Here is a 225,570-nt window from a genome sequence, read left to right as displayed (position 1 = left end):
CAGGTAGAGGTCCCAGCGGCCCGGCTCGCGGGTCATCCGCAGCAGCCGCTCCCAGGTGACGGTGTCCGTCCGCCCGGTGCGCGGCAGCCCGCGCTTGCCCTGGAAGCCGCTGACCGCCCGCTCCGTGGCCCCGTCGTACGTCCCGGACGGCCCTTCCAGCAGCCAGGCGACCTGCCGCAGCCGTGCCTGGAGCTCGCGGACGTCCCGGCCCGTGTCGCCGGGCGACCACAGCACGCGGGGCGCGGCCCGGGGCGTGTCCTCGTCCTCGGCGGGCGGGGCCGTGCCCGGCCGGCCGCCGGTGCCGCCGGCGGGGGTGCGCGCCGGTGAGGGCGTGCCCTCGGGCAGCTCGATGCGCACCGGTGAGCGGCCCTTGCCGTCGCCCTCGGGGGTCTGCACGGTGCAGCCGGTCAGCGCGGCCAGCACGGCGACCGCGGCGGCTGTCGCTCTCCCCATGCCCGTAGTACGCACACGGCCCCCCGTCGTCTCACCGGTCCACCCGGATGTCCTCTCTGATGTTCCCCGGGCGTGACCCGTCGCGAACCAGGGGGCATGGTGGTGAGCGAGGTCACTGCTCCCGGGAGGCATCACACCATGGCGCGCGAGTCGGAGTCCGGACTGCCGATCGAGCCGGTCTACGGGCCGCAGGCCCTCCGGGGCTGGGATCCGGCGGAGAAGCTGGGGGAGCCCGGGGCGTACCCGTACACCCGGGGCGTGTACCCGACGATGTACACGGGCCGGCCCTGGACGATGCGCCAGTACGCCGGTTTCGGCACGGCGGGCGAGTCCAACGCGCGCTACCGGCAGCTGATCGCCCACGGCACCACGGGCCTGTCGGTCGCCTTCGACCTGCCCACCCAGATGGGCCACGACTCCGACGCCCCGCTCGCGCACGGCGAGGTCGGCAAGGTGGGCGTGGCCATCGACTCGATCGAGGACATGCGGGTGCTGTTCGGCGGGATCCCGCTGGACCGGGTCTCGACGTCGATGACGATCAACGCCCCGGCGGCGGTGCTGCTGCTCCTGTACCAACTGGTCGCGGAGGAGCAGGGGGTGAGCGGCGAGCAGCTCACCGGCACCGTCCAGAACGACGTGCTCAAGGAGTACATCGCCCGCGGCACCTACATCTTCCCGCCCAAGCCGTCGCTGCGCCTGACCGCGGACATCTTCCGGTACTGCCGGGCCGAACTGCCGCGGTGGAACACGATCTCCATCTCCGGCTACCACATGGCCGAGGCGGGCGCCTCGCCCGCGCAGGAGATCGCCTTCACCCTGGCCGACGGCATCGCGTACGTGCGCGCCGCGGTGGCGGCCGGCATGGACGTGGACGACTTCGCCCCGCGCCTGTCGTTCTTCTTCGTCGCCCGCACCACGCTCCTGGAGGAGGTCGCCAAGTTCCGCGCGGCGCGCCGGATCTGGGCGCGGGTGATGCGGGACGAGTTCGGCGCGCGGAACCCGAAGTCGCAGATGCTGCGCTTCCACACGCAGACGGCGGGGGTGCAGCTGACGGCGCAGCAGCCGGAGGTGAACCTGGTCCGGGTCTCGGTGCAGGCGCTGGCGGCGGTGCTGGGCGGCACCCAGTCGCTGCACACCAACTCCTTCGACGAGGCGATCGCCCTGCCCACCGACAAGTCGGCCCGCCTCGCCCTGCGCACCCAGCAGGTGCTGGCCCACGAGACGGACGTCACCGCCACCGTCGACCCCTTCGCCGGCTCCTACGTCATGGAGAAGCTGACCGACGACGTGGAGGCGGCGGCGCTCGACCTGATGGGCAGGGTCGAGGAACTGGGCGGCGCGGTCGAGGCCATCGAACGCGGGTTCCAGAAGAACGAGATCGAGCGCAACGCCTACCGCATCGCCCAGGAGACCGACTCCGGCGAGCGGGTGGTGGTCGGGGTCAACCGCTTCCGGCTCGACGAGGAGGAGCCCTACGAGCCGCTGCGCGTCGACCCCGCCATCGAGACCCGCCAGGCCGAAAGCCTGGCCGCCCTGCGCGCCCGGCGCGACCAGCCGGCCGTGGACACGGCCCTCGGCGCCCTGAGAAAGGCCGCCGAGGGCGACGACAACGTCCTGTACCCGATGCGGGAGGCGCTGCGGGCCCGGGCGACGGTCGGGGAGGTGTGCGGCGCGCTGCGGGACGTGTGGGGGGCGTACGTCCCGTCGGACGCCTTCTGACCGATGCCGTGAGCCGGGGAGCACCGGGGCCGGACGCCGGGCCTCCGTGCGACACTCCCTTGCATGTTCGGTGTCATCGATCTGCCCACCTACCTGGCGGGCCTCGTTCTGATCATCCTGCTGCCCGGCCCCAACTCGCTGTACGTGCTGTCCGTGGCCGCCCGTCGCGGCGTGCGCTCCGGGTACACCGCCGCCGCGGGCGTGTGGTGCGGGGACGCGGTGCTGATGACGCTGTCCGCGGCCGGTGTCGCCTCGCTGCTGCAGGCGAACGCCGTGCTGTTCGGGATCGTGAAGTACGCGGGGGCCGGATACCTCACATGGCTGGCGATCGGCATGCTGCGGGCCGCCTGGGGCATGTGGCGGGCGCGCGGCGAGCGCGCCGCCGGCGGTGAGGCCGCCGCACCGGCCGGGGAGCGGCCCTTCCGGCGCGCCTTCGTCGTCAGCCTGTTCAACCCGAAGGCGATCCTGTTCTTCGTCGCCTTCTTCGTGCAGTTCGTGGACCCGGCGTACGCCTACCCGGCGCTGTCCTTCGTCGTCCTCGGCGTCCTCGCCCAGCTGGCCAGCGTGCTGTACCTCAGCGCGCTGATCTTCGGCGGCACCCGCCTGGCCGCGGCCTTCCGCCGCCGCAGGCGCCTGTCGGCCGGGGCGACCTCGGCGGCGGGCGCGCTGTTCCTGGGGTTCGCGGTGAAGCTGTCGCTGGCGAGTTCGTAAGGCGGCGCCGGCCCGCAGCTAGAGGCCGAAGCGGGCCAGGTGCCCGGGGAGTCCGGCCGCCGTGTCGCCCGCCCAGCCCAGGTAGCCGTCGGGACGGACGAGGTACAGGCCGGGCGTGTAGGGACCCGGCGCGGGGCCTCGTACGACCCGGATGCGTGGGCCGGGGCCCGGTACGGCCGGTGCGTCGCCGCCGAGGGCGAGCAGCGTCCAGTGCGGGCCGCGGAAGGCGTCGAAGAGCCGGACGCCCGCCACCCTCCCGTCCGGGGCCCGGTCGCCCGCGCGAAGCGGGCCCGGGGCGGTCCGGGTCTCGGCGGTGAGTGACGACTCCCGGTAGCCGAGCCCGAGTTGGCGGGTCGCGTCGCCGCGCCGGGTCTCACCGCGGTGCACGCGTGTGGACAGCCCGAGCATCTCGGCGGCGACGGGCCGCCGCTCCTCCTCGTAGGAGTCGAGCAGGTCCGCCGCCGCGCCGTCCCGCAGGACCGCGCCCAGTTTCCAGCCCAGGTTGTAGGCGTCCTGGACGCTGGTGTTGAGGCCCTGGCCACCGGCCGGGGAGTGGACGTGGGCCGCGTCGCCGGTGAGGAAGACCCGGCCGGAGCGGAAGCGGTCCGCGAGGGCCGCCCGGGGGCGGAAGTCCGAGGCCCAGCGCAGTTCCGTCACGGCCTCCGGCGCCAGGTGCGTGCGGGCGGCGACGACCTTGCGTATCCCCTCCAGGGAGAGGTCCGGGACCGTCCCGTCCGTGAACTGCGCCGTGAGCTGGAAGTCCTCCGTGCCGGCCAGCGGGCAGAGCGCCAGGAAGCCGTGCCGGCCGGGCGGGAAGAGATGCCAGTTCTCCCGGTCCAGGCCGCTGACGCGGACGTCCGCCACCAGCGTCGGGTTCGGGTCGACGGTCTCGCCCGTCATGCCGATGCCCAGCAGCCGGCGCACGGTCGAGCGGCCGCCGTCCGCGGCGACGAGGTACCGGGCGGTGACGGCCCCGCCGGAGGCGAACTCGGCACGGACCCCCTCCTCGTCCTGCGCCAGCCCGACGACCTCACGGCCGAAGGCGACCCGCCCGCCCAGCTCCTCCAGCCGGTCCCGCAGGATCTCCTGGGTGCGCCACTGGGGCACCATCCACGGCTCGTTGTACGGGGCGTCCTCGCTCGGCTTGGCCGGGTCGAACATCCGGTGCTCGCCCGCGCGCCTGCCGTCCCGCCAGATCATGCCCACCGGATAGGTGCCGCCCGCCGCGCGGACGGCACCGAGCACGCCCAGGTCGTCGAAGACCTCCATGGTGCGCGGCTGCAGCCCCTTGCCCCGCGAGCCGGGGAACAGCGTCCGCGCCCGCTCGACGACCAGCGCGGCCACGCCCCGCCGGGCGAGATCGATGCCGAGCGCCAGCCCGGCCGGGCCCGCGCCCACCACCAGCACGTCCGTGTCCATACGCCCACCACTCCTTAACGTTGTTAAGTGCCGCCGTGTCCAGGAGCGTGGCCTTAACGGTGTTAAGTTGTCAAGCGTGAGTACCGAACGACGCGCGCCCCTGGACCGCCGCCGGGTCGCGGACACCGCGCTGCGGCTGCTGAACGAGGTGGGCCTGGACGGTCTGACCCTGCGCGCCATCGCCCGGGAGCTGGACGTGAAGGCGCCCGCCCTTTACTGGCACTTCAAGGACAAGCAGGCGCTGCTCGACGAGATGGCGACGGAGATGTACCGCCGGATGGTCGCCGGGGCCGCGCTCGACCCCGCCGACGGCTGGCGGGAGCGGCTGCTGAAGGCGAACCGCGGACTGCGCACGGCGCTGCTCGGCTACCGCGACGGCGCGAAGGTCTTCAGCGGCTCACGCTTCACCGGCATCGAGCACGCCGCGCAGATGGAGGACAACCTGCGCCTGCTCACGGCCGCCGGTCTCACGCTCCCGCAGGCCGCCCGGGCGCTCAACACGACCTACCTGTACACGCTCGGCTTCGTCACCGAGGAGCAGGGCGTGCATCCCCGGCCGGGCGAGCGCCGCGAAGGCTACGACATGGACGAACGCGCCCGCCGGATGGCCGACTTCCCACTGTCGGCCCGGGCGGGTGCGGAGCTCTTCGAGGACTACGGCCGGCACTTCGAGGAGGGGCTGACCCTCGTGATCGAGGGGATCGCGGCGCGCTACGGCGTCTCATGACACCCCGGCGGCTCGGGCCCTGCCCGCCCGGGCCCGTCGTACGGCCCGGGTGAGGATCGGCGGCAGGAGGTCCTTGGCGAGACGGCGGGCCCGGGACGGGGCCGGGCGGGCCGGGCGCGCGGCGCGGGGCTCGGCGACCTCGGCGGGGGCCGGTGCGGGCGCCGGGGGCACGTAGTGCCGTGACGTCGGGAAGGGCGGCGGCTTCATGCCCCGGGAGCGGGTGCGGATCAGCCGGTGCCCGGCCGCCTCCTGCACGCTCAGCCCGACGTCCGTGCGCTCGCGCAGCATCTCCAGCAGGTCCTCCTGGAACGGGCCCGGATCGCCCCAGGTGGCGTACAACTTCTGCGTGCTGAGGCAGATCGGCCGCAGGCCCCGGTTGAGGACGGCCTCCCAGGCGGCGACCGAGACGCCCGGCGTGTGCTCGGAGCGGAAGTCGTCGAGGACCACGACGCCGTCGGGCTGCAGGAGGTCGTGGGCCGCGCCGATGTCCGCGTACACGTGCTCGTACAGGTGCGAGGCGTCGATGTGGACGAACCGGCAGGTGCCCGGGGCCACCTGCTCGGGCACCGCGGAGCTGGGCGCGGCGATCACCGCCGGCAGCGTGTCGTGGAAGGAGAGGTAGTTCCGCTCGAAGGCCTGCCGGGTGAGGGAGGAGTACGACTTCGCCGCCTCCGCCTGGTTGGCCCCGTCCGGGGCCTCGCCCTCGAACAGGTCGCAGACCGTGAACGTCTCGCCCGGCTGCAGGTGACGGCCGAGCAGGATCGCGCTCTTGCCCAGGTAGACGCCCAGCTCCAGCAGGTCGCCCCGGATCCCCTGCCTCCGCTGCCGTTCGAGGAACCAGGTGAAGAGCATCTGGTCCAGAGCGGGGAACCAGCCCGGGACGTCCGCCAGTTCACCGGGGTGCTTGTCGGTCACGTGTGCGTTGGTCATGAGACGAGCCTTCTCTGTGCGCGTTGCCCGAACCGACGGTGGGGTGAACGGCCCGTGAACAGCTCAGCGGGCCTTGGCCAGCAGCTCCCGCAGCCGTGGTGTCAGCGGCTTCTCCACATACTTGTGCAGCAACCACGCCAGCAGCAGCATTGACGCCACCGTCAGCGAGAAAGTCGCCGCCGACGGCAGCCCCAGACCGCGGTGCAGGGCGCCGATCGCCACCCAGCCCAAGTGCTCGTGGACCAGGTAGAACGGGTAGGTCAGCGCCCCGGCCACCGTCAGCCAGCGCCAGTTCGCCCAGCGCAGCCAGCCCAGCGCGATCGCCGCGACCGCCACGAACCCGAAGGTGACGACGAGCACGATGCCGAGGGAGGAGCGGTACGAGAAGCCGCCCGCCTCGGGCGCGTGCCACAGGCCCTGCACCGCGTAGTGCTGCCCGAGCAGCCAGCTCACCGCGACGATGCCCCAGCCGTAGACGTCCCGCCGGTCCAGGTGGATCAGGTACAGGCCGACCCCGCCGATGAAGAAGGGGGCGTACTCCGGCATCAGGACGATGTCGAGCAGCGGCATCCGCGCGTTGTCGGCGATCACCGCGGCCAGCGTCCAGCCCGCGCAGAACAGGATCACCCGGCGCCGGGTGGCCCCGGGCAGCACGACGCACAGCGCGAACAGGGCGTAGAAGCGGACCTCCGCCCACAGCGTCCAGCACACCCCGAGCACCCGGTCCACGCCGAGCGGCATCTGCAGCATCGTGAGGTTCACCAGCGCGTCGCTCGGCGAGACCGCGTGGTAGGTGACCACCGGCAGCGCGAAGACGGCCGTCACCAGCAGGACCGCCACCCAGTAGGCGGGCAGCAGCCGGGAGGCGCGGGAGGCGAAGAACGATTTCAGCGGCCGGCCCCAGCCGCTCATGCAGATCACGAACCCGCTGATCACGAAGAACACCTGGACGCCGAGGCAGCCGTAGGCGAGGAACTCGTGCAGCGTGGGGAACTGCAGCTTCGGCGAGGAGCCCCAGGCCTCGGTGACCTCGCCGTCGCGCCCGCCGTAGTGGTACGCCGCGACCATCAGCGCGGCCACCAGCCGCAGGCCGTCCAGGGCGCGCAGCCGGCCTGCGGACTTCTCCCGGCGCCGAGGGACGGTCGTGGCGCCCGGGGGTTCGACCAGCACGGCGGCACCGGGCCGGGGTTTACGAGGGCTGACGACCGTCTCGGTCACGCTGAAAACCTCTGTGTGGCTCGTACGTCCTTTACCTGGTCCGCCTGTGGGCGGGCAGGGCGCCTGCCACCCTAGGACGGGAATTGACGGAATCACGTTCGAAGGCGACAGGCTTCGCCTGCCGGTTCCCACGGGTTCATCTGGATGTCGCCGCACCCGTGCGCCGGGCACATCTTCCTCAGCGGCGCGCCGCCTTGTTCCGCAGGGCCCGCGCCCGTCGCACCACCCGGCGTGCCGTGGAATTGCGTGGCAGGAACGCCAGCCGCTGCGGAATACCCCCGGGCAGTCCGAGCGAGGTGAGACGGCGCTTCTTGAAGTAGCGCCGGGTGCGCGGGCCGAGGTGCCGGGCGAGGAACCGCTCGGCCTCTTCCCGCAGCTCCGGGTAGATCTGCGGCTGCATGGTGAAACCGACGGCGGTGAGCAGCCCGGGCAGGCGCTCGGCGGGCAGCACGTCACCCTCCCGGCCGCTCTCCAGGTCGGGCAGCAGCGCGTCCGCCAGGGTGGTGGGGACGCGGTTGCTGTTCTGGTAGGGCGTCAGCCGCTCCAGGAGCAGCTCGGTGCCGATGCGGGCGACCGGCAGGTCGTAGAGGACCGAGGCCGTGAACAGGGCGGTGGAGAAGCAGCCCACGACCAGGGCGGGCCGGGCGCGGTCGAAGAGGACCTCGGCGAGGACGGGCGTGTCCAGCACGGTGAGGTCGACGCCGAGCTTCTCGGCCTCGGTCTCCAGGGCGCGGCTGTAGCGGGCCGGTGCGGTCGGGTGCGGCTTGAAGACGACCGTGCGGTGGCCGCGGGCGACGGCGCCCCGCATCATCCGCACGTGCAGGTCCTCCTCCTCCTCGGGGGAGAGGATGTTCAGCGCCGACAGGTACTGGCCGAGCAGCAGCGCCGAGCCGGCGGGCAGCGCGGGCAGTTCGGGCACGGTCTCGGTGACCTCGCCCAGCACCTTCAGGAAGGCGGGCGTCGGCACCAGGTGGGCCGGCACACCGAACTCGGTCAGCAGCATCGGCGTGAGCCCCGGCACCAGATCCAGGTGGAGCAGCCGCCGCACGCGGGTGCCGACCAGCGGGTCGAGCTTGTTGCGCGTGGGGCCGTAGCTCATCAGGCCGTCGGCGTAGACGTCGATCGGGGCGTCGGTGAACAGCTGGGCCACCGTGAGCGCAGGCGCCACCTGGATCGACTCCAGGACCAGGCTGACCTGGTCGTCGCCGAGGTTCCACAGCATCCGCAGGTAGCGCTCGAAGAGCGGGATGTCGTCGGCGCGCGGGGTCCAGGCCCCGGGGTGGAAGGGGCGGATGGCCTCGTTCCAGGACAGCACGTCGTCGAAGTGCTCGCGCAGCGGCGCGAAGCCCGGCATCTCGTCGAGCGCCGGGGTGGTCTCCGGGGTCGCGGAGTTGTTGAACACCAGCAGCACGCGGCGGTCCGGCTCCTCGAAGAGGTCGGAGTCGATCGCGGCGGCCAGGGTGGCCACGCCGTACAGCGTCGAGGCGCAGAAGATCTGAGTGGTCCCGGGCATCAGGCGGCCGCTCCCGTCGTAGTCACCCGGCGGCGCAGCCGCCGCAGCTTGGACGCGCGGTCCATGTCCATGGCCTCCAGGGCGTCACGGAGCGCGTCCTGCGGCATCCGCTTGATGGCCGCCGCGCTCATCGACCGCAGCTGCCTGGCCACGGCCGGTTCGAACCTGTCTTCGTTGGAGAGGTGGTGGGCGATGATCGCGCAGTAGGTGCGCACCGCCTTGGGCAGCAGCCGGTCCGCCTCCCGGTCCGCGGCCGTCTCCTCGATCACCTGGTCGAAGGCGCGGATGAAGTCGAGCTGGCGGACATCACCGATCTGGGTCAGGGACGAGGCGACCCCGCGCCGGTAGAACACGCCCAGCAGGCTGATCACGGCGAACGACTCCGCCTCCCGGTGCAGCTTCCAGATCCACGGCCGGTCCTCGGCCGTGCGCAGCCCGTCGGTGAAGTGGAGCACGCCCTTGTCGACCAGGCGGCGGTGGTAGGCGCCGGCCCAGGCGTAGGCGTAGTCCACGGAGGTGGAGCGATGGGCGGGCAGGATCGCCTCACGCGGGTCGAACGCCTCCCAGCGGCGGCCGACCGGGACCCGGTGCACCGAGCGGGCGCGGGCGGTGGCCTGCACATGGTCGGTGCGCACGAAGTCGCATCCCAACCGGTCCATGGCGGACACCAGTTCGGTGAGATAACCGGGGGCCAGCCAGTCGTCACCGTCCAGGAACGTCAGGTACTCGCCCTGCGCCGCGTCCAGGCCGGTGTTGCGGGCGGTGGCGAGGCCGCCGTTCTTCTCGTGTCGGATGTAACGCACCTGCGCGACATCCGAGAGCTCCTCGGCCGCCCGTTCGAGAATGGCCGGGGTTCCATCCTTGGAATGGTCGTCGACCAGGATGAACTCGAAATCGCGATCGGCGTTCAGCCGAAGGCTTCTGAGGGTGTCCGGGGCATATTGCTGCACGTTGTAGAACGGCACGATCACGGAAAGCTTAGGCACCCGCAAAACGTTAGGAGGCCGGTCGGCAGCGCAACTTTCCGGTGAACGTACACCGGGTGAACTCCGTGTGTCAGAACGGTGCACCCCGTGTACTTCCCGCTTTCCCACGGGCCAGTTCGTGTCCCGGAGGGGTGTTGTTAACTTTTCGTTGAGTCGCGGTTCCGCCATACCTAGGATTCGCTTCCTAGCGTCTTCGACGTGCCAGCAAGTACACCGAAGCGCCCGCGCATCGCGGTCCTCGCGGACTCCGACACCCGATGGAAATGGGGTGCGTTGACCGCGCACCGCATCGCCCCGGGACCGTCCATGGAAACCGCACCGCGCGAGGGCGCGCAAGTCGGCCCCGTCCTCGACGGATTCCTGCTGCGCGGCCGGGCCACGCCCACCCCGCGCCAGCTCCGGGAAGTGGGCGTGCGCGCCGACTCGCTCCGCGAGGTCACCGCCGTCGAGTTCCTGCGCGTCATGGCCGAGGAGTCCTACGACGTCCTCGTGCTGTCCCTGGTGGGCGGCGGTGTGCAGGCCATGCTGCACGGCCTCAAGCGGGCCTGGGAGGGCCGCACTTCACGGCCCGTCGTCGTCACCGGCTACGTCGGCGTCGTCTACGAGAAGCTCGCCGACGGCCTGCTGCTGCGGCACGGCGCCGACCTCGTCCTCGCCAACTCCCGCCAGGACGCGGACCGTTTCCGGGCCGTGTACGAAGGGGTCGGCGCCGACGCCTCCGCGGTGACGGAGGTGGCCCTGCCGTTTCTCGGAGGCGCCTCGTACGAAGGGGAACACGACCCGTACACGGTCGTCTTCGCCGCCCAGCCCTCGGTCCCCGAGAGCCGCAAGGACCGTACGTACCTGCTGGACCGGCTGGTGCAGCACGCCCGCCGGCACCCCGGGCGCGAGGTGCTGCTGAAGCTGCGCTCCAAGCCGGGCGAACACACCACCCACATCGAGGAGCTGCCCTACCAGAAGCTGGTGCAGCGCCTCGATCCACCGGCCAACTTCCGCCTCGTCTACGGCAACATGGGCGAGGTCCTGGACCGGACCGACCTGCTGGTGACGGTCAGCTCCACGGCCGCCCTGGAGTCGCTGCACCGCCGCATCCCCACGGTCGTCCTGACCGACCTGGGCGTGCGCGAGGCGCTCGGCAACCACCACTTCGTGGGCTCCGGCTGCCTCGCCTCCTGGGACCAGCTCGACGCCGGGCACCGGCCGGCACCCGACGAGGAGTGGGTCTCCCGGCAGGGCGTCGCCGCCGACGGTTCCTACGAATCGGCCTTCGACGCGGCCCGCGAGCGCATCGCCGAGCTGCTCGGCCGGCCCGGCGGCCTGCCCCCGCTGACCCCGTACTACACCCCCGTCACCGCGCCCGGCTATCTGCCCGGGATCCTCGCCCGCCACCACCTCGGCCCCGACGGCGCGCCGCTGCCCGGCGCGCCCGCCGCCGACAGGGAGCCCGGACCGGTCCGGCAGATCGTGCGCCGGGCGGCGCGCGGCGCCTACCGGCACGGCGTGCAGCGCGTGGCGCCCGTCATCCGGCGGATGGGCGAGCTGTGAGCCGCCCCGAGACCCCTGCCCAAGGAGTAGAGCCCATGTCCCGACCGGAAGCCGGCCGAGGCGCCTCCGTGCGCCGCGTGCTGGCGGTGATCCCCGCACGCGGCGGCTCCAAGGGCGTGCCCGCGAAGAACCTCCTGCCCGTCGGCGGCGTGCCGCTGGTGGCGCGGGCGGTCCGTGAGTGCCGCGCCGCGCGGCTCGTGACCGACGTCGTGGTCTCCACCGACGACCAGGCCATCGCGGCCGCCGCCCGCCAGGCGGGCGCCGAGGTGGTGCTGCGCCCGGCCGCCATTGCCGGTGACACCGCCACCTCCGAGGCCGCCGTCCTGCACGCCATGGACGCCCACGAGGCCCTGCACGGGGCACCGGTGGACGTGGTCCTGCTCGTGCAGTGCACCAGCCCGTTCCTCGTCCGCGAGGACATCGACGGGGTCGTCGCCGCGATCGCCGAGAACGGCGCCGACACCGCCGTCACCGTCGCGCCCTTCCACGGGTTCATCTGGCGCGACGCCGATGCCGTCGAGGACATCGCCGTCACCGGTTCCGCCGCGGAGTCCGACGCCGCGGTGGGCGGCGGCTACGGCGTCAACCACGACAAGTCCTTCCGGCCCCGCCGCCAGGACCGCCCCCAGGACCTGCTGGAGACCGGCGCCGCCTACGCCATGGAGGCCACCGGCTTCCGCGAGCACCGGCACCGCTTCTTCGGCCGCACCGAACTGGTCCGCACGGACCCGGCGCGCGTCCTGGAGATCGACGACCCGCACGACCTCGCCCGCGCCCGGGCCCTCGCGCCGCTGTTCGACGCGGACCGGCCCGGCGCCCTCCCGACCGCCGGCGACATCGACGCGGTCGTCCTCGACTTCGACGGCACCCAGACCGACGACCGGGTGCTCGTCGACTCCGAGGGACGGGAGTTCGTCTCCGTGCACCGCGGGGACGGACTCGGCATCGCTGCCCTCCGCAGGAGCGGCCTGAAGATGCTGATCCTGTCCACGGAACAGAACCCTGTGGTCGCCGCCCGGGCCCGGAAGCTCAAGCTCCCGGTGCTGCACGGCATCGACCGCAAGGACCTCGCGCTGAAGCAGTGGTGCGAGGAGCAGGGCATCGCGCCGGAGCGCGTGCTCTACGTCGGCAACGACGTCAATGACCTCCCGTGCTTCGCCCTCGTCGGCTGGCCCGTGGCGGTCGCGAGCGCCCACGACGTCGTGCGCGGCGCCGCACGCGCGGTCACCACCGTCCCCGGTGGCGACGGCGCGATCCGAGAGATCGCCAGCTGGATCCTCGGCCCCTCTCTCGATTCCCTCACCAAGTAAGGACATCTCCTGCCATGAGCACCAACTCCCGTATCCGCCAGTTCGGTTCGCGCGAGGTCGGCCCGGGCCGTCCGGTCTACGTCTGCGGTGAGATCGGCATCAACCACAACGGCGAGCTGGAGAACGCGTTCAAGCTGATCGACGCCGCCGCCGAGGCCGGCTGCGACGCCGTCAAGTTCCAGAAGCGCACGCCGGAGATCTGCACCCCGCGCGACCAGTGGGACATCGAGCGCGACACCCCCTGGGGCCGGATGACCTACATCGACTACCGCCACCGCGTGGAGTTCGGTGAGGACGAGTACCGCGCCATCGACGAGTACTGCAAGTCGAAGAACATCGACTGGTTCGCCTCCCCGTGGGACACCGAGGCCGTCGCCTTCCTGGAGAAGTTCGACGTCCCCGCCCACAAGGTCGCCTCCGCCTCCCTCACCGACGACGAGCTGCTGCGCGCCCTGCGCGCCACCGGCCGCGCGGTGATCCTCTCCACCGGCATGTCGACGCCGAAGCAGATCCGCCACGCGGTGGAGGTCCTCGGCTCGGACAACATCCTGATGTGCCACGCCACGTCGACCTACCCGGCCAAGGCCGAGGAGCTCAACCTGCGCGTGATCAACACCCTGCAGCAGGAGTACCCGAACGTCCCGATCGGCTACTCCGGCCACGAGACCGGTCTGCAGACCACCCTCGCCGCGGTCGCCCTGGGCGCCACCTTCGTCGAGCGCCACATCACCCTCGACCGCGCCATGTGGGGCTCGGACCAGGCCGCCTCCGTCGAGCCGCAGGGCCTGACCCGCCTGGTGCGCGACATCCGCACCATCGAGGCCTCCCTCGGCGACGGCGTCAAGAAGGTCTACGAGTCCGAGCTGGGCCCGATGAAGAAGCTGCGCCGCGTCGCCGGCGTGGTCGCCGAGGCGGAGATCGCCACGGCCGCGGGCGAGCCCGTCGGCGTCTGAGCGCACCACCCCCACCACCCCCCTTACGACGGGACGGTCGTACGTCGATGAGCCCCCGCGCCGGGAACGCCGGCCCCCACACTCTCGCCTTCGTCGAGAGCCCGGTACAGCTGCTCAACGTGCTGGAGTGGGCGCACGCGCACGCGCCCGGCGTGGGGCTCACCCTCGTGGTGCTGTCGCCCGTCGACCCGATGACGCGCGGCCAGCTGCGGCGGATGTCCGACCTGGCCCGCGAGGAGGGGCACGAGGTCCGCTGGGAGGAGGCCCGCGGCGGGCCGCTGGCGCCCTTCCAGACCATCGGCGGTCTGGCCGCCCTGCTCCGCAGGGCGCACCGCATCGTGCTGGGGGACCCCTTCTCCCGCTACGTCCAGCTGCTGCTGACGATCACCCGCGCCCGTGACCTCGTCGTCGTCGACGACGGCACGGCCACGATGGAGTTCGTCGGGCAGCTGGCCCGGGGCGAACGCCTGGTGCGCTGGCACCGCAAGGGCGGGCGCCCCGGCCCGCGGGACGTGCTCTTCGCGCCGGTGTCGGCCTCGGCGCGCCGCCGCCTGACCCCCGGCGACGGCCGGCACATCGAGATCTTCTCCTCCATGCCGATGGAGCAGACCCCGCCGGGCGTGACGGTCCGCGCCAACGCCTTCGCCTGGACCCGGGCCCGGTTCGGCCCGCCGCGCCTGACCAAGGGCGCGGACCTGGTGGGCACGTCCCTGGTGGAGACGGGCGTGGTGGACGACGGCCGCTACCTTCAGGCCGTCCGCGCCCTGGCCAAGGCCCACGGCGCCACCCGCTACTTCGCCCACCGCCGCGAGAGCACCGACAAGCTGCACCGCCTGGCGGTCGAGACGGGCCTGGAGATCGTCCGCCCCGAACTCCCGCTGGAGCTGATCGCCCGCCGCGGCCCCATCGGCCGCACGATCCTCAGCTTCCCGTCCACCGTCGTCCACACCCTCCCGCTCGCCCTGTCCGGCACGGAGGTGCGCGTCGCGGTGTGCGACATCGACCCGGCCTGGCTCACCGAGCACGCCTCGCCCCGCGCCCAGGGCTTCCTGGACGGCGTCACGGGCACGGCCCGCGAGGTGCACCGTCTGACACCGGCGGACACGGCGGACACGGCGACCCCCGAACCCTCCACCGCCCCGGCCCCTCCGGCCGACCCGCCGGGCACGGCGCCCTTCACGGCCATGCCGAGCCCCGCGACGGGGACGGCGGGCGCGCCGGGCGCGGTGGCCGCGGGGTAGACCGGCGACGACCGGTCCCGCCCCACGGACCCGGGCCCCGTCGGCCGGCCCCGGCCTGTGGGCCTGCAGGTACGCGCGGCAGTTTCTCCCCCGTCCTCGGGCTCCCTGAACGACCGGGCGTGTCTCGGCGACGGCGTCGTACGGGGGCCTGCGTGGAATCGAGGAACCCGGGGCTGTCGGCGCACACGGGGCGCACCCCGTCGGCGCGTGTGTCCGGCTGATGAACGCGCCCGTGTTCGCCGCGCAAGGCGTGGTATCCGTGAAGGAGGATGGATGGATACCGAAACCGTGATGCGGGTGTGGCCGACGTCACACTCGGTGAGGCAGGCGGCCGACTCGGCCTGAAAGGCGTGCGAGTTTACCCAGCTCAGTCGATAGCCATGCGTCCGGCAGTCATATTTTCTTCCCCTAACGGGTTGAAGTTTTGTTGATCCAGGGTCGGGCGGCCACCCCGGCGCCCTACTCTTCAAAGGGTGAAGCCACTGATGTCACTGGAGTCCGAGATCGATCTTCCCGCGGGAGCCGTGCTTCCCGGCGCGCTGCCCGACGCCCTGCGCGCCGAGCTCATCGCGTTCCGGCGCGATCTGCACATGCACCCGGAGCTCGGCAACCAGGAGTTCCGCACGACCGCGGCGATCAAGGAGCGACTGGAGAGGGCCGGGCTCAAGCCACGTGTCCTGCCGGTCGGGACGGGACTCGTCTGTGACATCGGCGTAGCGGGCGAGCAGTGGGACGGCGGTCCCAGCATGCTCGCCCTGCGGGCCGACATCGACGGCCTGCCCATCCCGGACACCAAGGCGGACTGCCCGTACCGCTCGACCGTGCCCGACCGCGCGCACGCCTGCGGCCACGACGTGCACACCACCGTCGTCCTCGGCGCCGGACTCGTCCTCGCCGAGCTGCACAAGCGGGGCCAGCTGCCCCGCCCGGTCCGGCTGATCTTCCAGCCGGCCGAGGAGGTGCTGCCCGGCGGCGCCGCCGACGCCATCAAGTGCGGGGCGCTGGAAGGCGTCGGCGCGATCATCGCCGTGCACTGCGACCCCCGCGTGGACGCCGGGCAGATCGGGCTGCGCGAGGGTCCCATCACCTCCGCCTGTGACCGGCTGGAGATCGGCCTCGACGGCCCGGGCGGCCACACCGCGCGCCCCCACCTCACCACCGACCTGGTCACCGCGGCGGCCCGTGTGGTCACCGACGTGCCCGCCCTGGTCGGCCGGCGCTTCGACAGCCGCAGCGGGCTCGCCATCACCTGGGGCCGCATCGAGTCGGGGCACGCGCCCAACGTGATCCCGCAGCACGCCGAGCTGTCGGGGACCGTGCGCTGCCTGGACATCGAGGCGTGGCGGCAGGCCCCGGACGTGGTGGTGGCCGCGATCGACGAGATCGCCAACCTGCACCGCGCCAAGTCGGAGATCAACTACGTGCGCGGCGTCCCGCCCGTCGTCAATGAGCCCGGCGTGACCGAGCTGCTGCGCGACGCGATGATCGCCCGGCGCGGGGTCGACTCCGTCGTGGGCACCGAGCAGAGCCTCGGCGGCGAGGACTTCTCCTGGTACCTGGAGCACGTCCCCGGCGCCATGGCCCGCCTGGGCGTCCGCACCCCCGGCGAACGCCAGATCCGCGACCTCCACCAGGGCGACTTCGACGTCGACGAGTCCGCGATCACGGTAGGCGTCGAACTCTTCACCGCGGCGGCCCTCGTCAACGGTCTGCGCTAGCCCCCCCCTCAGGGGCGCGGGGAACCGCGCGACGCGCCACGACGGCGCCGCGCCGGGATGACGCCCGCGCCCCCCCACGGCGGCCCCCGGTTGCGAGCCGCGCAGCCCCGGGGCAGCCTGGTGCGCGTGACGAGCAGGCACGCGCCGGGTCCCCGAGTACACCTTTCGACCCCGTTCGATCCCGTGGTTCACAAGGGCGTAACCGGCCATCGGCACGAATGGATAACGGCCCCGCGGCGACCCGTTCCCAGGAGTGTCTACGCGCGTTAATGTGCGCCGAACTGAGCACCCGCTGCGGAGCTTCGGAGAATGGGGAACTTCAGATGCGTCGGATTTCGAAACTGACCCGCGTCGCGGTGGGGGTCGCGTCGCTGGGGCTCGTCGCCACGGCCTGTGGCGGCACCAGCAGTGACAGCGGTGACAGCGACAGCAGCGACCGCGGCGTCGCCATCGCCTACGACGTCGGCGGCAAGGGTGACCAGTCCTTCAACGACGCCGCCTACGCCGGCCTGACGAAGGCCAAGGACGAGTTCGGCTACAAGACGGCCGACATCGAGCCCACCGAGGGCGAGACGGACGCCGACAAGGAGCAGCGCCTCGCCTCGCTGGCCAAGCAGGGCTACAACCCGGTCATCGGCGTCGGCTTCGCGTACGGCCCGGCCATGAAGGCCGTCGCCTTCAAGTACCCGAAGACCACCTTCGGCATCGTGGACTCGGTCGTCGAGGGCAAGAACGTCGCCTCCCTCGTCTTCGCCGAGGAGCAGGCCTCGTACCTCGCCGGTGTCGCCGCCGCCAAGGCCACCAAGAGCGACGTCGTCGGCTTCGTGGGCGGCGTGGACATCCCGCTGATCCACAAGTTCGAGGCCGGCTACAAGCAGGGCGTCGAGGACACCAAGCCCGGCGTGAAGGTGCTGTCGCAGTACCTCACCCAGACGGCCGAGGAGGGCGGCTTCTCCAGCCCCGACAAGGGCAAGGCCGCCGCCGAGGGCCAGATCGAGAAGAAGGCCGACGTGCTCTACGCGGCCGCGGGTCTGTCCGGGCAGGGCGTGATCGAGGCCGCCGCCAAGGCGAAGGTCTGGGCGATCGGCGTCGACTCCGACCAGTACAAGCAGGCCGCTCTCGCGCCGTACAAGAACTACATCCTCACCTCCGCGCTCAAGGACGTCGGCGGCGCGGTCTACGCGCTGGCCAAGTCCGTGCAGGACGACAAGCCGCTGACCGGCACGCAGACCTTCGACCTGAAGGTCGACGGCGTCGGCCTGTCCGAGTCGAACCCCGAGTTCGCCAAGGTCGCCGGCCTCAAGGAGGCCGTGGACAAGGCGAAGCAGGGCATCGACGACGGCACCATCAAGGTGAAGACCGAGTAGTACCGGCCCTGAGGGGCAGTCGAGCGGGCGGGTACCTCCGGGTGCCCGCCCGCTGCGTTTCTCCCGTCCCGAAGGGGCCCCGGATCACCCAGCGCCACCCCGCGTTTGCGGTCGGCAACACCCGGGCCGAGGCCGGGTGGTGGCTAGGCCACGGGCCTATAACAAGGTGGACAGAAGGGGTTTTCAGGCAGGTCTACGCGCGTTAATCTGCGGCGAAGCCAGCGCTGAAGCTGAACCGTCCCGGCGCTGTGCGACCTCGGTTGTACGACAGGAGCACCCACACATGCGCCGGATTTCCCGGATCACGGTCGCAGGCGCAGCGACCGCCTCCCTGGCCCTCGCGCTCTCCGCCTGCGGCGGCACCTCGACCTCCGCCGGGTCGTCGGACTCGAAGGGCGACAAGGGCCTCGCCATCGCGTACGACGTCGGCGGCAAGGGCGACCAGTCCTTCAACGACGCGGCCTACGCGGGCCTGGAGCAGGCGAAGAAGGAGTTCGGGTACCAGACGGCCGACGTGGAGCCCACCGAGGGCGAGACGGACGCCGACAAGGAGCAGCGCCTCGCCTCGCTGGCGAAGCAGGGCTACAACCCGGTCATCGGCGTCGGCTACGCGTACGCGGCGGCCATCAAGGGTGCCTCCGAGAAGTTCCCGGACACCACCTTCGGCATCGTCGACGACGCCACGATCAACTCCAAGAACGTGGCCGACCTGGTCTTCAGCGAGGAGCAGGCCTCCTACCTGGCCGGTGTCGCCGCGGCCAAGAGCACCAAGTCGAACGTCGTCGGCTTCGTCGGCGGCGTGGACATCCCGCTCATCCACAAGTTCCAGGCGGGCTTCGAGCAGGGCGTCAAGGACACGAACCCGAAGGTCAAGGTCCTCTCCCAGTACCTCACCCAGACGGCGGAGGAGGGCGGCTTCTCCAGCCCGGACAAGGGCAAGACGGCCGCCGAGGGCCAGATCGAGAAGAAGGCCGACGTGGTCTACGCGGCCGCCGGCCTGTCCGGCCAGGGCGTCATCGAGGCCGCCGCAGCCAACAAGGTGTGGGCCATCGGTGTCGACTCCGACCAGTACCAGCAGGAAGCCCTCGCCAAGTACAAGGACTCGATCCTGACCTCGGCGATGAAGGACGTCGCCAAGGCGGTGTACAACCTGGCGAAGTCGGTCGAGGACGGCAAGCCCGAGACCGGTATCGTTCGTGGCGATCTGAAGACCGGCGAGGTGAGCCTGTCGAACTCCAACCCGAAGTTCGCGGACGACGCCGAGCTCCAGGCAGCCATCAAGACGGCCAAGGAGAAGATCATCAGCGGCGAGATCAAGGTCAAGAGCAGCTGACGAGCGACTGCCTCGAAGCAGGCGGTAACCCCCGGGGTTGCGTCCGCTCGACGGGGTACGGGGAGCCGCTCCTCGTGCCCCGTCGCCGCGGGGTGCCGGCCCCTTTGTATGCCGTAGGGGCGCTACGCGCGTAGACGGCCCCCGTCCCCAGGAGAGTGCGCCATCAACGCGTCCAGCAGCCCTCCGGCCGGAGCGGCGGTCAACGAATCGGTGACCGCCGTCGAGCTCGCCGGGATCACCAAGCGTTTCCCCGGTGTCGTGGCCAACCACGACATCCACCTCAGCGTCCGCAAGGGCACCGTGCACGCCCTCGTCGGCGAGAACGGCGCCGGCAAGTCGACCCTGATGAAGATCCTCTACGGCATGCAGAAGCCGGACGAGGGCACCATCTCCGTCGACGGCGAGCAGGTCTCCTTCTCGTCCCCGGCCGACGCCATCGCCCGCGGCATCGGCATGGTCCACCAGCACTTCATGCTCGCCGACAACCTCACGGTCCTGGAGAACGTGGTCCTCGGCAGCGAGAAGCTCCACGGCATCGGCGCCAAGGCCCGCCGCAGGATCAAGGAGCTCTCCGAGCGCTACGGCCTCGACGTCGAGCCCGACCTGCTGGTCGAGGAACTCGGCGTCGCCGCCCGCCAGCGCGTGGAGATCCTCAAGGTCCTCTACCGCGGCGCCACCACTCTGATCCTGGACGAGCCGACCGCCGTGCTCGTGCCGCAGGAGGTCGACGCCCTCTTCGCCAACCTGCGCGAACTGCGCGCCGAGGGCCTGTCGGTCATCTTCATCTCGCACAAGCTCGGCGAGGTGCTCTCCGTCGCCGACGACATCACCGTGATCCGCCGCGGCACCACCGTCGGCACCGCCGTCCCGGCCGAGACCACCCCGCGCCAGCTCGCCGAGATGATGGTCGGCAGCGAGCTGCCCACCCCCGAGACGGCCGAGTCCACGGTCACCGACCGCCCCGTCATCAGCGTCGAGAAGCTGCACCTGGCGGCCCCCGGTGGCAAGGCCCTCCTCGACGACATCACCTTCACCATCCACGCGGGCGAGGTCCTCGGCATCGCCGGTGTGGAGGGCAACGGGCAGACCGAGCTCGTCGACGCGCTGATCGGCCTGCGGTCCGCCGACTCCGGCACCATCCGGCTCGCCGACGAGGAGATCACCTCCTGGCCGACCCGCAAGCGCCGCGAGCAGGGCATCGGCTACATCCCCGAGGACCGGCACCGCCACGGCCTGCTCCTGGAGGCCCCTCTCTGGGAGAACCGCATCCTCGGCCACGTCACCGAGAAGCCGCTGGCCAAGGGCGTCTGGCTGGACCCGAAGGCGGCGCAGGAGGACACGCGCCGCATCGTCGAGGCGTACGACGTCCGCACCCCCGGCATCGACGTCACGGCCGCCTCCCTGTCCGGCGGCAACCAGCAGAAGCTGATCGTCGGCCGCGAGATGAGCCACGAGCCGCGCTTCCTCATCGCCGCCCACCCCACCCGGGGCGTGGACGTCGGCGCCCAGGCGGCCATCTGGGACCACATCCGCGAGGCCCGCCGCGAGGGCCTGGCCGTGCTGCTGATCTCCGCCGACCTGGACGAGCTGATCGGCCTGTCCGACACGCTCCGCGTGATCTACAACGGCAAGCTGGTCGCGGACGCCGACCCGGCCACCATCACCCCCGAGGAGCTCGGCTCGGCCATGACCGGTGCCGCCACCGGGCACCTCGAGCACGACGAGACCCCCGAGATCTCGAAGGCAGACGCCCCCGAGTCTCCGGAAGACGAGGCCCGCTGATGAAGAAGTTCGACAAGGAGCGGCTGCTCCTCGCGGTGGCCGGACCGGTCATCGCGCTCGCCGTGGCCTTCGTCCTGAGCGCGATCGTGCTGATCGCGTCGGGCAAGAACCCGGTCGAGCCGTTCGCCCTGATGTTCGAGCAGATCGGCTTCTCGGACATCCAGGTGCTGGTCATCAACCAGGCGTCGATGTACTACATCGCGGCCCTGGCGGTGGCCATCGGCTTCCGGATGAACCTGTTCAACATCGGCGTCGACGGCCAGTACCAGCTCGGCGCCATGATGGCCGCCATCGTCGGCGCCCACATGAACCTCCCGGCCGTCCTGCAGATCCCGCTGCTGCTCCTGACGGCCGTCCTCACGGGCGCCTTCTGGTCCGGCATCGCCGGTGTTCTCAAGGTCACCCGCGGCGTCAGCGAGGTCGTCGCCACGATCATGCTCAACGCCATCGCCACCTCGGTGATCGCCTACCTGTGGCTGCCGGACGTCTTCGGCGTGAAGGTCGGCAACAACAACACCACCGGCGAGATGTACGAGTCGGGCTGGATCCCCGGCATCCCGATGGGCGCCGCCGGCGAGATCTACGGCCTGGTGCTGCTCGCCGTGCTGCTCGGCATCGGCTACTGGATCGTCCTCAACCGCACCCGCTTCGGCTTCGACCTGCGCGCCTCCGGCGCCTCGCAGACCGCGGCGGCGGCCAGCGGCGTGGACCCCAAGCGCATGGTCCTCAGCGCCATGCTGATCTCCGGCGGCATCGCGGGCCTGGCCGGCCTGCCGATCCTGCTCGGCGACACCCACACCTACAGCCTGAACTTCCCCACCGGCATCGGCTTCCTCGGCATCGGCATCGCCCTGCTGGGCCGCAACAGCCCCGTCGGCATCGCGTTCGCGGCCCTGCTGTGGGCCTGGCTCGACAAGGCCTCGCCCGAGCTGGACTTCCACGGCTACGACAAGGAGATCGCGGTCATCATGCAGGGCCTGATCGTCCTCTCGGTCGTCGTGTCCTACGAGGCCGTCCGCGAATGGGGCCTGCGCCGCCAGCAGCGCCGCGTCGGCGCCGAACTCGCCGCGGGCCACGTCCTCGGCGCCCAGAACACGAAGGAGGTGGCTGGCCGATGACCACCGCGACCGACGTCAACCAGCCCACGCTGCAGCCCGCGGCGCCGACCGGCCGCCGCCTGTCGTGGCCCGTCCTGCTGCTGATCATCGCCGGGGGACTGGCGCTCACCTCGATCGTGCGCATCATCACCGGCGCCGACGGCATCACCAACGTCAGCCAGATGTCCACCGCGCTCCAGCTCGCCGTGCCGATCGGCCTCGCCGGTCTGGGCGGCCTGTGGGCCGAGCGCGCGGGCGTGGTCAACATCGGCCTCGAAGGCATGATGATCCTCGGCACCTGGTTCGGCGCCTGGGCCGGCTTCCAGTGGGGCCCGTGGACCGGTGTCCTGGTCGGCATCCTCGGCGGCGCGATCGGCGGCCTGCTGCACGCCTTCGTCACCGTCACCTTCAACGTCAACCACATCGTCTCCGGTGTGGCGATCAACATCCTCGCCCTCGGCGCCACCCGCTACCTCGCGCCCCTCGCCTTCGAGGGCCACACCGGCGGCTCGGCCAAGCAGTCCCCGGCGGTCGACTCCCTCGGCCACTTCACGGTGCCGGGACTCTCCGACGGCCTGCGGGACCTCAACGCCAAGGGCTGGTTCTTCGTCTCCGACATCGCCGGCCTGCTCGGCGGCCTGGTCACCAACGTGTCCTGGCTGACCCTGCTCGCCGTCGCGCTGATCCCCGCCACCTGGTGGATCCTGTGGCGCACCGCGTTCGGCCTGCGGCTGCGCTCCTGCGGCGAGAACCCGGTGGCCGCCGAGTCCCTCGGCGTCAACGTCTACAAGTACAAGTACATCGCCGTCGTCATCTCCGGCGGCCTGGCCGGCCTCGGCGGTGTCTTCCTGTCCATCGTGGCCAACCCCTTCTACCTGGAGGGCCAGGTCAGCGGCCGCGGCTTCATCGGCCTCGCGGCGATGATCTTCGGCAACTGGATGCCGGGCGGACTCGCCCTCGGCGCGGGCCTGTTCGGCTACACCGACAGCCTCAACCTGCGCGGCGGCTCCGCCAACGTCCACGCCCTGCTGCTGCTCGGCGCGCTGCTGCTGGTCATCGGCGCGATCTGGCTGGTGGTCCGCAAGAAGTACGTGCCGTCGATCGTCACGGCGGTCGTCGCCGCCCTGGTGTTCGCCTGGTACGCCTCCACCGACGAGGTCCCGAACCAGGTCGTCTCCGCCACGCCGTACGTCATCACCCTGGTCGTGCTCGCGCTGTCCGCCCAGCGGCTGCGCATGCCGAAGGCGGACGGACTGCCGTACCGGAAGGGGCAGGGCAAGTGACCGACACCGGCCCGGCCGTCGACTGGGAGCGGCTGCGCGCGGTGGCCCGGGACGCCATGTCCCGGGCGTACGCCCCGTACTCCGGATACCCGGTCGGCGTGGCGGCCCGGGTCGACGACGGCCGGATCATCTCCGGCTGCAACGTCGAGAACGCCTCGTACGGTCTCGGCCTGTGCGCCGAGTGCGGCCTCGTCTCCGAGCTGCACAACACCGGCGGCGGCCGGCTGACGCACTTCACCTGCGTCGACCGCGACGGGGAGGTGCTCGTCCCGTGCGGCCGCTGCCGCCAGCTGCTGTACGAGTTCGGCGGCCCGGACCTCCTGCTGGAGACCCCGGCGGGAATCCTGCCGCTGTCGGAGATGCTGCCGCAGGCCTTCGGGCCCGGCCACCTCAGCAAGTAACTCCCGTGCGGCCCTCCTGAGTCGATCAGGGGGGCCGTACGGCTTCTGGAACCCTCGGAAGGAAGCCAAGCCATGGCCATGGACGCCATCTCCGTCATCCGCGCCAAGCGGGACCGCGGCGAACTCAGCGACGAGCAGATCGACTGGGTCATCGACGCGTACACCCGCGGGGAGGTCGCCGACGAGCAGATGTCCGCGCTCGCCATGGCGATCCTGCTCAACGGCATGAACCGCCGCGAGATCGCCCGCTGGACGGCCGCGATGATCGCCTCCGGCGAGAGCATGGACTTCTCGTCCCTGTCCCGCCCGACGGCCGACAAGCACTCCACCGGCGGTGTCGGCGACAAGATCACCCTCCCGCTGGCCCCCCTGGTCGCCGCCTGCGGCGCGGCCGTCCCGCAGCTGTCGGGCCGCGGCCTCGGCCACACCGGCGGCACCCTCGACAAGCTGGAGTCCATCCCCGGCTGGCGGGCCCTGCTCTCCAACGAGGAGATGCTGCACGTCCTCGACACCACCGGCGCGGTGATCTGCGCGGCGGGCGACGGCCTGGCCCCCGCCGACAAGAAGCTCTATGCACTGCGCGACGTCACCGGCACGGTCGAGGCCATCCCGCTGATCGCGTCCTCGATCATGTCGAAGAAGATCGCCGAGGGCACGGGCTCGCTGGTGCTGGACGTGAAGGTCGGCACGGGCGCCTTCATGAAGACCATCGAGGACGCCCGCGAACTGGCCTCCACCATGGTCGGCCTCGGCACCGACCACGGCGTGAGGACGGTCGCACTGCTCACCGACATGTCGACCCCGCTGGGCCTCACGGCCGGCAACGCCCTGGAGGTCCGCGAGTCGGTCGAGGTCCTGGCCGGTGGCGGCCCCGCGGACGTGGTCGAGCTGACGATCGCCCTGGCCCGGGAGATGCTCGACGCCGCCGGCATCAAGGACGCCGACCCGGCGAAGGCCCTGGCCGACGGCTCGGCGATGGACGTCTGGCGGCGCATGATCGCGGCCCAGGGCGGCGACCCGGACGCGCAGTTGCCGGTGGCCCGCGAGCAGCACGTGATCAAGGCCCCGGCCTCGGGCGTCCTCACCCGCCTCGACGCCTACGCCATCGGCGTCGCCGCCTGGCGGCTCGGCGCGGGCCGGGCGCGCAAGGAGGACCCGGTACAGGCGGGCGCGGGCGTCGAGATGCACGCCAAGCCGGGCGACACGGTGACCGAGGGACGGCCGCTGCTCACCCTGCACACCGACACCCCGGACCGCTTCGCGTACGCCCTCCAGGCCATCGAGGGCTCCTTCGACATCGCGGCCGCCGGCACGGACTTCACTCCGTCGCCGGTGGTGCTGGAGCGCATCGCCTGACCGGCGTCCGTCCGCGGGAACACGCAAGGGGCGGCGCACTCCGACGTGGTCGGTGTGCGCCGCCCCTCGGCGTGTGCGCCGGTGCGGGAAGCGGCCCGCGTCTCCCCGATGGTCACCCCGGGCCGGCGCCGGGCCCGGCCGCCGACCGGAGCGGGTGACAGGGAGACCCCGGCACGGTGAGCGGCTGGTACCCGGCGCGGGTCCTGTGTGCGCGGGACGCGCGCTCCCTGGTCGCCGTCGTGGCCGGGCCATGACGAGGTGCTTCCCGCCGGGCTCCGGGTGGTCACAGGCTGCGGGCGGTGATGTCGCCGTAGGAAGTGGTCGCGTGGATGGTCAGGGCGGCGGTCCCGTCGGCGTTCCGGAGCGCGTTGTTGATCCGGCCGTAGGAGGTGCCGGCGTCCAGCGAGGCGGAGACGCCGCCGGCGGCACCGACCGTGATCCCGCCGTGCTCGGTGCGCAGCGTGAGCGTGCCGCCCAGGGCCTCGGCGACCTCGATGTCGCCCTTCTGGGTCCGGATCTCCGCGTCCCCGCCCAGGCGCCCGACCGAGATGTCACCGGCGGAGAGGGTCAGGCGGGCGGACGCGGCCTCGTCGACCTTGACCGTGGCCTGCGCGCCCTCGAAGACGACGTCCCCGAGGCGGCCGACGCCGCGGAGCTCGCCGCTGGCCGTCTTCGCCTCCACGCGGGAGCCGGCGGGCAGCTGGACGGTGATCTCGACGGTGCCGGGGTGCCGGAGGGACCGGCTCTCCGCCTCGGGGTCCGTGAGGCGCAGCACGCCGTCGGCGAAGGTGACCTCGATCCGCTTGGCCGCCTCCGTGTCCCGGCTCTTGGAGGCGTCGGCGGGCAGGATCTCGACCGTGGTGTCGGCGCGGTCGGCGGCGATGAGCCGGATGCTGCCGGCGGGGACGTCGAGGAGGGCGGAGATCGGGGCGGCGGTGGGGAACGTCTGCATCGTGCACTCCTTGGTCTCATGTTTCTGACACCGCAAACGCTACGTTGCGTTCAAGGAACCGGCAACACGCTCGTTGCGCTGGATTGGGATAGTCGCAGCTAGGAGCCAGTATTTTGTTGCAATGGGTAGACTTGCAATGCAACACGGGGAATGCGGTGCGTTGCAACAAGCTGCGGTGAACGCTACTGTGGGCCGTCCATCAGCACGGAGGAGGCCGCGATGCCGGGAGGCAGACTCACCCAGCAGGAACGCCAGCAGATCGCGCTGGGACTGGCCGACGGACTCGCCTACGCGGAGATCGCCCGGCGCCTGGACCGCCCGACCTCGACCGTCACGCGCGAGGTCATGCGCAACGGCGGCCCCACCGGCTACCGCGCCGACCTGGCCCACCGCGCCACCGAACAGCGCGCCCACCGCCGCAGGCGGGCCGCGCCCCGGTCCGTCGGCGCGTCCCCGCTGCCCCACGGCCGGGACCCCGAGGCGGTGCGTGAGTACGAGGAGGTGTTCACCACGCTCTTCATGCAGCAGGGTCTGCCGAAGATGATGTCCCGGGTGCTCACCTGCCTCTACACCACCGACGAGGGCAGCCTCACCGCCGCCGAGCTCGTCCGCCGCCTCCAGGTCAGCCCGGCGTCCGTCTCCAAGGCGGTCGCGTTCCTCGAGAGCCAGGGCCTGATCCGCCGGGAGCGCGACGAGCGCCGCCGCGAGCACTACATCGTCGACGACGACGTCTGGTACCAGTCGATGATCGCCGCGGTCCGGGGCAGCGCCCAGATCGCCGAGGCCGCGCGGCAGGGCGTCAGGGTCCTCGGGCCCGGCACCCCGGCCGCCGTGCGTCTGGAGGGCATCGCCCGCTTCGTCGACTTCGTCGCCGAGAACATGGCCCGCGCGGCCGAGCAGGCGCGCGACGTCCTCTACACCAAGCCCCCCGCGGCCCCGGACGGCGGCTCCCGGCCGGGCGCCGCCGGGAGCGCGCGGGACGCGGCCGGGGCCGCCACCGGCTGACGGGCTCTCCCGCCGGCCCGGGCCGCGCCGTCACCCGGCGGGCTCACCCCAGCAGGGCCGCCACCACCACCAGCACCGGCACCGCCAGCACCGTCGACAGCAGGATCGCCTCCCGGGCCAGCACCTCGCCCACGCGGTAGGTGCTCGCGTACGTGAACAGGTTCTGCGCCGCCGGCAGGGCGGAGGTGACCACCACGTCGAGCAGGGGCGCCCCGTGCAGGCCGAACACGCCCGCCGCCAGGGCCCAGGCGACCAGGGGCTGGACGACCGCCTTGAGGGTCACGGCGAGCAGCACGGGGGCCCGCTCCGCGCCCCGCAGCGGAAGGGTGCTGCCGCGCAGGGAGATGCCGAAGGCCAGCAGGACCGCCGGGACGGACATGTTGCCGATCAGGGTCAGGGGATCCATCAGCGGCCCCGGCACCGTCAGGCCCGACGCGGACGCCGCCACGCCGGCCAGGGACCCCAGCGCTATCGGGTTGCGCAGCGGGGTGAGCAGGCGCTGCCACAGGGGCCGCTTCTCCCCGCCGCCCGCCAGGTCCAGGATCGTGAGTGCCACCGGCGTGACGCCGACCAGCTGGAACAGCAGCACCGGCGCGACCAGGGACGCGTCACCCAGCACGTACACGGCGATCGGGATGCCCAGGTTCCCCGAGTTGACGTAGCTGGAGCACAGGGCGCCGATCGTCGTGCGGCCCACGCCCCAGCCGCGCGCGGCGCCCACCGCCACGAAGACGCCCGCCGCGGCTGCCGTGCTCATCGCCGTGACCAGCAGCCGGTCGGAGAAGACCACCGACAGGTCGGCGCGGGCGAGCGTGGTGAAGAGCAGGGCGGGGGAGGCCACGTGGAAGGCGAGCCTGGTGAGGACCTCGCGTCCGCCGTCGCCCAGGTGCCCCCGGAGGCCGATCACATAGCCGACCGCGATGACGACGGCGATCACGGCGAAGCCGCTCAGCACCCCCTGCACGGCAGCCCCCGCCCGGCGCAGCAGGAGTCACACGACGCGGGAGGGGCAGATGCATGGGACATACAGCCAACCCTCCGGGGAAGGCGGCGGCCAGGTCAATGTGATCCTTACGGCGCTGACGGACCGGGCCCTGCGATGAGTTACCGCCGCCCGCCCGGTCTACCGATCGTGGACGCCATGACACCGCCCGTGCTCGTACTGCCCGGACCCGTCACCCGGGACGAGGTGAACGGGCTGAGCGACGACGTACGGGCCCTGCTGCAGGCCGGCGGTGCCCGGGTGGTGGTCTGTGACGTCGGAGGGCTGGGCCCGCCGGGGCTGGCCGCCGTGGACCTGCTGGCGCGGCTCCAGCTCGCCGCGCGCCGGGCCGGGGGCCGGATCCGGCTGCGCGACCCCGATCCGGCCCTATGCGCCCTGCTCGGCCTCGTCGGTCTCCGCTTCGAGGTGGAGGGGCAGGTCGAACAGGGGGAACCAGCGCTGGGTGTCGAGGAAGCAGTGGAACCCGGTGATCCGGCCGTCTGAGATCTCCAGCACCTGGACCGCCCACGGCGTGAAGCCGCCCTTGTCCGGGTCGGGCTTGTACTGGGCGAAGCCCGGCAGGCCGTTGACCCGGACCGGCACCAGCCGTGAGCCCGCGCAGGGCGCGCCGAGCGTGGTCATGAAGCCGGTGATGTCCTCGACGCCGGTCAGCCACAGGTCGAACGGCGGCATCGTCATGATGGCGTCCTCGTGCAGCAGGGCCGTCAACGCCGTCATGTCGTAGCCCTCGAAGGCCGCGACATAGCGGTCGAGCAGCTTCTGCTGCTCCTCGTCGAGCGGGTCCGAGACCACCGCGTCCGCGCCCGGCTCCTGCCGCTCGGCGAGGGTCGCGCGGGCCCGCTGGAGGGCGCTGTTGACCGACGCCACGGACGTGTCCAGCAGCTCGGCGACCTCGCTCGCCTTCCACGCCAGCACCTCACGCAGGATCAGCACGGCACGCTGCTTGGCCGGCAGACGCTGCAGGGCGGCCATGAAGGCCAGCCGCACGGTCTCCTTCGCGACCGCCGCCTCCGCCGGGTCCTCGGTCGTGGGCAGCACACGGGCGTCGGGCATGGGCTCCAGCCAGGTGTGGTCCGGTCGGGGGGAGAGGGCCGCCTGGGCCAGGGGGGTGGAGTCCGTCAGATCCATGGGCCGGGCGCGCTTGTTGCCCGCGGTCAGCATGTCCAGGCACACGTTCGTCGCGATGCGGTAGAGCCAGGAGCGGAGGCTGGAGCGGCCCTCGAACTTGTCGTAGCTGCGCCAGGCGCGGACCATCGTGTCCTGCACCGCGTCCTCCGCCTCGAAGGACGAGCCGAGCATGCGGTAGCAGTAGCCGGTCAGCTCCTTGCGGTGCGCCTCCAGCCTGGTGTCCAGATCCGTCGGTGCCGTCGTGCCGTTCGCCATCTCCACCCACCCCTGTGGACCGTCTGTTCACGCGCCATCGCGCCCCAGCACTTCGGAAGCTACCGCAGCCCACTGACAACGGCCCCCCGAGCGCGCGAAGGCGCAGGTCAGACGTGGTGATCCACAGCGGTACCGGCGACGGCGCCGGGCCGGCGGGCCCTCCCCGCCGGGCCCGGCCGCACGGCTCAGGCGGCGGTGGCGAGCCGCCGCTGCAGCCGCGCCGCCCGGGTCCCGAACACCGTGATCGTCACGACGCCCAGGACCGCCAGCAGCCCGACCCCGACGGTTCCGGCCCAGCCGCCCGCGTGGAAGGCGACGGCGCCGAGCGTGCTGCCCGCGCTGGAGCCGACGTAGTACGCGGACTGGTACAGCGCGGACGCCTGGGCACGGCCGTGGGCGGCGGTCTTGCTCACCGCGGACGAGGCCACCGCGTGGCCGGCGAAGAACCCCGCGGTGATGAGGACCAGGCCCAGCAGGACCAGCGGGAGCGAGCCCGCCAGGGACAGCAGCAGCCCCGCCGCCGTGGTGCCGCCGCCCGCGTACAGCGCGCCCCGGCGGCCCAGCCGGCCCACGAGGCGCCCGGCCGTCGACGCCGACACCGTGCCGACCAGGTACACCAGGAAGATCGAGCCGACGATGCCCTGCGGCAGCGAGAACGGCGCCTCGGTCAGCCGGTAGCCGATGACCGTGTACACCCCGCCGAACACCGTCATGAACAGCGCGCCGATGGCGTAGAGCCGGCACAGCAGCGGGTTGGACAGGTGGTCGCGGACCGTGCGGGCGAGGGCGCGGGGGCGCAGTGAGCCGGCCGTGAAGTGCCGCGGGGCGGGCAGCAGCGCCCGGAACGCCACCGCGCAGGCAACGGCGATCACGCCGATGACCCCGACGGCGACCCGCCAGCCCCACTCCTGCGCGACCCAGCCGGTGATGACCCGGCCGCTCATCCCGCCGACGCTGTTGCCCGCGACGAACAGCCCGATCGCGGTGACCAGCGCCTTGGGGCTGACCTCCTCCGCGAGGTACGCCGTCGCCGACGCCGGCAGCCCGGCCAGCGCGGCGCCCTGGAGCGCCCGCAGCGCGACCAGAACGCCCAGCGAGGGGGCGAAGGGCACCAGCAGCCCGACGGTCACCGCCACGCCCAGCGAGGCCGTCATGACCGTACGCCGCCCGAAGCGTTCCGACAGCGCGCTCATCGGCAGCACGAACAGCGCCAGCCCGCCCGTCGCGGCGGCCACGGTCCAGCTCGCGTCGCTCGCCGCGACCCCGAACTCGCCGGAGATCAGCGGGAGCAGCGCCTGCGTGGAGTACAGCAGCGCGAAGGTGGCGACACCCGCGAGGAAGAGGGCGAGGCTCATGCGGCGGTAGCCGGGCCCGCCCGGGGACACGCGTGCGTCGGAAGCAGGGACAGAGGCATCGGCGCCCACGACGGTGGACGCCCCGGTACTGGCGGGAGACATGCCTCGAACGTACGGAGCCGCCCACTGATCCGTCCAATGCATGGAACGGCCATAATCGTTCCCATGACGCATGAGCACAGTTCAGCGGAGTGGCTGTCACCGTTCAGTGACACAGAAGACATGGTGACCTCGCTGGCGCCGCGGCTCGCCTACTTCGCCGGCGTCGCCCGCACCGAACACGTCACGCGCGCGGCCCGGGAGATGAACGTGCCGCAGTCGACCCTCTCGCGCTCCATGGCCCGGCTGGAGCAGGACCTGGGCGTCGACCTGTTCGCCCGCCACGGCCGCACGGTCTCCCTCACCCCGGCCGGCCGCACCTTCCTCACCTCCGTCGAACGCGCCCTGGCGGAGGTCGGGCGCGCGGTCGAGGAGGTCCGGGCCGACGCCGACCCCACCACCGGCAAGGTCGCCTTCGGCTTCCTGCACACCATGGGCGCCGAGACCGTGCCCGGCCTCCTGCAGGCCTTCCGCGCCGACCACCCCCGCGTCCGCTTCAGCCTCGTGCAGAACTACGGCGAGGCCATGCTCGAACGCCTGCGCGCCGGTGACCTCGACCTGTGCCTGACGTCCCCGGTCCCGGACGCCCCCGACCTGGTCGCCCGCCGCCTGGACGAACAGAAGCTCCGCCTGGTCGTCCCCGCCGACCACCGCCTGGCCGGCCGCCGCCGCGTCCGCCTGGCCGAGGCGGCCGAGGAAACCTTCGTCACCCTGGAGCCCGGCTACGGCCTGCGCCGCATCACCGACGACCTGTGCAAGGAGGCCGGCTTCAAACCCCGCATCGCCTTCGAGGGCGAGGAGGCCGAGACCCTGCGCGGCCTGGTGGCGGCGGGCCTGGGAGTCGCCCTGCTGCCGCCGCCGGCGGTCCCGCGCCCGGGAGTGGTCGAACTGACGGTGACCGCACCCAGGGCGGTCCGGGAAATCGGCGTGGCCTGGCTGGAGGGCCACCCGGACACACCTCCGGTGGCGGCCTTCAAGAAGTTCCTTCTCTCAAGAAGGGGCAGCCTGTTGCCCTGAACTCGGGGGCGCGGGGAACTGCGCGCGCAACCACACGCGACCCGTGGGCCGAAGAACACGGCGACCCGGACGGCGGCTACCGCCGGGAAGGACTGAACCCCGCGGCCAGCGGCATCCGCAACCCCAGCGGCGGCGGCGCGGCCAGCGCGTCCCGCACCGGCCGGGACACGGCCCGGCCGAACAAGGCGCCCATCGCGAAGTCCTCGGCCAGCGCCAGCACTTCGTCCCGGTACTGGCTCAACCCGTGCCCGTCGGAGTGCACTTCGAACCGGCACACGTCCCGGTTCGCCTTCTTGGCCCGTGCCGCGAGCCGGAACGACAGCTCCGGGTCCGTCCGCTCGTCGTTCGTGCCGTGCACGATCAGCACCTGACGCCCCACCAGTTGCTTCACCGGTTCGGGTGGTGCCGCCACGTCCTCCTCCGGCAGCCAGGGAGCCAGCGCCACCACCGAGTTGACGGCCTCGTGGCCACCCGCGCGCAGGGCCGCCCGCCCGCCCATGCCGACCCCGGCCAGGCACACCGGCACGTCCCCGTACCGCCGTACGGCCTCGTCCGCGGCCCAGGCCGCGTCGCGCGCCAGATTCGCCTCGCTGCCGTTCCAGCCGCGGCAGCGGTAGTGCACCACGTGCGCCGCGAGACCCTCCGGCCGGCCCGCGCGGGCCAGCCGGCGCCCCAGCGCGCGGACGGAGGCGGTCGCCAGCAGGGGCGAGGGTCTGCGGCCGGAGACCTCGTCACCACCGGGAAGCAGCAGCACCACACCGCTCACCGCCGTCGGCTCCGGTCCGAGTGTCCTTCCCAGCCGGGCCGCGCGCGCCGGCGTCGCTTGGTGTGCCATGACAGAACAGTGTCAGAAGGGTGGGTGTACTCGACCCGTCCCGGGGGTCACCGTTACGTATCGACGGAAACGCAAAGCGAACGGGAACGCGCCGTCTACGCGCGTAGGAGTTAGAGTGCGGAAATGACGAGCCAGACCATTGCGAACACCCCGACACCGGACCAGATCCGCCGGGCGCCCAAGGTTCTGCTGCACGACCATCTCGACGGCGGCCTGCGCCCCGCCACGATCGTCGGACTCGCCCGCGACAGCGGCTACGACCGGCTCCCCGAGACGGACCCGGACAAGCTCGGCCTCTGGTTCCGCGAGGCCGCCGACTCCGGTTCCCTGGAGCGGTACCTGGAGACGTTCTCGCACACCGTCGCCGTCATGCAGACCCGCGACGCCCTGGTCCGCGTCGCCGCCGAGTGCGCAGAGGACCTCGCCGCCGACGGCGTCGTCTACGCCGAGGTGCGCTACGCCCCCGAGCAGCACCTGGAGGGCGGTCTGAGCCTCGAAGAGGTCGTCGAGGCCGTCAACGAGGGCTTCCGGGAAGGGGAGCGGCGCGCCCGGGAGAACGGCCTGCGCATCCGCGTCGGCGCCCTGCTCACCGCGATGCGGCACGCCGCCCGGGCCCTGGAGATCGCCGAACTCGCCAACCGCTACCGCGATCTGGGCGTCGTCGGCTTCGACATCGCGGGCGCCGAGGCCGGTTACCCGCCCACCCGCCACCTCGACGCCTTCGAGTACCTCAAGCGCGAGAACAACCACTTCACCATCCACGCCGGCGAGGCCTTCGGGCTGCCCTCCATCTGGCAGGCCCTGCAGTGGTGCGGCGCCGACCGGCTCGGGCACGGGGTGCGGATCATCGACGACATCCAGGTCCACGAGGACGGCCGGGTCGAACTCGGGCGGCTCGCCTCCTACGTCCGGGACAAGCGCATCCCGCTGGAGCTGTGCCCCAGCTCCAACCTCCAGACCGGGGCCGCGTCCTCGTACGCCGAACACCCCATCGGGCTGCTGCGCCGGCTGCACTTCCGCGCCACGGTCAACACGGACAACCGCCTGATGTCCCACACCAGCATGAGCCGAGAATTCGAGCACCTTGTCGAGGCATTCGGTTACACGCTCGACGACATGCAGTGGTTCTCCGTCAATGCGATGAAATCAGCGTTCATTCCTTTCGATGAACGACTGGCCATGATCAATGACGTGATCAAGCCCGGATATGCCGAGCTGAAATCCGAATGGCTGTTCCGGCAAACGGCCTCCACCAGCGGTTCTTTCCCCTCCAAGGGCTGACCGGGCGGAAATCGGCGCACCAGGAATGCGGACGGCGTTCACAATCCGTCCGCATTTCGATGTTTGCGGCGGGTGGTGCCGGGTGTCTACGGTCGCTGGACCCCTCACACCTGTCATCCCATTACGAGGACGCCTTACATGAAGCAGTCTGCTGCCAAGTCCCTCGGTGTCGCCGCCCTCGGTGCCGCCTTCGCCGCCGCCGGTGCGGGCGCCGCCAACGCCGCCCCGGCCCTCCCGGACACCGCCCGGACGCTCGAGACCGTCACCGCGGCGCTCCCGGCGGAGCAGCTCTCCCAGACGCTGCCGGGCTCGGGCGAGGCGCTGGGCCAGGGGCAGACGGCGGCCGGTGCCGGTCTCGCCGCCGCCCAGCCGGTCGCCGAGCAGCTGCTGGCCGAGGGCCCGACCGGCCCCGCCGCCAAGCTGCTGGGCGGCCTGCCGGTGCAGGGCCTGCCCACGCACGGCCTGCCGGTGAACGGCGTCCCGGTCGGCTGACCGCACGCCCGGGCGGACACACACGCCGGCGGGGCGCACCCCTGGTCCGGGGTGCGCCCCGCCGGCGTTCTCGCGGATGCGTCACCAGGCGGTCTGCGCCTTGCTCTGCGTCCCGCTCTCCGAGGGCAGCAGGATCCACAGCGCGATGTAGAGCAGGAACTGCGGCCCGGGCAGCAGGCACGACACCAGGAAGATCACCCGCATCGTCGTCGCGGAGGTGCCGAAGCGCCGGGCCAGCGCGGCGCACACTCCGCCGATCATGCGGCCGTGGGTGGGGCGGGCGAGGCGGGACATGTGCGACTCCTTCAACGTCGGTGCGTGAGGCCTCCGTCCGAGTACCCCATCTGCACTCCACGCTACGGAGACGAAGGGGGCAAAGCGTCGCTCCACGGGGCGATCCCGACCCTGGGAATCGTCGGGGTCCGACCCTGAGCCGGCTCCTCCACGGGGAGGGGCGCGCGGGGTGGGCCCAGGGGCGCGCGGCGGCGCAGCCGGGAGCGGCCGGCGGGCACCAGCGCGAGATGCGCGAGGGCGACGCCCGCGGTGTTCAGGAACAGCGAGTCGACGTCGACGACCTGGCCGGGAACCCCGGTCTGCAGCAGCTCGATCCCCAGCGACAGCAGGGCACCGGCCGCGGCGGTGCGCAGCAGGGACACCAGGGGCGAGACGGCCAGCCGGCCGCTCACCATCGGCAGCAGCACGCCCAGCGGGGCCAGCAGGGCCAGCTTCTCGCCGATGGGGCGGACCGCCTGGGGCCAGCCCAGGGCGAGGTCGGCCCGGATGCCGGCGAACGGCCGCAGATTGGCGGGCATCACCCACGGGACGTCGAGCGGTCGCAGCGTCAGCCAGGCGACGAACGCGAGATGCGCGACGAGGAGGACACCTCCTGTCACCCGGATGCGGAACGCGGCGCTGCCGCCGATGGAGCCTTGACGCTGCACGCCCCCCTAGACGCGGCCTCCGGCGGGATCGGTTCCGGGAGGCCCGCCACACCGGTGAGGCATGCGCCACAACCGCCCCGCGTCACTCCGCGGCGACCTCCTTGGCGGGCGGTTCCGTGCTGCCCGGGCGGGCCCGCACCTCGTCGGTGCACTCGTAGCGGCGCGGCGGCTCGGCACCCGGGCCCGCCAGGACCACGGAGCCGTCGCCCTCGGCGGCCGCCGAGTCGGAGAAGGTGCAGACGATCTGGGCGAGGGCGTAGGAGGTGAGGCTGTCCGGCGCCGTGCCGAGCCGCAGGGTGTCCTCCGGGTCGCCGGGCCGCGGCCCGCCCACCGTCATGCCGCCGCGCACGTCCGTGCTGTACCCGGCCTCCTTCTCGGCGGGCGACGGCGGCTGCGCGAGCTGGTCCAGCAGGCCCTGCGCGACCAGCACGCGCCGCTCGGAGTCGGCCGCGCCGTCCGGGACCCGTACGGTCCGGTCGACGGTGACGAGCTGGGAGCCGCACAGCAGGAACACCTGCACCGGAAGCCCCCGGGCGGCCTGCGCGGCCCCGTCCGGCTCGGCGAGCGAGCACTGCACCCGCGAGGGCGCGGGCCCGAAGTTCGTGGGCACCTCGGTGGCGCGGATGCCGCACCCGGCGAGCAGCAGGGCGAGCACGGACAGACCGGCCGGCCGGGACAGTGCCGCCGTCCGCCGCCGTCCGCCCGGAGCCCGGCCCGCCGGGGGGACGGCACGCGGGCGGGGCGCCGGCCCGGCGCCCCGCCCGGCCTGGGCGGTCGTGGTGCGTGAGCGTCGTACGGTCATCGGGCGTCCCCCTTCGGATCCTCGACCTCGGCGCGGCCGAGGTCGTCCGCCGGCTTGTCCTCGTCGCCCTCCGCGGGCCGCTCCCCGGGCTCGGAGGAGTCGCGCGGCAGCCGCAGCGTGAACACCGCACCGGAGTCGGGCGAGTTGGCCGCGGTGATCCCGCCACCGTGGATGTGGGCGTTCTCCAGGGCGATGGACAGCCCCAGCCCGCTGCCCTCGGAGCGCGGCCGGGAGGCGCTGGCCTTGTAGAAGCGGTCGAAGACGTGCGGCAGGACGTCCTCGGGGATGCCCGGCCCGTGGTCCTGCACCTCGATGACGAGCGAGTCGTCCTCCTCACGGACGGACACCCGCACCGGGGAGCCGCCGTGCTTGAGCGCGTTGCCGATCAGGTTGGCCAGGATGACGTCCAGCCGGCGCGGGTCCAGCCGGGCGTGGATGCCGCGCTCGGCGTCCAGCTCGACCGCGTCCAGCCAGGCGCGGGCGTCGATGCAGGCGGTGATCTGGTCGGCGATGTCGACGTCGTCCAGGACGAGCCGGGCGGTGCCCGCGTCGAAGCGGGTGACCTCCATGAGGTTCTCGACCAGGTCGTTCAGGCGCCGGGTCTCGCTGACGACGAGCCGGACGGCCGGCTCGATCATCGGGTCCATGCTCCCGGTCTCCGCCTCCAGCTCCTCCTCCAGTACCTCCGTGACGGCGGTGATGGCGGTGAGCGGCGTGCGCAGCTCGTGGCTCATGTCCGCCACGAACCGCCGGGAGGCCTCGTCGCGGGCGGCCATGTCGGCGACCCGCTTCTCCAGCGCCTCGGCCGCGTTGTTGAACGTCCGTGACAGATCGGCCAGTTCGTCGGTGCCGGACACTCTGAGCCGGGTGTCCAGCTTGCCCTCGCCGAGCCGCCGCGCGGCCGCCCCGAGCCGTTGCACCGGCTTGAGCACGGTCGTCGCCGCGGCCTGCGCGAGCAGCGCCGAGCCGATCAGCGCGAGAGCCGTGGCGATCCCCAGCGACCAGGCCAGCGAGTTGAGGTCCTTGGCCTCCGGCTCCAGCGACTTGAGCATGTAACCGGTCGGGCCGCCGCCGATCACCCGCGTGCCCGCCACGAGGTAGGGGGTGTCGTGGTCGACTATCCGCTGCCAGTACAGGTGGTGCGGGTGCTTGTCGGTCCCGTCGGTCTTCTGCGTCTTGTTCACCGCCGTGCGCAGCGACACCGGCACGTCCCGCAGCGAGAAGCCGCTCAGCCCGCCGGAGCTGCCGTAGACGGTCTTCCCCTCGGCGTCGCGGGCCACCAGCAGCACGCTGAAGCGCTGGTCGCTGCCCGCCATCTGCCCGGCCGTGTGCTGCAGTTCGTCCTGCGTCGGCTGCTCGGGCAGCGCACTCGCCCGGTTCTGCATCTCCTGCTCGAAGTCCCGCAGCACGGCGTCCTGGGTGCGGGTGAGCACGGCCTCGCGGTTGAGCCAGTACGCGATGCCGGACGCCGACACGGCCGCCGTCAGGGCCACCAGGCCGAAGACGAGGACCAGCCTCAGCCGCAGGCTGGTGAAGCGCAGCCGCGACAGAACTCCCTTGCGTGCCGCGGTCCAGCCGCGGTTACCCCCCGGGTCCTGCTGGGTCACTGAGGCGGATCCAGCCGGTAGCCGACACCGCGCACGGTACGGATCAGCGTCGGGGACGACGGCACGTCCTCGACCTTGGCGCGCAGCCGCTGGACGCAGGCGTCCACCAGCCGCGAGTCGCCCAGGTAGTCGTGCTCCCACACCAGCCGCAGCAGCTGCTGCCGGGACAGCGCCTGCCCAGGACGGCGGCTCAGCTCCAGCAGCAGCCGCAGCTCGGTCGGCGTGAGCTGGAGGTCCTCGCCGTTCTTGGTCACGGTCATCGCCGAGCGGTCGATGACGAGGCTGCCGAAGGCCGCCGCGTCGTTGGACTCCCGCTCGCCGCGCCGCAGCACGGCCCGGATCCGGGCGTCCAGCACCCGCCCCTGCACCGGTTTCACCACGTAGTCGTCGGCACCGGACTCCAGCCCGACCACGACGTCGATGTCGTCGCTGCGCGCGGTCAGCAGGATGATCGGCAACTGGTCCGTGCGCCGGATGCGCCGGCACACCTCGAACCCGTCGATGCCGGGCAGCATCACGTCCAGCACGATCAGATCCGGCCGCTGCTCGCGCAGCAGCTTCAGACCGTCCTCACCGCTGGCAGCGGTCGCCACGCGGTGACCCTGGCGCGTCAGAGAGAGCTCCAGGGCCGTCCGGATGGCGTCGTCGTCCTCGATCAGCAACAGGGAAGGCACGGGCTCATTCTGGCCCATGGAGGGCTCGGGGTTCGACCGGTGGGCCCGACAGGATGCCGCCGGTACCGGCGAACCCTGTGGACGAGGTGTGTTCGTCCTGTGGCCGACCCCTGTGACAGGTCTGTGACAGTCGGCGGACACGGCCATGAAAGTGCCGCGGCAAGCTTTTCGGCACAGGCAAGGAAGCCCGCCGGCCGGCGGGCCGCACACCGGAAGTCCACGACGGGGGGCGCGAGATGAACACGCTGCACGGCACCAGCACCAGCGCAGTGATCACGCGTCTGCACGACGTGCACCGGGGTCCGGAGAAGTCCGGTGCCGTGAGCGGGCGGGGGTGCGCTCGCGGCACCGGGCGTCAGCACACCGGGTTCATGACGGTGGTTGACGCGCACACGGGGGAGAACAAGGGGACGGGGGCGGTTCACGGGGGAGCCGCGTACGGGGAGGACTCGGGGGAGCGCCGCTCGCTGACGGAGGCGGAGTTCACCGCCTACGTCCAGGAGCGCCGCGCCTCCCTGTACGCCACCGCCTACCACCTGACCGGCGACCGTTTCGAGGCCGAGGACCTGCTGCAGAGCGCGCTGTTCTCGACCTACCGGGCGTGGGACCGGATCAGCGACAAGGCCGCGGTCGGCGGATACCTCCGCCGCACCATGACCAACCTGCACATCAGCGCCTGGCGGCGCCGCAAGCTCAACGAGTACCCGACCGAGGAACTGCCGGAGACGCCCGGCGACACGGACGCGATGCGCGGCACCGAGCTGCGCGCGGTCCTGTGGCAGGCGCTGGCCCGGCTGCCCGAGCTCCAGCGCACCATGCTGGTCCTGCGCTACTACGAGGGCCGCACGGACCCGGAGATCGCGGACATCCTCGACATCAGTGTCGGCACGGTGAAGTCCAGCATCTGGCGGTCGCTCCGCCGGCTGCGCGAGGACGAGGTCCTCAGCTTCGGCCGTGACGAGGAGGACGCCTTCGGCGAGCTCGTCGCCTGAAGGTACGGGGGGGGAGCACCACAAGAGGGGGCCCACGGGGGATCCGTGGAGACGCTGGGGGGCGTCTCCCCGGGAGAGTGGGGACACGGGGGAGCACGGGGGAAACGGGGAGCGGGACTGGAGGGCCGGGGGGTCCGTCCAGTCCCGCTTTTTCGTGTGCCTGCCGTCCGGTCAGGCCCGCCGTCCGGTCAGGCCGCCGTGCGCAGCCCCGCACAGCGCCCCGCCGCCGCGGCCGCCAGCCGGCCCATCGCCTCGTCACGGTCGCAGGCGTGGGCGCCGAGCGCGGTCTGGCGGGCGACGATCGAGCGCTCCTGCCGCATCAGGCGCCAGCCGCGGCGCAGCAGGAACGGCACCGACTTGCGGCCCTCCCTCAGGTCCCGCAGGAAGCGGCGGCGGAAGGTCTTCACCGGGCCGCGGCTCAGGCAGAGCGCGTCGGCGAGGACGCCGAGCTCCCGGCAGCGCGTGACGATCTCGGCGGCGAAGATGCCCTCCGCGATGAACAGCGGGGTCCGGCCGATGTCGACCGTGTCCGCACCGGTACGGGCGCTGAGCCCGATGTCGTAGACGGGGACGTCCGTGCGGCCCGTGCCGCACAGCTCGACGATGGCGGCCACGGCCGCGTCCGCGTCCCAGGACTCCGGATGGTCCCAGTCGATGTCGGAGCTCCCCGCGACCAGGGGCAGGGTCGGGTCGTCGCCCTCCTTGTAGAAGTCGTCGAGCCGCAGCACCGGAAGGCCGGAGCGGGCCGCGAGGAGGGACTTGCCGGAGCCGGAGGGGCCGCAGAGCAGCACGACTCGCGTGGGTATGGGCAGAGGGGAACTCACGGGACACCAGTGTGAGGCATCCATCGGGGGCCGTACGACCCCGCGGGTCGGCTTTGATGCGCGCGTCACACCTCAACTACCCTTCGCGTTGTTTCGGTTACCGAGTGCATCAGAAGGTGGCAGCGATGGCCCGACACGACTCCCTCAAGAAGCCGGCCGCCCAGCGGGCCCTGGCCGTCCTCGCGACCGCGGGCGCGGCGCTGGGCGCGGGCACCACGACGGCGGCGGCGGACGCGGAGTCCCTCCTCGGCGTGGCCAGCACGCGGCCCACCTCCCTCGGCAGGATCGACCCGCAGTCCGGTCTGCAGGCCGCGACCGGCACGGTCGGCTACGTCACGGGCCCGGTCGCCGGTCTCAAGCCCAACCCGCTCGCCGGCACGGGAGTCGACCCGCTCGACAACGGCGTCGGCACCCAGCTCGGCGACTTCAAGCCGATGACGTCCCAGGCGCTGACGGGGCCGGTGGCGCAGGCGCAGTCGATCGCGAGCATCCCCGTGGTGGGGCAGGCCGCGGGGCTGCTGTCGCAGCAGTAGGCGCGCGGACGGAAGAAGCCCCGGCCCTCCCGGACGGAGGAGGGCCGGGGCTCCGGCTGTGGGCGTTCCTAGTAGGAGGAGCCCGAGGCGCCCAGCGACCCCGTGGGGTGCCAGACCGTCTTGGTCTCCAGGAACGCGGTCATGCGGTCGATGCCGGGCGTCCGCGCGTAATCCACAGGCTGTGGACGGAGTACGCGCTTGAGGTTGTCGGCCGCGGCGATCTCCAGCTCCTTCGCGAGCGCCTCGTCGGCGCCCGCGAGGTCGATCGCGTTGACGTCCTGGTGCGCGGCGAGCGGGGCGGCGATCTCGGCCGTGCGGCCCGACAGGACGTTGACCACGCCGCCGGGCACGTCCGAGGTGGCCAGCACCTCGGCGAGGGACAGCGCGGGCAGCGGGGCCTTCTCGCTGGCCACCACGACCGCCGTGTTGCCCGTCGCGATCACCGGGGCGAGCACCGACACCAGGCCGAGGAACGACGACTCCTGGGGCGCCAGGACGGCGACCACGCCGGTCGGCTCCGGGGAGGACAGGTTGAAGAACGGGCCCGCGACCGGGTTGCCGCCGCCGACCACCTGGGCGATCTTGTCGGTCCAGCCCGCGTACCAGACCCAGCGGTCGATCGTCGCGTCCACCACCGCGGCGGCCCTGGACTTGCCCAGGCCCTCCGCGTCGGCCACCTCACGCACGAACTGGTCCCGGCGGCCCTCCAGCATCTCGGCGACGCGGTAGAGCACCTGGCCCCGGTTGTACGCTGTCGCCCCGGACCAGCCGCCGAACGCCTTGCGGGCTGCGACGACCGCGTCCCGGGCGTCCTTGCGGGAGGACAGGGGCGCGTTGGCCAGCCAGTTGCCCTTTGCGTCGATCACCTCGTACACCCGGCCGCTCTCGGAACGCGGGAACTTCCCGCCGACGTACAGCTTGTAGGTCTTGAAGACACTCAGCCGCTGCTGCTCGGACTTCTCAGACATCGAGGTACGCCTCCAGGCCGTGGCGGCCGCCCTCGCGGCCGAAGCCCGACTCCTTGTAACCGCCGAACGGCGAGGTCGGGTCGAACTTGTTGAACGTGTTGGACCACACGACGCCCGCACGGAGCTTGTTCGCGACCGCCAGGATGCGCGAGCCCTTCTCCGTCCAGATGCCGGCGGACAGCCCGTACGGCGTGTTGTTGGCCTTGGCGACCGCCTCGTCCGGCGTGCGGAACGTCAGCACCGACAGCACCGGGCCGAAGATCTCGTCCCGGGCGACCGTGTGCGCCTGGGTGACGTTCGTGAACAGCGTCGGGGCGAACCAGTAGCCGCTCTCGGGCAGTTCGCAGGCCGGGGACCAGCGCTCGGCGCCCTCCGCCTCGCCCTGCTCGACGAGCGAGGTGATGCGGGTGAGCTGTTCCTCGGAGTTGATCGCGCCGATGTCGGTGTTCTTGTCCAGCGGGTCGCCGAGGCGCAGCGTGGACAGGCGGCGCTTGAGGGAGTCGAGCAGCTCGTCGTGGATCGACTCCTGCACCAGCAGGCGGCTGCCCGCGCAGCAGACCTGGCCCTGGTTGAAGAAGATGCCGTTGACGATGCCCTCGACGGCCTGGTCGACGGGCGCGTCGTCGAAGACGATGTTCGCGCCCTTGCCGCCCAGCTCCAGGGTGACCTTCTTGCGGGTGCCCGCGACCGTCCGCGCGATCTCCTTGCCGACGGCGGTGGAGCCGGTGAAGGCCACCTTGTCCACGTCCGGGTGGGCGACCAGCGCCGCTCCCGCGTCGCCGTAGCCCGGGAGGATGTTGACGACGCCCTTGGGCAGGCCCGCCTGGCGGCAGATGTCCGCGAAGAACAGGGCCGAGAGGGGGGTGGTCTCGGCCGGCTTCAGGACGACCGTGTTGCCCGTCGCGAGGGCCGGGGCGATCTTCCACGCCAGCATCAGCAGCGGGAAGTTCCAGGGGATGACCTGGCCCGCGACACCGAGCGGCCGGGGGTTCGCGCCGAAGCCGGCGTGGTCGAGCTTGTCGGCCCAGCCCGCGTAGTAGAAGAAGTGCGCGGCGACCAGCGGGAGGTCCGCGTCGCGGGTCTCCTTGATCGGCTTGCCGTTGTCGAGGGTCTCCAGGACGGCGAGCTCGCGGGAACGCTCCTGGATGATCCGCGCGATGCGGAACAGGTACTTGGCGCGCTCCGAGCCGGGCAGCGCCGACCACGTCTCGAACGCCCGCCGCGCGGCCTTCACCGCCCGGTCGACGTCCTCGGAACCGGCCTGCGCGATCTCCGACAGGACCTCCTCGGAGGACGGCGAGACGGTCTTGAAGACCTTGCCGTCGGCCGCCTCGACGAACTCGCCGTCGATGAACAGGCCGTAGGAGGGCGCGATGTCGACGACCGCGCGCGACTCGGGGGCCGGGGCGTATGCGAATACCGATGCCATGGTGATCAGTCCACCGTCACGTAGTCGGGACCGGAGTAGCGGCCGGTGGCCAGCTTCTGGCGCTGCATCAGCAGGTCGTTGAGCAGCGAGGAGGCGCCGAAGCGGAACCAGTGGTTGTCCAGCCAGTCCTCGCCCGCCGTCTCGTTGACCAGCACGAGGAACTTGATGGCGTCCTTGGACGTGCGGATGCCGCCGGCCGGCTTCACGCCGACCTGGATGCCGGTCTGGGCGCGGAAGTCGCGCACCGCCTCCAGCATCAGCAGCGTGTTCGCCGGGGTCGCGTTGACCGCGACCTTTCCGGTGGAGGTCTTGATGAAGTCCGCCCCCGCCAGCATGCCGAGCCAGCTCGCGCGGCGGATGTTGTCGTACGTCGAGAGCTCGCCCGTCTCGAAGATGACCTTCAGGCGCGCCGAGCCGCCGCAGGCTTCCTTCACGGCGGTGATCTCGTCGTACACCTTCAAGTATCGCCCCGCGAGGAACGCGCCGCGGTCGATGACCATGTCGATCTCGTCGGCACCCGCGGCGACCGCCTCGCGCACGTCCGTCAGCTTGACGTCGAGCGAGGCGCGGCCGGCCGGGAACGCCGTGGCCACCGAGGCGACCTTCACGCCGGAACCGGCGACGGCCTCCTTGGCCACGGCCACCATGTCGGGGTAGACGCAGACGGCGGCCGTCGTGGGCGTCGTACGGTCCGTCGGGTCGGGCCTGACCGCCTTCGCGCCGAGCGCCCGGACCTTGCCCGGGGTGTCCGCGCCTTCCAGCGTCGTCAGGTCGACCATCGAGATGGCGAGGTCGATCGCGTACGCCTTGGCGGTCGTCTTGATCGAACGCGTGCCGAGGGAGGCCGCACGCCCTTCGAGTCCGACCGCGTCGACGCCCGGGAGCCCGTGGAGGAAGCGGCGCAGCGCGCTGTCGGACGCGGTGACGTCCTTGAGGGGGTGAGCTGCGGTGAGTGCAGAACTGGGCATGGTCACCAGACGAGCATATCTACGCGCGTAGCGGCTGTACAGCCCTCGGGTTCTTCCCAGGCCCGTTCCCGGCAGAGCCTCGGGCGGATGACGGAGCGCCGGACCGGTCCGGCAGAATCGAGACATGACGAGCCCCGAGTCCCAGTCGCCAGCGCCGCAGCCTCCGGAGCCCGAGTCCCGGGACCGGGTGTACCGGTCGGCTCCGGCCATCGCCGGCGGTGTGCTGCTGCTCGCCGTCGTCGGATGGCTCGGGACCGACGCCGTCGTCTCGGGCGAGGGGCGCACGCCGTGGATGGCCGTCGCCGTGATGCTCCTCGTCGTGCCGCTGGTCGTCGCCTTCACGCTGCGGCCCGCCGTGTACGCGGGCGACGACCGGCTGCGGATCCGCAACCCGTTCCGCGTGATCGTGGTGCCGTGGGGGAAGGTCGCGTCCCTGCGGTCCTCCTATTCGAACGAGATCGTCACCGACTCCGGTGCGAAGTACCAGCTGTGGGCCGTGCCGGTGTCGCTGCGGGCCCGCAAGAAGGCCGCGCGGCGCGAGATGCGGGCCACCGCGCAGGCGCGGCGGGCGATGGGCCGCGACGGGGCGCCGGACGAGGGCCGGGGCAGTGCGCTCGGGATGCGGGCGGGGCTCGGGGGCGGTCCGGGCGCCGGGCCCGTCTCCGACGGGCCCGTCCGGGCCGAGACGGACCGGATCGTCGACGAGCTGCGCGGCCTCCATGAGGCGCGGCGCGAGGCGGGGTCGGCGCAGGGTGAGGTGACCGTGCGGTGGGCCTACGAGGTGATGGGGCCGGCGGTCGCCGGGGCGGTGCTGGTGCTGGTGTTGCTGCTGGCGGGCTGAGGCCGGCCGGGGACCAGGTGGCGTGCCGGGCGGGTGGTCGGGAGACCGTGCGGCGTGCCGGGCGGGTGGTCGGCCGGAGGGCGAGGTGGCGTGCCGGGCGGGTGGTCGGCCGGGGTTCCGGTGGGTGCCGGGAGGGCGGGCCGGGGCCCGGTGGGTGCCGGACGGGCGGGCCGGGGCCCGGTGGTGTCGGGAGGACCGGCCGGTGCGTGGCGGTGTCGGGAGGACCGGCTGGTGCCGGCAGGGTCGGCCGGTGCCTGGTGGGTGTCGGGACGGTCGGCCGGTGCCTGGTGGGTGCTGCCCGAGTGCGCCGAACTCATCGCCCGGACACGACCTGAACCACCCGGGCACCCACCGGGACCGCCTGGGCCGAGCCATCGGATGGCACCCCAGCAGCCCGGCCCCCGCCTGGGTGTGGCCGGGGGTGGTCAGGGGTCCGGGGCCGAGGGCGGGTCGTCGGACAGGCAAGACCTGAACCGCCGCCGTCAGTCCCCGGGACCCCGGTGGACCGCACCGGCACCCGCCGCAGCCCGGCGGACCACCCCCACCGGCCCCACCGGCCCCACCGGCCGGCAGCCGGGTGCCGGCGTGGCCGGGCCGGGTCCGGCCGGGCTCCCCGCGGCCCCGGTGGCTGCCGGGGCCGCTCGGACGGGGGCGTCCCCGTCAGATCCCGGCCGCCGCCGACAGGTCGCGCTTGATCGCCTCCAGGACGTCCGCCGCCTTCGCGCGCGCCTCGGGGAGAGCGGCGTGCGACGCGACGGGGACGACGACCTCCAGGTAGCACTTGAGCTTCGGCTCCGTGCCGCTCGGGCGGACGATCACCCGGGCGCCTTCGAGCGTGTAGCGCAGACCGTCCGTGGGCGGGAGGGTCCCGGTGCCCTGCGTGAGGTCCTCGGTGCGGGTGACGGGCAGCCCGGCGAGCGCGGTCGGGGGCTGCTCGCGCAGGCGGGTCATCGCCGCCGCGATCAGCGAGAGGTCCTCCACGCGGACCGACAGCTGGTCCGTCGCGTGCAGGCCGTGCTCCACCGCCAGGTCGTCCAGGAGGTCCAGGAGGGTGCGGCCCTCCTCCTTCAGCTGCGACGCCAGTTCCGTGACCAGCAGCGCTGCCGTGATGCCGTCCTTGTCGCGGACGCCGTCGGGGTCCACGCAGTAGCCGAGGGCCTCCTCGTAGCCGTAGCGCAGGCCCTCCGCGCGGGCGATCCACTTGAAGCCGGTCAGCGTCTCGACGTGACGCAGGCCCGCCTTCCCGGCGATCCGGCCGAGCAGGGACGACGAGACGATCGACTCGGCGAAGGTGCCGGTCGCGCCGCGCCGGACCAGGTGGGCGGCGAGGAGCGCGCCGACCTCGTCGCCGCGGAGCATGCGCCAGTCGGTGCCGTCCTGGACGGCGACGGCGCAGCGGTCCGCGTCCGGGTCGTTGGCGATGATCAGGTCGGGGGCGGTCTCCCGGGCCCTGGCGAACGCCAGGTCCATCGCGCCCGGCTCCTCGGGGTTGGGGAACGCGACGGTCGGGAAGTCCGGGTCCGGCTCGGCCTGCTCGGCGACCAGGTCCGGCTCCGGGAAGCCGGCCCGGGCGAAGGCGGCCAGCAGGACGTCCTTGCCCACGCCGTGCATCGCCGTGTAGACCGTGCGGGCCGTGCGCGGGGAGCCCTCGGCGAGGACGGCGTCCGTGCGGGCCAGGTAGGCGTCGAGGACGCTGTCGTCGAGGGTGTCCCAGCCCTCGGCGGGGCGGCTGACCGTGGTGAGGGAGGGGACGGCGGCGATCTCGGCGGCGATCTCGGCGTCCGCCGGGGGGACGATCTGGGAGCCGTCGCCGAGGTAGACCTTGTAGCCGTTGTCGCGCGGCGGGTTGTGGCTGGCGGTGACCTCCACGCCGGCGACCGCGCCGAGGTGCCTTATCGCGAAGGCGAGCACCGGTGTGGGCAGCGGGCGGGGGAGGATCGCCGCGCGCAGGCCGGCGCCGGTCATGACGGCGGCGGTGTCCAGGGCGAAGTCGCGCGACTTGTACCGGGCGTCGTAGCCGATGACGACCAGGCCGCCGTCGTGGCCCTGCTTCCTGAGGTACGCGGCGAGGCCCGCGGCGGCGCGGATGACGACCGTGCGGTTCATGCGCATCGGGCCGGCGCCGAGTTCGCCGCGGAGGCCGGCGGTGCCGAACTGGAGCGTGCCGCTGAAGCGGGCGGCGAGTTCGGCGTGGTCCCGGGCGTCGATGAGGCCGGCGAGCTCGGCGCGGGTGTCCGGGTCGGGGTCCTCGGTGAGCCACGCCTGGGCCTGGGCGATGAGTTCCTCGTGCACGGTGTGGTGTCAGCCTCTCCGGTGTCGTGGGTGGGGGGGGGCGGGCCTTCGCCTGACGGTGGGGTGTGGGTCCGGGCCGCGCCGGGGGGTGTCCGTCCTCGGAACGGCGCGATGGGGTCGCGTACCGGCTCACTGTCCGTCGACGCGCCGACCGCTGCGGGCGGACACCCCCCGGCACGTCCCCTTCCGTGCGTCGGCGGATGCGGGCGCGTCTCGCCCCGGAGGGGGCGCAGCGGTTGTGCGCTGCGCCCGGGTGCTTACAGGCGGCCCAGGACCTGGGCCAGCAGGGAGCCCATCCGGGTGGCGCTGTCGCGGCCGGCCTGGAGGACCTCCTCGTGGTTCAGGGGCTCGCCCGTCATGCCCGCCGCCAGGTTGGTGACGAGGGAGATGCCCAGGACCTCCGCGCCCGCCTCGCGTGCGGCGATCGCCTCCAGGACCGTCGACATGCCCACCAGGTCCGCGCCGATGACCCGGGCCATGCGGATCTCGGCCGGCGTCTCGTAGTGCGGGCCGGGGAACTGGGCGTAGACGCCCTCCTCCAGGGTGGGGTCGACCTCCTTGCACAGGGCGCGCAGGCGCGGCGAGTACAGGTCGGTGAGGTCGACGAAGTTGGCGCCGACGATGGGGGAGGTGGCGGTGAGGTTGATGTGGTCGCTGATCAGGACCGGCTGGCCGGGGCGCATGCCCTCGCGCAGGCCGCCGCAGCCGTTGGTGAGGACGATCGTCTTGCAGCCGGCCGACACGGCGGTGCGCACGCCGTGGGCGACGGCGGCCACGCCGCGGCCCTCGTAGTAGTGCGTGCGGCCCAGGAAGACCAGGGCGCGCTTGTTGCCGATCCGGTAGGAGCGGATCTTGCCGCCGTGCCCCTCCACCGCCGGGGGCGGGAAGCCGGGCAGCTCGGTGACCCGGAACTCGGCCTCGGGGGCGCCCAGGGCGTCCACGGCCGGGGCCCAGCCGGAGCCCATCACGAGGGCGACGTCGTGGGTCTCGGCGCCCGTGAGTTCGCGCAGGCGGGCCGCGGCGGCGTCGGCGGCCGCGTGCGGGTCGCCCTGGATGTCGTCCGGAAGAAGAGATGCGTTCACGCCGACGAGGGTAGCCGGTGAATGCCTACGCGCGTAGATGTCGGAGCTGACGGGGTGGCGATCGTTGTCTTGTCGTTTCCGACGAGGCGGCCGGTCAGCAGGGGCGCTTGCGCAGCTCCATGACGTAGTCGTGGGGAGCGCCGGCCGATTCCGCCGCGTCGGCGATCTCGCCCAGGTAGCGGGCGGAGGGCAGGCCGCCCTCGTACGCGTTCAGGGTGAAGGCCCACGCGGACTCCTCACCGTCCAGGGTGTGCACCCGTACGCGTGTGCGGCGGTAGATGTCGAGGCCCACGCCTTCCCAGCGGTCCAGCGACTCCTCGTCCATCGGGGCGATGTCGTACAGGGCGACGAAGACCTGGGAGAGCGGGTCCTCCACGATCGTGGGCAGGGCGCCTTCCCAGCCCATGTGCTCGCCGCCGAAGGTCAGTCGCCATCCGTTCAGCCAGCCGGTGGCGCGCAGCGGCGAGTGCGGGGCGCGGCGGGACATCAGCCGCGCGTCGAGGTTGCCGGCGTACGCGGCGTAGAGCGACATGGGGAGAGCGTACGGCAGGCCGTACGGCGTCACTCGCGTAACAGAGCCGCCCCGGGGCGGTGCCGTGCCGAGGGGTGCGGGACAATGGAGTACGTGACTCGGATCGTGATCATCGGTGGCGGACCCGGCGGATACGAAGCGGCGCTGGTGGCCGCACAACTCGGCGCGGAGGTGACCGTCGTCGACCGCGACGGGCTGGGCGGGGCGTCGGTGCTCACCGACTGCGTGCCGTCGAAGACCCTGATCGCGACGGCCGAGGTGATGACCACCTTCGACTCCTCCTACGAGGAGCTGGGCATCATCGTCGCCGACGACACCCCCCACGTGGAGCAGGCCGCCCGTGTGGTCGGGGTGGACCTGGGCAAGGTCAACCGGCGTGTCAAGCGGCTGGCGCTCGCCCAGTCGCACGACATCACCGCCTCCGTGACCCGGGCCGGGGCGCGTGTCCTGCGCGGGCGCGGGCGGCTGGAGGGCATGCAGGCGCTCGACGGGTCGCGCAAGGTCGTCGTGAGCGCCGCCGACGGCACCGAGGAGACCCTCACGGCGGACGCGGTGCTCATCGCCACCGGCGGGCACCCCCGGGAACTGCCCGACGCCCGGCCCGACGGCGAGCGCATCCTGAACTGGACCCAGGTCTACGACCTCGACGAGCTCCCCGAGGAGCTGATCGTGGTCGGATCGGGTGTGACCGGCGCCGAGTTCGCCGGTGCCTACCAGGCGCTGGGCTCGCGGGTGACGCTCGTGTCGTCGCGGGACCGGGTGCTGCCGGGCGAGGACCCGGACGCGGCCGCCGTGCTGGAGGACGTCTTCCGGCGGCGCGGCATGAACGTCATGGGCCGCTCCCGGGCCCAGTCCGCCAAGCGGGTCGGCGACCGGGTCGAGGTCACGCTCGCCGACGGGCGGGTCATCACCGGCTCGCACTGTCTGATGGCCGTCGGCGCCGTCCCCAACAGCGAGGGCATGGGGCTGGAGGAGGCCGGGGTCCGCCTGCGCGAGTCCGGCCACATCTGGACCGACAAGGTCTCGCGCACGACCGCTCCCGGCGTGTACGCCGCCGGTGACGTGACCGGGGTCTTCGCCCTCGCGTCCGTGGCGGCCATGCAGGGGCGCATCGCCATGTACCACTTCCTCGGTGACGCGGTGGCCCCGCTGAACCTGAAGACCGTCTCCTCGAACGTCTTCACCGACCCGGAGATCGCCACCGTCGGCTACACGCAGGCCGACGTCGACGGCGGGAAGATCGACGCCCGGGTCGTGAAGCTGCCGCTGCTGCGCAACCCGCGCGCCAAGATGCAGGGCATCCGCGACGGCTTCGTCAAGATCTTCTGCCGGCCGGGCACGGGCATCGTGGTGGGCGGCGTGGTCGTGGCGCCGCGCGCCTCGGAACTGATCCACCCGATCTCGATCGCGGTCGACAACAATCTGACGGTCGAACAGATCGCGAACGCCTTCACCGTCTACCCCTCGCTGTCGGGCTCGATCGCCGAGGTGGCACGGCAGTTGCACACCCGGAAGATGAACGGCGACGGCTGAGGCCGAAACCGGCTCCTCGCTGGTCACAGCGTGTGTTCGATCATGCGTGCGGCATAGGCGGGACGACTAGGTCCTATACCACTTCCCGCTGCCGCGTGCGAACATCTTCTGCTATTCAGCGCAAACTGCTGAAAGCAGACGGTCGCTGGCGTTACTGTCAGTTTCGTGTTCGCTGCAGAACGTCGCCAATTGATCCTCGAAATGGTGCGAGCGAACGGGGCCGTGTCGCTCCGTGAGCTCGCCCGCGTCGTCCAGACCTCCGAAGTGACCGTACGGCGGGACGTGCGCGCGCTGGAGGCAGAAGGACTCCTCGACCGCCGGCACGGCGGTGCGGTACTGCCGGGCGGTTTCACGCGGGAGTCCGGCTTTCCGCAGAAGTCCCATCTCGCGACCGCCGAGAAGACCGCCATCGCCGACCTCGCCGCGAATCTCGTGGAAGAGGGGGAGGCGATCGTCGTCGGGGCGGGTACGACGACCCAGGAGCTGGCCCGCCGGCTCGCCCGGGTGCCCGGCCTGACCGTCGTCACCAACTCGCTGCTCGTGGCGCAGGCCCTGGCCCACGCCAACCGGGTCGAGGTCGTGATGACCGGCGGTACGCTCCGCGGTTCGAACTACGCCCTGGTGGGCAGCGGGGCCGAGCAGTCCCTGCACGGACTGCGCGTGTCCCGGGCCTTCCTGTCCGGGAGCGGGCTGACCGCCGAGCGGGGGCTGTCCACGTCCAACATGCTGTCGGCGTCCGTCGACCGGGCGCTGGTGCAGGCGGCCGCGGAGGTCGTGGTCCTGGCGGACCACACCAAGCTCGGGACGGACACGATGTTCCAGACCGTGCCGACGGACCTCATCACGCGCCTCGTGACGGACGAGCCGCCCGCCCATGACGACCGTGCGGCCACCGAGCTCCAGGCGCTGGCCGACCAGGGCGTGCAGATCACCGTGGCCGGCGGGCAGGGGGGTTCCACGGGGTCGGCAGGCCCCGGGGGTGATGCCGTCCCGGCGCGTCAGCAGCGCCGGGACGTGCCGTTGCCCGGGCCCCGGCGGCAGGTGCCGGGGGGTGGGGGTGGTGGGCTGCGGTCCACCTCGATGCTCGGGGAGCAGGGGCCGGGGTCCGAGCGGGCCCGGGTGGCGGATCTGCGGCGGCGCTGAGCGGCGCGGCGGTGGGTTGAGGCGCTGCGGGTTGCGCTGGGCTCGGCGTTGCCGCTGAGGCCGGGGCGTTGCGCAGCCCGGTGCGGGGTGCCGCCGCGCCCACCCGTGCCGCCCCTGGGGGTGCCTCCCAGGCCGTTCAGGCACTGGGGGAGGCACGATTGCCCGCAGCTCGGTGGCATGACTGCCTGCGGTTGAGACGCCTACGGCGCGGTCCCCCTGGGGGGCCGCGCCGTAGGCGATGTGCTCGGGTGCGTCAGTCCTTGATCTCGCAGATCGCCGCGCCCGACGTCACCGACGCGCCGATGTCCGCCGACAGGCCCTTGATCGTGCCGGACTTGTGCGCGTTGAGGGGCTGTTCCATCTTCATGGCCTCCAGGACGACGACCAGGTCGCCTTCCTTGACCTCCTGGCCCTCCTCGACCGCGACCTTGACGATGGTGCCCTGCATCGGGGAGGCGAGCGTGTCGCCGGAGGCGACGGGGCCCGACTTCTTCGCCGCGCGGCGCTTGGGCTTGGCGCCCGCCGCGAGACCCGTGCGGGCCAGGGACATGCCCAGCGAGGACGGCAGGGACACCTCCAGGCGCTTGCCACCGACCTCGACGACCACCGTCTCGCGGCCCGGCTCCTCGTCCGCCTCGGCGTCGGCCGGTGCGGTGAAGGGCTTGATCTCGTTGACGAACTCGGTCTCGATCCAGCGGGTGTGGACCGTGAACGGGTCCGACGAGCCGGTCAGCTCGGGCGCGAACGCCGGGTCCTTCACCACCGCGCGGTGGAACGGGATGGCCGTGGCCATGCCCTCGACCTGGAACTCCTCCAGGGCGCGCGCGGCCCGCTCCAGGGCCTCCTTGCGGGTGCGGCCCGTGACGATCAGCTTCGCCAGCAGGGAGTCCCACGCCGGGCCGATGACCGAGCCGGACTCCACGCCCGCGTCCAGCCGGACACCCGGGCCGGACGGCGGGGCGAACGTGGTGACGGTGCCGGGCGCGGGCAGGAAGTTGCGGCCCGGGTCCTCGCCGTTGATACGGAACTCGAACGAGTGACCCCGCAGCTCCGGGTCGCCGTACCCGAGCTCCTCGCCGTCGGCGATGCGGAACATCTCGCGCACGAGGTCGATGCCGGCGACCTCCTCGGTGACCGGGTGCTCCACCTGGAGGCGGGTGTTGACCTCCAGGAAGGAGATCGTGCCGTCCATGCCGACGAGGAACTCGACCGTGCCGGCGCCGACGTAGCCGGCCTCCTTCAGGATCGCCTTCGACGCGCGGTACAGCTCGGCGACCTGCTTCTCCGAGAGGAACGGCGCGGGCGCCTCCTCGACCAGCTTCTGGTGGCGGCGCTGCAGGGAGCAGTCACGGGTGGAGACGACCACGACGTTGCCGTGCTGGTCGGCCAGGCATTGGGTCTCGACGTGGCGGGGCTTGTCGAGGTAGCGCTCGACGAAGCACTCGCCGCGGCCGAAGGCCGCCACGGCCTCACGGACGGCCGAGTCGTACAGCTCCGGGACCTCTTCCAGCGTGCGCGCGACCTTCAGGCCGCGGCCGCCGCCGCCGAACGCCGCCTTGATGGCGATGGGCAGACCGTGCTCCTCGGCGAAGGCGACGACCTCGTCGGCGCCGGACACCGGGTCGGGCGTGCCGGCGACCAGGGGAGCGCCGGCGCGCTGGGCGATGTGCCGGGCGGCGACCTTGTCGCCGAGGTCGCGGATGGCCTGCGGCGGCGGGCCGATCCAGATCAGGCCCGCGTCCAGCACCGCCTGGGCGAACTCGGCGTTCTCGGAGAGGAAGCCGTAGCCGGGGTGGATCGCGTCCGCGCCGGACTCCCGGGCGGCCTTCAGCACCTTCTCGATGTCGAGGTAGCTGGTTCCCGGGGTGTCACCGCCCAGGGCGAACGCCTCATCCGCGGCGCGGACATGCAGAGCGTCCCGGTCCGGGTCGGCGTAGACGGCCACGCTCGCGATCCCGGCGTCCCGGCAGGCCCGGGCCACGCGGACAGCGATTTCGCCACGGTTGGCGATGAGCACCTTGCGCACGATTGAGGCTCCCTCCTTGAAACAAGCCGAGTTTAGGGACTGCCGACACGGCACTTCGACCCGTCCCCAGTGGTGAGCTTGCCCACACGGAGCGTGATGCGAGGCTCGCTCGACCCGCGAAATCCCTTGTCGCACCGCAGAACGCAGTGCTCCTCCGGGAAACCCTAGCCGTCCCCTGTGGTCAAGGTCTCTGTCATCACGTGCTGCGGGCCACTCCGTTTCTTTGTGGAGTCCCTACGAATGGCCCAATGATTCTTTGCCCGCCACCGGACCCTTGTCCCTGGGTTTACCCGTTAGTAGCCTTCGCGCTGTCCCGAACGGAAGAGGGTGGGCGCGGTGGTGCGCAGGCCGGTGGCGTGGGTCGTGGCGGTGGTGCTGTTCGCCGAGGCGTTCGGCATCGCGGCGCTCAACTGGTTCCTGGGGGTCGTCGTCGACCGCCAGGACATGTCGCTGGCCGGGCTCGACCCGCACATGATGTCGGTGTCGTCGAAGATCGGCGGGATCGCCTTCGGCCTCTACTTCGCCCTGTGCGGCCTGGTCGCGCTGCTCGTGGCGGTGCGCGACCGGCCCCCGGCGGGCTTCGGGCGGGTGCTGCTGATCAGCGCGGCGGTCGTGCACGCGCTGCTGGGCGCCTTCACCTGGGGGTTGGTCGGCTGGCCGGCGTTCCTGTTCATGGTGCTGGTGCTCGCCGCGATCGTGCTGCTGCTGATGACCTACGACCGCCCGGCCGGCTCCCCGGTCACTTCTCCGGCGGCGCCCACAACTCCGTGATGCCGACGCCCAGTTCCGCCAGCAGCCGGCGGACCAGGGGCAGGCTGATGCCGATGACGTTGCCGTGGTCGCCGTCGATGCCGTCGATGAACGGGGCCGAGCGGCCGTCCAGGGTGAACGCCCCGGCGACGTAGAGGGGTTCGCCGGAGGCCACGTAGGCGGCGATCTCCTCGTCGGTGGGCTCACCGAAGTGGACCACCGTGGACGCCGTGGCGGAGACGTAGCGGCCGGTCCGCGTGTCGTAGACGCAGTGGCCGGTCTGCAGGGTGCCGGCGCGGCCGCGCATGTTCTTCCAGCGGGCGGTGGCCTCCTCGGCGTCGGCGGGCTTGCCGAGGGCCCGGCCGTCCAGGTCGAGCACGGAGTCGCAGCCGATCACCAGGGCACCCTTGACGTCCGGACGGGCCGCGACGACCGAGGCCTTCGCCTCGGCGAGGGCGAGCGCCAGGTCGGCGGGGGTGGGGGCGGTGACGGCGTCCTCGTCGACCCCGCTCACGATCACCTCGGGGGCGAGACCGGCCTGGCGCAGCAGGCCGAGCCGGGCGGGGGACTGGGAGGCGAGGACGAGTCGGCGGCGCGGCTGATCTGTCATGCGTTCAGCGTATCGGCGGTGCGGGACTCCCTCACCTCACACCGATCACGAGCATCACCAGCACCATGGCCAGGGCCAGGAGAACGCTCAGCCGCCGCAGCATGCCCTGCATGTCCCGCAGTTCCTCGGGCGGTTCGTTCTCGGGGTCGGACCACAGCATGAGTCCAGCGTGCGGCCTGGCGGGGCGGGGCGCCTGAGTAGGGGTACTCAAATCGGCGCCCCGCCTTGATTGCGCCGTGCGCGGTTTCCCCGCGCGCCTGAGATCTCAGGCCGGCCAGTACGTACGGCCCCAGGCCGACGGCCCCGGCCGGGGCAGGCGGTGGGCGGCGACACGGGAGGGGTCGGACCAGGAGTCGCGGGGCGTCGGCGCGCCGGGCGGCGTGGCGGCCGCCGCCGCGGCGCGGGCCCTCACCACCGCCAGGGCGGCGGCCAGCTCCTCCGGGGTCGGGTTGCCCCGTACGACCTTGATCGTCATATGGGCTCCTGGTGGCTAGAGGGGGATGTTGCCGTGCTTCTTCGGAGGTAGGGATTCCCGCTTGGTGCGCAGTTGACGCAGGCCCCGCACGACGTGCCGGCGGGTCTCGGACGGCAGGATCACCGCGTCGACGTAACCGCGCTCGGCCGCGACGTAGGGGTTGAGGAGGGTGTCCTCGTACTCCTGGATCAGCCGGGCCCGCACCGCCTCCAGGTCCTCGCCGTTCGCCTCGGCCTCCGCGAGGGTGCGGCGGTGCAGGATGTTCACCGCGCCCTGGGCGCCCATGACGGCGATCTGGGCGGTGGGCCAGGCGAGGTTGAGGTCCGCGCCCAGGTGCTTGGAGCCCATGACGTCGTAGGCGCCGCCGAAGGCCTTGCGGGTGATGACCGTGATGAGCGGGACGGTCGCCTCGGCGTAGGCGTAGATCAGCTTGGCGCCGCGGCGGATGATGCCGTCGTGCTCCTGGTCCACGCCCGGCAGGAAGCCGGGGACGTCGACGAAGGTGAGCACCGGGACGTTGAAGGCGTCGCAGGTCCGCACGAAGCGGGCCGCCTTCTCGCTGGCCTTGATGTCCAGGCAGCCGGCGAACTGCATCGGCTGGTTGGCGACCACACCGACCGGCCGGCCCTCGACCCGGCCGAAGCCGGTGACGATGTTCGGCGCGTACAGCGGCTGCGTCTCGAAGAACTCGGCGTCGTCCAGGACGTGCTCGATCACCGCGTGCATGTCGTACGGCTGGTTCGCGCTGTCCGGGACGATCGTGTCCAGCTCGCGGTCCTCGTCCGTGACCTCCAGGTCCGCCTCCTCGGGGAAGGAGGGCGGCTCGGAGAGGTTGTTGGACGGCAGGTACGACAGCAGCTGCTTGACGTACTCGATCGCGTCCTTCTCGTCGCCCGCCATGTGGTGGGCCACGCCCGAGGTCGCGTTGTGGGTGCGGGCGCCGCCCAGCTCCTCGAAGCCGACGTCCTCGCCGGTGACGGTCTTGATGACGTCGGGGCCGGTGATGAACATGTGCGAGGTCTGGTCGACCATGACCGTGAAGTCGGTGATGGCCGGGGAGTAGACCGCGCCGCCCGCGCACGGCCCGACGACCAGACTGATCTGCGGGATGACGCCGGAGGCGTGGGTGTTGCGGCGGAAGATCTCGCCGTAGGCGCCGAGGGAGGCGACACCCTCCTGGATGCGGGCGCCACCGGAGTCGTTGATGCCGATGACCGGGCAGCCGGTCTTCAGCGCGAAGTCCATGACCTTGACGATCTTCTGCCCGTAGACCTCGCCCAGCGCGCCGCCGAAGACGGTGAAGTCCTGCGAGAACACGGCGACCGGGCGGCCGTCGACGGTGCCGTACCCGGTGACGACGCCGTCGCCGTAGGGGCGGTTCCTGTCGAGGCCGAAGTTGGTGGAGCGGTGCCGGGCGAACTCGTCGAGCTCGACGAACGAGCCCTCGTCGAGCAGGAGCTCGATCCGCTCACGGGCCGTCAGCTTGCCCTTGGCGTGCTGCTTCTCCACGGCGCGTGCGGAGCCGGCGTGCGTCGCCTCGTCGATGCGGCGCTTCAGATCCGCGAGTTTGCCCGCGGTCGTGTGAATGTCAGGCTGCTGCTGCTCTTCCGGCTCGGACATCGGGATGCGGCTCCCTGCCTGCTCAAAAGGGGGGACGGTTACTCATCCGTAGAGTAGTGGGGGCCCTCCACATCGGCAGTGCGGCGTTTACCACACCTAGGGTGGCTTGCATGACGCCGCGAGATGCATCAGAGCCCAACGGAAGCCGCTGGTCCGATTTGGACCGGCCGCCCCTCAACGTCACCGCCCTGCGCCGGGGCCTGGTGCGGGAGGGAGGGCTGTGGTCGGGGGTGGAGGTCGTCCAGCGCACCGGCTCGACCAACTCCGACCTGGTCTCCCGGGCGGCCGGGGGTGAGGCCGTGGAGGGGGCCGTACTGGTCGCCGAGGAGCAGACCGCCGGGCGCGGGCGTCTCGACCGGCAGTGGACCGCGCCCGCGCGCTCCGGCCTCTTCTTCTCCGTGCTGCTCACGCCGGGCGAGGTGCCGGTGGCCCGCTGGGGGTGGCTGCCGCTGCTCACGGGGGTGGCGGTGGCGACGGGGCTGGCGCGGGCGGCGGGCGTCGACACGGCGCTGAAGTGGCCGAACGACCTGCTGGTCACCGTGGGGGGCGAGGAGCGCAAGGCCGGCGGGATCCTCGCCGAGCGGGCCGGTGACGACGGAGTCGTGATCGGGGTGGGCATCAACGTCACCCTGAAGGCGGACGAGCTGCCGGTGCCGACGGCGGGGTCGCTGGCCCTGGCCGGGGCCGTGAGCACGGACCGGGACCCGCTGCTGCGCGGTGTGCTGCGCTCCCTGGAGGAGTGGTACGGCAAGTGGCGCGCGGCCGGGGGCGACCCGGGCGTGAGCGGGTTGCAGGAGGCATATGCCGCCGGGTGCGCGACGCTCGGGAGGGTGGTGCGGGCGGAGTTGCCGGGGGACCGGGCCGTGGTCGGGGAAGCGGTGGCCGTGGACGGGGACGGACGGCTGGTGCTGGCGACGGAGGAAGGGGTGCAGGAGCCGGTGGGCGCCGGGGACATCGTGCACCTGAGGCCGGCGTGAGCTGAGGCAGGGAGGCGGCGCGGACGTCGCGTTTCCTGCGACGCCGGGCGCCTCACCCATCGGCTGAACCTGACGGAGTGAGCTGGCGCACACCTGCCGTAGAGTTGAGGCCGGTCGATACATGACCGTGACAGATCGGAAGGGCAGCACGCGTGACCGTCGACGACTCGGGCTCCGGCACGGACGCGCAGGGCGCCGACCCCGGCGAGGATCCGCTCGCCCTGCGGCTGGAACAGCTCATCCTGGGTGCCGAGCGCCGCTACACCCCTTTCCAGGCGGCTCGCAGCGCCGGCGTCTCCATGGAACTGGCCTCCCGCTTCTGGCGGGCCATGGGATTCGCCGACATCGGCCAGGCCAAGGCGCTGACCGAGGCCGACGTCCTCGCGCTGCGGCGCCTGGCGGGCCTGGTCGAGGCCGGGCTGCTGAGCGAGGCGATGGCCGTCCAGGTGGCCCGCTCCACCGGGCAGACCACCGCGCGGCTCGCCGAGTGGCAGATCGACTCCTTCCTGGAGGGCCTGACCGAGCCGCCCGAGCCGGGCATGACCCGCACCGAGGTGACCTACCCGATCGTCGAGCTGCTCCTGCCGGAGCTGGAGGAGTTCCTGGTCTACGTCTGGCGGCGGCAGCTCGCGGCCTCGGCCGGACGGGTCGTGCAGGCCGCCGACGACGAGGAGATGGTCGACCGGCGGCTGGCCGTCGGCTTCGCCGACCTGGTCGGATTCACGCGGCTGACCCGCCGGATGGAGGAGGAGGAGCTCGGCGAGCTGGTCGAGGCCTTCGAGACCACGGCCGCCGACCTGGTGGCCGCCAACGGCGGACGGCTGATCAAGACGCTCGGCGACGAGGTGCTGTACGCCGCCGACGACGCGGGCACGGCCGCCGAGATCGCCCTGCGGCTGATCGAGACGATGGCGCACGACGAGACGATGCCGGAACTGCGCGTCGGCATGGCGTTCGGCACGGTCACCACCCGAATGGGTGATGTCTTCGGCACGACCGTGAACCTGGCCTCCCGGCTCACCTCGATAGCGCCGAAGGACGCCGTCCTCGTCGACTCCGCGTTCGCCGAGGAGCTGATCCGCACGCAGGACGCCCCGGCCTCCGAGGCGGAGGCGGCCGAGGAGGCCGCCGCGGCGGAGAAGGAGGGCGAGGAGCCGCCGTCGTACCGGTTCGCGCTGCAGCCGATGTGGCAGCGGCCGGTGCGCGGGCTCGGCGTGGTCGAGCCCTGGCTGCTCACGCGGCGCGACGCGGCGCCGTAGCCGCTCGGTGCGCCGTCCGGGGCCTCAGCGGAGGCCGGCCGGCGAGTCCACGCACAGGCCGATGACCGGCACGCACAGATCCGGATCCTGCGGCGGGCGCGGCTCGTCCGGCTCGTCGGGCCGCTCCGGCGCGGGTGCCGCGGTGGGGGTGCCCCGACTCGGCGGTGCGGGCGCGGTCGGTGCCGGGCGCGGGCCCTCGCCCCGGGGCGGGGCAGCCGGGGGGTCCGCCGGGCCGGGCCGGGCCGTGGTGCCGGGCCGGGTGGCCGTGGTCGTGGCCGGGTCCGGGACCCGGCCGGATCCGGCGGCCGGGGCGGTCCCGGAGGGCTGTGCGGCCCGGGTGACCGGTGACGGGGTGAGGCCGCCGAGGGCCGTGGGCGACGAAGGGCTCGCCCCGGGCCCGGCCGGAGGGGCCGCCGCCCGGCCGGGGGAGTCGTCCGTGCCGGAGACGACCGGGTCCGGGCGCGGCCCGGCCTCGACGGTGCCGACGCCGTCGGAGCCGGCTCCCGACGTCAGGCGTACGAGGCTCAGGGCGCCCGCGGCCAGGGCGAGGCCACCGGCGGCGAGCAGGACCTTGCGGGGGCGGGGCTTGCGGTGACGGCCGCGGGGGCGTGGGGCGCAGGGGCCGGTTCCCGCCGGGGACGGCTCGTGGGGCGCGGCGGGCTCCCGCCGGCCGGGCCGTGTGGCCCTGGTGTCCTGCTGCGGCCTCGCCGGCGTGTCCGTCGTCCCCATGGTTCCTCCCCGATGCGCACGCACCCCCTGTGCGCCATGGCGGACGCACGTTATGCGCTCCCTTGGGCGGTGGGGGCGGAGTTGGGGGGATGTCACTCGAACGGGTGGACGGGCCGAGGTGGGAACCGGTCGCGTCCGCTCTTTCACGGGCGGGGTGCGGCTGCGATGATCTGAGCGTCGGATCTTGTTAACCCGCGTTAACCGGAGGGTGTCATGAGTGAGGAACGGTTCGGGGAGTTCGTGCTGGTGCGGCGGCACGGGCCGGGGCATGTCGCGGAGCTCGTCCTCGACCGCCCCAAGGCCATGAACGCGGTGTCCACGGAGATGGCGCGGTCGATCTCCGGGGCGTGCGCGGCGCTGGGGGAGGACCGGGACGTGCGGGCGGTCGTCCTGACCTCGACGCACGAGCGGGCCTTCTGCGTGGGGGCCGACCTGAAGGAGCGCAACGCGTTCAGCGACGCGGATCTGCTGCGGCAGCGGCCCGTGACCCGCGGGGCGTACACCGGCGTGCTGGAGCTGCCGGTGCCGACGGTCGCCGCGGTGCACGGTTTCGCGCTGGGCGGGGGCTTCGAACTGGCGCTGGCGTGCGACGTGATCGTGGCGGACCGGACGGCCGTGGTGGGGCTGCCCGAGGTGTCGGTCGGGGTGATCCCCGGCGGCGGCGGGACGCAGTTGCTGCCGCGCCGGGTCGGGGCGGCACGGGCCGCCGAGCTGATCTTCTCCGCACGGCGGGTGGAGGCCGCGGAGGCGGGCGAGTTGGGGCTGGTGGACCACGTGGTGGAGGAGGGGCGCGACCGGGAGGAGGCGCTGGCCCTGGCCACCCGGATCGCCGGCAACTCGCCGGTGGGCCTGCGGGCGGCGAAGCGGGCCCTGCGCCTGGGGCAGGGGCTGGACCTGCGGGCCGGGCTGGAGGTCGAGGACGCGGCGTGGCGGGCCACGGCCTTCTCCGGGGACCGGGCGGAGGGCGTCGCCGCGTTCAACGAACGCCGCAAGCCGGAGTGGCCCGGGGAGTAGGGGCCGGGGGCGGGCCGGTGGCTGTGAACACCGCCCGTCCCGTGTGAACCCCCGGCTCTCCCCGTTCGCCCCGTCAACAGAACGGATTGGCCGAAAACTCCCTAGCCTGGGGTGATGGGTGAGGACAGACGGCTGGCGGCCGTCGTCGCGTTGGCTCAGGGGATGGCGGCCGCGCACGGACTGCGTGAGGCGTGGCGTGCGGCGGCCTCGGGGGCCTGCCGGGCGCTGGGCGGCAGCTTCGCGGCACTGTCGGTCTGGGAGCGGGAGCTCGGGCGGCTGAAGGTCCTGGTGAACGTCGGGGAGCTGGCCGAGGGCGAGGAGGAGTTCCCGGAGGACGAGGCCTACCCGGTGCACCAGTTCGCCGAGATCACCGAGTTCCTGCACGAGCAGTGGGCGGGCGGCGGCGAGCCCGACGCGTGGGTGGAGACGGCCGAGGGGCCCGCCGCGGGGCAGCCCGGGTACTGCCACCAGCGGGTGGCGGCCCTGCGGCGGCGCGGCCGCGGCTGCTGTGTCGTCGCGCCGATCGTGCTGCACGGCAGGGCCTGGGGCGAGCTGTACGTGGCCCGGCCGGTGGGCGAGCCCGTCTTCGGGCGGGCCGACGCCGACTTCGCCACCGTCCTGGCCTCCGTCGTGGCCGCCGGCATCGCCCAGACCGAGCGTCTGGAGGAGGCCCGGCGGCTCGCCTTCACCGACTCCCTCACCGGGCTCGCCAACCGCCGTGCCGTCGACGTACGCCTGGAACAGGCCATCGAGCGGCACCGCAGGGAGGGCGCCGTCGTCAGCCTCGTCGTCTGCGATCTGAACGGGCTCAAGCGGGTCAACGACACCCACGGGCACGCGGCGGGCGACCGGCTCCTGGAGCGGTTCGGCTCGGTGCTGTCGCTGTGCGGGGCCATGCTGCCCGGGGCGCTCGCGGCGCGGCTCGGCGGGGACGAGTTCTGCCTGCTGGCGGTGGGGCCGCCCGCGGACCAGGTCGTCAAGGCGGCCGGGGAACTGTGCCGCAGGGCGGCGGAGTTGGAGCTCGGGGACGGTGTGGCGTGCGGTGTCGCCTCCACCGAGGACCCGATCGGGACCGTACGGTCGGCCCGCCGGCTCTTCCGGCTCGCCGACGCCGCCCAGTACCGGGCCAAGGCCGAGCGGGCCGGCCGCCCGGTCGTCGCCGGGCGGGCCGGGCCCGACGACCCCGTGGTGCGGCTCGCGGACGAGCCGTCCCGGGAGGCGGGCGGCGAGCGCCGGCGCTTCCGCGGCCGGCACGCGCCCTGACGACCGCCCGGAGGTTCCGGCGGCCCCGGGCGGTGTGACGCATTCGGTAAGGGGCGAACGCCGTCCCCAGTGGTGACATCATCGAATTCACTGCGTACGCTCCTGAATATGGATATGCACACTGTGGTGGTGGGGACGTCCGGGGTCACCGCGTCCGACGTGCTCGCCGTGGCGCGCGGCGGCGCCCGCGTCGAGCTCTCCGAGGAGGCCCTGGCCGCCCTCGCCGCGGCCCGCGAGATCGTGGACGCGCTGGCGGCCAAGCCCGACCCCGTGTACGGCGTGAGCACCGGCTTCGGCGCCCTGGCGACCCGGCACATCAGCCCCGGGCTGCGCGCGCAGCTCCAGCGCAACATCGTCCGCTCGCACGCCGCCGGCATGGGCCCCCGGGTCGAGCGCGAGGTCGTGCGCGCCCTGATGTTCCTGCGTCTGAAGACCGTCTGCTCCGGGCACACCGGCGTGCGCCCCGAGGTCGCGCGGACCATGGCCGGCCTGCTCAACGCCGGGATCACCCCGGTCGTGCACGAGTACGGCTCCCTCGGCTGCTCCGGCGACCTCGCCCCGCTGTCCCACTGCGCGCTCGCGCTCATGGGCGAGGGCGACGCCGAGGGCCCCGACGGCACCGTGCGCCCGGCCGCCGAACTGCTCGCCGCCCACGGCATCCAGCCGGTCGAACTGCGCGAGAAGGAGGGGCTCGCCCTCCTCAACGGCACCGACGGCATGCTCGGCATGCTGGTCATGGCCCTGGCCGACCTGGACAGGCTCTACCGCTCCGCCGACGTCACGGCCGCGCTGTCGCTGGAGGCGCTGCTCGGCACCGACAAGGTCCTCGCCCCCGAGCTGCACGCCATCCGGCCGCACCCGGGCCAGGCCGCCAGCGCCGCCAACATGCTGGCCGTGCTGAAGGGTTCGGGTCTGACCGGCCATCACCAGGACGACGCCCCGCGCGTCCAGGACGCCTACTCGGTGCGCTGCGCCCCGCAGGTGGCCGGGGCCGGGCGGGACACCCTGGCCCACGCCCGGCTGGTCGCCGAGCGGGAGCTGGCCTCGGCCGTGGACAACCCCGTCGTGCTGCCCGACGGCCGGGTGGAGTCCAACGGCAACTTCCACGGGGCGCCCGTCGCCTACGTGCTCGACTTCCTCGCCATCGCCGCCGCCGACCTCGGCTCCATCGCCGAGCGGCGCACCGACCGGCTGCTCGACAAGAACCGCAGCCACGGCCTGCCGCCGTTCCTCGCCGACGACGCCGGTGTGGACTCGGGCCTGATGATCGCCCAGTACACGCAGGCCGCGCTGGTGAGCGAGTTGAAGCGGCTCGCCGTGCCGGCGTCCGCCGACTCGATCCCGTCCTCGGCGATGCAGGAGGACCACGTGTCCATGGGCTGGTCGGCGGCGCGCAAACTGCGCACGGCCGTCGACAACCTCACCCGCGTCCTCGCCGTCGAGCTGTACGCCGCCACCCGCGCCATCGAACTGCGCGAGGGGCTGACCCCGGCGCCCGCCACTCAGGCGGTGATCGACGCCGCGCGGGAGGCGGGGGTCCGTGGTCCCGGCCCGGACCGGTACCTGGCGCCCGACCTGGCCGCCGCGGACGCGTTCGTGCGCGACGGGCGGCTGCTCGCGGCGGTGGAGACGGTCACCGGCCCGCTCCGGTAGCGGGGCGGGCGGGAGGAGGGCCCTGCCGCCGGGCGGGGCCCTTCAGCCGTGCCCCGCCCTCCGGAGGCCAAGTGCGGTCACAGGCCGAGGCGTTCCCGGCGGACCGAGTACACGACGAACCCGGCGCCCAGCGTCAGGCAGAAGGTCCCGCCGATCACGTACGGCGTGCTGTCGAAGCTTCCGGTGTCGGCGAGGCGGGTGCCCGGCACGGAGGCGTCCGCGCTCGTGGCGGCGATCCGCGCCTGCTCCGTGACCTGCGGCGACGGGCTCGTCGAGACCGCGTCTCTCACCGGCGAGTCCGACGTCGCGTTGGCGGACGGAACGAACCACAGGGCGCCCAGCAGGGTCGCCGCTGCGGTGGCGGTCAGCAACGGACGGCGAGCGGATGACACGGAATATCGATCCCCTTGAGACGTCGGCGAATTGGCCGTGTGGGGCGATGTTAGTGAAAGGCGCGGGTCACGGGAAAGTCACAGGAGGCCTTGGCCGTACGCTCCCGCCATGAGCACTCCAGAGACATCACGATTCGTCCGGCTTCGGGTGGAACTCGTCGTCGAGATCGACGACCCCGACGCGGTCACCAAGTCCGCGCTGAGCCGGATCTCCGGCGACGCCGGGATGCCGGAGGCGGAGCGGGCCCACGCCGAGGGCGCTGTGACGGAAGACACCGCCGAGGCCCTCGCCTACCTCGTCGATCCGTTCGACCTGGTCAGTGAGGTGCCGGGGGTCGAGCTGCAGCAGGCCTCCTGGAGCAGCGAGCGGATCGACTACGACCCCGACGCACCGGACTGGGACCTCGACGAGGATGATGGCGACGACGACAGCGACGGCTGACCGCGCGGGAATCTCCTGACCCCGGGCGGCAACCGCCGCCCGGGGTCCGCGCGTCTCATGCCGCGCACGACCCCACCCGTCCCGCCGGCCCCGTCCGTCACGGACGTGGTGATCCCCACACCTGCGCCGCCTGGGGAACCGGACGATCCGGTCGTAGCGTTGAACGTTCCGGACGGGGACTCACACGTCCCGACGGGGGCACTTGGTCGGTGACGGGGGACTCGGGGTTTTGGGGAAATCGCAACGATGGAGAAGCGTGTGATGACGGTCAGTAAGCGGCGCAGGGGCCTGACGGTCGCGTCCGCACTGCTCGGCGGAGTGCTGGTGCTCTCGGCCTGTTCCGGCGGCGACGACAGCGCCTCCGGCGGCGACGGCGGCGACAGCTCCCAGTCGAAGGTCGACGAGGCCGCGGCCAAGAAGACCTCCGAGGCCCAGATCAAGATCACGCCCAAGGACGGCTCGAACAACGCCTCGATCAACAACTCGGCCACCGTCACCGTGAGCAAGGGCACGCTCACGGCCGTGAAGATGACGACCACCGACGGCACCGAGGTCAGCGGTCAGATATCCGCCGACAAGAAGAGCTGGAAGCCCAGCACGCAGCTGGAGCGGTCCACCACCTACAAGCTGGCGGCGGAGGCCAAGGACTCCGACGGGCGCGTCGCCCACGAGAACGCCTCCTTCACCACGGTCTCCCCGGCCAACAGCTTCATCGGCAACTTCACCCCGGACGACGGCACCACCGTCGGCGTCGGCATGCCGGTCTCGATCAACTTCGACAAGGCGATCACCAACAAGGCAGCCGTCCAGAAGGGCGTCACGGTCAGCACGACCAGCGGCCAGGAGGTCGCCTGCCACTGGTTCAGCGCCAACCGCATGGACTGCCGTCCCGAGGACTACTGGAAGGAAGGCTCCACCGTCACGCTGAAGCTCGCGCTCGACGGCGTCGAGGGCGCCGAGGGCGTCTACGGCGTCCAGCAGAAGACGGTCACCTTCAAGATCGGCCGGAACCAGATCTCCTACGTCGACGCGAAGACCAAGCAGATGAAGGTCACGCAGGACGGCAAGGTCGTCCGGACGATCCCGATCTCCGCGGGCTCGCCGGAGAACAAGACCTACGAGGGCGTCATGGTGATGTCCGAGAAGTTCAAGGAGACGCGCATGAACGGCGCGACCGTGGGCTTCACGGACGACGACGGCAAGGGCGAGTACGACATCAAGGACGTGCCGCACGCCATCCGTCTCTCCAGCTCCGGCACGTTCATCCACGGCAACTACTGGGGCGCGAAGTCCATCTTCGGCAACGCGAACACCAGCCACGGCTGCGTCGGCCTCCAGGACGCCAAGGGCGCGGACGACCCGAACACGCCGGGCGCCTGGTTCTTCGACAACTCGATCCTCGGTGACGTGGTCGTCGTCGAGAACACCGGCGACAAGACCATCGCGCCGGACAACGGCCTCAACGGCTGGAACATGAACTGGGCCGACTGGAAGGCCGGTTCGGCCGTCTGACGGTCCTCAGGCGGCACACCGGGAAGCCGCCGCCCGCCCTCTCGCCGGGGGTGGGCGGCGGCTTCCGGCCTTTGCCGGCGGCGCCTTCCGCGCCGCTTCTCATCCGGCTCTTATGCGCGGCTCAAGCGCTCATCACGGACCGTCCCTAGCTTGCCGCCATGTTCTTCACCTATCTGAGGCGCGAGTTGCGCCGCCGCAGAAAGGCGGCTCTCGTCGTCGCCTCCGGACTCGCGCTGGGCATCGCGCTGGTCATCGTCGTCACCTCCGTCTCCGCCGGCATGGGCAAGGCGCAGGACAAGGTCCTCCAGTCGCTCTACGGGCTGGGCACGGACATGACCGTCACCAAGGCCGCGGCACCGGCCGCCGACGGCACCGAGCGGCCCCGCTTCCGCTTCGACGCGCAGGACGACGGCTCCGGCGGCGAGCAGAGCAGCGACCGCGTCATGGTGCAGGGCTTCCAGACACTGGCGGCCTCGACCGTGGACCGGGTGGCCGCGCAGAGCGGGGTCGCGGACGCGGTGGGCGGGCTGAGCCTCCAGGTCGTCAAGGTCAGCGGCGAGTTCACCCGCGGCCGCGTCCAGCAGGACGGCAGCGGCGGCCAGGGGGGCGGTCCGGGCGGGGCGCAGCCCTCGCCGCAGGGCCGGGTCGAGGGCGGCGGCGCCGACTTCGACGTCAACAGCTACTCCGTCTACGGCACCGACGTCACCGAGCCGGCCCTCGGCCCGCTCACCTCCTCCCGGATCACCAGCGGCCGCGCCTTCGCGGCGGACGAGACCGGCGCCGAGGTCGCCGTGGCCGACGCGGCGTACGCCAAGGAGAAGAAGCTCAGGACCGGGTCCACGGTCACCGTCAAGGACACGAAGTTCACGGTCGTCGGCATCGCCACGGCCGACAGCGGGGACGCCGCCGCCGACCTCTACATCCCGCTGAAGCAGGCCCAGACGCTGGCCGACGCGAAGGACAAGGTCACCACGATCTATGTGAAGGCCACCGACTCGCAGCGGATCGAGAGCGTCAAGGCCACGGTCCGGAAGAACATCCCGGGGACGACGGTGACCACCTCCGCCGACCTCGCGGACACCGTCTCCGGCTCCCTGTCCACCGCCTCCTCCCTCGCCGCGAGCGTGGGCACGTGGCTGTCGGTCGTGGTGCTCGTGGCCGCGTTCCTCGTGGCGGGCCTGCTGACGTCCTCGGCGGTCTCCCGCCGGGTCCGCGAGTTCGGCACGCTCAAGGCGCTGGGGTGGACGTCGGGCCGGGTGACCCGGCAGGTGGTCGGCGAGGCGGTCGTCAACGGCCTGGCCGGCGGAGCGCTGGGCATCGCGCTCGGGCTGGCGGGCGCGTACGCCGTGACGGCCGTGAGCCCCACGCTGGAGGCGCAGCTGGGCGGGAGCGGTGCCGCCGCTGGCGGCCTCGGGGGCTTCCGGGCCGGGCCGGGCGGACCGGCGGCGCAGCGGACGCTCGACATCGCCCTCACCGCACCGGTCAGCCCGGCGACCATCGCCCTCGCGGTCGGCCTGGCGGTGACGGGCGGTCTGGTCGCCGGCGCGTTCGGCGGCTGGCGCGCCTCACGGCTGCGCCCCGCGGACGCCCTGCGGCGCGTCGAGTAACGCCCCCCACCCCCGCCGCACCCGAAGCCAGCACCAGGACCAGGAGTTCCGCGTGTACGAACTGACCGCCGTCACCAAGCACTACACCCGTTCCAGGGAGACCGTGCAGGCCCTCGACGGCATCGACCTCACCATCCCCGACGGCGACCGCCTGGTCATCCAGGGCCCGACCGGCGGCGGCAAATCCACCCTGCTGCAGATGCTCGGCGGCCTGGACCGCCCCACGTCCGGCCGGATCGTCCTCGACGGCACGGATCTCGCCGCCCTGCCGGAGGCGCGACTCACCCGTGTGCGGAGCGAGAGCATCGGTTTCGTCTTCCAGTCCTTCAACCTGATCCCGACGCTCACCGCGCAGGAAAACGTCGAAACGGCTCTCGTCCCGCTCGGCGTCAAGCCGAAACAGCGGCGCGAACAAGCCGCGGAGGCACTGAATTCGGTCGGCCTGGGCGAACGCCTCTCCCATCTGCCCGGCGAGATGTCCGGCGGTCAGCAGCAGCGCGTGGCCATCGCCCGTGCCCTGGTGAAGAAACCGAAGGTCCTGCTCGCCGACGAACCCACCGGCAATCTCGACGAGTCGATGCGCGACGAGGTCATGGACGTGCTCGAGCGCATGTGGGAGGAGTTCGGGCTGACTTTCGTCATGGTGACCCACGACTCGGCCCTCGCGAAGAAGGCCCCGCGCCTGGCGACCCTCCGCAGGGGCCGAATCTCCGTCAAGGAGAACACTCGTGCATAACACCGCGATCGTGTAACGGAGTTCCGGCGGCCGTGTAACAGTCGGCCGACGAATTTCTTACTCTCCTCTCATCTGTTGAGTGCCTGATCACCCCTCGGCATACTTCGTGATCCGGGGGGTGTGCGCGCATGCGTACGAGACCACCCCCGGCCGGGTGAACGGGGAATTCGCCCGGTACTTCTGCAAGGGGGAAACTTGCGCAGACAAGTGAAAAGGGCGTACGCGGCCACGGTCGCCACAGCGGCAGCCGTGGCCCTCGCGGCGGGCATGACCAGCCCGGCGTCGGCCGACGGCGAGCGGACGGCCGCCGCCGCCAAGCGTGCCTCGCTCACCGCCAAGCACCACATCACGCTCATCACCGGTGACCGGGTCTCCCTGGACGCCAAGGGCCGCGTGGTCGGCCTGGAGCGGGCCAAGGGCCGTGAGGACATACCCGTCCAGGTCCGCAAGATCGACGGCCACACCCTGGTGATCCCGGCCGACGCGGCCCGTCTCGTCGCCTCGGGCAAGCTCGACCAGCGTCTCTTCGACGTCACCGAGCTCAACAAGTCCGCGACCCGCAAGGCCCAGAAGAAGGGCCTGAAGGTCATCGTCGGCTACCGGGGCAGCGCCGCGGCCACCAAGGCCGAGGTCCGTGACGCGGGCACCCTGCGCCACACGCTGAAGACCCTGAACGCCGACGCGGTCCAGACGCCGCAGGGGGAGACCCCCGAGCTCTGGGACGCCGTCACCAACGGCGACAAGACCGCCTCCGGCATCGCGCACGTCTGGCTCGACGGCGTCCGCAAGGCCACCCTCCACAAGTCCGTCCCGCAGATCGGCGCCCCCAAGGCCTGGGCGGCCGGCTACGACGGCAAGGGCGTCAAGATCGCCGTCCTGGACACCGGGGTCGACGGCACGCACGCCGACCTCAAGGGCCAGGTCGTCGCTGCCAAGAACTTCTCCGCCGCGCCCGACACCACCGACAAGGTCGGCCACGGCACGCACGTCGCCTCCATCGCGGCCGGCACCGGCGCGAAGTCCGGCGGCACGTACAAGGGCGTCGCGCCCGGCGCGAAGATCCTCAACGGCAAGGTTCTCGACGACGCCGGATACGGCAGCGACTCCGAGATCGTCGCCGGCATGGAGTGGGCCGCCGCGCAGGGCGCCGACGTCATCAACATGAGCCTGGGCGGCCTGGACACGCCTGAGATCGACCCGATGGAAGCGGTGGTGAACAAGCTCTCCGAGGAGAAGGGCGTCCTGTTCGCCATCGCCGCCGGCAACGAGGGCGACTTCGGCGAGCAGACCGTCGGCTCCCCGGGCAGCGCCGCCGCGGCCCTGACCGTCGGCGCCGTCGACCACAAGGACGTGCTGGCGGACTTCTCCAGCCGCGGCCCCGGCACGGACGGTGCCCTCAAGCCCGACGTGACCGCGCCCGGCGTGGACATCACCGCGGCCTCCGCCCCGGGCAACCTGATAGCCCAGGACGTCGGCGAGAAGCCGGCCGGCTACATGACCATCTCCGGTACGTCGATGGCGACCCCGCACGTCGCGGGCGCGGCGGCGATCCTCAAGCAGCAGCACCCCGAGTGGAAGTACACCGAGCTCAAGGGCGCCCTCACCGGCTCCACCAAGGGCGGCACGTACACGCCGTTCCAGCAGGGCTCGGGCCGCATCCAGGTCGACAAGGCCGTCAAGCAGACGGTCATCGCCGAGCCGGTGTCGGTGAGCTTCGGCATTCAGCAGTGGCCGCACACCGACGACAAGCCGGTCACCAAGGAGCTGACGTACCGCAACCTCGGTACGAAGGACGTCACGCTGAAGCTGACGTCGACCGCCACCAACCCGAAGGGCCAGGCCGCCCCGGCCGGCTTCTTCAAGCTCGGCGCCACCTCGGTGACCGTCCCGGCCGGCGGCAAGGCCTCCGTCCCCTTCACCGTCGACACCAGGCTGGGCGGCACCCTCGACGGCGCCTACTCCTCGTACGTGACGGCGACGGGAGGCGGCCAGACGGTCCGCACGGCGGCGGCGGTGCAGCGCGAGGTGGAGTCGTACGACGTCACGCTGAAGCACATCGGCCGGGACGGCAAGCCGACGGCCGGCTACACCACCGAGGCCGCGGGCTACACGGGCCTGGGCAAGGAGCGTTCCTACACGGCGCCGGGAACGCCCTCGGGTGAGGTCACCCTGCGCCTGCCCAAGGGCTCGTACCTGCTCAACAGCCTGATCGCCGAGGACGTCGACGGCTGGGCGGGCGGCGTCGACTGGCTGGTCCAGCCCAAGCTGGCCGTCACCAAGAACACCACGGTGACCATCGACGCCCGCAAGACCCAGTCGGCCGACATCACGGTCCCGGACGCGCAGGCCAAGCCGCTGTCCGCGATGGTCGACTACTCCTACGACACAGCCGGCACGGGGCTCGGCCTGAGCGTCGGCGAGTTCGCCGACCTGCGCATGGCCCACCTCGGTCCGGAGGTGTCCGGGCTGAGCCAGACCTGGAGCGGGCAGTGGACCAAGGGCGACAGCGCCGAGTACGACGTCGTCACCTCCGCCAAGGTCAAGAAGATCCAGGGTGCCAAGGTCCGGCACTTCAAGGCGAGCGAACTCGCCACCGTGAAGCACAACATGGGTGCGGCGGCGTCCGGCAAGACCGGTGACGTGTGGACGATGGGCGAGCTGCCCGACACGGTGACCTTCGGTGTCCCGGTGGAGCAGAAGCTGCCGAGCGCGCGCACCATGTACCTGTCGACCTCGGACAAGGTCCAGTGGGCGTTCGACTTCACGCAGTACGGGGGCAAGGACGCGGACGGCAATCCGATCCCCGACGCCGGCTACTCGGTCTACCCGCAGACGTACAAGGCCGGCCAGAAGTACACCAAGACCATCAACACGGCGGTCTTCGGTCCGCGCCTGAACGACCAGTTCGGCATCTTCCGCAACGGCAACGCCCTCTACGGCTCGCTGCCACTGTTCGCCGACGGCTCCGGCCACGCGGGCTCGTCCGAGTTCACGTCGGCCGCGACGACCCTCTATCGCAACGGCACCAAGATCGGCTCCAACACCGACCCGCTGTACGGCGAGGAGTTCCGGGTCCCGGCCGGTGACGCCGAGTACAAGCTGACCACGTCGGTCAAGCGCAGCGTCAAGGTCGCGGCGGCCTCCACCCGCATCGACGCCAGCTGGACCTTCCGTTCCAAGAAGCCGTCCGGTGACCGGCTCGTGCAGCTGCCCGCCTCCACGGTCCGCTTCCAGGCCAAGACCGGCCTGGACAGCCGCGTCGAGGCCGGCAAGCAGGTGACCGTCCCGGTCACCGTCGAGGGCGCCGCCAAGGGCAGCAACCTCAAGTCGCTGTCGGTGTACGTGTCCTACGACTACGGCAAGACCTGGAAGAAGCTCGCCGTCAAGAAGGGCAAGGTCTCCTTCAAGAACCCGGCGAAGGGGAAGGCCGTCTCCTTCCACGCCAAGATCGCCGACAAGAAGGGCAACAAGTCGACGATCTCGATCTACAACGCCTACTACGGCAAGTAGGCCGCAGGGCCCGCTGGTGAGCGGCCCGCCGGGAGCTTCGCCCCCGGCGGGCCGTTCCGCGTCTACGGGGCCGGGCTCCCGGCCCCCGCCCGCGTCGCGTCCGCCCCCCAGCTCGCCAGCAGCCGCAGGGCCTCCGCCGAGCTGGTGCCGGGCTCGGCGTGGTAGGTGACCAGGGACTGTTCGGCGTCGTCGACCAGGCGGAACGTCTCGAACGACAGCGTCAGGTCACCGACCAGGGGGTGCCGCAGGCGCTTGACGCCGAAGCTCTTCTCCTTGACGTCGTGCGCGGCCCACAGGCGGCGGAACTCCTCGCTCTTCACCGACAGCTCGCCCACCAGCGCCGACAGCTGCGGGTCGTCCGGGTGGCAGCCCGCGTCCATGCGCAGGTAGCCGACGATGTCGGCCGCCTTCTGCTCCCACTCGACGAACAGCTCGCGGTACTCGGGCCGCAGGAACACCATCCGCGCCCAGTTGCGCTCCTGCGCCGGCAGCTGCGCCCAGTCGCCGAAGAGGGCCGCCGCCATCGGGTTCCAGGCCAGGACGTCCGAGCGGCGCCCGACGACGTACGCCGGGACGCTGTCGATCGAGTCCAGCAGGTGCCGCAGCGCCTGCCGCACCTGCCGGCTGCGCGCCACCGGCTTCTTCTTGTGCTGCTTCGGCTTCGCCAGGTGCGTCAGGTGCGCGTGCTCGGCGTCGTTCAGCCGCAGGGCGCGCGCGATGGCGTCCAGCACCTCTGCCGAGACGTTGTGGCCGTTGCCCTGCTCCAGCCGCGTGTAGTACGCCACGGACACCCCGGCCAGCTGCGCCAGCTCCTCCCGGCGCAGCCCCGGAACCCGCCGCCGGCCGAAGTCGGGCAGCCCGACGTCCTCCGGCTTCAGCCGGGCCCGCCGGGTGCGCAGGAACTCGCTGAGCTCGGCGCGCCGGTCCAGGCCGCCTGCGGCCGTCTGTGCGGGTTCGGGCTGTTCGTACACCATGCTGTCCAGTATCACCGGTCGTACGCACACGAGCCTGACCCTGCCGGTGGTACGCACGCTGTGCGTACGCAAAACCGTGGTCTGGGTGAGGCTCCGGGATTCCGGCACGGTGGAGTGCGTGCCCGGCCGGAAGAAGATCCAGAAGGCAGCCGGGCGCACCACCCCGCTAGGAGAACCCGGCATGACCACTGTTGCTGCGTACGCTGCTCCCGCCCCCAAGGCACCGCTGGAGCGCACCACGATCGAACGCCGCCAGGTCGGCGAGTACGACGTCCTGATCGACATCAAGTTCGCCGGCATCTGCCACTCCGACATCCACCAGGCCCGCGAGGGCTGGGGCGAGGCGATCTTCCCGATGGTCCCCGGCCACGAGATCGCCGGTGTCGTCTCCGAGGTCGGCGCGGGCGTGACCAAGTTCGCCGTGGGCGACCGCGTCGGCGTCGGCTGCATGGTCGACTCCTGCCGCGAGTGCGAGAACTGCAAGGCCGGCCGCGAGCAGTACTGCGTCAAGGGCAACATCCCGACGTACAACGGCATCGGCAAGGACGGCGAGCCCACGTACGGCGGCTACTCGGAGAAGGTCGTCGTCGACGAGAACTTCGTCGTCCGCATCCCCGACGGTCTCTCCCTGGACGTCGCCGCGCCGCTGCTGTGCGCCGGCATCACCCTCTACTCGCCGCTCAAGCGGTTCGGCGCGGGCCCCGGCAAGAAGGTCGCGATCGTCGGTCTGGGCGGTCTCGGCCACATGGGCGTGAAGATCGCGCACGCGCTCGGCGCCGAGGTGACCGTGCTGTCGCAGTCCCTGCGCAAGCGCGAGGACGGCCTGAAGCTGGGCGCGGACCACTACTACGCCACCAGCGACCCGAAGACCTTCGAGGAACTGGCCGGCACCTTCGACCTGATCGTCTCCACGGTCTCGGCCCCGCTGGACTTCGGCGCCTACCTGTCGCTGCTGAAGACCGAGGGCACGCTCGCCAACGTCGGCGCCCCCGAGGAGCCCATCTCCCTCAACCTCTTCTCGGTGATCGGCGGCGGCAAGTCCCTCGCCGGTTCCATGATCGGCGGCATCGCGGAGACCCAGGAGATGCTGGACTTCTGCGCCGAGCACGGCCTGGGCGCCGAGATCGAGCTGATCCGCGCCGAGCAGATCAACGAGGCGTACGAGCGGGTCGTCGCCAGTGACGTGCGCTACCGGTTCGTGATCGACACGGCCACCATCTGAGACCCGGCGGTTCCGCCGTCCGAGGGCCCCGGCGCACCGCGCGCCGGGGCCCTCGCGTGCGTTCGTGATGCGGGGGGGTACACACCCGGGGTACACAAGGGGGAGTGCGCCAGGGGGCTCACCGGTACACCAGGGGAGGTTGGCCATGACCGTGCAGCTGAACCACACCATCGTCGCCGCGCGCGACAAGCGCGCCTCGGCCCGGTTCCTCGCCGGCATCCTCGGGCTGGAGGTGGGCGCGCCCTACGGGCCGTTCCTGCCGGTCGAGATCTCCAACGGTGTCACGCTCGACTTCATGGACAGCCCCGGCGCGATCACGCCGCAGCACTACGCCTTCCTGGTCTCGGAGGAGGAGTTCGACGAGATCTTCGCCCGGATCCAGCAGGCCGGCCTGACGTACTGGGCGGACCCGTTCCACAGCCGTCCCGGGGAGATCAACCACAACGACGGCGGCCGCGGCGCGTACTTCGACGACCCCGACGGCCACCGCCTGGAGATCATCACGAGGCCGTACGGCAGCGGCGCCCGGGCCTGAGCCGCCGCACCTCCCGCCCCTCCCGTCCGGCCCGGCGGCGGCCCGGCCGGACGGGGTGCTGACGCCGGGCCTCAGTCCGTCCGGCCCGGCCGGTCCCCGCCGTCGAAGATCCACACGGCGCGCGGGCCGGGGCCGACGACCAGGTCCGAGGTGCCGAGCCGCTCCACGTGCCGGGCCGTCACCGGCCTGTTCAGCGACATCTCGACCTGCCGCAGACCCACCCGGTCCAGCGGCACGGCGTCGAACCGGAGGGTGGTGCCGCCGCCCTTCGCGACGACGCCTCCGCCCGGCAGCGGGCGTACGGCGAAGCCGCCCGCCTCCAGCAGCGGCACCGTGTTGGCCAGGTCCCGCGCGGTCACCGCGAGCCGGACGCCGGTCACGTCCCGCATCAGGTGGTCGCGGTAGCCGTCGGACAGGTAGCGTTCCCGGCCCACGTCACCGGGGTATGCGGCGGGTTCGGTGTTGCCGCGCGGGTCGGCGAAGTACTCCGGCCGGTACTCCATGCCCCACGCGCCGAACAGGTCGTACTGGTCGGTGGTGAACACGGCGTCGAACCACGGCACGGGCGCGCCGTCGCCGAAGTCGCGCGTCTGCAGGAACTCCACGGGGTCGGCGCCGCCCTGCGCGCGCAGCCGGGCGGTGACGGTCGCCAGGTCGCCCGCCCGCTCCGCCGAGACGCCCATGCCGCCGGCGCCGAGGGTGCCGTCCTTGCCGGGCAGGTCGCCGACGCCGAAGAGTTCGAGGTAGGTCTCACGGCCCATGAGGTAGCGGCCCGTCCAGGTCTGGCCGCCGGAGCCGGTCGTGGTGCGGACCTGGAAGTTCGCGAAGTCGCGGAGATACGCCGAATGCTCGATCGCGTCGGCGGTCTCCCGGTCGAGCACACCGTAGGCGTGGTTGTAGTACAGCAACTGCCGCCCGCCCCCGCCGCCGTCCTCGGCGTGCGCGCTGCCCTGGACCGCCCCCGCGAGGGCCAGGGTCATGACCATGATCGCCTGTAACGCTCGTCTGAGAACCATGCGGGGAGCGTAGGCGGGGAGGAAACGGTTCCGCTGGGGATTACGAAGCTGTGGCGGTGACAGCCGGTCCCTGCCGCGAGGAAGACGCGAGGCCGCGCGGCCGCTACGCCGGGGCCGGTCCCGCGGGGTCCGGCTCGTCCTCGCCCGGTCCCGGTGACGGGACGGTGAGCTGTTCGCGCACGTAGTTCCACACCACCGCGATCAGCGCGGCGACGGGCACGGCGAGCAGGCTGCCCACGATGCCGGCGAGGCTGCCGCCCAGGGTGACCGCCAGCAGGACGACGGCCGCGTGCAGGCCGAGGCCGCGGCTCTGGATCATGGGCTGGAAGACGTTGCCCTCCAGCTGCTGCACCACCACGATGATCGCCAGCACGATCAGCGCGTCCGTCAGGCCGTTGGAGACCAGGGCGATGAGGACCGCGACGAAGCCGGCGAACAGCGCGCCGATGATCGGCACGAACGCGGAGACGAAGGTCAGCACCGCCAGGGGAAGCACCAGCGGAACGCCCAGGACCCACAGGCCCAGGCCGATCAGGACCGCGTCGAGCAGGCCGACGGCCGCCTGGGACCGCACGAAGGAGCCCAGCGTGTCCCAGCCGCGCGCGAAGACGACCGGGACGTCCGTGGCGAGCCGGCCGGGCAGCTGACGGGCGAGCCAGGGCAGGAACCGCGGACCGTCCTTGAGGAAGAAGAACATCAGGAACAGCGCGAGCACGGCCGTGACGACACCGTTGACGACGGTGCTCACCCCCGTGACGACGGCGCCGACCATGCTGCCGAGGCCGTCCTGGGCACGGGCGACCGCGGAGTCGAAGGCCCGGTCGATCTGGGCGTCCCCGATGTTCAGCGGCGGCCCGGCGGCCCACTCGCGCAGCCGCTGGATGCCCTCGACGACACCGTCCGACAGTTCCCCGGACTGCGAGGCCACCGGCACCGCGATCAGCGCCACCACCCCCGCGGCGACCAGCAGGAACAGCACGGTCACCACCGAGGCGGCGAGCGCGGGCGGCCAGCCGCGCCGCCGCAGGACCCGCACCGCGGGCCAGGTCAGGGTGGTCAGCAGCAGCCCGATCACCAACGGCCACACGACCGACCACATCCGGCCCAGCAGCCACAGGGCCACGGCCAGCCCGGCCAGAACCAGCAGCAACTCACCTGACACCCGCGCGGATATCCGCAGCGCGGCTCGGGATCTGGAGGAACTCAGAGGCGCAGTCACGAGGGCACCCTATGGGGTACGCACGCCTCTGGGGACACACCGGTCCGCCGGGTCACACGGCGTGCTCCACGCCCGGAGCCGGGGCGCTCACCCGTCGGCCCGGGCCACACCGACCGGGCAGGAGACGCCCGTGCCGCCGATGCCGCAGTAACCGGCCGGGTTCTTGTCGAGGTACTGCTGGTGGTAGGCCTCGGCCGGGTAGAAGGGGCGGCCCCCGGCCGGGACGATCTCCGTCGTGACGGTCCCGTGGCCGGCGGACGTGAGCACCCGCTGGTAGGCGGCGCGGGAGCCCTTGGCGGTCGCCTCCTGCCCGGGGCCGTGCGTGTAGATCGCGGAGCGGTACTGCGTGCCCACGTCGTTGCCCTGGCGGAAGCCCTGCGTGGGGTCGTGCGACTCCCAGAACGTCTTCAGCAGGCGCTCGTAGGAGATCACCGCCGGGTCGTACACCACCCGCACGACCTCGGTGTGGCCGGTCAGGCCCGAGCAGACCTCCTCGTACGTGGGGTGCTCGGTGTAGCCGCCCTGGTAGCCGACGAGGGTCGTCCACACCCCGGCCGGGAGCTGCCAGAACACGCGCTCGGCGCCCCAGAAGCAGCCCAGGCCGAAGTCGGCCGTCTCCAGGCCCTCGGGGTAGGGGCCGAGCAGCGGGTTGCCGAGGACGGTGTGGCGGTCGGGGACCGTGAACAGCGGCTCGGGGCGGCCGGTCAGGGCCTGCTCGCGGGTCGGCAGCTGGGGCGTGCGGCTGTACAGGAACATGCGGTCTCCAGCGGGCTCCGGTCGTCTCCCCGGTGGTCTCCGGTGAGGGGCGCGCCGCCCAAAGGCGGGCGACGTCCCCTTCAACCGGTCGCGATCTCCCGGAATTCCGGGGGAGAACCCGGCCGGAGCGGGTGTCAGTGCGGCAGGCTCGCCGGGCTGCCGCCGTTCGCCTCGTAGCCCGCGACCGCCAGCGCCCGGTACACCGCGAACTCCGCGGCCGGGTCGGCGGACAGGGTCCAGGGCAGGGCGCCCACGTGCCCGTCGATGTGCACCAGCTGGTTCATCGCCTCCGACCACCGCTCACCGCGCACCAGGAAGAACACCAGCAGGTGCCGCACGTGCGCCAGCATCGGGTCGTCGGGGCGGGCCGAGTGCACCGCGTGCAGCGCGCCGTGCACCGCCTTCGTGACGACCTCCGTCTGCCAGAAGCCGCTGACCAGCGTCACCTCGGGCAGGTGCTCGAACACCGCGAACAGCGGCATCGCCGCCAGCAGGGAGCCCTGCGGGGCCCGGGCGGCCGCGGCCTCCGCGAACGAGTAGGCCAGCTCGCGCGAGCCGTGCCACTTCTCGCACCAGTAGTGCAGCGCGGCCAGGTGCGCCCCCATGTGGTTCGGGGCGCGGTCCAGGATCTTCAGCCACAGCTGCTCGAAGTCCTTCTGGGAGTAGCCGAGACCGCGGGCCACCGACAGCTCCACGATGTACGGGATCGGATCACCCGGGGCCAGCAGCGCCGCGTCGCCGCACGCCGCCTTCGCCTCCTCCATGATGATCCGGAACTCGTCCGTGCCGGGCGACGCCGTCCGCCACGCCTGCTGCACCAGGAACTCGGCGTGCACCGCCGCGCCGCCCGCGTCCTTGGGCGCCTCGGCCCGCCACACCCGCAGCCACTGCCCGCCCGGCGACTCGCCCACGCCGCCGGGCCGCTGCGCGAGCTCCAGCGAGGCCGCGCCCGCGAAGGCCTGCACGCGCTGCCAGCGGCGCTCGCCCTCCGTCTCCGTGCCCGCGAGGAGCTGCTGGGCGGCGCGGTAGTCCTGCGTGCGCTGCACCACGTCCAGGACGTCCATCAGGTCCTGGTCGGGGCCGGGCATGCGGATGTCGAGCTCCTCCTCGCGGACGAAGCCGTAGTTCGCCGGGTCCGCGGCGTCCGGGTGGTCGGGCGAGACCAGCCCGATCGCCGCGCCGCGCCCGCGCCGCAGGAAGGGAAGCAGCACGAAGCCCAGCATGACCGCCGCGATCAGGACCCAGAGAATCTCCATGCCACAAGCGAACCAGACCGTCCCGACAATTGGCCAACCTGGTCCCCGAACCTGTGGAAAACCCTGCCGGGAGGCCCCGCCGCCCTGTGGACGGCCGGGGCCGGAACCCCGCCGGCCTCGCGGTCCCGCACTCCGCGCGTCGGCGCACTACCCTCGGTGCCCATGAGCGACAGGCACATCAGTCAGCACTTCGAGACGCTCGCGATCCACGCGGGCAACACCGCCGACCCCCTGACGGGCGCGGTCGTCCCGCCGATCTACCAGGTCTCCACCTACAAGCAGGACGGTGTCGGCGGCCTGCGCGGCGGCTACGAGTACAGCCGCAGCGCCAATCCGACCAGGACCGCGCTGGAGGAGAACCTCGCCGCCCTGGAGGGCGGCCGTCGCGGTCTCGCGTTCGCGTCCGGGCTGGCGGCCGAGGACTGCCTGCTGCGCACGCTGCTCAGCCCCGGCGACCACGTGGTCATCCCCAACGACGCCTACGGCGGCACGTTCCGCCTGTTCGCCAAGGTCGTCGCCCGCTGGGGCGTGGAGTGGTCGGTGGCCGACACCGGTGACCCGGCCGCCGTGCGGGCCGCCCTCACCCCGAAGACCAAGGTGGTGTGGGTGGAGACCCCCTCCAACCCGCTCCTCGGCATCACCGACATCGCGGCCGTCGCCCAGGTCGCCCGGGACGGGGGCGCGAAGCTCGTCGTCGACAACACCTTCGCCACGCCGTACCTGCAGCAGCCGCTGTCCCTCGGCGCCGACGTCGTGGTGCACTCCCTGACCAAGTACATGGGCGGCCACTCCGACGTCGTCGGCGGCGCGCTGATCACCGCCGACGCCGCGCTCGGCGAGGAACTGGCCTTCCACCAGAACGCGATGGGCGCCGTCGCCGGACCCTTCGACTCCTGGCTGGTGCTGCGCGGCACCAAGACGCTCGCCGTGCGGATGGACCGGCACAGCGAGAACGCCGCCAAGGTCGCCGACATGCTCACCCGGCACGCGCGCGTGACGAGCGTGCTCTACCCGGGTCTGCCGGAGCACCCCGGCCACGAGGTCGCCGCCAAGCAGATGAAGTCGTTCGGCGGCATGATCTCCTTCCGGGTCCAGGGCGGCGAGGAGGCGGCCGTCGAGGTCTGCAACCGCGCCAAGGTGTTCACGCTGGGCGAGTCCCTGGGCGGCGTCGAGTCCCTGATCGAGCACCCGGGCCGGATGACGCACGCGTCCGTGGCCGGCTCGCTGCTGGAGGTCCCCGGCGACCTGGTGCGGCTGTCCGTCGGCATCGAGAACGCCGACGACCTGCTGGAGGACCTGCAGCAGGCGCTCGGCTAGAGCCGTCCCGGCCGGGTCACCAGCCGGTCAGGGGTGGGGTCGTGTCCGACGGCGGCTCCACCCACGGCCGGGCCGTGAGCGCCCACACGGTGAACGCCACGGCCGCCGCGAACAGCAGCAGCCACAGTGCGCGGCGGGCCAGTTCCCGGCGCCGCAGCATGCGGGTGCCGCGGCGCACCGCCTCCGGGTGGATCTCGGGCGGCAGGGGCCGCGGCGCCTGTTCCAGGATCCGCCGCGCCGCCGCCTCGCGGTCGGTTCCGCTCATCTCCGCCTCCGCTCGCCGGGCGGGGTCCCGGTCCGGGCAGGTCCTCTCATGACGGCACCGCCTTCGCGGCCGTCACCCGCGGGGCCGGGCCACGCGCGCGGCGCAGCAGCGTGGTCGTCGCCCGGTGGCAGACGGCCCGCACGCGCTCCGGGGACAGGCCGAGCAGGGCCGCCGCCTGTTCCTCGGCGACGCCCTCGTAGAGCCTGAGGACCAGGATCAGCCGCTCCTGCGGGGTGAGCGCGGCCAGAGGGCTCGCAGGGTGGGGGCGGGAGCGGCCGAGTCCGCCGTACCGGCGCCAGGCGCCGCGTGCGAAGCGGGTGGCCAGGTACTGGCGGGTGCGGTCGTAGGGATCCTCGCCGCGCAGTCCGTCCCAGTGCGCGTACGTGTGGGCCAGCGACAGGGTCAGCAGGCGCCGCGCGCGCGGGTTGTCGTCCGGGGCCTCGGCGGTGAGCAGGGTGGCGGCGTGCAGCAGCCGTCCGGCCGCGCCCGCGACGAACGTCTCGAACTCCCGGGCGCGACGCGCTGCCCGCGACGCCTGCCGCTCTCGCACCTCGCCTCCCGCCCGCCGGCGACCCTGAGGACGCGTCCCGGCCGCACGCGGCGGGGACCCGGTCTCATATCAGGCCAGAGACGCCCTCGCGGTCAAGAGCCCCGCACGGCCCGGCACGCGTGTGTGCCGGGCCGTGCGGGGTCGTCGCGCCTCGGGGCCGGGTGCGGGTGGGGTGTTGCCTGCCGGGCGGCGGTGTCGGCGTCCGCCTCCGTCGGCTCGTACGGGCGGCACGTGCGGCTGCCCGCGTGTCCCCCCGCGGATGGGGCCCTCTCCGGCCGGGCGGCCGGGGCGATCAGGAGTCGGACTGGGCCTCGGGACCCGGTACCCCCTGCGCCGACATCCGTGACGACAGCGCGGTGTTGAAGCGCGTCAGGAGGGAGCAGAACGCCTCGCGCTCCTCCGGCTCCCAGTCATGGGTCAGCTCGGCCATCAACTGGCGGCGGGACGAGCGCACTTCCTCCAGCCGGGACTGCCCGCGCGGGGACAGCTGGAGCACCACGGCCCGTCCGTCCTCGGGGTGGGACGTGCGCTTGACCAGGCCGGTGTCGACGAGCGGGGCCACCTGCCGGGTGACCGTGGACGAGTCGATGCCCATGCTCGCCGCGAGCGCCTTGACGCCCATCGGCCCTTCCTTGTCGAGCCGGTTGAGCAGCAGGTACGCGGCGCGGTCCATGGAGTTGCGCACCTGCCCCACCCCGCCGAGCCGGGTCTGTTCCGCACGACGGGCGAACAACGCCACCTCGTGCTGCAGCGTGTCGAGGAGACCGGTGTCACCGACGGTCGTCATGTCCATCGACATTTCTGGTGTTGTGGGCATGGCCGGAGGCTCACTTCGTGAAGGGCTGGCAGATTGGGGGACAGGGTACGCGGCCGGGAGGCGGGTCGTACCGGCGCTGCGCAAAGCGGGTCTCGGAGGTTGGTCACAACGGCCGTTCCCGCCTGTGAACTGCGATGCTGGTGTCATGAGCTACAGCACGGCTGACTCCTTGCGGTCCGTCACCCTCGACGACGTGCGCGGCGCGCAGAAGATGCTCTCGGGCGTGGCGCGGGTGACCGCGATGGAGACCAGCAGGCACCTGTCCCGCACGGTGGGCTCCCCGGTCCACCTCAAGTGCGAGAACCTCCAGCGGACGGGCTCGTTCAAGCTGCGCGGCGCGTACGTGCGGATCGCCGGCCTGCTGCCCGAGGAGCGCGCGGCCGGTGTCGTCGCCGCGAGCGCCGGCAACCACGCCCAGGGCGTCGCCCTCGCCTCCTCCCTGCTCGGCGTGCGCTCCACGGTGTTCATGCCGAAGGGCGCCCCGCTGCCCAAGATCAGCGCCACCCGCGAGTACGGGGCCGAGGTGCGGCTGCACGGCCAGGTGGTCGACGAGACGCTGGCCGCCGCGCAGGAGTACGCGGCCGAGACGGGCGCGGTGTTCATCCACCCCTTCGACCACCCCGACGTCATCGCGGGCCAGGGCACCGTGGGACTGGAGATCCTGGAGCAGTGCCCCGAGGCGCGCACGATCGTCGTCGGCATCGGCGGCGGCGGTCTCGCCGCCGGGATCGCGGTGGCGGTGAAGGCCCTGCGGCCGGACGTGCGGATCGTCGGCGTGCAGGCGACCGGTGCCGCCGCCTATCCGCCCTCGCTGGCGGCGGGGCGGCCGGTCACGGTCGACAACCCGGCCACGATGGCCGACGGCATCAAGGTCGGGCGGCCGGGTGACGTGCCGTTCGGGATCATCGGCGAGCTGGTCGACGAGGTGCGCACGGTCAGCGAGGACGAGCTGTCCGCCGCGCTGCTGCTCTGCCTGGAGCGGGCCAAGCTGGTCGTGGAGCCGGCCGGGGCGAGCCCCGTCGCGGCGCTGCTGAGCGAACCGGCCGCCTTCGAGGGCCCGGTCGTGGCGGTGCTCTCCGGCGGCAACGTCGACCCGGTGCTGATGCAGCGCGTGCTGCGGCACGGCATGGCCGCGCAGGGCCGCTACCTGGCCGTGCGGCTGCGGCTGACGGACCGGCCCGGAGCTCTCGCCACACTTCTGGGCGTGCTGTCAGTGGTCGACGCTAACGTCCTCGATGTGAGCCACGTACGGACCGACCCGCGGCTCGGGCTCACGGAGGCGGAGGTGGAGCTCCACCTGGAGACGAAGGGCCCGGCGCACTGCGTCGAGGTGGGCCAGGCGCTGCGCGAGGCGGGCTACACGGTCATCGACTGACCGCCCGCTCCGGCTCCGGCGGCCCGCCGAGATCACCTTCGTCACCCGTACCGCACTCGGGAAAACTCGTTGAGAGACGCGATACATCGCGTTATGGTGTGACTGTGAGAAGGCTCACCGGGCGTTCGTCCGGCCATCCCCGAAGACGTGGAGACGTGTATGCCAGGCGCCATTTACGCCGAAGGTCTGGTCAAGACCTTCGGTGACGTCAGGGCCTTGGACGGTGTCGACCTCGACGTGCCCGAGGGCACGGTCCTCGGCCTGCTCGGGCCGAACGGCGCGGGCAAGACCACCACCGTCCGCTGCCTGACCACCCTGCTGCGGCCCGACAGCGGACGGGCCGTCGTCGCGGGCATCGACGTGCTGAAGCAGCCCGACGCGGTCCGCCGCTCGATCGGCCTGTCCGGTCAGTTCGCGGCCGTCGACGAATACCTGACCGGCCGGGAGAACCTGCAGATGGTCGGCCGGCTCTACCAGATGAAGGCCAAGGCGGCGAAGGAGCGCGCGGCCGAGCTGCTGGAGCAGTTCCACCTCACCGACGCCGCCGACCGCCCCACCAAGACCTACTCGGGCGGCATGCGCCGCCGCCTCGACCTCGCCGCCGCCCTCGTCGTCTCGCCGCCCGTGATGTTCATGGACGAGCCGACGACCGGCCTCGATCCGCGCAACCGCCAGCAGCTGTGGGAGGTCATCAAGCAGCTCGTCTCCGGCGGTACGACGCTGCTGCTGACCACGCAGTACCTGGAGGAGGCCGACCACCTGGCCCACGACATCGCCGTGGTCGACCACGGCAAGGTCATCGCCCAGGGCACCTCCGACCAGCTCAAGGCCCGCACGGGCGGCGAGCGCGTGGAGGTCGTCGTCCACGCGCGCGAGCACATCCGCACCGCCGCCGGGGTCCTCACCGGCTTCGGCAAGGGCGAGGTCACCGTCGAGGACCACATGCGCAAGCTCACCGTGCCCGTGACCGGCGGCGCCAAGCTCCTGGCCGAGGTCATCCGGGAGCTGGACGCGCGCGGCATCGAGATCGACGACATCGGCCTGCGCCGGCCGACCCTCGACGACGTCTTCCTGTCCCTGACCGGACACGTCGCCGAGGCCGAGGACGAAGAGAGCGACAAGGAGGCCGACCGGTGAGCGCCATCAGCGATGCCGCGGTCATCGCGCGCAGAAATCTGATCCGCATGGGCCGGATCCCCGAGATGATCATCTTCGGGCTGTTCCAGCCGATCATGTTCGTGGTGCTGTTCACCTACGTGTTCGGCGGCTCGATCCAGGTCGGCGCGTCCTCCTCGACCCAGGCCTACCGCGAGTTCCTGATGGCCGGCATCTTCGCCCAGACGGTCACCTTCGCCACCGCGGGCGCGGGCGCGGGCATCGCCGACGACATGCACAAGGGCCTCATCGACCGGTTCCGCTCCCTGCCGATGGCGCGTGGCGCGGTGCTGACCGGCCGGACCATCGCCGACCTGGTGCAGACGGCGCTCACCCTGGTCGTCCTGGCGATCGTGGCCGTGATCGTCGGCTGGCGCACGCACGAGAACTTCGGCAAGGTGCTCGCCGGCTTCGGCCTGCTGCTGCTCTTCGGCTACGCCTTCTCGTGGATCGGCGCGCTCATCGGCCTGTCCGTGCGCACCCCCGAAGCGGCGACCTCGGGCGGCCTGATCTGGCTCTTCCCGCTGACGTTCATCTCCAACGCGTTCGTGGACGCCAACCAGATGCCGTCGTTCCTGCGGCACATCGCGGAGTGGAACCCGTTCAGCGCGGTCGTGCAGGCGTGCCGCGAGCTGTTCGGCAACCTTCCGCCGGGCTTCAAGACCCCCGACGCCTGGCCGATGCAGCACCCCGTCCTGGCCTCGCTGATCTGGTCGGTCGTGATCATCGCCGTCTTCCGGACGCTCGCGGTCCGCAAGTACCGCCGGGCGACCGGCTGACGGCCGCGGCCTTTGCGGCGGGCGTCTTCCGCGACGGCATCCGCGACGGCATGACGAAGCCCCCGGCGCCGCAGCGGTGCCGGGGGCACGTCCAGGTCCGGGCGGTGGCGGCTCAGCCCTCGTACGGCTCGGCCTTGAGGATCTTCACCGAGGCCTTCTTGCCGTTCGGCAGCTCGTACTGAGCGTCGTCGCCGACCTTGTGGCCGATCACGCCGGTGCCCAGCGGGGACTGCGGCGAGTACGTCTCGATGTCGGAGCTCGCGTACTCGCGCGAGGCGAGCAGGAACGTCAGCGTGTCGTCCTCGTCGCCGTCGAACGCGATCGTGACGACCATGCCGGGCGCCACGGCGCCGTCCGCCGCGGGAGCCTCGCCGACCTTGGCGTTCTCGAGGAGCTGGGTGAGCTGGCGGACACGCAGTTCCTGCTTGCCCTGCTCCTCCTTGGCCGCGTGGTACCCGCCGTTCTCACGCAGGTCGCCCTCCTCGCGCGCCGCGGCGATCTTCGCCGAGATCTCCGCCCGCGCGGGACCAGTAAGGTACTCAAGCTCAGCCTTGAGCTTGTTGTACGCCTCCTGGGTCAGCCAGGTGACGTTCTCGCTGGTCTGGGTCACAGGTGCTCCTCGTAGGTACTGGGAATACAAAGCATCGCCCTACCCAGAAGAATGTTCCTTCACGGATGGGCGAAACCACGAGCCTAACAATTCAGGGGCCCGAGGGGGAGGACATAAGCCACCAGTTTCACGTCAACGCAGCTCAGACGCTACGTATTGCGGGTGACGCGCGGGGGTGGTCAGTCGGCGTGGCAGCCCATCAGCTGGGCGGTCGTCCCCGGGGAGGTCGTACGGAGCGTGACGACCCGGTCGATGCGCGTGTCGTCCCCGTCGAAGCGGAAGTCGGCCCGGCCCACCTCGGCCCCGTCCTCGGCCTGCGAGCGGACGGTGCAGTAGCCGGCGGCGCCGGCGTCCTTGCGGACCTCCAGATGCACCCGCACCGACTCCTTGCCCGGCTCGAAGCTGATCACCTCGGCGCTGATCTTGTTCTGGGCGACGTAGTGGTAGCCGAACCAGCCGATCAGTCCCAGCAGCGCCACCCCGAGGACGGCGCCGACGACCTTGAGCCTGCGGTCGGCGCGCTCGTCCGAGGAGCGGCCGTAACGGCCCTCGGGCGGTCGCGTGCTCGCCGTCGTCATGATCGTCCTCCAGGCAGGGCCGGGACGAAGGTCCCGAAAAGGGCTCCGGGACCCGGTCCCGGAATTATTCGCCCCCCGATTCGGTCACTATAGAAGCCGCTGATTGCGCCGACGCACACAGGGCGCCGACTTACTGAGGATTGAGTCTTGACTGACCAGTTGCGACTGATGGCCGTTCACGCACACCCCGACGACGAGTCGAGCAAGGGCGCGGCGACCATGGCGAAGTACGTGTCCGAGGGGGTGGACGTGCTGGTCGTGACCTGCACGGGCGGGGAGCGCGGCTCCATCCTCAACCCGAAGCTGCAGGGCGACGCGTACATCGAGGAGCACATCCACGAGGTACGCAAGAAGGAGATGGACGAGGCCCGGGAGATCCTCGGCGTCAAGCAGGAGTGGCTCGGCTTCGTCGACTCGGGCCTGCCCGAGGGCGACCCGCTGCCCCCGCTGCCGGAGGGCTGCTTCGCCCTGGAGGACGTCGACCACGCGGCCGGCGAGCTGGTGAGGAAGATCCGTTCCTTCCGCCCGCAGGTGATCACCACCTACGACGAGAACGGCGGCTACCCGCACCCCGACCACATCATGACCCACAAGATCACGATGGTGGCGTTCGAGGCCGCGGCGGACACCGAGAAGTACCCGGAGGCCGAGTACGGCCCCGCGTACCAGCCGCAGAAGCTCTACTACAACCAGGGCTTCAACCGCCCGCGCACCGAGGCCCTGCACCAGGCGATGCTCGACCGCGGCCTGGAGTCCCCCTACGGGGACTGGCTCAAGCGCTGGGAGGAGTTCGGGATGAAGCAGCGGACGCTGACCACGCACATCCCGTGCGCCGAGTTCTTCGAGATCCGCGACAAGGCCCTGATCGCGCACGCCACCCAGATCGACCCCGACGGCGGCTGGTTCAAGGTGCCGATGGAGATCCAGAAGGAGGTCTGGCCGACGGAGGAGTACGAGCTGGCGAAGTCCCTCGTCGATACCTCCCTCCCCGAGGACGACCTCTTTGCGGGCATCCGCGACAATGCCTGACATGAGCGCAAGCGCAAGCCTGGCAATGACGCACCTCGTCTCCTTCGCCAAGGAGGTCGACGAGGACAAGGTCACCCCCGGCGTCCTCGGCTTCATCGTCTTCGCGGTGATGGCGGCGGCGGTGTGGGCCCTGATGAAGTCGATGAACCGGCACATGAGCAGGGTCGACTTCACGCAGGTCCCGGACCCGAGGGCGGAGGACGGCGAGCAGAGCGGGACCGACGCGGTCCCCGCGGACGCCGAGGCCTCCTCCGGCTCCTCCGGCCGGGCGAAGAAGCAGGACTGACCTCCCCGCCCCGAGGGGCGGCACACACCCGCCGGCAGTGGGCACACCGCCGGCGGGTGTCGGGGCGTCCCCGGACCGGGGCCCGGCCCTACGCCTCGGTCCGCACCGCCACCCCCATCACCTCCCGCGCGTGCCGGCCGGGCGTCATCCCCAGCCGCCACGCCTGCCAGCCCGCCTCCAGGCTCACGCCCCGCTCCAGCAGCAGGGCGAAGGCGTCCACGTAGTCGTCGAGCTTGTCGTCGCGCAGGGGATGGGCGGCGCGGGCCAGTTCCGCGAGCTCCTCCTGGGCCACCGCCGTGCCGACCTCCACCCCGCCGGGGGCCGCGTAGGGCAGGAGGGTGCAGCGCAGGAAGCGGGCCCAGTCCTCGCCGCGGCGGTCGCCGTAGGACGTGAAGAGGGCCGCCGCCTCGTCGCACAAGGCCAGGGCCTGCTGGGTGCGGGCGTTGCCCGCGTCCACCACCGCCAGTTCCAGGCAGGTCCACGCCTCGCCGTGGGCGACGCCGATACGCTGGAAGTCGGCGCGGGCGTCGACCAGGAGCTGGCGGGCGAAGCCGGAGTTGCGCAGGGAGCCCGTCCGGGCCGCGCGCTGGTCGCGGGTGACGCGGGCCGAGTGGTGGCGGGCGCAGGCCAGGCCGTAGACGTCCCGCATGCGGGAGAACATCGTGCGGGCCCGTTCCAGCTCGCGGACCGCCTGGTCCAGGTCGCCCGTCTCCTCCAGTGCCTGGCCCAGGTAGTAGAGGGTCCAGGCCTCGCCGCGCGCGTCCTCGTTGTCGCGGTGCCGGGCGGCCGCGCCGCGCAGCTCCTCCACGGCCGGGGAGGCGTCGCCGGCCACCAGCAGGGCCCGCGCCAGCTGGGTCAGCGCCCAGGCCTCGCCGCGGGCGTCGCGGGTACGGCCGTACAGCTCCAGGGCCGCGCGCAGCTCGGATTCCGCGCGGGGGACGTCGCCCATCCGCAGGCCCAGCTGCCCGAGCTGGAAGTGCGCCCAGGCCTGGCCGTGCAGGGACTCGCCCGCGCGGTGCAGGACCAGCGACTCGGTCAGCAGCTCCAGCGCCTCGCCCAGCCGGGCCCGGTCCCGCTCCACCGCCGCCAGCGCGTGCATCGTCCACGCCCGGTCCGTCGCCAGCTCGGGGGAGGACTGCAGCGCCAGCGCCTCGCGCAGCTTCGCCGACGCCTCCGTCAGGTTGCCCTGGTGGTGCAGGGTGATGCCGAGGGAGCACAGGGCCCGGGCCGCCCCGGCGTCGTGGTGGGCCTCCCGGTACAGATCCACGACCGAGGCGAGGGTCGTGCGGGCCTTGTCCAGCTCGCCCAGCTGCCGGGCCGCGATGCCGGTGCGCCACTGCACCGAGCGGACCAGCAGGCCCTCGTCCACGGCCTGGGCGAGTTCGCTGATCTCGCCCAGGCGGTAGAGGTCGCCGCGCAGCAGGCAGTAGTCGCACAGGGCGCCCAGCAGGTTCAGCACGGCCGCCCGGTTCACGCCCTCGGCGTGGCGCAGGGCCGCGGTGATGAAGCTCGACTCGTCGTCCAGCCAGCGCAGCGCCTCGTCGAGGGAGGGGAAGCCGTACGGGCTGAAGCGGTTGGTGCGGGTCGACATGTTGCCGTCGACCATGCGCAGCACCGAGTCGGCCAGCTCGGCGTAGTTCACGATCAGCCGCTCCTGCGCCGCCGTGCGCTCGGCCGGGTCCTCCTCGTCGAGGAGGCGGGCCTGGGCGAAGGAGCGGACCAGGCCGTGCAGCCGGTACCGGTCGCCGCGGACGTGGTCGATCAGGCCGGCGCGGGTGAGGGCCTGGAGGTGGCGGGTGGCCTCCGTCTCGTCGGTGGCCAGCAGCGCGGCGGCCGCCGCCGCGCCGAGTGAGGCCCGGCCGGCCAGGGCCAGCCGGCGCAGCAGCCGCCGTACGGGCTCCGGCTGGTCGGTGTAGCGCAGCCACAGGGCGCGCTCCACCGGTGCGACCGGGCCGTAGGCGCCCAGGTCCGTGGCCAGGGCGCGCGGGGAGCGCGGGCCGAGGCAGGACCCGGCGATGCGCAGCGCCAGCGGCAGCCCGCCGCACAGCTCACGTACCCGCTCGGCGGACTCGGCGTCGTACGGCCCGGAGCCGTCCTGCGCCGTCGCGCCCAGCAGTTCCTCCGCCCCGGCCGCGTCCAGCGGCTCCACGGCCAGCTGGTGCACCCGCGCGGGCAGGCCGGCCGGCTCCAGCGGGCCGCGGGCGGTCACCAGCACCAGGCTGTCGGACCGTTCCGGGACCAGGGCGCGGATCTGCTCGGCGTCCGAGGCGTCGTCCAGGACGACCGTGACGGGCGTGCCGGTCAGATGCTGGTGGTAGAGCTCGCTCAGCCGCTTGACCTGCTGGTCGGGGGAGGAGCGCTCGCGGAACAGCAGTTGCTCGCGGGGCGCGCCGAGCCGGTTGAGCAGGTGCAGCAGGGCGTCGCGGGTGGACAGCGCGGACTCGCCGGGGCTGTCGGCGCGCAGGTCGACGACGCAGGCGCCGCGGAAGTGGTCCCTCAGGTCGTGCGCGGCGTGCACGGCGAGGGCCGTGCGGCCGCTGCCGGGCGTGCCGTGCAGGACGACCACGGTCGGCCGGGTCTCGGTGCTCGCGCGGGCGGCCTGGACCCACTGCCGGATCCGCGCCAGCTCCTCGCGCCGCCCCGCGAACGGCCGGACCGGCTCCGGGAGCTGCGCGAAGGACTGCTCCAGCACGCTGCGGCCGCGTGCCGCCGCGCTCTTGTCGGCGCCCCGCAGCCGCGGCCCGGTCTTCTTCGGCCCGGTGGAGGCGGCCAGGACGCGCTGCTGGTCCAGGAACGGCCGGATGCCCCGCACCTCCAGCGCCGTCAGCCACTGCAGCCGCAGCTGTTCCGGGCCGCCCGGCTGGCTCGCGGCCCCGGCGCGGTGGTGCGCGGCGGGCAGGTGCGAGCCGGCCACCTTCACGACCGTCGCCGCGGCTCCCGCCACCCCCACCGTCACACCCGCGCCCAGGGCCGTGCCCGTGCCGGTGCCCAGGGCCATGTCGGCGACGACGGCCGCGACCGCGGCGACCCCGGCCACCAGCAGCGGCGTCCCGGCGCCCTCCCGCGCGTAGCGCTGGGCGAAGGTCAGCTGCCCGGCCTCCGCCTCGTCCAGGGCGCGCGTGTAGGCCTCGTACTCCTCGGCCGCGCTCTGCGCCATCGCGTCGAGCGCCCCGCGCGCCCGCGCGAGCAGCACCTTGCCGTCGCTGCGCCCGCCGGAGCGGCGCACCTCCTCCTCCACGGCCCGCGCCAACAGCCGCTCGGCCTCCGCCCGATGACCGTCCCGCATGTCACGTCCCCCTCCGGCGGCGACGGCGGTCCCGGCCGTGCCCGGCCGTCCCCCGCACGCTGTCTCGGTCGTTTCCTCGGTCAAGTGTGCTGTGGACGGCGCATCGGGGCGAGGGGGCGTGCCCGGCCCGATGATGTGAAGGAAGAGGGCCGCCGGCGTGGGGCGCGTCCGGCGGCCGTGCGGCGGGTGCGGCGCCCGTGCGACGCCTGACACGTGCGGGGAGGGGTACTGCGGCAGGATGGGAACCATGCCGAACCGACTGGCGCACGAGACGTCCCCCTACCTCCTTCAGCACGCCGACAACCCCGTCGACTGGTGGCCCTGGTCGGCCGAGGCCTTCGAGGAGGCCCGCAAGCGGAACGTGCCCGTGCTGCTCAGCGTCGGCTACAGCAGCTGCCACTGGTGTCACGTGATGGCGCACGAGTCCTTCGAGGACCAGGAGACCGCCGAGTACCTCAACGCGCACTACGTCAGCGTGAAGGTCGACCGCGAGGAGCGGCCGGACGTCGACGCCGTGTACATGGAGGCCGTGCAGGCGGCGACCGGGCACGGCGGCTGGCCCATGACGGTGTTCCTCACCCCGGACGCCGAGCCGTTCTACTTCGGAACCTACTTCCCGCCCGCGCCCCGCCAGGGCATGCCCTCCTTCCGCCAGGTGCTCCAGGGCGTGCGGCAGGCCTGGGAGGAGCGGCGCGACGAGGTCACCGAGGTCGCCGGGAAGATCGTCCGCGACCTGGCCGGCCGGGAGATCTCCTACGGCGACGCGCAGACCCCCGGCGAGCAGGAGCTGGCGCAGGCCCTGCTCGCGCTGACCCGCGAGTACGACCCGCAGCGCGGCGGATTCGGCGGTGCGCCGAAGTTCCCGCCGTCCATGGTGCTGGAGTTCCTGCTGCGCCACCACGCCCGCACCGGCGCCGAGGGCGCGCTGCAGATGGCGGCCGACACCTGCGAACGCATGGCCCGCGGCGGCCTCTACGACCAGCTCGGCGGCGGCTTCGCCCGCTACTCGGTGGACCGCGACTGGGTCGTGCCGCACTTCGAGAAGATGCTGTACGACAACGCCCTGCTGTGCCGGGTGTACGCGCACATGTGGCGCGCCACCGGCTCGGAGCTGGCCCGCCGGGTGGCCCTGGAGACGGCCGACTTCATGGTCCGCGAACTGCGCACGCCGGAAGGCGGGTTCGCCTCCGCGCTGGACGCCGACAGCGACGACGGCACCGGGAAGCACGTCGAGGGCGCGTACTACGTGTGGACGCCCGCGCAGCTGCGGGAGGTGCTGGGGGAGCAGGACGCCGAACTCGCCGCCCGGTACTTCGGCGTCACCGAGGAGGGCACGTTCGAGCACGGCCAGTCCGTCCTGCAACTGCCCCTCCAGGACGGCCTGTTCGACGCGGAGAAGATCACTTCGATCCGCGAGCGCCTGCTGGCGGCCCGGTCGCGGCGCCCCGTGCCCGGCCGGGACGACAAGGTCGTCGCCGCCTGGAACGGCCTCGCGATCGCCGCGCTGGCCGAGACGGGCGCCTACTTCGACCGGCCCGACCTCGTGGAGGCCGCCCGGGCCGCCGCCGATCTCCTCGTCCGGCTGCACCTGGACGAGCAGGCGCGCCTGACCCGCACCAGCAAGGACGGCCACGCGGGCGTCAACGCCGGTGTCCTGGAGGACTACGCGGACGTGGCGGAGGGCTTCCTCGCGCTCGCGTCCGTCACCGGCGAGGGGGTCTGGCTGGAGTTCGCCGGGTTCCTGCTCGATCACGTCCTGGTCCGCTTCACCGACCCGGAGTCGGGCGCGATGTTCGACACCGCCTCCGACGCCGAGCGGCTGATCCGCCGCCCGCAGGACCCGACCGACAACGCCGCCCCGTCAGGCTGGACCGCGGCCGCCGGTGCCCTGCTGAGCTATGCCGCGCACACCGGTTCCGCACCGCACCGCACCGCCGCCGAGCAGGCTCTCGGCGTGGTGAAGGCGCTCGGCCCGCGCGTGCCCCGCTTCATCGGCTGGGGGCTCGCGGTCGCCGAGGCCGTGCTGGACGGACCGCGCGAGGTCGCGATCGTGGGGCCGTCGCTCGGTGACGAGGGCACGCGGGCCTTGCACCGCACGGCGCTTCTGGGCACCGCGCCCGGCGCGGTGGTGGCCGTCGGGTCTCCCGGCAGCGAGGAGTTCCCGCTGCTCAGCGACCGTCCGCTGGTCGGCGGTGAACCGGCGGCCTACGTCTGCCGTAACTTCACATGTGACGCGCCGACAACGGAGGTTGAACGGTTGCGTGCGGTGCTGAGCGACTGAAGTCGGGAATCAACGGAAACACGCTCTTTATCTGAACAGCCCCCGGGCTTCACAGTTCCCCCCTAATCTCTGCACAGTGACGTGGCGGGAGGGGCCGCACCGGCACACCGTCACGACCGGGGGCTCAGAGATCTGGGGGGATCTGTTTGCTGACGTCTGTCTTCATCGCTGCCGTCTCACTGGCGCTGTTCTGGATGGCGGCGTTCACGCTGTGGTGGCAGATGCACGCCTGGCGCACGCCGGAAGTGCTCGCCTCGACGCGGTTCAGCCGTCCGGACGGGGACGAGCACGTCTCCTTCTCGCTGCTGCTGCCCGCCCGGCACGAACAGGCGGTGCTGGACCACACGATCCAGCGCCTGCTGGAGTCGAGCCACACCGACTTCGAGATCATCGTGATCGTCGGGCACGACGACCCGGAGACCACCGCCGTGGCCGAGCAGGCCGCCGCGCGTGACCCCCGGGTCCGCGTCGTCGTCGACACGCACGAGAGGAAGAACAAGCCGAAGGCCATGAACACGGCCCTGCCGCACTGCCGCGGCGACGTCGTGGGCGTCTTCGACGCGGAGGACCAGGTCCACCCCGAACTCCTCGCGCACGTCGACCACGCCTTCCGCACCACCGGCGCCGACGTCGTGCAGGGCGGGGTGCAGCTGATCAACTTCCACTCCAGCTGGTACAGCCTGCGCAACTGCCTGGAGTACTTCTTCTGGTTCCGCTCGCGGCTCCACCTGCACGCGCAGAAAGGTTTCATTCCGCTTGGCGGCAACACGGTCTTCGTCCGCACCGGCGTCCTGCGGGAAGCCGGCGGCTGGGACCCGAACTGCCTCGCCGAGGACTGCGACCTCGGTGTGCGCCTGTCCAGCGTCGGCAAGAAGGTCGTCGTCGCCTACGACTCCGACATGGTGACCCGCGAGGAGACCCCGGGCTCGCTGATGTCCCTGCTGAAGCAGCGCACCCGCTGGAACCAGGGCTTCCTCCAGGTGTACCGGAAGAAGGACTGGAAGCAGCTGCCCACCCTCGGGCAGCGGCTGCTCGCCCGCTACACGCTGATGACGCCGTTCATGCAGGCCTTCACCGGCCTGATCATCCCGCTCAACGTGGCGATCGCGCTCTTCCTGGACGTGCCCGTCGGCATCGCCTTCATCACCTTCCTGCCGGCCGTCACCGCCCTGGTCACCTTCGTCTTCGAGATCGTCGGACTGCACGACTTCGGCAGGCAGTACGGGCTGCGCGTGCGGTTCGCGCACTACCTGAAGCTGATCGTGGGTGGCCCCTTCTACCAGGTGCTGCTCGCCGGGGCGGCCGTGCGTGCCGTGTGGCGCGAGCAGCGCGGCCGCAACGACTGGGAGCTGACGACCCATGTCGGCGCGCACCTCGACGACAGCGCGGTGTCCCGGCAGGACGTGACCCGAGAGGACGTTCCCGCGTGACCTCCACCCTTCCCGCGGTGACCACCTCCAAAGTCCCCGCGCAGCGCAGACCTGTGTCCGGCACCGGCAGCCACCGGCGCGCCGAACCGCCGGGCCGGCTGCGCTCCTCGCGTCCCGACCTGCTCCTGTGCGGTGTCCTGCTCCTGGCGATCCTCGTCGTGCAGGGCTGGAACATCGCCGACTACCCCGCCCTCAGCGACGACGAGGGCACCTACCTCGCCCAGGCCTGGTCGGTGCAGCAGGGCAACGGCCTGGCCCACTACACCTACTGGTACGACCACCCGCCGCTCGGCTGGATCCAGATCGCCGTCCTGACCTGGATCCCCGCGCTGATCAGTCCCGAGTCGATGACGGTGGGCACCATGCGCGCCGCGATGCTGGTGATCAGCGGCATCAGCGCGGTCCTCGTCTACGTGCTGGGCCGCCGGCTCGCCCTGCCCCGCTGGGCCGCGGCACTCGGCATGGCCTTCTTCGGCCTGTCGCCGCTGTCGGTCGTGCTCCAGCGGGAGATCTTCCTCGACAACCTCGCGGTGATGTGGACGCTGCTGGCCTTCACGCTGGCCGCCTCCCCGAGCCGCCACCTGTGGCACCACTTCGGCGCGGGCATCGCGGCCGCCACGGCCGTCCTCACCAAGGAGACGATGCTCGTCGTCCTGCCCGCCCTGTTCCTGACCATGTGGCGCCACAGCCACCGTGACACCCGCAAGTTCGCCCTCACCGGCGCCGTCACGGCCTGCGCCCTGATCGGCTTCTCCTACCCGTTGTTCGCCCTGCTCAAGGGCGAACTGCTGCCGGGCGCCGGGCACGTCTCCCTCTGGGACGGCGTCAAGTACCAGATGACCCGCCCCGGTTCGGGCTTCATCCTGGACCAGGGCTCCGGGTCCTGGGGCGTGCTCCAGTCGTGGCTCTACTACGACCGGATCCTGCCCCTCGGCGGCCTCGCGGGCGCCCTGCTGCTCCTGGTCACCTGGCGCTGGTCGGTCACCGCCCGCGCCCTGGCCGGACCGGCCCTGGCCGTCGCGATCCTGGCCGCGCTCGCGCTCCGCCCGAACGGCTACCTGCCCGCGATGTACGTCATCCAGGCCCTGCCGTTCCTGGCGCTGGTCCTCGCCGGAGGAACCGCCTCCGTCGCCCACGCGGTGCTCAGCCGCTGGCGCAACGAAGCGGAGAAACGGTACGTCAGCGTGGGCCGGTACGCGCTCGCCACGGTCCTCGCCCTGGCCGCGGGCGCCTACGTCCTGCCGCACTGGTACGACGGCGCCCGCACCGCCGTCACCACCGACGCCAACGCCCCCTACAAGGCCGCCTCCAAGTGGCTCGCCACCGAGGTCGAACACCCGGAGCGCACCCGTGTGCTGGTCGACGACGCCCTCTGGCTCGACCTGGTGCACCAGGGCTACCGGCCCGGGCTCGGCGTCATCTGGTTCTACAAGGCCGACCTGGACCCGGCGGTGACGAAGACGATGCCGCGCGGCTGGAAGGACCTGGACTACGTCGTCGCCTCGCCGACCGTACGGCGGGACGCGGCCGACCTGCCCAACGTCAAGGCCGCCATGGAGCACTCCGAACCGGTCGCCACCTTCGGCACCGGCGAGGACCGCATCGAGATCCGCCAGATCCAGACCACCGCCGGAGGCGCGCGATGAGCCAGGAGTACACCGTCCCCGGCGAGGTGGTCGAGACCGCCGAGATCCCCGAACCGGGCGCCGTCACCATCGTCGTCCCGACGTTCAACGAGTCGGCGAACGTACGGCAGTTGCTGCGCCAGATCACCGAGGCAGTGCCGGCCCGGCTGCCCTGCGAGGTCCTCTTCGTCGACGACTCCACCGACGACACGCCCCAGGTCATCGAGAAGGCGGCGCAGGACTGCCCGTTCCCGGTGACCGTGCTGCACCGCGAGGAGCCGGCGGGCGGCCTCGGGGGAGCGGTCGTCGAGGGGCTGAAGGCGGCCACCTCCGACTGGATCGTCGTCATGGACGGCGACTGCCAGCACCCGCCGTCCCTCGTGCCCGACCTGGTTGCCACCGGCGAACGGGCGGGCGCCGGGCTGGTCGTCGCCTCCCGGTACATCAAGGGCGGCAGCCGGGCCGGGCTCGCGGGCAGCTACCGGGTGGCCGTCTCCCGCGGGGCGACCTGGCTGACCAAGGCGCTCTTCCCGCGGCGGCTGCACGGCATCAGCGACCCGATGAGCGGCTTCTTCGCGATCCGCCGCAGCGCGGTCACCGCCGAGGTCCTCCAGCCGCTCGGCTACAAGATCCTCCTAGAACTCGCCGTCCGCAGCCGCCCCCGCACGGTCACCGAGGTGCCGTTCGTCTTCCAGGACCGGTTCGCGGGGGAGTCGAAGTCGACCGCGCAGGAGGGGATGCGCTTCCTGCGCCACCTGGCCGGGCTGCGCGCCGCCTCACCGGTCGCGCGGATGGTCGGCTTCGGCCTGATCGGGCTGACCGGCTTCCTGCCGAACCTGCTCGGCCTGTGGGCGCTGACCGCGCTCGGCATGCACTACGTACCGGCGGAGATCCTCGCCAACCAGCTCGGCGTCGCCTGGAACTTCGTGCTCATCGAGCACCTGCTGTTCCGCGAGCGGCGCCGGCACCGGCGCTGGTGGGACCGGGCCGGGCGGTTCGCGCTGCTCGCCAACGCCGACCTGGTGCTGCGCATCCCGCTGATCGCCCTGTTCGTGCACCAGCTGCACCTGGGCGTGCTGTCCGCCACCGCGCTCGCGCTGGTGACGACGTTCGTCCTGCGCTTCGTGGCGACCGAAGCGCTGGTCTACCTGCCGCGCCGGGCCCGTGAGGAGTCCGCGCGCGGCGGCCGCACCGCAAGGAGAGCCGCGTGAACCCTCGTCGCAGAACGACCGCACTCCTGTCCGTGGCGGGCCTCACCGCGGGCCTGCTCCTGACCGCACCCCAGCCCGCCTCCGCCGCCAACCTCATCAAGAACCCCGGCTTCGAGACCGCCGGAGCCGGCGACATGCCCTACTGCTGGGAGAAGTCCGGCTGGGGCGACAACGACTTCACCTTCACCACCACCGCCGACGCGCACACCGGTTCCAAGGCGATGAAGGTCGAGCTGACCCGCCGCGTCGAGGGCGACCGCAAGGCGCTGATCACCGAGTCCGCCGCGTGCGCGCCCGTGGTCACGCCGGGCAAGCAGTACGACCTCGGGCTCTGGTACAAGACGACCACGCCCGACGCGGCGATCACGCTGTTCCGGCACGACACCACGGCCGGCTGGCAGTACTGGACCGACCTCAAGACCCTGGACCTGGCGGGCGGCTGGACCGAGGCGACGGTCCGCACCCCCGAGGTCCCGGCCGGCACCGACCGCATCTCCTGGGGCGTCTCGGTCTACGGCACCGGCTCCGCCACCACCGACGACTACACGATGGACCAGGTCCCCGATCCGGTCCTGCCGCCGGAGTGCACCGGCACGGCGGAGCAGTGCGCGAACGGCAAGTGGGACGTGCTGCCCACGCAGAACCCGGTCCGCTCCATGCACTCCGTGGTCCTGCACAACGGCAAGGTGCTGCTGATCGCGGGCTCCGGCAACGACGAGTCGATGTTCGAGGCGGGCACCTTCACCTCGGCGGTCTACGACCCGGTGAACGGCTCCTACAAGATCATCCCCACGCCGAAGGACATGTTCTGCGCCGGGCACGTCCAGCTCCAGGACGGCCGCGTGCTGGTGATGTCCGGCAACAAGGGCTACCCGACGGCGGACGGCCGGGTCGGCTACCAGGGCTACAAGGACTCGTACATCTTCGACCCGGAGACCGAGACCTACACGAAAACCAACGACATGAACGACGGCCACTGGTACCCGTCGGCCACGATCCTCGGCAACGGCGACGTCATCTCCTTCGGCGGCCTGCGCGAGGACTCCACCGGCTCGGTCGCCGCCGAGCTGTTCTCCGAGGCCGAGCAGCAGTGGCAGCCGCTGTGGAAGGTCAACCAGACCTGGTCGTACTGGGGTCTGTACCCGTCGATGATCCTCATGCAGGACGGCCGCCTCTTCTACTCGGGCAGCCACGTCTTCGGCAACAACATCCCCGGCACCGGCTCGGCCATCTACGACTACGGCGCCAACACCATCACCCAGGTGCCGGGCCTGCAGAGCAAGGACGAGCGCGACCAGTCGGCCAGCGTGCTGCTGCCCCCGGCGCAGGACCAGAAGGTCCTCACCCTCGGCGGCGGCAACATCGACTCCAACCCGGAGGCGAACCGCCTGACCGACATCATCGACCTCAAGCAGCCGAACCCGTCGTACGTGGCCGGGCCACCGATCCCGCAGGGCACGGTCGACCTGGGCAACGGGCCCGTCCCGCAGACCGGGAACCAGGGCAAGATGTACGTCTCCGCGGTGCTCCTGCCCGACGGCAAGGTGCTGGAGACGGGCGGCGCCCTGCACAACCGCGCCAACCCGGTCTACGAGACGTCGATCTTCGACCCCGAGTCGGAGACGTTCGACCCGGTGGCCGTCGACCCCGAGGCGCGCGGCTACCACTCCTCGGCGTTCCTGCTGCCCGACGGACGCGTGATGACCACCGGTGACAACCCGGGCAACGGCTCCTGGAACCACGACGTGTCGGTCTACAGCCCGCCCTACCTGTTCAAGGGCCCGCGTCCGCAGATCACCTCGGTCATCGACACCGAGTGGACCTACGGCGACACCCAGCGCATCACCGTCGACCGGCCCGTCGCCAAGGCCGAGCTGATCCGCCCGGCCGCCGTGACGCACTCCTCCGACCCGAACCAGCGGTTCGTGGACCTGCCGCTGTCGGTCGACGGCAACAACGTCGACCTCAACGTGACGAGCAACCCCAACCTGGCGCCGCCCGGCTGGTACATGCTCTTCGCGGTCGACGCCAACGGGGTGCCGTCCGTGGCGAAGTGGGTGCACCTCCAGGGCCCGCAGGCCCTGAAGGCGACGGACGCCTCGGCCCACGTCCACGAGTTCGCGGACTCGCCCGCCGGCAAGGTCACGGGGCCCGGCAAGAAGCGCACGGCGCAGAAGGTCAGCCCGACGGTCTCCGGCTGCGACCGGCACTACGGCTCGATCAACGTCTGCGTGCCGACCGACTTCCCGGCGGAGGTGAAGAAGACGACGGCGGCCCGCTGCGAGTGGCTCGAGATCAACGACTACGGCCGCCTGAAGGTCAACGGAAAGGACGACCCCCTGGGCCTGGACAGGAACAGGGACGGGATCGCCTGCGGCGAGGGAGACGCGACCAGGCGCTAGGAAGGCGCCCCTCGAAGGGTGCGGGGAACTGCGCGGCCGGCCACGACGGTCCCGCGGTTCCCCACCCCGGGCACCCTCAACGGCCCTCGGAGCACAGCGCGACGGCCTCCCGCACGATGGCCTCCAGCTGCTCGTGATGCGCACCCCGCCAGTACGCCCGCCCGCACGCGCCGCACTGCGCGAACACGTCGTATGTCGCGTGCGTGCCGTGCTTCAGCTGATCCGCCACCTCGTCCTTGGTCGCCTCGCGCAGCAGCCCGTTGCAGGCGGTGCAGCGCGTCCAGGGCAGCAGCCCGGGCCGGAACCGTTCCAGCACCTCCCGCAGCTGCTCCTCGGGGCGCGTGCTGTAGACGAACGCCCCGGCCCACAGCTCGCGGCGCCGGAGCAGCCCCCGGTCGCGGCTCAGCATGACCCGCCGCTCGGCCGCCGAACGCGCCGCGAGGGCGGGGTCGCCGATGTCGGTCGACTCGTACGCCGTGTCCACACCCAGCAGCCGGAGCCGGCGGGCCAGCGTGCCGAGGTGGACGTCGAGGAGGAACCGCAGGGGAGCGCCCGGGACCCGCTGGGGGCGTGCGACGGTCCGTACCGTCACCGACTCCCCGGCCGCGGGAACGTGCGAGACGGGCACCTCGCGGCCGTCCACCAGCAGGGCGCCGACCTCGGTCAGCGGCACGCCCAGCGACTCGATGACATGGCCGAGGCTGGAGACGCCGTCGGTGGCGGCCCGCACGGTGCCGTCCCGCCGGGCCCGGGGGACGAAGAGGTGCAGCTCGGGGGCGAACTCGACGTGGATCTCGGGACCGTTCACCCGGTCAGGATGTCACGGTGAGCGGCGCGCCGGCCTCAGGGTTTTCCGGTCGGCAGGCCGTGCTCCAGGACGTCCAGGGCACGGTCGACGAGGTCCCGGATGTCGTCGCGGTGGCCGGTCTCGGCCCAGTAGTGGGAGGCCTCCATCAGGCCGCCCATCACGGACATGGCGAAGACCCGCAGCTCAAGGCCGTCGGGGTCGAGGCCGGAGCGCTCGGCGAGGGCCTCGCGCAGCAGCCGGCCGGTCGCGGCCGTGCTCTCCATCATCCGGGCGCGCACGGCCGGGACCTCGACGCCGAGCCGGGTGCGCAGCCGCATCACCTCGGGCTCCTCGGCGAGGCTCTGTTCGAGGGCCGTGCGGATCACGTGCCGCAGGACGTCGGCCCACGACTCGTCCTGCGGCCGGGCCCGCAGCTCCGCCGGCATGCGCGGGTCCCACTCGCCGGTGACGACGATGTCCTCCTTGGTGGGGAAGTACCGGAAGACCGTCGACGGCGACACCTCGGCACGCTCGGCGATCTGCTCGATCGTCGTGGCCTCGTAGCCCTGCTCCTCGACGAGCGCGTAGGTCGCGGTGCGGATCGCCCGGCGGGTCTTGATCTTCTTCCGTTCCCGGAGACCCGGCTGGGGGCGGTCGGCGGAAGCGGTGCGTGCGGCCGTCATGAAGGTCATTGTCCGGCATCCGCCTCGGGCCCGGCCATGACCGAGGGGCTCCCCGCGCACGCGGGAAGGCCACGGCCGGAGGGCCGTGGCCCGGAGCGGAGGGGACGGGTCAGCCGTGCTGGTACGCCACCAGCGAGATGCCCACGTAGTGCGCGATGAAGGCCGCCAGGGTGAAGGAGTGGAACACCTCGTGGAAGCCGAACCAGCGCGGTGACGGGTTCGGGCGCTGGATGCCGTAGATGATGCCGCCCGCGCTGTAGAGCAGGCCGCCGACGATGACCAGGACGAGGACCGCGACCCCGCCGGTGCGCATGAAGTCCGGCAGGTAGAAGACGGCCGCCCAGCCCATCGCGATGTAGCAGGGCGTGTAGAGCCAGCGCGGGGCGCCGACCCAGAAGACGCGGAAGAGGATGCCGGCCGCCGCGGCGGTCCAGATCCCCCACAGCAGCCACTCACCCTTGTCGCCCGGCAGGAGCAGCATGGTCAGCGGCGTGTAGGTGCCCGCGATGATCAGGAAGATGTTGGCGTGGTCCAGACGGCGCAGCACGCCGTCCATGCGAGGGCTCCAGTTGCCCCGGTGGTACAGCGCGCTCACGCCGAACAGCAGGCACGCCGTCAGCGCGAAGATGCCACAGGCGATGCGTCCTCTGGTCGTGTCGGCCAGGGCGGTCAGGACCAGGCCCGCGACGAGGACGGCCGGGAACATGCCGAGGTGCAGCCAGCCCCGGAGCTTGGGCTTCACGGGGTGCGGCAGGGAAAGCGCCTGCGGACCGCTGCCGCCGGCCGGCGAGTCCGAGGGCGCGTCGGGGACGTACGCAGTCATGGCCAAATGGTAGCTACGGAACCGTAAGTGACGCGTCAGTCGCCCTTCTTGGACGACTGAGAGTGGCCATCCTCTCACCCTGACCGAACCATGGTGACGCAAACGAACGGTCAGGTGAACGCAACGTGCACGCAAAGAGCCCCCGAGAAACCGTGGCGATCCTCACGTTGCTCACCTGTGCGCTCCTCTGGACAGATGGGCGCTTCCATCGGATGATCAAATGAGTGCGGTCGGCACCGGATGAGCGCCCAAGCCACACCGTGAAGCATCCGGGTCGCAGCCCCCACGGGGCCTCCACATCAAAAAAATCCCTCATTTAGGAGCAATCGTGGCGCGCGACATCGCGGCTCCCACCGTCCCCACCACTCATCAGGGGCTGATCTCGTGGGTCAACGAGATCGCAGAACTGACGCAGCCGGACAACGTGGTCTGGTGTGACGGGTCCGAGGCCGAGTACGAGCGACTGTGCGAGGAGCTCGTCCAGAAGGGCACCTTCCGGAAACTCGACCCGATCAAGCGCCCCCACTCCTACTACGCCGCCTCCGACCCCACCGACGTCGCGCGCGTCGAGGACCGGACGTTCATCTGCTCCGAGAAGGAGGAGGACGCGGGCCCGACCAACCACTGGAAGGCCCCCGCCGAGATGCGGGAGATCTTCCAGGGCTCCGGCGGGCAGGGCGGCCTGTTCCGCGGCTCGATGCGCGGCCGGACCATGTACGTCGTGCCCTTCTGCATGGGCCCGCTCGGCTCGCCGCTGTCCGCGCTCGGCGTCGAGATCACCGACTCGGCCTACGTCGCCGTCTCCATGCGCACCATGACGCGCATGGGCCAGGCCGTCCTCGACGAGCTCGGCTCCGACGGCTTCTTCGTCAAGGCCGTGCACACCCTGGGTGCCCCGCTGGAGCCCGGCCAGCAGGACGTCCCCTGGCCCTGCAACCAGACCAAGTACATCTCGCACTTCCCCGAGGACCGCGAGATCTGGTCCTACGGCTCCGGCTACGGCGGCAACGCCCTGCTCGGCAAGAAGTGCTACGCCCTGCGCATCGCCTCCGTCATGGCCCGGGACGAGGGCTGGCTCGCCGAGCACATGCTCGTCCTCAAGCTCACCCCGCCGCGTGGCGAGGCCAAGTACGTCGCCGCGGCCTTCCCGAGCGCCTGCGGCAAGACCAACCTCGCCATGCTGGAGCCGACCATCCCCGGCTGGACGGTCGAGACCATCGGCGACGACATCGCCTGGATGCGCTTCGGCGAGGACGGCCGCCTCTACGCCATCAACCCCGAGGCCGGCTTCTTCGGCGTCGCGCCGGGCACCGGCGAGCACACCAACGCCAACGCGATGAAGACGCTGTGGGGCAACGCCGTCTTCACGAACGTCGCCCTCACCGACGACAACGACGTGTGGTGGGAGGGCATGACCGAGGAGCCCCCGGCCCACCTCACGGACTGGAAGGGCAACGACTGGACGCCCGAGTCCGGCACCCCGGCCGCCCACCCCAACGCCCGCTTCACCGTCCCGGCCTCGCAGTGCCCGATCATCGCGCCGGAGTGGGAGGACCCCAAGGGCGTGCCGATCTCGGCGATCCTCTTCGGCGGCCGCCGCGCCACCGCCGTCCCCCTGGTGACCGAGTCCTTCGACTGGAACCACGGCGTCTTCCTCGGCGCCAACGTGGCCTCCGAGAAGACCGCCGCGGCCGAGGGCAAGGTCGGCGAGCTGCGCCGCGACCCCTTCGCCATGCTGCCCTTCTGCGGCTACAACATGGGCGACTACATGGCCCACTGGGTCGACGTGGCCAAGGACAAGGACCAGTCCAAGCTGCCCAAGATCTACTACGTCAACTGGTTCCGCAAGGACGACGAGGGCACGTTCGTCTGGCCCGGCTTCGGTGAGAACAGCCGCGTCCTGAAGTGGATCGTGGAGCGCCTGGACGGCAAGGCCGAGGGCGTCGAGACCCCCATCGGCGTCCTGCCGACCAAGGAGGCCCTCGACACGGACGGCCTGGACCTGGCCGAGTCCGACCTGGATTTCCTGCTCACGGTCGACAAGGAGGTCTGGCGCGAGGAGGCCGCGCTGATCCCCGAGCACCTCAACACCTTCGGCGACCACACGCCGAAGGAGCTGTGGGACGAGTACCGCGCCCTGGTGGAGCGCCTGGGCTGAACCCACCCCTGAACTCCGCGGCCGGCTGGAACCGACAGTGCCCTGACCAGCAACATCGTCACGGCCGGCCGCGGAACCGACTGGCGGGGCCCGCACAACGGCGTGCGGGGTTTCCGGGCCCGTCGCCACCCTCCGATCGCCTCGACGGAAACCGGCGGCGACAGGCCCACTCCCGCCCGCTTCGGCGCGGCCCGCTCCGCGGGCTCACGAACGTGCCGATGAAGTACCGAGCGCTCCGGCCGACGCGTTGTGTCGACCGGGGCGCTCGGGCTTTTCCGGGATGCCGACGGTGATTTCGGTGTCGGTGAACAGTTCGCACCACACCGTCTTGCGGCCGGCCTCCTGCTCCACGCCCCACCGCACGGCCAGCGCGTCGAGCAGCGCCAGCCCGCGGCCCGACTCCGCCTGGGCCGCGGGGGTGCCTGCTCCGACGAGGACGGGCAGGGCCCGGGGATCGGGGTCGGTGACCCCGAGCCGGACGCGTCCGCCCTCCTCCTCCCACACCCGTACCGTCACGGGCACGCCCTCCCCGACGTGCCGGATCACGTTCGTGACCAGCTCGCTCGCGCAGAGCTGCACGTCGATGCCGAGTGGTCGCAGGGCCCGCCGCACGGCGGACACCTCGGCGGGGCTCGCGAGCAGTTCGAGCGTCACCACCGGCCGCGTCACGCCGCACCCTTGCGCAGGGCGGCGGCCAGGGCCTTGGCGGTGAGGAGATTGCAGTTGCCGAGCGCGATCAGCGGCCGGGTGGGGCAGCGGGAGGCGAAGGCCGGGAGGTCGACTCCGAGGGACGGCAGGGTGATGCCGTGCGCGGCGAGCGCGACACGCAGGTCCTCGACGCAGGCATCGGCTTCCGCTTCGGCAGGGCTGTGCATGGGGGTTCACACCTTCCAGTGCGCTGAGTGACGAACTCCTCACACTCTGCCGCCGACCGCCGTACCGTGACAGCCCCCCGGCATCCCGCGCCCGACCCGCGCTCCGGTGCTCAAGGGGCTGGTAGCGGGCGGTAACGGCACACCAAGGACGGTGAACGATGGGTCAGCGCAAGGACATCGACGGTTCGACGGGCGTCCCGACCTTCTACGGCAGTGAGTTGCGCTGGAAGAGGGAGGAGGCGGGCCTGACCCTCCAGCAACTCGTCGAGGGCAGCTTCTACGGCCCGAGCCACCTCAGCGAGATCGAGCGCGGCACCCGCCGGATGCCGGCGGAACTCGCCGAACACGTGGACCGGGTGCTCGGCACGGACGGCTTCTTCCGGCGGCGGTGCGAGGACGTGCGGCGGGCGAAGCGGCGGGGGCATGCGAGCTACTTCGAGCGGGTGCTGGAGGCGGAGCAGCACGCCAAGTCCATCGAGGAGTGGTGCCCGACCTTGATTCCCGGCTTGCTGCAGACGGATGCCTATGCCCGGGCGCTCGTCCAGGCAGCCATGCCGCTGGCTCAGGAAGAGGAGGTAGAGGAGAAGGTCAGCGCCCGCCTGGCACGGGCGCGCCTGTTCGAGGACAACCACAAGACGCCCATGTACTGGGCGATCCTCTCGGAGGTAATGCTGCGGCAACCAGTTCTTCCCCCGCAGCAGACCGCTGAGCAGTTGGAGCACATCGCTGCGCTGGCGCGTCGCCGTCGCATCGTTCCCCAGGTACTTCCGTGGAACTGCGGGCCGCACCCCCTCATGATGGGGATGGCCAAGGTCATGACCTTCGTCGACGCCCCACCGTTGGTCTACTTGGAGTCTCAGCACAGCGGCGACACGATCGACGATCCGGCTCTCGTAGAGGAGTACCGCCGGTCGTACGATCTGCTCAGGGCCGCCGCACTGCCACCCGAGGCGTCCCTCGCCCTGATTCAACAAACGGCTGAGGATGTGCGAAATGGCAAGCAGCGCGATTGACTTGAGTACTGCCGTCTGGCGCAGGAGCACCTACAGCAACGGAACGGGCGGCGACTGCGTCGAGGTAGCCGAGGCCTTCCCCGGCGCCGCCCGCTGGCGCAAGAGCACCTACAGCAACGGCGACGGCGGCAACTGCCTCGAAGTGTGCGACGCCCACACCGCCGTCGTCCCCGTCCGTGACTCCAAGGTCCCCCACGGCCCGGTCCTCACCATGACGGCCCCGGCCTGGACGTCCTTCGTCACGTCCCTCAAGTCGCCCGTCACCGGCGTGTGCGGAGGCCCTGCCTCAGGCAGATGACGGCCATCGAACCGGAGAGGACCGCAACGAGGGGGAAAGGGCCGCTGTCCGATCCTGGCGTCAGTAGGCACAGGACGCACGCGACAGCGCACAGGGCAGCCACGGCGAATGAGGCGGCACGGGACAGTGCGCTCACCTCCTCGTTCCCCGGCGGGCCGTGGCCATGAAGGTCAACGCCAGCCCGCCGAGAGCGGCAAGTGCTCCAGCACCCATGAGCACGAGGTTCTGTTCGCTAGCGCCCAGGACGAGACAGAACAGTCCGAAGGCGGCGCCGATCACCACGAACAACGTCAGCTTCTTGTCCTGGCTGATGGGCATTAGCTGTTTCTCCTGGCCTTGCTGCGGACACCGATCGTCCACATGAGGAGCGACGCCACGCCCAGAGCTGCCAGGGTGAGGAGGAGGACCCTCTGTGTTCCCTCCGCCGCGAGGCCTTGCAGCAGGGCGACCACGGTGGCGACCGCGACCACGGCCAGGAAGATGCTCATCCTGATTCTGTCGCTCACGGTGCAACGTCCCCTTCCGGCACAGCAGAGTGGCGGGCCTTCCCCCAGTCGTCTCGGAGTTCAACGTGCCCGCCGGTTCGCCGACGAATCCGGCGGCCAGGAGTGACTCCTCCGGCGCCCACGAGCAACGTAGACGCAGGCCGCTATGCCAGGAGCCGCCCCCACCAGGCAGAGCATGGCCGTTCTTTCCTCGCCCAACGCGAAGGCCAGGAGAAGGAGGGTGGTCATCACTGCTGCGTAACCCACCATGAGCCATCTCAGGGGGCGACCAGGGAACCAGTTCCGCATGAGACCCGCTCCACGTGGTTCAGACGGTCTTATTGCTGTGATTCAAACCTGACCGTTCACGCGACCAACGAAGGCGCGGGCGTCATACATGCGTAGCGGCGACACCAGCATCTCTTTTCCCTTCGCGAACCCGCCATCAGGAGCTGTGATGCGAACCTTCCCTCGGGCGAAGCTTGCAGCGCATGCCCCGCGAGGGCTTTCCCAGATGACACCGGCAGGAAGCCCGGTCACTTTCCCGAAGCGCAGGACAATCAAGCGTCGGTCAGTGAGAAGTAAAGCGCATCCGGTCAGCAGAAACCAAAAGGGTACCGCGCCCATGGGGAAGCGAACTGCAAGTCTGCCTTCAATAATTTCCCCTGACTCAAGGAAGTCTGGCGAAACTGGGTGCCCACCCAAGCAGCGTGCCGCCACCCCTCTAACGATTACGACGGCTCTTGACCAGTACGGTGATGACACCGAGAACTCCTCCGAGGATCAAGGCGGTGACAAGGGCACTAACCATTCCGTCTCCATCCCGTTCGGTCCTGCATGGCATACATGAGCATTCCGATGCCGACGATTCCCAGAGCGCCCAGCGTGATGAGTGTTACTTTCCCGGATCCGTCAGTGAGAAATGCTTGAACAAGAGCGGCGACTGACACCACCCCGCTGACAGCGGCGAAGATCTTCAGCTTTCGCCTTTCATTCACTGCAAGAACCCCACTCTCTTAGGGCAAGGAGATTAAGGCTCGCGCCCCGCTGTCTTGAACGAATTCAGAGCGCCTTGTCAGGGGCGGGTCTTTCGATGGGCCAGGAAGGCGAGAACCATCAGAATCATTCCGCATGCCGCTGCGATCACTCCGAGCACGATCGGCACGGTATCGCCAGCAAGTGTTCCAGTGATGCACGCACATATTCCGCCGATCAACACTATCGCCGAAAAGATTCGCACTGCCCTGATGGCATCGTCCATCGACGCGTCCCTCCCTCCTATCCCAACGCCCCCTCCGAGTTCGTGGGCGACTGGCGGGTCGGGCTTCAACCTCGACCCATACGCGGAGCACGCCGGAGCACCGTGGGTGACAGTCGGAACCGGGGCCGCCGTCCATCACTGCTGTCGCCGCACATCTCGCTGGTTGGTGGTGTGGCGATGCCACAGGAAGGCGATGGGGTAGGTGAGCAGCCCGACAACTCCTCCCCATGCGACGAGCCGGAGTATGCCTGTCGTGCCCCAGTCCACCCGGGACAGCACGAAGGGGCCTGTAAGGATCAGGAGAATGAGGCCGGTTACCAGCCTGCTCTGAGACTTGCTGTCCAGCACTACTGACCTTCCCTCACTGCTCCTAGCCAGGGGCATTCCGGTATCGCTGACAGCGCAAGCGATGAGATCGACAGCATTCCGCTGGGGTCGGTGTTGTTGACAGGGTCGCTACCGGCGTACAGGTAGGGGTTCGCAGGTAGTAGTAGGACTTCCCCCCAAGTCGTCATGGAGTTTCAGGTGCCCGCCGGTTCGCGGATGAATCCGGTGTCCACGCCGTACGTCGTCGTGGACGCGAGCCGAGCGCGGTGTGGCGGCTTCAGGACCAACCCAGCTTGCTGTGTGCGGAGTTGGCCGTGCCGGGCCGGCCGGCTCATATGACGGGGGCAGGCCCTGGCAGGTGGGCGTTCTCCTGGTGCGTGGCGGTGAGCTTGACGCTGCTGAGGCGCCAGCCCTGCGGTGTCCGGATGGCCTCGTTGTCGTAGAAGCCGATGACCAGCCATCGGTCCGGCCCGCCGCCTGCTCGCTCCGCCGGCACCCAGTGTTCGGCGCGGACGTGCGCATGGAGGGTCGCGCGGTCGCCGTCGATCTCGATGACGTGGCCGGTGATGGTGTGGTGCGTGGCGGAGAAGGGGGCGAAGGCTTGGCCCAGCACCTGGACGTACTCGTCGAGCGGCACGGTCATGGGCGGCAGGCCGATGACCGAGGAGAAGTCGAGGGTCACTGAGTCCGTGTGGACAAGGAAGGGGAGGCGGGTGAAGTCCTTGAGGTCGGCGATGTCGGCGTAGAGACCCATCAGCTCGATCAGTTCGATGCGGTCGGCGAGCGCGGTCATGAAGGACTTCCTGCGGACTCGGGTGCGGGCGCGGGTTTCGGGTTCCGGGACCGGTGGCTCATCGCGAGGATGCCGTCCATCAGCCGGGCCGGCAGGTGACGGGCGAGGGGGATGACGAAGGCGGCGTCCGTGCCGAGGGTGTACCGGGCGCGCGGGCGGGGCGTGGTCGCCACCCTGGCGATCCTGGCCCCCGCCTTCGCCGCCGGTACGGCGCGTTTGAGGAAGGCCGTGTTGGACGCCACCGTCGCGTTGATCAGGCCGCCGTAGAGACGCTGATGCTCGGCGCTCATCCCAGCGGCGAGTTCGAGGGAGATGTCACCGCTGCGGGCGGCCATCTCGGTCCGGACGCCGCCGGGCTGGACGACGACGACCTGCACACCGTGCGCCGAGACCTCGCGGCGCAGGGAGTCGCTGGCCGCTTCGAGGGCGAACTTGGTTCCCGCGTACGCCCCGAAGACGGGCAGCGCGGCCACCCCGCCCACGGAACTGATGTTGACGATCCTGCCCCGGCTCCGCCGCAGGAGGGGCAGAAGCTTCTGGACGACGGCGATGTGCCCGAAGAGGTTCACCTCGAACTGCTCGCGCCACAGGGCGAGAGGGAGCACCTCGACGGGGGCGTTGATCTCGATCCCCGCATTGTTGACCAGGACGCGCAGCAGGCGCCGTTCCGGGTCGTCGGCGATCCGCCGGGCCAGGGCCTCGATGTGTTCGGGGACCGTGATGTCCAAGGTGACCGGTTCGATGCCGTCGGCCCGGACGGCGTCCGCCTCGCTTTCGGTGCGTACCCCGGCGAGGACGTGGTAGCCCCTTGCGGCGAGGGCCTGGGCCGTCGCGGCTCCGATGCCCGTGGAGGCGCCGGAGACGACGACGAGTTCGTTCACCTTCCGAGGGTTCTTCGGCGGGTCATTCCGCGCATCTCTCTGCGGGTCTTTCCATGGACGGAGCACAGGGGCGGGTCCTTTCACGAGGTGGGGGGCGCGGGCGCATCGAGGGGGGAAGCGTGTGCCGGTTCAGTTCCTCCGACGCCTCCCACAGCCGCCGGGCCAAGGCGGCGGGGAGGGATCGGGGACACGCCACGAGAGTATCCACTGGAAACATTGTTGTCAATGGAAACATTGCGCTGAGTAGGCTGATCCCCATGCCTGACACCACCGACCAGCGGCCCTACCACCACGGGAATCTCCGCATGGAGTTCCTCGACGCGGCGGAGCGCAGCCTGAGGGCGCACGGGGTCGATCAGCTCTCGGTGCGGGACCTGGCGCGGGACATCGGCGTGAGTCACGCGGCGTTCCGCCGGCACTTCGCGGACCGCCGCGCGCTGCTCGACGCCCTCGCCGAGTCGGGGTTCGTCCGCTTGGGCGCGGAGCTGCGGGCCGCCGTGGACGCGATCGATGGCGAGGATGACCTGTCCGCTCGCCTGCACGCGTTCGCGTCGGCCTACGTCCGGTTCGCGACCGAGAACGCCGCGCTGGCCGGGCTGATGAACTCCAGCAAGCACCGCCCCGGGGCGACCGCGGTCGCCGAGGCCGCCGCAGCCGCGTTCGGCCAGATCGGCGACTTGATCGAAGAGGGCCAGGCGCGCGGCGAGTTGGAGGAGGGCGATCCGGAGGACCTCGGACTCATCATCTACGCCACCGTCCTGGGGATCACGTCCATGCTCAACAGCGGCATGATCGAGCCCGGACGGCTCGAACAACTCGTGGACACCGCGGTGACACAGTTCCTGCGAGGCGCCCGCCCGACGGAGCCGCGCTGACCGCGAGGGGTGCTTCGAGCGGACCCGAGCCCCAGCCGACCGGCTGGGGCCCGATGCAAGCGCGGAAGCGGTTCCGCAGGGATACGGTGCTCGTCGTCGACGGTGCCACGAGCAGGTCCGGGCCCGTATCGAACACGCCCTCGCCCGCATGAAGACATGGAAGATCTCTCGCGACTGTCGGCTGAAGGCGACTGCGTCCGCCATGCGGTGCTCGGCGTCGCCCGCCTGCCCAGCCTCGCACTCGCCGGGTGACGGCGACGGTGTTCATCTCACGGACCGGTCACCGCCGTTGGTCCGGCGGGCGTGTGCCGGGGCCATGGCCTTCCCGTGCGGTCGATCGCGGCGGCCCGCAGCATCTCCAGCAGATGGCCACCCGGGTATGTGCCGAAATCGGGGAACCTCTCCCGGTGATAGCAAGCCCAGTAACTCACCACCCGGTGCTCGGTCCGCGCGAAGAACCCCGGATTCCGTGCGATGAAGTCCCCGTACGCCAGCCGCTGGGTGGACCGCTTGGAGGGCAGGTCGGAAAGGCCGTGTCGGATGCACTCCAAGATCTCCACAACGTACTCGCCGGCCAACTGCACCACGAACGGCACCACCCACGGCTCGTCGGAAGTGGCGATGTGCTCCAGGTGACGCTGGCGGACCAGCCCGTCGCAGTGCCGTGAGTACAGGCAGTGCAGGATCGCCTGCTGCACCGCCGTCAGCGAGCACACCACGTCGACAGGCAGCTCGTCCTGATAGATCCGGTACGGAAGGGCGATGGCTTCATCGCCCACGTACACCGAGAACGGCGACGCAGGTGCGAGCCGGGCCTCCGGCATGACCGCCAGGACCGCGCGAACGTCATCGGCGAGCTGGTGTGGGAACGCCGCAACCAGGTCACCATCGGTCATCGCCATGGATCGAGGCTGCTGCATGGCGGAAGCATAGGCGGGTCCGCTCGCCCCCCGTGCGGCTTCCGCCCTGGTGGGCCGGAAGCCGCAGACTCACCTCCGACGCCTTGCTGAGCGCCGCAGGCTGATGAGGCGGATGATCAGAGCACAGCCGGTGCTGAGCGCAGTCCACCAAACAATGGGCTGGTCGATGGCATTGGGAGAGAAGACCAGGAGGGCCGCCGCGGAGATGATCAGCAGCAACACGGTTGCCGAGTACTTCGTCTGGCTGCTCATGCATCTCTCCCAGGAAATTCAGCAGCACACAGGGCCACAGCAGCGAACGCAGCGGGGTACAACCCGTCACTGGCCGCTGATGCCAACGCGAATCCTCGCCGCTTCCGGACGCTGACTTTCTCCGTGCTACGGCGAACCCGCAGGTGGTTATAAGCCATATCCGTACGTGCGTCCGAGCCGTTTCACGCGTTCCCGTGGCTCGCGGTAACTCCCGTGCTTGTCTCCGCGTTTGAGGCGAGTCGTCGCAAAGTGGAGCACTTCGTTCCATGCCTCCCGCCTTGGCAGGATCGTTTCCTCGGCGTCGTGCGGGACTTGGCTTGCTGATCTTGAAAGGTCAGAGTGACTTCCGGCGGGCGCCGCCGACCTGAAAACGGCGTTCGTCTTCGGCATCACCATGCTTCTGACCACACAGGGGGAACTTGTGGCCATGACCATGCGCCCAGGGCTGCGCATCACCACGTCCATAGCCGTCGCCGCGCTCACCGCTTCGGTCGCCTTCACCACGGGCGGCCCGGCCGTCGCCGCCGACGGGATCCCGGCGGAGGCCGTGGGGACCGACACGACCGAGGTCGTCGAGATCACCGAGCCGGACCAGCAACTCCCCACGGGAGACGCCGTGCTCGGCGAGGCGGAGCTGGGAGCGGACGACCCGGTGGAGGCGTCCGGCTCCGCGGGCTTCCGGGCCGCCGCCAAGCGGCTGCCGTACCTGTGCAAGGCCTCCGTGGACTACCCGCACAACTCGCACACCACCAAGGGCACCATCAACGTGCACTTCGACACCAAGTGCGGCCAGGTCGCCCCGAACCTCAACACCGAGGGCTCGCTGTCCCGCTCCCGCTGGTACGGCTGGGAGCACCTGAGCACCGGCAAGGGCGGCAAGAAGAACACCAAGAGCCTGCGCGTGGTGGCGCCCAAGGGGTGCAAGAAGGACACCTGGTACCGCTACAAGGGCCAGGCCCGCTTCTACGTGTCCGGCCCGCAGGGCAGGGGCTCGGCACACGTCTACAACCAGAACGACAAAGAGATCAAGTGCACCGGCTGACTCGCCGGATGCTGAGCGGGGCGGTGGCGGGGAGTGCCGCCGTCCTGCTCCTCGTGTCGTGCGCGGGGGCGCCCACCGGGTCCTCGACGGCGCCCGGTGCGGGGCGGACGGCGGATCCGGTGACGGGGGCGCCGTCCGCTCTCGCCACCCCCGCCGCCCCACCGGCTCCGGCCGCCCGGCAGCAGGACGGCACCGGCCTGCCGTTGGTGGCAGGTCAGTGGGGGGACGGCCGCCGCAAGACACCACCGCGACGCCTCTCCTGGGAGCGCCCCGCCGACGGTGCTGAAAGGGCCCCGGCCTCGGCCCTCAAGGTCACGGTCACCGCCGCTTCCGCCCCGTCGTACGTCTCGTTCATGCTGCACAGTCGCATCGACGAGGCCGGCATCCCGGACGAGGACACGCGGCGGCAGAAGATCCTGGCCTGCGGGGCGGGCATCACCGAACCGGGCTGCCGGATCACGGAGAACGAGGACCGCTCGTACACGATCGAGACCCTGGGCGCGCCGCCTGCCGGCCACCCGTACCGCGTACTGTACGTGCAGTGGGCACCGGATCGTCCCGGTGCCGAGGAGACCTGGGCATCATGGCAACTACCCACTGGCTGGGCGTCCCGCCCGCGGAGCACGACCCGCTGACCGCCTGGGCGTTGTCCCGGCTCGCCGCGACGGTCGCCGAGGACGCGCAGGTGGACGCGGTGGTCGAGATCGCCTACGAGGAGCGGGAGTTCGAGCCGGAGCTCGGAGGGCGGTTCGGTGCCGGGACGACCGGCGGGCCTGCCTCACGGCGGCCCGGGGGAACACGGACCTTTCGGCTGGACGGGGTCTCGCCCGCCCTGCTCCGGGAGGAGGACTCCGACGAGCCGTGGGCCGTGCTGTTCGACCCTGCCCGGTTGATCCGGGGGATCGGGGCGGTGACGCGGGCCGAGGGCGGTGAGGGGTATGTCGAACTCGTCCTGGTTCCGCACCCGTTGTTCGCCGACCCGGCCGACGCCTGGTTGCCGCCCGGTGCCCGGGGCCTGGTCGTGCGGCTCGATCCGGGCACCGGTTTCCTGTCGTCCGCCACGCTCCATGACGACCGTGGCCCGCTGGCCACGGCGCGGGTCCATGAGCTGAGCGTCCGCGACGTGCGGTCGTCGGCCGAGGCGGGGTGGGTGGTGGCGCGGATGGCCCGGACCCTGGTGGAGCCCGTCCGGCTGACGGCCGACGTCGCCGTGGAGGTCGACCCGCACGAGGACCTGGCCTTCACGGGCGGGCCGTCGGCCCGGTCCTGGACGGTCTCGACCGGTGGGCGCGAGGTGGAGGTGACCGGGGACTACGTGCCGGACGTGACGAGCCCGTCGGCGGCCCGGCTGGCCGAACTGCTCGCGCCCGCCAGGATCGTGTCCCACCTGGCTCACGTCACGGCCGTGTCGGCGACCTCGGTCCGGGCAGGCGTCCGTCCGCTGCGCACCTTTCCGTTCAGTGCTTGGGCCCCGGACGAGAGCCTGACGTGCCGTTTCACCGTCGACCCGGAGACGGGTGTCCTGGTGGGGGCGGAAGCGACGGCTGAGGCGTCGGCTGAGGCGTCGGCTGAGGCGTCGGCTGATGCGGAGGCGGACGGACGCGTGGTCTTCCGTCACGTCGTCACCGCCCTCGGCGCGCAGCGCTCCGGCTGATCCCGACCGGTTCAGTCATCTCCGCGCGCGTGGTCCCGGCTGTACGCGGCCCCGGCGGGCCGACGGCTGGGGGCGGCTGATGGGGTGCCTTGCTACAAGCGTGAGGGCCACCGGGCACGGGTACCCGATGGCCCTCACGGAGGGGTTCATGGCGCCCGGTCCGCGCGTCGCTGCGGGTGCGCGCGGACCGGGGCCGTCGAGGGGAGCCCGGGAGAGGGCTCAGCGGGAGCCCGGGGAAGGGCTCAGCGGGAGCCCGGGGAAGGGCTCAGCGGGACGCGAGTTCGCGGGGCTCCAGAGCCGCCGTGTGGGCGTCCATCCGCTCGGCGGCCAGGATCGCGGCCGCCGTGTCGGCGCGGGAGGCGGCGACGACCAGCGCCCGGCCCGCCAGGGCGTGCGCCCGCCGGTGCAGGGCGGCGGTGCTCCGCTCGCGCCGGGTGCCGGACACCCGGGCCGGGGCGGTTCCGCCCCTGAGCCTGCTCACCTGCTCGGCGAGCCGCTCCGCCGCCGTGTCCAGGTCGGCCGAGCCCTCCGTCGCGCGCAGCTCGTCCGTGACGGCCAGCAGGGCGGCGAGATGGCCCGCGAGCTGGATGTCCAGCTCTTCCTCGCGGGAACGGTGGGGGAAGTCCGGGTTGGGGCCGTCCGGCGTGCTGTGGACCGACTTGGTGCGGATCGGTTCGTACATGGGAGGGCCTCCTGAGTGCTTACAGGAAACCATCCTAGCTTAGATTTCGTCTAAAGTTGAGCTGTTCACAAAATCGGACCGGCCGCATGCGCACCGTGAACGGCGTCCGGGTCAGTGCTGGCTGTAGCCGTCCAGGAAATGCCCGATCCGGCCCATCGCGTCGCGCAGGTCGCCGACCGCCGGCAGGGTCACCACCCGGAAGTGGTCCGGCTCCGGCCAGTTGAAGCCGGTGCCCTGGACGACCATGATCTTCTCCCGCCGGAGCAGGTCCAGGACCATCCGCCGGTCGTCCTTGATCTTGAAGACCTTGGGGTCGAGGCGCGGGAAGAGATACAGCGCCCCCTTCGGCTTCACGCACGTCACGCCCGGGATCTGGGTGAGCAGCTCGTACGCGACGTCCCGCTGCTCGCGCAGCCGCCCGCCCGGCAGCACCAGGTCGTTGATCGTCTGGCGGCCGCTGAGCGCGGCGACCACCCCGTGCTGTCCCGGCATGTTCGCGCACAGGCGCATGTTCGCCAGGATCGTCAGGCCCTCGATGTAGGAGTCGGCGTGCGCGCGCGGTCCGGAGATCGACATCCAACCCACGCGGTAGCCGGCCACCCGGTACGCCTTCGACATGCCGTTGAAGGTGAGGGTGAGCAGGTCGGGGGCGACCTTGGCGGTCGGGGTGTGCACGGCCTCGTCGTAGAGGATCTTGTCGTAGATCTCGTCGGAGCAGACGAGCAGGTTGTGGCGGCGGGCGATGTCGGTCAGGCCCTTGATCATCGCCTCGTCGTAGACGGCGCCCGTGGGGTTGTTCGGGTTGATGATCACGATCGCCTTGGTGCGGTCGGTGACCTTGCGCTCGACGTCGGCCAGGTCCGGCATCCAGTCGGACTGCTCGTCGCAGCGGTAGTGGACCGCCGTGCCGCCGGAGAGGGAGACGGCCGCCGTCCACAGCGGGTAGTCGGGGGCCGGCACCAGGACCTCGTCGCCGTCGTCGAGCAGGCCCTGCATCGCCATCACGATCAGCTCGGAGACGCCGTTGCCGATGAAGACGTGCTCGACGTCCGTCTCGATGCCGAGGGTCTGGTTGTGCATCACGACCGCGCGGCGGGCGGCCAGCAGGCCCTTGGCGTCCCCGTAGCCGTGCGCCGAGGAGACGTTGCGGAGGATGTCCTCCAGGATCTCGGGCGGGCACTCGAAGCCGAACGCCGCCGGGTTGCCGGTGTTCAGCTTGAGGATCCGGTGACCGGCCGCTTCCAGCCGCATCGCCTCCTCGAGCACCGGGCCCCGGATCTCGTAACAGACGTTGGCGAGCTTGGTCGACTGGATCACCTGCATGTCTGGGAGCTTACGGCCCGGTAACGCGTCACGGGTCGTGTTTTCCGCCACGTGAGACGCGGCGGTTTGGGTGCATATCGCCGTCGACTGTCCCACCAGCACCTCAGGTCCCTAGAATGCGCCGCCATGTCCAAGCCATTCGAGTACGCCGACGGAGCGACGGGCGGCACGCCCCCGGGGACGCCGCCCGTCTACGTGCCGCAGGGTGCCCCGCCCCCGGCGTACGACGCCTACGCCGACCCGGCCCAGGCCCACGGGTGGCAGGACGTCTATGACGGCACCGCCGCCGTGGACGGTGGGGACGGCGCGCGCGTCGACGGGGGCGGTGGGCGCGCGGGCGGCGAGAGCGACACGCGTGAGCTTCCGGCGGTGCCGGCGCGCGGCCGGTCCGGTGGCGGGCACGGCTCCCGGCGCAAGCCGCGGCCGTGGCGCACGCGCCGCGTGGCGATGGCCGCCGGGGCGGTGGGCGCCGTCTCGGCGGTCGCGCTGATCGCCGGCTTCTCCTTCTCGGGTGATTCCTCCGGAGGGGCCGGGGGCGGCGAGGGCGGCCGCACCTCCCCGACGGCGGGGGAGACGTCCGCGGCGTCGCCGGCGGACGACCCCGCGTCGACCCCCGCCGCGCCGCTGGACGCCCCCACGGGCCGCGGCGAGGCCTCGGGCGGTGTCTCCGCCGGTCCCTCGGATCCGGTGAGCGGCTCCCCCTCGGACGACGGCACGGACACGCCGGAGCCCTCGGCCGGCGCCCCCACGGCCGGCGCTCCGACGACCTCGGCCCCCGCCACCACGGCACCTCCGGGCCGCGCCGACGGGAAGCCGGGGCACGGCCCCGGCGGCACGAAGGGACCCAAGTGACGCCCCGGTACGAGGGGCCGGGTCCGGCCTCGGGTGCCGCTGCCTGAGCCTCAAGTGGCCTGCCGTTCCGGCCCGTTGCGCAGGGCCGGGCCGGAAGTCGAGGTTCCGGTCGTGGAACGGGTTCTTGTGCGGCACCCCTTGCGACGATCACAATGTGCATGACAACAATGCGGGCGGCCGGAGATTCTCCGGCCGCCTCCGTCGCAAGAGGGGACCCCCATGAGAAAACCTCTCGCCGCCGCGTTCCTCGCCCTGGCGATAGCCGGGGCCGGCGCGGCTCCCGCGACCGCTGCCGAGGCCGCCCCCACGGGCGTCGGCAAGGTCGCGGACACGGGCTCGGCCGCGTCCGCCGTGTCGGGCGTGGTCACGTCCGTCGAGCAGACGCTGGCCGGGCTCGACCCGTCGGCCAAGGCGGTGAACTTCGCCGGCACGGTCGCGCTCAGCAACTGCTCCGGCTCGGTCGTGCGCATGCCGGACTCCGAGAGCGACGACCCGGCGCTCGTGATGACCAACGGCCACTGTCTGGAGTCCGGCTTCCCCGGGCCCGGCGAGGTCCTCGTCGACAAGGCGTCCAGCCGCACCTTCAGCCTGCTCAACGCCTCCGGCTCGCGCGTGGCCACCCTGCGCGCCGCCAAGCTCGCCTACGGCACGATGACCGACACGGACGTCGCGCTGTACCAGCTCACCACCACGTACGCGCAGATCAAGAGCTCGTACAACATCAGCCCGCTGACGCTGAACGACACCCACCCGGTCGCCGGCACCGCCATCGGCATCCCCTCGGGTTACTGGAAGCGGATCTACAGCTGCTCCATCGACGGGTTCGTGCCCACCCTGAAGGAGGGCGACTGGAGCTGGAAGGACTCCGTCCGCTACACCTCCGCCTGCAACACCATCGGCGGCACCTCCGGCTCGCCCGTCGTCGACCAGGCCACCAACAAGGTCGTCGCCGTCAACAACACCGGCAACGAGTCCGGTGAGCGCTGCACGGTGAACAACCCGTGCGAGGTCGACGCGAACGGCACCGTGACCGTCCGCAAGGGCATCAACTACGCCCAGCAGACCTACCAGATCCCCGCCTGCTTCGGGATCGACAACAAGCTCGACCTGAGCGCGAGCGGCTGCACCCTGCCCAAGCCCTAGGGCAGGGTGCCGGACGGGGGGTCACGCGGGAGGAGTCCCGCGGACCGCCCGGCCCGCCAGCACGTCCGTGCGCCGGCCGTCCTCGATCACGAACCGGCCGCCCACCAGGACGTACGGGATGCCCGTGGGGAGGCGGCGCGGCTCCGTGAAGGTGGAGCCCGCCGCCACCGTCGCCGGGTCGAACAGCACCAGGTCGGCCACGTAGCCCTCGCGGACCAGGCCCCGGTCGGGCAGGCGCAGCCGCGCGGCCGGGCGGGAGGTGAGGTGGGCGACGCACTCCTCCAGCGACAGCACCCCCAACTCCCGTACGTAGTGCCCGAGGTAGTGCGGGAAGGTGCCGTAGGCGCGCGGGTGCGGCTTGGCGCCCTGGAGGATGCCGTCCGAGCCGCCCGTGTGCACCCGGTGGCGCATGATCTCCCGGACGTTCTCCTCATGGCCCACGTGCTGCAGGATCGTCGGGGCCAGCCGGTCGGCCAGCAGCAGGCCGCGCGCGGTCACCCACGGGTCCTCCCGCCGCAGGGCCGCCGACTCCGCGATCGTGCGGCCGACGTGGTCCGCGAGCGCCGGATCGTTCACGCCCGAGATCTCGATGGTGTCCCACTCGACCGGCACGCCGTGGCAGCCGTCGGAGCCGGTGACCTCCAGGTGGTGCCGGATGCGCTCCGCGGTGGCGTCGTCGGCCAGCCGCCTGAGCGTCTCCTCCGGGCCGCCCTCGCTCGCCCAGCTCGGCAGGACGGCCGCCAGGGTCGTGCAGCCCGGGGTGTACGGGTAGGTGTCGAGGCTGATGTCCGCCCCGCCCGCCAGGGCCTCGTCCAGCAGGGCCAGCAGCTCCGGGGCCCGGCCCTTGTTCACGCCGAAGTTCATGGTGGCGTGGGCGAGATGCAGGGAGCAGCCCGCCTCCCTCGTCAGCGCGATCATCTCCCGGTACGCCTCCAGGGCGCCGGCGCCGTAGGAGCGGTGGTGCGGGCAGTAGTAGCCGCCGTAGGACGCCACGACCTCGCACAGTTCGGTCAGTTCGGCGTCCGGCGCGTACATGCCGGGCGTGTACGTCAGGCCCGACGACATGCCGACCGCGCCCTGCTCCATGCCCTCGGCGACCAGCCGGCGCATCCGTTCGAGCTCGGCGGGGGTGGCCTCCCGGTCCTCCCAGCCGACGGCGAGCGCGCGGACCGTGCCCTGCGGGATCAGGTAGGCCGCGTTGACGGCGATTCCGCGGTCCAGCCGGTCCAGGTACTCGCCGACCGTGCGCCAGTCGAAGTCGATGTCGTCCCCGGGCCCGTTCCACCCGGCGATCGCCCGGCGCACCTCGCCGAGCGTGCGGTCGTCGACCGGCGCGTACGACAGCCCGTCCTGGCCGATGACCTCCAGGGTCACGCCCTGGGCGGCCTTGGCGCTGTGGTCGGGGTCGCGCAGCAGCGCCAGGTCGCTGTGGGCGTGCATGTCGACGAAGCCGGGGGAGAGGACCAGCCCTTCGGCGTCCAGTTCCCGGCGTGCCTTCGGCCGCTGGCAGCCGGCCGCCGCGGCCTCCTTGACGATCGAGGTGATCCGGCCGCCGTCGACGACGACGTCGGCCCGGTAGGAGTCGGCGCCGGAGCCGTCGACGACCTCGGCGTCCCGGATGACGAGCTCTTCCATCGCTTGCCGCCTCCTAGAAGAACGTGCGGACGTAGTCGACGACCGTGCCGTCCGCCTCGGCGACCGGGATCAGCTGCCACTTGTCGAACGAGGTGCACGGGTGGGACAGCCCCAGGCCGACCCAGTCGCCCACCTCCAGGTCCGCCTCCGGCGTGGTGCTCAGCCACGCGTGCTGGTCGGACAGGGCCGTCACCGCCACGCCGGTGGCCGGGCGCTCGGCTCCCTCCCGGCGGATCACCTGCGCGAACGGCAGGTCGAGGTCGTAGGCCGCGTCCCGCTTGCCCGCGTTGACGAAGGCCTGCTCGGGGGAGGGGCGCGACACCACCTGGGTCCACAGGCGGAACGCGGGCTCCAGGGCGCCCTCCTCGGGCACCCGGTTGAACGGGGTCAGCTTGCGGTAGTGGCCGTCGTCGTGCGACACGTAGGCGCCCGAGCGGAGCAACTTCAGCACCGGGCGGGACAGTTCGGGGATCTCCGCGAAGACGTCGGCGACCGCGTCGAACCAGGCGCTGCCGCCCGCGCTGACCACGATCTCGTCCAGGCCGGCGAAGCGGCCCGCCGCGTCGAAGTCCGCGGCGAGCGCCACCAGCCGCCGCAGCCACGCCGTCACCCGCTCCGGGTCGGCCTTCGGCACCTCGCCCTCGTAGCCCGCGACACCGGCCAGCCGCAGCGTCCGCGTGGCGGCCACGGCGCCGGCGACCGCCGCGCACTCCGCCTCCGTGCGGACGCCTGTCCGGGCACCCTCTCCGGCGGCCAGTTCGACCACGACGTCCACCGGCCGGGCGGCGCCCCGCAGGGCCGCGTCCATCAGCTCGACGCCGCGCACCGAGTCGACGTAGCAGACGAACCGGAAGTCCCGGTCGGCGTCGAGCTCGGCGGAGATCCATCGCAGGGCCGCCGCGTCGACCAGTTCGTTCGCGAGGAACACGCGCCGGATGCCGAAGGCGCGCGCCACCCGCACCTGGTGCGGCACCGCGAGCGTGATGCCCCACGCCCCGTGCTCGATCTGCCGGTGGAACAGCTGCGGCGCCATGGAGGTCTTGCCGTGCGGCGCGAAGGCCAGGCCGTGCCGGGCCGCGTACGTCTCCATGAGCCTCAGGTTGTGCTCCAGGCGCTCGGCGGACAGCGCGAGCACCGGGGTGGCGAAGCCGCCGGTGAAGAGGTTGCGGCGCTGGGCGGCCAGCTCGCCGACCGTCAGCCCGTCGGCGTCCGGCGGGAGGCCCTTGAAGCGGTGGTCGACGCGCTCTCCGGCGAGCCGGGCGAGGGACTCGGCTGCGGTGTCGGCTGGCATGGAGCCTCCTGATCAGCGGTGTTGCATTAGGTGCAACCTTCATTGCGTATATCGCTCAACGCTGTCTAACATCTCGGCCACCGCCGGTCAATGAATCCGCCACCCACCGAAGCCACCGAGGAGCTACGAGCATCGTGACCCCCACCGGACCCAGCGACGCCCCCGGCGTCGTCGACGTCGTCGCGCTCGGCGAGTCCATGGTCACGTTCCTGCCCTCCCGGCCGGGCCGCCTCGCCGACGTGCCGTCGTTCGAGCGGGGGATCGGCGGGGCGGAGTCCAACGTGGCGTGCGTCCTGGCCGCGGCGGGGCACTCCGTCCGGTGGATCAGCAGGGTCGGGGACGACCCCTTCGGCGACCATCTGGTCGAGGCGATCGGCGGCTACGGGGTCGACGTGGCACATGTGCGCCGCGACCCGGACCGCCCGACGGGCATCTACTTCCGCACCGCCGGGGACCGGGGAACCGACGACCACGAGGTGGCGTACTACCGGGCCGGCTCCGCCGCGTCCGCGATGAGTGTGACGGACCCCGACCCGGCGGCGGTGCGCGCCGGACGCGTGCTGCACCTGTCCGGGATCACGGCCGCGCTGTCCGGCGGCTGCCTGGAGCTGATGCGCGAGCTGACCGCGCGCCGTCCCGGCCGCCCCCTGGTCTCCTTCGACGTCAACCACCGGCCCGGACTGTGGCGCGACCAGGACGCCCCCCGGGTGCTGCGCGACCTCGCCCGCGGCGCGGACCTCGTGTTCGTCGGCCAGGACGAGGCCTGGGGGCTGCCCAGCGCCGAGGCCGTCCGCGCCGCCCTGCCCGAACCCGAGGTGCTCGTCGTCAAGCAGGGTGCCGCCGGAGCGACCGTCTTCCACGAGCAGGACGTCACCTTCGTCCCCGCGCCGCGGGTCGACGTCGTCGCCGCCGTCGGCGCGGGCGACGCCTTCGCCGCCGGGTTCCTCTCCGCCACCCTGCGCGGCCTGCCCGTCCGGGACCGGCTGCGCCACGGGCATCTGATGGCCGCCGCCGCGCTCACCGTGCCCGGCGACCTCGCCGTCCCGCCCGCCCGGGAGCACGCCGACCGGCTGGCCGCCCTGGACGACGCGGCATGGGGGAGACTGCGACTCGGCCCCGGCTGGACCGAGGACGTCCGGCGGGCCGACGAGGAGGTACGTACGCCATGAGCCAGACCGTCGACCGCGCGCTCAGCATCCTGCCGCTGCTCGCCGAGGGGCCCGCCGACCTGGGGCAGGTCGCCGACCGCCTCGGCGTCCACAAGTCCACGGCCCTGCGCCTGCTGCGCACCCTGCACGAGCACGGCCTGGTCTACCGCCAGTCCGACCAGCGCTACCGCCTCGGCGCCCGCCTCTTCGCGCTCGCCCAGGAGGCCATGGAGAACCTCGACGTCCGCGAGATCGCCCACCCGCACCTGGTCCGCCTCAACGAGAGCTGCGGGCACACCGTGCACCTGGCCGTGTACGAGGAGAACGAGGTCCTCTACATCGACAAGGTCGAGAGCCGCTACCCGGTGCGGATGTACTCCCGCATCGGCAAGCCCGTCGCCATCACCGTCGCGGCGGTCGCGAAGCTGCTCCTGGCCGACCTGCCCGAGCACGAGCGGCGGGCGGTCGCCGAGAAGCTCGACTACCCCAGTTACACGGCCCGTTCGACGCCCAACGCGAGCGCGTTCCTGCGCGAGCTGGAGAAGGTGCGCGAACAGGGCTGGGCCACCGACCTCGGCGGCCACGAGGAGTCCATCAACTGCGTCGCGGCGCCCATCCGCGGCGCCGACGGCCGGGTCGTCGCCGCGATGTCGGTCTCCGCGCCGAACGTCGTCGTCACCGCCGACGAACTCCTCACCCTCCTGCCGCTGGTGCGCCGCACGGCGGACGCCATCAGCGGGGAGTACTCCGGCAGAACACCAGTGAAGGGCACCGCATGACCGACAAGATCGCACTCACCCCCAAGACCCACACCACCCCGCCGGCCAAGTTCTCCCACGGCGTGAAGAAGGGCAACATCCTCCAGGTAGCCGGGCAGGTCGGCTTCCTGCCCGCCGAGGAGGGCAAGCCGCCCACGCCCGCCGGGCCGACCCTGCGCGAGCAGACCCTGCAGACCCTGGCCAACGTCAAGGCCATCCTGGAGGAGGGCGGCGCCTCCTGGGACGACGTGATGATGATCCGCGTCTACCTCACCGACGTCGACCACTTCGCCGAGATGAACGAGATCTACAACGCGTACTTCGAGGAGCAGGGGCTGACCCAGCCGCCCGCCGCGCGCACGACCGTCTACGTCGGTCTCCCCGCGGGCCTCCTCATCGAGATCGACGCGCTCGCCGTCCTCGGCTGACACCACCCCCCGAGAAAACTCCCGCACGCCCGTGAGGCGCGGCGCCCCGATGCGCCGCGTCGCGCTCCCCCCTACCCAGAAGCTGTATGCACTTAGGCAGAGGACCCCCGAATGTCCCATCCGCTCGCCGCGTCCGCCCCCGCCGAGACACCGCCCCACACGGGAGGACTGCTCCTCCTCGTCGACGGCACCGCCGGACTCCTGCTCACCGCCGCGCTCGGCATCGCGCTGCTGCTCTTCCTCATCATCAGGGTCAGACTCCAGCCGTTCGTCGCCCTGCTGGCGGTCTCCATAGCCGTCGGCCTCGCGGCCGGCCTGTCCGTCACCGAACTGTTCGGCACGGTCCAGAAGTCGGACGCCGTCTCCACCATCGAGTCCGGCATGGGCGGCATCCTCGGCCATGTCGCGATCATCATCGGCCTGGGCACCATGCTCGGCGCGATCCTCGAAGTCAGCGGCGGCGCGGAGGTGCTGGCCCGTCGCCTGCTCGGCCTGTTCGGCGAGAAGCGCGCGCCGCTGGCCATGGGCCTGACCGGCCTGATCTTCGGCATCCCCGTCTTCTTCGACGTCGGCATCTTCGTCCTGGCGCCCATCGTCTACGCCGCCGCCAAGCGCTCCGGCAAGTCGATCCTGCTGTACTGCCTGCCGCTGCTCGCGGGCCTGTCGGTCACCCACGCCTTCCTGCCGCCGCACCCCGGCCCGGTGGCCGCCGCCGGTCTGCTCCACGTCGACCTCGGCTGGGTCATCCTCATGGGCGTCGTCTGCGGTCTGCCCGCCGTGGCGGCCGCGTGGGCGTACTCCGCGTGGATCGGCCGCCGCATCTTCGTGCCCGTGCCGCAGGACATGGTCGAGGCCGCGGAGGAGGCCAAGCAGGCCGTCGTCGACGAGCAGCGGGCCGCCGGCGTGGCGCCCAGCGAGCAGCCGGTCTCCCTCGGCACGGTCCTCGGCATCATCGGCACGCCGCTGGTCCTCATCCTCGCCGCGACCTTCTCCTCGATCGCCCTGGACCCCTCCACCCTCCGCTCGGTGATCGAGTTCTTCGGCAACCCGTTCGTGGCGCTCACGATCGCGCTGTTCCTCGCGTACTACCTGCTCGGCATCCGCCGCGGCTGGTCCCGCAAGTCGCTGGAGACGGTGTCGACGGCGTCCCTCAAGCCGGTCGGCAACATCCTGCTGGTGGTCGGCGCGGGCGGCATCTTCGGCGCCGTCCTCAAGGCCAGCGGGGTCGCCCAGGCCCTGTCGGACACGTTCAACGACGTGGGCCTGCCGGTGGTCGTCCTGTCCTACCTGATCTCCGTGGTGCTGCGGGTCGCCCAGGGCTCGGCGACGGTCGCCATCGTCACGACGGCCGGCATCGTGGCGCCGCTGCTGTCGGAGGGCGACCACTCCCAGGCCTTCGTCGCCCTGGTCATCATGGCCATCTCCGCCGGCTCCATCTTCGCCTCGCACGTCAACGACGGCGGCTTCTGGATGGTCGCCAAGTACTTCGGCATCAGCGAACGGGACACGCTCAAGACGTGGACGGTGCTGGAGAGCGTGCTGTCGGTGGCCGGGTTCGTGGTGGCCGCCGTGCTCAGCCTGTTCCTGTAGGGGCCCGCAACCGCCGTGGGGCGGCCGGTTCTTGTAGGCGTCTGATAACGAAGTCGGGGCCGACTGTGTGCGGCACAGGTTTCTCGACCATACTGCTCCGCTGTGGAGCAGCGCATAGGTTCGAGCAGCCAGCCCCTGGAGGGCGCCGGATTCGACCCGGCCTTCATCCCCGGGCTCACGTCACCCGCGTCCGCCCGGACGGAGGAGGACGGGCCGGAGAAGGACGGGCCGGAGAAGGAGCCCGAGGTCGCCGAGGCCGAGGAGGCCGCCCCCGAGGCGGAGGAGAAGGACACGGCGTCCCCCTCCGAGCCGGAGGAGGACGCCGAGGCCGACGGTCCCGTCTTCGAGGCGTCCGACCGCCGCGCGCGGATCGTCGCCGACCACAGAGGCGTGACGCTGCGCCTGGACGACCAGGAGTGCGACTTCCGCTGGGACGAGATCGGCGCGGTGGAGACGGAGACGGCCCGCTTCGGCAAGCGGTACACCGTCACCGTCCACACCCCTGACCGGCGCTGGTACCCGATCGAGATCGAGGCGCCGGCCAGGAGCAGCTTCGCCGAGTGGGACGCCCGGCTGGACGAGGTGCTGGACGCCTACTTCGAGGACGGCGCGGCGGAAAGCGCGGAGCGGGACGCGGAGAAGGAAGCGGAGAAGGACGCGGACTAGCCGCAGTACTGCGCTTCCTTGCCGATCGACCGGTACATGCAGTCCGCGTTCTCCAGCAACTGCAGTACCGCGTCACGGTTGCGGGAGGTCTCCCGCTCGATCACCTCGTCGGGCGGGTAGAACCCACCCCCACCGGACCGGGGGTACATCTCGAACGTGTAGCCGAAGATCTTGTGCGCGCCCCAGAGGTAGTCGTCGATCGACCCGTCCGTGATGTACAGGTCGCTCGACTGCTCCGCCGTGTAGCCGTTGCTCGCGGCCATCTTCTGGCCCACGGTCTTGAACGCCGCGTGGTCGTCCGCCGTCATCCCGGTCGTCGTGTCGGAGTACGTGTAGCCGAACGGCCACAGCACCAGCTCGCTGTACGTGTGGAAGTCGACGCCGGCCCTGATCTGCTGCTTGCCGCCGACCACCCGGCTGCGCACGAAGTCGGCGACGACCTTCACCTCGGGCGCCGACTCCGCCGCGGGACCCCGGTAGGTGTCGGAGGACGCGGACCCCGAGGAGCCGCCGCAGCAGCCCCAGCGGTAGTTCCAGTTGCGGTTCAGGTCCGTACCGACGTACGACGAACCGGAGTTGGGCTGCCGGTTCTTGCGCCATGACCGGTACGAGCCGGTGGCGATGTCGTACTCGCCGCCGTCCGGGTTGATGTCCGGCACGATCCAGATCTCGCGGTTGTTCACCATGCTGGTGACCCGGGAGTCGGACCCGTAGTCGGAGGTCAGCTCGCGCAGCAGGTAGAGCGCCATCTCGACGGTGAGGTGCTCGCGCGCGTGCTGGTGGTGGGTGAACAGCACCTCGGGCTCGGACTCGTCCGTCGCCACGTTGTCGCTGATCTTGATCGCGACGATGTTCCGGCCCTGGTAGGACTTGCCGATCACGCGCTGGCTCGCGATCGACGGGTTGGCCGAGACGATCGTGTTGATCTCGCTCGTCATCTCCGCGTAGTTGTGGTACTTCGAGTCGCCCGACGGGAAGTCGAAGAGCCGGACGTCGTCCTCGCCGGCGGACCGGTCGGGCACCGCGCCGAGCGGGGTGACCTCGTACCCCCGGGCGCGCAGCCGCTTGATCTGGTCCGCGCGGCCGGAGACGACGACCCCGTGGCCGTGCACCTCGTCGACGGTCACGCCCGCGCGCTGAAGTGCCGTGCGGTCCGCGGCCGTCGAGTGCAGGTGGATCTCGTACTGCCGGACGTCGCCGGCCGCCGGGGCGGCCTTCGCGACGCTGTCGGCGGTGGCGTCCGGCGCCGTCGCGGACAGGGGTGCCGCGAGGGCGAGTGCCAGGACGGCGGCGAGGGCGGCGGTGTGTCTGCCGGTGCGGGCACCGGAGCCTCGTATGCGAAGTCGCATGAAATCTCCTTGTGGGAGGTGGGGTTGTTCCGTGCGACGTACGTGGTGCGGGTGGCGCACATCGTTCTGCCAATGGCATGAGCAGGTCAAGACTGAAAGTGGCCGCGCAGTGTACGCGTGTCGCGCGATCGACGGGTGAGGGCGGCCGAAGTGCACTCCCGGGTGTGAAACGGGCGTGCATATATGTACGGAGCGGGAGAGGGTGAGGGCTCGCGCAGGGGGAGCCGGAGTCTCCGGATCCCCGGACCACACCCCAGAGGACTGGCTGATCATGGGCGGATCAGCGCCACGACGGGACCATCGGCTGCCGGTCGAGACGACCAGTTTCGTCGACCGGCGGGGCGAACTGACCGAAGGACGCGAGCTGCTGGCCCGCGCGCGGCTGGTGACGCTGACCGGGCCGGGCGGCGTCGGCAAGACCCGGCTCGCCGCGCGCGTCGCGGCCCGGGTCCGGCGGGCCTTCCCGGACGGCGTGCGCTTCGTACACCTGTCCGGGCTGCACGATCCGGCGCTCGTCCCGCACGCCGCCGCCGACGCGCTGGGCCTGCACGACCACTCCGCCCAGCCGCCGCTGGACGCCCTCGTCGAGCACATCCGCGACCGGCGGCTGCTGCTCGTCGTCGACAACTGCGAGCACCTCGCCGACGCCTGTGCCCGGCTCGCCGCCGCCCTGCTGCACGGCACCCAGCACGTCCGGATCCTCGCCACCAGCCGGCACCGGCTCGGCCTCACGGAGGAGCACCTGCTGGAGGTGCGCCCGCTGCCCGTGCCCGACCCGGACGGCGACCTGTCCGCCGCCGAGGGCTACCCGGCCCTCACCCTCTTCGCCGACCGCGCCGCCGCCGTGGCCCCCGGCTTCCGCCTCGGCCCCGCCAACGTGGCGTCCGTCGCCCGCCTGTGCCGCCGCCTGGACGGCCTGCCCCTCGCCATCGAACTGGCCGCCGTCCGCATGCGCGTCCTCGACGTCGACCAGCTCCTGGACCGGCTCGACGACCGCTACCGCTTCCTCACCACCGGCAGCCCCGCGGCCCTGCCCCGCCACCAGACCCTGCGCGCGGCGGTGGCCTGGAGCCACGACCTGTGCACCGGGGCCGAGCAGACGGTGTGGGCCCGGCTGTCGGTGCTGGCGGGCGGCTTCGACCTGGAGACGGCGGAGGCGGTCTGCGCCGACGACACGCCGCGGGACGCGGCGTGGCCGCCGCCCGACGACGGCCGGGTCCCCGGTGACCCCCTGCGGGGTGCCGCCGCGTGGCCACCCGGCGACGGCCGGCTCCCCGCCCCCGCGTGGCCTCCCGGCGAGGGCCGGCTCCCCGCCCCCGCGGTCCGGCATCAGGCCTCCAGCACGGCACCCGCGCGGCTGACCGACGGCCCCGCCGGCCGGCCCGGGTCTGCCGATGCCCGCCCAGGGCCCGTCGAGATCCGTCCCGGGCATGCCGAGGTCCGCCTCGGGCCCGTCGACGTCACCGGCCCCGCCGCCACCCGCCCCTCCGAAACCCCCACCGGCACCGTGACGTTGCCCGCTGCCCCGCCCGTGGTGCTGCGTGCCGACGATGTGCTGGAAGCCGTCGCCGGGCTCGTGGACAAGTCCGTGCTGTGCCGGGAGCCGGGCCCCGGCGGGGTGCGGTACCGGCTGCTCGACACCCTGCGCCAGTACGGGCTGGAGCAACTGCGGCGGACTCCGGGCGAGGAGACCGCCGCCCGGCGGCGGCAGCGGGACTGGATGCTCCGCCGCGCCGAGGCGTGCGAACGGGACTGGTTCGGGCCCGGGCAGCCGGAGATCGTGGCCCGCCTGCGCGCCGACCAGGACAACCTGCGCGCCGCCCTCGACTTCAGTCTGACCACGCCCGGCGAGGCACGCGCCGGACTGCACCTCGCCGGCACCCTCTGGTTCCACTGGCACGCCTGCGGCGCCTCCCGCGAGGGCCTGTACTGGCTCGACCGGGCCCTGGCCGCCGACCCCGAACCGACCCGGGAGCGGGCCCGCGGCCTGTGGGTCGCCGGGCTGCTGGCCGCCGCCACCCAGGACTTCGCCCGGGGCCGCCGGCACGCCACGGACGCCCTCACCCTCGCCCGCGCCCTGGGCGACACGGCCGAAGCCGCCCACGCCGAGTACGTCATCGGCGTCATCCGGCTGTTCGACGACGACCTGCCCGGGGCGTTGCGGCACTTCGAGACCACCGTCGCCCGCGGCCCCGTACCCGGCCAGCATCTCAGCCTCGTCGGCCTCGACCAGGTCGAACTCGCCTGCGCGCTGGGGTTCCTGGGCGAGGCCGACCGGGCCGTCGAGGTGTGCGAGCGGGCCCTGCGGCTGTGCGAGCGGCACGGCGAGCAGTGGGTGCGGTCGTACGTGCTGCGTATGCTCGCCCTCGCGCACACCGTGCGCGGCGACTGGGCCAGGGCCGAGCGGCACGCCGGCGAGGCGCTGCGGCTGAAGTGCGCCGTCCACGACGTCATCGGCATCGCCCTCACCCTCGACCTGCTCGCCTCGATCGCCACCCGGCGCGACGCGCACGAGCACGCGGCCGTGCTGCTGGGCGGCGCCGACCGCGTCTGGGCCGACATCGACGCCGGCCGCTGGGGTGCCCGCACCCTCACCTCCGCGCGCCGGGACAGCGAGGAACGGGCGGCCCGCGCCCTGGGCCGCGAGGCGTTCGAGCGGGCCCACCGGCGTGGCGGCGCCCTCGCCCTCACGGAGCTGGCCGGTCACGCGCTGCGCGAGCCGGCCGCCGCCGCACCGGCCGCACCGCCGCCGCACCGGGACAGCACGGCCCGTCTCACCCGGCGCGAGACCGAGGTCGCCCGGCTCGTCGCCGAAGGGCTCGCCAACCAGCAGATCGCCGACCGCCTGGTCATCGCCCGCCGCACGGCCGAAGGCCACGTGGAACGCATCCTCAGCAAGCTCGGATTCAGCAACCGCAGCCAGATCGCCGCCTGGGTGACGGCACAGCGCTGACCCCGGACCCCGACCCACACCCACCCGAGGGGATCACGTGATCACCGGACGACCCACCCCGTTCGACCACCGCATGGCCGTCTTCGACTCCGACGACGCCTTCCTGGCCGCCGCCGTGCCCTTCCTGGCCGAAGGCCTGGCCGCCGCCGGCGAACCCCCGCCCGTGGCCATCACCGCCCCGCACCACCTGGACCTGCTGCGCGACGCCCTCGGCGGTGACGCCCAGGAGATCGTCGGCGTCCCGCACACCGAGTGGTACACCGGCTCCGCCGCCAACGCCGTGGCCCAGGCCGCCGCCTACCTCACCGCCCACGCCGCTCCGGGCGGCCGGATCCATCTGCTGATGGAACCCGTGTGGAGCGGCCGGGCCGGACGCTCGACCCGTGAGACGACCGAGTGGATCCGCTACGAGGCCCTGGCCAACCCCCTCTTCGGGTCCCTGGCCACGACCGCGCTGTGCGCCTACGACACCCGTACCGCCGGACCCGCCGTCGTCGCCGCGGCCCGCCGCGCCCACCCCGGCACGGAGGTGTACGAGGACCCCTACCGGCTCGTGGCCGAACTCGACGCCGTACCGTTGCCGCTGCCCCCGGACGGCGCCGAGCCGCTCGCCGGGCCGCACCCGGCGGCCGTGCGCCGCTGGGCCGAGTCCCGCGGGCTGCCCACCGCCGACGCCGAGTTGTTCGCCACCGCCGTCGCGGAGGCCGCGGCCGCGCTCGCCCCCCTCGACGGCACCGCCCTGCTGTGGGGCGAGGCACCCGCCTGCGTCTGCGAACTGCGCTCGTCCCGGCCGGTCGCCGACCCGCTCGCCGGCTTCGTCCCGCCCCCGCCCGACGGCCCAGAGCCCGGCCCGGGGCTGTGGTACGCGCGGCAGGTCTGCGCCTACGTCGACGTCCGCGACGACAGTGGCGGCGCGACGGTCCGGCTGCAGTACGCGTAACGCCCCCACCTGCACAAGCAGGTAGGGGAACGGGTAGTCCTCCCCCTGCGCCGGACCGTCCCCGGGGACCACCCTGGACCCATGCTGCAACTCTCCGGGCGCCACCTCCCGGACCCCGACGCCCACCACGGCCCGTTCCCGCAACCGCCCCTGGGAGCGGGCCACCTGAGTGTCGAGTACGCCCCCCGGCCGACCGCCGTCCGGGAGGCACGCGCCGAGGTGCGCCGGCAGTTGGAGTGCTGGGGGGTCGCCGAGCGCGGCGAGGTGGCGGACGTGGCCGAACTGCTGGTCGCCGAACTGGCCACCAACGCACTGGTGCACGCCGGGAGCCGCTTCCGGCTCACGCTGTCCGCCGCGCACGGCGTGCTGCGCTGCGAGGTCGCCGACGGGGAGCGGCGGGTGCCCCGGGTGCTCGATGCCGGGACCGGGGAGAACGGCCGGGGAATGCTCCTGGTGGACGCGCTCGCCCAGCGCTGGGGCTGCCACCGGGACGGGTCGGGCAAGACCGTGTGGTTCGAGCTCGGCACGTGCGGGGCGGACGGCTGCGGTCGGCGACAGCCGTGACGCCACCGCTGGGTCGGGCCATGGCGGTATGCCGTGCCGCCTTGGTCCGGCTTCGGGCCGCGGGTTGAGTGTGGTTCTCGCGCAGTTCCCCGCGCCCCTTGGGCCGGACGGCCACCGCCCTCTTGTCGGCCGGGGTCCTTTGCGGTTTCTTGATCTGCATGGCGGACACCACGGGAAACACCACGGACCAGGGTCACCGGCAACCCCCCATGCGCAAGGCGAGCTGGAAGTACATCGGGCCGGGGATCGTCGTCGCGGCGACCGGGGTGGGGGCCGGGGACCTCGTCGCCACGCTCATCGCCGGCAGCAACTTCGGCTACACCCTGCTGTGGGCCGCGATCATCGGCTGCCTGGTGAAGATCTCCCTGGCGGAGGCGGCGGGGCGCTGGCACCTGTCCACGGGGCGCACCCTGTTCGACGGCTGGGCGAGCCTCGGCCGCTGGACGACCTGGTTCTTCGCGGTCTACGTCGTCGTGTGGGGCTTCGTCTACGGTGCCGCGGCGATGTCGTCGAGCGCGCTGCCGCTGCAGGCGCTCTTCCCGGACGTGATGGACCTGAAGTGGTGGGGCATCGCCTGCGGTCTGGTCGGGCTGGTCTTCGTCTGGTTCAACAAGTACGCGGTGTTCGAGAAGGTCATGACGGTCCTGGTGGGCGTCATGTTCGTGGTGACGGTGTACCTGGCGATCCGGGTCACGCCGAACCTCCCGGACGCCTTCGCGGGGCTGCTGCCCGTGCTGCCGGACGAGAAGGACTCGATCCTCAACACGCTGGGCCTGATCGGCGGCGTGGGCGGCACGATCACGCTCGCGGCGTACGGCTACTGGGTCAACGCCAAGGGCTGGACCGACACCGGCTGGATGAAGGTCATGCGGCTGGACAACCGCGTCGCCTACGCCACCACCGGCGTCTTCGTGATCGCCATGCTGTTCGTCGGCGCGGAGCTGCTGCACTCGGCGAACGTCGCCATCGCGAGCGGCGACAAGGGCCTGGTCCAGCTGGGCGACATCCTGGAGAAGGAGTACGGCGCGGCCACGGCCAAGTTCTTCCTCATCGGCTTCTTCGCCACGTCGTTCACCTCGCTGATCGGGGTGTGGCACGGCGTGAGCCTGATGTTCGCCGACTTCGTGGCCCGGCTGTCGGGCCGGGGCCAGGCCAAGGGGGAGGAGGTCGCCTCGGGTGAACGGGAACGCTCCTGGCCGTTCCGCGGCTATCTGCTGTGGCTGACCTTCCCGCCCATGGTCCTGCTCTTCGAGGGCCAGCCCTTCCGCCTCATCATCATCTACGGCGTGCTCGGCGCGGCCTTCCTGCCCTTCCTCGCCGGCACGCTGATCTGGCTCCTGAACTCCCCCCGCACGCCCCGCGAGTGGCGCAACGGCCCGGTGAGCAACGTGATGCTCGCCGTCGCGGGGCTGCTGTTCCTGATCCTGTGCGTCAAGCAGATCTGGGACCAGCCGTGGGGGGAGTTCTTCTAGGAACGAGAGGGCCGGGCGGCTACGGCAGCGCGTCCACGTGCGGTCCGACGACGTTGGACCACGCGTTGCCCGAGGTGGCGTCCCAGTTGGTCGACCAGGTCATGGCACCCCGCAGGGCCGGGTAGGTCCGCGGCGGCTTGAAGCTGCCGCAGTTGGTGGCCTTGGTGAGGCAGTCCAGGGCGTTGGTGACCACGGTCGGCGACACGTAGCCGCCGCCCGCCGCCCGGGTGGAGGCGGGCACGCCGAGCCCGACCTGGGACGGGGCGAGGCCGTTCTCCAGCTGGATGCAGGCCAGGGCCGTCAGGAAGTCGACCGTGCCCTGGCTGTAGACCTTGCCGTCGCAGCCGAGCATGGAACCGCTGTTGTAGTACTGCATGTTGACGACGGTGAGGATGTCCTTGATGTTCAGCGCCGTCTGGAAGTAGGAGTTCGACGTCGACTGCATGTCGATGGTCTGCGGCGCCATCGTGATGATCAGCGACGGGCCCGCCTTCGCGGACAGGGCGCGCAGCGCCTGCGTCATGTAGGTCGCGTTGAGGCCGTTCTCCAGGTCGATGTCGACGCCGTCGAAGCCGTACTCCTGCATCACGGACCAGACGCTGCCGGCGAAGTTCGCCGCCGAGGCCGCGTCGTTCACGCTGACCGTGCCGCGCTCGCCGCCGACCGAGATGATGACCTTCTTGCCGGCCGCCTGCTTGGCCTTCACGTCGGCCTTGAACTGCTCGACGGTGTAGCCGTTCAGACCGGCCGAGTCGAGGGTGAACGACACCGCGCCGGGTGTGGCGGTGGCGTCCGCGAAGGACACCGCGATGATGTCGTAGTGGGCGGGCACGTCCGAGATCCTCTGGACGGCCGCGCCGTTGTTGAAGTTCTGCCAGTAGCCGGTCACCGCGTGCTTGGGCAGGGCGGGGCCGGGGCCTGAGGTGTTGTTCGTGGTCCCCGTGACGGCCGCCGACTTCGGCGACTCACCGGCCGCGTTCGAGGCCGTGACCTGGAAGGAGTACGAGGTCGAGGCGGTGAGGCCGGTCACCGTGGCCGAGGTGCCGGAGACCGCCGTGATCCTCGTGCCGTCGCGGTAGACGGTGTACCCCGTGGCGCCCGAGACGGTGTTCCAGGCGAGCGACACCGACGAGGACGTCGTGCCGGAGACGCGCAGTCCGCTCGGCGCGGCCGGGACCGTGGGGCCCGGGTCGGTGCCGCCGCCCCCGTCGGGGCCGAACACCGACACGTCGTCGGCGTAGTACGCGGCCTGCCCGTACCAGCCGTGCGTGTACACCGTCACCGAGGTCGTCGACGCGCCCGTGGTGAAGGTCGTCGACAGCTGCTTCCAGGACGTGGAGTCGGGGGTCCAGGTGGACACGTCCGTCGTCCCCGTGCCGGTCACGCCCAGGTAGGCGTAGCCGCCGCGCACCCAGGCGCCCAGGGTGTAGGTGGAGTTGGGCTTCACCCGCACGGTCTGGGTGCACCGGGCGTTGTCCTGACCGGCGGGGGTCGCCCGCAGCGCGGCCGTGCCGGTGCGCACCGGGGAGGAGACCGTCGTACCGCTGCCCGCCGAGCAGGTCCAGTCGGTCAGGCCCGACTCGAAGCCGGCGTTGCGGACGTTGTTGACGTCGGCGGCGGACGCCTGGCCGACGGTCGTGACAGTGAGGGCCAGGGCAGCCGTGAGGGCGCCCGACCACAGCCGCAGGGATCGTCTGTGTCTGGACATGACAAGAAGGTGGTCCAGACCAAAGCCGGTGTCAAGAGGTCCAGACCAACCGGTCCAGCAGCAGCCCCGCCGCGCAGCCCGCCAGCAGCACGCCCGTCGACATCCAGAAGGCCGGGCCCGCCAGATCCAGCACGTCGGGCCGCAGCGTCAGCAGCAGCACCTGCGCCGCCGCCGGGACCGCGCACGCAGCCGCCAGGTGCCGCGCCGGCCTCTCCCGCCACGGCTCCGGGTGCACCCGCGCCGCCGCCCACGTCGCGAGCACCACGCACAGCAGGTTGGGCAGATGCACCAGCGCCAGCGCGGCCCCGAACGAGCCGACCCCCTCGGGGCCGACCAGCGGGCCGTACACCAGCGTCATCTGGACGTACTCGGCGGCGACGAGCACCACGATGCCGACGGCCCAGGAACGGACGAGTGCCATCACTTCCCCCCGGAGATCTCGACGTACAGCAGGACGGCGAAGCCCAGCGCGGCCATGCCGCAGCCCGCCGCCAGGGCCAGCGACTGGAGCATCGGGGACCAGCTGCCCCGGCCCGCCACCGTCGCCGTGCCCCTCGGGTCGCGCGGGTCGTAGGCGACGGTGACGGGCGTGCCCTCCGTCGTCCGCGCACCGGCCAGGTCCTCGAACTCGACGCGCGTGCCGTCGGCCGTGCGGAAGGCGAAGAAGTGCCGCCGGGCGTCGGAGCGGCCGTAGGGCTCGGTCTCCACCCGGACGCACGCGCCCCCGGCCCGGACCCCGCGCCGCAGCACCCGCGCGACGGTCACCAGCCGCCGCGCGTACCGCCCGGCCAGCGTCCCGAACAGGGCCACCAACAGGGCGAGTACGACGTATCCGGCGCCCGGCACCTCCACGGCTAGTGCACCTGGACCGAGTCGATGATCCGGTCCAGGTCCCCGTCCGGCAGGGTGCCCCGGGCGGCGTCGATGCGGATCGCGAACGTCGTGTCCGAGGAGTCGAGGCCGGTCAGGATCACCCCCTCCACCGGGGTGCCCTCGGCCGGGCCGCCGTCCTCGCCGGTCGCCTCGAAGGAGAAGTCGATCCGCTTCGCCTCGTCGGCTCCGGCCAGCTCCACGTCCTTCTGGCCCTCGACCTTCGCGCCCAGCTGGATGCCGGCCTCGGCCGCGATCGCCGCCCGCTCGGCGGAGTCCGCCTCGGTGAAGCCGAGCTGCACGGTGATGACGGAGACCTTCCGGCCGTCCTCGGTGCGCACCGCGGCCGCGGCGTTGTGCTTGCCCCGCTCCGCGGCGCTCTGCCGCGCGTACCCCTTCGGGTACGACACGTCCACGCCCTTCGTCTTCAGCGTCCCCCACCCCTCGGGCACCGAGGCCGCGTCGGAGCCGGAGCCCCCGCAGCCGGTCAGGGCCACGGCGGTCGTGAGCAGGGCGGCGGCCAGGCGGGCACGGCGGGTCTTCATCGCTTCGGGCTCCCGTTTCGTCAGTTCGCGCAGTAGCTGTAGGGAAGATAGGAGCGACCGTCCCCGCGGGGCGCGCCCAGGAACTCGGCATCGGTCAGGGTCTCCGACTTCTTCTCCGTGCTGATCGTCATGCCCAGACTGAGCCCGAGATTCAACTCGAATCCGTACTCGGCCGCGTTCACGTCGCCCGTGTACGTCATCCGGCTCGACTTCCCCTGGTCGAACATCAGCTGCCCGAAGGGGTCGTCGGCGCCCGGGCGGGACGTCGGCGCGTGGTCGGAGAACATGTACTGGAACGGCGTGGCGAGCTGCTCGTTGCTGCTGTCCAGCCACTGCTCGGCGACCGCCCGGTCCCGGTCCCCGGCCGGACCCGGGTCGAAGGTGAGGGTGTTGGTCACGATCTCGATGCCGGTCTGCGCATCGGTGCCCTTCACCCCGGCGTTGCCGCCCCGCTTGTCGCCGTCCTTCCCGCCGTTGTCGCCGCCCGCCTTGGCGCCGTCCTTCTGGCCGCCCTTCTCCACCGTGCGGGTCATGTCGACACGGACCAGCTTGCCGGTCTTCTTGTCGTAGGTGACCGTGATGGTGCCCGTCTGGACGGTGTTCGCCGCGTACTCGCCGCTGAGCGGCCCCGCCTCGTAGTTCACCTTGGAGCCGTACTCGATGGACGAGGAGTACGTGTACGACTTGGTGTTCTTGTAGGCGTTGTCGGTCCAGGTGACCTCGGGGGCGTACTTGAAGGTGCCGCCGAGCGCGGCGCTCAGCTTCTTCTCGTCGCCCGCGGAGATCTTCAGGCCCGCCGACGCCGAGGCCTCCAGGCCCACCTTGCCGTAGGTGATCTTGCGGTTGTCGCCGAGGTGCTCCTTGATCCGGTTCTGAGTGTCCTCCTCGTCCTTGAGAGGGCCCGTGCCGAAGAGGTAGAGGATGCTGTCGCCGACGCTCGCCTCCGCGCCGCCCGGCATGGTGCGCCGCATCTCGTACATCTGGAGCTTCTCCACGTCGTCCCGGAACCGCTGGGCCTCCTCGGGGCTCTGGAAGACCCAGGTGTCGCCGTTGGTGACCTTGATGCCGAGCCCCAGCTCCACCTTGTCCGCGCCGAACCGGCCCACCTTCATGCCCGGCTTGAAGTCCTTCTTCGCCGCGACCGAGGCGGCGTCCGTGAAGGTCAGATAGACCAGCTGGTCGCTGTCGTCGACCTTGCCGTCGCCGTTGACGTCCGTCTTCGCCTTCAGGTGCTGCTCCTGGAAGCCGTACTCCTTGCCGATCTCCCAGAAGAAGATCTTCGCCTTGGAGCCGGCCTTGTCGGTGACGGAGGAGACCTGGCACAGGGCGGGCTCGAAGTCGGCGTCGGTGAGCGGCTTGCCCGGACCGGGGTTCCCCGACCCGCAGTCGCCGCCGCCGGCGACCCGGCAGACCTGCGCGGCGAGCTTGTCGTAGATCAGCTGCCCGACCCCGGTCGCCGACAGCGCGAGGACGATCGCCGCGCTGACGACGACCATGCCGAGGTACTCGGTCCCGGTCGCGCCGCGGTCGTCGAAGACCGGTCTGCGCCCGTACGCCCGTATGCCGCCCCCGCCAGCCATACGGCACCCCTCCTTGCCCGAACCGCTCCTGCTCGCCCGAACCACTCCTGTGTGGACGGCGAGCGTAGGAACGGTCCGGCGCCCGGGGCGTGGGTCTCAGGGCCCAAACGCAGGCCCACCGTCAACTCTGGGCCCGCTGGGCCCACCGCCCGGGCCCGCCCGAGCCCGTCAGGTGACCGGCAAGATGCTCAACGTGCCCCGTTTTGACGCATCTTGTGCAACGGCAGTTGCTCACCAGCTACACAAACGCTGTTCTCCGGTCACAGAGCCGTGGATACAGTGCTGAGGTAGTCACGCAGTGAAGTCGACACGGTGCGCCGGAGTGACACCCGGCGTTCCGACGGGCATGGGGAAACGGGGAGCTGCGCGTGCCAACTGCCATTGCCGTGACCAGTGCCGACATGGCACTGCCGCCACAGGACGACCGCACCCTGCCGGCCGTCGTGCTCCGGGACGTCGCCGAACGCCCCCTGGAACAGGCCCTCGCCGACCTCCAGGCCCTGGTCGAGCACCACGGGCACGTGATCGTCGTCTGCTCGCCGGCCGCGCCCACCGCCCTGCAGCGCCGCCTGCACACCCTGCGCTCCCTCATGGAGACCGACCGCGTCGCCCTGTTCCGGCCGGAACTGCCGCCCCTCGGCCTGGCCGTGCTGGCCCGGCAGCTGCGCCAGCTGGCCTCCTGCGACATCAGCCCCGGCGTGCTCGCCTCGGCCGGGCGGCTGCTCGTCCACTACATCCACGCCGGAGCGCTGCTCAACTCCGTCGCCCGGCTCGACCACGTGCCCGTCGGCCTGAAGTCGCACGCCAAGTCCTGGGTGCCCGGCAGCCAGTTCGGCGTCCTCGCCCACCCCGAGCCGCAGCTCGTGAAGATCTCGCCCGAAGCGCTGCTGCCCGGCCCCGAGTTCGGCACCTGGATGCTCGTCGCCAAGGGACAGCTCCAGTCCGACTGGGTCAGCGCCACCCTCGCCCCCGCCTGGAAGGTGCAGGGCCTGCGCGAGACGCAGCTCCCGGCCGAGTCACCGGCCTGGTGGGGCACCGGCAAGCTGATCGAGTTCTGCAGCTACCTGCCCGACCTGTCCGTCCTCTACCAGCTGGTCACCTCCGTACGGCGCAGCCGCTGCCACTGGTGCGGCATCGACGTCATCGGCGACCGCTGCGTCTTCTGCTCCGCCACGCCGCCCGTCCACGACAGCCCGCCCCCGAAGCAGCTCGAGCACCGGACGGCCGCCGGGTGAGCCCGGGCGCCGCCCCCCTGCACCACTCCCGTCCCGCTCGACCGATATCCCCAACGAGGTTGTACGGTTCATGAACTCCCGTCAGCGCCGCGGCGTGATTCTCCTGCTCCTGTCGGTCGTCTGCGCCCTCGGCGCCTTCGCCGGTGTGCTGTCCGTCATCAGCGACGTCGAGTCCAAGGTCGGCCCCGAAGTCACCGCCTACCGGCTCAAGTCCGACGTGCCGCCCTACACCACCCTCACCACGGGCCAGTTCGAGAAGATCGAGATGCCCGAGCGGTGGCTGTCGGACAACGCGGTCACCGACCTGCGTGAGATACAGGGCAAGATCGCCGTCACGACCCTGAAGGCGGGCTCCCTGCTCCAGTCGGACATGATCGTCCGCCGGCCGGCCCTCCAGCCCGGCCAGCAGGAGGTCGCCATCATGATCGACGCGGCGACCGGCGTGGCCGGCAAGATCACCCCCGGCGCGGCCGTCAACGTCTACGCCACCTTCGAGGGCGCGCGCGAGGGCGACCCCGACCAGTCGAAGATCATCGTCACCAACGCCGAGGTTCTCGACGTCGGCGAGATCACCGCGCTCGACCCCGACGAGAACAACCGCACCCAGCAGGCCACCGACGCCGTTCCCATCACCTTCGCGCTGTCCGCCCGGGACGCCCAGCGCATCACCTACGCCGAGTCGTTCGCCAAGCGGGTCCGGCTCGCCCTCGTCGCGCCCGGCAGCGACACCACCGTCCCCGAGCAGGACCGGACGTACGAACTCGCGAAGGACAAGTGAGAGCGCATGCCCACGAGGATCCTCCCGGCAGTCGGTGACGCGGACGCGGTCCGGTCCGTCACCACGCTGCTCAGCCAGCTCCCGGACGCCGAACCGGTCGCCCCCGTGGTCGACTCCACCCAGCTCGTCGACACCCTCGCCCGGCTGGCCGCCGAATCGGTCGACGAGCTGCCCGAGGTCGTCATCGTCCACGAGCGGATCGGCCCGGTCCCCGCGCTGGAACTGATCCGCGAAGTGGCCCTGCGCTTCCCGGCGGTCGGCGTCATCCTCGTCACCTCGGACGCGAGTCCCGGCCTCTTCCAGGCCGCCATGGACTACGGCGCCCGCGGCCTGGTCGCCCTCCCGCTCAGCTACGAGGAACTCGCCAGCCGCGTGCAGGCCGTCGCCCAGTGGTCCACCGGCGTACGCCGGCACCTGGGCTCCGCCGGCGACGTCTTCACCGGCGTCGGCGGCACGGTCGTCACGGTCAGCGGCGCCAAGGGCGGAGTCGGGACCACCCTCACCGCGATCCAGCTGGCCCTGGCCGCGCAGGCCTCCGGCCGCAGCACCGCCCTGGTCGACCTGGACCTGCAGACCGGCGACGTCGCCTCCTACCTGGACGTGCAGTTCCGCCGCTCCATCGTGGACCTGGCCGCCATCACCGACATCTCCCCGCGCGTCCTGGCCGACGCGGTCTTCCGCCACGACAGCGGCCTCGCCCTTCTGCTCGCCCCCGCCGAGGGGGAGCGCGGCGAGGACGTCACCGACCGCTCCGCCCGCCAGATCGTCAGCGCCCTGCGCTCCCGCTACGAGGTCGTCGTCATCGACTGCGGCGCCCAGATCGGCGGCGCCGGGGCCGCGGCCGTGGAGATGGCGGACCGGGCCCTGCTGGTCACCACCCCGGACGTGGTCGCCGTACGGGGCGCCAAGCGCGCGGTGCGGATGTGGGACCGGCTCCAGATCCGCAAGGCCGAGGAGACCACCGTGGTGGTCAACCGGCACTCCCGCGGCACGGAGATCCAGCCGCCCCTGATCCAGAAGATCACCGGCACGGCCGTCGCGGCCACCGCGGTCCCCGCCAACTTCAAGGAACTGCAGAGCGTCGTGGACGCCGGCCGTGTCCACGAACTGGAGAACAAGAGCGCGGTGAAACAGGCCCTGTGGGGGCTGGCGGCGGAACTGGGCCTGGTCAAGGTCCCCGAAGGCGCCCAGAAGACGGGCCGGTTCCGCGGCGGCGACCGGGGCTCGGTGAGTCTGCGGCGGAGAAGGGAGGGGTGAGGATGCGGATGCGCTCGGGGAAGCCGGAGCGGGACCGGGGCCAGGTGACCATCGAGTTCCTCGGCATGACACCGACGATCCTCGTGACACTGATCGCCCTGTGGCAGGTCGTCCTCGTCGGATACACCTTCGTCCTCGCGGGCAACGCGGCGGACGAGGCGGTGCGGGCGGGAACGGCGGTGGGGCCGGGCGTCCGGCAGGGCGCGTGCCAGGAGGCCGGCCTGAAGCACCTGTCGGAGGCGTGGCGCTCCGGCGCCACGGTGACCTGCGGCGGCTCCGGGTACGTCACGGCCGACGTGCGCCTGGAGGTCCCCATCCTCTTCCCGGGCACCCTGTCCTTCCCGTACGCCGTCAGGGGCCACGCCGGCGCGGTCGAGGAGGAGACGGACTGACATGGCACACATCCGCGAGGACGACTGCGGCCGGGTGGCCGGGGCCACGGCCGCGCGGCGGGCCGGACGGACCGGCCCCGCACGGATCCGCAGGGGCCGCGACCGCGGCCAGGTCGCCATCGAGTTCATCGGCTTCCTGCCCATCCTGCTGCTCGTCGCCCTGGCGGCCGTGCAGCTCGGCCTGATCGCCTACACCGCCCAGCAGGCCGGCACAGCGGCCCGGGCCGGAGCGCGCAGCGCGTCGCTGGACGGGCCGCACGAGGCGGACTGCCGGGCGGCGGTGAGCAGCTGGCTGGCGGACGGCACCAGTTGCCTGCCGTCGATCGGCGGGGAAGAGGTGACGGTGACGGCCACCGTGCAGATCCCCTCCCTCGTCCCCGGCTGGGACTTCGACCCCGCCGTCAAGACCGCCACGATGCCGCGCGACCACTGAGCAACGAGCGAGGAGCACCGGACTCATGAGCCTGCGAGCACGCATCAACACCCCCGAGGAGAAGGGCAACCGGGGTGAGGACGGCCACATGGTCGCCTCCTACCGGGCCAAGCTCCTGGAGGAGATCGACCTCGCGGAGATGAGTTCGCTGGCCGCCGCCGAGCGCAGGGCCCGGCTGGAGCGGGTGCTCGGGCACATCATCAGCCGCGAGGGCCCGGTCCTGTCGACCGTGGAACGCTCACAGCTGATCCGCCGGGTCGTCGACGAGGCCCTCGGCCTGGGCATCCTGGAGCCGCTGCTGGAGGACGCCTCCATCACCGAGATCATGGTCAACGGACCGGACGCGATCTTCGTCGAGCGCGGCGGCCGCGTCGAGCAACTGCCGCTCCGCTTCGCCTCCAACGACCAGCTCATGCAGACCATCGAGCGGATCGTCTCCACGGTCAACCGCCGCGTCGACGAGTCCAATCCGATGGTCGACGCCCGCCTCCCCTCCGGCGAGCGCGTCAACGTCATCATCCCGCCGCTGTCCCTGACGGGCGCGACCCTCACCATCCGCCGCTTCCCGCGCTCCTTCACCCTCCAGGAGCTGATCGGCCTCGGCTCGCTCGACGAGCACATGCTGTACCTGCTGGCCGGCCTGGTGCAGGCCAAGTTCAACATCATCGTCTCGGGCGCGACGGGCACCGGCAAGACGACTCTGCTCAACGCCCTCTCCGGCCTCATCCCCGAGGGCGAACGCATCATCACCATCGAGGACTCCGCCGAACTCCAGCTCCAGCAGCCGCACGTGATCCGCCTGGAGTCGCGCCCGCCCAACGTCGAGGGCAAGGGCCAGGTCACCATCCGCGACCTGGTCCGCAACTCCTTGCGCATGCGCCCCGACCGGATCGTCGTCGGTGAGGTCCGCGGCGGCGAGTCGCTCGACATGCTCCAGGCGATGTCGACGGGCCACGACGGCTCGCTGGCGACCGTCCACGCCAACAGCGCGGAGGACGCCCTGATGCGCCTGCAGACCCTGGCCTCCATGTCGGACGTGGAGATCCCGTTCGTCGCCCTGCACGACCAGATCAACAGCGCGGTGGACGTCATCGTGCAGCTCACCCGGTTCGCGGACGGCGCCCGCCGCATCACCGAGATCGCGCTGATGGACAGCCACGGCAGCGATCCGTACCGGCTGGTCACGGTCGCCCGCTTCCACGCGCAGCCGATGGCCGCCGACGGCCGTATCTACGGGAACTTCGAGTACCACCCCCTCCCACGCCGCACCGCCGACCGCCTCTACATGGCGAGCCAGCCCATCCCGCAGGCCTTCGGCATCGCCCGGAGCGCGGACCAGCTAGCCACCCGAGAAGCCAGGTAGGACCGACCGATGGAACTGCACCAGCTCATCACGCTCACCACCGGCATCACCCTGCTGACCTGCGTCCTCGCGGTCATCGGCCTGCACTTCTACGCCATGGGCAAGGCCCAGCGCCAGGCGCTCGTCGACCGCCTGTCCTCGACCGGCCAGATCCCGGTGGCCGGCCGCCGCCGCCACTTCCGCGGCATCGACCGACGGCTGCGGCGCACCAAGCTCGGCAGGAAGCTGGAACTCCGCCTGGCGGCGACGGGCCTGGACATCACGCCGGGCGAGTTCTTCGTCTCCATGCTGGCGACGGTGGCGGGCCTGTGGCTGACCGGCCAGGCGGCCCTGGCACCGTTCTTCGGGCCGCTGGCCGGGCTGCTGGGCGTGTGGGCGGCGATCCAGTTCCTCAACTGGCAACGCCAGAAGCGCATCGAGAAGTTCATCAACCAGCTCCCCGAGATGTCCCGGATCCTCGCCAACGCGACCCAGGCGGGACTGGCCTTGCGGACGGCTATCGGGATGGCGGCGGAGGAACTTGAGGCTCCTGCGGGTGAGGAGCTCGCCAAAGTCTCCGCTCAACTGGGTGTGGGTGCCTCTCTGGACGACGCTCTGGGAGAACTGGCGGACCGCCTTCCGTCCCGCGAGCTGGTCGTCCTGGTCACCACGCTGGTGCTGTCCAACCGTGCGGGCGGGCAGGTGGTGAGCGCGCTGCGGAACCTCACGGAGACGCTGGAGGAGCGCAAGGAGACGCGGCGGGAGGTGCGGACCCAGTTGTCACAGGTGAACATGACGTCCTATGCGGTTCCGGTCCTGGGCGTCGGGGCGCTGTTCATGCTCAACGCCATCAACGACGGCTCGCTGGACCGCATGACCGGGTCGCCGATCGGTCAAGCCGCCGTGATCATCGCCTTCGGCCTCTACGCCATCGGTTTCTTCCTCATCCGCCGTCTGTCGCGCATCGACGTCTGAGCCACCGAGCCATAGGAGGAGGGAAACCACCATGGGACTTCTGCTGGCACTCGTCATGGGACTCAGCGTCTGGGGCGCCTTCGCCGGCCTCCGCATGTACCGGGCGGAGGCCAGGCTGCCCGGCGACCTGGCGGTGGCCTTGGAGATCGGCGCTTCCCGCACGGGCGCCGTGGGGTCGCTCGTCGACCGGCTCGGCATGCCTCACGCGCCCGCCGTGCTGCGTCTGATGGGACCCAAACGGGTCGCCAAGTACCGCCGCAGGATCGACCTCGCGGGCAACCCCGGCGGCCTCACCATCGACCGGTACGCGGCCAGGCGCGCGGTGTACGGCGCGATCGGCGGTCTGGGCGGCGTGATCGCGCTGACCAAGGGCAGTCTCTTCGCCGCGCTCCTGATGTTCGCCTTCGCGGTCTTCTGGGCCGACGTCGGCATCTGGTCCGCGATCCGCGTCCGTAAAGACGCGATCGAGCGGACACTGCCCGACTTCCTGGACGTGCTCGCGGTCGTCGTCAGCGCGGGACTGGGGTTCCGCCAGGCACTCGATCGGGTGGCGTCCAAGTACGAGGGGCCCTGGGCCGACGAACTGCGGATCACGCTGCGTCAGATGGACCTCGGCATGAGTCGCCGCCAGGCCTTCGACGAACTGCGCCGCCGCAACGACTCGGAGCAGGTGGCCATGTTCGTGACGGCGCTGCAGCAGGGCGAGGAACTGGGCGCGCCGATCGTGGACACGCTGGTCGCGCTGGCCAAGGACATGCGCCGCACGGACGCGCAGAACGCCCGGCGCAAGGCGGCGCGCGCGGTACCCAAGGCCACGCTCATGATCACCACCTTCATGGTTCCGGCCACGATGATCCTGCTCGGCGCGGGAATGCTGCTCGGTTCCGGTACGGACTTCAGCTCCATCACGGGCGAGTAGAACGGGGTGACGGCATGTCGACGACGACGAGGGAACGCACCGGGCTGCTGCGCCGCCGTCCGAAGGCGCCCGAGATCACCACTCCACCGGCCGGCACGGTCCTGCCCGCTCATGTCCGGACAGGCGCGCCGGACGTCCCGGTCACCTACGCGACGCCCGCCCTCCCCCCTGGGTGGGTGAGGGCGGATACACCGGTCACCCCAGGACCCGCTGTACCGGCCTCCACCCGGCAGGAGCCCCGGGACGGGATCGGGGCCGATCGCACGGTCCGGATCAGGAACCGGGAGCGAGGAAACACGGGGGGCCGCCGGGACGCCGCGAGCCCGGACGCGGTGCCGCAAGCAGTGCCTGCCCGAACGACGGCGCCCGCGCGGCCCGACGCACCGGTGACATGCGACCGGATACCGGCAAGCGCAGGGGGGAGTGACCCGGCCACGGCCCCCGCACACGGTCGAGCCGACGCGGACGGTGCTCCGCCTCCGCTGGGGCCCTCCGCGCCGACGGCGACGCCCGGCACCGCGGCCATCCCCATCCAGATCAACGCGCTGCAGGCCATGTGCCGCCAGGTCTTCGGTTTCCGCCTGGCGATGATCGCCCTGGCGACCCCGGCGGCCCTCGTCAACGCCAGCCCGGGCCTGAGCACGCGCCTCGTGGGCATCGCCGTCGTCGTCACCTTCATGGCCTCCTATGTCCTGTTCAGGGACTGGGAACGCTTCGGGCCCCTGCTGCTGCGCCACCCCTCCCTCCTCGCGGTGGACACCCTCTTCGGTTCCCTGCTCCTGATCTCCGCGGGTCCGGACACGACCCTGGCCTATGTGAGTGTCTGCACGCCCCTGCTCGCCGGTCTGGTCTACGGCTGGCGCGGCGCTGCCGTTTTCGCGTCGCTGCAGTCGCTGATCCTCCTGTTGATCCACGCGACGTCGAGCGGAGCGCACACCGGCATCGCCGAGTCGACCCTCCTGCCCGGCCTCTGCGTCATCGCCGGCGCCGTCGGCTCCAGCCTGCGCAACCTGATGCTCCGCTTCGGCGCGGCGACCAAGGCCCTCACCACCGTCCAGGCGCGTCTCGCCGTCACCGAGGCGGTCAGCGCCGAACGGGCCCGGCTGGCCCGCGAGATGCACGACTCGGTCGCCAAGACGCTGCACGGCGTGGCCCTGGCGGCGGACGGTCTGACCGGCTCGGCGGGCGCCGAGCACATGGACCCGGCCCTGATCCGGCAGCAGGCCGCCCTCGTCGCCCGCTCGGCCCGGCGCGCCGCGGCCGAGTCCCGCGAGCTCCTGGCCGACCTCCGCCGCGAGTCGGACCCCGGCCAGGGCACCGACGTCCTCGTCGAACTCGCCGCCCGCACCCGCGACTTCGCCGCCCGCACCGGCCTGCCCGCCGTCTACCGCCCCACCGGCGACCACGCCGTACCGCCGGTCCCGCCCGCGGTGGCCCGCCAGCTCCTCACCATCGCCTCGGAGGCCATGGAGAACGCCCACCGCCACGCGGAGCCGACCCGCGTGGACGTCCGCGCCGGCGTCCACGGCGACCTGCTCCGCATCAGCGTCCACGACGACGGCCGCGGCCTCCCCCCCGGCACCACCCTGGAACAACTGCGCCGAGCGGGCCACTTCGGCCTGGTCGGCATGGTCGAGCGCGCCGCCTCGGTGGGTGCCCGCATCCGCATCGGCCGCGGTAGCCATCCGCAGGGCACGGAGGTCCGCCTGGAACTGCCCTTGGCGGCCCTGACGACGCCCTGACGACTCCATGACGCGGCCCCGGATGTCATCCCCAGCCCGCCTGACCCCCACGACCCGAGAGGAGGCCCCGATGCCGGACCCCACCACCCCACACCCCGGCGCAATCCCGCCGCCGCCCCCGCACGACCCCTTCGCCGCGCCGCCGGCCCACCGGCTCAGGGTCGTCGTGGCGGACGACAACCCGGTGGTCCGCGCCGGGCTCACCGCCCTGCTGTCCGGCCGCGCGGACATCGAGGTCGTGGCCGAGGCGGCCGACGGCCGCCAGGCCTACGAGGCCGCCCGGCAGCACCGCCCCGACGTCGTCCTGCTCGACGTCCGCATGCCCGGTGTCGACGGCATCTCGGCCCTGCCGTACCTGGTACAGATCGCGCCGGTCGTGATGCTGACGTACAGCAGGGAGTCGGAGATCGTCCAGGAGGCGCTGCGCCGCGGCGCCGGCGGCTACCTGGTGCACGGTGAGTTCACGGCCGACCAACTGGTCGACGCGGTGCGGGACATCAAGGACGGCCGGGCCCACTTCACGCCCACGGCGGCGGGTGCGCTGCTGAGCCAGTTGCGTCAGTACGAGGCACCGGCGCAGCCGCTGCCCGATGGTCTGGGGCAGTCGTCGAGTGCGACTGCATACGGAGATTCGGCATCCGTACAGCCGCATACGCAATCTCAATCGGCGGCTTGGCCTGCTGACTTCAACGGCCGCGCCGATGCACCGGCCTTCACTTCGCCGGAAAACCTTTCGCGAATGCAACCAAGTGTGGGACAGTCTTCGTCTGAGTGGAGGAGTGGCCGTCCGGCCGCTCCCGACAGGTCGCGGTTCCAGCTGAGCACGAGGGAGGCGGAGATCATGGACCTCATCGCGTCCGGCATGAACAACCAGCAGATCGCCGCCACGTGCTTCATCAGCGAGAAGACCGTCAAGAACCACATCAACCGCATCTTCGCCAAGCTCCACAGCACCAGCCGCTCCGAGGCCGCCGCGAAGTGGATCGGTACGGCACCGGACTCACCGCGGGGACGGGGGTGACGTCCGGTGACGGTATGGGGAGAGAACCGGTTGGGCCCGCGCGATTGGGCCCGGAATTGGGCCCTGGGACCCTCTGGTGGGCAGCCTGTTCCGCCGTACGTTCCTCGTGCCGAAAGCGGCACAGCCGAACCCGGAGGGGAACACCATGAGCGACCTGATGCTGAAGACCGCCGTCGCGACCAAGGTCCGCGTGAACGGCTGGAAGAACACGACGGTACAGGCGATGCAGCGCCGCGCCGGCGACAAGGGGCAGACGGCGGTCGAGTACCTGGGCATCATCGCGGTGGTGGTGGCGATCGTGGTGCTGATCGCCTCGACGAACATCGGTCAGACGATCGTCGACAAACTGACCGCGCAGATCGCCAAGGTCGCCCCTTGATTCGACGTCGTACGTACGGCGACGCAGGGCAGGCTTTCCCCATCTACATCACGGTGGTGGGGGGCCTGCTCTTTCTCGCGTTCGCCTACTTTGCGGTCGGCCAGGCAGCTGCAAATCGGAACGGCGCCCAGACGGCAGCGGACGCGGCAGCCCTCGCGGCGGCTCAGGACCGACGGGAGGCACTCGCGGGCGCGTGGGTGCAGAACCTGCTGGACCCGAACAAATGGCAGGACATTTTCGAGGGCAACGCCGAGGGCATCGACCAGTCGTGCTGGCGCGCACACTCGCTTGCCGAGAAGAACGACGCCCGGGTGATCGACTGCACGGAGGGCCTGCTGCGCTTCACCGTCGAGGTCGAGACCAACAAGCCCGTCGGAGACTCGATCGTCCCTGGCACGGAGGAACGCAAATCGAATGCGTCTGCCACCGCCGTGATCGATGCACGCTGCGCGTTCAAGTTTCCTGCCGCTGACGCGGGTGAGAAGGTGCTGCCGAGGCTCTCCTGCAAGGGCGTGCACTGGGATCTGAAGCCGGACGATCCTCCTGAAGCCCTGCCGAAACCCGAAGATCTCTTCGACATCCATCTGGCCGACTGACAGCGAACGACGAGTTGAAGGAAGCAGAGTGATGAGCATTCGGTTCACTACGAAGGCCCGAAGGGGGCTGGTTGCGATGACCGTCGCGGCCGGATTGGCCCTCGGCGTGGCCGGCTGTGGCGGTGGTGGTGGCGACGACGAGAAGCCGAAGCCCTCGGCGTCCACCTCCGAGACCGGTGGGTCCAAGCCGAGTGCTCAGGAGGGACAGGCGAGTGAGCCTCTGGCCGAGGTGAAGGGGCCGAACGGTCTGCTCCTCCGTATCACCTCCGCCGTACGCGACTCCGGCGGATTCGTCACCGTCAGCGGCGATCTGAAGAACGACAGCTCCGAGGTCGTCGTCATTCCGGCGGCGCTGAGCGGCAATGAGACCGAGATCATCAACAACGGCAGGTCACTCGGCGGTGCCACTCTCGTCGATTCGAAGGGCAAGAAGCGTTACTACGTCTTGCGTGACACCGATGGGCGCCCGCTGACGACCACTGGTTTCTCGTCGATCAAACCGGGCGAAACGATCGACGTGTTCCTGCAGTTCCCGGCGCCACCGGCGGGCACGAATGACGTCAGCTTTCAGCTCCCGCTGTTCTCCAGCGCGGCTATCCAGATCTCCGGGTGAGGCCTCGTGACCACCCGCACCCACATCTCTCCGCGAACGGCGGTGTCCCGCTCAGCCTTTTCGCTCACCGTCGTATCGATCATGGTGGCGACCAGTGTTTTCGGAGCGGTGACGGCCCACGCCGATGAAGGACCCAGCGTCCCACCCGGAACCGAACCCTCCGCCGCTGCCCCCGTCAAGGTCGACGCCAACGACCCCGATCTGAAGATTCCGGAAGGCGCCACCCTCGCCACCCCCAAAGTCCTCGACATCAAACAGGTCGTAGAAGACCAGAGCGGCGACGAACGCCGCGAGGACACCAACGCCGACGTCAAGTTCGCCCTCCAGGCCGAGGTCCTCTTCGGCAAGGACAGTGCGAAACTCAGCGCCCAGTCGAAGGCCCGCATCTCCGCGATCGCCGAGGAGATCAAAGCCCAGAACGCCACGAAGATCCGTGTCTTCGGGTTCACCGACAACCTCGGTTCCTCCGCCCATGGCGACGTCCTGTCCCGGCAACGCGCCGACGCCGTACAGAACGTCCTCGACCAGGAACTGACCGACGCCAACGTCACGTACGAGGTCCGCGGCTACGGCGAGCAGTACCCGATCGCCGACAACTCCACGGAATCGGGCCGCAAGAAGAACCGCCGGGTGGAGGTCTCTTTTCCCCGGTCGGATAGCTGACGGGCGAAGGACCCGGACCGAGGGGAACGGAGAGGCCTCGGTGGGGATGCGTCCGAGCCGCACACTGCCGAGCTGGACTGCCAAGGCCGGAGTCGGCAGTGTGCGCGAGCTGGGAGTAGGGATGAGTGAACGCGACACGGAGCCGAGCGCCGAGGAGACGTGGGACCCACAGGTCACACGCTGGCACTTTCCCGAGGGGGACTATGTCCTGCCCCACGCAATGCGGTCCCTCCCGCAGCCCTGGGACGCGAGCGAGTGGATGCGGATCGCAGAACTGCCGCGCACTGACGAGCGACTGTCGGAAGCGCGGAGTGTACTGACCGTTCTCCTGGAAAGCCCGGACCTGTCACCACCCGTGCCTCAACCGCCTCCCCCGGGCTTGATGCTGCACGTGTGGGAGGAGTTTCATCAGGCCGTCGGACAGCGCATGCCTCGCACAGGTGACGTGACATGGGCCGGAGTGGAGGAGTTGGTCCGCGCCTGGCATGGACGCCCGCATCTGGATCCGCTGCGACAGCATGTCGTACGGCACGTGGAAGCGGCGATGCTGGCCTTGATTCCATCGCTGCGTGACGATATCGCCGACTCGGTGTTCCGCTGGCTGGCTCTCGACTCCGACCCACGCCGCTTCGCCGGTTGGGCCGTGAGCTTGGCCGAGCGCTGCGTGGTGGAGGATCTCGGCGCCGACTCGGCCGTCAAATTGCTCGGTGCGATGGCGGATCCAGAGAGCAGGGCGGCACTGCGTCGTCTGTCGGCTAACTGATCGTTTCAATATGAGATGCGCAGGCTGCGGTGGCACATCGGGCTGCCAGCAAGGTCGAGCAGATATGGACTAGCGTGTCGGCCATGTGGACGGACGACTGGTTGGCCGACACCCGAACCTCCTACGACACGGCCGCGGTTGGCTACGCCGACTACGTGCGCGATGCCATCGACCGGCTTCAGTACCTGCGTGCGGCTCTGGCGTTGTTCGCCGAAAGTGTGCGTGCCGCGGGCGGCGGACCGGTGGCAGACATCGGCTGCGGCCCCGGTCACGTCACTGGCCACCTTCACACTCTCGGCGTCGACGCCTTCGGCATCGACCTTTCTCCCGGAATGGTCGCGGTTGCCCGGCGCGACCATCCCGGCCTGCGGTTCGAGGTGGGCTCGATGACGGACCTGGACCTCCCTGACGCCTCGGTCGCCGGATTACTGGCCTGGCAGTCGTTGATCCACATCCCCGATGATGAGGTGCCGTCTGTGATCGGGCACTTCCATCGGGCACTGCGGCCGGGCGGACCGCTGCAGCTCCTGTTCCACGTCGGCGACGAATCACGACTGAAGACCGAGGGCTACGGCGGCCACCCGATGAAGGTCCATGTCCACCGTCGTCAGCCGAGCCAGGTGGCCGCGTGGCTGCGCGACGCTGGATTTGAGGTCGAGGCCCAGATGCTGCTTGCCCCCGAAGAGAAAGCATCGCAAGCGATTCTTTTCGCACGGCGTAGCTGATCGTTGAACAGCACGTTGCGCTGCGGGTCTTGTGTCAGGCGACCTTGGTCGACAGGCTGTCCGCGTGCGTGCTGCTCTTGTTCCTGACGACCTGTGGGAGCGGGTGGCTCCGCTGTTGCCGCCCGCTCCCGAGCGGCGGCACCGCTACCCGGACAGACTGCGTGTTCCCGATCGTGCGGCCCTCGCCGGTGTCATGTACGTGTTGCGGACGGGCGTCGCCTGGCGCGACGTCCCCGCGGAGACCGTTGGCTGTTCCGGGGTGACGGCCTGGCGCCGGCTGCGGGACTGGACGGAGGCCGGCGTGTGGCCCCGTCTGCACGCCACCTTGTTGACCGAGCTGCGTCGCGCCGACCTGCTGGACTTGGACGACTGCGCTGTAGACGGTTCGCATGTCCGGGCGCTCAAAGGGGGGATCACGTCGGGCCGTCGCCTGTTGACCGCGCCCGTCCCGGTTCCAAACATCACCTGATCGTCGACCGTCACGGCCCACCGCTTGGCGTCAGGCTGACCGGCGGGAACCGGCACGACGCCACCCAGCTCCTGCCGCTGCTGGAAGCAGTCCCATCGATTCGTGGCCTCCGGGGACGACCTCGCCGTAGACCCCACCGCCTGTATGCCGACCGGGGCTACGATTTCGACAAGTACCGCCGCCTGCTCTGGAAGCGTGGCATCAAGCCGATGATCGCCCGCCGCGGCGTCGCCCACGGTTCCGGGCTGGGTAAAGTGCGCTGGGTGGTCGAACGCGCCTTCGCCTGGCTGCACCAGTTCGAACGACTTCGCATCCGCTATGAACGACGGGCCGATCTCCACCTGGGTCTGCTCGAACTGGCCTGCAGCATCATCTGCCTCCGTCGCCTGCGAACCTCATTCTGAAACGATCAGTAAGCCGGTCGGCCCGGCCACCTGGGAAAACGCCGGAGTTGCACGGAGTGCACTCTTCGACATGGTCAGCCACGGAACGATGTCTTGATACCGAGCGGCGCTCCGTTCGGTTTGGGCCCCGATTTGGGGCCACGGGCCCATCCCGTCCCGCATGGCCCTCCCTAATCTCGGGCCGTGTCGTAGACCGAGGGCGGAGGTGGGGGTATGACCTCGATCAGAGGAGTTACCGGCTCCGGCCGACCATCGGCCCACGGGGGGCGCCAGCCGATGCCCGGCTCGCTGGCGACCGCGCTGGTCCTCGTCCACACCCTCTTCGCCGTCACGGTCCTGGGCGGACTCGGCGTCCTGTTCACCGCGTCCTCGTACGACGCCGTCGACGGCGGCCTGCTCGCCCTCACCGCCTACGCCGCGGCCCCCGGCGTCCTCGGCTGGTGGCTCGCCCGGCGCACCTGGCAGGGCGGCAACAGGGTCCTGGCCGGCCTCGTCGCCGTTCAGGCCTGGCTGGTCGCCGGCTCGATATCCAACATCGCGGACGGATCACCCCGCGGCTTCACCCAGCTTTTCCTCCCCCTCCTCGTGCTCTACTTCCTCACCCGCGAGGACAGCCGCGCCTGGTACCGCCTCCCGGCCCCGGACCGCGCCGCACGCCGCCCCTTCTCCCTGCCCCGGATGATCGGCTGGCGGCGCGACGAGGGCCAGACGGCGGTGGAGTACGCGGGGCTCATCGCCATCGTCGTGGCGATCATCGCCGCACTGCTGGTCAGCGGCCTGGGCACGCAGATCCAGAGCGGGCTCCAAGCGGCGGTCTGCAAGGTCACCGGCACGGCCTGCCCGTCCCCGGCCGCCGCCGACGGCGATGGCGAGGGCGACACGGACGTCACGGCCACCCGCCCGGACAGGGCGGACGCTGCGGAGACCGGGCCCGACGCCGACGGAGGCGTCCAGCCCGAAGGCCGAGGAGAGCCCGAGAACAACGGCGACAGGCAGAACAAGGGCAAGGGCACGGACGAGGAAGACGAAGACGGAGACGAGCACAAAGGCGAAGACGACCACAAAGGCCAGGACGACCACAAAGGCGAAGACGCGGACGGCAAGGGCGACGACGGCTGCTTCTCCGGCGTAGGCGCCTTCTTCGGCTGCACCGGCGACCAGTTGAAGCAGGTCGGCGAGGGCCTCGTCGTCGACGGCATCGGCGGTGACCTCAAGGGCATGTGGGACACCGTCACCCACCCCCTCGACACCCTGGACGGCCTGAAGGACTACGGCGGCGTCATCGCCGACCAGTGGTCGCAGGACGCCAAGGACGCCGGGGACAAGTGGGCCGACGGCGACTACTGGGACGCGCTCACCGACTGGGGCGGCGCGACGGTGAACTCGGGCGGCAAAATTCTCGACGACGTGTTCATCGGGCAGGACGTCCGCGACCAGTGGAACCAGGGCAACGAGACCCGCGCCGTCACCACGGTCGTGTGGAACGTCGGTTCCCTCTTCATCCCCGGCTACGGCGAGGCCAAGCTCGCCGGAAAGCTCGGCAAACTGGGCAAGCTCGGGAAGCTGGGCGATCTGGGCAAGCTCACCGAGAAGGCGGCCGACGCGGCGGAGGACGCGGGGAAGGCCGCCAGGGCGGGCGACGTCAAGGGCGCCGAGAAGGCCGCCAAGGAGGCCGACGAGGCCGCGGACGAGGCCGAGGAGAAGGCTCGCGCATCCGGTTGCACCATCGCCGCCCCGCCCCGCAGGACCCCGTACGGCGGAACCGGGCCGCAACCGGGGCCCCTCACCGGCTCGTCCGGCACCGGCACCACGGTCCTGGCGGCCGGCCGCTCCGCCGCACCGGTCGTGGCGCGAGCCGAGGAAGGCTGTGACGAGGAGGCCAAGCAGCAGGCCGAGAAAGCCCGTCGGCACGCGAACGAGGCGGACGAGGCAGCAAAGGGAGCAGGGCGGCAGAGCAGACCGGTCGGGGAATGGCGTGCCAGAGACGACATCTCCGGCCCCGCGCGCGGCAAGGTGCTGAAGTTCCCGAACAAGCGCCACACTGTCAGTGGAGCCGCCAGCGGACAGGTGAAGGAGCGCAACACGGTGATCCTCAGAGGCAACGAGGACTTGGTCCGTGCCGATATCGAGGGAATCGCGAACGGTCGTGCCACCCTCTCGGGCGACGGGAACACCTACGAGATCAACGGCCGCACGTACGAGGTCGAGGGCAACGGAACGGTCTTCCCGAAGTCAGGACCTGGCCTGGTGGCGATGGACCGCATCGAGTACGCGGCGCTGAAGGAGATCGCGCGCAACAAGGGCGACGTGAGCAAGTCCCAGCAACTGCAGCGCGACCCGAAATTCGTCGACAATCCGGCGAAGGTCGAGAAGGCGAAGGCGGTCTACGACGGGACGTACCAGTGATCGCGAACCTCTTCACCGTCGCGGACGTGGAGTCACCGCGCCTGCGAGAGGCCCTGACCGGCCTGCTGGCCGTCCCTCCCGAGGCCGTCGACGTGGCTGACGCCGACGGCGACCAGGAAGGCCGGGACTGGCAGGCCCCCGTGCTGTGCACCTGGCGCCGCCTGCCGCCCGGCGACCTCTCACTCGAACTGGACATCACCGTCCGGGACGGCACCGCCGCGGCCCTCACGGAGAAGGACCTGGCACGGGGCCTGGCGGCCGTAACGGGTGGGTCCGTGCTGCATCCCTCGGAGCTGGACCTGCCGAGCGCCTACTGGGTCGCCGTACCGGACGGACGCTCCGTCAGGTGCCGCCTGGAGGCGGTCGACCTCCCCGACGACACGGCCTACCGGGTGGACGCGGCCGAGGAGGCGATCCCCGACCTTCCCGGGGTGAGGGTGGAGGTCCTCCCTGAGATCCTCGACCGGCAGACCGTGGACACCCCGGTCTCCGACGTCTTCCTCGCGGCCTTCCCCCCGGGCACGGCGGGGAGCACCGCAGGCCATGTGCACCACGACCTGCGCGTGTGGGAACGGCTGGTCCGCCGGCTGGAGACGGACTGGGCCCCGTCCGGGCGCTACAGGCAGGACCTGTTCCGCCGCGACCTGGAGGCCCGCGACGCGCTGGAACGCCTCGTCGGGGAGGTGGGGGAGACGTACGCCGACGCCCTGCGGCGGGCCGTGACCCGGCTGGACGACGTCTACACCGAGCACACGGACCCCGCACGGGACGGAGCCGGGGGAGCGGGGGCGGCGGGACGCTGGTGGTGGCACCGGGTGCCCCGCCGGACTCCCTGGTGACGCCGCGTCACGGCGGGGGCGGTGCCGGGCCCGGAGTGGTCGGAGCCGCAGCCGGGAGCCGGGACGCCTACCCGGTGGCGGTCGCCGCGACGACGACCTCCATGCGCGTGCCCTTCCGCACCCCCCACTCCCGCATCGCCCCGGCAGCCGCTTCCACCACGTGACGCGCCCGGAGCCGCGGCATGCCCAGCCGTCCGGGCCGCATGGTCCGCACGGCGATGACCCTCAGTTCGCGGTCGAGATAGGCGACATCGATCGGCATGCGCATCCGGAAGGTGTGCACGCTGCTGGCGGGGGAGAGCAGGATCGCCCCGTCGACGGCGTCCCGCCCCAACAGCCCCTTGGTCCGGGCCCGGTAGGAAGCGGCGATCTCCAACGGCACGCGGATGCCGGGGCCTTCCCCCTCCTCACCGCGCACGATCAACTCTCCCTGCCCGTCTCGCCACTTGCGCCCCACCCGAGCCCCCTTCCGCTGCCGAAGACACGCGCCGCGGTCCATCCGACAGAACGGGACCCGTGTGCTCCTGAAAACGGAGTGGCGTGTTATGCAACCGTTACGGCTGGAACCGGTCGGCCCGTCACCGATTCCTCCCCATACACCCCACCCCTTCACAAGGTTCACGCTGGTGCGGCCCCACCCCGCTGGATAACTTTGGTTCGCTCAAGAGAAGCCTCGCCTCTGACCGGGAGCCGACCGTGAACCGCCGCCCCACCCTCCTCGCAGCGCTCACGCTGACCGCCGCTGCGGCCCTGACGCTGTCCGCGTGCGGCAGCGACGACAGCTCCGAGGCCAAAGCCAACGACAAGATCGCGGGGGCCGACACCGGGGACTCGGCGTCGGCCTCCGCTGACGCGTCCGCTCCGGCCGACGCCGGACGGCCGAAGATCGACCTGCCGTCCGACCTCTCCTACACCTTCGACTGGCCCAGGACCGGGGACAAGGAGAAGGACGCGATCCTGGCCGACAGCGAGCAGTCGATCAAGGCCGTCGATCTGGCGATCGTCAACCAGAACGCGCTCGACAAGCCGTACCTCTACTACTACGAGGGAGAGGCGGCCGCCTCCACGCAGAAGTTCATCCAGAACTACGTGGACCACAAGGCCGCCATCACCGGTGCCTACCGCTTCTACGCCCCCCAGGTGGCGGTCGACAAGGACGGCACGGCGTCCTTCAGCTACTGCGAGGACCAGGGCAAGGCCTACGTGAAGTACCTCAAGAACGACGAGGTGAAGAAGACCCCGGTCACGGCCAAGAGCTACGTCGTCTACCACACGTCGCTCAAGAAGAACGACAAGGGTGTCTGGGTGGTCCAGAAGATGGTCTCGCAGAGTGGGAGCCCGAAGTGCCAGCCGTGAAGGGGAGCTTGAGGAAGCTCACGGTGGTCACCGCCACGGCGTGCTGGTCACTCCTGGCACTTCCCGGCGGCGTGGCGCATGCCGACGACACCCTGGGCGGCGCCACCCAGGGCACCAACCAGGAAGCCGCCACCGGCGACGACGGCACTGTCTCCGTCACCGTCGGCGGCGTCGTCTTCGACCGCTCGAAGAACGGCAGCGGCAACTCCGCCGGCGCGCTCACGTCCGCCACGTCCTGGACGCCACCGCCCTGCTGGTACGCCCCCAAGTACACGCCGGAGCAGCTCCAGAAGGAGCTGGAGCCCATCTGGGAGGCCGGTTCGACGGGGTACGAGTGGGACGCGGAACAGCGCGACCGTTACGTCAACGGCAAGCCGTACAAGGACTTCAACAAGGACAAGACCGGCAAGGGCTACTTCTGGGACTCGTTCGTCGACGAGGACTTCCCCCCGGGCTGGGATTCCTGCGAGGAACCCCCGTTCTGGGTCGACCAGGGCGACCCGCCGCCCGCGAACATCGACAACGCCGTCACCCCGGAGATCCTCGCCGAACTCGCCTACGCCGAGATCCGCGTCCCGGGCACCGAGGTGACCCTGGCCCCCGCCGAAGCGACCAAGGTCAACCTGCCGACCTGGGCGTGGCTGGACGCCGCCGACTTCAAGCCGGTCTCCGTCACCGCGTCCGTACCGGTGATCGGCATCAGCGCGACGGCCACGGCCGAGCCGGTGTCGCTCAGGATCGAACCCGGTACCGAGGACGCCGTGACCTATCCCGCCTCCGGCGTCTGCCAGATCGTCGACGGCCGCATCGGCGAGCCCTACGCCAAGGGCAAGGCGAACCGGACCCCACCGTGCGGAGTGCGTTACCTGCGCTCCTCCGGCGACGGCACGTACCCCCTCCGGGCCACGGTCACCTGGAAGATCGAGTGGACCGGCACCGGCGGAGCGGGCGGCGACCTGCCCGACGGCACCTTCGGCGCCACCCAGGACGTCGTCGTGCAGGAGATCCAGGCCGTCAACCGCTGACACCCCGTCCGCCCGTCCGCCCGTCCGTCCGCCTGCCGGGCGGAGCGGCGAAACGGGGTGTCCGGGGGCCGAGGAGCCGGGTAGGAAGGCCGCATGACCACACTCGGCGCCGTCTTCCGCCCCCAACTCGCCCCCGAACGCCTGCGTTCCGTCTGCCAGGTCGCGGACTCCTCAGGACTCGAACAGCTCTGGCTCTGGGAGGACTGCTTCCGCGAGGGCGGCATCTCCACCGCCGCGGCCGCCCTCGCCTGGACCGAGCGGGTGCGGGTCGGTGTCGGGCTGCTGCCCGTGCCCTTGCGGAACGTCGCCGTCACCGCCATGGAGGTCGCCTCGCTGCACCGCATGTTCCCGGGGCGGCCCGTCGTCGGTGTCGGGCACGGCGTGCAGGACTGGATGGAGCAGGTCGGTGCCCGGGCCGAGTCGCCGGTCACGCTGTTGCGGGAGTACCTCGTCGCCCTGCGGGCCCTGCTGGCCGGGGAGCGGGTCACCACCGACGGGCGGTACGTCAGGCTCGACGACGTCGCTCTCGACTGGCCTCCCGAGGCGCCCGGTGCGCAGGTGCTCGCCGGGGCCACCGGGCCCCGTTCGCTGCGGCTCAGCGGCGAGGCCGCCGACGGCACCATCCTCACCGCCCTCACCAGCGCCGACGGCGTGCGCACCGCGCGGAAGCTCGTCGACGAGGGGCGCCGGGCCGCCGGCGGCCGTGCCGCCGAGCCGCATTCCGTCGTCGTCTACCTCCTCGCCGCGACCGGGCCCGACGCCGCTGCCCGGCTGCGCGCCGAACTGGCCGCCGAAGGGGTGGAGTCCGTCCCGGGCCTCGGGGCCGCCGGGGACGCCGGTGCCGTGGCCGAGGCCGTCGAGCGGCTGGCGGAGGCCGGGGCCGACACGGTGGTGCTCCAGCCGACCGGGGACGAGCCCGACCCGGAGGGCTTCGTGCGGTTCGTGGCCGAGGAGGTGCGCCCCCTGGTCTCGTAGGCCGGGCCCGCTCGCCGGAGGCCCCTGCCGAAAATGCCGCGCGTCCCGGCTCGTGTCCTGCCACCATCCGGGGATGGCCGCAGACCACCGCACCACGCCCTCCGCCCGGGACACCACCTACGAGGCCCTCGTCGCGGAAGGCGCTCGCGTACCGACGGAAGGCTGGGACTTCTCCTGGTTCGAAGGTCGGGCCACCGAGGCGCGCCCCTCCTGGGGGTACGCCGTGTCGATGGCCGAGCGGCTGAGCCGGGCGAGCGCCGCGCTCGACGTGCAGACGGGGGGCGGGGAGGTGCTCGGCTTCGCCCTGGGCAGGGCCGGCCGGCGGCCCCCGCTCACCGTCGCGACCGAGGGGTGGCCGCCGAACGTCGCCAAGGCCACCGCCCTGCTCCGGCCATACGGCGTCGCCGTCGTGGCCGTGGCCGAGGACGACCCGCTGCCCTTCGCCGACGGCGCCTTCGACCTGGTCGTCAGCCGTCACCCGGTCCGCCCGCACTGGGAGGAGATCGCCCGTGTGCTGCGGCCGGGCGGGACGTACTTCGCCCAGCACGTCGGCCCGGCCAGCGTGTTCGAACTCGTCGAGCACTTCCTCGGCCCCCAGCCGGAGGAGGTGCGCGGCGCCCGCGATCCCGAGCGGGAACGGGCCGACGCCGAGGCCGCCGGGCTGGACGTCGTCGATCTGCAAGCCGAGCGGCTGCGGATGGAGTTCCACGACATCGGCGCGGTCGTGCACTTCCTGCGCAAGGTGGTGTGGATGGTTCCCGGCTTCACCGTCGAGGCGTACGAGCCGCGGCTGCGGGCCCTGCACGAGCGCATCCGGGCCGACGGGCCCTTCGTCGCACACAGCACCCGCCACCTCGTCGAGGCCCGCAAGCCGGAGCCGTCCGCCCGGCCGGCGTGACCGCACCCCCCGCCCGGCGTAGATCGCACCTCCCCGCCCGGCCGGCGTGACCGTGCCGCCCGCCCGCCCGGCGCCCGCGCCCCCGCCCGGCGTAGATCGCACCCCCCCGCCCGGCCGGCGGGACCGCACCCCCCCCGCCCGGCCTGTCCCCCCGGTCTGTCCCCCCGGCCCGGCACCCCGCCCCGGAGCGCTGATCAGGCGTGCGGTCCCACCTCGACCTTCCCCAGCACCAACTCCGCCGTCGCCTCCAGCACCTCACCCACCCGCTCCGCCTGCTCGCCCAGTTCGCGGCGCTGCCGAGCCGTCAGCGGGACGAGCGGCTCGACCGTGACGGTCGTGCGGCGGCCCCGGCGCCGCTGGTGCCACACCCCGGCCACCACGCCGTCGACGAGCAGGACGGGGTGGTTGCCGGCCTGGCCGCCGGCCAGGGCGCGTCGGTACGCCTCCCCGGGGAACAGCCGCTCCCTGGGCTGCCCGGCGACGACGTACGCGTCGAAGTAGGGCAGCAACCGCACACCCCGCGCGGGCCCCTCGGGGAACTCGGTGTCACCGGCCGCCACCCAGGCCGGGGCGCCCTCGAAGGCGACCTCCTCGACGGCGCCCGCCGCCGCCATCTCCCGGAACAGGCCCGTGGCCCAGCCGGCCGGGGCCGCGAGCCACCGCGCGAAGTGCGCCGGGGTCGCCGGCCCGTACGCGCGCAGGTAACGGCGGACGAAGGCGAACAGCGCGTTCCGCGTCCCGGGGTCCTCCCGCCCGGCGGGGGCAGCCCCCAGCGGCGGACGCGTGTACGTCGCCTTCCGCCCGCGGTTCGGGCCGAAGCACAACGTCCCCGCCCAGCCCGCCCGGTGCATGACCTGCCGCCAGCGCGGCCACATGTCCTGGAAGGCCGGCATCACCCGGTCGCCCGCCCATGGACCCGTGCGGGCGACGACCTCCTCGGTCAGCTCGTCGAGCGTCAGGCACCTGCCCTGCAAAGCGTCGCCGATCGCCGCCAGCACCTGGCCGGTCTGCTCGTCGGTGAGCCGCACCCCGGGCGGGAAGGGGCTCGGGCCGGCCGGGACGGCGGTCAACGCCGCCGACCAGAGGGGGAGTTCGTGTGCCGGGAGCAGATGGACCGTGCCGCGCGGGCCGTAGGTCTTGACGAGGGTCCGTGACTGCCAGAGCGCGGACCGCACGTCCGCCCGGGTCAGCCCGCCCGCCGTCCGCGTCCCGACCGAGAGCTCGGCGGCGGAGAGCACCTGCGCGTGCGCCCCCCGCATCGCGGCCACCACGTCCGCGATCACGTCCCCGCTCGTGGCGCCGTCCGCGCCGGCCGGTGCCGGTCCGGCCAGAAACTGCCGCCTCGCCCGCCGGGCGGCGGCGGCGTCCCAGGTGATGCTCACCGTCGTCGTCATGAGCCGACCGTAGGAGAGAAAGAGGACAGATTCTGTCCTCTTCGGCGGGCGGGGCGCGTCACCGGCCTCACTCACCTCTCGTGCGCATCATCCGTCGAGGGTTTTCACATCGTTATCGACCCCGGCTCGCTTCCGAGGTGGCCCATCGCGTAAGTTCGGACCAAGGTAATTCGCGTGAGCAAAGCTGCGCGGGCGGTACCGCGCAGTGGAGGGGGCTGCGCGGTGCCATGGCCTCCTCGGGGTGAGGCCCAGGGGTGCCGACGGGTCGGTCAAGCGGGCGTTCGCCGTCCGGTTCACCCGTCAGGGGGATGGCCGGACAAGTCGCCGAGCCGGTCCCACAACGCGGCAAATCCTCCGGATCCTGTCCCAGGTCGCCCGATTCCCCTGCGTACAGGCCGTGTTTCGGCCATGCGCAAGCCGTGAACGACAGGTTCCGCGGTCATCTCGGCGTCGCCGGACGGTTCCGGAGAGTAGTTGTGGCACGCCGATGCACGCAGCATCACTTACGAAGGGTTATGGTGGAAACCCCCCCTCGGGCCGGTCCGTCTCCCCCCCACGGACCGGCCCGTTTTTCTGTCCCCGCCCCGCGGCTCGAAGCAGCGGCCGGAACCTTGCGTTCCGCACCCGTGGGCGGCCCAGGGCCCCAGCGGGGGTAGGCTTCGCCTCCGGGGACTGCCATACGGGCGGGGACCGCCCGCGGCCACGACCGGGCCGCACGCCGCGGCCCGTCCGATCCGTACGGAGGGGCTGACGATCACGTGAACCTGCGCGACAAGCTGCGCGGCCTGCTGGTCAGGCTGTACGCACGCCGGGTGGAAGGCCACCTGGACCACGCTCAGGTGCCCAAGCACATCGGCGTCATCATGGACGGCAACCGGCGCTGGGCGAAGGCCGCCGGCTCCAGCACCGTCCACGGACACCGGGCCGGTGCCGAGAAGATCGAGGAGTTCCTCGGCTGGTGCACCGAGACCGACGTCGAGGTCGTCACCCTCTGGCTGCTGTCGACGGACAACTTCGACCGGCCGCAGGAGGAACTCGTCCCGCTCCTCGGCATCATCGAGGACGTCGTGCGCACGCTCGCCGCCGACGGCCGCTGGCGCGTCCACCACGTGGGCACCCCCGACCTGCTGCCCGCCGGGATGCAGACGGTCCTCAAGGAGGCCGAGGAGGCCACCGCGCACGTCGACGGGATAGTGGTCAACGTCGCCATCGGCTACGGCGGCCGCCAGGAGATCGCCGACGCCGTGCGCTCGATGCTGCTCGACGCCCGGGAGAAGGGCACCTCGCTGGAGGAGCTCGCCGAGGCAGTCGACACCGACATGATCGGGCGTCACCTCTACACGAGCGACCAGCCCGACCCCGACCTGGTGATCCGCACCAGCGGCGAGCAGCGCCTGTCCGGATTCATGCTCTGGCAGACGGCGCACTCCGAGTACTACTTCTGCGACGTGTTCTGGCCCGCCTTCCGCAAGGTGGACTTCCTGCGCGCCATGCGCGACTACGCCGCCCGCCACCGCCGCTACGGCGGCTGAGCGCACCCGCGGACGCCCGCGGACCTCGGGACACCCGCCCCACCTGCGCGGACACCCGCCCCACCTGCGCGGACACCCGGCGGACCACCTCGCCCGCACGGGCCGGGCGCCCCTCCGGGGCCCGCCCCACCGCACCGGTCGCGGCGCACCACGAACGTCCGACGTCCCACGTCGCAACCCTTCCCGGTACCCCGTCGACAGCGCGCGTCACGCGGAGTTCACCGGCTCGCCGTCATATGCCGTGGCATGGCGACGCTCGTTCGAGGGCATAACCCAGTCAGGTCGACGCCCGAACCACGGGTGTCGGATCTCAGCGGACGGCACGGGGCCGTCCGCCCGGGAGGCCCTTTGCACCAGCCCGATCGTGCGGACACCGCGCGGACGCAGGCGGAGGGCCGGTTCTCGGCCCGTGCAGGGCGGCCGACAACCGGTCCAGCTCCACTCCGTCGCTCCCCGACCTCATCCGAGGGGGTACGTCCTTCCGTGGTGACCAGCACAAAGCGCCACAAGCCCGACCGGCGCACCTATGTCCTCGACACCAGCGTCCTGCTGGCCGACCCGAACGCCCTGAGCCGCTTCGACGAGCACGAGGTCGTGCTCCCCATCGTCGTGGTCACGGAGCTGGAGGCGAAGAGGCACCATCCCGAACTCGGCTACTTCGCCCGGCAGGCCCTGCGCCTGCTCGACGACCTCCGGGTGCGGTACGGCCGCCTCGACGCCCCCATCCCCACGGGGGACCTCGGCGGGACCGTCCGTGTCGAGCTCAACCACTCGGACCCCAGCGTGCTGCCCAGCGGCTACCGCCTGGGGGACAACGACTCCCGCATCCTCGCGGTCGCCCGCAACCTGCAGGCCGAGGGGTTCGACGTCACCGTCGTCTCCAAGGACCTCCCGCTCAGGATCAAGGCGTCCTCCGTCGGGCTCCTCGCCGAGGAGTACCGCGCGGAACTCGCCATCACGGACTCCTCCGGCTGGACCGGCATGTCCGAACTGACCCTGCCCGGCGAGCAGGTGGACGTCCTCTTCGAGGAGGGGCACGTCTACGTCCCCGAGGCCGCCGACCTGCCGGTGCACACGGGTCTGATGATCCAGTCGGAGCGCGGCAAGGCGCTCGGGCGGGTCACCCCCGAGGGCAACGTCCGGGTCGTGCGCGGGGATCGCGAGGCGTTCGGCATCAAGGGCCGCAGCGCCGAGCAGCGGATCGCACTGGACCTGCTGCTCGATCCGGACGTCGGGATCGTGTCGATGGGCGGCCGGGCCGGCACCGGCAAGTCGGCGCTGGCGCTGTGCGCGGGTCTGGAGGCGGTGCTGGAGCGCCGTCAGCACCAGAAGGTGATGGTCTTCCGTCCGCTGTACGCGGTGGGCGGGCAGGAGCTCGGCTATCTGCCCGGTACCGAGGCGGAGAAGATGAGCCCCTGGGCCCAGGCGGTGTTCGACACGCTGTCCGCGGTCACCAGCCGGGAGGTCATCGAGGAGGTCACCGCGCGCGGGATGCTGGAGGTCCTGCCGCTCACGCACATCCGCGGACGGTCGCTGCACGACGCGTTCGTCATCGTGGACGAGGCGCAGTCCCTGGAGAAGAACGTCCTGCTCACCGTGCTGTCCCGGATCGGGGCCAATTCACGGGTGGTGCTCACCCATGACGTGGCCCAGCGCGACAACCTCCGGGTCGGCCGCTACGACGGTGTCGTCGCCGTCGTGGAGAAGCTGAAGGGGCATCCGCTCTTCGCGCACGTGACCCTCACCCGCTCCGAGAGGTCCCAGATCGCCGCACTTGTGACCGAAATGCTGGAAGACGGGCAGATGTGACCGTCGCACTGCAATAAGGGGCGATTGCGTAGTAGTTGGCGCCGTCCGGAAAGGCGAAGAGCCTAGCCGGGCGGCGCCTTCGCGTGTGGCCTTTCCTGTGAATTTCCCGCGCCGAACGGGATGTGAGCTTTCACACGCAACTCAGAATTGCCTTGCCCCGTGGGGTTACGGCAGAGTCTCACTCCTGTCAGGCCCCGCATACGACACAGCTGTACCCCCAGCGGTACGGCACCACACAGAGCACACGCCAACTCCATAGCGATGTCGTATGCCGCCCGAGCACCACGCGGCACTCCCCTCGCGGGAGTTGCCCACCGGGCCCGCGCCTCCCGTGACCCCGCAGTTGGGGAGGCCAGTGCCAGGGGCACGATTGCGTCCGCGAGGGTCACCGAAGCGGGCGATGCTGGAAGGAAACCGTGTGAGCCGGATCTCGGTCCGGGGATTCGCAGTGGCCTCGGCCACGGCGGTCACCGCTGTCGGAAGCGTCGTCGGCGTTGCCTCGGGCAGCACCGCGCAGAACAACGACGCGGAAGCGACGGCAAGCGGCGCCACGCTGCTCGCGGACATCCCCGCGGGCCAGCAGGCCCAGGTGCAGACCGCGTCCCTGACGCAGCAGGCCGACGCGCAGGCCATCGCAGCGGACGTGAGCGCGAAGAAGGACGCCGAGGAGGCCGCCCGCAAGGCAGCCGCCGAGACGGCCATCGCCAAGAAGAAGGCCGCGGAGGAGGCAGCCGAGAAGGCCGCCAAGGAGGCCAAGGAGCGCGCGGAGGCCAAGGCGTCCGCCAGCCGCTCCAAGGACATCTCCGACTTCCCCGTCGCGTCCTCCTACAGCATCGCCCAGATCCAGGCGATGGCACGGCAGATGGTGCCGGCGGGCCAGTTCCAGTGCTTCAGCAACATCGTGGACCACGAGTCCGACTGGAACTACAAGGCGGTCAACCCCTCCTCGGGCGCCTACGGTCTCTTCCAGGCGCTGCCCGGCTCCAAGATGTCGTCCGTCGGCGCCGACTGGCAGACGAACCCGGCCACCCAGATCAAGTGGGGCCTGAACTACATGAACGACCGCTACGGCAGCCCGTGTGACGCCTGGTCGTTCTGGCAGGCGAACCACTGGTACTGAGCCGACCGGCCCCCGGCCGATCCTCTCCTTCGCGCGAGCCCCGCACCGTCGTACGGTGCGGGGCTCGCGCCATGTACGGTCGGACGCGGACGGCTCCGGGGGAGTGGTGCGCACGGACGGGGGAAAAGGACGGATCATGTCGCGAGTGCCAGGGTGGCTCGGCCGGCTCGGTGCCGGCCTGACCGAAGTGAGCGAGCGGTACAACGAACGCCGCGCCGCGGCCGAACGGGAGCGGGACGACCCCGACTCCGTGCCGCGGCCCGACGAACTCGTGCCGCCGCCCCCCGACTACGCCCCCGACGTCCCGGCCCGGCCCGACCCCGCGCTCGCCGTGCCGTGGGGAGTGCGGGTCGCGGCGGAGGCCGGATGGCGGCTGCTCGTCCTCGCGGGCACGCTGTGGGTGCTGATGCGGGTCATCAGCGCCGTCCAGCTCGTGGTGCTCTCGTTCGTCATCGCGCTGCTCATCACGGCCCTGCTGCAGCCGACGGTGGCGCGGCTGCGGCGCCACGGCGTGCCGCGCGGCCCCGCCACCGCGCTGACGGCGATCCTCGGGTTCGTCGTCATGGGCCTCATCGGCTGGTTCGTGACCTGGCAGGTCATGGAGAACGTCGACGACCTGTCCAGCCAGATCCAGGACGGCATCGACGAGTTGCGGAACTGGCTGCTGAACAGCCCGTTCCACGTCACCGACAAGCAGATCAACGAGATCGCCAAGAACCTGCGCGAGGCGGTCGGGGCCAACACCGACCAGATCACCTCCGCCGGGCTGGAGGGCGTCACGGTCGTCGTCGAGGCGCTGACCGGCATTCTGCTCGCCGTGTTCTGCACGCTGTTCCTGCTCTACGACGGCAAGCGGATCTGGGAGTGGACGCTGAAGCTGGTGCCGGCGGCGGCGCGGCCGGGTGTGGCCGGGGCCGGTCCGGCGGCGTGGCGGACGCTGACGGCGTACGTGCGGGGCACGGTGATCGTCGCGCTGATCGACGCGATCTTCATCGGGCTCGGGATCTACTTCCTCGATGTGCCGATGGCCGTGCCGCTGGCGGTGTTCATCTTCCTGTTCGCGTTCATCCCGCTGGTCGGCGCGGTGGTGTCCGGGGCACTCGCCGTGGTGGTCGCGCTCGTCACCCAAGGGGTGTTCACGGCCGTCATGACGCTGGTGGTGGTGCTCGCGGTGCAGCAGATCGAGGGGCACATCCTCCAGCCGTTCATCCTGGGCCGGGCCGTGCGGGTGCATCCGCTGGCGGTGGTGCTGGCCGTCGCCTGCGGTGGGATGGTGGCCGGTATCGGCGGCGCGGTGGTCGCCGTGCCGCTGGTGGCGGTGACGAACACGGTCGCCGGGTACCTGCGGGCGTACTCGCGCCGGGCCGCGGTGCGGCACGCCGTGCCGCCGCGCGGGGCCACGGCGGTGAGCGCGGAGCCCGACCCGCCCCAGGCGCCGCCGGAGTAGCGCGGGAAACGCGAACAGGGCCCCGTCCACCGGTGGGTGGACGGGGCCCTGCCCTGTGACGGGTACGGGGCCGAGGACTACTCGGCCAGGACCGCCTCGGCGTCCAGCGTGACGCCGACCGCCTGGATCACGGACGCGATCTTGAACGCCTCCTGCACGACCTCGCGCTCGATGCCGGCCTTGCGCAGGACCTGCTCGTGCGAGTCCAGGCACATGCCGCAGCCGTTGATGGCCGACACGGCGAAGGACCACAGCTCGAAGTCGACCTTGTCGACGCCCGGGTTGCCGATGACGTTCATCCGCAGGCCCGCGCGCAGGGTGCCGTACTCGTGGTCGGACAGCAGGTGCCGCGTGCGGTAGAAGACGTTGTTCATCGCCATCACCGCGGCGGCGGCCTTGGCCGCCGTGTAGGCCTCCGGCGAGAGGTTCGCCTTCGCCTCGGGCTCCAGCTCGCGCAGCACGATCGGGGAGCGCGAGGCGATGGCGGTCGCCAGCACGGTGCCCCACAGCTGCTGGGCCGGGAGGTCCGAGTTGCCGATGACCGAGCCCAGGTTGAGCTTCAGGTCCTTGGCGTAGTCCGGTATGCGGGACTTCAGGGAGTCGAGGGACATGCCTCACTCACCAGCCAGCAGCTTGACCGGGTCGAGGGTCTCGTCGCCCTTGGACCAGTTGCAGGGGCACAGCTCGTCCGTCTGGAGCGCGTCCAGGACCCGCAGGACCTCCTTCGGGTTCCGGCCGACGGAGCCGGCGGTCACCATGGAGAACTGGATCTCGTTGTTCTGGTCCACGATGAAGACCGCGCGCTTGGCGAAGCCGTCCTCGTCCTCGATGCCCAGCTCGCGCATCAGCTCGTGCTTGGAGTCGGCCATCATCGGGAAGGGCAGGTCACGCAGGTCGTCGTGGTCCTTGCGCCAGGCGTGGTGGACGAACTCGGAGTCGCCGGAGAAGCCGAGGACCTGGGCGTCGCGGTCGGCGAACTCGTCGTTCAGCTTGCCGAAGGCGGCGATCTCGGTCGGGCACACGAAGGTGAAGTCCTTGGGCCACGCGAAGATGACCTTCCACTGACCCTCGTAGGTCTTGTGGTTGATCTGCTGGAACTCCTTGCCCTTCTCCAGCGAGACGCAGGCGGTCAGGTCGAACTCGGGGAACTTGTCACCGACAGTGAGCACAGGCTCTCCTTGCAGCGAAGAAACTCCCGGATTGCGGGCGTTTCCCATGGGTTGGACGGTGTTGATGTTGGCACAGCGTCGATTGATTACGGAAATAGCTACACTCGGTCGGGTTGATCGGAGGTAGTTATCAGTGACGGTGGGTAGTAAGCGCAGGCAGCCGAGCCTGGCTCAGCTGCGGGCGTTCGCGGCCGTCGCCGAGCACCTGCATTTCCGGGACGCGGCGGGCGCGATCGGCATGAGCCAGCCCGCTCTCTCGGGCGCGGTCTCGGCGCTGGAGGAGACACTCGGAGTGACGCTCCTCGAGCGTACGACGCGCAAGGTGCTGCTCTCGCCCGAGGGCGAACGGATCGCCGCGCGGGCCAAGTCGGTGCTGGGCGAGGTCGAGGCGCTCATGGAGGAGGCGGAGGCGGTCCGGGCGCCCTTCACCGGCGCGCTGCGGCTCGGGGTGATCCCGACGGTGGCGCCGTATCTGCTGCCGACCGTGCTGCGGCTCGTCCACGAGCGGTACCCGCACCTCGACCTGCAGGTGCACGAGGAGCAGACCGCCAACCTGCTCGACGGTCTCGCCGCAGGCCGGCTCGACCTGCTGCTGCTCGCCGTCCCGCTGGGCGTGCCCGGGGTGGTCGAACTGCCCCTCTTCGACGAGGACTTCGTGCTCGTCACGCCCCTCGACCACGGGCTCGGCGGCCGCGAGGGCATCCCGCGGGAGGCGCTGCGCGAGCTGAACCTGCTGCTGCTGGACGAGGGACACTGCCTGCGCGACCAGGCCCTCGACATCTGCCGGGAGGCCGGCCGCGACGACGTGCCGGTCACCACGACCGCCGCCGGGCTGTCCACGCTGGTGCAGCTGGTGGCGGGCGGGCTCGGGGTCACACTGCTGCCGCGCACGGCCGTCAAGGTCGAGACCTCCCGCAGCAACCAGCTCCTCACCGGCTATTTCGCCGACCCGGCCCCCACCCGCCGGGTCGCCCTGGCGATGCGGGCGGGGGCCGCGCGCGGCGCGGAGTACGAGGAACTGGCCGCAGCCCTGCGCGAGGCACTCCGGCCCCTGCCCGTACGGGTCCTGTACGGGGACGCCTGACCAGGACCTGCCCGCGCTCGTGCCCCGGGCCGGGGCGCCTGGTGGCACCCCGGCCCGGGGCACCTGGTGGCGTCCCGGCCCCGATGCGGGGCCTACTCCGTGCGCAGGCCGTCCGGGCGCATCAGCTTCAGCAGTGGGGGCAGACTCAGCAGCGTCACCGCCAGGACGACGCCCGCGCCGATCCCGGTCATCGACAGCACGCTCGGCCAGTCCACCCGGACGGACAGGTTCACCATCTTCAGCAGGACCGCCCCCAGCGCCATGCCCACGCTCGCGGCCAGCAGCAGTCCCAGCCCGATCGGGATCGCCGTCTGCCACAGCACCGACAGGCCGAGGGTGCGCCGCCGGGTGCCGAAGGCGACCAGGGCCGACAGCAGCTTGCGGCGTTCGCGCAACTGCTCCAGCTGCGAGACCAGCAGGCTCGCCCCGATCAGCGCCAGTACGGCCGCGGCGCCCACGAACAGGCCGGTCCGGATGCCGGCGTAGCGCTCGTTGCGCTCGACGGCGTGCCAGACGACGGGGTCGACCGTGGGGTCGATGCGGGCGGCCGTGTTGCGCACGTACTCGTACGCGTTCGGCTCGCCGGGGGACAGGCTCAGGTACAGCTCGTTCCGCGCGAGCGAGGCCAGCTTCGACGTGTCAGCGCCCGGCGTGATCAGGATGCCGCCGCGCTCGGTACCGGTCGGGTCCTCGCGCGACTCGGCCTGCCGGATGTCCCGCGGCACGGTCCAGGAGAAGTCCTCGCCGGGCCGGTCCACGTCCGTGCCGTTCAGCCACAGCGTCTTGCCCGGTTCGCCCAGCTTGATCGTGTCGGTGTCGTACTCCGTGCCGCGGACGGCGAAGACGTCACCGTCGCGGCAGGAGGGCAGGGCGGCCACCTCGCGCAGGGAGGCGCAGTCGCCGAGGGTGACCTGGACGATGGTCTCCGCGTCGGCGCCGCGGCCGGAGAGGTAGATCTCCGACAGCGCGGTGACCTTGCGCACGCCCTCGGTCCCGCGGAACTTCTCGGCGGTGGAGACGGCGTCGAGCCGGTCCGGCACGCGCACCTGCATCTGGGCGCGGGACGTGTCGTACTGCGACGCGGCGGTGTAGTTGCCCTCCACGCCGGAGAACAGCATCTGCAGCGCGATCGCCCCGGCCACCGCCACCGCGATGCCGTTGACCATGCGGGCCGCCGCTCCGCTGCTCAACTGGAGCCGGCGCACGGCGAGCTGCCAGGCGACACCGCCGGAACCGAGCCGGGCCACGACCGTCTCGACGACCCAGGGCAGCAGGGCAGTGACGCCCACGAGCAGCAGCATCACGCCGCCGGCCACCAGGTACTGGTTGAAGGTGCCGTCGTCGCCCTGTCCGATCATCGGCGCGAGCATCGCGAGCCCGCCGAGCGGCAGCAGCAGCCGCCACCACAGCCGACGCCGCGCGGGCCTGGCCGTGCGCACCACGCCGAGCGGCTCGATGACCACCCCGCGCAGCGCGAACAGGGTCACCAGCACCGCTGCCGTCGGCACCGCCATCGCGACCAGCGCGGCCAGCAGGGGCGAGGGGTTCAGATAGCTCGGGAAGACGCTGACGTGGAACACCTCGAAGCCGGCGGCCAGTTCGCGCCCGAGCAGGAAGAACCCGGTGCCGAGGACGAGCCCGAGCATGGAGCCGGCGAGCGCCTCGCCGGCGGCGATCCGCCGGGTCATCCGGCTGTCGGAGCCGACCAGCCGCAGCGCCGCGAGCCGGCGGTCGCGGCGTTCGCCGCCGAACCGCACGGCCGCCGCGATGAACACCGCGACCGGCATCAGCAGCACCACGAACACGACCAGGACCAGCAGGAGCAGCACCGGGTCCCAGGGGTCGGACGCCCCCAGATCCGGGTTGCCGAAGCTGTCGATGCGCGCGCCCGCGGTGGCGGAGCCCAGCCGGCCGGCGAGCTGCTCGCCGCCCGCGAAGTAAGCCAGTTCCTGGGAGCCGATGAGCCCCTGCTCGCCGATGGTCCCGGTGATCCGGTAGGGCAGCCGCTCGCGCAGCAGCTTCCCGTCGTCGGACGCGAGCAGTTCCTTCAGGGCGGGGGAGACGACCATCTCGCCCGCGGCCGGGAACGCGGACAGGCCCGGCGGCAGCGGGGCCTTCGGGCCCTCCGGCTCCAGCAGGCGCCCGCGCACGTCCCGGTCGCGGAACGCGGTGTCCGCGTCCAGCACGACCAAGGTGTCGTCGGCCTTCGGGATCTTCTGCTGGCTCAGGGTGTGGTCGCTGCGGGCCTCCTCGCGCCGGTCCCGTTCGGCCAGCGCGCCCGGCAGGGCGGTGGTGAGCAGCAGCAGCGCCACACCGAGCCCCACGCCGACGGCCGTGAGCAGCGCCCGGGTCCACCCCTCGCGGCCGCCCGCGACGGCGAACCGGACCCCCATGCCCAGGTCCCGCACCCACTGCCGCACGCTCATACGACGCGCTCCATGTCCCGCGACTTGCCGTCCCGTACGACGATCTCCCGGTCGGAGTAGGCGGCCACCCGGGCCTCGTGCGTGACGAGCACCACGGCCGTGCTGGCCGACCGGGCGGCCTCGGTGAGCAGTTCCATCACGCGCTCGCCGTTGAAGGAGTCGAGCGCGCCGGTCGGTTCGTCGGCGAAGATCACCCGGGGGTTGGTCACCAGCGCCCGGGCGACGGCGACCCGCTGCCCCTGGCCGCCGGAGACCTCGCCCGGCCGCTTGCGGCGCAGGTCGTCGACCTCCAGCCGTTCCATCCACGCGAGGGCGGCCTTCTCGGCCTCCTTGCGGGGGGAGCCGTTCAGCCGCAACGGCAGCGCCACGTTCTCCACGCAGGTCAGTTCCGGCACGAGCTGCCCGAACTGGAAGACGAAGCCGAACTCCGAGCGCCGCAGCGCACTGCGCTCGGCGTCGCTCATCGCGGTGACCTCGCGGCCGTTGTAGACGATCGAGCCCGAGTCGGGCATGACGATCCCGGCGAGGCAGTGCAGCAGTGTCGACTTGCCCGACCCGGACGGGCCCATCACGGCGACGACCTCGCCCGGGTGGATGGAGAACTCGGCGCCGTCGAGCGCGGTGGTCGGCCCGTACACCTTGCGCAGGTCCTGGGCGGTGAGCAGCGAACCAGCGGGAACAGTCACCGGGTCACCGCCTCGCGGAGCTTGTCCAGACGGGTCGCGGTCAGCTCCAGCCAGCGCAGGTCCGCCTCCAGGTGGAACAGCGCGTGGTCGCAGATGAGCTGGTCGGCGAGGTCGCCCTTGCGCTTGCGGTCGGTGAGGATGCGCATGCTGCGCAGGTGCTCCGAGCGCTGGGTGTCGAGGATGTCGGCGGCCTCGCGGTGCGTGAGCAGCGCGAGGACGACCTTGGTGTACAGGGTCGACTGCAGGTACGGCTCGGGCTTCTCCGGCGTCGCGAGCCAGCGCTCGACGTCGGTGATGCCGGCCTCGGTGATGGCGTACCGCTTGCGCTCGGGACCGCCGCCCGCCTCGATGCCGTCGACTTCGACGAGCCCGTTCTTCAGCAGCCGGGACATCGTCGAGTAGACCTGGCCGTAGTGGAGCGGCCGGTCGTGACCGAACTTCTCGTCGAAGGCCCGCTTCAGGTCGTAACCGTGGCGCGGGCCGGACTCCAGGAGCCCCAGGAGTGTGTGACCGATGGACATGACGAGGACTGTACACGGTGTGTATACGCGTCATGTATACGCCGAGTGTGTAGATCATGGCGGGGTGTGGGGGAGCGCAGGTGGGGGGCTGTTGTCACGGTTCCGCAACAGCCCCCGTGCCTGGTCAGACCGGCGGCGGCTCGGAATCGGAGCCGCTGTCCGGACCCGGAGCGGGACCGCTCCGCGAGCCGGGCGGCCGGCCCCGCCGGGGCAGCGGCCCCGTGTCGCGCGGCAGCCGCCCCGCCTCGGCCAGGGCCCGGCGCAGCAGGAACTCGATCTGCGCGTTCGCCGACCGCAGTTCGTCCCCGGCCCACCGCGCCAGCGCCTCGTACACCGCCGGGTCCAGCCGCAGCAGCACCTGCTTGCGCTGCTGCGGCCGCCGCTGGGGGGACCCCCCGGAAGGCGCCGTCACTGGTAGAGCGTCCCGGCGTTGAGGACCGGCTGCGGGGCCCGGTCGCCGCACAGCACCACCATCAGGTTGGAGACCATCGCGGCCTTGCGCTCCTCGTCGAGCGTGACCAGGTCCTGCTCGGTGATCCGGGCCAGCGCCGACTCGACCATGCCGACGGCGCCCTCCACGATCTGCCGCCGGGCGGCGACCACCGCTCCGGCCTGCTGGCGCTGGAGCATCGCCGAGGCGATCTCGGGCGCGTAGGCGAGGTGCGTGAACCGCGACTCGATGATCTGCACGCCGGCCGCCTCCACGCGCGCGTGCAGTTCGACCGCGAGCTTCTCGGTGATCTCCTCGGCGTTGCCGCGCAGCGACAGGCCGTCCTCCTCGTGGGCGTCGTAGGGGTACTCGATGGCGATGTGCCGCACCGCCGCCTCGGTCTGCGTGGAGACGAACTCGATGTAGTCGTCCACCTCGAACGTCGCCTGGGCGGTGTCCTCGACGCGCCACACCACGACCGCCGCCAGCTCGATGGGGTTGCCGTAGGCGTCGTTGACCTTCAGCACGGCCGTCTCGTGGTTGCGGACGCGGGTGGAGATCTTCGTGCGCGAGGTGAAGGGGTTCACCCAGCGCAGGCCGTCCTGCCGGATCGTCCCGCGGTACCGGCCGAAGAGCTGCACGACCCGGGCCTCGCCCGGTGCCACCATGTTCAGCCCGCACATGGCGAGGAAGGCCGCGAGCGCGATCAGGACGCCGGCGACGATCAGCCCGGCCTTGGCGCCGGCCGCGGACACCGTCGTGGCCGCCGCGATCATCCCGGCGCCGGCCAGCAGTCCGAGCAGCCCGAGCAGCAGGGCGAGCCCGCCGCCGATGCTGTGCGCGGCGAACTCCCGCACGCGCGGCGCCGGCATCTCCGGCACATCCGCTGTGACCTGCGCGTCATGTGTGGTCATGGGTGATCCCCCGGTCTCCGTGAGAAGCCACTCCTGCATAGCTTCTGTCTAGCTAAGTGATATCACTTTACCCCGCCATGGCAACCCCGCACGTGTCTCGTACGTCGGTTCCGGTGGAATGGGTGCTGATTGTCACGTCCGCAAAGACCCGGATCGGCGGCCCTTTCTCTTATCTCCCGGTGTTAGCTTTCTGAGCTGACCTGAGCGGCGAACCTGTGTGACACACGAGCACACATGAACGAAGCGGAGCGGATCGGACCCATGGGACGAGCGGAAGAGAGACGCGCCCGACAGCGCGGTGGGCGCCGGGCGGCGCCCAAGCGCCGCCGTTCGTCGGGCGCGGCCGGCAAGAGCGGCATACGCAGGCTCTTCACCTGGAAGAAGATCCTCGGCACCTTCCTCGGCCTGTGCCTGCTCGGGATGGGCGCCTTCATCGTGCTGTACATGGTGATCGACATCCCCGAGGGGAACGCCGACGCCAAGCGGCAGAGCAACATCTACAAGTACAGCGACGGCTCGATCATGGCCCGCGACGGCAAGGTCAACCGCGAGGTCGTCGACCTGGCCCGGGTTCCCAAGGAGGTCCGCCTGACCTTCGTCGCCGCCGAGAACAAGACCTTCTACAAGGACGCCGGCGTCGACCTCAAGGGCACCGCCCGCGGCCTGTTCAACACGGTCGCCGGACGCGGCGCCCAGGGCGGCTCGACGATCACCCAGCAGTACGTCAAGAACTACTACCTGACGCAGGAACAGACCGTCTCGCGCAAGCTGAAGGAACTGGTCATCTCGCTGAAGCTGGACCGGGAGAAGTCCAAGGACTACATCCTCGCCGGCTACATCAACACCAGCTACTACGGCCGCAACGCCTACGGCATCCAGGCCGCCGCCCAGGCCTACTACCGCACCGACGCCGAGAAGCTCACGGTCGCGCAGGGCGCCTACCTCGCCGCGCTGCTCCAGGCGCCCAGCCAGTACGACTGGGCCGTCGCCTCCGACTCCGGCAAGAAGCTGGTGAAGGACCGCTGGAACTACGTGCTGGACAACATGGTCGAGGAGGGCTGGCTGAGCGCGTCCGAGCGGGCCGGGATGACGTTCCCGGTGCCGAAGGAGCCCAAGCCCGCGCCCGGCATGGAGGGCCAGAAGGGCTACCTGGTCAACGCGGCCAACGCGGCCCTGGAGCGGCAGCTCGTCGCCGACGGCACCGCGGCCAGCGCCAAGGAGGCCGAGGCGCTGGTCAACGCCGGCGGCTGGACCGTCACGCTGAACGTCGAGAAGAAGAAGCAGGCCGCCCTGGAGAAGTCGGTCCGGCGGCAGCTGACCAGCAAGCTCGACCCCGAGAAGCGGGCCGTCGACGCGGACGTCCAGGCCGGTGCCGTGTCCGTGAACCCGAAGACGGGCGCCGTCGTGGCGATGTACGGCGGCACGGACTACTTCAAGCACTACGTGAACAACGCCACCCGCTCCGACTACCAGCCGGCCTCCACCTTCAAGCCGGTCATCCTGGCCGCCGCCCTGGAGGAGGAGGCGCAGACGCAGGACGGCAAGCCGATCACCGCGAGCACGGTCTACGACGGCACCAGCAAGCGCCCGGTCGTCGACAACGGCAGCGAGGTCGGCTTCGCGCCGGAGAACGAGGACGACGCGAACTACGGCCCGATCTCCGTCCAGACGGCCATGAACAAGTCCGTCAACTCCGTCTTCGCGCAGATGGGCGTCGACGTGGGCATGGAGAAGGTCGTCGAGGTGGCCGGCAAGCTCGGCATGGACACCGAGAACATGGAGGCCGTGCCCGCCCAGACCCTCGGCAGCATGGGCGCGAGCCCGCTGGAGATGGCCGGGGTCTACGCCACCCTCGACAACCACGGCAAGAAGGTCACCCCGGCCCTCGTGAAGTCGGCCGAGCACCTGAACAGGACCGTGACCATGCCCGACGCCGTCGGCGAGCAGGTCATCAGCCGCGAGGCCGCCGACACGGTGACCTCGGTGCTGACCGGAGTGGTCGACGACGGCACCGCCCGGACGTCGGTGCGCGACAACCCCCTGCGCGACGGCCAGCAGGTCGCCGGCAAGACGGGCACGTCCGACAACAACAAGTCGGCCTGGTTCACCGGCTACACGCCGGACCTGGTCACCTCGGTGGGCCTGTTCGGAGAGGACAACAAGCCGCCCTACAAGCAGGTCCCGCTCTACAAGGCCGGCGGCCAGCCCCGGGTCAACGGCGGCGGCTTCCCGGCGCAGATCTGGGCGGCGTACACCTTCGGCGTGATGGACGACGTCAGCAGGTTCGACCTGGAGACGCGGCAGGGCGCGGCCGTCGAGCCGACGCGGACGCGGACGCCGTCCCAGTCGCCCACCCAGGAACCGACGCGGGAGCCGACCACCGAGGCGCCGTCGTCGTCCCCGCCGCCGACCAGCGAGGAGCCGACCACCACCCCGCCGACCACGCCGTCGACGACCCCGCCCACCTCCACCCCGCCGGCGAAACCGTCGACGACCCCGCCGGACGACGGCGGCGGTCCGTTCGACCCGATCAACCCGGACGAGGACGAATAGGGCCGGACACGCGCGAGGGCGCCCGGTGCGGACCGGGCGCCCTCACACGTGTGCGCGTGCGGCTCAGCCGCGGTGGAGCTCGAACCAGACCACCTTGCCCGTGCTGAGCCGGGTCGCACCCCAGCGCCGGGCCAGCCGGTTCACCAGGTACAGGCCACGGCCGCCCTCGTCGGTGGCCCGGGCCTGCCGCAGCCGCGGCAACTGCGGGACGTCGTCGCCCACTTCGCAGCGCAGCACGTCCGTGCGCAGCAGCCGCAGCGTCACCGGCCGGGACGCGTACCGCACGGCGTTCGTCACGACCTCGCTGACCAGCAGCTCCACCGAGTCGCTCAGCTCCTCCATGCCCCAGCGCTGCAACGCCCGGCGGGCCAGCCGGCGGGCCCGGCCGGGAGCGGCGTCCTCCGGCTCCAGGAACCAGTACGCCACGTCACTGGGGGCGATCCCGTCGAAGCGGGCGGCGAGCAGCGCGATGTCGTCGTCCCGGTCGCCCGGGCCGAGCATGTCGAGCACCTCGTCGCAGAGGGCTTCCAGGGGCGGCGGATGGTCGGGACCGGTGAGCTGCGCGGTCGCTGCGAGCTTCTCCCGCAGCTGCTCGATGCCGGTCCACACGTCCCGCAGGCGCGACTCGACCAGGCCGTCGGTGTACAGCAGCAGGGTCGCCCCGGCGGGCGCGTCCAGCTCCACCGCCTCGAAGTCGACGCCGCCGACCCCGATGGGCGCACCGGCCGGCACGCGCAGCACCTCGGCCCGGCCGCCCAGATGCAGCAGGACGGGCGGCGGATGACCGGCGTTGGCGATGGTGATGCGGTGCGCCACCGGGTCGTACACCGCGTAGAGGCAGGTCGCCATGCGGTCCACGCCGAGGCGCTGGGCCTGTTCGTCGAGGTGGTGCAGGACCTCCTGCGGCGGCAGGTCGAGACCGGCGAGCGTCTGGGCCGTCGTGCGCAGCTGGCCCATGATGGCGGCCGACGTCATGGAGTGGCCCATCACGTCACCGACGACCAGGGCGACGCGGCTGCCCGGCAGCGGGATCGCGTCGTACCAGTCGCCGCCGACCCGGGCGGTCTCCGCGGCCGGCAGATAGCGGGAGGCGAGCCGCACGCCCGTCGGGCGGGGCAGCGTCTCGGGCAGCATGGTGCGCTGCAGCTCGTCCGCGATGTAGGCCTCACGGCCGTACAGCACGGCCTTGTCGATGCCGAGGGCGCTGTGCGTGGCGAGCTGGGCGGCCACCAGCAGGTCGTCCGGCTCGAAGGCGATGCGCTCGGGGCGCCGCAGGAACAGGGCCGCCCCGATCACCCGGCGCCGTCCGCGCAGCGGCGCGAGGATCGCCCGCTGCCCGTCCGGTACGGCGAACTCACCGCCCTCGCCCAGCAGCTCCGGCAGGGCGGCACGGGCCGCGGGGGCGTCCGTGAACACCGGGCGCACCCCGCGCAGCACCTCGGCGAGCGCGCTGCCGGGCCGGACCTCGCACAGCTCGGCGCCGACCGAGTCCAGCTCGTTCGGCTCGGGCTGCGCGGCCGGCAGGAAGCCGTTCTCGGTGTCGCGCTCGGCCGGTATCCGGTCGGTGCGGCGCAGCCGCAGCACCAGCGGGCCGGTGGGCCGCTCGTCGCCGACGGGCAGCGGGTCGCGCAGGTACACCAGGATCGCGTCGGAGAACGTCGGCACGGTCGCCCGGCACAGCCCCATCACGATCTCGTCGAGGTCGATGCCGCGGGCGATCCGCCGTGTGGCGGCCCCGACGAACCGCAGCCGGTCGCCGTCCCGCCGCATGGGCGTGGGCCGGCCGGGCGGCAGGCTCTGGCCGGTGCGCCGCTCCGGGCCGTCGGCGCTCGCGGCGTGCCGGCCCTGTTCGTCGGCGGGCTGGAGCGGGATCCCCTCGGAGGCGGGGCGCGGCCGGGGGGTGTCGCGCTCTGCGGTCTGCTCGGCACCCGGCTGGGAGTGCTCGGAGGCGGGATCGCTCACAGTGTCCTTGCCCTTGCCGAACGGCGTGGAGGTGCCCGGCTGTGACGTGCCCGGCGGGGTGTGGGCCGTCGAGACCGGAACGGTGACGTCGCCGCCGCAGCGGCCCTGGACCGGTAAGGCCCCGGTGCCGGGCGCGCGCGCCGGTGCCGGGGTATGCACGAGCGCCCCGCGGGGGTCCGCGGGGTCGACGCCCGGCTGGGGGCGTTCGAAGGAGGTCGGCTGCTCCGTCACGCGTGTCGCATCCATCCGTCCGGGGCTGCACGCCACATGTGCAGCTGGTCCCGCCGAAACTCCGATACCCGGAATACGTGCCCCAGGAACGGAATTCCCGCGTGGTCAGAGGTTGTTCCTGTGCCACCGGCGGGCCGTCCGCGGCCCGCGGAGCCTGCGGTGCAGGCCCTGCCGGTGTTGCCCTCGTACCCCTCGCTCACGTCCTGCCGCCCCTCGGTGACGATCGGTCAAGCTCAGCGCGTGCTCCGGAAGTTGCCGCCGCGCGCCCTTGCGGAGGACGATCCTACGTTTCTTGCCCGGGGGCGCATCAAGGGTCTCATGAGGACACGTGCGCGGGCGTACGATCCCAGTCCTCCGGCAGTGACGGTACCCCCCAGGACGGATCCGGGCGCCAGTGCTGCCAGCCTTCCGAGAACGGCGGCCCCCAGGCCCGGATCACCTCCACCGCGGCCCGCCCCGCCCTCCGTACCCTCTCCGCCTGCCGGTCGTCCATCAGCCCGTCCCGCCTGGCCTGCGCGAACTCGTCCTCGTCGCGCCAGTGCCAACTGCGGTCGGGGTGGACGGAGATGTCCAGGAAGTGGTCCTCGGAGTCGACGCCGCCCGCCCAACGGGCCAGCGGCTCCTCCAGGTTCACGTACCAGTTCTTGAACTGCCAGCCCGGCTCCCAGAAGAGCCAGACCGACCAGGGCTCGCCGGGCCGGGCGAGCTTCAGCACACCCGTGCCGAACCACCGGCCGCGCTGCACGGTCCGCGGCTTGGTGTAGCGCGACTCCAGCGGCTCCTGGTGCACCGGGGTGCCGTCGGCGAGCACCGGCTTCACGCACTCGGTGCCGGGCGCCAGCCACACGGCCAGCAGCTCCGCGTCGTCCCGCACGACGGTGACCGGGCGCGCGATGTGGATCTGCGCCCCGCCGTTCTCCCGGTACCGCCACAGGATCCGGCTCCCGGGGGCCCAGTGGCCCGTCGCACCGCCCTTTGCCACGCGTCTCACCGCTCCGCCCTCTGCCATGGACAGATATTAGGTGCCACAGGCATACGACGCTGCGGCGCGTGTCGCGGTTCACGCGCCGGGCGTACGGGTGTCACCGGCCGTCACGGGTGCGTCATCCGCAGGACGTCCAGCGCCTCGTCGAGCTGCTCCAGGGTCAGCTCGCCGCGGTCCACGTACCCGCCCTCCAGCACGACCTGACGGATCGTCTTCCGCTCGGCGAGCGCCTTCTTGGCGATCTTCGCGGCCTCCTCGTACCCGATGTACTTGTTGAGCGGCGTGACGACCGAGGGGGAGGACTCGGCGTACTCCCGCGCCCGTTCGCGGTCGGCGGTGATGCCGTCGACGGTCCGGTCGGCCAGCAGCCGTGAGACGTTCGCCAGCAGCCGGACCGACTCCAGCACGTTCTTCGCGATGACCGGCAGCATCACGTTCAGCTCGAAGTTGCCCGCGGCGCCGGCAGTGGCGACGGTGGCGTCGTTGCCGACGACCTGGGCGGCCACCATGAGCACGGCCTCCGGGATGACCGGGTTCACCTTGCCCGGCATGATCGAGGAGCCGGGCTGCAGGTCGGGCAGGGCGATCTCGGCGAGGCCCGTGCGCGGCCCGGAGGCCATCCAGCGCAGGTCGTTGGCGATCTTCGTCAGCCCGACGGCGATCGTCCGCAGCTGCCCGCTGGTCTCGACGACGCCGTCCCGGGCGCCCTGTGCCTCGAAGTGGTTGCGCGCCTCGGTCAGCGGCAGCCCGGTCGTACGGGCGACCTCCTCGATCACGGCGGCGGAGAAGCCGGGCGGGGTGTTGATGCCGGTGCCGACGGCCGTGCCGCCCAGCGGCAGTTCGGCGAGCCGGGGAAGGGAGGCCCGCAGCCGCTCGACCCCGTAGCGCACCTGGGCCGCGTACCCGCCGAACTCCTGCCCCAGCGTCACGGGCGTGGCGTCCATCAGGTGGGTCCGCCCGGACTTCACGACGTCGGCGAACTCCTCGGCCTTGCGCTCCAGGGAGGCGGCGAGGTGCTCCAGGGCCGGGATCAGGTCGCGTGTCACGGCGGCCGTGGCGGCGATGTGCAGGGAGGAGGGGAAGACGTCGTTGGACGACTGGGAGGCGTTGACGTGGTCGTTCGGGTGGACGGGGCGCCCGAGCCGCTCGCCGGCCAGCGTGGCGATGACCTCGTTGGTGTTCATGTTGGACGAGGTCCCGGACCCGGTCTGGAACACGTCGACGGGGAAGTGCTCGTCCCACCGGCCCTCGGCGACCTCCCGGGCCGCGTCCTGGATCGCCTCGGCGACGTCCTTGTCCAGGACCCCCAGCTCGGCGTTGACCTTGGCCGCCGCGCCCTTGATCCGGGCGAGGGCCTCGATGTGGGCGCGCTCGATGCGCTGCCCGGAGACGGGGAAGTTCTCCACCGCACGCTGGGTCTGGGCCCGCCACTTGGCGTGCGCGGGCACCCGCACCTCGCCCATGGAGTCGTGCTCGGTGCGGTACTCGGTCCTGTCCTGCTCGTCGGTCATCGACGATCACCTCCACGTGTCACAGCGTCCGCGCCGCGACCACTGTTCCCCGTGGAGGCGATTCGTCACCGCCCTTCTCAGGCGAGTCCGGGACCGCGTACCGGAATGGACGTGAACGTCGGCGCCGGTGCCGGGTCCTGGAAGAAGTCGTTGCCCTTGTCGTCCACGACGATGAACGCCGGGAAGTCCTCGACCTCGATCTTCCAGACGGCCTCCATGCCGAGCTCCTCGTACTCGACGACCTCGACCTTCTTGATGCAGTCCTGGGCCAGGCGGGCGGCCGGGCCGCCGATGGAGCCCAGGTAGAAACCGCCGTGGGCGGCGCACGCGTCCGTGACCTGCTTGCTGCGGTTGCCCTTGGCCAGCATCACCTTGGAGCCGCCCGCCGCCTGGAACTGCTCCACGTAGGAGTCCATCCGGCCGGCCGTCGTCGGGCCGAACGAGCCCGACGCGTAGCCCTCGGGGGTCTTGGCCGGGCCCGCGTAGTACACCGGGTGGTCCTTCAGGTACTGCGGCATCTCCTCGCCCGCGTCCAGCCGCTCCTTGATCTTGGCGTGCGCGATGTCGCGCGCCACGACCAGCGGGCCGGTCAGCGACAGCCGGGTCTTCACCGGGTACTTGGTGAGCTCGGCGAGGATCGTCTCCATCGGCTGGTTGAGGTCGATCTTCACGACGTCGCCGCTGTCGTCGAGGTGCTCGTCGGTGGTCTCCGGCAGGAACCGCGCCGGGTCCGTCTCCAGCTGCTCCAGGAAGACGCCCTCGGCGGTGATCTTCGCGACGGCCTGCCGGTCGGCGGAGCAGGAGACCGCGATGGCCACCGGGCAGGACGCGCCGTGCCGGGGCAGACGCACCACGCGCACGTCGTGGCAGAAGTACTTGCCGCCGAACTGCGCGCCGATGCCGATCTTCTGCGTCAGCTCGAAGACCTTCTGCTCCAGCTCCTTGTCCCGGAAGCCGTGCCCCAGCTCGCTGCCCTCGGCGGGGATCTCGTCCAGGTAGTGCGCGGAGGCGTACTTCGCCGTCTTCAGCGCGTACTCGGCGCTCGTGCCGCCGACCACGATCGCCAGGTGGTAGGGCGGGCAGGCGGCCGTGCCCAGCGAGCGGATCTTCTCCTCCAGGAACTTCATCATGGAGGACTCGTTCAGCACGGCCTTCGTCTCCTGGTACAGGAACGACTTGTTGGCCGAGCCGCCGCCCTTGGCCATGAAGAGGAACTTGTAGGCGCCGCCGTCGGTCGCGTACAGCTCGATCTGCGCGGGCAGGTTGGAGCCGGTGTTCTTCTCCTCCCACATGGTGAGCGGAGCCATCTGCGAGTAGCGCAGGTTCAGGTTCTGGTACGCGTCGTAGATGCCGCGGCTCAGGGCCTCCTCGTCCCGGCCGCGCGTGAGCACGTTCTGCCCGCGCTTGCCCATGACGATCGCCGTGCCCGTGTCCTGGCACATGGGGAGCACGCCCGCCGCCGCGATGTTGGCGTTCTTCAGCAGGTCCAGCGCCACGAACTTGTCGTTGGCCGACGCCTCGGGGTCGTCGATGATCCGGCGCAGCTGCGCGAGGTGGGCCGGGCGCAGGTAGTGCTGGATGTCGTGGATGGCCTCCTCGGCGAGCTTGCGCAGCGCCTCCGGCTCCACCTGGAGGAAGGTCCGTCCGTCCGGCCCCTCGACCGTGGAGACACCCTCGGAGGTCACCAGCCGGTACGGCGTGGTGTCCTCTCCCTGGGGGAGCAGATCGGTGTACGCGAACTCAGGCATCTCAGCCCATTCCTCACTCTGCGGACGGCGGCTCGCCCCCTTTGGCGAGCGCCCTCCAGCGTAGGACCTGCCGCTGACGGCGAGCTTGTGAGGTAAGGCTCAGTTCGTCACCTACGCGCCCCCGCAGGAACACGGCCGGGGGGGTGTCGCGATCTATCGTGTTTGGGTACGCTGCTGCCGTGGACCTTCACAAGCAGGACCCTCACCCGCAGGCCGGCCCCGCCGACGCCGAGTTGCGCGCCTCCGACGCCGAGCGCGACCGGGTCGCCGACATCCTGCACGACGCCCTCGCCGAGGGCCGTCTCACCGCCGACGAGCACGCCGAGCGCGTCGAGGGGGTGCTGCGCGCCAAGACGGTGGGCGAACTGGAGGTCTTCGTCCGGGACCTGCCCGCGGGCCGCGGCCCCCGCCCGGGCCCCGCGCACGCCCCGGCCCCGCACCGCCCCACGGTCGGCGCCATCCCCGTCGAACCCGACGACAACGTGGTCGCGGTCTTCAGCAGCGCCGTCCGCAAGGGCCGCTGGCGCGCGGGCCGCCGGATCCACGCCTACGCGATCTTCGGCAGTGTCGAGATCGACCTCAGCGACGCCCTGTACGACCACCAGCAGGTCGTCGTGAAGTCGTTCGCGATCTTCGGCAGCGTGGAGATCCGCGTCCCGGAGAACGTCTCGCTGCGCGGCATAGGTGGCGGCGTGCTCGGCAGCTTCGAGGTCGAGACCCTCGACTCGGCGGAACCGGAGGCGCCGGTGATCTACGTGGACGGCTGGGCCGTCCTCGGCAGCGTCGAGGCGCGGGCCAAGCGCGGCAAGCTCGTCGCGGACATCCTGGACCGGGTGCAGCGCAAGGTCGACAGGAGTTTGCGCAAGCACCTGGGCCATTGACAGTCGCGAATCAGCCGGAAGCGGCCGTTCGGAACTCAGTGCATAGGCGCGCGCACAGCGGGTAGGCCTTGCTGCATCGTCTCTCGCTCGCGAAGCCGTCGTCAGGAGTAGACCGTGCTGCAACCGCCGCATTCGTCCCTGCAGGTAGCTGCCGTTCCGGCCCCGCGGGTGCCAGCGCGAGACAGGGACCAGGACGCCCCGTGGCACACCGAGGCGGTGTGCCGGCGCGACGAGGCGGGCCTGTTCTTCGCCCCCTCCAAGGAGCCCACCGCCGCCCGGCTCTCCCGCGAGGAGGCGGCGAAGCGGGTCTGTGCCCGCTGTCCGGTCATGGTCGAGTGCCGCGAGCACGCCCTGCTTCAGCCCGAGCCCTACGGCGTGTGGGGCGGCCTCACCGCGGCCGAGCGCCGCGTGGTCCTGGCCCGGCGCCGCCGCCGCGACGTGGAGCTGAAGAAGGCGGCCCGCTCGGCGAACCGCATAGCGGCCGCCGGCTGACGGTCGACAGCACGGCGAAAGGGCGTCCCCACCGCACCGGGGACGCCCTTTCCGTCACCGGCTACTTGCCCTTGTCGAAGTCGATCGCGCTGTACGCCCGCAGCTTGGACAGCCGGTGCTCCGAATCGATCCTGCGCACCGTGCCCGACCGCGAGCGCATCACGATCGAGTCGGTCGTCGCCGTCTCCGCCCGGTAGCGCACGCCCCGCAGCAGCTCACCGTCGGTGATGCCGGTCGCCACGAAGAACACGTTCTCGCCGGTCACCAGGTCCTCGGTGGTCAGCACCCGGTCGAGGTCGTGCCCCGCGTCGATCGCCCGCTGCCGCTCCTCGTCGTCCTTCGGCCACAGCTTGCCCTGGATCGTGCCGCCCAGGCACTTCACCGCGCAGGCCGAGATGATGCCCTCGGGCGTGCCGCCGATGCCGAGCAGCAGATCGACACCGGTGCCCTCGCGCAGTGCCAGGATCGAGCCGGCCACGTCACCGTCGGAGATCAGCTTGATGCGCGCCCCGGTGTCCCGGATCTCCTTGATGATGCCCTCGTGCCGCGGCCGGTCCAGGATCACCACCGTGACGTCCTCGGGGGCGGAGCGCTTGGCCTTGGCGACCCGGCGGATGTTCACCGCGACCGGCGCGTTGATGTCGACGAAGTCCGCCGCCTCGGGGCCGGTGACCAGCTTGTCCATGTAGAAGACCGCGGACGGGTCGAACATCGACCCGCGCTCGGCCGCGGCCAGCACCGCGATCGCGTTCGTCATGCCCTTCGCGGTCAGCGTCGTGCCGTCGATCGGGTCCACGGCGATGTCGCACTCGGGCCCGGTCCCGTCGCCCACGCGCTCCCCGTTGAAGAGCATCGGGGCCTCGTCCTTCTCGCCCTCGCCGATGACGACCACGCCGTTCATCGAGACGGTGGAGACGAGGGTCCGCATGGCGCGGACCGCGGCACCGTCGGCGCCGTTCTTGTCACCGCGTCCCACCCAGCGGCCCGCGGCCATCGCCGCGGCCTCCGTGACCCGGACGAGCTCCAGGGCGAGGTTGCGGTCGGGGGCCTCGGAGGGCACATCGAGTTCGGACGGCAAGTGATGATGCTCGGTCATCGGAGCGCACCTTTCTGTACGACGACGGCCGGATGAGGGCTTTGTCGCCCGACTCTATCCCCGAGCCCGCAAAATGAGCAGGGGCCCCCACGGATGAGCGCAGCACAGACCTGCGACGATAGGGGGCGTGGCAGGCACGAACGGCAAGCAGAAGACGGCGCGGGACATGATCCTCTCGCTCGGGGTCATCATCCTCGTGGCGGGCGTCATGTACCTCTTCATCCCGCACGACGACAGCGAACCCGACCTCAAGCGCGTCGACTACCGGGTCGAGTTGCTCACGGCGCGCCGCGCCGCCCCGTACCCCGTGGCCGCGCCCGAGGGCCTGCCCGCGGCGTGGAAGGCCACCTCCGTCCGCTACCGGGCCGACGACTTCGACACCTGGCACCTCGGGTTCCACGACCCCGAGGGGGAGTACGTCGCGGTCCAGCAGTCCACTCAGCGGCGGCCCGTCTTCCTCGACGAGGCGACGCAGGGCGCGCGGGAGACCGACAGGACAGAGAAGATCGACGGCCGGACCTGGACCCGCTGGGAGGGCGGCCGGTACGACGCGCTGGTCCTGGAGGACACCAAGGGCTCGACGACGGTGGTGACGGGCACCGCCTCGTTCGCCCAGTTGACGAAGATGGCGCAGGCCCTGGAGACGAAGTGACCGCGCACGAGGAAGGCCCCCGGCTCGCCTGCCGGGGGCCTTCCTCGTGGGCTGTGCGGCCCGGACGGTGTCCGTGGCTCAGACGGTCGTGACGACCTGGTCGTACGCCAGGCGCGGGGAGCGCGGGTACCAGGCGTCCGGGCCCGGGCGGCCGATGTTGACGACCATCAGCGGGGTGTGGTCGTCGTCCAGGAACTCCTTGCGCACGCCCTCGAAGTCGAAGCCGGTCATCGGGCCGGCGGCCAGGCCGGCGGCGCGGACGCCGACGATGAAGTACGCGGCCTGCAGGGCGGCGTTCATCGCGGCGGCGCTCTCGCGCACCGGGCGCTCGGCGAAGAAGGCGTCCTTGGCCTGCGGGAAGGCCGGGAACAGGTGCGGCAGCTCCTCGTGGAACTCGTTGTCCGCGGAGAGGATCGCGACCAGCGGGGCGCTCGCGGTCTTGGCCCGGTTGCCCTCGGCCATGTGCGCGACCAGGCGCTCGCGGGCCTCGGGGGAGCGGACCAGGGTGATGCGCAGCGGGGTCTGGTTGAAGGCGGTCGGGCCGTACTTGACCAGGTCGTAGATCGCCTGCACCTGCTCGTCGGTCACCGGCTCGTCGGTGAAGGTGTTGGCGGTGCGGGCCTCGCGGAACAGGAGGTCCTGGGCTGCGGGGTCAAGAACGAGAGACATGAACGAAAACCTTCTCGGAGCGTACGTCGGGTCCGATGGGGCCGGACCGGCTGACATCTGCGACCGTACGCCAATGAAGTTCAACGTTCAACAAACTTGAGGGTGTGGTGATCGACTTCACAGGGCCCGTGACGCTACCTACCCGGCGTCCGCGTCCTCCGCGGCCTCCTCCGCGAGCGCCGCGTCCAGCCGCGCCCGCGCCCCCTCCAGCCAGCGCCGGCACACCTTCGCCAGCTCCTCGCCCCGCTCCCAGAGCGCCAGGGACTCCTCCAGCGTCGTACCGCCCGCCTCCAGACGGCGGACGACCTCGATCAGCTCGTCCCGCGCCTGTTCGTACCCGAGCGCCTCGTCCGTGCCCGGCGCCTGCTCCACCTCGCTGGTCATCCACCCACCCTATGTGTCCACTCGTACGGAGAACTCGCCCTCGGAGACCCGCGCGCGCAGGGCCTCGCCGGCCTCCACCTCGCCGGGGTCGCGGACGGCGTGCCCGTCCGCCTTCTGCAGCACGGCGTACCCGCGCTTCAGGGTCGCGGCGGGGGAGAGGGCCACCACGCGCGCGTGCGTGTGCGTCAGCTCGGAGTCGGCGCGGTCCAGCTGGTGCCGCAGGCAGCGCCGGCCGCGGCCGAGCAGGTCCGCCACCTGGTCGGCCCGCTCGTCGATCATCCGGTGCGGATCCTGTATCGACGGCCGGGCCAGCGCGTGCGCCAGGCCGCGCTCCTCCCGGTCCAGCAGCGCGGCCACGCACCGCCGGGCCCGGTCCCGCAGCAACCGCACGCGCTCGTACTCCTCGCCCACGTCCGGCACGACCTTCTTGGCCGCGTCGGTCGGGGTGGAGGCGCGCAGGTCCGCCACGTGGTCCAGCAGCGGGTTGTCGGGCTCGTGCCCGATGGCCGACACCACGGGCGTACGGCACTGCGCGACCGTGCGGATCAGCTGCTCGTCGGAGAACGGCAGCAGGTCCTCCACGCTGCCGCCGCCCCGGGCGACGATGATCACGTCGACGTCGTCGAGCGCGTCGAGCTCCTTCACCGCCTGCACGACCTGCGGCACGGCGTGCACGCCCTGCACGGCGACGTTGCGCACCTCGAAGCGGACGGCGGGCCAGCGGTGCCGGGCGTTCTCCAGCACGTCCCGCTCCGCGGCCGAGGCCCGGCCGCAGACCAGCCCGATCAGCTGCGGCAGGAAGGGCAGCGGCTTCTTCCGCTCCGGCGCGAACAGGCCCTCCCGCGCGAGGGTCTTCTTCAGCTGCTCCAGCCGCGCCAGCAGCTCCCCGACCCCGACGGGCCGTATCTCGGCGGCCCGCAGCGACAGCTGCCCGCGCGGCGCGTACCACTCGGGCTTCGCCAGGACGACGACCCGGGCGCCCTCGCTCACCACGTCCGCCACGGCGTCGAACACCTGCCGGTAGCAGGTGACGCTGACGGAGATGTCGTACGAGGGGTCCCGCAGCGTGAGGAACACCACGCCGGCGCCCGGCCGCCGCGACAACTGCGTGATCTGCCCCTCGACCCACACCGCCCCGAGCCGGTCGATCCAGCCCCCGATGAGCCGTGACACCTCGCCGACGGGCAGCGGGGATTCCGGAGTCGTGTTCACAGCCATGCCCGCGAGCGTAGTGGCCGCCACCGACAACGCGGATCATCCGCCCGGGCGGAGCCGGCGGACCGGCGGCCGCGGCCAGGACGCGCACCAGGCCGCGGACGGCGTACCCGGTCGCCGGTCCGGCCGCTCAGACCGCCGGAGGCGGCGACGCGGACCTGCGCCGCTCCTGCACCACCAGCACCACCAGCCCGGCGGCCAGCCACACCGCGCCGACCAGCTGGGCCGTGCGCGACGCCTCGGCGATCACGGCGACGGTGATCGCCGCACCGGCCACCGGCACCAGGACGTGCCGCCACCAGCTCACGGCCCCGCCCCGGCGCCTGACCGCGAACCAGCCCACCACGCTCGCGTGCAGCAGCGTGAAGGCGGTCAGGGCGCCGATGTCGACCACCGACACCAATTGGTCCATCCCGTCGTCCCGGCGCGCCGCCCACACCGCCGCCACCAGCGTCACCACGGCCGCGCACAGCAGCGCCACCCGCGGCACCCCCGCACTGGTCCGGGACAGCACCCGCGGCAGCCGCCGGTCCCGGCCCATCGCGAACAGCAGCCGGGCCGCCGCCGCCTGCCCGGCCAGCGCCGCGAACGCCGCGCCGATCGCCTTGCTCACCGCCACCAGGTCGTGCAGCCAGGTGCCGACGGAGGCGTCCACCGTGTCGTAGAACGCCGACCCCTGCCGCCCCGGCTCCGCCGCCAGCCGCGCCGACGACACCGGCTCCAGCAGCGCCACCAGATAGGTCTGCGCGACGAACAGCACACCCGCGAGCGCCAGGCAGAACAGCAGCGCCCGCGCGATCTTCGCCGAGCCGCCGGTGACCTCCTCCGCGAAGGAGGCGATCGCGTCGAACCCCAGGTACGACAGCACCGCCACCGACACCGCCCCGAGCACCGCCGACAGCGCGAAGGCGCCCTGCGTGCCGTCCCCGGACAGCGGCGACAGCCAGCCCCGCTCGGCACCGTCACGGGCCAGCACCACCACCGCGGCCACCACGAAGACGACCAGGACCACGACCTCCAGCACGAGCACCAGGAAGCCCACCCGGGCGGCGGCCCGCACGCCCCACAGGTTCAGCAGCGTCGTCACGGCGACCGCGAGCGCCGACCAGACCCACCGCGACACCCCGGGGACCAGCGCGTTCATCGCGACCCCGCAGAACAGGTACGCCACCGCCGGGATCAGGACGTAGTCCAGCATCGCCATCCAGCCCGCCACGAACCCGGCCTCCTTTCCGAGCGCCACGCGCGCGTAGGCGAAGACCGAGCCCGCCTGCGGGACGACCCGGACCATCTGGGCGTAGCTGAACGCGGTGAACGCCATCGCGACCGTCGCGACGAGGTACACCAGCGCCACCGCCCCGTGCGACTTGGCGTCCAGCGTGCCGAACACGCCGACCGGGGCCATCGGCGCGATGAACAGCAGGCCGTAGACGACCAGGTCCCGGAAGCCCAGACTGCGCCGCAGCGCGTGCTCCCCGCCGGCCGTGCGGGCCCGCGTCCCCGTCTCCGCCATCGTGGCCCGCCTCCGCTTCCGTCACCCGTGCCGCCGTCGCGTTCGTTCAGTCTTCCCGGGGATTCCACGCGGGCGCGATCTTTGGCCCGCCGAACGCGGCCTTACGATGGGACGCATGTCTGCTTCGCCTGGCCGCCGTGTCCTGCTCGCCGCCCCCCGTGGCTACTGCGCGGGCGTGGACCGCGCCGTGATCGCCGTGGAGAAAGCGCTGGAGCAGTACGGCGCTCCCGTCTACGTCCGTCACGAGATCGTCCACAACAAGTACGTCGTGCAGACCCTGGAGAAGAAGGGCGCGATCTTCGTCGAGCAGACGGAAGAGGTGCCGCCGGGCAACATCGTGATGTTCTCGGCCCACGGCGTGGCCCCCGTCGTCCACGAGGAGGCCGAGCGCGGCAGGCTCGCCACCATCGACGCCACCTGCCCGCTGGTCACCAAGGTCCACAAGGAAGCCGTCCGCTTCGCCAACGAGGACTACGACATCCTCCTGATCGGCCACGAGGGCCACGAGGAGGTCATCGGCACCTCCGGCGAGGCTCCCGACCACATCCAGCTGGTCGACGGCCCCGACGACGTCGCCAAGGTCGAGGTCCGCGACCCGTCCAAGGTCGTCTGGCTCTCCCAGACCACGCTCTCCGTCGACGAGACCATGGAGACCGTCGACGCCCTGAAGGACAAGTTCCCGCAGCTCATCTCCCCGCCCAGCGACGACATCTGCTACGCCACGCAGAACCGCCAGCTGGCCGTGAAGCAGATGGGCGCCGAGTCCGACCTGGTCATCGTGGTCGGCTCGCGCAACTCCTCCAACTCCAAGCGCCTGGTCGAGGTCGCGAAGATCGCCGGAGCCCGTGCCGCCTACCTGGTGGACTTCGCCGACGAGATCGACGAGGCCTGGCTGGAGGGCGTCTCCACGGTCGGCGTCACCTCGGGCGCGTCCGTCCCGGAGGTGCTGGTCGAGCAGGTCCTGGAGTGGCTCGCCCAGCGTGGCTTCGAGGACGTCGAGATCGTCAAGGCGGCCGAGGAGTCCATCACCTTCTCCCTGCCCAAGGAGCTCCGCCGCGACCTGCGCGAGGAGGCGGCCGCGCTGGTCGCCGAGCGCGGCGGCGCCGCGGCCGGTGAACGTCCGGCGGAGTGATCGCGGAGCGATGGGGGAGTGATCGCGCAGTTCTCGGGGACGGGCCGGGCGGGCACCGCCGTCCGGTCCGTGACCGTCCGTCCCACGTCGTAACGTAGGGCCATGCAGATCTTCGGCGTGGACATCGGCGGTTCCGGGATCAAGGGTGCCCCGGTGGACCTGGACATGGGCGACCTGGCGCAGGAGCGCCACAAGGTCCTCACCCCGCACCCGGCCACGCCCGACGGGGTGGCCGACGGCGTGAAGCAGGTCGTCGACCACTTCGGCTGGACGGGACCGGTCGGGGTCACGTTCCCGGGCGTGGTCACCGACGGCGCGACGATCCGCACGGCGGCGAACGTCGACGACAGCTGGATCGACACGGACGCGCGTGCGCTGCTCGGCGAGCGGCTGGGCGGTCTGCCGGTGACGGTGGTGAACGACGCGGACGCGGCGGGCGTGGCCGAGATGCACTTCGGAGCGGGCCGCGGCCGGCGGGGCACGGTGATCCTGCTGACGTTCGGCACGGGCATCGGCAGCGCGCTCTTCGTGAACGGCGTCCTCGTGCCGAACACGGAGCTGGGCCACCTGGAGCTGGACGGGCACGACGCGGAGAAGCGGGCCTCCAGCAAGGCGCGCGAGGACCACGACCTGTCGTGGGAGCACTGGGCGGAGCACCGCGTGCGCAAGTACCTCGCCCATGTCGAGATGCTGTTCTCGCCGGAGCTGTTCATCATCGGCGGCGGCGTCAGCCGCAAGGCCCACAAGTTCCTGCCCCACATCGAGGGCATCAAGGCGGAGATCGTCCCGGCGCAGCTGCAGAACAACGCGGGCATCGTGGGGGCGGCGATGCGGGCGGCGGGGCACTAGCGCGGACGCGGCCGGGGCGGTGGGGCACTGATGCCGGACGTGGCCGGGGCGGTGGGGCACTAGCGCCGGACGCGGCAGGGGCGGCGCGCCGCCGGATGCGGACGGGGCCGGGCTGCTGGGCGCCGTCCGGCGTGGGTCACACGGCTGGAGTCGGTCCGGAGCCGGTCCGAGCCGGTCCGAAGCCGGTCCCGGCGCGGCTCACAGCGCCGGACGCGGTCAGGGCCGGCGTGCTGGGCGCCGTCCGGCAAGGGTCACACGGCTGGAGCCGGTCGGAAGCCGGTCCGGGACCGTTCCGGCGCGGCTCACAGCGCCGGACGCCCCCCGGCCGCCGCCGCTGCCGTCCTCCTGCGCCGCACCAGCCGGACCCGCCGGACGATCACGATCAGCCCTGCCACGAGCGTCCCGCCGTACAGCCACCCGGCCTGCGTCGCGAGCGCTGTCAGCAGACCCATCACCTTGTTCCCGCCGTCGCCCTCGGCCACCGGCAGCAGCCCGGCGGCGAACGCGATCGGCACGACCACGGGCGCGGTCATCAGGTCCCCCGGGCGCACCCACAGGGCGGTCAGCACGCACACCGGCAGGAACAGTACGCCGTACGCCGTCAGGGAGCCCCCGAACAGTGCGGCGCACACCGCGCCCAGCAGGAACATCACCACGGCGCAGAACAGCCCGCTGCCCAGGCCGGTCAGCCGGGGGTTCGGCAGCCGCCCGGCGGAGGCCGCCGGTGCGGGCGCGGGCCGCCGCACCGGCGCCGGACGGCGCTGCGCCCCCGGCGGCCGGGTCGCGCGCGCGGGAGCGCCGCCCGCCGAGCCACCGCCCGCGGGACCACCGCGGGCCCGCACAGGGCCGCCTCCCGCACCCCGTTTCACCTGCGGTGGCAGGGGCGGCCTCGGCCGGTCGCGTCGCGGTCCGTACTGGGCAGGTCGCGTCCTGTATTGCTCCACCGCACCAACTTAGGTCGTTCAATATGCCGAATAGCCCGTCAGACACGCCGACGGCCGAGGCTTGGCCAAGCGTTCGATACGCCTCCCGGTGCGGTTCCGGGCACGCCGTAGACTGGTGGATCGGCCGGTCCCCTGGCCTCCTGGCCCTCTCCACTCACGGGAAGTCGCAACGTGTCGCTCACGATCGGAATCGTCGGTCTGCCGAATGTCGGCAAGTCGACCCTGTTCAACGCCCTGACCAAGAACGACGTGCTGGCGGCCAACTACCCGTTCGCCACGATCGAGCCCAACGTCGGTGTCGTCGGCGTGCCCGACCCCCGGCTGACCAAGCTGGCGGAGATCTTCGACTCGCAGCGGGTGCTCCCGGCCACGGTCGACTTCGTCGACATCGCGGGCATCGTGCGCGGCGCCTCCGAGGGTGAGGGCCTGGGCAACAAGTTCCTGGCGAACATCCGCGAGTCCGACGCGATCTGCCAGGTCATCCGGGCCTTCAAGGACGAGAACGTCGTGCACGTCGACGGCAAGGTCTCGCCCAAGGACGACATCGAGACGATCAACACCGAGCTGATCCTCGCGGACCTGCAGACCATCGAGAAGGTCCTGCCGCGCCTGCAGAAGGAATCGCGGATCAAGAAGGACGTCGCGCCGAAGGTCAAGGCCGTCGAGGAGGCCAAGGAGATCCTGGAGAAGGGCGACACCCTCTTCTCCCAGGGCATCGTCCAGGGCACCGAGCGGGCGGAGCTCCTGCACGACCTGCACCTGCTCACCACCAAGCCGTTCCTCTACGTCTTCAACGTCGACGAGGACGAGCTGACCGACGAGGACTTCAAGAACGAGCAGCGCGCCCTGGTCGCCCCGGCCGAGGCGATCTTCCTCAACGCCAAGCTGGAGGCGGACCTCGCCGAGCTCGATGAGGACGAGGCCCTGGAACTGCTCCAGTCCGTCGGCCAGGAGGAGCCCGGCCTGGCGACCCTGGCCCACGTCGGCTTCCGCACGCTCGGCCTGCAGACGTACCTGACGGCCGGCCCGAAGGAATCCCGCGCCTGGACGATCAAGAAGGGCGCCACGGCCCCCGAGGCCGCCGGCGTCATCCACACGGACTTCCAGAAGGGCTTCATCAAGGCGGAGGTCATCTCCTTCGACGACCTGGTGGAGACGGGGTCGGTGGCGGAGGCCCGCGCGAAGGGCAAGGCACGCATGGAGGGCAAGGACTACGTCATGCAGGACGGGGACGTGGTGGAGTTCCGGTTCAACGTGTGACGCCGGAGCCGGATGCGGTGCCGTCGAGGGCACTCGCGCCCTACGTGGCCCTGGCCGAGTCCTTCGTCTCCGGGTGGATCGGCGCGCTGGAGTTCGAGTCGCGGTTCTGGGGTGAGTTCCGTGGGCTGCGGGATGTTTCCGACCGAGACTTCGGTGTCCTCAACGAGTTGTTCTACGTCGTCGAGGACTTCGTGGCGGATGCGGCGGCGCGGGAGGCCGGAGACGTGACGGAGGTCGAGCTGCTCGCCGGGGCGCGGGTTTTCCTCAAGGCCTGTCGGGGGCTGTGACCCCGTTCGCGTCAGCGTCGGTGCCGGGAGCGGCGCGCGGCCGCGATCGCGGCGGCCGCCGCCAGGGCCAGCATGGTGAGGGCCGTTCGCTTCCTGTGGTCCGGGGCCTGCCGGGGGCCCTCGGGTGGGGGCGTCTCCCCGGCCAGGTCCCGGGTGATGCGTCGCCAGACGTGCTCCGGGGGCGCGGCCGGCAGGTCGACCAGCTCCGCCGTGCGGGCCGCTTCCACCACGCGGGTCATCGTGTGCAGGTCGTCGCGGCAGCGGGCGCACTCGGCGACGTGGTTCAGGGCGGCGGTGTCGGCCGGGGTCGGAGCGGCGTTGCCCAGGGCCAGTTCGACCAGGTGGGCCGGGTCCACGTGGGTCACTGCGGCCTCCCGGACTCGATGGGCTCCGCCGTCACGACGAGGTTGGAGAGGTAGCCGCCCCGCTCGGGGACGAACGGCGGCGCGCAGGTGATGAGGGTGAGGACCGGGGAGCCCGAGCGGCGGAACGCCGAGTCGGGCAGTTCGGCCTTCGGGACCGTGACGCGGGAGACGATCCGGTAGCGCACCGGATGCCCGCCGTCCCGGCTCACCTCCACCCGCTGGCCTCGCCGCACGTCGTACAGGGCGGCGAACTCGCCGAGGTCGCCGGAGTCCGTGTCGACATGGCCGACCAGGACGGCCGAACCCCGATCGCTTCCGGGAGCCGGGCCGTAGCGGTACCAACCGGCCGTGGCCGGGTCTTCGGGGACGGTCATGTCGCCCTTCTTCGTCACCCCGACGGGGATGACGCGCGCGTCGAGGTCCACGCCGTCGACCACGATCCGCCGGGGCGGCGGTTCGTCCGCCGCGGCGGGTGGCGGTGGGTTCCGGGACGCTTCGGCGGGCCGTGACGCGGCCGGCGCGGCACGTTCCAGCGGGGCCGCCGCGAAGTCCCGTGGCGGCTCCGTCCGGTCCGGCGGCGCTCCCGTGACGCCGACGGCGGCTGCCAGTGCGGCAGCCGCCAGAATCGGGCCCGGGCGCCGTCGCCTGCCGTCACCCACGCCGGCCGGCGAACCGGCGGGCCGTCAGAACGCCCGTCACCGTGATCACTCCGGCCGCGGCGGCCCAGGCGGGCCAGGTGGCGGTGTCGGAGGAGTTCGGGGTGACGGCCGCACCGCTGCCGCCCGCGTGGACGGCCTTGGGGGCCGAGGCCATGCCGCTGAACGACTGGGTCGCCAGAGCCAGGTTCTTGTCGTCGGCGCTGCCCCAGGCGTAGACGACGTTGCTGGTGCCCTCCTTCAGGGAGAGGTCGGCCGGGCCTATGGCCACGGTGTCCGTGCCGGCCAGCACCACATCGGCGTTGACCGAGCCGGCGTCGACCTCGGCGGTGTCCTCCTTCGGGTTGGTCAGGCCGGTGAAGACGGGCTGGCCGCCGGCCCGGACGTCCACCGCGGGAGCGGCCGCGACATGGCGGACCGTCAGGCGCGACTTGCCGGCGCCGACCTCGGAGACGTCGTTGGTGAAGGCCGTGAGCTGGGGCTTGCCGTCGGCGGTCAGGTGCGCGGCGACCGTGGCGTTCCCGCCCTCGGGCACCTCGACCTTCCTCTCCAGGGCGGGGGTGCCCTCGGGGCCCTTGCCCGCTTCGAAGATCTTGATGTCGTAGGTGCCGGCGTCCAGGGACTGCGGGTCCGTCACCGTGCCGGGCTTGAAGTCGCTGAGCAGTTCGTCGCCGTTGGCGTACACGTCCACGGTCAGTCCGGGGATGCCGTGGAAGACGGACACCATCGCCTTGTCCTGCTGCTGGTCGGCGAGGGCCGGGGCGGCAGCGCCGAGGGCCAGGGCGCAGGCGCCGGCAGAGGCTGCGAGGGTGAGGGGGAATCGGGAGTTCATGGGGATCATCCCTTCGAAAGGAGTCTCCGTACGGTGCGGAGTCTCGGTCCCGTTTCGGGGGTGATGGCCCCCTTGGATGCGCGAGCGGGTGAGCTCGTGCCTGTTGTCACGCGCCGGGGCCGGGGGCCGCGGACTGCTCGATCACCACGCGCAGACGGTGCAGGCCGCGGCGGGCGTGGCTCTTGACCGTGCCCAGGGGCAGACCGGTGCGCTCCGCGATCTGGGCCTGTGTCAGGTCCTCGTAGAAGGCCATGCAGAGCACCTCGCGCTGGGGGCGCGGCAGCCGGGACAGCGCGTCGACGAGCAGCACCCGGTCCAGGACGCGGTCCGGGGCCGTGTCGCCGTACCCGGGGTCGGGGTCGGCCTCGTGGGCGGCCGAGTCGATGAGCGTCAGGCGCCTGGTCCGGGCCGCCAGCGCGTCGACGATCTTGCGGCGGGTGATGCCGACCAGCCAGGCGCCGAGCGGCCCCCGTTCCGGGTGGAAGCCGGCCCGGCCGCGCCAGGCGCCGAGGAAGACCTGCTGGGTGACGTCCTCCGCCTCGTGCGTGTCGCCGAGCAGCCGGGTGGCCATGGTGTGGACGAGTGAGCCCCAGCGTTGGTAGATCGCGGCGAAGGCTTCCTCGTCGGCGGCGAGGAGGCCGCGGGCCAGCTCCTCCTCGTACCGCGTCTCCTCCACGGGCGGGGCGAGGGTGGTGAGTCGCGTGTTGGTGATCATGGCCTGGTTCCTCCTGCCGGCGTCGTGCGGGACGGGAGACCGTTTGCCGAACCGCACCGGTCGCGCTGTGGGAGCGGCGCCCCTGCGCTGTGCGTCCAGTGTTCGGCGCCCAAACGACGCACAGCAACATGCGTCGTTTGTGCGTCGTACAGTGGAGGCATGGCCGCACAGGAACGGGACGGACAGAGCGTGCCGATCGGCGCCGCGCAGGCCGGCGGCGGTCTGACCACGGGCGAGGTCGCCCGGCGGCTGGGGGTGGCGCCCACGACGGTCCGCACCTGGGACCGCCGCTACGGCCTCGGCCCCGACGCGCACACCGGCGGCCGGCACCGGAGGTGGACCGCCGCCGACGTGGCCCGGCTGGAGCGGATGTGCGCACTGACGGCGACGGGGATACCGCCCGCCGAGGCGGCGCGCATGGTGCGGGAGGAGTCCACCCCGGAGGAGGACCCGGCCGCCGGGACCAGTGCCGGTGCGGTCGCCGGAGCCGGTCCGGACGGGTCGCCCGCCGCGACGGTGTCACGGGCAGGCCGGGACGGGCTCCCCGCGGCGGCTTCGGATCCGGGCCCGGACGGGCGCTCCGCCGGGCTCTTCCCGGAAGCGGTCCCGGCGGCTCCCGCCGCCGCGCCCCCGGGCCGTCCCGCCCGCGGACGGGCCCGCAGCCGCGCCGGCAGCGGGCTGCGTCTGGGCGACGTGCGCCAGGAGTGCAAGGGCATCGCGCGGGCCGCCCTGCGCCTGGACGCCGCCGCGCTCGACGACCTGCTCCGCACCGCGATCGACGAGCACGGGCTGATCGCCGCCTGGACCGAGGTGATCATGCCGACGCTCCAGGCGGTGGGCCGCAAGTGGGAGAGCTCGGGGGAGAAGTACGTCGAGGTCGAGCACTTCCTGTCCTGGCACGTCTCCGGCGCGCTGCGGCGCAGCACCCCCGGCCCGGTCGCCGACCGCCCGGGCGCCGTCACGGTGCTCGCGTGCGTACCCGGCGAGCACCACACGCTGCCGCTGGAGGTACTGGCCGCCGCCCTCGCCGAACGGGGCCTGCCGGTACGGATGTTCGGCGGCGCCCTGCCCGTCGAGTCCCTCGTCACGGCCGTGCGCAGGACCGGACCGGCCGCGGTGGCGCTGTGGGCGCAGTCGCGCGGCACGGCCAGTCGTCCGCTGGCTCAGCACGTCGCCGCGATGGAATGGGGGGTGCGCGGTGCCCGCCGCAAGCCGGTCGTCCTGACGATCGGGCCCGGCTGGGCCGGCGGCCGCTCGGTGCCGGGCCTGCCGCGCCCGGCCGGGCTGGCCGAGGCCGTCGCACTGGTGGAGTCGGTCGTCTCGCAACAGCCGCGGGTCGCCGCATCCGAACACCCCCTGCGGCCGGAAGGGTGAACGAACTGATCAACTCGTCGGCCCGTGCCCGGGGTGGAACGACGCCGCGGCACGGGCGGCGCGTATGTCCTCCCGGTGGCCGGGAATGGGGTGTGGTAATGATCGGCGGGTATGTCCGGACGGCCGGGAATGGGGTGTGGTGGTGATCGGCACACGTGTCCCGGCGGCCGCCGACGGCGACCGGAACCGCCGCGTCGCCGGCCCGGGGCGTACGACGGACCGGCGGGCCCGGGTGCCAGGTGCGGCAGCCTCCGCGGCAGGTACGGCGGTCTCCGCGGCAGGGACGGCGGCCTCGGCGGCCGGAGTCCGGCCCCGCACGCCCGGAGCCTCGCCCCGCACGCCCGGAGCCTGGCCCCGCACGCCCGGAGTCCGGCCCCGCACACCGGGAGACTTGCCCAGGACGCCCGGAGTCCTGCCTCGTACGCCGGAAGTCCGGCCCCGTACGGGCCGAGTCCGAGCCCGGATGCCGAGGGCCCTCGCCCGGGTGTCCGGATTCCGGACCCAGGTGGGCGGCGTGCGGGCCCGGACGCCCGGAGCATGGGCCGGCCGCGGCTGGGACCGGTGAGCGCGGGGCCCGGCGGCGCGTCCGACGTGGTGATCGTCGGGGGCGGTGCCGCCGGACTCAGTCTCGCGGACCGGCTGCTCGCGACCACGCCGGCCACCGTGACCGTCGTGGAGCCGCCGGACGGTCCCGCGCGCCCGGCGGAGCGCACGTGGTGCTTCTGGAGCGAGGGCTACGACGACCTCGGCGACGCCGTCACCGCCGACTGGCCCCTGCTGCGGGTGCACGGCTCCGACGGCGAGGCCCTCACCGTCGACCCGGCCCCGGCGCGGTACCGCATGGTGCGGTCCGGGGCGTTCGAACGGCTGGTGCACGCGCGGCTGGCGCGCTCGCCCCGCGGGCGCCTGCTGCGCGCCACGGCCCGGACGGTGCGCGACGTGCCCGGGGGCGCGGAGATCCGCTGCACCGCAGCCGACGGCGGGACGCTCACCCTGCGCGCCCGGCGCGTGTTCGACTCACGGCCGCTGCCCGCGCTGCCGCCGGCCCGGACCCAGCTGCTGCAGCACTTCCGCGGCTGGTTCGTGCGCACGGACACCGACCGGTTCGATCCCGGGATCGCCGACCTGATGGACTTCCGGGTGCCGCAGCCGCCGCACGGCCTGGCCTTCGGCTACGTCCTTCCGCTCACCCCCGGCCACGCGCTCGTCGAGTACACCGAGTTCTCCCGCGCTCCGCTGACCACCGAGGCGTACGAGAGGGCCCTCGGCCACTACGCCCGCGAGGTCCTCGGCCTCGGCGCGTTCACCGTCGAGTCCGCCGAACAGGGCGTCATCCCCATGACCGACGCCCGCTTCCCCCAGCGGGCGGGCGAGGCCGTCTACCGGATCGGGACCGCGGGCGGCGCCACCCGCCCCGCCACCGGGTACACCTTCGCCGCCGTGCGGCGGCACAGCCGGGCCGTCGCCGCCGCCCTGCGGGACGGCCGCACCACCGTGCCCCCGCCCCACGGGCGGCGGGCCCTGTTCCTGGACGCCGTGCTGCTCAGGGCCCTGGACACCGGCCGCATCGACGGCCCCGCCTTCTTCACCGACCTGTTCCGCCGGACCCCGGCACACCGTCTGCTGCGCTTCCTGGACGGCGCCACCTCGTTCCGGGAGGAGTGGGGCATCGGACTGCGCACCCCCGTGGGCCCGATGCTCCGCACCACGCTCGAGGTGCCCTTCCTGCCCCGCCGCGCCCACCCCGTCCCCCGAACCGGAGAGAGCCCTCGATGACCCTGCTGCGCGACCACGACCTGGCCCACGCCTTCGACCACGCGTCCCGCACCTACGACCGGCTCACTGCGCTCAACCCCGGTTACCGCACCGACCTGCTGCGCTCGGCCCGCCGGCTGCGGCTGCCCCGGGACGGGGCCGGGCTGCACGTCCTCGATCTCGGGTGCGGCACCGGCGCCTCCACCCGGGCCCTGCTGCGCGTCGCGCCCCGCGCCCGGATCACCGCCGTCGACGCCTCCTCCGGCATGCTGCGGCAGGCGCTGGCCAAGCCGTGGCCCGACAGCGTGCGGTTCCTGCACCTGAGCGCCGAGGAACTCGCGACGGCGGCCGAAGGCCCCTTCGACGCGGTCTTCGCCGCCTACCTGTTCCGCAACGTCACCGACCCCGACGGCGTCCTGCACACCGTACGGACCCTGCTGCGGCCGGGCGGGCGGCTCGCCGTCCACGAGTACAGCCTGGGCGGCTCCCCGGCCCACCGCGCGCTGTGGACCGCCGTGTGCCAAGGGCTGGTCATCCCGGCGGGCACCCTCACCGGCGACCGGGACCTGTACCACCACCTGTGGCGCAGCGTCCTCGACTTCGACACCGCGCACGAGTTCACCGGCCGGCTCGCCCGCGCCGGGTTCGCCGACGCGCGCGCCCTCCCGCTGGCCGGATGGCAGACCGGCATCACCCACACCTTCGTCGCCCGCAACGCCCCCACCCCGGCCGCCCCGGAGGCGGCCGGGCAGACGCCCACCGGGACGCCCGCGCGGCCCGCGTCCGCCGTGGAGGCCGGCCGATGAGCACCCGCACCCCCCGCACCGCCCCCGCCCGGCGCGGCCGGGACCGCAAGGCCGAGGTGCTGATGCCCGCCCCCGGCCGGGACGGTTTCGACCACCGGGACGCGCCCTCGGTCGCCGTGGTGGGAGGCGGCATCGCCGGCCTGGCCGCGGCCACCGGGCTGGCCGAACGCGGTGCCCGGGTCACCCTCTACGAACGCGAGGACTCCCTGGGCGGACGCCTCGCCGGCCACCGCACCGAACTGGCGGACGGCTCGGTCGTGACCATGAGCCGCGGCTTCCACGCCTTCTTCCGCCAGTACTACAACCTGCGCGGCCTGCTGCGGCGGACCGATCCGGCCCTCGCGCGCCTCACCCCGCTGGCCGACTATCCCCTGCGGCACAGCGGCGGCCTGACCGACAGCTTCGCCCGCGTCCCGCGCACCCCGCCCCTCAGCGCCCTCGGTTTCGTCGCCCTCAGCCCCACCTTCGGCTGGCGCGACCTCGGCGCGCTGGACGCCCGGGCGGCGCTGCCGCTGCTGGACGTCCGGGTGCCGGAGGTCTACGAGCAATTCGACTCGGTCAGCGCGGCCGGCTTCCTGGCCGGCGTTCGCTTTCCCGAGGCCGCGCACCACCTGGCCTTCGAGGTGTTCTCCCGCAGTTTCTTCGCCGACCCGCGCGAGCTGTCCGCCGCCGAGCTGATGCTGATGTTCCACATCTACTTCCTCGGCTCGGCGGAGGGCCTGCTGTTCGACGTGCCCGGCGAACCCTTCCCGCAGGCCCTGTGGGAGCCGCTCGGGGAGTACCTCCAGCGGCTCGGCGCGGACCTGCGCACCGCAGTCGCCGTCGAGGGCGTCGCCCCGGCCGGCACCCGCGGAGCCGAGGTGCGCACCGGCGCCGGCAGCGAGCGGTACGACGCCGTGGTGCTCGCCCTGGACACCGCGGGGCTGCGGCAGGTCGTCGCCGGCTCGCCCGGCCTGGGCAGCGCGGAGTGGCGCGAGGACGTCGCCGCCCTGCGCACCGCCCCGCCCTTCCTCGTCTCCCGGTACTGGCTCGACCGGCCGGTGCACGCCGACCGCCCCGGCTTCCTCGGCACCAGCGGCTACGGCGGCCTGGACAACATCAGCGTCCTGGAGCGCTACGAGGGCGAGGCGGCCGGCTGGGCCGCGAAGCACACCGGATCGGTCGTGGAACTGCACGCCTACGCCGTCCCGGAGGGCTCCCACCGGGAGACCGTCCAGGACGAGCTGCTCGAACAGCTGTGGCGGGTCTACCCCGAGACCCGCGAGGCGCGGATCGTGGACGTCCGGCACGAATGGCGCGCGGACTGCCCGCACTTCCCGGTCGGCACCCACCACCGTCGCCCCGCCGTGACGACCCCGCACCCGTGGCTGACGCTGGCCGGCGACGGGATCCGCTGCGACCTTCCCGTGGCCCTGATGGAACGGGCCGCCACCACCGGATTCCTGGCGTCCAACGCCCTGCTCGCGGGGTGGGGCGTGCGCGGCCAGGTGCTGTGGACCGTGCCGCGCGCCGGACGCTCCCCGGCCCTGCGGGGTCTCAACGCCCTCGCGGGACGCCGCCCGTGACGTCGCCGTGGAGCCACCGGGCCTGACCGGCACAGCGCAGGACCCCGCCCCGCCGTCGAGGCCGTGACGGACGGGGCGGGGCCGATCGGGGGTGTCTCAGCCGGGAAAGCGGCCGGTGCTGCGCAGTGCCCAGCGCCGCTCGGCGTAGGCGAGGTCGTCGCGCCACAGCCGCCCGGCGGTGTACCGCATCAGGGGGCGCAGCGCGGGCGCGGCGGCCCGGGCCAGGGCGAAGCCGCGCCGGTCCGAGGTGGCGATCACGGCCTCCACCACCGCCGTGCGCGGGTGCGCGTCGGCCGCCGAGGTCAAAGGCGTGGCGTGCGTCTCCACCACGGAGGTGGCGCCCTCGCCGTCGGTGATGCGCATGAGCACGGTGCGCGGCTCCGGCGCGGTGAACTCGGCGCGCACCGGCACGACCAGACGGCCCGCCACCCGGAACGACACGTCGACGACGAAGCTGTCGTCCTCCTCGCCCCGCGGTTCGCGGGCGACCGTCAGGTCGACGAAGGAGTACGGGTGGAACCAGGACCCGTGCCACGGGTCGAGCCGGTTGGCCACGACGTCCTGCGGTTCGCACCGCCCGATCGCCGTGAACACCGCGTCCACCCCGCCGTCCGGCGCGGGGCGCTGCGGCACCACGGGGCGCTCCGACGGCTCCTCGCCGCCGACCCCGTCCAGCCGCACCCACACCAGCACCCCGTCGTCGTGGACGGGGTACGGCTGCCAGCCGGCGAACGGGGAGCCGCCGTCGAGGGCCAGTCCGTGCCAGTGGCACACCAGCGTGCCGCACACCACCCGGCTGTCCCGCAGCGGGGCGCCCAGGTGCGGGCAGGCCCCGGGCCCTGCGCGCAACTCACCCGACTCCGCGCGCCACAGCACCACTTCGACGCCGCCGACGGTCCTGCCGTAGGGCCTGCCGGGACGCAGGTTGCGGGAGGCGCCGACGACGAACCAGTTCCCGGAGGGCCGGGCCGACGCGCGTTTCAGCGCGTCGGCGATCAGCGCCGGACGCGCCGCGCGCCAGGTCGGCTCCTGCTCCGACCAGCCGGGGCCGCGGCGCCGCCGCAGCGGCGACGTCCAGCCCGCCTTGTCCGCGCGATCAGCCACGAGACGGTCCTTTCCGTTCCAGTGAACCAGGGGAGGCCGCGGGCGCCCGGCGCCACCGGGCGGCCGCCACCTTCAGCAGCCCGGCCGCGGCGACGGCGGCCCTGCGGCGGCCGGGCACCACCGCCCGACGGTGCACCACGGTGTAGTCGTCGCGTGCCACCTCGTCCAGGATGCCGCCGTACAGCGTGTACGCGGTGGCGATGCAGGGGCGCACCCGCGGGTCGAGCATGGCGATGCCCGGCTCGGCCTCCCGGTAGACGTCCCGGGTCATGGCCTCGGCCGCCACGAGCGCCGCCCGGATGCGGGGGTCCCGGCGCCCGGTGCGACGGGACCACTCCAGCAGCGGCCGGTCCACGCCGTGCGCGGCGAGCAGGTCGGCGGGCAGGTAGATCCGGCCCCGGTCCAGGTCCTCGCCGACGTCCCGCAGGAAGTTGGTGAGCTGGAACGCCACCCCGAGGGCCGCCGCGTGCGGCGCGGCCTCCTCGCGCGGGACGACCGTGCCGAGCACGGGCAGCATCTGCAGCCCGATCACCGCGGCCGAGCCGTGCATGTAGGCCCGCAGATCGGCGTAGGACGGGTAGTCGGTGACGGTCAGGTCGGAGCGCATCGAGGCGAGGAAGTCGGCGAACAGCTCCACCTCGATGCCGTACCGCTCGGCGGTGTCGGCCACCGCCCGCACCACGGGCTCGTCCCCGCCCCCGTCGCGCAGCGCGTGCGCGAGATCGCCCTCCAGCCGCTTCAGCGACAGGTCGCGCTCCTCGGGGGTGCGGGTCCGGTCCAGGTCGTCGACGATGTCGTCGGCCCAGCGGGCGAAGCCGTACAGCGCGTGCACGGCCGAGCGGCGCTCCACCGGCAGCAGGCGCGTGGCGAGGAAGTAGGTGCGGCCGTGACGGGCGTTGAGCTGCCGGCACCGGGTGTAGTCGGCGCGCAGGCCGGGGTCGGTGATCCCGGCGGCGTCCAGTTCACGACGGGTCATGGGCACCTGCTCCGGTCGGGGTGGACGCGACGGTCCGCGCGGCGGGCCGGGGCCGGGCCACCGCGGCGCGGCGTCCCGTGCCGCCGGTGACGCGCGCGGCGGCGAGCTTGCCGCTGACGAGCACGGTCGGCACACCGACACCCGGGGTGGTCCCGCAGCCGGCGAGCACCACGTTGTCCAGCCCGCGGACCAGGTTGCGCGGCCGGAAGGGCCCGGTCTGGGCGAAGGTGTGGGAGACGGAGAAGGGGCCGCCCGCCGCGTGGCCCTGGGCCGTCCAGTCGAGCGGGGTCACCAGCTGCTCCTGCTCGACGCTGTCCGCGAAGCCGTCCAGGCCGCGCCGCTCCAGCTCGGCGACCAGGCTGTCGCGGTAGCGCGGGCCCAGGTCGCGCCAGGCGGCGGCGGAGGGGCCGACGTCGGTGTTGGGGCAGGGCGCGAGGACGTAGTGCAGGTGGCGGTCCGGCGGCGCGAGGGAGGGGTCGTGCGCCGTCGGGCGGGTGATCAGCAGGGACGGGTCGCTCATCAGCGATCCCGTGCGGGTCAGTTCGTCGAAGGTGCTCTCCCAGGCCGCGCCGAAGGACAGGGTGTGGTGGGCCAGTTGCGGCCAGGTGCGGTCGGTTCCCGCGTGCAGGATCACCGCGGAGGGCGAGTGCCGCAGCGCCACCGGGCGGCGGGGGGCCCGGCCCAGCAGGCGGTGCGCGGTGGACAGTTCGCAGCTCAGCACCACCGCGTCGCACGGGATGCGCTCACCCGAGGCGAGGCGCACGGCCCGCACCCGCCCGGCGGAGCGTTCCAGCGCGCTCACCTCGCACCCGTAGCGCAGCTCGGCCCCGGCACCGGCCGCCGCGTCGGCCATCGCCCGCGGCAGCGCGTGCATGCCGCCCTTGGGGAACCAGACCCCGGCGACGGTGTCCATGTAGGCGATGACGGCGTAGGCCGCCAGCGCCCTGGCCGGGGCGACTCCGGCGTACAGGGCCTGGAAGGAGAACACGCGGCGCAGGCGTTCGTCCTGGAGGAAGCCGCCGATCCGGCTGTCCAGGCGCCCGAAACCGCCGAGCGCCGCCAGCCGGGCCAGGTCGGGGTGGAGGAGCTGGAACGGCGAGTCGAAGTTGGTGTCGATGAAACGCCGCATCTGCGCCCGGTACAGCCGCTCCAGCCACTGCCGCAGCCTGCGGTAGCCCGCCGCCTCGGCCGGTCCGGCGAAGCGCCGCACCTCCGCCTCCATGGCCTCGCCGTCGGTGTGCACGTCGAGCGAGGTGCCGTCGGCGAAGGCCGCGCGGTAGGCGGGGTGCAGGGGCGTCAGCTCCACACGCCGGTGGAGGCTGTCGCCGACGGCCGCGAACGCCTCGTCGGCCAGGTCCGGCATGGTCAGCACGGTGGGTCCGGTGTCCACCCGGTAGCCGCCCATCCGCACCTGCCCGGCCCGGCCGCCGGGGCCGGAGTCCCGTTCGACGAGCGTGACCCGGCGGCCTGCGCCCAGCAGGTGCAGGGCGCAGGCCAGGCCGGACAGGCCCGCTCCCACCACGACGACGTGATCCGTCGGCCCCGACACGGTCCTCATACGAGCTCCTCGGCGGGGCGCGGGGCGACGCCCGCGGCCCGCTCGACCAGGGCGGCGAACTCCCGCCGCACATCGGGGCCGGCGGCCACGGCCTCGAAGTGCCGCAGACCCGCCGCCGCCAGTTCCTCGATCCGCGCCTCGACCTCCGCCCGGGCGCCCGTGCGCTCCAGGGCCGCCCGCATCCGCTCGACGGTGTGCCCGGCCCGTGTGCCCGCGCCCGGGGCGAGCACGGCGGCGGCGTCGTGATCGCCCGCGGTCCCGGCGAGCCGGACGGCCACGGCGAGGAGCGGGGTGAGCTTGCGGTGGCGCAGGTCGTCGCCCGCGGGCTTCCCGGTGAGCGCCGGGTCGCCGAAGGCACCGAGCAGGTCGTCCCGCAGCTGGAAGGCGAGCCCCGCGCTCCGGCCGGCCGCCCGCAGCGCGCCCAGCGTGGCGGAGTCGGCGCCGGCCAGCGCCGCGCCCAGCGCCAGGGGCCGCGCGACCGTGTACAGGGCGCTCTTGAGGACGGCGATGGTCAGTGCCTCCTCGGCGCTGGACGAGCCGCCGGCCTGGGCGTTGAGGTCGCGGTACTGCCCGGCGACCATCTCGGTGCGCATCTCCCGCCACTCGGCGTGCAGCCGCGGACCCTGCGGCACACCGAACGCCGTCTCCGTCAGCAGGTCGTCGGCCCAGGCCAGGGCCAGGTCGCCCGCGAGCACGGCGGCGGACGTGCCGAACGACTCGGCGGAGCCGCCGGCCGGGCCGGCCCGGTGCCCGCGTGCGAACTCCACGTGCAGCGCGGGAGCCCCCCGGCGCAGGGACGATCCGTCCATCACGTCGTCGTGGATCAGCGCGCAGGCCTGGAGCAGTTCCAGGGCGGCGCCCAGGCGCAGCACCGCCGTCGGGTCGCCGGTGCCGCCCGCGGCGCGCCAGCCGCACCACACGAACGCCGTCCGCAGCCGCTTGCCCCCGCGCCGGGTGAACGCCGCGACGCGCCGCGCCATGTCGTGGGCGAACAGCGCGTCGGTCTCACGGGCCTGCCGCAGCCGCGCGTCGAGCACCCGCTCCAGGACCCCCTCCACGGCGATCGTGGCCTCACGGGCGGTGCGCGGGGTGTCGTCCGTGTCCGCCGGTGCGGCCGTCGTCGGCCCCGGTCCAAGCATGCGCAGCCCCTTCTCGCTTCCGGTCATCCGAACATCAGTGCTTCCGCGGGGGACGGTGTCTTGGATGCGCCGGAGCCGGGCGTCCCGCGGGCGCGTCGGCCCCGCGGCCCGGTCCCGGCCCGTTCACGCGCGCCCCCGGGCGGCCTTGAACCGGGCGAGCCCGTCGCCGAGGTCGATGAGCGGCTCCGGGTAGCGGATCCCGGCGCGCAGGTCCGCCGGGAGCCGCCAGGGCTCGTGGACCGCGCTGCCCGGCACCTCACCCAGCTCAGGTACCCACCGGCGCACATACGCACCGTCCGGGTCGTAACGCTTGCCCTGGAGCACGGGGTTGAGGACGCGGTGCGGGCGGGTGTCGGTGCCGGTGCCGGCGACCCACTGCCAGTTCAGCTGGTTGTTGACGATGTCGCCGTCCACCAGCAGGTGCAGGAAGTGCCGTGCGCCGATCCGCCAGTCCACGTACAGGGTCTTGGTCAGGAAGCTCGCCGTCAGCAGCCGCGCCCGGTTGTGCATCCAGCCCTCGTGGCGCAGCTGGCGCATGCCCGCGTCGACCATCGGGTAGCCCGTACGGCCCTCCTTCCAGGCGGCGATGTCGTCGGCGGCCTCGTCCTCGCCGCGCCAGCGGTCCTCGCGGGTGCGGTAGTCCCGCACGGAGGCGTCGGGCCGGGCCGCCAGCACCTGGTGGTGGAAGTCGCGCCAGCACAGCTGGCGCACGAACGCCTCGGCCCCGGGCCCGCCCTCGCGGCGGGCCCGGTGCACGAGCTCCACCGGCGAGAGCGCCCCGAAGTGCAGGTACGGCGACAGACGTGACGTGCCGTCACCGGCCAGGTCGTCGTGCCGGTCCTCGTACCGGGCCAGGTCCGCCCGCGCCCAGGCGGCGAACCGCTCGCGCCCCGCCGTCTCCCCGCCGGGCGGGAGATCGGCGGACACGTCCCCGGCGTCCGCGCGCGAGGGCGGCTCCTCGCCGCGCACCGCGTCGGGCACGCGCACGGTGCGCGGCGCGGGCAGCGGGTCCCGCAGGCTTTGCTGCGACCAGCGGCGGAAGTAGGGGGTGAACACCGCGAAGTGGCCGGAGCCGGCCGGGGTGACGGCTCCGGGCGCGACGGCGGTGAGGACGGTGTCGTGCACCCGCAGGGCGACGCCGTCGGCGCCGAGTTCCTGGCGCAGCCGTTCCTCGCGGCGGTGGGCGAAGCCGGTGATCCCCGCGGCCAGGTGGACCTCCGTGGCGCCGCACTCGGCGGCGACCGCGCGGACCTCCCGGGCGACCGGCCCGGAGCGCACCACCAGCCGCCCGCCGCGCCGGCGCAGCGAGGCGTCGAGGTCGGCCAGACAGTCGGCGAGGAACGCGGCACGGTTGGGCGCGTCGAAGCCGGCCGCGCGCACGGCGGGGTCGCGGACGAACAGCGGCACCACCTCGTCGGCCGCCGCCAGCGCCGCCCGCAGCGGGGGATGGTCGTGCAGGCGCAGGTCCGAGGTGAACAGGACGACCGCGACGGTCATGGCGCCACTCCTGGGGCGGCGAAGCGGTGGTGCGGGATCACGTCTGCCCGGTCCTTCGCGCGGCCCGGGCCCGCCGGACGCGCGCGGCGCGCGAGGCCCGGCGTCCGTGGGTGCCGTCGGCCGCCGCCTGGGCGATGTTGCGGGCCATGCCCCCGAACACCACCGCGTGGAACGGGGCGACGCTCCACCAGTAGGCGTGGCCCAGCAGGCCGCGCGGATGGAACAGGGCCCGCTGCCGGTAGCGGGTGCGGCCGTCGGCGCCGGTCTCGGCGTACATCTCCAGCCAGGCGAGGCCGGGCAGCCGCATCTCGGCGCGCAGCCGCAGCAGCCGGCCGGGCTCGATCTCCTCGACCCGCCAGAAGTCGAGCGAGTCGCCGACCCTGAGGTGCTGGGTGTCGCGCCGGCCGCGGCGCAGTCCGACCCCGCCGACGAACCGGTCGAGCCAGCCCCGCACCGCCCAGGCCAGGGGTGAGGAGTACCAGCCGTTCTCGCCCCCGATGCCCTCGATCACCCGCCACAGGGCCTCCCGGGAGGCGTCGACGGGACGTTCCCGTTCGTCCTGGTAGAGGCTGCCGCCCGCCCAGTCCGGGTCGGTGGGCAGCGGGTCGCTGGGGGCGCCGGGCACGGAGGCCGAGGACCAGCGGGTGGTGACCTCCGCTTCGCGGACCTTGCGCAGCGCCAGGTTCAGGGCCTCGTCGAACGGGACCGGCCGGCCCGGCAGGTCCGGCACGTACCGGGCGATGTCGTGCTCGCGGCACACGACCTCGTGCCGCAGCGACTCGGTCAGCGGCCGGGCGATCGAGGCGGGCACCGGCGTGACCAGGCCGACCCAGTGGCTGGACAGCCGCGGGGTGAGGACCGGGACCGGCACGATGAACCGCCGCCGCAGTCCGGCGACGGCCGCGTACTGCAGCATCATGTCCCGGTAGGTGAGGACGTCCGGCCCGCCGATGTCGAAGGCCCGGTCGACGTCGTCCGGCATGGTCGCCGAGCCGACGAGGTAGCGCAGCACGTCCCGGATCCCGATGGGCTGGGTGCGGGTGTGCACCCAGCTCGGGGTGACCATCACGGGCAGGCGTTCGGTGAGGTAGCGCAGCATCTCGAAGGACGCCGAGCCGGAGCCGATGACGACGGCCGCCCGCAGCACCGTGGCGGGCACCGGGGCGTCGAGGAAGATCTGCCCCACCTCGGCCCGGGACCGCAGGTGCGGCGAGAGGTCCTCCTCGGGCACGTGCTGCGGGGTGAGCCCGCCGAGGTACACGATCCGCTTCACCCCGGCGAGCCGCGCCTGCTCGGCGAAGACGCGGGCGGCCCGCCGGTCGGTCTCCTCGAACCCGGAGCCCGAGGTGAGGGCGTGCACCAGGTAGTAGGCCACGTCGATCCCGCGCATCGCGGCGGCGACCGACTCCGCGTCGGTGACGTCCCCGCGGACGGTCTCCGCCCGGCCCGCCCAGGGGTGGTCGCGGAGCTTGCCCGGCGAGCGGGCCAGGCACCGTACGCGGTGCCCGGCGTCGAGCAGTTCCGGCACCAGGCGCCCGCCGACGTAGCCGGACGCACCGGTGACCAGGCAGTGCAGCCCCTGCCCTTCCTCCGCCATGCTCTGCCTCCCGTCTCCGGCCGCGATCACGGCCGGCCCCTACAGGAGACTTCCCGACCGGCCCGCACGGCGGATGCACGGCACGGGACCCGGGGCCGTTCAGCCGGACGGAGCATCGGCCTCCGCCGCCCGCCGCACCGGCGCGCCGCGGCCGGCCAGGACGCTCGGCCACCACGCGCGCGGCCCGATGTCGATCATCAGCGCGGGCACCAGCAGGGAGCGCACCACGAGCGTGTCGAGCAGGACCCCGAAGGCGACGATGAAGGCGATCTGCACCAGGAACGCCAGCGGGATCACCATCAGGGCCGCGAACGTCGCGGCGAGCACCACGCCCGCCGAGGTGATCACCCCGCCGGTGGTGGTCAGCCCGCGCAGCACGCCCCGCCGGTTGCCGTGCACGAGTGCCTCCTCGCGCACCCGGGACATCAGGAAGATGTTGTAGTCGACGCCGAGCGCCACCAGGAACACGAAGCCGTACAGCGGCACCGACGCGTCCGTGCCGCTGAAGCCGAGCAGGTTCTCGAAGACGAGTGCCGAGACCCCGAGCGTCGCCAGGAAGTTGAGGCCCACGGTCGCGACCAGCAGCACCGGCACGAGCAGCGAGCGCAGCAGCACCATCAGGATCAGCAGGATGACGCCCAGCACGATCGGCACGATGACCGTGCGGTCCCGGGCGGCGGTCTGCTGGGTGTCGTACTGCTGCGCGGTGTACCCGCCGACCAGGGCGTCGGCCCCGGGGACCGCGTGCACCTCGGTGCGCAGCCGCTCCACGGTGTCCTTGGCCGCGTCGCTGTCCGCCGAGGCCTTCAGCGTGGCGTTGATCAGCACCCGCCCGTCGGCCACGAGCGGTTCCCCGCCCCCGGGCCGCCCGGACGCGGTGACGGCGGCCGCGCTCGCGACGCCCTCGGTGCCCTCGGCGGCCGCCGTCACCTCGGAGGCCCGGCCGGCGTCGGCGATGATCACGGCCGGGTTGCCCGAGCCGCCCGGGAAGTGCTCGCCGAGGGTGCGCTGCGCCGCCACCGAGGGCGCGTCGTTGACGAAGATCTCGTCCAGCGGCACGCCCTTGGAGGACAGCGAGGGCGAGAAGGCCGCGAACACGGCGAGGATCAGTGCCGTCACCACCCAGGTCCGGCGCGGCCGGCCGTCCACCAGCGCGGCGACCCGCCGCCACACGCCGCTGCCCTGCGCGGACTCGTCCGCCGCCTTCGGCCGGGACGGCCAGTACGCGGTGCGGCCCAGCAGCGCCAGCACGGCCGGCAGGAAGGTGAGCGTGGTGAGCACGGCGCAGACGATGCCGATCGCGCCGACCGGTCCGAGGGCCCGGTTGTTGGTCAGGTCGCTCGCGAGCAGGGCCAGCAGCCCGAGCGCCACCGTCGCGGCGCTGGCGGTGATGGCGCCGAAGGAGCGGCGCACCGCGGCCGTCGCCGCAGCGGCCCGGTCGCCGCGCACGGCGAGTTCCTCACGGAAGCGGGCGGCCAGCAGCAGGGCGTAGTCGGTGGCGGCGCCGATCACCAGGATCGACAGGATGCCCTGCACCTGGCCGTCGACCCGGACCACGTCTCGGTCGGCCAGCGCGTAGACCACGGCACAGGCCAGGCCCAGCGCGAAGACCGAGCTGAGGATGATCAGCAACGGCAGCAGCACGCTGCGGTAGACGAGCAGCAGGATGAGCAGCACGGCGCCGAGGGCCACGCCGAGCAGCAGTCCGTCGATGCCCGCGAAGGCGTCCGACAGGTCGGCCTGGCTGGCCGCGGGGCCGGCGATCTGCGCCTCGGCGCCCGGCACCTTCCCGGCCGCAGCCCGCACCGCTTCGAGGGCGGTGGGCAGCTCCTCGCCCAGGTCGGGTTCCAGCTGCACGACGGCCTGCATCGCCTCCCCGTCGTCCGAGAGCAGGGCGGGGGAGGGCCGGTCCACGACGCCGGGCTCACCGGCGAGCGCCGCCACGGCACGGGTGGCGTCCGCCCGCTGGTCCGCCGTCAGCCGCTCGCCGCCGGCCGTCCACACGACCACGGCGGGCAGCGTCTCGGACTGGTCGAAGGCCTCCCGGGCCCGGAGCACCTGTGTGGATTCGGCGCTGCGGGGCAGGAAGGCTGCCTGGTCGTTGGTGGCGACCTCGCCGAGCTTGCCCGCGTACGGGCCGAGCGTTCCGCCCACCCCCAGCCAGACGAGAAGGAGAGCGAGCGGCAGGAGCCGCCGGGCCCAACGCTGTGCGGTACTCATGCGCATCCCAAGCGGTAGACGAATTTACTCACTCATAAAGTATCTCAATCGTCGAGAGATACTAGGGTGGGGGGATGAGCGGTTCCGGTGTGCCCACGGCATCTCTTCCGGCGGACGACCCGACCGGGTTGCAGACCTTTGCCGTCCTGTTGCGCCGGATGAACAGCGAGTTCAACCGCATCGCCCAGGAGTTCGCCCAGGCGCAGGGCCTGCACGTGACCGACATGCAGGCGCTGATCGCGATCCTGGACGCCGACGCGGACCCCGAGGCGGAGGGTGAGCCCATGACGCCCGGCAGGCTGCGCAAGCGGCTCAACCTCACCTCCGGCGCCGTGACCGCCTGCCTCGACCGGCTGGAGCGGGCCGGGCACATCCGCAGGGTCCGCGACGCCGGCGACCGGCGCGTGGTGCACCTGCACTACGCGGAGGCGGCCCGGGGCCTGGCCCGGGACTACTTCCGGCCCCTGGCCCGCAGCACCGACGCGGCCCGCGGCCGCTTCACCCCCGAGGAGCTGGGGGTCGTCGTCCGCTTCCTCTCCGAGATGAACGGGGAGCTGGCCCTGCTGCGCCGGAACATCGACTGACGTCCTCTCGGCCGCCGCATCCGTTCCGGTCAAAACCGGCGAAACGGGTGCATGAAGCTACGAGACGAACTTCCGGTCGACCACCACCTGGCGACCGTGTACCGGTACGGCGCCGGCTTCTGCGGCCTGGTGCTCCTGGTGTTCGCGGCCCTCGGCTTCGCCGATGGCCTGGACCCCTTCCACACCTCGGGGGCGATCGCCGGCATGACCACCAACGTGGCGCTGAGCTGCATCTCCACCGTGGTCGGCCTGGCGCTGCTCCTGGGCGCCGCGATCGGCGGCAACTTCGCCTCCACCCTCAACATGACCGTCGGCACGCTGTTCGTCCTCAGCGGTTTCGCGCACATCTTCGTGCTCGACCGCCCGGCGAACATCCTGGACTTCGGCATGACGAACGTGATCTTCAGCTTCGTGATGGGGCTGGTCATCGCGACGTTCGGCATGTACGGCCGGGTCTCCAGCAAGCTCTCGCACGACAATCCGTACTGGCGGCGCAGGCACCCCGAGCAGGCGGCGCGGGCCCGTGCGGTGGCCGCCGTCCCGTCCGGGCCGCCCGAGGCCCGCGGGCTGACCGCGCGGACGGCCGCCGAGGGCACCGGCCGGCGGCGGCTGCTGGACTGACCCCCGCCGCCGGCCGGACGTGAACGGGGGCCGGACCGCCGACGGCCCGGCCCCCCGCGCTCCGTCAGAACTGGAGCGCCCAGGCGTCGATCCGCCCGGTGTCGAAGTCGGCGTTGTCACTGACCCGGAGCTTCCACGTGCCGTTCGCGGTCTCCGAGGAGGCGTTCACGGTGTACGTGGTGTCGATGTTGTCGGCGCTGCCGCCGGTGCCGTAGCCCTTCAGCGTGTAGGCCGTGCCGTCGGGCGCGACCAGCTGGACCTGGAGGTCGCCGATGTAGGTGTGCACGATGTGCACCTCGACGGCCAGGGCCGAGGGGGCGTTGCCGGAGACGCCGGAGACCGTCACCGGGGACTCGGCGGTGGCGTTGTCCGCGATGGCCTGGTCGGCGGTGTTCTCGAAGCGCGGTCCGGGCGGGGTGGTCGTGCCGCCGCCCACGTACAGCAGCCGGTTGGGTGAACCGGTGCCGGGGCTGGTGACGACGCCGGTGGTGGCGGCGGACGTCAGCGCGGTGGAGACCTGCGCGGGTGTGGCCGCGGGGTCGGCGGCCAGGTGCAGGGCGGCGGCCCCGGCGACGTGCGGGCTCGCCATGGACGTGCCGGAGATGGTGTTGGTCGCCGCGTCGCCCGTGCTCCACGCCGAGGTGATCGACGAGCCGGGGGCGAACAGGTCGAGTACCGAACCGTAGTTGGAGTAGCTCGCCTTGGCGTCGCTCGACGTGGTGGCACCGACCGTGACGGCCTCGGTGACCCGTGCGGGGGACCGCGTGGAGGCGTTGGTGGACTCGTTGCCGGCCGCGACGACGAAGGTGACGCCGGAGCCGATGGCGTTGCGCACGGCGGTGTCGATGGCGGTGTCGCCGGGGCCGCCGAGGGACATGTTCGCCACGGCCGGCTTGACCGCGTTGCGGGCGACCCAGTCGATGCCGGCGACCACCTGCGCGGTGGTGCCCTGGCCCGAGTTGTTCAGCACCCGCACCCCGACGACCCTGGCCTTCTTGGCGACGCCGTAGGCGCTGCCGGCGACGGTGCCGGCCACGTGCGTGCCGTGTCCGTGGCCGTCCTGGGCGGTGTTGTCGTTGTCGACGGCGTCGTAGCCGTAGGAAGCCCGGCCGCCGAAGTCGCCGTGCGTGATGCGCACGCCGGTGTCGATGACGTACGCGGTGACGCCCTCGCCCGCCGAGTCGGGGTAGGTGTACGAGCTGTTCAGCGGCAGGCTCTTCTGGTCGATGCGGTCCAGGCCCCACGAGGGCGGGGAGGGCTGCGTCGCGGTGATGGAGTAGGTCCGGTTCTGCACGACGGACGCGACGGCCGGGTCGGCGGCGAGACGTCGCGCCTCGGACGCGGAGGCTTCGACCTCGTAGCCGTTGAGGGCCTTGGTGTAGGTCCGCTCGATGGCGGCGCCGTGCTTGCGCGCGAGGGCGCGGCCCTCGGCGGAAGCGGCCTTCTCGGTTTTCAGGGTGACGATGTAGCTGTCCGCGACGGCGTTCGCGGCGCCCGCGTACTGGACGCGTCCCTCGGCGGCGGCCGGGGCCGCGCCGGCGGGGAGGGCGGAGACCAGGCTCGCGACGAGCGCCGCGGTGGCCGTCGCGCCGAACGCGGCCAGTCTTCGCCGGGTGGAGCTGTGGGGAGTACGCATCACTGCCATCTGAGGGGTCCTCCTCATCGGTGGTGCGCTGTGGGGTGTGGTGCACGCCCGGTGGAGCACCCTGGAGTCATGGTCATGTCAACCACGGGGTGACTCCTGTGCGTCAGCCGAAAGATTGAGGCCTCCACAGGAATTGCACAAGGGCCCTGCACCGGCCCGCAGGACCCTCGTGACGGACCGTCAGCGGACGGCGGGTGCGGAGTCAGTCGCCGAATCCCGTCCTCCGGGTCCGCTTCTCCCAGGCCAGCACCTCCTCGCGCACCCGGTCCAGATGCCCGAGCACCGCGCTGACGCCGTCGTCGCCGAGCGGCAGGCGCAGGGGTGTGGGGTCGGCCTCCAGCGCGGCGAGGATCAGGGAAGCGGCCTTGGCCGGGTCGCCCGGCTGGGTGCCGTCCCCGCCGGAGACGAAGCCGCGCGTCTCACTCACCTTGCCGTACACGCCGCTGTCCGCGCTGACGCCTGCCCGTTCCGCCTCGAACAGGCCGGTACGGAAGGCGCCCGGCTCGACGATCAGCACCTTGATCCCGAACTCGGCCACCTCGTCCGCGAGACCCTCCGACATCCCCTCCAGGGCGAACTTCGTCGCGCTGTACGCCGAGAAGCCCGCGAAGGACAACTGCCCGCCCATGCTGCTCATCTGCACGATCGCCCCCGAGCGCCGCTCGCGCAGGTGCGGCAGCACGGCCCGGGTCAGCGCGGCCGGGCCGAAGACGTGCACCTCGAACAGCGCCCGCAACTCCTCCTCGGTGGTCTCCTCGAACGCCCCGACGTGGGTACGGCCCGCGTTGTTGACCAGGACGTCGATCCGCCCGTGCCGCGCCACGACGTCCCGCACGGCGGCCTCGGCGGCGCCCGTGTCGGCGACGTCCAGGCGCAGCGCCTCCACCCGGTCGGGATGGGCGGCGACCAGGTCGTCCAGCGCCTCGGGACGCCGGACCGCGCCGACCACCACATCGCCCGCGGCGAGGGCCGCCTCGGCGATCGCCCGCCCGAACCCGCTGCTCGCGCCCGTGATGAGCCACACCCTGTTCATGACCGCTCCTCGTCTCGTCCCGCCCGTCGCGGCAACCACCCTCACACCGGCGGCAGTTGTCCGTCCAAGACTTTCGGTGATAACCGATGGGCATGACGAAGGACGTCCACGTGCGCGACCTGCGCTGCTTCCTGGCGGTGGCCGAGGACCTGCACTTCACCCGCGCCGCCGAGCGGCTCCACGTCTCCCAGCCCGCCCTGAGCAAGCAGATCCGCGCCCTGGAGCGGCAGTTGGGCGTCGAGCTGTTCCGTCGCGGCCGGCCCGGCGTGGCCCTCACCGACGCCGGTACGGCGCTGCTGCCGCACGCGCGCCAGGTGCTGGACGCGTGGCGGGAGGCGGCGGACGCGGTGGACGCCGTCCGGACGGGCCGGCGCGGCACGCTCGTCGTGGGCATGAGCACCAGCCCGGTCCGCGGCGGCCTGCTGCCCGCCGTCCGCTCCCGCTTCACCGCGGCGCACCCGGACGCCGCCCTGCGGCTGCGGCAGGTCGACTGGCAGGACCCGACCGCGGGTCTGGCCGACGGCACCGTGGACGTGGCGTTCGTCTGGCTGCCGCTGCCCGGCCCGGACCGCTACGCCTGGACGCTCGTCGCTCAGGAGCCGCTCATGGTCGCCCTCCCGGACACGCACCCGCTCGCGGCCCGCGAGGCGGTCGACTTCCCGGACCTGCTCGACGAGCCCTTCCTCGCGCTGCCCCCGAGCGCGGGTCCGCTGCGCGACTTCTGGCTCGCCCCGGAGTTCCGCGAGGGCCGCCCGCTCCGCGTCGGCGCCGAGGTCGCGGGCACGGAGGAGACGTACGAGGCCCTGGCCGCCGGCCTCGGCGTCTGCCTCATCGCCGAGGGCAACGTCCCCCTGCTCACCCTGGGCGGCGTGACGGCCCGTCCGGTACGGGGCCTGCCACCCGCCCGCTACGTCCTGGCCTGGCGCCGCGAGGACGGCGACCGGCCCCTGGTCCGCGCCTACGCCCGGGCCTGCCGGGAGGTGGCGGAGCGGGCCTGGCGGGCCGAGGCCCGCCAGGCCCGCGGGCCGAGGCCCGCTCCAGGAGCCCCGCCGGCACGGATCACCTCGGTGCCCGCCCCCCTCGACGGACATCTGCCGCCCTCCTGACCCCGCCGCTTACGATGCGCCCAGCCGTACGACGCACCCCGCCCGCCGACTCAGCCAGGAGCACCGACCCGTGTCGATACCCCCGCCCCCTGGGGCCCCGCAGCCTCAGGATCCGTACGGCCCGCAGCCCCGGGACCCCTACGCCCCGCCCCCCGCCGACCGGCCCTCCGCCCCCGGTGCGTACGGCACCGCCGGGATGCCGTACGGCACGGCCGGCACCCCGTACGGCACGCCGAAGTCCGTCAACGCCCTCGCCGTCGCCGCCCTCGTGCTCGGCGTGCTCTGCTTCATCCCCGCCCTGGGGCTGGTGCTGGGCCTGGTCGCGCTGTGGCAGATCAAACGGTCCGGGCAGAGCGGGCGGGGTCTGGCGATCGGCGGGGCGGTCCTGTCGTGCGCCGGGCTGGTGCTGTGGGCGGTGGTGCTGTCCACGGGGGCCGCGACCACGGCGTGGGAGGGCTTCAAGGACGGCGCGCAGGGCAACAAGAGCCTGTCGCTGGCCAAGGGCGACTGCTTCGACGCCCCCGGCGGCCTGGAGGGCGACACCTACGACGTCGACCCGGTCTCCTGCGCGGGCCGGCACGACGGCGAGGTGTTCGGCGTCGTCACGCTGCCCGGCGGCTCCTACCCGGGCGACGCCGCGATCACCGACGCCGCCGACGAGCGGTGCTTCGCCCTTCAGGACCAGTACGCCATGGACACCTGGGCGATGCCGGCCCACGTGGACGTGTACTACCTCATGCCCTCCCGGGACAGCTGGCGCTGGGGCGACCGCGTGATCACCTGCGTCTTCGGGCACACCGACGCCGGGACCGGACTGACCGGCTCGCTGCGCGGCGACCCGACCACGCTCGGCACCGACCAGGTCGTCTTCCTGTCCACGGCCAACGCCTTCGACGCGGCGCTGTACGAGGAGCCCGAGGACACCCCCGAGGACGACCTGGCCGCCCACCGGGCGTGGGCCACGCAGGTCCACGACGTGCTCGGTGACCAGATCGAGGCCCTGCGCGCCCACTCCTGGCCGTCCGGCGCCCGGCGGCCCGTCGCCGACCTGGTCGAGGACATGGAGGACGCGCGGGAGGAGTGGGCCCGGGCGAGCGAGGCCCCCGACGCGGACACCTACCTGGCGCACTACGACGAGGCGTACGCCTTCGTCGACGGCCCGGCGACCGTCACGGCGCGCAAGGCCCTCGGCCTGGCCTCGACCCCGCCGGCCTACGACGAGGACGAGGGCGGTGCCTCCGAAGCGCAGGTGTGACGGCCGCTATACCGGGGAGAAAGTGCCTGCGTAAAGCCCCCGGGGCCACCATGTCATCACATCGAGTGATTCTCTGGCCTTTGCTTGCACGGCACAACCTACGGTTGCCACGCTGTTGCTGTCTGTACAACCTGATGGGAGCGGCCAGTGACATTCGGTGAGCAGCCGGCGTACTTGCGTGTCGCGGGTGATCTCCGCAGGAAGATCGTCGACGGTCAGCTCCCCCCGCACACCAGGCTCCCCTCCCAGGCCAGGATCCGCCAGGAGTACGGCGTCTCGGACACGGTCGCGCTGGAGGCCCGCAAGGTGCTCATGGCGGAGGGGCTGGTCGAGGGCCGCTCCGGTTCGGGGACGTACGTGCGCGAGCGGCCCGTGCCCCGGCGCATCTCCCGCTCCGGCTACCGCCCGACCGGCGGGGCGACGCCGTTCCGCCAGGAGCAGGCCGACGGCGAGGGCCGCGGCACCTGGGAGTCCAGCAGCCGGCAGTCCGAGGCGAGTGTCGCGGTCGCCGAGCGGCTGGGCATCGAGCCGGGCGACCGGGTGATGTGCACCCGGTACCTCTACCGCGAGAGCGGCGAGGCGATGATGCTCTCCACGTCCTGGGAGCCGCTGGCGGTGACGGGCCGTACGCCGGTGATGCTGCCGGAGGAGGGCCCGCTCGGCGGCATGGGGGTCGTCGAGCGCATGCGCGCGATCGACGTGATCGTGGACAACGTCACGGAGGAGGTCGGCGCCCGCCCCGGCCTCGCCGAGGAGCTGCTGGCGCTCGGAGGCGTCCCGGGCCACGTGGTCCTGGTCATCCAGCGCACGTTCTACGCCTCGGGCCGCCCCGTCGAGACGGCCGACGTGGTCATCCCGGCCGACCGGTACCGGGTCGCCTACCACCTTCCGGTCAAGTAGCGCACGCTCACATCCGCCCCGCGGCGCGCTCCCCGCGCGCCCCGCTCACACGACGACCGTCACGGCCGTCCCCCGCCCGAGTGGTGCGCGACCCGCGGGCGGTGCCCGTCCTCGCAGGTCGACCGCCGTGTATGAGGTATGCCCGCGAACGGGTGCACCGAGGTACCCGGACGGCGCGTTCGTCGGCGTGCGCCCCCTGCGTACTGGCCGGTTGCGTACCTCTTCGTGAAAACCCGTATTCGCTGCGTGAAGGTTAGGCGTACGCTCGGGCATATGCGCATTGCGGTTTCCTTAGCGGGTGGGGCTCGGTACAGGCCGCGGGCGGGAAGTGGAGGGGCGCGATGAACGACAGCACGGTCACTCTTCCCTGGCTCGTGATACGCCAGGACGACAACGGCAATCGCTACCGCGTCGGGCGGTACGCGACCCGAGCCGAGGCCCAGAAGATCGCGGACAGCCTCGACGGCCGCGGCCACAAACAGCTCTACTGGGTCGAGCGCCTGAGCCAGAGCGGGACGTCCGTCCGCGACTGACCCGGCCCCGCGCCGCCCCGACGCACTCCGGCCCTCGCACACGGTCCCCCCGACCGGGACCAACACCCTGATTCACCGGCCTCGCGCGCAGGGCCGGGCGGCAGGGGCTCGCACGTGGGGCGGGCGTCGCGAGGAACGGGCCACCGGCTCACCCGGCGTCAGTCCCCCGACCGTAACCGGCCGGGCGGCCAGCGAGGCGGGGCCGGACGCGTGCGCGACCGCCCCGGCGCGGCAACGATCGGGCGACGGGCCCGGGGGGCCGAGTCCGCGCGTGCTCGGCTCGGCACGGGCCCGGCGGTGCGGCCGATCCCGTGACCCCCCATCGCCCCGCGCCCGGCCGGACCGGTGCCGCCGCGGGCTCCCGTAGGCTCCCGGCATGACTCAGCACATCGTCGTCGTGGGTGCCGCGCTGATCGACGGCGGGCGGCTGCTGGCCGCCCGCCGCAGCGCGCCCGTCGAGCTGGCCGGGCGCTGGGAGTTGCCCGGAGGCAAGGTGGAACCGGGGGAACCGGCCGAGGCGGCGCTCGTGCGCGAACTGCGCGAGGAACTCGGCGTCCACGCCGAGACCGGCGAGCGTGTCCCGGGGGAGTGGCCCCTGCGGCCGCCGTACGTCCTGCGCGTGTGGACCGCGCGGCTGCGGCCCGGTTCCCCCGCCCCGGAACCCCTGGAGGACCACGACGAGCTGCGCTGGCTCGGGCCGGACGAGATCTGGGACGTGGACTGGCTCGACCAGGACGTCCCGGCGGTCCGTCAGACCCTCGCGCACCTCGGCCGCCTCGCCTCCGGCGCGCGGGAGATGCCCGGCGCCTGACGCCGCCCGTCACCTGACGCCGCCCGGCGCTCGAGGCCGGCCGGGGGCGTGCGGTGCGGGGTGAGTGCACCCGCGGCGCCGTGTACGCCTTTCGTGCCACAGTGCGCCGCACCGCGCGGTACTCCGCCCTGGATATCGGGTATGTGCCCATTAACCCCATGAAAGCGGACATGGGTGGGCCTGCCGGCAGGGAAGTGATCGGCGTGATCGACACCGAGGGCGACCGCGCCGAGTGGACCTTCCCCGCCGCGCCCGACGCCGTGCGCACCGCCCGGCAGGCCGTCCGGGCCCGGCTGCGCGGCTGGGAGCTGGACAGCCTCGCCGACCTCGCGGCCCTGCTCGTCAGCGAGTTGGTCACCAACGCCCTGCGGCACGCCACCGGCCCCATCGGAGTCCGCCTGGTCCGTCCCTCCGGCCTGGACGGCGTGCTGCTGGTCGAGGTGTCCGACCCGCTGCCGGACCCGCCCCGCGAGCGGGCCGCCCGGCCCGAGGACGAGAGCGGCCGAGGCCTGCAACTGGTGGCCTCGTCCTCCCGCCGCTGGGGCACCCGGCCCGGCGGCGAGGGCAAGACCGTGTGGTTCGAACTGGCGGTGCCGGAGTGAAAAAACGGTGTACGTACCCGGTACCGCTGTAGAGCGAATGGTTCAGGCCAGTGGCGGTTGTCGGCGCGAGGGATTCGACGACGTGTCCCCTGGTTAGAAGACTGGAAGTGTTCTCACGGTCCGGACCGAAAACCATCGGGACCGTGCTGTGATCGTGAACACCGTGTTGTGCGGCACCGTAGTGCTGGATACTGCGGGCAGCCGCCCCTGGTGACCGGTGCCGGGCGCGGTGAGCTGGAGGGGACGGTTCGCGTGAGCGAGATACCAGCGAAGGCCACGGAGTCCGAGGACCCGTCGGAGGGCGCGAGGGCGAGGGCCGCGGACGGCCCGGCCTCCGCGGTCCCGGGCGCGCTCGCGGCCGACGGGGTCCCGGCCGGGGACGCCATGTGGCAGAGCAGCCCCCCCGGATCCATCTACGACTACATCAAGGTCGCGTCCTTCTCCATCGGCCCGGACGGGCTGGTCGACCAGTGGAGCCTGCGCGCCGAGCACCTCTTCGGCATCCCCGCCGCGCGCGCCGTCGGCATGGACCCGATCGCCGCTTTCGTCGACCCGCACCTGCGCGAGCGCGGCACCCGCAAGATGGCCGAGATCCTCGACGGCCGAGAGTGGACCGGCGTGGTGCCCTTCCGGATGCCGAAGGACGCCGACGGGGAGTGCGGGCACGAGGGCCTCGCCGAGGTGTACGTCATGCCGACGCGCACCGATGCCGGCGAGAAGGCCGCCGTCTGCATCGTCGTCGACGTCCGCACCCTGCGCAGCATCGAGACCGACCTGGCCGCCTCGCAGGCCATTTTCGGTCAATCCCCGTTCGGCTTCCTGCTGATCGACCCGGACCTGCGGGTCCGCCGCGCCAACCAGCGGTTCGCCTCCATCTTCGGCGGCACGCCCGACGAGCACCGCGGCAAGGGGGTCCACGACTACCTCCAGCGCGGTGAGGCCGAGCGGGTCGCCGCCACCATGCGCCGTGTGCTGGAGACCGGCAACTCCATCACCGACATGCACGTCACGGGCTTCGTGCCGGGCTCCGACGAGCGCCGCCACTGGTCCGTCAACCTGTACCGGGTGAACAGCGGTTCGGGCCGGCCCATCGGGATCGCCTGGCTCGGCATCGACATCACCGCGCGCCGCGCCGCCGCCCGCGAGGCCGCCGCCGCCCGCCGCAACCTCGCCCTGCTGAACGAGGCCGGCGCCCGCATCGGCAACTCCCTCGACCTGGAGACCACCGCCCGCCAGCTCCTCGACGTCGTCGTCCCAGGCTTCTGCGACCTGGCCACCGTCGACCTCTACCAGGGCCTGCTGGCCGGTGACGAGACCCCGCCCGGGCTCGCCGACGGCAGCGCGGAGTTGCGGCGCGTGGCGTTCGCCAGCGCCGTCTCCGACGCCCCGTTCGCCGGTTCCGGCGTGCCCGTCTCGGTCGGCGCCGTCCACCACTACCCGTTCAACTCGCCCTGCGCGGACGCCCTGCGCACCGCCCGTCCGCAGGCCGTTCCCCCCGAGGACGGCGGGCTCGTGCAGTCCACGCTCGCCGTGCCGATGGTCGCCCACGACACCGTCGTCGGGCTGGTGCAGTTCGCCCGCGCCAAGGGCAGCGAGCCCTTCGGCGACCGGGACCGGGACCTCGCGGTCGAACTCGCCGCGCGCGCGGCCGTCTGCATCGACAACGCCCGCCTCTACCGGCGCGAGCACGAACGCGCGCTGATACTGCAACGGTCCCTGCTCCCGCCCGGCGACCCGGAGGCCTCCGGCCTGGACATCGCCTGCCGCTACCTGCCCGGCAACGCCAACACCGGCCGGCCCAGCGAGGTCGGCGGCGACTGGTTCGACGTCATCGAACTCCCCGGGCACCGCACCGCGCTCGTCGTCGGCGACGTCATGGGCCGCGGCCTGCGCGCCGCCGTCGCCATGGGCGAACTGCGCACCGCCGTTCGGACACTGGCCCAGCTCGACCTCGAACCGGCGGAGGTGCTCTCCCAGCTGGACGAGATCGCCCGCAACCTCGGCGCACCCGGCGGCGTCCAGCAGGCGACCCGGGCGGCCCGGCGCCCCCGGGAGGCGGACCTGTCGGAGGTCTACCTCGCCACCTGCGTGTACGCCGTCTACGACTCCGTCACCCGGCGCTGCACGTTCGCCAACGCGGGCCATCTGCCGCCCGTCCTGGTCGAACCGGGCGAGGCCGCCCTGATGCTGGACGTGCCGCCGGGCATGCCGCTCGGCGTCGGCGGCGAGCCCTTCGAGGAGGTCGAGGTCGAACTGCCCGAGGGAGCCCTGCTCGCGCTGTACACGGACGGTCTGGTCGAGAGCCGCGACCATCCGCTGGACGAGGGCCTCCAGGCCTTCGTCAGCGCCCTCGCCGACCCCACCCAGCCGCTGGAGGACGTCTGCGACCACGTCCTCAACAC

General features: G+C 72.1%; 212 protein-coding genes and 1 pseudogene (2 of these 213 only partly in view). 117 read left to right on the top strand and 96 right to left on the bottom strand.

The annotated features are described in order from the left end of the window. Positions 1–453, bottom strand: partial view of a L,D-transpeptidase family protein gene (locus ACF07N_RS09460; protein WP_392110283.1) — the 5' portion only. The gene continues 393 nt to the left of window position 1, outside the view; 453 of the gene's 846 nt are visible here — the first part of the coding sequence; the start codon lies at positions 451–453; the stop codon falls past the left edge of the window. Positions 454–591: 138 nt separating this feature from the next. Between ACF07N_RS09460 and ACF07N_RS09455 the strand changes: the two genes are divergently transcribed. Together ACF07N_RS09455 and leuE are read left to right on the top strand one after the other, a co-directional pair. Then, positions 592–2,172, top strand: coding sequence for a methylmalonyl-CoA mutase (locus ACF07N_RS09455; RefSeq protein WP_392110280.1), 1,581 nt, complete (start codon positions 592–594; stop codon positions 2,170–2,172). Between the two features lie 63 nt (positions 2,173–2,235). Beyond that, complete coding sequence (leuE, locus tag ACF07N_RS09450) at positions 2,236–2,883, top strand: leucine efflux protein LeuE (protein WP_383337112.1); 648 nt, start codon at positions 2,236–2,238, stop codon at positions 2,881–2,883. A gap of 18 nt (positions 2,884–2,901) precedes the next feature. Here leuE and ACF07N_RS09445 read toward each other — a convergent pair whose 3' ends face one another. After that, the gene (locus ACF07N_RS09445; protein WP_392110277.1) at positions 2,902–4,302 is read right to left on the bottom strand and encodes an FAD-dependent oxidoreductase; all 1,401 of its coding nucleotides are present in this window, start codon (positions 4,300–4,302) and stop codon (positions 2,902–2,904) included. A gap of 76 nt (positions 4,303–4,378) precedes the next feature. Here ACF07N_RS09445 and ACF07N_RS09440 point away from each other — a divergent pair, with 76 nt between their 5' ends. Next, positions 4,379–5,029 carry a TetR/AcrR family transcriptional regulator gene (locus tag ACF07N_RS09440; RefSeq protein ID WP_383324799.1) on the top strand — a complete coding sequence of 217 codons (651 nt, stop codon included), beginning with the start codon at positions 4,379–4,381 and terminating at the stop codon, positions 5,027–5,029. Here the strand turns inward: ACF07N_RS09440 and ACF07N_RS09435 are convergent. The 4 genes from ACF07N_RS09435 to ACF07N_RS09420 form a co-directional block, all read right to left on the bottom strand. Next, positions 5,024–5,959, bottom strand: coding sequence for a class I SAM-dependent methyltransferase (locus ACF07N_RS09435; RefSeq protein ID WP_392110274.1), 936 nt, complete (start codon positions 5,957–5,959; stop codon positions 5,024–5,026). The two genes, ACF07N_RS09440 and ACF07N_RS09435, sit on opposite strands and share 6 nt — an antisense overlap. 63 nt (positions 5,960–6,022) lie before the next feature. Next, positions 6,023–7,177: an acyltransferase family protein gene (locus tag ACF07N_RS09430; RefSeq protein ID WP_383324793.1), complete on the bottom strand. Its 1,155-nt coding sequence runs from the start codon at positions 7,175–7,177 to the stop codon at positions 6,023–6,025. A gap of 178 nt (positions 7,178–7,355) precedes the next feature. After that, a complete protein-coding gene (locus ACF07N_RS09425; RefSeq protein ID WP_392110271.1) occupies positions 7,356–8,690 on the bottom strand; it encodes an alpha-2,8-polysialyltransferase family protein in 1,335 nt (444 codons plus the stop codon). Then, the gene (locus ACF07N_RS09420; RefSeq protein ID WP_392110268.1) at positions 8,690–9,676 is read right to left on the bottom strand and encodes a glycosyltransferase family 2 protein; all 987 of its coding nucleotides are present in this window, start codon (positions 9,674–9,676) and stop codon (positions 8,690–8,692) included. Before ACF07N_RS09420 ends, ACF07N_RS09425 begins: the two co-directional genes overlap by 1 nt. A gap of 198 nt (positions 9,677–9,874) precedes the next feature. Here ACF07N_RS09420 and ACF07N_RS09415 point away from each other — a divergent pair, with 198 nt between their 5' ends. From ACF07N_RS09415 to ACF07N_RS09360, 12 genes are all read left to right on the top strand, one after another. Beyond that, complete coding sequence (locus ACF07N_RS09415) at positions 9,875–11,221, top strand: DUF6716 putative glycosyltransferase (RefSeq protein WP_392110265.1); 1,347 nt, start codon at positions 9,875–9,877, stop codon at positions 11,219–11,221. Positions 11,222–11,256: 35 nt separating this feature from the next. Beyond that, positions 11,257–12,531, top strand: coding sequence for a cytidylyltransferase domain-containing protein (locus tag ACF07N_RS09410; RefSeq protein ID WP_392110262.1), 1,275 nt, complete (start codon positions 11,257–11,259; stop codon positions 12,529–12,531). 14 nt (positions 12,532–12,545) lie between these two features. Further along, positions 12,546–13,484: an N-acetylneuraminate synthase family protein gene (locus tag ACF07N_RS09405; protein WP_383324779.1), complete on the top strand. Its 939-nt coding sequence runs from the start codon at positions 12,546–12,548 to the stop codon at positions 13,482–13,484. 47 nt (positions 13,485–13,531) lie between these two features. Then, positions 13,532–14,725 carry a hypothetical protein gene (locus ACF07N_RS09400; protein ID WP_392110258.1) on the top strand — a complete coding sequence of 398 codons (1,194 nt, stop codon included), beginning with the start codon at positions 13,532–13,534 and terminating at the stop codon, positions 14,723–14,725. A gap of 485 nt (positions 14,726–15,210) precedes the next feature. Next, positions 15,211–16,443, top strand: a complete 1,233-nt coding sequence (locus ACF07N_RS09395; RefSeq protein ID WP_392111101.1) for a M20 family metallopeptidase — start codon at positions 15,211–15,213, stop codon at positions 16,441–16,443. Between the two features lie 323 nt (positions 16,444–16,766). After that, positions 16,767–17,810 carry a BMP family protein gene (locus ACF07N_RS09390; RefSeq protein ID WP_392110255.1) on the top strand — a complete coding sequence of 348 codons (1,044 nt, stop codon included), beginning with the start codon at positions 16,767–16,769 and terminating at the stop codon, positions 17,808–17,810. A gap of 283 nt (positions 17,811–18,093) precedes the next feature. Continuing rightward, positions 18,094–19,143, top strand: a complete 1,050-nt coding sequence (locus ACF07N_RS09385; protein WP_362277315.1) for a BMP family ABC transporter substrate-binding protein — start codon at positions 18,094–18,096, stop codon at positions 19,141–19,143. 210 nt (positions 19,144–19,353) lie between these two features. Beyond that, positions 19,354–20,925, top strand: a complete 1,572-nt coding sequence (locus ACF07N_RS09380; RefSeq protein WP_383324770.1) for an ABC transporter ATP-binding protein — start codon at positions 19,354–19,356, stop codon at positions 20,923–20,925. After that, the gene (locus ACF07N_RS09375; protein WP_383324768.1) at positions 20,925–22,043 is read left to right on the top strand and encodes an ABC transporter permease; all 1,119 of its coding nucleotides are present in this window, start codon (positions 20,925–20,927) and stop codon (positions 22,041–22,043) included. The genes ACF07N_RS09380 and ACF07N_RS09375 overlap by 1 nt, the downstream gene beginning before the upstream one ends. Then, positions 22,040–23,305, top strand: coding sequence for an ABC transporter permease (locus ACF07N_RS09370; RefSeq protein ID WP_383324765.1), 1,266 nt, complete (start codon positions 22,040–22,042; stop codon positions 23,303–23,305). Before ACF07N_RS09375 ends, ACF07N_RS09370 begins: the two co-directional genes overlap by 4 nt. Then, the gene (locus ACF07N_RS09365) at positions 23,302–23,706 is read left to right on the top strand and encodes a cytidine deaminase (protein ID WP_392110249.1); all 405 of its coding nucleotides are present in this window, start codon (positions 23,302–23,304) and stop codon (positions 23,704–23,706) included. Before ACF07N_RS09370 ends, ACF07N_RS09365 begins: the two co-directional genes overlap by 4 nt. Positions 23,707–23,778: 72 nt before the next feature. Further along, positions 23,779–25,062: a thymidine phosphorylase gene (locus tag ACF07N_RS09360; RefSeq protein ID WP_392110246.1), complete on the top strand. Its 1,284-nt coding sequence runs from the start codon at positions 23,779–23,781 to the stop codon at positions 25,060–25,062. A 283-nt stretch (positions 25,063–25,345) separates the two neighbouring features. On the opposite strand, the gene ACF07N_RS09355 is transcribed toward ACF07N_RS09360, so the two are convergent. Then, a complete protein-coding gene (locus tag ACF07N_RS09355) occupies positions 25,346–26,014 on the bottom strand; it encodes a DUF4097 family beta strand repeat-containing protein (RefSeq protein WP_392110243.1) in 669 nt (222 codons plus the stop codon). A 219-nt stretch (positions 26,015–26,233) separates the two neighbouring features. On the opposite strand from ACF07N_RS09355, the gene ACF07N_RS09350 reads away from it, so the two are divergent. Then, positions 26,234–27,019 carry a helix-turn-helix domain-containing protein gene (locus ACF07N_RS09350; protein WP_383337128.1) on the top strand — a complete coding sequence of 262 codons (786 nt, stop codon included), beginning with the start codon at positions 26,234–26,236 and terminating at the stop codon, positions 27,017–27,019. 43 nt (positions 27,020–27,062) lie between these two features. Here ACF07N_RS09350 and ACF07N_RS09345 read toward each other — a convergent pair whose 3' ends face one another. Continuing rightward, entirely contained in the window at positions 27,063–27,983 is a 921-nt protein-coding gene (locus tag ACF07N_RS09345) for an AEC family transporter (RefSeq protein ID WP_392110240.1), read from the bottom strand. A gap of 135 nt (positions 27,984–28,118) precedes the next feature. Between ACF07N_RS09345 and ACF07N_RS09340 the strand changes: the two genes are divergently transcribed. Further along, positions 28,119–28,505 (top strand): STAS domain-containing protein, encoded by a 387-nt coding sequence (locus ACF07N_RS09340; protein WP_383325051.1) that lies wholly within the window; start codon positions 28,119–28,121, stop codon positions 28,503–28,505. Here ACF07N_RS09340 and ACF07N_RS09335 read toward each other — a convergent pair. Both ACF07N_RS09335 and ACF07N_RS09330 read right to left on the bottom strand, forming a co-directional pair. Next, a complete protein-coding gene (locus tag ACF07N_RS09335) occupies positions 28,389–29,405 on the bottom strand; it encodes a sigma-70 family RNA polymerase sigma factor (RefSeq protein WP_392110237.1) in 1,017 nt (338 codons plus the stop codon). The two genes, ACF07N_RS09340 and ACF07N_RS09335, sit on opposite strands and share 117 nt — an antisense overlap. A 185-nt stretch (positions 29,406–29,590) precedes the next feature. Further along, a complete protein-coding gene (locus ACF07N_RS09330) occupies positions 29,591–30,862 on the bottom strand; it encodes an MFS transporter (RefSeq protein WP_392110234.1) in 1,272 nt (423 codons plus the stop codon). A gap of 63 nt (positions 30,863–30,925) precedes the next feature. Here ACF07N_RS09330 and ACF07N_RS09325 point away from each other — a divergent pair, with 63 nt between their 5' ends. Further along, positions 30,926–31,876: a LysR family transcriptional regulator gene (locus ACF07N_RS09325; RefSeq protein WP_392110231.1), complete on the top strand. Its 951-nt coding sequence runs from the start codon at positions 30,926–30,928 to the stop codon at positions 31,874–31,876. Positions 31,877–31,952: 76 nt separating this feature from the next. Here the strand turns inward: ACF07N_RS09325 and ACF07N_RS09320 are convergent, their stop codons facing one another. Next, positions 31,953–32,711: an alpha/beta hydrolase gene (locus ACF07N_RS09320; protein ID WP_392110228.1), complete on the bottom strand. Its 759-nt coding sequence runs from the start codon at positions 32,709–32,711 to the stop codon at positions 31,953–31,955. A gap of 123 nt (positions 32,712–32,834) precedes the next feature. On the opposite strand from ACF07N_RS09320, the gene ACF07N_RS09315 reads away from it, so the two are divergent. Both ACF07N_RS09315 and ACF07N_RS09310 read left to right on the top strand, forming a co-directional pair. Beyond that, a complete protein-coding gene (locus ACF07N_RS09315; protein ID WP_383337132.1) occupies positions 32,835–33,992 on the top strand; it encodes an adenosine deaminase in 1,158 nt (385 codons plus the stop codon). Between the two features lie 138 nt (positions 33,993–34,130). Further along, a complete protein-coding gene (locus ACF07N_RS09310; RefSeq protein WP_383324733.1) occupies positions 34,131–34,484 on the top strand; it encodes an ATP-binding protein in 354 nt (117 codons plus the stop codon). Positions 34,485–34,565: 81 nt separating this feature from the next. On the opposite strand, the gene ACF07N_RS09305 is transcribed toward ACF07N_RS09310, so the two are convergent. The 5 genes from ACF07N_RS09305 to afsQ1 form a co-directional block, all read right to left on the bottom strand. Beyond that, on the bottom strand, positions 34,566–34,778 hold the full coding sequence (locus ACF07N_RS09305) for a PspC domain-containing protein (RefSeq protein ID WP_094054970.1): 213 nt from the start codon (positions 34,776–34,778) through the stop codon (positions 34,566–34,568). A gap of 62 nt (positions 34,779–34,840) precedes the next feature. After that, positions 34,841–35,425 carry a VanZ family protein gene (locus tag ACF07N_RS09300; protein WP_383337134.1) on the bottom strand — a complete coding sequence of 195 codons (585 nt, stop codon included), beginning with the start codon at positions 35,423–35,425 and terminating at the stop codon, positions 34,841–34,843. Between the two features lie 82 nt (positions 35,426–35,507). Continuing rightward, entirely contained in the window at positions 35,508–36,227 is a 720-nt protein-coding gene (locus ACF07N_RS09295; RefSeq protein WP_392110223.1) for a hypothetical protein, read from the bottom strand. Continuing rightward, a complete protein-coding gene (locus tag ACF07N_RS09290; RefSeq protein WP_392110220.1) occupies positions 36,224–37,834 on the bottom strand; it encodes an ATP-binding protein in 1,611 nt (536 codons plus the stop codon). Before ACF07N_RS09290 ends, ACF07N_RS09295 begins: the two co-directional genes overlap by 4 nt. Then, the gene (afsQ1, locus tag ACF07N_RS09285) at positions 37,831–38,508 is read right to left on the bottom strand and encodes a two-component system response regulator AfsQ1 (RefSeq protein ID WP_037757535.1); all 678 of its coding nucleotides are present in this window, start codon (positions 38,506–38,508) and stop codon (positions 37,831–37,833) included. The genes ACF07N_RS09290 and afsQ1 overlap by 4 nt, the downstream gene beginning before the upstream one ends. A gap of 236 nt (positions 38,509–38,744) precedes the next feature. On the opposite strand from afsQ1, the gene ACF07N_RS09280 reads away from it, so the two are divergent. Then, positions 38,745–39,500: a SigE family RNA polymerase sigma factor gene (locus ACF07N_RS09280; protein WP_383324719.1), complete on the top strand. Its 756-nt coding sequence runs from the start codon at positions 38,745–38,747 to the stop codon at positions 39,498–39,500. Positions 39,501–39,688: 188 nt separating this feature from the next. Here the strand turns inward: ACF07N_RS09280 and ACF07N_RS09275 are convergent, their stop codons facing one another. Continuing rightward, positions 39,689–40,393 carry a uridine kinase gene (locus ACF07N_RS09275; protein ID WP_392110215.1) on the bottom strand — a complete coding sequence of 235 codons (705 nt, stop codon included), beginning with the start codon at positions 40,391–40,393 and terminating at the stop codon, positions 39,689–39,691. Positions 40,394–40,449: 56 nt separating this feature from the next. On the opposite strand from ACF07N_RS09275, the gene ACF07N_RS09270 reads away from it, so the two are divergent. Then, positions 40,450–40,857: a hypothetical protein gene (locus ACF07N_RS09270; RefSeq protein WP_392110212.1), complete on the top strand. Its 408-nt coding sequence runs from the start codon at positions 40,450–40,452 to the stop codon at positions 40,855–40,857. Between the two features lie 68 nt (positions 40,858–40,925). Here the strand turns inward: ACF07N_RS09270 and ACF07N_RS09265 are convergent, their stop codons facing one another. From ACF07N_RS09265 to deoC, 3 genes are read right to left on the bottom strand one after another with little or no spacing between them, the layout of a single operon-like run. Then, entirely contained in the window at positions 40,926–41,825 is a 900-nt protein-coding gene (locus tag ACF07N_RS09265) for an aldehyde dehydrogenase family protein (RefSeq protein ID WP_392110209.1), read from the bottom strand. After that, on the bottom strand, positions 41,818–43,254 hold the full coding sequence (locus ACF07N_RS09260) for an aldehyde dehydrogenase family protein (RefSeq protein ID WP_392110206.1): 1,437 nt from the start codon (positions 43,252–43,254) through the stop codon (positions 41,818–41,820). Before ACF07N_RS09260 ends, ACF07N_RS09265 begins: the two co-directional genes overlap by 8 nt. Before the next feature lie 5 nt (positions 43,255–43,259). Further along, a complete protein-coding gene (gene deoC, locus ACF07N_RS09255) occupies positions 43,260–44,222 on the bottom strand; it encodes a deoxyribose-phosphate aldolase (protein WP_383324703.1) in 963 nt (320 codons plus the stop codon). A gap of 124 nt (positions 44,223–44,346) precedes the next feature. Between deoC and ACF07N_RS09250 the strand changes: the two genes are divergently transcribed. After that, positions 44,347–45,063, top strand: a complete 717-nt coding sequence (locus ACF07N_RS09250) for a PH domain-containing protein (RefSeq protein WP_392110203.1) — start codon at positions 44,347–44,349, stop codon at positions 45,061–45,063. A 660-nt stretch (positions 45,064–45,723) separates the two neighbouring features. Here ACF07N_RS09250 and ACF07N_RS09245 read toward each other — a convergent pair. The 3 genes from ACF07N_RS09245 to ACF07N_RS09235 form a co-directional block, all read right to left on the bottom strand. After that, positions 45,724–47,355: a phospho-sugar mutase gene (locus ACF07N_RS09245; RefSeq protein WP_392110200.1), complete on the bottom strand. Its 1,632-nt coding sequence runs from the start codon at positions 47,353–47,355 to the stop codon at positions 45,724–45,726. A 257-nt stretch (positions 47,356–47,612) separates the two neighbouring features. Beyond that, positions 47,613–48,437: a purine-nucleoside phosphorylase gene (locus tag ACF07N_RS09240; protein WP_392110198.1), complete on the bottom strand. Its 825-nt coding sequence runs from the start codon at positions 48,435–48,437 to the stop codon at positions 47,613–47,615. A gap of 94 nt (positions 48,438–48,531) precedes the next feature. Then, entirely contained in the window at positions 48,532–48,969 is a 438-nt protein-coding gene (locus ACF07N_RS09235; RefSeq protein ID WP_383324691.1) for a gamma-glutamylcyclotransferase, read from the bottom strand. Positions 48,970–49,053: 84 nt separating this feature from the next. Between ACF07N_RS09235 and ACF07N_RS09230 the strand changes: the two genes are divergently transcribed. Both ACF07N_RS09230 and ACF07N_RS09225 read left to right on the top strand, forming a co-directional pair. Next, positions 49,054–50,502, top strand: coding sequence for an NAD(P)H-quinone dehydrogenase (locus ACF07N_RS09230; protein WP_383324688.1), 1,449 nt, complete (start codon positions 49,054–49,056; stop codon positions 50,500–50,502). Between the two features lie 165 nt (positions 50,503–50,667). Continuing rightward, entirely contained in the window at positions 50,668–51,645 is a 978-nt protein-coding gene (locus ACF07N_RS09225; protein WP_392110193.1) for a DeoR/GlpR family DNA-binding transcription regulator, read from the top strand. Positions 51,646–51,898: 253 nt separating this feature from the next. Here the strand turns inward: ACF07N_RS09225 and ACF07N_RS09220 are convergent, their stop codons facing one another. Then, positions 51,899–53,671, bottom strand: coding sequence for an acetyl/propionyl/methylcrotonyl-CoA carboxylase subunit alpha (locus tag ACF07N_RS09220; protein ID WP_383324683.1), 1,773 nt, complete (start codon positions 53,669–53,671; stop codon positions 51,899–51,901). Between the two features lie 336 nt (positions 53,672–54,007). On the opposite strand from ACF07N_RS09220, the gene ACF07N_RS09215 reads away from it, so the two are divergent. Further along, positions 54,008–54,442 (top strand): hypothetical protein, encoded by a 435-nt coding sequence (locus ACF07N_RS09215; protein ID WP_392110191.1) that lies wholly within the window; start codon positions 54,008–54,010, stop codon positions 54,440–54,442. Here ACF07N_RS09215 and ACF07N_RS09210 read toward each other — a convergent pair. The 4 genes from ACF07N_RS09210 to ACF07N_RS09195 all read right to left on the bottom strand — a co-directional run bounded on the left by ACF07N_RS09210 (position 54,411) and on the right by ACF07N_RS09195 (position 57,126). Further along, positions 54,411–55,031, bottom strand: a complete 621-nt coding sequence (locus ACF07N_RS09210) for a Maf family protein (protein WP_392110188.1) — start codon at positions 55,029–55,031, stop codon at positions 54,411–54,413. The genes ACF07N_RS09215 and ACF07N_RS09210 overlap by 32 nt on opposite strands. A 31-nt stretch (positions 55,032–55,062) precedes the next feature. After that, positions 55,063–55,191 carry a morphogenic membrane protein MmpB gene (gene mmpB, locus ACF07N_RS09205; RefSeq protein WP_094054986.1) on the bottom strand — a complete coding sequence of 43 codons (129 nt, stop codon included), beginning with the start codon at positions 55,189–55,191 and terminating at the stop codon, positions 55,063–55,065. A 105-nt stretch (positions 55,192–55,296) separates the two neighbouring features. Then, positions 55,297–55,506, bottom strand: coding sequence for an acyl-CoA carboxylase epsilon subunit (locus ACF07N_RS09200; RefSeq protein WP_392110184.1), 210 nt, complete (start codon positions 55,504–55,506; stop codon positions 55,297–55,299). Positions 55,507–55,521: 15 nt separating this feature from the next. Next, positions 55,522–57,126, bottom strand: a complete 1,605-nt coding sequence (locus ACF07N_RS09195) for an acyl-CoA carboxylase subunit beta (RefSeq protein ID WP_392110181.1) — start codon at positions 57,124–57,126, stop codon at positions 55,522–55,524. A gap of 110 nt (positions 57,127–57,236) precedes the next feature. Between ACF07N_RS09195 and ACF07N_RS09190 the strand changes: the two genes are divergently transcribed. Both ACF07N_RS09190 and ACF07N_RS09185 read left to right on the top strand, forming a co-directional pair. Further along, a complete protein-coding gene (locus tag ACF07N_RS09190) occupies positions 57,237–58,103 on the top strand; it encodes a biotin--[acetyl-CoA-carboxylase] ligase (RefSeq protein WP_383324667.1) in 867 nt (288 codons plus the stop codon). Between the two features lie 152 nt (positions 58,104–58,255). Further along, entirely contained in the window at positions 58,256–59,362 is a 1,107-nt protein-coding gene (locus ACF07N_RS09185) for an adenylate/guanylate cyclase domain-containing protein (RefSeq protein WP_383324664.1), read from the top strand. A 24-nt stretch (positions 59,363–59,386) separates the two neighbouring features. Here the strand turns inward: ACF07N_RS09185 and ACF07N_RS09180 are convergent, their stop codons facing one another. Continuing rightward, entirely contained in the window at positions 59,387–60,091 is a 705-nt protein-coding gene (locus tag ACF07N_RS09180) for a hypothetical protein (protein ID WP_392110177.1), read from the bottom strand. Positions 60,092–60,304: 213 nt separating this feature from the next. Here ACF07N_RS09180 and ACF07N_RS09175 point away from each other — a divergent pair, with 213 nt between their 5' ends. The 3 genes from ACF07N_RS09175 to hutH all read left to right on the top strand — a co-directional run bounded on the left by ACF07N_RS09175 (position 60,305) and on the right by hutH (position 64,021). Then, positions 60,305–61,105 (top strand): enoyl-CoA hydratase/isomerase family protein, encoded by an 801-nt coding sequence (locus ACF07N_RS09175; protein ID WP_383337150.1) that lies wholly within the window; start codon positions 60,305–60,307, stop codon positions 61,103–61,105. 114 nt (positions 61,106–61,219) lie between these two features. Next, positions 61,220–62,368 (top strand): diguanylate cyclase domain-containing protein, encoded by a 1,149-nt coding sequence (locus ACF07N_RS09170; RefSeq protein WP_383324655.1) that lies wholly within the window; start codon positions 61,220–61,222, stop codon positions 62,366–62,368. Between the two features lie 114 nt (positions 62,369–62,482). Then, the gene (gene hutH, locus ACF07N_RS09165; protein ID WP_392111098.1) at positions 62,483–64,021 is read left to right on the top strand and encodes a histidine ammonia-lyase; all 1,539 of its coding nucleotides are present in this window, start codon (positions 62,483–62,485) and stop codon (positions 64,019–64,021) included. Between the two features lie 77 nt (positions 64,022–64,098). Here the strand turns inward: hutH and ACF07N_RS09160 are convergent, their stop codons facing one another. Then, positions 64,099–64,413, bottom strand: coding sequence for a hypothetical protein (locus ACF07N_RS09160; protein WP_383324653.1), 315 nt, complete (start codon positions 64,411–64,413; stop codon positions 64,099–64,101). A 109-nt stretch (positions 64,414–64,522) separates the two neighbouring features. Between ACF07N_RS09160 and ACF07N_RS09155 the strand changes: the two genes are divergently transcribed. The 5 genes from ACF07N_RS09155 (at position 64,523) to ACF07N_RS09135 (ending at position 72,220) form a co-directional block, all read left to right on the top strand. Next, the gene (locus ACF07N_RS09155; RefSeq protein ID WP_383337152.1) at positions 64,523–64,855 is read left to right on the top strand and encodes a hypothetical protein; all 333 of its coding nucleotides are present in this window, start codon (positions 64,523–64,525) and stop codon (positions 64,853–64,855) included. Between the two features lie 261 nt (positions 64,856–65,116). Further along, positions 65,117–66,367: an Ig-like domain-containing protein gene (locus ACF07N_RS09150; RefSeq protein ID WP_392110172.1), complete on the top strand. Its 1,251-nt coding sequence runs from the start codon at positions 65,117–65,119 to the stop codon at positions 66,365–66,367. A 158-nt stretch (positions 66,368–66,525) separates the two neighbouring features. Then, positions 66,526–67,974 carry an ABC transporter permease gene (locus ACF07N_RS09145; RefSeq protein ID WP_392110169.1) on the top strand — a complete coding sequence of 483 codons (1,449 nt, stop codon included), beginning with the start codon at positions 66,526–66,528 and terminating at the stop codon, positions 67,972–67,974. Positions 67,975–68,026: 52 nt separating this feature from the next. Further along, positions 68,027–68,710 carry an ABC transporter ATP-binding protein gene (locus ACF07N_RS09140; RefSeq protein ID WP_392110166.1) on the top strand — a complete coding sequence of 228 codons (684 nt, stop codon included), beginning with the start codon at positions 68,027–68,029 and terminating at the stop codon, positions 68,708–68,710. Positions 68,711–68,905: 195 nt separating this feature from the next. Then, a complete protein-coding gene (locus ACF07N_RS09135) occupies positions 68,906–72,220 on the top strand; it encodes a S8 family serine peptidase (RefSeq protein WP_392110163.1) in 3,315 nt (1,104 codons plus the stop codon). A 62-nt stretch (positions 72,221–72,282) separates the two neighbouring features. Here ACF07N_RS09135 and ACF07N_RS09130 read toward each other — a convergent pair whose 3' ends face one another. Then, on the bottom strand, positions 72,283–73,191 hold the full coding sequence (locus ACF07N_RS09130) for a helix-turn-helix domain-containing protein (RefSeq protein WP_392111095.1): 909 nt from the start codon (positions 73,189–73,191) through the stop codon (positions 72,283–72,285). Between the two features lie 184 nt (positions 73,192–73,375). Here ACF07N_RS09130 and ACF07N_RS09125 point away from each other — a divergent pair, with 184 nt between their 5' ends. Next, positions 73,376–74,416 (top strand): NAD(P)-dependent alcohol dehydrogenase, encoded by a 1,041-nt coding sequence (locus ACF07N_RS09125; RefSeq protein WP_383324638.1) that lies wholly within the window; start codon positions 73,376–73,378, stop codon positions 74,414–74,416. Positions 74,417–74,561: 145 nt separating this feature from the next. Beyond that, a complete protein-coding gene (locus tag ACF07N_RS09120; RefSeq protein ID WP_392110160.1) occupies positions 74,562–74,951 on the top strand; it encodes a VOC family protein in 390 nt (129 codons plus the stop codon). 71 nt (positions 74,952–75,022) lie between these two features. Here the strand turns inward: ACF07N_RS09120 and ACF07N_RS09115 are convergent, their stop codons facing one another. From ACF07N_RS09115 to ACF07N_RS09100, 4 genes are all read right to left on the bottom strand, one after another. Further along, positions 75,023–75,967 (bottom strand): DUF5829 family protein, encoded by a 945-nt coding sequence (locus ACF07N_RS09115; RefSeq protein WP_392110157.1) that lies wholly within the window; start codon positions 75,965–75,967, stop codon positions 75,023–75,025. A gap of 103 nt (positions 75,968–76,070) precedes the next feature. Further along, a complete protein-coding gene (locus ACF07N_RS09110) occupies positions 76,071–77,186 on the bottom strand; it encodes an AI-2E family transporter (protein ID WP_392110154.1) in 1,116 nt (371 codons plus the stop codon). Positions 77,187–77,273: 87 nt separating this feature from the next. Further along, the gene (gene msrA, locus ACF07N_RS09105) at positions 77,274–77,942 is read right to left on the bottom strand and encodes a peptide-methionine (S)-S-oxide reductase MsrA (protein WP_392110151.1); all 669 of its coding nucleotides are present in this window, start codon (positions 77,940–77,942) and stop codon (positions 77,274–77,276) included. A gap of 134 nt (positions 77,943–78,076) precedes the next feature. Continuing rightward, positions 78,077–79,198: a hypothetical protein gene (locus ACF07N_RS09100; RefSeq protein WP_392110148.1), complete on the bottom strand. Its 1,122-nt coding sequence runs from the start codon at positions 79,196–79,198 to the stop codon at positions 78,077–78,079. Positions 79,199–79,360: 162 nt separating this feature from the next. On the opposite strand from ACF07N_RS09100, the gene ACF07N_RS09095 reads away from it, so the two are divergent. After that, entirely contained in the window at positions 79,361–80,515 is a 1,155-nt protein-coding gene (locus ACF07N_RS09095; protein ID WP_392110145.1) for a cystathionine gamma-synthase, read from the top strand. A gap of 16 nt (positions 80,516–80,531) precedes the next feature. Here the strand turns inward: ACF07N_RS09095 and ACF07N_RS09090 are convergent, their stop codons facing one another. The 3 genes from ACF07N_RS09090 to ACF07N_RS09080 form a co-directional block, all read right to left on the bottom strand. Then, entirely contained in the window at positions 80,532–80,780 is a 249-nt protein-coding gene (locus ACF07N_RS09090) for a hypothetical protein (protein WP_383324616.1), read from the bottom strand. A 46-nt stretch (positions 80,781–80,826) separates the two neighbouring features. Continuing rightward, a complete protein-coding gene (locus ACF07N_RS09085) occupies positions 80,827–81,330 on the bottom strand; it encodes a sigma factor-like helix-turn-helix DNA-binding protein (protein WP_392110142.1) in 504 nt (167 codons plus the stop codon). Positions 81,331–81,622: 292 nt separating this feature from the next. After that, the gene (locus tag ACF07N_RS09080) at positions 81,623–82,129 is read right to left on the bottom strand and encodes a MarR family winged helix-turn-helix transcriptional regulator (RefSeq protein WP_383325039.1); all 507 of its coding nucleotides are present in this window, start codon (positions 82,127–82,129) and stop codon (positions 81,623–81,625) included. A 163-nt stretch (positions 82,130–82,292) separates the two neighbouring features. Between ACF07N_RS09080 and ilvA the strand changes: the two genes are divergently transcribed. The 3 genes from ilvA (at position 82,293) to ACF07N_RS09065 (ending at position 85,456) form a co-directional block, all read left to right on the top strand. Next, complete coding sequence (ilvA, locus tag ACF07N_RS09075) at positions 82,293–83,522, top strand: threonine ammonia-lyase (protein WP_383324610.1); 1,230 nt, start codon at positions 82,293–82,295, stop codon at positions 83,520–83,522. Positions 83,523–83,681: 159 nt separating this feature from the next. Continuing rightward, complete coding sequence (locus tag ACF07N_RS09070) at positions 83,682–84,659, top strand: ATP-binding cassette domain-containing protein (RefSeq protein ID WP_383324607.1); 978 nt, start codon at positions 83,682–83,684, stop codon at positions 84,657–84,659. Then, positions 84,656–85,456, top strand: coding sequence for an ABC transporter permease (locus ACF07N_RS09065; protein ID WP_392110138.1), 801 nt, complete (start codon positions 84,656–84,658; stop codon positions 85,454–85,456). Before ACF07N_RS09070 ends, ACF07N_RS09065 begins: the two co-directional genes overlap by 4 nt. Positions 85,457–85,568: 112 nt before the next feature. Here the strand turns inward: ACF07N_RS09065 and greA are convergent, their stop codons facing one another. Next, a complete protein-coding gene (gene greA / locus ACF07N_RS09060; RefSeq protein ID WP_383324602.1) occupies positions 85,569–86,066 on the bottom strand; it encodes a transcription elongation factor GreA in 498 nt (165 codons plus the stop codon). Between the two features lie 179 nt (positions 86,067–86,245). Continuing rightward, positions 86,246–86,644: a DUF4307 domain-containing protein gene (locus tag ACF07N_RS09055; RefSeq protein WP_383324599.1), complete on the bottom strand. Its 399-nt coding sequence runs from the start codon at positions 86,642–86,644 to the stop codon at positions 86,246–86,248. Between the two features lie 147 nt (positions 86,645–86,791). Here ACF07N_RS09055 and mca point away from each other — a divergent pair, with 147 nt between their 5' ends. Further along, complete coding sequence (gene mca, locus ACF07N_RS09050; RefSeq protein WP_392110135.1) at positions 86,792–87,673, top strand: mycothiol conjugate amidase Mca; 882 nt, start codon at positions 86,792–86,794, stop codon at positions 87,671–87,673. Then, a complete protein-coding gene (locus tag ACF07N_RS09045) occupies positions 87,666–87,959 on the top strand; it encodes a hypothetical protein (RefSeq protein WP_392110132.1) in 294 nt (97 codons plus the stop codon). Before mca ends, ACF07N_RS09045 begins: the two co-directional genes overlap by 8 nt. Before the next feature lie 88 nt (positions 87,960–88,047). On the opposite strand, the gene ACF07N_RS09040 is transcribed toward ACF07N_RS09045, so the two are convergent. After that, on the bottom strand, positions 88,048–91,245 hold the full coding sequence (locus tag ACF07N_RS09040; RefSeq protein WP_392110130.1) for a tetratricopeptide repeat protein: 3,198 nt from the start codon (positions 91,243–91,245) through the stop codon (positions 88,048–88,050). Positions 91,246–91,492: 247 nt separating this feature from the next. Here ACF07N_RS09040 and ACF07N_RS09035 point away from each other — a divergent pair, with 247 nt between their 5' ends. The 5 genes from ACF07N_RS09035 (at position 91,493) to ACF07N_RS09015 (ending at position 100,194) form a co-directional block, all read left to right on the top strand. Continuing rightward, the gene (locus tag ACF07N_RS09035; RefSeq protein ID WP_392110127.1) at positions 91,493–93,526 is read left to right on the top strand and encodes a thioredoxin domain-containing protein; all 2,034 of its coding nucleotides are present in this window, start codon (positions 91,493–91,495) and stop codon (positions 93,524–93,526) included. A 146-nt stretch (positions 93,527–93,672) separates the two neighbouring features. Beyond that, on the top strand, positions 93,673–94,956 hold the full coding sequence (locus ACF07N_RS09030; RefSeq protein ID WP_392110124.1) for a glycosyltransferase: 1,284 nt from the start codon (positions 93,673–93,675) through the stop codon (positions 94,954–94,956). Then, positions 94,953–96,602: an ArnT family glycosyltransferase gene (locus tag ACF07N_RS09025; RefSeq protein ID WP_392110121.1), complete on the top strand. Its 1,650-nt coding sequence runs from the start codon at positions 94,953–94,955 to the stop codon at positions 96,600–96,602. Before ACF07N_RS09030 ends, ACF07N_RS09025 begins: the two co-directional genes overlap by 4 nt. Beyond that, complete coding sequence (locus tag ACF07N_RS09020; protein ID WP_392110118.1) at positions 96,599–97,792, top strand: glycosyltransferase; 1,194 nt, start codon at positions 96,599–96,601, stop codon at positions 97,790–97,792. The genes ACF07N_RS09025 and ACF07N_RS09020 overlap by 4 nt, the downstream gene beginning before the upstream one ends. Beyond that, positions 97,789–100,194 (top strand): galactose oxidase-like domain-containing protein, encoded by a 2,406-nt coding sequence (locus tag ACF07N_RS09015; RefSeq protein ID WP_392110115.1) that lies wholly within the window; start codon positions 97,789–97,791, stop codon positions 100,192–100,194. Before ACF07N_RS09020 ends, ACF07N_RS09015 begins: the two co-directional genes overlap by 4 nt. Before the next feature lie 76 nt (positions 100,195–100,270). Here the strand turns inward: ACF07N_RS09015 and ACF07N_RS09010 are convergent, their stop codons facing one another. From ACF07N_RS09010 to ACF07N_RS09000, 3 genes are all read right to left on the bottom strand, one after another. After that, positions 100,271–101,002: a Mut7-C RNAse domain-containing protein gene (locus ACF07N_RS09010; RefSeq protein WP_383324573.1), complete on the bottom strand. Its 732-nt coding sequence runs from the start codon at positions 101,000–101,002 to the stop codon at positions 100,271–100,273. Positions 101,003–101,037: 35 nt separating this feature from the next. Then, complete coding sequence (locus tag ACF07N_RS09005) at positions 101,038–101,664, bottom strand: TetR/AcrR family transcriptional regulator (protein ID WP_392110111.1); 627 nt, start codon at positions 101,662–101,664, stop codon at positions 101,038–101,040. Positions 101,665–101,773: 109 nt separating this feature from the next. Next, positions 101,774–102,487 (bottom strand): hemolysin III family protein, encoded by a 714-nt coding sequence (locus tag ACF07N_RS09000; protein WP_383324567.1) that lies wholly within the window; start codon positions 102,485–102,487, stop codon positions 101,774–101,776. A gap of 328 nt (positions 102,488–102,815) precedes the next feature. Between ACF07N_RS09000 and ACF07N_RS08995 the strand changes: the two genes are divergently transcribed. Then, complete coding sequence (locus ACF07N_RS08995) at positions 102,816–104,645, top strand: phosphoenolpyruvate carboxykinase (GTP) (protein WP_383324564.1); 1,830 nt, start codon at positions 102,816–102,818, stop codon at positions 104,643–104,645. A 204-nt stretch (positions 104,646–104,849) separates the two neighbouring features. On the opposite strand, the gene ACF07N_RS08990 is transcribed toward ACF07N_RS08995, so the two are convergent. Together ACF07N_RS08990 and ACF07N_RS08985 are read right to left on the bottom strand one after the other, a co-directional pair. Then, positions 104,850–105,314: an ATP-binding protein gene (locus ACF07N_RS08990; protein WP_392110109.1), complete on the bottom strand. Its 465-nt coding sequence runs from the start codon at positions 105,312–105,314 to the stop codon at positions 104,850–104,852. Continuing rightward, positions 105,311–105,520: a hypothetical protein gene (locus tag ACF07N_RS08985; protein WP_392110107.1), complete on the bottom strand. Its 210-nt coding sequence runs from the start codon at positions 105,518–105,520 to the stop codon at positions 105,311–105,313. The genes ACF07N_RS08990 and ACF07N_RS08985 overlap by 4 nt, the downstream gene beginning before the upstream one ends. 158 nt (positions 105,521–105,678) lie before the next feature. Between ACF07N_RS08985 and ACF07N_RS08980 the strand changes: the two genes are divergently transcribed. Together ACF07N_RS08980 and ACF07N_RS08975 are read left to right on the top strand one after the other, a co-directional pair. Further along, positions 105,679–106,533, top strand: coding sequence for a helix-turn-helix transcriptional regulator (locus ACF07N_RS08980; RefSeq protein ID WP_392110105.1), 855 nt, complete (start codon positions 105,679–105,681; stop codon positions 106,531–106,533). Next, entirely contained in the window at positions 106,514–106,831 is a 318-nt protein-coding gene (locus ACF07N_RS08975; protein WP_392110103.1) for a DUF397 domain-containing protein, read from the top strand. Before ACF07N_RS08980 ends, ACF07N_RS08975 begins: the two co-directional genes overlap by 20 nt. A 132-nt stretch (positions 106,832–106,963) precedes the next feature. On the opposite strand, the gene ACF07N_RS08970 is transcribed toward ACF07N_RS08975, so the two are convergent. From ACF07N_RS08970 to ACF07N_RS08945, 6 genes are all read right to left on the bottom strand, one after another. Then, a complete protein-coding gene (locus ACF07N_RS08970) occupies positions 106,964–107,149 on the bottom strand; it encodes a hypothetical protein (RefSeq protein ID WP_392110101.1) in 186 nt (61 codons plus the stop codon). Beyond that, on the bottom strand, positions 107,149–107,337 hold the full coding sequence (locus ACF07N_RS08965) for a hypothetical protein (protein ID WP_383324549.1): 189 nt from the start codon (positions 107,335–107,337) through the stop codon (positions 107,149–107,151). The genes ACF07N_RS08970 and ACF07N_RS08965 overlap by 1 nt, the downstream gene beginning before the upstream one ends. 1,054 nt (positions 107,338–108,391) lie before the next feature. Next, positions 108,392–108,577, bottom strand: coding sequence for a hypothetical protein (locus ACF07N_RS08960; protein ID WP_392110098.1), 186 nt, complete (start codon positions 108,575–108,577; stop codon positions 108,392–108,394). Between the two features lie 135 nt (positions 108,578–108,712). Beyond that, positions 108,713–108,925, bottom strand: coding sequence for a hypothetical protein (locus ACF07N_RS08955; RefSeq protein ID WP_383324543.1), 213 nt, complete (start codon positions 108,923–108,925; stop codon positions 108,713–108,715). Positions 108,926–109,235: 310 nt separating this feature from the next. Beyond that, positions 109,236–109,697 carry a nuclear transport factor 2 family protein gene (locus tag ACF07N_RS08950; protein WP_392110096.1) on the bottom strand — a complete coding sequence of 154 codons (462 nt, stop codon included), beginning with the start codon at positions 109,695–109,697 and terminating at the stop codon, positions 109,236–109,238. Then, positions 109,694–110,578, bottom strand: coding sequence for an SDR family NAD(P)-dependent oxidoreductase (locus ACF07N_RS08945; protein ID WP_392110093.1), 885 nt, complete (start codon positions 110,576–110,578; stop codon positions 109,694–109,696). The genes ACF07N_RS08950 and ACF07N_RS08945 overlap by 4 nt, the downstream gene beginning before the upstream one ends. A 257-nt stretch (positions 110,579–110,835) precedes the next feature. Here ACF07N_RS08945 and ACF07N_RS08940 point away from each other — a divergent pair, with 257 nt between their 5' ends. Together ACF07N_RS08940 and ACF07N_RS08935 are read left to right on the top strand one after the other, a co-directional pair. Next, positions 110,836–111,453: a TetR/AcrR family transcriptional regulator gene (locus tag ACF07N_RS08940; RefSeq protein WP_392110090.1), complete on the top strand. Its 618-nt coding sequence runs from the start codon at positions 110,836–110,838 to the stop codon at positions 111,451–111,453. Positions 111,454–111,553: 100 nt separating this feature from the next. Beyond that, a pseudogene (locus ACF07N_RS08935) lies at positions 111,554–111,705 on the top strand (IS5/IS1182 family transposase); the annotation flags it as partial. 17 nt (positions 111,706–111,722) lie between these two features. Here the strand turns inward: ACF07N_RS08935 and ACF07N_RS08930 are convergent. Together ACF07N_RS08930 and ACF07N_RS08925 are read right to left on the bottom strand one after the other, a co-directional pair. Continuing rightward, positions 111,723–112,355, bottom strand: a complete 633-nt coding sequence (locus ACF07N_RS08930; RefSeq protein ID WP_392110087.1) for a hypothetical protein — start codon at positions 112,353–112,355, stop codon at positions 111,723–111,725. Positions 112,356–112,442: 87 nt separating this feature from the next. After that, positions 112,443–112,625, bottom strand: coding sequence for a hypothetical protein (locus tag ACF07N_RS08925; protein ID WP_392110084.1), 183 nt, complete (start codon positions 112,623–112,625; stop codon positions 112,443–112,445). 427 nt (positions 112,626–113,052) lie between these two features. Between ACF07N_RS08925 and ACF07N_RS08920 the strand changes: the two genes are divergently transcribed. Genes ACF07N_RS08920 through ACF07N_RS08910 form a run of 3 tightly spaced genes read left to right on the top strand, consistent with a single transcriptional unit; the run spans position 113,053 to position 115,321 of the window. Next, complete coding sequence (locus ACF07N_RS08920; protein WP_392110081.1) at positions 113,053–113,667, top strand: hypothetical protein; 615 nt, start codon at positions 113,053–113,055, stop codon at positions 113,665–113,667. Continuing rightward, positions 113,655–114,302 (top strand): hypothetical protein, encoded by a 648-nt coding sequence (locus ACF07N_RS08915; protein ID WP_392110078.1) that lies wholly within the window; start codon positions 113,655–113,657, stop codon positions 114,300–114,302. The genes ACF07N_RS08920 and ACF07N_RS08915 overlap by 13 nt, the downstream gene beginning before the upstream one ends. Next, positions 114,251–115,321 (top strand): hypothetical protein, encoded by a 1,071-nt coding sequence (locus ACF07N_RS08910; protein ID WP_392110075.1) that lies wholly within the window; start codon positions 114,251–114,253, stop codon positions 115,319–115,321. Before ACF07N_RS08915 ends, ACF07N_RS08910 begins: the two co-directional genes overlap by 52 nt. A gap of 265 nt (positions 115,322–115,586) precedes the next feature. On the opposite strand, the gene ACF07N_RS08905 is transcribed toward ACF07N_RS08910, so the two are convergent. Both ACF07N_RS08905 and ACF07N_RS08900 read right to left on the bottom strand, forming a co-directional pair. Then, entirely contained in the window at positions 115,587–116,003 is a 417-nt protein-coding gene (locus ACF07N_RS08905; RefSeq protein ID WP_392110072.1) for a hypothetical protein, read from the bottom strand. A gap of 111 nt (positions 116,004–116,114) precedes the next feature. Further along, a complete protein-coding gene (locus ACF07N_RS08900) occupies positions 116,115–117,326 on the bottom strand; it encodes a pyridoxal phosphate-dependent aminotransferase (protein WP_383324517.1) in 1,212 nt (403 codons plus the stop codon). A gap of 126 nt (positions 117,327–117,452) precedes the next feature. Between ACF07N_RS08900 and ACF07N_RS08895 the strand changes: the two genes are divergently transcribed. Then, positions 117,453–118,178, top strand: a complete 726-nt coding sequence (locus ACF07N_RS08895; protein WP_392110069.1) for a hypothetical protein — start codon at positions 117,453–117,455, stop codon at positions 118,176–118,178. 219 nt (positions 118,179–118,397) lie between these two features. Next, positions 118,398–119,321 carry a serine protease gene (locus ACF07N_RS08890; protein WP_383324511.1) on the top strand — a complete coding sequence of 308 codons (924 nt, stop codon included), beginning with the start codon at positions 118,398–118,400 and terminating at the stop codon, positions 119,319–119,321. Between the two features lie 21 nt (positions 119,322–119,342). Here the strand turns inward: ACF07N_RS08890 and ACF07N_RS08885 are convergent, their stop codons facing one another. Further along, positions 119,343–120,956: an amidohydrolase family protein gene (locus tag ACF07N_RS08885; protein WP_392110066.1), complete on the bottom strand. Its 1,614-nt coding sequence runs from the start codon at positions 120,954–120,956 to the stop codon at positions 119,343–119,345. A gap of 13 nt (positions 120,957–120,969) precedes the next feature. After that, positions 120,970–122,247, bottom strand: coding sequence for an amino acid deaminase (locus ACF07N_RS08880; protein WP_392110063.1), 1,278 nt, complete (start codon positions 122,245–122,247; stop codon positions 120,970–120,972). A 134-nt stretch (positions 122,248–122,381) separates the two neighbouring features. Between ACF07N_RS08880 and ACF07N_RS08875 the strand changes: the two genes are divergently transcribed. The 5 genes from ACF07N_RS08875 to ACF07N_RS08855 all read left to right on the top strand — a co-directional run bounded on the left by ACF07N_RS08875 (position 122,382) and on the right by ACF07N_RS08855 (position 126,837). Then, complete coding sequence (locus tag ACF07N_RS08875; RefSeq protein WP_383337215.1) at positions 122,382–123,416, top strand: sugar kinase; 1,035 nt, start codon at positions 122,382–122,384, stop codon at positions 123,414–123,416. After that, positions 123,413–124,174, top strand: a complete 762-nt coding sequence (locus ACF07N_RS08870) for an IclR family transcriptional regulator (RefSeq protein ID WP_392110059.1) — start codon at positions 123,413–123,415, stop codon at positions 124,172–124,174. The genes ACF07N_RS08875 and ACF07N_RS08870 overlap by 4 nt, the downstream gene beginning before the upstream one ends. Then, positions 124,171–124,581: a RidA family protein gene (locus ACF07N_RS08865; protein ID WP_383324496.1), complete on the top strand. Its 411-nt coding sequence runs from the start codon at positions 124,171–124,173 to the stop codon at positions 124,579–124,581. The genes ACF07N_RS08870 and ACF07N_RS08865 overlap by 4 nt, the downstream gene beginning before the upstream one ends. 111 nt (positions 124,582–124,692) lie before the next feature. After that, positions 124,693–126,171 carry a GntP family permease gene (locus ACF07N_RS08860; protein ID WP_392110055.1) on the top strand — a complete coding sequence of 493 codons (1,479 nt, stop codon included), beginning with the start codon at positions 124,693–124,695 and terminating at the stop codon, positions 126,169–126,171. Positions 126,172–126,273: 102 nt separating this feature from the next. Next, positions 126,274–126,837 (top strand): hypothetical protein, encoded by a 564-nt coding sequence (locus ACF07N_RS08855; RefSeq protein ID WP_383324490.1) that lies wholly within the window; start codon positions 126,274–126,276, stop codon positions 126,835–126,837. Here the strand turns inward: ACF07N_RS08855 and ACF07N_RS08850 are convergent. Next, positions 126,834–128,186 carry a M14 family metallopeptidase gene (locus ACF07N_RS08850; protein ID WP_383337221.1) on the bottom strand — a complete coding sequence of 451 codons (1,353 nt, stop codon included), beginning with the start codon at positions 128,184–128,186 and terminating at the stop codon, positions 126,834–126,836. The genes ACF07N_RS08855 and ACF07N_RS08850 overlap by 4 nt on opposite strands. Positions 128,187–128,457: 271 nt before the next feature. Here ACF07N_RS08850 and ACF07N_RS08845 point away from each other — a divergent pair, with 271 nt between their 5' ends. From ACF07N_RS08845 to ACF07N_RS08830, 4 genes are all read left to right on the top strand, one after another. Next, the gene (locus ACF07N_RS08845; protein ID WP_392110051.1) at positions 128,458–131,139 is read left to right on the top strand and encodes a LuxR C-terminal-related transcriptional regulator; all 2,682 of its coding nucleotides are present in this window, start codon (positions 128,458–128,460) and stop codon (positions 131,137–131,139) included. Between the two features lie 37 nt (positions 131,140–131,176). After that, positions 131,177–132,079 carry an anti-sigma factor RsbA family regulatory protein gene (locus ACF07N_RS08840; RefSeq protein WP_392110048.1) on the top strand — a complete coding sequence of 301 codons (903 nt, stop codon included), beginning with the start codon at positions 131,177–131,179 and terminating at the stop codon, positions 132,077–132,079. An 81-nt stretch (positions 132,080–132,160) separates the two neighbouring features. Beyond that, positions 132,161–132,643, top strand: coding sequence for an ATP-binding protein (locus ACF07N_RS08835; protein WP_392110045.1), 483 nt, complete (start codon positions 132,161–132,163; stop codon positions 132,641–132,643). Between the two features lie 158 nt (positions 132,644–132,801). Then, positions 132,802–134,115 (top strand): Nramp family divalent metal transporter, encoded by a 1,314-nt coding sequence (locus tag ACF07N_RS08830; protein WP_392110042.1) that lies wholly within the window; start codon positions 132,802–132,804, stop codon positions 134,113–134,115. A 19-nt stretch (positions 134,116–134,134) separates the two neighbouring features. On the opposite strand, the gene ACF07N_RS08825 is transcribed toward ACF07N_RS08830, so the two are convergent. From ACF07N_RS08825 to ACF07N_RS08805, 5 genes are read right to left on the bottom strand one after another with little or no spacing between them, the layout of a single operon-like run. Continuing rightward, positions 134,135–135,823 carry a chitinase gene (locus ACF07N_RS08825; RefSeq protein ID WP_392110039.1) on the bottom strand — a complete coding sequence of 563 codons (1,689 nt, stop codon included), beginning with the start codon at positions 135,821–135,823 and terminating at the stop codon, positions 134,135–134,137. A gap of 31 nt (positions 135,824–135,854) precedes the next feature. After that, a complete protein-coding gene (locus ACF07N_RS08820; protein ID WP_383337229.1) occupies positions 135,855–136,244 on the bottom strand; it encodes a hypothetical protein in 390 nt (129 codons plus the stop codon). After that, complete coding sequence (locus tag ACF07N_RS08815) at positions 136,244–136,675, bottom strand: DUF3592 domain-containing protein (RefSeq protein WP_392110036.1); 432 nt, start codon at positions 136,673–136,675, stop codon at positions 136,244–136,246. Before ACF07N_RS08815 ends, ACF07N_RS08820 begins: the two co-directional genes overlap by 1 nt. Before the next feature lie 2 nt (positions 136,676–136,677). Then, a complete protein-coding gene (locus tag ACF07N_RS08810) occupies positions 136,678–137,238 on the bottom strand; it encodes a hypothetical protein (protein WP_392110033.1) in 561 nt (186 codons plus the stop codon). Positions 137,239–137,258: 20 nt separating this feature from the next. Continuing rightward, positions 137,259–138,818, bottom strand: a complete 1,560-nt coding sequence (locus tag ACF07N_RS08805) for a hypothetical protein (RefSeq protein ID WP_392110030.1) — start codon at positions 138,816–138,818, stop codon at positions 137,259–137,261. 401 nt (positions 138,819–139,219) lie between these two features. Here ACF07N_RS08805 and ACF07N_RS08800 point away from each other — a divergent pair, with 401 nt between their 5' ends. The 19 genes from ACF07N_RS08800 to ACF07N_RS08710 all read left to right on the top strand — a co-directional run bounded on the left by ACF07N_RS08800 (position 139,220) and on the right by ACF07N_RS08710 (position 156,769). After that, positions 139,220–140,053 carry a hypothetical protein gene (locus ACF07N_RS08800; protein ID WP_392111091.1) on the top strand — a complete coding sequence of 278 codons (834 nt, stop codon included), beginning with the start codon at positions 139,220–139,222 and terminating at the stop codon, positions 140,051–140,053. A 70-nt stretch (positions 140,054–140,123) separates the two neighbouring features. Next, a complete protein-coding gene (gene cpaB / locus ACF07N_RS08795; protein WP_383337237.1) occupies positions 140,124–140,831 on the top strand; it encodes a Flp pilus assembly protein CpaB in 708 nt (235 codons plus the stop codon). A gap of 6 nt (positions 140,832–140,837) precedes the next feature. Continuing rightward, positions 140,838–142,088, top strand: a complete 1,251-nt coding sequence (locus tag ACF07N_RS08790; protein WP_392110027.1) for a CpaE family protein — start codon at positions 140,838–140,840, stop codon at positions 142,086–142,088. A gap of 2 nt (positions 142,089–142,090) precedes the next feature. Beyond that, the gene (locus tag ACF07N_RS08785; RefSeq protein WP_392110025.1) at positions 142,091–142,480 is read left to right on the top strand and encodes a pilus assembly protein; all 390 of its coding nucleotides are present in this window, start codon (positions 142,091–142,093) and stop codon (positions 142,478–142,480) included. Between the two features lies 1 nt (position 142,481). After that, on the top strand, positions 142,482–142,913 hold the full coding sequence (locus ACF07N_RS08780) for a TadE/TadG family type IV pilus assembly protein (RefSeq protein ID WP_392110023.1): 432 nt from the start codon (positions 142,482–142,484) through the stop codon (positions 142,911–142,913). A gap of 25 nt (positions 142,914–142,938) precedes the next feature. Next, entirely contained in the window at positions 142,939–144,276 is a 1,338-nt protein-coding gene (locus tag ACF07N_RS08775) for a CpaF family protein (RefSeq protein WP_383324443.1), read from the top strand. A 9-nt stretch (positions 144,277–144,285) separates the two neighbouring features. Next, positions 144,286–145,230, top strand: coding sequence for a type II secretion system F family protein (locus tag ACF07N_RS08770; protein WP_392110021.1), 945 nt, complete (start codon positions 144,286–144,288; stop codon positions 145,228–145,230). Between the two features lie 31 nt (positions 145,231–145,261). After that, positions 145,262–146,149: a DUF5936 domain-containing protein gene (locus ACF07N_RS08765; RefSeq protein WP_392110018.1), complete on the top strand. Its 888-nt coding sequence runs from the start codon at positions 145,262–145,264 to the stop codon at positions 146,147–146,149. A 554-nt stretch (positions 146,150–146,703) separates the two neighbouring features. Continuing rightward, the gene (locus ACF07N_RS08760) at positions 146,704–147,891 is read left to right on the top strand and encodes a sensor histidine kinase (RefSeq protein WP_392110015.1); all 1,188 of its coding nucleotides are present in this window, start codon (positions 146,704–146,706) and stop codon (positions 147,889–147,891) included. Positions 147,892–147,961: 70 nt separating this feature from the next. Next, a complete protein-coding gene (locus ACF07N_RS08755; protein WP_392110012.1) occupies positions 147,962–148,912 on the top strand; it encodes a response regulator in 951 nt (316 codons plus the stop codon). 145 nt (positions 148,913–149,057) lie between these two features. Next, a complete protein-coding gene (locus ACF07N_RS08750) occupies positions 149,058–149,291 on the top strand; it encodes a hypothetical protein (RefSeq protein WP_362278375.1) in 234 nt (77 codons plus the stop codon). Then, positions 149,291–149,887 carry a pilus assembly protein TadG-related protein gene (locus tag ACF07N_RS08745; RefSeq protein WP_392111088.1) on the top strand — a complete coding sequence of 199 codons (597 nt, stop codon included), beginning with the start codon at positions 149,291–149,293 and terminating at the stop codon, positions 149,885–149,887. The genes ACF07N_RS08750 and ACF07N_RS08745 overlap by 1 nt, the downstream gene beginning before the upstream one ends. A 31-nt stretch (positions 149,888–149,918) precedes the next feature. Continuing rightward, the gene (locus ACF07N_RS08740; protein WP_392110009.1) at positions 149,919–150,500 is read left to right on the top strand and encodes a hypothetical protein; all 582 of its coding nucleotides are present in this window, start codon (positions 149,919–149,921) and stop codon (positions 150,498–150,500) included. Between the two features lie 81 nt (positions 150,501–150,581). After that, a complete protein-coding gene (locus ACF07N_RS08735) occupies positions 150,582–151,163 on the top strand; it encodes an OmpA family protein (RefSeq protein ID WP_392110006.1) in 582 nt (193 codons plus the stop codon). A 121-nt stretch (positions 151,164–151,284) separates the two neighbouring features. Next, on the top strand, positions 151,285–151,926 hold the full coding sequence (locus tag ACF07N_RS08730; protein WP_392110003.1) for a hypothetical protein: 642 nt from the start codon (positions 151,285–151,287) through the stop codon (positions 151,924–151,926). A gap of 83 nt (positions 151,927–152,009) precedes the next feature. After that, positions 152,010–152,651, top strand: coding sequence for a class I SAM-dependent methyltransferase (locus tag ACF07N_RS08725; RefSeq protein ID WP_010031903.1), 642 nt, complete (start codon positions 152,010–152,012; stop codon positions 152,649–152,651). A gap of 64 nt (positions 152,652–152,715) precedes the next feature. Then, positions 152,716–153,524 (top strand): IS5 family transposase gene (locus ACF07N_RS08720; RefSeq protein ID WP_392109999.1). Its coding sequence is split into 2 segments (ribosomal slippage): positions 152,716–153,055 and positions 153,055–153,524, totalling 810 coding nucleotides; the frame shifts between segments, so codons are not numbered across the junction. 276 nt (positions 153,525–153,800) lie between these two features. Further along, entirely contained in the window at positions 153,801–155,930 is a 2,130-nt protein-coding gene (locus ACF07N_RS08715; RefSeq protein ID WP_392109996.1) for a hypothetical protein, read from the top strand. Then, the gene (locus ACF07N_RS08710; protein ID WP_392109993.1) at positions 155,927–156,769 is read left to right on the top strand and encodes a hypothetical protein; all 843 of its coding nucleotides are present in this window, start codon (positions 155,927–155,929) and stop codon (positions 156,767–156,769) included. Before ACF07N_RS08715 ends, ACF07N_RS08710 begins: the two co-directional genes overlap by 4 nt. A 67-nt stretch (positions 156,770–156,836) precedes the next feature. On the opposite strand, the gene ACF07N_RS08705 is transcribed toward ACF07N_RS08710, so the two are convergent. Further along, positions 156,837–157,226, bottom strand: coding sequence for a DUF192 domain-containing protein (locus tag ACF07N_RS08705; protein ID WP_392109990.1), 390 nt, complete (start codon positions 157,224–157,226; stop codon positions 156,837–156,839). A 239-nt stretch (positions 157,227–157,465) separates the two neighbouring features. On the opposite strand from ACF07N_RS08705, the gene ACF07N_RS08700 reads away from it, so the two are divergent. The 4 genes from ACF07N_RS08700 to ACF07N_RS08685 all read left to right on the top strand — a co-directional run bounded on the left by ACF07N_RS08700 (position 157,466) and on the right by ACF07N_RS08685 (position 161,023). Continuing rightward, positions 157,466–158,125 carry a hypothetical protein gene (locus ACF07N_RS08700; RefSeq protein ID WP_392109987.1) on the top strand — a complete coding sequence of 220 codons (660 nt, stop codon included), beginning with the start codon at positions 157,466–157,468 and terminating at the stop codon, positions 158,123–158,125. 8 nt (positions 158,126–158,133) lie between these two features. Further along, on the top strand, positions 158,134–159,150 hold the full coding sequence (locus tag ACF07N_RS08695) for a hypothetical protein (protein ID WP_392109984.1): 1,017 nt from the start codon (positions 158,134–158,136) through the stop codon (positions 159,148–159,150). Positions 159,151–159,243: 93 nt separating this feature from the next. Next, entirely contained in the window at positions 159,244–160,125 is an 882-nt protein-coding gene (locus ACF07N_RS08690) for an LLM class flavin-dependent oxidoreductase (RefSeq protein WP_392109981.1), read from the top strand. A gap of 73 nt (positions 160,126–160,198) precedes the next feature. Next, a complete protein-coding gene (locus tag ACF07N_RS08685; protein ID WP_392109978.1) occupies positions 160,199–161,023 on the top strand; it encodes a class I SAM-dependent methyltransferase in 825 nt (274 codons plus the stop codon). Between the two features lie 194 nt (positions 161,024–161,217). Here the strand turns inward: ACF07N_RS08685 and ACF07N_RS08680 are convergent, their stop codons facing one another. Further along, positions 161,218–162,417 carry a winged helix DNA-binding domain-containing protein gene (locus ACF07N_RS08680; RefSeq protein ID WP_392109976.1) on the bottom strand — a complete coding sequence of 400 codons (1,200 nt, stop codon included), beginning with the start codon at positions 162,415–162,417 and terminating at the stop codon, positions 161,218–161,220. A gap of 758 nt (positions 162,418–163,175) precedes the next feature. On the opposite strand from ACF07N_RS08680, the gene ACF07N_RS08675 reads away from it, so the two are divergent. From ACF07N_RS08675 to ACF07N_RS08660, 4 genes are all read left to right on the top strand, one after another. Next, positions 163,176–163,949 (top strand): isoprenyl transferase, encoded by a 774-nt coding sequence (locus ACF07N_RS08675; protein WP_383324402.1) that lies wholly within the window; start codon positions 163,176–163,178, stop codon positions 163,947–163,949. A gap of 483 nt (positions 163,950–164,432) precedes the next feature. After that, positions 164,433–165,758, top strand: coding sequence for a PhoH family protein (locus ACF07N_RS08670; RefSeq protein WP_392109973.1), 1,326 nt, complete (start codon positions 164,433–164,435; stop codon positions 165,756–165,758). Between the two features lie 400 nt (positions 165,759–166,158). Beyond that, the gene (locus ACF07N_RS08665) at positions 166,159–166,878 is read left to right on the top strand and encodes a transglycosylase SLT domain-containing protein (protein WP_392109970.1); all 720 of its coding nucleotides are present in this window, start codon (positions 166,159–166,161) and stop codon (positions 166,876–166,878) included. 136 nt (positions 166,879–167,014) lie between these two features. Next, positions 167,015–168,325, top strand: coding sequence for an AI-2E family transporter (locus tag ACF07N_RS08660; RefSeq protein ID WP_392109967.1), 1,311 nt, complete (start codon positions 167,015–167,017; stop codon positions 168,323–168,325). Positions 168,326–168,402: 77 nt separating this feature from the next. Here ACF07N_RS08660 and ACF07N_RS08655 read toward each other — a convergent pair whose 3' ends face one another. After that, entirely contained in the window at positions 168,403–168,936 is a 534-nt protein-coding gene (locus ACF07N_RS08655; protein ID WP_392109964.1) for an alkyl hydroperoxide reductase, read from the bottom strand. 3 nt (positions 168,937–168,939) lie between these two features. Further along, positions 168,940–169,494: a peroxiredoxin gene (locus ACF07N_RS08650; RefSeq protein ID WP_383324387.1), complete on the bottom strand. Its 555-nt coding sequence runs from the start codon at positions 169,492–169,494 to the stop codon at positions 168,940–168,942. A 139-nt stretch (positions 169,495–169,633) separates the two neighbouring features. Here ACF07N_RS08650 and ACF07N_RS08645 point away from each other — a divergent pair, with 139 nt between their 5' ends. Beyond that, positions 169,634–170,578: a LysR substrate-binding domain-containing protein gene (locus ACF07N_RS08645; protein ID WP_392111085.1), complete on the top strand. Its 945-nt coding sequence runs from the start codon at positions 169,634–169,636 to the stop codon at positions 170,576–170,578. A gap of 92 nt (positions 170,579–170,670) precedes the next feature. Here the strand turns inward: ACF07N_RS08645 and ACF07N_RS08640 are convergent, their stop codons facing one another. The 5 genes from ACF07N_RS08640 to ACF07N_RS08620 form a co-directional block, all read right to left on the bottom strand. Next, the gene (locus ACF07N_RS08640) at positions 170,671–173,004 is read right to left on the bottom strand and encodes an FtsX-like permease family protein (protein ID WP_392109961.1); all 2,334 of its coding nucleotides are present in this window, start codon (positions 173,002–173,004) and stop codon (positions 170,671–170,673) included. Beyond that, complete coding sequence (locus ACF07N_RS08635) at positions 173,001–173,690, bottom strand: ABC transporter ATP-binding protein (protein ID WP_383324382.1); 690 nt, start codon at positions 173,688–173,690, stop codon at positions 173,001–173,003. Before ACF07N_RS08635 ends, ACF07N_RS08640 begins: the two co-directional genes overlap by 4 nt. After that, positions 173,687–174,211, bottom strand: a complete 525-nt coding sequence (locus ACF07N_RS08630; protein WP_392109958.1) for a PadR family transcriptional regulator — start codon at positions 174,209–174,211, stop codon at positions 173,687–173,689. The genes ACF07N_RS08635 and ACF07N_RS08630 overlap by 4 nt, the downstream gene beginning before the upstream one ends. 124 nt (positions 174,212–174,335) lie before the next feature. Beyond that, entirely contained in the window at positions 174,336–174,623 is a 288-nt protein-coding gene (locus tag ACF07N_RS08625) for a hypothetical protein (RefSeq protein ID WP_392109955.1), read from the bottom strand. Continuing rightward, a complete protein-coding gene (locus ACF07N_RS08620; RefSeq protein ID WP_392109952.1) occupies positions 174,620–175,555 on the bottom strand; it encodes an SPFH domain-containing protein in 936 nt (311 codons plus the stop codon). Before ACF07N_RS08620 ends, ACF07N_RS08625 begins: the two co-directional genes overlap by 4 nt. A 261-nt stretch (positions 175,556–175,816) precedes the next feature. Between ACF07N_RS08620 and ACF07N_RS08615 the strand changes: the two genes are divergently transcribed. Further along, entirely contained in the window at positions 175,817–178,108 is a 2,292-nt protein-coding gene (locus ACF07N_RS08615; RefSeq protein ID WP_392109949.1) for a transglycosylase domain-containing protein, read from the top strand. A 63-nt stretch (positions 178,109–178,171) separates the two neighbouring features. On the opposite strand, the gene ACF07N_RS08610 is transcribed toward ACF07N_RS08615, so the two are convergent. From ACF07N_RS08610 to ACF07N_RS08595, 4 genes are all read right to left on the bottom strand, one after another. Further along, the gene (locus tag ACF07N_RS08610) at positions 178,172–180,316 is read right to left on the bottom strand and encodes a SpoIIE family protein phosphatase (RefSeq protein WP_392109946.1); all 2,145 of its coding nucleotides are present in this window, start codon (positions 180,314–180,316) and stop codon (positions 178,172–178,174) included. A 301-nt stretch (positions 180,317–180,617) separates the two neighbouring features. Further along, positions 180,618–181,310 (bottom strand): DUF402 domain-containing protein, encoded by a 693-nt coding sequence (locus ACF07N_RS08605; protein WP_392109943.1) that lies wholly within the window; start codon positions 181,308–181,310, stop codon positions 180,618–180,620. An 83-nt stretch (positions 181,311–181,393) separates the two neighbouring features. Then, complete coding sequence (locus ACF07N_RS08600) at positions 181,394–182,797, bottom strand: class II fumarate hydratase (protein ID WP_392109940.1); 1,404 nt, start codon at positions 182,795–182,797, stop codon at positions 181,394–181,396. A 77-nt stretch (positions 182,798–182,874) separates the two neighbouring features. After that, positions 182,875–184,545, bottom strand: coding sequence for a fumarate hydratase (locus ACF07N_RS08595; protein ID WP_392109937.1), 1,671 nt, complete (start codon positions 184,543–184,545; stop codon positions 182,875–182,877). A gap of 179 nt (positions 184,546–184,724) precedes the next feature. Here ACF07N_RS08595 and ACF07N_RS08590 point away from each other — a divergent pair, with 179 nt between their 5' ends. Further along, on the top strand, positions 184,725–185,426 hold the full coding sequence (locus ACF07N_RS08590) for a DUF1707 domain-containing protein (RefSeq protein ID WP_392109934.1): 702 nt from the start codon (positions 184,725–184,727) through the stop codon (positions 185,424–185,426). 114 nt (positions 185,427–185,540) lie between these two features. Further along, complete coding sequence (locus ACF07N_RS08585; protein WP_309096193.1) at positions 185,541–185,918, top strand: WhiB family transcriptional regulator; 378 nt, start codon at positions 185,541–185,543, stop codon at positions 185,916–185,918. A gap of 61 nt (positions 185,919–185,979) precedes the next feature. Here the strand turns inward: ACF07N_RS08585 and glpX are convergent, their stop codons facing one another. Continuing rightward, positions 185,980–187,014, bottom strand: coding sequence for a class II fructose-bisphosphatase (gene glpX / locus ACF07N_RS08580; protein ID WP_383324354.1), 1,035 nt, complete (start codon positions 187,012–187,014; stop codon positions 185,980–185,982). A 127-nt stretch (positions 187,015–187,141) separates the two neighbouring features. Here glpX and ACF07N_RS08575 point away from each other — a divergent pair, with 127 nt between their 5' ends. Continuing rightward, positions 187,142–187,666, top strand: a complete 525-nt coding sequence (locus ACF07N_RS08575) for a DUF4245 domain-containing protein (RefSeq protein WP_383324351.1) — start codon at positions 187,142–187,144, stop codon at positions 187,664–187,666. A gap of 78 nt (positions 187,667–187,744) precedes the next feature. Here the strand turns inward: ACF07N_RS08575 and ACF07N_RS08570 are convergent, their stop codons facing one another. From ACF07N_RS08570 to ACF07N_RS08555, 4 genes are all read right to left on the bottom strand, one after another. Next, a complete protein-coding gene (locus tag ACF07N_RS08570; protein WP_383324348.1) occupies positions 187,745–188,335 on the bottom strand; it encodes a malonic semialdehyde reductase in 591 nt (196 codons plus the stop codon). A gap of 138 nt (positions 188,336–188,473) precedes the next feature. Then, complete coding sequence (locus ACF07N_RS08565; protein ID WP_383324345.1) at positions 188,474–188,719, bottom strand: exodeoxyribonuclease VII small subunit; 246 nt, start codon at positions 188,717–188,719, stop codon at positions 188,474–188,476. A 9-nt stretch (positions 188,720–188,728) separates the two neighbouring features. After that, complete coding sequence (gene xseA, locus ACF07N_RS08560) at positions 188,729–189,937, bottom strand: exodeoxyribonuclease VII large subunit (RefSeq protein ID WP_383324342.1); 1,209 nt, start codon at positions 189,935–189,937, stop codon at positions 188,729–188,731. A gap of 127 nt (positions 189,938–190,064) precedes the next feature. After that, positions 190,065–191,447: an APC family permease gene (locus ACF07N_RS08555; protein WP_392109929.1), complete on the bottom strand. Its 1,383-nt coding sequence runs from the start codon at positions 191,445–191,447 to the stop codon at positions 190,065–190,067. A gap of 106 nt (positions 191,448–191,553) precedes the next feature. On the opposite strand from ACF07N_RS08555, the gene ACF07N_RS08550 reads away from it, so the two are divergent. After that, positions 191,554–192,579, top strand: coding sequence for a 4-hydroxy-3-methylbut-2-enyl diphosphate reductase (locus ACF07N_RS08550; RefSeq protein WP_392109926.1), 1,026 nt, complete (start codon positions 191,554–191,556; stop codon positions 192,577–192,579). Positions 192,580–192,681: 102 nt separating this feature from the next. After that, positions 192,682–193,428: a polyphosphate--glucose phosphotransferase gene (gene ppgK / locus ACF07N_RS08545; protein ID WP_392109923.1), complete on the top strand. Its 747-nt coding sequence runs from the start codon at positions 192,682–192,684 to the stop codon at positions 193,426–193,428. A gap of 302 nt (positions 193,429–193,730) precedes the next feature. Here the strand turns inward: ppgK and ACF07N_RS08540 are convergent, their stop codons facing one another. Continuing rightward, complete coding sequence (locus ACF07N_RS08540) at positions 193,731–194,372, bottom strand: DUF6542 domain-containing protein (protein WP_392109920.1); 642 nt, start codon at positions 194,370–194,372, stop codon at positions 193,731–193,733. 171 nt (positions 194,373–194,543) lie between these two features. Here ACF07N_RS08540 and ychF point away from each other — a divergent pair, with 171 nt between their 5' ends. Then, the gene (gene ychF / locus ACF07N_RS08535; protein ID WP_383324327.1) at positions 194,544–195,632 is read left to right on the top strand and encodes a redox-regulated ATPase YchF; all 1,089 of its coding nucleotides are present in this window, start codon (positions 194,544–194,546) and stop codon (positions 195,630–195,632) included. Between the two features lie 17 nt (positions 195,633–195,649). Then, positions 195,650–195,919 (top strand): colicin immunity domain-containing protein, encoded by a 270-nt coding sequence (locus tag ACF07N_RS08530; protein ID WP_392109916.1) that lies wholly within the window; start codon positions 195,650–195,652, stop codon positions 195,917–195,919. Between the two features lie 11 nt (positions 195,920–195,930). Here the strand turns inward: ACF07N_RS08530 and ACF07N_RS08525 are convergent, their stop codons facing one another. The 4 genes from ACF07N_RS08525 to ACF07N_RS08510 all read right to left on the bottom strand — a co-directional run bounded on the left by ACF07N_RS08525 (position 195,931) and on the right by ACF07N_RS08510 (position 198,487). Then, positions 195,931–196,284 carry a hypothetical protein gene (locus ACF07N_RS08525; protein WP_392109913.1) on the bottom strand — a complete coding sequence of 118 codons (354 nt, stop codon included), beginning with the start codon at positions 196,282–196,284 and terminating at the stop codon, positions 195,931–195,933. Then, entirely contained in the window at positions 196,281–196,709 is a 429-nt protein-coding gene (locus ACF07N_RS08520) for a class F sortase (RefSeq protein ID WP_392109910.1), read from the bottom strand. The genes ACF07N_RS08525 and ACF07N_RS08520 overlap by 4 nt, the downstream gene beginning before the upstream one ends. A gap of 226 nt (positions 196,710–196,935) precedes the next feature. Then, the gene (locus tag ACF07N_RS08515; protein ID WP_392109907.1) at positions 196,936–197,772 is read right to left on the bottom strand and encodes a DUF4397 domain-containing protein; all 837 of its coding nucleotides are present in this window, start codon (positions 197,770–197,772) and stop codon (positions 196,936–196,938) included. A gap of 106 nt (positions 197,773–197,878) precedes the next feature. Then, positions 197,879–198,487 carry an RNA polymerase sigma factor gene (locus ACF07N_RS08510; RefSeq protein WP_392109904.1) on the bottom strand — a complete coding sequence of 203 codons (609 nt, stop codon included), beginning with the start codon at positions 198,485–198,487 and terminating at the stop codon, positions 197,879–197,881. A gap of 159 nt (positions 198,488–198,646) precedes the next feature. On the opposite strand from ACF07N_RS08510, the gene ACF07N_RS08505 reads away from it, so the two are divergent. The 4 genes from ACF07N_RS08505 to ACF07N_RS08490 all read left to right on the top strand — a co-directional run bounded on the left by ACF07N_RS08505 (position 198,647) and on the right by ACF07N_RS08490 (position 203,987). Then, a complete protein-coding gene (locus tag ACF07N_RS08505; RefSeq protein ID WP_392109901.1) occupies positions 198,647–199,861 on the top strand; it encodes a MerR family transcriptional regulator in 1,215 nt (404 codons plus the stop codon). A 537-nt stretch (positions 199,862–200,398) separates the two neighbouring features. Further along, complete coding sequence (locus ACF07N_RS08500) at positions 200,399–201,637, top strand: lycopene cyclase family protein (RefSeq protein ID WP_392109898.1); 1,239 nt, start codon at positions 200,399–200,401, stop codon at positions 201,635–201,637. Next, positions 201,634–202,422: a class I SAM-dependent methyltransferase gene (locus ACF07N_RS08495; protein ID WP_392109895.1), complete on the top strand. Its 789-nt coding sequence runs from the start codon at positions 201,634–201,636 to the stop codon at positions 202,420–202,422. The genes ACF07N_RS08500 and ACF07N_RS08495 overlap by 4 nt, the downstream gene beginning before the upstream one ends. Then, entirely contained in the window at positions 202,419–203,987 is a 1,569-nt protein-coding gene (locus tag ACF07N_RS08490) for an FAD-dependent oxidoreductase (RefSeq protein ID WP_392109892.1), read from the top strand. Before ACF07N_RS08495 ends, ACF07N_RS08490 begins: the two co-directional genes overlap by 4 nt. Before the next feature lie 96 nt (positions 203,988–204,083). On the opposite strand, the gene ACF07N_RS08485 is transcribed toward ACF07N_RS08490, so the two are convergent. The 7 genes from ACF07N_RS08485 to ACF07N_RS08455 form a co-directional block, all read right to left on the bottom strand. Next, a complete protein-coding gene (locus tag ACF07N_RS08485) occupies positions 204,084–205,091 on the bottom strand; it encodes a DUF5914 domain-containing protein (RefSeq protein WP_392109889.1) in 1,008 nt (335 codons plus the stop codon). Continuing rightward, positions 205,084–206,067 (bottom strand): phytoene/squalene synthase family protein, encoded by a 984-nt coding sequence (locus tag ACF07N_RS08480; RefSeq protein ID WP_392109886.1) that lies wholly within the window; start codon positions 206,065–206,067, stop codon positions 205,084–205,086. Before ACF07N_RS08480 ends, ACF07N_RS08485 begins: the two co-directional genes overlap by 8 nt. Continuing rightward, the gene (locus tag ACF07N_RS08475) at positions 206,054–207,625 is read right to left on the bottom strand and encodes a phytoene desaturase (protein WP_392109883.1); all 1,572 of its coding nucleotides are present in this window, start codon (positions 207,623–207,625) and stop codon (positions 206,054–206,056) included. Before ACF07N_RS08475 ends, ACF07N_RS08480 begins: the two co-directional genes overlap by 14 nt. Next, positions 207,622–208,764 carry a polyprenyl synthetase family protein gene (locus ACF07N_RS08470; protein WP_392109880.1) on the bottom strand — a complete coding sequence of 381 codons (1,143 nt, stop codon included), beginning with the start codon at positions 208,762–208,764 and terminating at the stop codon, positions 207,622–207,624. Before ACF07N_RS08470 ends, ACF07N_RS08475 begins: the two co-directional genes overlap by 4 nt. Before the next feature lie 123 nt (positions 208,765–208,887). Next, positions 208,888–210,261 (bottom strand): cryptochrome/photolyase family protein, encoded by a 1,374-nt coding sequence (locus ACF07N_RS08465; protein ID WP_392109877.1) that lies wholly within the window; start codon positions 210,259–210,261, stop codon positions 208,888–208,890. Positions 210,262–210,298: 37 nt separating this feature from the next. Next, on the bottom strand, positions 210,299–211,858 hold the full coding sequence (locus ACF07N_RS08460) for an SDR family oxidoreductase (protein WP_392109874.1): 1,560 nt from the start codon (positions 211,856–211,858) through the stop codon (positions 210,299–210,301). 99 nt (positions 211,859–211,957) lie between these two features. Then, on the bottom strand, positions 211,958–214,078 hold the full coding sequence (locus ACF07N_RS08455; protein WP_392109871.1) for an MMPL family transporter: 2,121 nt from the start codon (positions 214,076–214,078) through the stop codon (positions 211,958–211,960). A gap of 74 nt (positions 214,079–214,152) precedes the next feature. Here ACF07N_RS08455 and ACF07N_RS08450 point away from each other — a divergent pair, with 74 nt between their 5' ends. Further along, complete coding sequence (locus ACF07N_RS08450) at positions 214,153–214,662, top strand: MarR family winged helix-turn-helix transcriptional regulator (protein ID WP_392109868.1); 510 nt, start codon at positions 214,153–214,155, stop codon at positions 214,660–214,662. Positions 214,663–214,713: 51 nt separating this feature from the next. Then, positions 214,714–215,283, top strand: coding sequence for a DUF4383 domain-containing protein (locus ACF07N_RS08445; protein WP_392109865.1), 570 nt, complete (start codon positions 214,714–214,716; stop codon positions 215,281–215,283). A 64-nt stretch (positions 215,284–215,347) separates the two neighbouring features. Here the strand turns inward: ACF07N_RS08445 and ACF07N_RS08440 are convergent, their stop codons facing one another. Next, positions 215,348–216,928 carry a S8 family serine peptidase gene (locus ACF07N_RS08440; RefSeq protein ID WP_392109862.1) on the bottom strand — a complete coding sequence of 527 codons (1,581 nt, stop codon included), beginning with the start codon at positions 216,926–216,928 and terminating at the stop codon, positions 215,348–215,350. A gap of 202 nt (positions 216,929–217,130) precedes the next feature. Beyond that, the gene (locus tag ACF07N_RS08435; protein WP_383324266.1) at positions 217,131–217,961 is read right to left on the bottom strand and encodes an oxidoreductase; all 831 of its coding nucleotides are present in this window, start codon (positions 217,959–217,961) and stop codon (positions 217,131–217,133) included. Positions 217,962–218,047: 86 nt separating this feature from the next. Between ACF07N_RS08435 and ACF07N_RS08430 the strand changes: the two genes are divergently transcribed. From ACF07N_RS08430 to ACF07N_RS08400, 7 genes are all read left to right on the top strand, one after another. After that, positions 218,048–219,067: a LysR family transcriptional regulator gene (locus ACF07N_RS08430; RefSeq protein ID WP_392109859.1), complete on the top strand. Its 1,020-nt coding sequence runs from the start codon at positions 218,048–218,050 to the stop codon at positions 219,065–219,067. 70 nt (positions 219,068–219,137) lie between these two features. Beyond that, positions 219,138–220,322 carry a DUF4190 domain-containing protein gene (locus tag ACF07N_RS08425; protein ID WP_392109856.1) on the top strand — a complete coding sequence of 395 codons (1,185 nt, stop codon included), beginning with the start codon at positions 219,138–219,140 and terminating at the stop codon, positions 220,320–220,322. Between the two features lie 147 nt (positions 220,323–220,469). Then, entirely contained in the window at positions 220,470–221,222 is a 753-nt protein-coding gene (locus tag ACF07N_RS08420; protein WP_383324257.1) for a GntR family transcriptional regulator, read from the top strand. Positions 221,223–221,563: 341 nt separating this feature from the next. Further along, positions 221,564–221,755, top strand: a complete 192-nt coding sequence (locus tag ACF07N_RS08415; RefSeq protein ID WP_383324254.1) for an SPOR domain-containing protein — start codon at positions 221,564–221,566, stop codon at positions 221,753–221,755. A 376-nt stretch (positions 221,756–222,131) separates the two neighbouring features. Beyond that, complete coding sequence (locus tag ACF07N_RS08410) at positions 222,132–222,566, top strand: (deoxy)nucleoside triphosphate pyrophosphohydrolase (RefSeq protein ID WP_383337330.1); 435 nt, start codon at positions 222,132–222,134, stop codon at positions 222,564–222,566. A 170-nt stretch (positions 222,567–222,736) separates the two neighbouring features. After that, positions 222,737–223,168 (top strand): ATP-binding protein, encoded by a 432-nt coding sequence (locus ACF07N_RS08405; RefSeq protein WP_383394598.1) that lies wholly within the window; start codon positions 222,737–222,739, stop codon positions 223,166–223,168. 252 nt (positions 223,169–223,420) lie between these two features. Further along, positions 223,421–225,570, top strand: the 5' portion of a protein-coding gene (locus ACF07N_RS08400; protein ID WP_383324246.1) for a SpoIIE family protein phosphatase. The gene runs 487 nt beyond the window's last position; only the first 2,150 of its 2,637 coding nucleotides appear in the window; the start codon lies at positions 223,421–223,423; the stop codon falls past the right edge of the window.

The organism is Streptomyces sp. NPDC015242, assembly GCF_043079125.1.
Classification (GTDB): Bacteria; Actinomycetota; Actinomycetes; order Streptomycetales; family Streptomycetaceae; genus Streptomyces.
This window is presented reverse-complemented; position numbering and strand designations above follow the sequence as displayed.

What these genes read in the sequence shown, in the direction of transcription:
- ACF07N_RS09325 (WP_392110231.1), top strand. Translation starts at nt 30,926, where the DNA reads ATGACGCATGAGCACAGTTCAGCGGAGTGGCTGTCACCGTTCAGTGAC.
- ACF07N_RS09320 (WP_392110228.1), bottom strand. Translation starts at nt 32,711, where the DNA reads ATGGCACACCAAGCGACGCCGGCGCGCGCGGCCCGGCTGGGAAGGACA.
- ACF07N_RS09100 (WP_392110148.1), bottom strand. Translation starts at nt 79,198, where the DNA reads ATGGAGATTCTCTGGGTCCTGATCGCGGCGGTCATGCTGGGCTTCGTG.
- ACF07N_RS08740 (WP_392110009.1), top strand. Translation starts at nt 149,919, where the DNA reads ATGAGCATTCGGTTCACTACGAAGGCCCGAAGGGGGCTGGTTGCGATG.
- ACF07N_RS09315 (WP_383337132.1), top strand. Translation starts at nt 32,835, where the DNA reads ATGACGAGCCAGACCATTGCGAACACCCCGACACCGGACCAGATCCGC.
- ACF07N_RS08550 (WP_392109926.1), top strand. Translation starts at nt 191,554, where the DNA reads ATGGGACGCATGTCTGCTTCGCCTGGCCGCCGTGTCCTGCTCGCCGCC.
- ilvA (WP_383324610.1), top strand. Translation starts at nt 82,293, where the DNA reads ATGAGCTACAGCACGGCTGACTCCTTGCGGTCCGTCACCCTCGACGAC.
- ACF07N_RS08515 (WP_392109907.1), bottom strand. Translation starts at nt 197,772, where the DNA reads ATGAACTCCCGATTCCCCCTCACCCTCGCAGCCTCTGCCGGCGCCTGC.
- ACF07N_RS09200 (WP_392110184.1), bottom strand. Translation starts at nt 55,506, where the DNA reads ATGACGATCAAGGTCGTACGGGGCAACCCGACCCCGGAGGAGCTGGCC.
- ACF07N_RS09115 (WP_392110157.1), bottom strand. Translation starts at nt 75,967, where the DNA reads ATGGTTCTCAGACGAGCGTTACAGGCGATCATGGTCATGACCCTGGCC.
- ACF07N_RS08660 (WP_392109967.1), top strand. Translation starts at nt 167,015, where the DNA reads ATGTCGCGAGTGCCAGGGTGGCTCGGCCGGCTCGGTGCCGGCCTGACC.
- ACF07N_RS08810 (WP_392110033.1), bottom strand. Translation starts at nt 137,238, where the DNA reads ATGAAGACCCGCCGTGCCCGCCTGGCCGCCGCCCTGCTCACGACCGCC.
- glpX (WP_383324354.1), bottom strand. Translation starts at nt 187,014, where the DNA reads ATGACCGAGCATCATCACTTGCCGTCCGAACTCGATGTGCCCTCCGAG.
- ACF07N_RS09425 (WP_392110271.1), bottom strand. Translation starts at nt 8,690, where the DNA reads ATGCCCGGGACCACTCAGATCTTCTGCGCCTCGACGCTGTACGGCGTG.
- ACF07N_RS09405 (WP_383324779.1), top strand. Translation starts at nt 12,546, where the DNA reads ATGAGCACCAACTCCCGTATCCGCCAGTTCGGTTCGCGCGAGGTCGGC.
- ACF07N_RS09070 (WP_383324607.1), top strand. Translation starts at nt 83,682, where the DNA reads ATGCCAGGCGCCATTTACGCCGAAGGTCTGGTCAAGACCTTCGGTGAC.
- ACF07N_RS08825 (WP_392110039.1), bottom strand. Translation starts at nt 135,823, where the DNA reads ATGTCCAGACACAGACGATCCCTGCGGCTGTGGTCGGGCGCCCTCACG.
- ACF07N_RS09090 (WP_383324616.1), bottom strand. Translation starts at nt 80,780, where the DNA reads ATGAGCGGAACCGACCGCGAGGCGGCGGCGCGGCGGATCCTGGAACAG.
- ACF07N_RS09400 (WP_392110258.1), top strand. Translation starts at nt 13,532, where the DNA reads ATGAGCCCCCGCGCCGGGAACGCCGGCCCCCACACTCTCGCCTTCGTC.
- ACF07N_RS09455 (WP_392110280.1), top strand. Translation starts at nt 592, where the DNA reads ATGGCGCGCGAGTCGGAGTCCGGACTGCCGATCGAGCCGGTCTACGGG.
- ACF07N_RS08600 (WP_392109940.1), bottom strand. Translation starts at nt 182,797, where the DNA reads ATGACCGACGAGCAGGACAGGACCGAGTACCGCACCGAGCACGACTCC.
- ACF07N_RS08780 (WP_392110023.1), top strand. Translation starts at nt 142,482, where the DNA reads ATGGCACACATCCGCGAGGACGACTGCGGCCGGGTGGCCGGGGCCACG.
- ACF07N_RS08985 (WP_392110107.1), bottom strand. Translation starts at nt 105,520, where the DNA reads ATGCACAGCCCTGCCGAAGCGGAAGCCGATGCCTGCGTCGAGGACCTG.
- ACF07N_RS08440 (WP_392109862.1), bottom strand. Translation starts at nt 216,928, where the DNA reads ATGGCAGTGATGCGTACTCCCCACAGCTCCACCCGGCGAAGACTGGCC.
- ACF07N_RS08615 (WP_392109949.1), top strand. Translation starts at nt 175,817, where the DNA reads ATGGGACGAGCGGAAGAGAGACGCGCCCGACAGCGCGGTGGGCGCCGG.
- ACF07N_RS08900 (WP_383324517.1), bottom strand. Translation starts at nt 117,326, where the DNA reads ATGCAGGTGATCCAGTCGACCAAGCTCGCCAACGTCTGTTACGAGATC.
- ACF07N_RS08760 (WP_392110015.1), top strand. Translation starts at nt 146,704, where the DNA reads ATGTGCCGCCAGGTCTTCGGTTTCCGCCTGGCGATGATCGCCCTGGCG.
- ACF07N_RS09330 (WP_392110234.1), bottom strand. Translation starts at nt 30,862, where the DNA reads ATGTCTCCCGCCAGTACCGGGGCGTCCACCGTCGTGGGCGCCGATGCC.
- ACF07N_RS08910 (WP_392110075.1), top strand. Translation starts at nt 114,251, where the DNA reads ATGGCAACTACCCACTGGCTGGGCGTCCCGCCCGCGGAGCACGACCCG.
- ACF07N_RS09270 (WP_392110212.1), top strand. Translation starts at nt 40,450, where the DNA reads ATGGCCCGACACGACTCCCTCAAGAAGCCGGCCGCCCAGCGGGCCCTG.
- ACF07N_RS08640 (WP_392109961.1), bottom strand. Translation starts at nt 173,004, where the DNA reads ATGAGCGTGCGGCAGTGGGTGCGGGACCTGGGCATGGGGGTCCGGTTC.
- ppgK (WP_392109923.1), top strand. Translation starts at nt 192,682, where the DNA reads ATGCAGATCTTCGGCGTGGACATCGGCGGTTCCGGGATCAAGGGTGCC.
- ACF07N_RS08565 (WP_383324345.1), bottom strand. Translation starts at nt 188,719, where the DNA reads ATGACCAGCGAGGTGGAGCAGGCGCCGGGCACGGACGAGGCGCTCGGG.
- ACF07N_RS09045 (WP_392110132.1), top strand. Translation starts at nt 87,666, where the DNA reads ATGCCTGACATGAGCGCAAGCGCAAGCCTGGCAATGACGCACCTCGTC.
- ACF07N_RS08755 (WP_392110012.1), top strand. Translation starts at nt 147,962, where the DNA reads ATGCCGGACCCCACCACCCCACACCCCGGCGCAATCCCGCCGCCGCCC.
- ACF07N_RS09080 (WP_383325039.1), bottom strand. Translation starts at nt 82,129, where the DNA reads ATGTCGATGGACATGACGACCGTCGGTGACACCGGTCTCCTCGACACG.
- ACF07N_RS08845 (WP_392110051.1), top strand. Translation starts at nt 128,458, where the DNA reads ATGGGCGGATCAGCGCCACGACGGGACCATCGGCTGCCGGTCGAGACG.
- ACF07N_RS09000 (WP_383324567.1), bottom strand. Translation starts at nt 102,487, where the DNA reads ATGACTGCGTACGTCCCCGACGCGCCCTCGGACTCGCCGGCCGGCGGC.
- ACF07N_RS09370 (WP_383324765.1), top strand. Translation starts at nt 22,040, where the DNA reads ATGACCACCGCGACCGACGTCAACCAGCCCACGCTGCAGCCCGCGGCG.
- ACF07N_RS08455 (WP_392109871.1), bottom strand. Translation starts at nt 214,078, where the DNA reads ATGAGTACCGCACAGCGTTGGGCCCGGCGGCTCCTGCCGCTCGCTCTC.
- ACF07N_RS08410 (WP_383337330.1), top strand. Translation starts at nt 222,132, where the DNA reads ATGACTCAGCACATCGTCGTCGTGGGTGCCGCGCTGATCGACGGCGGG.
- ACF07N_RS08570 (WP_383324348.1), bottom strand. Translation starts at nt 188,335, where the DNA reads ATGTCTCTCGTTCTTGACCCCGCAGCCCAGGACCTCCTGTTCCGCGAG.
- ACF07N_RS09350 (WP_383337128.1), top strand. Translation starts at nt 26,234, where the DNA reads ATGCCGGGAGGCAGACTCACCCAGCAGGAACGCCAGCAGATCGCGCTG.
- ACF07N_RS08460 (WP_392109874.1), bottom strand. Translation starts at nt 211,858, where the DNA reads ATGGCGGAGGAAGGGCAGGGGCTGCACTGCCTGGTCACCGGTGCGTCC.
- ACF07N_RS09040 (WP_392110130.1), bottom strand. Translation starts at nt 91,245, where the DNA reads ATGCGGGACGGTCATCGGGCGGAGGCCGAGCGGCTGTTGGCGCGGGCC.
- ACF07N_RS09310 (WP_383324733.1), top strand. Translation starts at nt 34,131, where the DNA reads ATGAAGCAGTCTGCTGCCAAGTCCCTCGGTGTCGCCGCCCTCGGTGCC.
- ACF07N_RS09195 (WP_392110181.1), bottom strand. Translation starts at nt 57,126, where the DNA reads ATGTCCGAGCCGGAAGAGCAGCAGCAGCCTGACATTCACACGACCGCG.
- ACF07N_RS09125 (WP_383324638.1), top strand. Translation starts at nt 73,376, where the DNA reads ATGACCACTGTTGCTGCGTACGCTGCTCCCGCCCCCAAGGCACCGCTG.
- ACF07N_RS08630 (WP_392109958.1), bottom strand. Translation starts at nt 174,211, where the DNA reads ATGTCCATCGGTCACACACTCCTGGGGCTCCTGGAGTCCGGCCCGCGC.
- ACF07N_RS08595 (WP_392109937.1), bottom strand. Translation starts at nt 184,545, where the DNA reads ATGCCTGAGTTCGCGTACACCGATCTGCTCCCCCAGGGAGAGGACACC.
- ACF07N_RS09035 (WP_392110127.1), top strand. Translation starts at nt 91,493, where the DNA reads ATGCCGAACCGACTGGCGCACGAGACGTCCCCCTACCTCCTTCAGCAC.
- ACF07N_RS08820 (WP_383337229.1), bottom strand. Translation starts at nt 136,244, where the DNA reads ATGGCACTCGTCCGTTCCTGGGCCGTCGGCATCGTGGTGCTCGTCGCC.
- ACF07N_RS08770 (WP_392110021.1), top strand. Translation starts at nt 144,286, where the DNA reads ATGGAACTGCACCAGCTCATCACGCTCACCACCGGCATCACCCTGCTG.
- ACF07N_RS08860 (WP_392110055.1), top strand. Translation starts at nt 124,693, where the DNA reads ATGTCCCATCCGCTCGCCGCGTCCGCCCCCGCCGAGACACCGCCCCAC.
- ACF07N_RS09340 (WP_383325051.1), top strand. Translation starts at nt 28,119, where the DNA reads ATGAGTTACCGCCGCCCGCCCGGTCTACCGATCGTGGACGCCATGACA.
- ACF07N_RS08750 (WP_362278375.1), top strand. Translation starts at nt 149,058, where the DNA reads ATGAGCGACCTGATGCTGAAGACCGCCGTCGCGACCAAGGTCCGCGTG.
- ACF07N_RS08835 (WP_392110045.1), top strand. Translation starts at nt 132,161, where the DNA reads ATGCTGCAACTCTCCGGGCGCCACCTCCCGGACCCCGACGCCCACCAC.
- ACF07N_RS09305 (WP_094054970.1), bottom strand. Translation starts at nt 34,778, where the DNA reads ATGTCCCGCCTCGCCCGCCCCACCCACGGCCGCATGATCGGCGGAGTG.
- ACF07N_RS08970 (WP_392110101.1), bottom strand. Translation starts at nt 107,149, where the DNA reads ATGCCCATCAGCCAGGACAAGAAGCTGACGTTGTTCGTGGTGATCGGC.
- ACF07N_RS08495 (WP_392109895.1), top strand. Translation starts at nt 201,634, where the DNA reads ATGACCCTGCTGCGCGACCACGACCTGGCCCACGCCTTCGACCACGCG.
- ACF07N_RS09155 (WP_383337152.1), top strand. Translation starts at nt 64,523, where the DNA reads ATGAGCACTCCAGAGACATCACGATTCGTCCGGCTTCGGGTGGAACTC.
- ACF07N_RS08850 (WP_383337221.1), bottom strand. Translation starts at nt 128,186, where the DNA reads ATGCGACTTCGCATACGAGGCTCCGGTGCCCGCACCGGCAGACACACC.
- ACF07N_RS08480 (WP_392109886.1), bottom strand. Translation starts at nt 206,067, where the DNA reads ATGACCCGTCGTGAACTGGACGCCGCCGGGATCACCGACCCCGGCCTG.
- msrA (WP_392110151.1), bottom strand. Translation starts at nt 77,942, where the DNA reads ATGTTCCTGTACAGCCGCACGCCCCAGCTGCCGACCCGCGAGCAGGCC.
- ACF07N_RS08475 (WP_392109883.1), bottom strand. Translation starts at nt 207,625, where the DNA reads ATGAGGACCGTGTCGGGGCCGACGGATCACGTCGTCGTGGTGGGAGCG.
- ACF07N_RS08435 (WP_383324266.1), bottom strand. Translation starts at nt 217,961, where the DNA reads ATGAACAGGGTGTGGCTCATCACGGGCGCGAGCAGCGGGTTCGGGCGG.
- ACF07N_RS09335 (WP_392110237.1), bottom strand. Translation starts at nt 29,405, where the DNA reads ATGGCGAACGGCACGACGGCACCGACGGATCTGGACACCAGGCTGGAG.
- ACF07N_RS08725 (WP_010031903.1), top strand. Translation starts at nt 152,010, where the DNA reads ATGTGGACGGACGACTGGTTGGCCGACACCCGAACCTCCTACGACACG.
- leuE (WP_383337112.1), top strand. Translation starts at nt 2,236, where the DNA reads ATGTTCGGTGTCATCGATCTGCCCACCTACCTGGCGGGCCTCGTTCTG.
- ACF07N_RS08690 (WP_392109981.1), top strand. Translation starts at nt 159,244, where the DNA reads ATGACCACACTCGGCGCCGTCTTCCGCCCCCAACTCGCCCCCGAACGC.
- ACF07N_RS08500 (WP_392109898.1), top strand. Translation starts at nt 200,399, where the DNA reads ATGGGCCGGCCGCGGCTGGGACCGGTGAGCGCGGGGCCCGGCGGCGCG.
- cpaB (WP_383337237.1), top strand. Translation starts at nt 140,124, where the DNA reads ATGAACTCCCGTCAGCGCCGCGGCGTGATTCTCCTGCTCCTGTCGGTC.
- ACF07N_RS08775 (WP_383324443.1), top strand. Translation starts at nt 142,939, where the DNA reads ATGAGCCTGCGAGCACGCATCAACACCCCCGAGGAGAAGGGCAACCGG.
- ACF07N_RS08490 (WP_392109892.1), top strand. Translation starts at nt 202,419, where the DNA reads ATGAGCACCCGCACCCCCCGCACCGCCCCCGCCCGGCGCGGCCGGGAC.
- ACF07N_RS09120 (WP_392110160.1), top strand. Translation starts at nt 74,562, where the DNA reads ATGACCGTGCAGCTGAACCACACCATCGTCGCCGCGCGCGACAAGCGC.
- ACF07N_RS09190 (WP_383324667.1), top strand. Translation starts at nt 57,237, where the DNA reads ATGACGCCGCGAGATGCATCAGAGCCCAACGGAAGCCGCTGGTCCGAT.
- ACF07N_RS08715 (WP_392109996.1), top strand. Translation starts at nt 153,801, where the DNA reads ATGCCCGGCTCGCTGGCGACCGCGCTGGTCCTCGTCCACACCCTCTTC.
- ACF07N_RS08805 (WP_392110030.1), bottom strand. Translation starts at nt 138,818, where the DNA reads ATGGCTGGCGGGGGCGGCATACGGGCGTACGGGCGCAGACCGGTCTTC.
- ACF07N_RS08655 (WP_392109964.1), bottom strand. Translation starts at nt 168,936, where the DNA reads ATGTCCCTCGACTCCCTGAAGTCCCGCATACCGGACTACGCCAAGGAC.
- ACF07N_RS09410 (WP_392110262.1), top strand. Translation starts at nt 11,257, where the DNA reads ATGTCCCGACCGGAAGCCGGCCGAGGCGCCTCCGTGCGCCGCGTGCTG.
- ACF07N_RS09265 (WP_392110209.1), bottom strand. Translation starts at nt 41,825, where the DNA reads ATGTCTGAGAAGTCCGAGCAGCAGCGGCTGAGTGTCTTCAAGACCTAC.
- ACF07N_RS08930 (WP_392110087.1), bottom strand. Translation starts at nt 112,355, where the DNA reads ATGGCGATGACCGATGGTGACCTGGTTGCGGCGTTCCCACACCAGCTC.
- ACF07N_RS09260 (WP_392110206.1), bottom strand. Translation starts at nt 43,254, where the DNA reads ATGGCATCGGTATTCGCATACGCCCCGGCCCCCGAGTCGCGCGCGGTC.
- ACF07N_RS09020 (WP_392110118.1), top strand. Translation starts at nt 96,599, where the DNA reads ATGAGCCAGGAGTACACCGTCCCCGGCGAGGTGGTCGAGACCGCCGAG.
- ACF07N_RS08555 (WP_392109929.1), bottom strand. Translation starts at nt 191,447, where the DNA reads ATGGCGGAGACGGGGACGCGGGCCCGCACGGCCGGCGGGGAGCACGCG.
- ACF07N_RS08685 (WP_392109978.1), top strand. Translation starts at nt 160,199, where the DNA reads ATGGCCGCAGACCACCGCACCACGCCCTCCGCCCGGGACACCACCTAC.
- mmpB (WP_094054986.1), bottom strand. Translation starts at nt 55,191, where the DNA reads ATGCTGTGGTCCGACCCCGAGAACGAACCGCCCGAGGAACTGCGGGAC.
- ACF07N_RS08895 (WP_392110069.1), top strand. Translation starts at nt 117,453, where the DNA reads ATGTCCAAGCCATTCGAGTACGCCGACGGAGCGACGGGCGGCACGCCC.
- ACF07N_RS08785 (WP_392110025.1), top strand. Translation starts at nt 142,091, where the DNA reads ATGCGGATGCGCTCGGGGAAGCCGGAGCGGGACCGGGGCCAGGTGACC.
- ACF07N_RS08790 (WP_392110027.1), top strand. Translation starts at nt 140,838, where the DNA reads ATGCCCACGAGGATCCTCCCGGCAGTCGGTGACGCGGACGCGGTCCGG.
- ACF07N_RS08620 (WP_392109952.1), bottom strand. Translation starts at nt 175,555, where the DNA reads ATGACCACACATGACGCGCAGGTCACAGCGGATGTGCCGGAGATGCCG.
- ACF07N_RS09390 (WP_392110255.1), top strand. Translation starts at nt 16,767, where the DNA reads ATGCGTCGGATTTCGAAACTGACCCGCGTCGCGGTGGGGGTCGCGTCG.
- ACF07N_RS08765 (WP_392110018.1), top strand. Translation starts at nt 145,262, where the DNA reads ATGGGACTTCTGCTGGCACTCGTCATGGGACTCAGCGTCTGGGGCGCC.
- ACF07N_RS09150 (WP_392110172.1), top strand. Translation starts at nt 65,117, where the DNA reads ATGACGGTCAGTAAGCGGCGCAGGGGCCTGACGGTCGCGTCCGCACTG.
- ACF07N_RS08925 (WP_392110084.1), bottom strand. Translation starts at nt 112,625, where the DNA reads ATGAGCAGCCAGACGAAGTACTCGGCAACCGTGTTGCTGCTGATCATC.
- ACF07N_RS08610 (WP_392109946.1), bottom strand. Translation starts at nt 180,316, where the DNA reads ATGGATGCGACACGCGTGACGGAGCAGCCGACCTCCTTCGAACGCCCC.
- ACF07N_RS09175 (WP_383337150.1), top strand. Translation starts at nt 60,305, where the DNA reads ATGAGTGAGGAACGGTTCGGGGAGTTCGTGCTGGTGCGGCGGCACGGG.
- ACF07N_RS08505 (WP_392109901.1), top strand. Translation starts at nt 198,647, where the DNA reads ATGGCCGCACAGGAACGGGACGGACAGAGCGTGCCGATCGGCGCCGCG.
- ACF07N_RS09395 (WP_392111101.1), top strand. Translation starts at nt 15,211, where the DNA reads ATGTCACTGGAGTCCGAGATCGATCTTCCCGCGGGAGCCGTGCTTCCC.
- ACF07N_RS08950 (WP_392110096.1), bottom strand. Translation starts at nt 109,697, where the DNA reads ATGACCGCGCTCGCCGACCGCATCGAACTGATCGAGCTGATGGGTCTC.
- ACF07N_RS08405 (WP_383394598.1), top strand. Translation starts at nt 222,737, where the DNA reads ATGGGTGGGCCTGCCGGCAGGGAAGTGATCGGCGTGATCGACACCGAG.
- ACF07N_RS09295 (WP_392110223.1), bottom strand. Translation starts at nt 36,227, where the DNA reads ATGACCGTACGACGCTCACGCACCACGACCGCCCAGGCCGGGCGGGGC.
- ACF07N_RS08430 (WP_392109859.1), top strand. Translation starts at nt 218,048, where the DNA reads ATGGGCATGACGAAGGACGTCCACGTGCGCGACCTGCGCTGCTTCCTG.
- ACF07N_RS09280 (WP_383324719.1), top strand. Translation starts at nt 38,745, where the DNA reads ATGAACACGCTGCACGGCACCAGCACCAGCGCAGTGATCACGCGTCTG.
- ACF07N_RS09005 (WP_392110111.1), bottom strand. Translation starts at nt 101,664, where the DNA reads ATGACGGCCGCACGCACCGCTTCCGCCGACCGCCCCCAGCCGGGTCTC.
- ACF07N_RS08975 (WP_392110103.1), top strand. Translation starts at nt 106,514, where the DNA reads ATGGCAAGCAGCGCGATTGACTTGAGTACTGCCGTCTGGCGCAGGAGC.
- ACF07N_RS09355 (WP_392110243.1), bottom strand. Translation starts at nt 26,014, where the DNA reads ATGCAGACGTTCCCCACCGCCGCCCCGATCTCCGCCCTCCTCGACGTC.
- ACF07N_RS09230 (WP_383324688.1), top strand. Translation starts at nt 49,054, where the DNA reads ATGGAGTACGTGACTCGGATCGTGATCATCGGTGGCGGACCCGGCGGA.
- xseA (WP_383324342.1), bottom strand. Translation starts at nt 189,937, where the DNA reads ATGGCTGTGAACACGACTCCGGAATCCCCGCTGCCCGTCGGCGAGGTG.
- ACF07N_RS08605 (WP_392109943.1), bottom strand. Translation starts at nt 181,310, where the DNA reads ATGGCAGAGGGCGGAGCGGTGAGACGCGTGGCAAAGGGCGGTGCGACG.
- ACF07N_RS08980 (WP_392110105.1), top strand. Translation starts at nt 105,679, where the DNA reads ATGGGTCAGCGCAAGGACATCGACGGTTCGACGGGCGTCCCGACCTTC.
- ACF07N_RS09095 (WP_392110145.1), top strand. Translation starts at nt 79,361, where the DNA reads ATGAGCGACAGGCACATCAGTCAGCACTTCGAGACGCTCGCGATCCAC.
- ACF07N_RS08800 (WP_392111091.1), top strand. Translation starts at nt 139,220, where the DNA reads ATGGCACTGCCGCCACAGGACGACCGCACCCTGCCGGCCGTCGTGCTC.
- ACF07N_RS09385 (WP_362277315.1), top strand. Translation starts at nt 18,094, where the DNA reads ATGCGCCGGATTTCCCGGATCACGGTCGCAGGCGCAGCGACCGCCTCC.
- ACF07N_RS08870 (WP_392110059.1), top strand. Translation starts at nt 123,413, where the DNA reads ATGAGCCAGACCGTCGACCGCGCGCTCAGCATCCTGCCGCTGCTCGCC.
- ACF07N_RS09210 (WP_392110188.1), bottom strand. Translation starts at nt 55,031, where the DNA reads ATGACAGATCAGCCGCGCCGCCGACTCGTCCTCGCCTCCCAGTCCCCC.
- ACF07N_RS09180 (WP_392110177.1), bottom strand. Translation starts at nt 60,091, where the DNA reads ATGGGGACGACGGACACGCCGGCGAGGCCGCAGCAGGACACCAGGGCC.
- ACF07N_RS08445 (WP_392109865.1), top strand. Translation starts at nt 214,714, where the DNA reads ATGAAGCTACGAGACGAACTTCCGGTCGACCACCACCTGGCGACCGTG.
- ACF07N_RS09170 (WP_383324655.1), top strand. Translation starts at nt 61,220, where the DNA reads ATGGGTGAGGACAGACGGCTGGCGGCCGTCGTCGCGTTGGCTCAGGGG.
- ACF07N_RS09055 (WP_383324599.1), bottom strand. Translation starts at nt 86,644, where the DNA reads ATGACGACGGCGAGCACGCGACCGCCCGAGGGCCGTTACGGCCGCTCC.
- ACF07N_RS08905 (WP_392110072.1), bottom strand. Translation starts at nt 116,003, where the DNA reads ATGTACGAACCGATCCGCACCAAGTCGGTCCACAGCACGCCGGACGGC.
- ACF07N_RS08890 (WP_383324511.1), top strand. Translation starts at nt 118,398, where the DNA reads ATGAGAAAACCTCTCGCCGCCGCGTTCCTCGCCCTGGCGATAGCCGGG.
- ACF07N_RS09235 (WP_383324691.1), bottom strand. Translation starts at nt 48,969, where the DNA reads ATGTCGCTCTACGCCGCGTACGCCGGCAACCTCGACGCGCGGCTGATG.
- ACF07N_RS09435 (WP_392110274.1), bottom strand. Translation starts at nt 5,959, where the DNA reads ATGACCAACGCACACGTGACCGACAAGCACCCCGGTGAACTGGCGGAC.
- ACF07N_RS08940 (WP_392110090.1), top strand. Translation starts at nt 110,836, where the DNA reads ATGCCTGACACCACCGACCAGCGGCCCTACCACCACGGGAATCTCCGC.
- ACF07N_RS08735 (WP_392110006.1), top strand. Translation starts at nt 150,582, where the DNA reads ATGGTGGCGACCAGTGTTTTCGGAGCGGTGACGGCCCACGCCGATGAA.
- ACF07N_RS09445 (WP_392110277.1), bottom strand. Translation starts at nt 4,302, where the DNA reads ATGGACACGGACGTGCTGGTGGTGGGCGCGGGCCCGGCCGGGCTGGCG.
- ACF07N_RS08465 (WP_392109877.1), bottom strand. Translation starts at nt 210,261, where the DNA reads ATGACCGTCGCGGTCGTCCTGTTCACCTCGGACCTGCGCCTGCACGAC.
- ACF07N_RS08415 (WP_383324254.1), top strand. Translation starts at nt 221,564, where the DNA reads ATGAACGACAGCACGGTCACTCTTCCCTGGCTCGTGATACGCCAGGAC.
- ACF07N_RS08960 (WP_392110098.1), bottom strand. Translation starts at nt 108,577, where the DNA reads ATGGACGATGCCATCAGGGCAGTGCGAATCTTTTCGGCGATAGTGTTG.
- ACF07N_RS08730 (WP_392110003.1), top strand. Translation starts at nt 151,285, where the DNA reads ATGAGTGAACGCGACACGGAGCCGAGCGCCGAGGAGACGTGGGACCCA.
- ACF07N_RS08665 (WP_392109970.1), top strand. Translation starts at nt 166,159, where the DNA reads ATGCTGGAAGGAAACCGTGTGAGCCGGATCTCGGTCCGGGGATTCGCA.
- ACF07N_RS08680 (WP_392109976.1), bottom strand. Translation starts at nt 162,417, where the DNA reads ATGACGACGACGGTGAGCATCACCTGGGACGCCGCCGCCGCCCGGCGG.
- ACF07N_RS09145 (WP_392110169.1), top strand. Translation starts at nt 66,526, where the DNA reads ATGTTCTTCACCTATCTGAGGCGCGAGTTGCGCCGCCGCAGAAAGGCG.
- ACF07N_RS08470 (WP_392109880.1), bottom strand. Translation starts at nt 208,764, where the DNA reads ATGCTTGGACCGGGGCCGACGACGGCCGCACCGGCGGACACGGACGAC.
- ACF07N_RS09250 (WP_392110203.1), top strand. Translation starts at nt 44,347, where the DNA reads ATGACGAGCCCCGAGTCCCAGTCGCCAGCGCCGCAGCCTCCGGAGCCC.
- ACF07N_RS08510 (WP_392109904.1), bottom strand. Translation starts at nt 198,487, where the DNA reads ATGATCACCAACACGCGACTCACCACCCTCGCCCCGCCCGTGGAGGAG.
- ACF07N_RS08880 (WP_392110063.1), bottom strand. Translation starts at nt 122,247, where the DNA reads ATGCCAGCCGACACCGCAGCCGAGTCCCTCGCCCGGCTCGCCGGAGAG.
- ACF07N_RS08885 (WP_392110066.1), bottom strand. Translation starts at nt 120,956, where the DNA reads ATGGAAGAGCTCGTCATCCGGGACGCCGAGGTCGTCGACGGCTCCGGC.
- ACF07N_RS08830 (WP_392110042.1), top strand. Translation starts at nt 132,802, where the DNA reads ATGGCGGACACCACGGGAAACACCACGGACCAGGGTCACCGGCAACCC.
- hutH (WP_392111098.1), top strand. Translation starts at nt 62,483, where the DNA reads ATGCACACTGTGGTGGTGGGGACGTCCGGGGTCACCGCGTCCGACGTG.
- ACF07N_RS08865 (WP_383324496.1), top strand. Translation starts at nt 124,171, where the DNA reads ATGACCGACAAGATCGCACTCACCCCCAAGACCCACACCACCCCGCCG.
- deoC (WP_383324703.1), bottom strand. Translation starts at nt 44,222, where the DNA reads ATGCCCAGTTCTGCACTCACCGCAGCTCACCCCCTCAAGGACGTCACC.
- ACF07N_RS08450 (WP_392109868.1), top strand. Translation starts at nt 214,153, where the DNA reads ATGAGCGGTTCCGGTGTGCCCACGGCATCTCTTCCGGCGGACGACCCG.
- ACF07N_RS09375 (WP_383324768.1), top strand. Translation starts at nt 20,925, where the DNA reads ATGAAGAAGTTCGACAAGGAGCGGCTGCTCCTCGCGGTGGCCGGACCG.
- ACF07N_RS08920 (WP_392110081.1), top strand. Translation starts at nt 113,053, where the DNA reads ATGACCATGCGCCCAGGGCTGCGCATCACCACGTCCATAGCCGTCGCC.
- ACF07N_RS09360 (WP_392110246.1), top strand. Translation starts at nt 23,779, where the DNA reads ATGGCCATGGACGCCATCTCCGTCATCCGCGCCAAGCGGGACCGCGGC.